This window comes from Sphingobium sp. RS1 (assembly GCF_056156825.1).
Window position 1 is genome coordinate 117,844 of the sequence record NZ_JBLZXE010000003.1, and the last position, 230,686, is coordinate 348,529.

Consider the following 230,686-nt stretch of genomic DNA (forward strand, 5'->3'; position numbering starts at 1 on the left):
GTCCGGCAGGGTGGGGAAATGCCGCTGCAAATAGGCGGAGAGTTCGATGGTCAATCGGTCGATTCCATCGGCGACCGTACCCGCGCCGACACGTTGCTGGCCGGACGGGCGGATGGCCCGTTCCTGCGTTTCCAGCATGTCGCGGCTGGCGCAACTGACGGCATGGGCCCAGCGGACATGATCGGGGCTTGCGGACTGCAACTGTGCGACAAGGCGTTCAAGCTGGCCTTCATCCGCCAGGATTGCCTGCATCTGCCCACTGGCCGCCAAGGCTGAATCGAGCGCGCTCAGATCGGCATGCCCGGCCGATTCATGCGCTTTCCATGGGAAAAGCTGGCGGGTCGTTTGCGCCAGTTCGGTCCACTCCGCCGCGATATCGTCGACGGGCTGGGCCCTCTGAGCCCTCAGCCGGCGGAGAACCAGAATGATGGCATCGACCACCTTGGCGGAATAATCATTCGTCAGGTTGCTGCGGATCGGGCCGTTCAGCTCATTGATGCAGCAGTCGAGATAGGGGACAAGTTCCTCTTCCCTGATCATGCGCGGTCTAACCTCTCCGACTGGCGCCGGCTTTGCCGGTCGCGATTCCAACGGGGATGGCGAATCCATCCACTCTGTCGGCGGATAAACCAACATATATATGAACATTTGTAAACATGTCGGTTGACTTCCGACCTGGCATCGCCTCTCTGTTATCAGATGGCTTTATCGGATCGTCGGCTTGCGCTAGCAGGAAGGTCGATGTCGGATCTTGAGGATGTGAGGAAAGTTGGGAGCAGCGATGGAAGCGGGGCGTAACGCCAAGACGCGCACGCGCAAGGTGCGCGTCCGGCAGTCCGGCGCCGAAACGGAAGCGCAGATATTGGATGCGGCGATCCGGATCTTTGCCGATCGCGGCTATGAACTGACTTCCATGCGCGACATCGCTCAGGCGTCAAAGATCACCCCGGCGGCCATCTATCTCTATTTTCAGGATAAGGACCGGTTGTACGAAGCGGCCTGCATCACATGTTTCGAGCGATCGACCAAGGTGATCCTGGATCGGGTCAGGCCCGACGGCAATCCGGTCGACCAGCTTTATGATGTCGTGCACGGCATGGCCCTGGCCCTGATTTCCGATCCCGATGCGGCCCGACTGTTCGAGCGGGAGGTGATTTCCGCAACGAACAACCATCTGCGCCAGATCGGCGGCGTCTTTCACCAGTCCTTCGGGCAGACGCTGGAAATCGTGCGTCGGGCCGTAGGGGAGGATAATGCGGCGGCCAATGCGGCGTCGCTCTTCGCATTGACGCTGGGGCTGATCCAATTCTCCCAATTGCTGTCGATCCTGGATGGGCCGGCCCTGCATTTCCATCAGCAGGCCGACGCTCTCGCCACTCATGTCATGAACCTCATTCTGCCCGACTGGAAGGCGCGCGTCTCCCGATAAACGCTGATCTGTCGGCTTGTCAGGCAGGAGTTCCTCGCCCGACGAGTAAATAAATGAATGTTTATTTGTTGCCGCGTCCCGACCCGCCGTCTAAGCTTCATCCCAACAGCGGCAGCCATTGTCCGGCGATAGCCGCGCGAGAAGGAGAGAGAGGATATGCAGGTTTTCGGCCGCGACCATGTCGTCATGTATGACGCATCGCATGAAGGGCGCCAGAAGCCCGGCGAGGGCGCCAAATGGCAGGACAGCACCTGGCTGCACTGGTGGGATTGCGACAGCGGCGTCGGCGGCGTCCACCGGATCGGCCATGAATATAATTATGATGGCGAACCGCCCCGGATTGCGCTTTGGAGCAATCTGGTCACGCCGGCCGGCATCTATCGGCATATTTGCAGCAACCTGCTGCGCGAGGAAGATAAGTTGCCCAATGGCTGGGGCGGGGGCGACGACACGACCAGCCAGATCATCGTCGATGATGTCCACCGCTGGATCGTGAACGACCCGGCGGCCGGCGTGTCGGCGCAGATCGACTTTCGCGATTTCCATCCCGCCTTTTGCGGCTTTCCGCGCGCGGGCGAGACATCGGACAATATCGCGCCCGACCATATTGATGTGGGCGGAAGCGTGACGGGTGAAATCGTCATGGATGGCCAGCGTTTCGCCTTCAACGGCATGGGCGTACGCGACCATGGCTGGGGGCATCGCGACATCAAGACCATGTTGTCGCATCGCTATTGTGCCGGCACATTCGGCCCGGACTTCACCTTTTGCGCCTGGTCCATTCACAGCGCCACCAACGACAAGGTAGAAAGCTTCGGCTGGGTGGTGAAGGACCAGAACAGGATCGTTTTCGCCGAGGATATCGAGATCATCAGTTATGTGGAGGTCGATTCCGCGTCGACCCGTGGTGGCCGGATCATCATGCGACTGGCTGACGGCGATATACTGGATTGCGAACTGACCGCTCAGGCGCCCGGCCTCGTCAACTGGTTCGACACGCACAAATTCGCCAACAACAATACTTTATGTCGCGCAGAGGCGAATGGCCGGGTCGGTGCGGGCATGTTCGAAAGCATGATGAATTTCCATCATGGTGTTCGGACGCCGGGCCTGATGCAGCGTGCGATTGCGGTGAACGAGGGTTTTTGGCGCGGCAGTTTCGACGATATGAAAGCCGCGGCGGACGGCCCCTTCATGGCATCGCGCACGATCTGAAAAGGGGGTGGCGAACCGGCCTTTGCGGGCCGGCTCGCCAAATGGAAGGGCCGGCCGGGACAAGTCCCGGCCGGCCTTTTCTGTGTCTCTGTCAGCAATATTATTCGTCAGAACTGATAACCCAGTTCAATACCGTAGGTGCGAGGCGGGGCGGCGGTATAATAGTCGCCATAGGCCTGCTCGATATAATAGTTGGAATATTTCTCGTTGATCAGGTTCTTGCCGAACAATCCGATCTTGAGGCCGTTACTGCCTTTCCAGAAAATAGAGCCGTTCAGCATGTCCACCGGCTTCTGCACGAGCCGTCCCTGAAGGTCGAACCGCGTCTTGGAACTGGTCTGGTAGGCCAGATTGAAATCGGTTGCTCCACTGCCCATCGGCACGCTGTAGTTGATGGCCGCATTGATAGCGTGACGGGGCGTACGGATGATCGGCGTGCCGCTCGCGTCGCAGGGCGTGGGCAGGTTCACGGTACTGCCCAGTACAGTCGGGTCAAAGCTGGGGTTGGGCGTGTAGCAGGACGCGTTGGCGAAATTCTTGTATTTGCCATCGACAAAGGCGTAGCCCAGCGTCACCGTCAGGTTGCGCACCGGCCGGATCGTTGCGTCCAGTTCGAAACCCTTGATTTCCGCTGATGTCGCATTCTGGGTTATCGTGCTGGTACCGGTATTCACCTCGAACTGGAGGTTCGAATAATCATAGTAGAAGGCGGCTGCATTGAGCGAGAATGTGCCGTCCACTGTGCTGCCCTTGAACCCGATTTCATAGGCATCGAGCTTTTCGGGATCGAAGGGTGGATTGGATGGATCGATTGGATTGAAATTGCCGCTCTTGAAGCCATGGCTGTAGGAGGCATAGACCATTGCCTTGCGGCTGAACTCATGCTTCAGGATGGCGCGGTAGGTCGGCTCCTTGAAGCTGGTCTTGATGTCGGTCGTTGCCAATGTGGCAATCGGATTATAGCCGCCGAACGTGCCGTCCAACTGCGTCGTGCCGACCAGATTGCGCTTGTCCCAGGTGTAGCGCCCACCCAGCGTCAGCGTCGTGCTGTCGGTCAGGTCATAGTTTAGTTCGGCAAAGACGGCATAGGATCTGGTCTTGATCCGGTTGCGGATGTCCAGCGCGGTGCCGGGCGGCAATCCCAGACCGGTGCCGCCCAATTGAATGCCTTTCTGCCCGCCAAAGCCGCCTTCCATGTCGAGATAATAGAAGCCGCCGATCCAGCTGAACGGTCCATCGCCAGTGGACGCAATCTGCAATTCTTCCTGGAACGTCTTGTTGATGCCGGACACTGTGTTGGCCGAGACGAGGTCTTCGGTGATATTGTCATTATCGAATATCTGGTTGACCTTCACATCCTGATAGGAAGTCTGGCTGGTGATCCTGAAACTGTCGAAGTCATAGGCAACCTTGCCGCTGACACTCCAGACCTCGCTCTTCATGCCGAAGGCGCGGCCGGGTGTGACGACGCTGTTATAATAGCCCGGCACAGGCGGCAGGCCGTCCTGCCCCAGGCCGCCGTCGACGATGCGATAATTATAGCCATAGCTGCTGTCGGCATTGCGATAATCGCCGGTAATGGTGACCGTCAACCGGTCGGACAATTTGGCCAGCAATTTGCTGCGCAGGGCAATTTCCTCGGCCGGGCCGATCTTCTTGCCGGGCGAGCCGAAGCGCCCTTGCGGCGAGTCATAATTGCGGCCCCAGCCATCACCCTGATTATTATAATAGACGGCCATGTCCATGGCGACCCCGTCGGCCAGGCCGCCCTCGACATAGGCCTTGGCGGTCACCGTCTCATAATTGCCGTAGGACAGGCTGACATTGCCGCCGAACGTCTCACTGGGATCGCGCGTGATGACATGGATCAGGCCGCCCGTGGCGTTGCGGCCGAAGAGGGTGCCTTGTGGTCCCTTCAGCACCTCGACACGTTCGATATTGTTGAACGGCGTGCCGTTGACCCACAGCATCGGCTGGTAGACGCCATCGACATACATGGCGATCGGGCTTTCGCCGCCCGGCGTCGTGGTCGGTTGCCCCACGCCGCGCAGGAAGGGGGTAACGCCAACGCCAGCGCTGGCGGCCTTCAGGCCGGGCGTGCCGATGCTCAGGTCCGCGATGGACTCGATGCGCGACTTGGCCAATGTTTCGGCACCAAAGGCGCTGATGGCGATCGGCACATCCTGCAAGGCCTGTTCGCGCCGTGTAGCGACGACGACGATGTCAGCGTCGGACACGACCGACCGCTTCGCACTGTCTGCCTCCGGTGCCTGATCCGCCTCGGCGGCATGAACCTGCGCCGCCATCATGCCCAATGCCAGCGCCGCAGTGCCGACATGAACTGTCCAGAATGATTTCATACCCTCTCTCCCTTTATGTTTGTCGTTTAATCCCAGCAAAATTTATGATCGTTTATTGAGATATCGATTGGCGGCGCGGACAGCCGACATGGTCTTGTCAGTTGCCGAACTTCAGGAAGCGGACATGGCGTTCAGGAGCGGCGCCGGATCGAAATAGTCGCGCCAGCCGCTGATCTTGCCGCCTTCGATCACGAAAATACCCAATGCCGGCAGCGTACCGATCAGGCTTCTGTCGGCGCGGCGCAGATAGTCGGTCCGCTCGACGGCGACTGTGCTGCCGTCTGCGACAACCGCTACGATGGTCGTTTCGATCGATTCCAGCCCCGCCCCCTGGCGCGCCTGATCGAGCAGCGCGACGCAGGCATCGATGCCCTGCACCGCCGGCAGGCCGCTATTATGCCAGACGCAATCTGCGGCCAGCGTCGCGCGCATGGCGACAACGGTCGCATCGAAGCCGTCTTCCCAGCTCGCAACAAAATCCAGCACCAGTTTCCGGTTGTCGATGGTCTGCACGATCGGATTCTCCTTCCCAGTCATGGCTGATCCTGTTCGATCAGGGCCAATGTGCCCCAATCCTCGGCCGCCATGGCAAAGCGGACGGCAATGGCGGCATTGGCGGCTTCGGTGAAATATTGGACGCCATCGCCATTGGTGATGAAGAGCACATAGCCGTAGAGAATTTCCCGGCGATAGCAGTCGAGCGCCGCATCGAAGGCAGGCGGCGTGATGCTCAACTCGCTCAGCCGATCTAGATAATGCTGGATCAACGCCCCTTCCCATCGCCGACGATCCACGACATCGAGCGACGAGACGAGGAAATAGGTCACATCATGATACCAGGGACAGCGGCGCATTTCCCAGTCGAGCAGGCCACCGCCCTGATCGTTGAAATAGACGTTGGCGATATGCGCGTCGCCATGCCCCAGGGTCAGCGGGCCATGTGCATGGAAGCGCCATTGTCGATGCAGCGCCGCCCGCAATCGCGCCGCGTCCGATGCCAGCCCGCGCGGTACCGCTGCGCCGCGCGGCAGGCTGAGATAGAAAGCCCAGTTTTCCGGCTTCAGGACCATTTCCATATAATCGAGATGCCAGCCGGTCACGCTACGAAGTACCCAGCCAAGCCTGCCGTCATCCGCCAGTTCCGGGTCCATCCAGTAGCGCGCGTGCAATCGCGCCAGTACATCCAGTATCGCCCGGGCCTGATCGAAGGATAGCGGCCTTTGCGCATGGCCGAAGGTCGTTTGCGACAGCGCCAGGTCTTCCAGGATCGTGACAGGCACGATGCCCTGCTTTTCGGCGAAATAGCAGCGCGGCGTATTCACGCCGATGTCGTTGACCAGTTCCGAATAGGCGCGCATCTCATCCGTGAACGTATGTTCCATCGGTTCGGTATTCTTGCCGAATGGCCCCTTCACGATCAGGCGGGGGGGCAGGCTGTCTGGATTCTGGCCGCCATATTCCAGTGCGACTCGAACCTTGGTCGCGGTTCCGCCCATGACGTCTACCACCGAAACACCCGTCACATGCGTGTCGGGATGACGCTGGCGCAGGGCATGGGTCATCCATTCGGGCGTCAAGGCGTCCAGGGTTTCCGGTAGCTTCACGGCATGCTCTCCCTGATTGGCGTGGCGGAGGCGCTGCTGCGTCGCTCTCCCGTCCGTCAAATTATTTACATGCTTACTATTGCCTGGACTTACTAAAATCAAGTAAGTAACTGAACGTCCGTAAACATGTTTCGCACAAGCATGTCAGCGCAAGAGAAAATGGGCCGCCGGGATCGTCGGATGGTCAGGAAAAAACAGATTTTTTGAGGGATGTGATGGTGGCAGCAACAGCTGAAATGGATGTCGATTTTTCCCAGGCCCGTTCGCTGGGCAACGACATTATCGGCAAGCTCAACGCGATGCGGGAGGCCGATCCCATCTTCTTTAGCCCGGCGAATGGCGGCATCTGGATCGTCAACGGGCATAAGGAGGTGACGGAGGCATTCGCCGGGAAGCTGCCGCTCTCATCGGTGCGCCTGCCGGACATGGTCATGCAGCAGGTGCCTTCAACTGACCGCGAAGCCCGCTATCCCCAGATATGCGAAGTGACCCGCAACTGGGTCATCAACATGGATCGTCCGGCCAGTTGGCGCCTGCGCACGCTGGGGCAGAAGGCGTTCAGCTCTCAGGTGGCCGAAGGTCTGCGGCCCCATGTCCGTCGCTTTATCGATGACGCCTTTGCCGACATCGACGATGCGGACAGTTTCGAATTTGTCGACAAGGTTGCCCGCCTCATTCCCGCGCGCACCATACTGAAACTCTTCGGCTTGGGCGACGACATCTATCCCCGCCTGCATCACTGGTCTGTCACGCTCAATGCCGCCCTTTCCGGGGTCAATATTCCGGAGGAGATACTGGCCGCAGCGGAACAGACGATGGAGGAAATGCGCGTCCTGTTCCTGCCGGAGATAGAAGCGCGCCGGCGGAATCCGACCGACGACTTCATCTCCGCGCTCGTCACCGCACGGGATGGCGACGACAAGCTGTCCGAGCAGGAATTGATCGCGATGCTCATCATCGTGCTGATCGCCGGTCATGATACGACGGCTAACACGATCGCGCTGGGCACGGCGGCACTGGCCCATCTACCCGACGCCCGGGCCTTCATCCGGGACAATCCCGATCAGATCGGCAACGCCGTCATGGAAATCATGCGCTATATCGCCATGTCCACAGCGATGGCGCGGATCGTCACCGAAGATTTCGAATGGCAGGGGCATCAGATCAAGGCGGGTTCGTTCGTCTTCCTGATGATTGCAGGGGCCAATCGTGATCCGGCGGCTTTCCCCGATCCGGAACGGTTCGATCCGACCCGCCCCCAGTCCAGAAACATGACCTTTGCGCCGGGGCTGCATTTCTGCATCGGCCATTTCCTCGCCAAGGTGCAGTTGCAGGAATATTTCGCCGCGCTGTGCGACCGATATGATCCGGTCCTGCTCGACGATAGGCTGGATTTCGGCACCAGCATCGGATTTCGCGGGGTCGAAACCCTCACCATGCGGCTCGAACCGCGCACGGTCTGAAGCAACGAAAAGAGGAGAGGTGATGACCCAGACGGTCATGCAGGCGGCGATCTTTCGCCCCGATGCAAAGCAAGCCCGGATCGAAGCCGTCACCATGGCGGATCTGCGCGACGATGAAATACTGGTTCGCCTGGTGGCGACCGGCATCTGCCATACGGATCTTACCTGTCGCGACGGCATGATGCCGCTACCCCGCCCCGTCATATTGGGGCATGAGGGGGCCGGCATCGTCGAACGCGTCGGCAGCGCAGTGGACACGCTCCAGCCCGGTGACAAGGTCGTTCTGACCTTCCTGCCATGCGGCCGGTGCGACAATTGCCATGCGGGCGTCCCGGCCTATTGCCATCAGTTCATGCCGGGCAATTTCACCGGGCGCCGTCTCGATGGATCGACGGCCCTGCAATGCGGGCATGAGGATGTATCGGCCCATTTCTTCGGCCAATCTTCCTTTGCGACCTACAGCGTGGCCAATATGCGCAACGCCATCAAGGTGCGGGATGATGCGCCGCTGGAACTGCTCGGGCCATTGGGCTGCGGGGTGCAGACTGGCGCTGGCGCCGTGATGAATGTGTTGCAGCCCCAGCCCGGGCAATCGCTCATCATCTACGGGGCCGGGGGTGTTGGGCTGAGCGCACTGATGGCGGGGCGGGTCGAAGGATACGACACGATCATCGTCGTCGAACCCAATGCAGATCGTCGGACGCTGGCGCTGGACCTGGGGGCGAGTGCCGCGCTGGACCCGGCTGACGGTGACGTGCCCGACCAAGTCCGTGCCTTGGTACCGCAAGGCATCGATCATGCCTTCGACACCAGCGGCATCCCGGCCGTCATCGCCCAGGCGATCGAGATGCTGGGGCCGCGTGGCAAGATCGCCCTTGTGACGGCCAACCGTCTGGACGCGATGCTGCAAGTGCCGCTGCTTGCATTGCCGGGCCGGGGCATCACCATTCGCGGCGTGAATATGGGCGACAGCGTGCCGCATCAGTTCATTCCGCGCCTGGTGGACCTGATCGTGGAGGGGCGCTTCCCGATCGAAAAGCTGGTGCGCTTCTATGATTTCGATGCGATCAATCAGGCATTGGAGGATCAGGAGGCAGGTCTGGCGGTAAAGCCGATCCTGCGGATGCCGCAATGAGCCTCGCCATGCTGAAGGACGACGCCCGTCTCCTGATCGACGGGCGGGCCGTAGAAGGCGCGCGGCGCATCCCGGTCATCAATCCGGCAACGGAAATGGTGATCGCGCATTGCGCCCGCGCTGATGAAGCGCAACTCGACATGGCCATCGCCGCCGCGAAGAGGGCGCAGCCGGCATGGGCCATGCTCGACATGGCGGACCGCCGCGCCCGGCTGATGGCGATCGCCGACGATCTGGAACGGCAGGCGGACAGTCTGGCCGGCCTGCTGACCGCTGAACAGGGCAAGCCGCAGCAGCAGGCGCTGATGGAAGTTCTGGGCTCGGCTGCCATCACCCGCGCATTGGCCGTGCTGGATCTGGAACCGCGAACATTGGGCGAGACGCCGGACGGGCGGGTGATCGAACATCGCACGCCGCTTGGCGTCGTGGCGGCGATCACGCCGTGGAATTTCCCGATTTCGCTGCTGGTGGTAAAGATCGTGCCGGCCCTGCTCGCGGGCAATAGCGTGGTGGCGAAGCCGGCGGCGACCACTCCGCTGTCGACCCTCCTTCTGGGGCAGATATTCGATGCGCATCTGCCGCCTGCTATTCTCAACATCATCGTGGACGCCAATGATCTTGGCGCACAACTGACGCGCCATCCCGACATTGCGAAGATCGCCTTCACCGGTTCGACCGGGACGGGACGGAAAGTGATGGAGGCAGCCGCCGGGTCAATCAAGCGGCTGACGCTGGAACTGGGCGGCAATGATGCGGCGATCGTGCTGGACGATGCCGACCCGGCAAGTGTCGCGCGCAGCCTGTTCGATGGCGCGATGCTGAATGCCGGGCAGGTCTGCCTCGCGATTAAACGCGCTTATGTCCATGTTTCCATCCATGATGCCGTCTGCGACGAACTGGCTCGCCTTGCGGATGCTGCGATCGTCGGGGACGGCGCAGACCCGGCCAGCGAAATCGGCCCGGTCCAGAATGGCGAGCAATATCGCAAGCTATGCGCGCTGCTGGAGGAAACGGCGCAGGAGGCTAGCATAATCAGCGGCGGCGTCATGGCCGATCGGCCGGGCTATTTCATCCGGCCCACCATCGTTCGCAACATCCATGATGGTGCCCGGCTGGTGCGGGAGGAGCAGTTCGGCCCGATCCTGCCGGTCCTGTCCTACAGCGACATCGACGATGCGGTCCGCCGTGCCAATGACAGCATCTTTGGCCTGGGCGCGACCGTCTGGTCCTCCAGCCCCGCCCGGGGATGGGACGTGGCAAGACAGATCGATGCCGGCGTCGTCTGGGTCAACGCGCATATGGCGGTGCACCCGATGATCGCCGTCGGCGGTGCCAAACAGTCGGGTATAGGCGCCGAACTGGGCGCCGAAGGCCTCCATGAATTTACCCAGCGCCACGTCGTCTTCCTGCCGAACGACTGACGATCGCCGGCTTCACGATCCTCCCTAGGCCGGGACTTTCATCCAGTCCCGGCCCTTTTTTTGGGTCATCCGCATCCAACGAGTCCAATATTATAAATGAATGTTTATTGACTCTTTTTTGCGAATGTTGGACACAAGATTATCATAATGGTGCGAACCTATTATCTCGCACAAGATCAGGCCGCAAAGGCCAGCAGGGAGAGGGAAGATGGGCATGCCTGTGCAGGGAGCGATAAGTCGTACGGCGTTGATGTGGATGGGACTGTCATGCCTGTTCGGCCCGGTCCATGCGCAGGAGGCGAAGGATAGCCCATCCGCCAACATGACCGCCGACATCGTCGTCGTCGCCCAGCGCCGCGAGGAGCGGCTTCAGGACGTGCCGATCGCCGTGACCTCGCTCGGTGGCGGCACGCTGGAACAGGCCAATATCGTCAGTGCCCTGGATGTCGGAAAGGTCGCGTCGGGACTGGTTTTCCAGCAGAGCACGGGCACCGTCACGACCTTCATTCGCGGCCTTGGCAACAACCAGCTCGCCGTCGGTAATGAGGCGTCCAACTCGCTGTATATCGACAGCGTCTATTATGCCCGCATCTCGCCGGTTCTGATGCGCCTCAACAATGTCGAGCGGGTCGAGATATTGAAGGGGCCGCAGGGCACATTGTTCGGCCGCAATGCAACCGGCGGGCTCATCAACATTCTGACCAGCCGGCCCGAACCCGGCAAGCCGCTGAGCGGCAAGTTCACGCTGGGCTACGGCAATTACGACATGGTGGAGGCCGATGCCTATGTATCCGCCGGGCTGACCGATACGCTGGCCGGCAGTGTCGCCATTCTCAACAGCTATCAGGGCAAGGGCTGGGGCACCAATGTCCTGACGGGCGAGGATACGAACCGGCAGGAAGATTTCGCCATGCGCGGCAAATTGCTGTTCGAACCGTCCGATCGTACCACCATCACCATCGCGGGCGACTATAGCCGGTCCAACAGCACGATCGGCCTGCTCAACTATTATGACGGCAAGGACAATCCCGCGCCGGCGGGCTATGGTGACGGATCGGGATATTTGCCGCCGCTCCGGTCCCGCTACGACAAGAACAGCAATTTGAAGGATCTGGCCAACACGCGCGGCTGGGGCGCCTATGCGCGGTGGGAACAGGGCATGTCCTTCGCCGATCTCGTCGCGACCGTGGCCTTCCACGACGAACGGATCGACTATCATAACGACATCGACAAATCCCCGCAGACCTTCTTCCATTTCGAGGAGGATGATGTCTATGACGATCAGGTCAGCGCCGAACTCCAGCTCGTTTCCAACAAGAGTGGCTGGCTGAAATGGACCGCGGGTCTTTTCTATCTGCAACAGAAATTCGGCTTTCCAACACCCGCCCGGCTGAGCGGTACCGCCTTCGGTTCCGGGGTCACGGTGCTCCCCAAGGATTCGGGGGAAACCAATTCCTATGCGGCCTATGGTCAGGCGAGCGCAAAGCTGACCGACCAGTTGCAACTGACGCTGGGTGGACGGATCAACCGCGATGAACTGCAAGGGCACGGCCTGACGGATGTGTTTATCGACGGGGTCGGCCTCATTGCCGGAACGCCGCTGTCGGCACGCAAGAATTTCCAGAAATTCACCTACCGCGTCGCGCTGGACTATAAACCGGCGACCGACATGCTGCTTTATGCATCGCTCAGCCGGGGAACCAAGGCGGGCCTGTTCAACCTCATCACCTTCAACCCCGTCGCCATCCGTCCCGAAGTCCTCGATGCCTATGAAGTCGGTTTCAAGTCGCAGTTTCTGGATCGGCGCCTTCGCCTCAACCTTGGCGCCTTCTTCTACGATTACCAAAACCCGCAGGTGCAGACCCAGCAGCCCAACGGTGTCACCAATCTGAGCAATGCTAAGGCGGCGGAGATCAAGGGGCTGGAGGCGGAAGTCGAATTTTTCGTGACGCCCCGCCTGTCGTTCCGCGCCAGTGGCACCTGGCTGGATGCGAAATATACCGATTACAAGGACGCGCCTTTCTACACCGCCAATCCCCTGCCGCCCTATGGGCTGTTGCCGGCGGTCGTGGGCGACGCCACCGGCAATCGCCTCAGCCGCGCGCCTCGCTTCAGCGGTAATGCGGGCGTCAGCTACAGTGTCGATCTGCCCAGCGGCAATCTGGCGGCCAGCGTCAACTATGCCTATACGGGCGGCTTCTACTGGACGCCGGACAATTTCTTTCGGCAGAAGGATTATGGCCTGCTTGATGCGAGCCTCAGCTACAGTCCGGGCGATAGCGGAGCAACGCTGCAAATCTGGGGCAGCAATCTTACCAATGCACGCTACAATCTGACCACCAATGAATTTGGCAATGCGGTCGGCCTGAGCAGTGCCCCCGGCGCTCCGCGAACATATGGCGTCCGGCTGAAATATGCCTATTGAGCCGCCACCAGCCGCATCGCCGGGCGTTAGCCATGACTTTGCCATGCTCCAGTCGGTTGCGCGTCTGCTCGAAACGGTGGCAGCGACGGAGCGGGATGCGTTGCAACGCTTCGCCTGCCTGCGCGCCGCCCATGTCGTGACACGACTGGCGCTGGCGGTCGACGGTCTGGATGCGCTGAACGCCGATGCTGTCGATCGCCTCCGGGCGCTTAACCGATCCCTAGGCATGGATAGCGATGTAGGTCATAGTGAGAGCGGTTATCGGCATGCGATGGCGATGCTGGACGACAGGTTGCGTCGGGACAGCGGCGATCCTCGTTGGGACGCCGCTTTGCAGGAACTGGCTTGCATCGATTTCGACCGGACGAAGAACATTGCCTTCGCTGCCGACCAACGCCGGGACGTATGGCGAGCCAGCCGACCGGATAGCGCGGGATTGGTCACTGCCGAGATGCTCAGCGGCTATTTTCGCCAGCGTTTTCCCGATCATCCCGACCTGATCGCCAGGGATGTGACCCGTCTGGGTGGTATCAACGCGAACGAAGCCTATTTCTGCACCATCGCCGGTCATCCGGACTGGCCAGCCGACATCGTGCTGCGCCGCATGTTGCCGGCCCAAATCCAGCCCCGTTCAATTACCGAGGAATTTGACGTGCTGGAGGCGATGGGCGCCACCGGCATGCCTGTCCCCCGCCCCCTGTTTCGCGACGATCATCCGCCTCTGCTGGGCCAGCCGATCATCGCGGTCGAACGCCTGCCCGGCATCACCTGCACCTTGACGGATATGGGCGATGAGGGGCGGGCTATCTTCCGCCAGCTCGCCGCGCTGATGGGGCAATTGCACCGGCTCGATCCGGCGTTGCTGCCTGCCGGTCGTCGCGCTGCCGATGGTGATGCGCTTCAGTGGTTGCTCGATCGCATCACGCGCTGGGAACAGGACTGGCTCAAAGCCACATATGAGCCCGTCGCGACCGTCACCCACGCCTTTCACTGGCTGCGCCGTCATGCCAGCCGCTTTTGCGCCCGGCAGAGCGTGGTGCATGGCGATCTCGACCAGCGTAATCTGCTTTGCGATGCCGGCCGCATCGTGGCACTGATTGACTGGGAAGTCGCGCATCAGGGCCATCCCGCTGAAGACCTGGCCTATGTCCGCCCGCAGGTGGAAGCGCTCATGCCCTGGTCCGATTTCCTTGCCATTTACCAGCAGCATGGCGGGATCGCGCCGGACGCTTTTGAGATGCGCTACGGCGCGGTACTCTGCAACATGTTGCGCGTGACGACCAGCATGGCGGCGCAGACCGCCTATGATGCGGGCGAGATCGACAATTTCCTGATGGGCAGTGTGCGCACCATCGAAACCGAGCAGGCCTGTCAGGCCCTGCACCAAGCCATCATGCATGAAGGATCAGCGCCATGAATCAGAGCCGAATGATCGTCGAACAGTTTTTCGCTGCCTGGAATGACGGCCATGATGCCATGATCGATGCGTTTCGCCGCTATTTTCAGCCCGACGCGATCTGGCGCAACAGTGGTTTCCCCGACACACAGGGCGTCGATGCGGCGCTGACATTGATGGATCAATTTTGCGGCACGCTCAACGTCGACAGGATCGGTGTGACATTGAAGGCAGTGGTGGCGGACGGCGCATTCGTGGTGACGGAGCGGCAGGATGACCTGATCGATGCGGAAGGCAATATCGTGTCATCCATGGATGTGCTGGGTATATTCGAGATTGCGGATGGCAAGATCCGCGAATGGCGCGAATATGCCGACCCGCGCGAAGTGCTGGAAATAGCCCGCCAGCGCAGCACCGGCCCGGCCCAGGGGTGAAGGATATGCAACAGCCTGCGATGATCCTGCCGCATCCCATCAGCTTTGAAGATGAATTGCCCATCGCAACGCTGCCGGCCATCGACCGATGGAGCGAGAATTACGCGTTCGTGGGCTATGACTATGCCAGTCGCATCGGCTATGCCGCCTATGCCGGGCGTTGGGTCAAGCAGCCGGCGCTCTGGCGCGAACAGCTCTATCTCTATCTGCCCGATGGCACGATGTTGCAGCATCAGGCGATCGGCCCCGCGCCCGATCCCGCCGTGCCCACGGCTGGCGCGCTGCGCTTCCACTGCGATGAGCCGGGCGGCCAATGGCGCATCCTGTTCGATGGGGGCATGCGGCATGATCGGGTATCGGATCTGCTGCGCGAACCGATCCGGCAATCGGTACCGCATCCCGTCAGCTTTTCGGTCACGCTGGACCATGGCTGGCCCGTCTGGATGTTCGGCGCATCGGAAAATAGCAGCCATGGCAAGTTCCATTATGAGCAGTTGGGGCAATGCAGCGGCCACTTCCATTTCGCCGGGCAGGACCATGTCTTCACCGGCCCCGCCTATCGCGACCATTCGCGTGGTCCGCGCCATCTGGGCGGCTATCAGGGGCATGCCTGGTTGCAGCTCTTCTTTGAGGACCGGCCCGCTTTCGCCAGCTATCAAGGCTGGGCAAAGGAAGGTGGGGAACTGGTGCAGATACTGGATCAGACGGTGTCGATCCATGCTGACGGGTTTCGTGCGGCTTCGCTGGAATCCTCGATCCGACTGACCGACATCGATACCCTGCCGGTGCCGCTGACCGTCGATATTGCGATCGCGGGGGAAAAGCTTCGCCTCGTCGGTCAGCCGCAGGCCACTCTGGTCACCTCGCTGACGGAGGAGTTCGACTTTTTCTACGGCTTCCCGGCGTCTCTGGTGGATATCGTCGCGACCGAACAACCCTATATGTTCGACTATGATGGCGGCCGGGTGCGCGGCTATCTGCAACGATCGCTGCGCGTCGAGCGATCGACGCGATGACACCGGACATAGGCAATCGACTGGCAGACTGGTTTCGGACCCAAATGCCGGCTGCGCAATCGATCGATCTGACAGGGTGGCGCCCCGCCAGTTCGGGCAGTTCCAGCGAAACCTGGCTGTTCACCTTGCTGATTGAGCAGAATGGAGGGCGCACGGAGCATCCTCTGGTCTTGCGCACGAACCGTGACGGTCGCGGCCTGTTCCCCGATTATGATTTCGGATTGCAGGCACAGGTCATGCGGGCGCTGGGGACCGCCGGCCTGCCGGTACCGGCTATCCGTTGGTATGAAGCGGATGGCAAGGCGATCGGCGCCGCCTTCATCATCATGGATCAGGTGGAGGGGGACACGCCTTCGGACACGTCACCGGGCTTTCATGGTCATGGCCTGTTTCATGATGCGGATGCGGCCGGCCGACGATCGATGTGGATCGCTCTTGTGCAGAAACTGGTGGACCTGCATCGTCTGGACTGGCGTGCAATGGCGTTGCCACCTCTTGTTGGCGCGGCCGAAAGCGTTGCGGCATGCATGGCGCAGCATCTGGCTTTGCTCGACCGATGGATTGCCTGGTCCCAGGTTCCGCCCGCACCCGCACTCTTGCGAGCGCTGGACTGGTTGCGAAGGACGCCGCCGCCGTCCGGGCAAGGACTGGCCCTGCTCTGGGGCGATGGTCGACCCGGCAACGCCCTCTATCGCGACCAGCGGATCACTGCAATGCTGGACTGGGAACTGGCGTCTATCGGCCTCCCTGCCTTTGACCTGGGCTATCTGATCTGGAGCGCCGAAGTCCTGCGTCAGGTCAATGACGTGCCATGGCTGGAGGGGGTACCGCGACGGGATGCGTGCAAGGCGCTGTACTGCGCGCTGTCGGGCGCAGAGCTGGATTGCGATTATGGTGAGGTTTTTGCCCTCGCCAGACTGGCGGTGATGACGGCGCTGGGTGGCCGGCAGGCAGGCCATGATCCCTATTTCCAGCGCTTTCTGCGCGAAAGCGTCGTTGTGCAGGAACTGGACCGTCGATTTCCTGCGTGATCGTATCAGCCGATGATGCCGATGTTGCTGTAGTCTGCCGGCGGGTGTCGTCCCGCACCCGCCGTTTCGGCTTCGTTTCAGACCCTTTCGATTGCCAGCGCAAGGCCCATGCCGACGCCGATGCACAGGGTCGCGATACCCCGCTTTCCACCGGTCTTTTCCAGTTGATGCACCAGCGTCATCGCGATCCGTGCGCCCGACATGCCCAGGGGATGACCCAGCGCGATCGCGCCGCCATTGGGATTTACATGCGCCGCATCGTCGGGCAGGCCAAGGCCGCGCATCACGGCGATGCCCTGACTGGCAAAGGCTTCGTTGAGTTCGATCGCGTCGAAATCGCCGATGCCAAGGCCGAGGCGCGCCAGCAGCTTCTGGGTCGCGGGCAGGGGGCCGATGCCCATCACGCGCGGTTCGACCCCGATCGATGCCATCCCCAGGATACGGGCGCGAGGGGTGAGGCCATGGGCCTTGGCTGCCGTCTCGCTGGCGACGATCATCGCCGCCGCGCCGTCATTGATGCCCGATGCATTGCCCGCCGTGACGCTGCCCTCAGGCCCGAACAGCGGTTTGAGTTTCTGCAACGCTTCGATCGTCGTGTCGGCGCGGGGATGCTCGTCGACGCTGACATCCACCGTCTCGCCGCGCTTCCTGCCGGGCACGGTGACGGGGATGATCTCCTCGGCAAAGAAGCCCTTGGCCTGCGCGGCGGCGGCCCGCTGCTGGCTGCGCAGGGCGAATGCATCCTGATCGGCACGGCTGATGCCATGTTCCTGCGCGACATTCTCGCCGGTGCGCGGCATGGTTTCCGTGCCATAAAGCGCGTCGAGCGCCGGGTTGACGAAGCGCCAGCCCATCGTCGTGTCCTCGATTTTCTGGTTGCGGCCGAAGGCGCTGTCCGCCTTGCCCATGACGAACGGCGCGCGGGTCATGCTCTCGACCCCGCCGGCGATCGCCAGCGCCATCTCGTCGGACCGTATCGCGCGCGCCGCTGCGCCGACCGCTTCCAGCCCCGATGCGCATAAACGGTTGAGCGTCACCCCCGGCACCGTATGCGGCAGGCCTGCGAGCAGCAGGCTCATGCGCGCAACGTTGCGATTATCCTCGCCCGACTGGTTGGCGCAGCCATAAAAAACCTCTTCGATCGCCCCCGGATCAAGCCCCGGATTGCGCGCCAGCAAGGCCTTCATCGGCAGCGCGCCAAGATCGTCTGCCCGGATATTGGCGAGGCCGCCGGCGTAGCGGCCGATGGGCGTGCGAACGGCGTCGCAGATGAAGGCGTCAGTCATGGATCATCGTCTCCTGGTGGCTCAGGCCGCTTCGGTTTCGCTGGCGAAGGCTAGCTGTACCCCGGTCAGGTCGCGCAATTCTTCGATCGACAGGCCTTCGACCATCTCGACCACGCGCGCGCCGCCCGGCCCGACGTCGAACACGGCAAGGTCGGTATAGACGCGCGATACGCAGCCAAGGCCGGTCAGCGGATAGGTGCATGCTTCGACCAGCTTGCTTTCACCCTGCTTGGTCAGCAGGTCCATCATCACGAAGGTCTGCTTGGCGCCGATGGCCAGATCCATCGCGCCGCCGACGGCCGGGATCGCACCCGGTTCGCCCGTGTGCCAGTTGGCAAGGTCGCCATGCGTCGATACCTGGAAGGCGCCGAGCACGCAGATGTCCAGATGGCCGCCGCGCATCATCGCGAAACTGTCCGCATGGTGGAAGAAACATCCGCCGGTGAGCAGGGTCACGGCCTGCTTGCCGGCGTTGATGAGTTCCCAATCCTCTTCCCCCGGCGCGGGTGCCGGCCCCATGCCGAGCAGGCCATTTTCACTTTGCAGGAAAATCTCGCGTTCCTGCGGCAGATAATTGGCCACCTTGGTGGGCAGCCCGATGCCGAGGTTCACATAGGCGCCTTCAGGGATGTCGCGGGCGACACGGGCTGCCATCTGGTCGCGGGTCAGTCGGTTCATGCGCATGCTCCCGATCAGGCGGCAATGGAGAGGGTGGGGGCGACTTCCACGACCCGCTGGACGAAAATGCCCGGTGTCACGACCGCTTCCGGATCGATACCGCCCAGGGGGACTATCCGGGTTATCTGCGCGATCGTCGTCCTGGCAGCCATCGCCATGATGGGGCCGAAATTGCGCGCGGTCTTGCGATAGACGAGGTTGCCCCAGCGGTCCCCTTCATGCGCCTTGATCAGGGCAAAATCGGCCTGGATCGGATATTCCAGCACATGATGCTTGCCGTCGATCTCGCGGCTTTCCTTGCCTTCCGCCAGCAATGTCCCATAGCCTGTAGGCGTGAAGATCGCACCCAGGCCGGCGCCTGCCGCCTGGATACGGGCTGCCAGATTACCCTGTGGCACCAGTTCCAGCTCGATCTGCCCGGCCCGATAGGCGGCGTCGAAATGATGGGAATCCGACTGGCGCGGGAAGGAGCAGATGATCTTCTTCACCCGGCCTTCGCGGATCAGCGCGGCGACGCCCTGTTCGCCATTGCCGGCATTATTGTTGATGATCGTCAGGCCGCCGACGCCGCGGGCGATGAGCGCGTCGATCAACTGGTCCGGCATGCCGGCCGTACCGAAGCCGCCGATCATTACCGACGCCCCATCCTGAATGTCGGCGACCGCCTGTGCGGCCGATGCCACCGATTTGTCGATCACCATTCTCTCCTGCCGAATTTTCAATCGTCCCGTTTCTTCATCCCGAAAAAGCTTGCGTCAACCGATAAACGATATATTGTCCGATTATCGTTCGTTTCATTGGGTGAGATATGCTGGAACAGTCCGAAATAGCGGCGCAGGGCGATCCGGATTTCATGACATCGCTCGCGCGTGGCCTGTCTGTGTTGCGCTGCTTCGCCGACGAACAGCAGCCGATGACGATCGCGCAGGCGAGCCGCCTGACCAGTCTCAGCCGTCCGGCGGTGAAGCGCTGCCTCCATACGCTCGCACGCCTTGGCTATGTCGTTCAGGACGGGGTTCACTACCAGCTCAGGCCCAAGGTGCTGTCGCTCGGCTATGCCTATCTCTCGTCCAGCACCTTGGCTGTGCGTGCCCAGCCGTTGCTCGATCAGATACGCGACGAACTGCATGAATCCTGCTCGATCGGTGTGATCGAGGAGGATGAGGTGACCTATGTGGCGCGTGCCGAAGTATCGCGCATCATGTCGATCGCACTGAGGGTGGGCAGCCGTTTGCCGCTTTATTGCACCTCGATGGGGCGGATCTTGCTGGCCGGGCAGGACCGCCGCGAACAGGATGCCTATCTGGCGCGCACCCCATTGGTGCCGTTGACCGATGCCACCCAAACCAATCCGGCGACTTTGCGTTCGCTGTTGCAGAAGGTCGCGGACGATGGCTATGCGATCGTCGATCAGGAACTGGAAGCCGGATTGCGATCTGTCGCGGTACCGGTGCGCAGTCGCGCCAATATCGTGGCGGCGCTCAACATCGGCACGCAGGCGGCGCGTGTCCCGATGTCGGATCTGCATTCCCGCTACCTGCCGGTCCTGCGCCGCGCTGCACGCGATCTGGAGGCGTTGCTATGATGGAACAAAGTCGGTGATGGTCTTAGTGGCGCGGACAAGTTCATCCATGAGGTCTGCCCCGCAATAGCTGTGCGGGAACGTGTTTGCCTGTCCTACAGGGTGGATCTCCATTATGCTGCGGCCGGCTCTTTCGATTGTCGACAAAAAGACCCGCTGCAAACGGCTTCACCCATGCACGGCAAAAGTGACATAAGGTGACAAATCCGCGCGCATTTTGCGATGCTTTTGTCACCTTATCGGCAGTTCTGCGCGATCAGAACCTGTCGAAGCCGCCATGTGCCATCCGCGCTTTTTAGGCATGTGCGGGCGCACATCGCCAGCGGGGGCATCTGGTCACCCGATCTCGCCGCGGATCTTGCGCAGATCGATGCCCAGCCTTCGCACCCTGTAATAGAATGTCTTGCGCGGCAGGCCGAGGGTCGTGATGGCCTTGCCCATATCCCCCCCGGCCGCCCGGATCGTATCGATAATCGCCGAGCGTTCAAATGCATCGATGCGCGCGTCGAGCGGTAGCGTGACGCCATCCGCAACCGGTTCCTGCTCCAAGCCCAGCGCCAGCCGTTCGGCCAGCCGTCCCAGTTCATGAACATTGCCGGGCCAGTCATGGTCTAGCAGATGGGCCAGCACTGCGCGGCTGACCGGCGGCACCGCGCGGCGGAAGCGGCGGGCGGCGGCATCGAGCAGATGGGCGAAGATCAGCGGAATATCCTCGCGTCGTTCGCGCAGTGGCGGGATGTGCAGGCGCACCGCCGCCAGTCGATAGAGCAGGGCCGGCTGGATCGCCGCCGTCTGGTTCTGCTGCGTCATGCAGCCGACCACGCGCAGGTCTGCGGGTTGCGGCTCGCGCGCGCCGACCGGGCGGACCAGCCGATCTTCCAGAAATTGGATCAGATGCGCCTGCAATGCCGGGCCGGACTGGTCGACATCGTCCAGGAACAAGGTGCCCTGATGCGCGCGCGCCAGCCGGCCTTCCAGCGGCGCGCGCCCGGCCAGGCTTTCGCCATGCAGGCTGGTCTCGGCGATCGCATCGGGCACGGCGGCGCAGGCGATGCTGACGAACTGGGCGCTGGCGCGACGGCTGCGCTGATGGATCATGCGCGCGACCAGCTCTTTGCCGGTTCCTGTCTCGCCTTCGACCAATATGTCGATATTGGTGTCGGCCAGGGTCGCCACCATGTCGCGCAGCCGCTCGATCGCCGGCGAATGGCCGATCAGCGGAGAGGCGACGGCGGTATCGACCAGCGCGCGCAGGCGGCGATTTTCGATCACCAGCAGTCGTTTCTCGCTCGCCCGCGCGACCGATGCCAGCAGTGCGTCGGGATCGAAGGGCTTGGTGAGGAAATCCCAGGCGCCGGCCTTCAGCGCATCCACCGCCATCGGCACATCGCCATGGCCGGTGACCAGAATGACTGGCAGTTCCGCGTCGCGGGCGTGGAGTGCCCGGAACAGGTCGATGCCCGACATGTGCGGCATCCGCACGTCGCTGACCACAACGCCGGGAAAGTCCGCATCGATCGCCGCCAGCGCATCAGCGGCGCGGGCAAAGGCGTGCACATCATGGCCTGCTAGCGTCAGCGTCTGCGCCATGGCGGCGCGCAGGTCGTCATCATCGTCGACCAGGGCGATCTGGCGCGGGGGCATGTCGGTCATGCGCGTTGCAAACTCAGCTGGAAATGGGCGCCAGCCTCACTGGGCAGCAGGCGCAGCGACCCGCCCATGTCAGCCATGATATCGCTGGCGATGACGAGGCCAAGCCCGAGGCCGGACGGGCGGCTGGTGACGAAGGGCGTGAAGAGTTGGCCCTGCACCGACGGATCAATGCCCGGCCCATTGTCCGTCACCGAAAGCAATATCGTCTCCGCGTCGAGCATGATCGACAGGCGGATGGCCGGCGCCGCCACGCCTTCCAGCGCTTCGAGCGCATTTTGCAGCAGGTTGACCAGCACCTGTTCCAGCCGGATCGTGTCGGCCATGACGCGCAGATTGGCAGGCAGGTCGGGCAGATGCAGGTCGACCCGCGCCAGCCGCGATTTCAGGATCAGCACACTGCCTTCGATCGGTCCGGCGAGCGGAATGGCGTCGATCGCGCCGGTCGCCTTGCGCGAAAAGCCGCGCAGTTCAGCCGTGACCTTGCCGATCCGGTCGGTCAGCCGCTCGATCGCCGCCATATTCTCGGCGGCTGCCTCAACATCGCCGCGCTCGATCAACAGCCGGCCATTGGCGGCATAGCTGCGGATCGCGGCGACCGGCTGGGCGGTTTCATGGGCGATACCGGCGGTGATCTGGCCCAGTGATGCCAGACGATTGGCCTGGCGCAGCCCTTCGCGCAGCGTGTCGGCGCGCGTTTCACTGGCGGCGCGCTCCTCCATTTCGCGGCGCAGTTCCCGGGTGCGGGCTGTAACCATCGCCTCCAGTTCGCTGGTGCGAGCTGCGGCCATGGCAGCCCGTTCGGCACGGCGATGGGCCCGTTCGCGCAAAATCCAGATGCCGCCGGCAAGCAGCATCAGCAATAGCAGGGTCGCCAGCCGCACCGTCCGCACGAAGCTCTCCACGCCATGCAGCGGGGTCAGCATGTTGAGTTGCCAGCCCGGTTCGCCGGCCGCGACCGATTGCCACAGCAGGCGCCGGCGCGGTTCGTCGGCGGGGCTGACGATCTGCCGGCCATCAGCGTCGCCCATGCCCCTGAGCGGCACCGGCAGCAGCGATCCGCGGCCGGATTGCAATTCGGCGCGGAAGCGCTGCTTGGCCGCGGCGGACAGCGAATGGATGGTGGTGAAGCGCCAGTCGGGGCGGCTGGTGATAAGAATGATTCCTTCGCGACTGGTGATGAAAGTGATCTCGCCCAGCCGCGCCCATTGCTGTTCGATTCCGTCAAATTCCAGCTTCACCACGACATATCCGCCGCCACGCGATCGCCGCGACAGATACATGCCGGGCCGCTCGCTGATCGTGCCGAGCGCGAATTGCGCGCCCGATCCATGGGCGGCGGCCAGCTTGAAATAGTTGCGGAACGCATAATTCTGGCCGACGAAGCTGCGTTCGCTGCCCCAGTTGCTCGATGCCACGGTGCGACCCGATGCGTCGAGGACATAGATTTGCGCCGCGCCGGTGGTGCGGGCCAGCGCCTGCAACTTGCGGTCCAGCGCACGTAACGCGATTTGCGATCCGGTGAGGCCGGCGACGAGGTCACTGTCGTCGGACAGGGCGATGGGCAACAGCCGGAACCGCTCGATCTCGCTTTTGAGATAGGCTTGGCGCAGGATCGCGGCGCCACGTGTCTCCGCGCTCAGCCGCGCAATGGCATTGCGCTCGGCGACTTCGCCCGACAGCCAGATAAGGCCGCTGGCCACACCAAGAAACAGGGCGATCCAGAATAAGCGAGTCGGGAAACGGGCGCCGATCATGGCCCTACATATCTTCCCATCATTCGATGTGCAACTTTCTGCATATTGTCCATTGTTGATGAGCCGATATATGCACTTAAATCCTCTGCTGCTCGCACTGAATATCAACTAATATACTGAATAATAATGATTTAATATCATTTTGCCTGCAATTTGTCGCGCATGGCTGACGGCTCGATACTGGCCACCTCAATTCCCGACCCGCCCACTCAAGAAGGCGGGAAGGCTTTTGGCGAGGGCCAGAAAGACTCCTGTGATGCAGATTTCTCATTTCCCCGATCCGCCGGCCCCCCGGCGCCCCTGGTATCGCCATCTCTATGCGCAGGTGTTGCTGGCGATCATTGCCGGCGTGGCGCTTGGCCATTTCGCGCCGCATCTGGGCGAAACGATGAAACCGGTCGGCGATGCCTTCATCAAGGCGGTGAAGATGGTCATCGCCCCGGTCATCTTCCTGACGATCGTCACCGGTATCGCCGGCATGCGCGACATCGCCAGCGTCGGCCGCGTCGCGGGCAAGGCCTTCGCCTATTTTCTCTTCTTCTCCACCCTGGCGCTGGTCGTCGGCATGATCGTCGCCAATGTGATGCGGCCGGGCGCGGGCCTCAACATCGATCCCGCCACGCTCGACGCAAGCAAGGTCAACGAATATGCGGAAAAGGCCCACGATAGCACGCTGACCGGCTTCCTGACCGGCATCATCCCCGACAGCTTCCTGTCCGCATTCGTCAGCGGCAACATTCTTCAGGTGCTGTTCGTCGCGATCCTGTTCGGGGTTGCGCTGGCGCTGATCGGCGATCGCGGCGCGCGGGTGCTCGACCTGCTGGAGGATGTCTCGACCGCCGTGTTCAAGCTGGTTGCTATCGTCATGAAGGCGGCGCCCATCGGCGCGTTCGGCGCCATGGCCTTCACCATCGGTAAATATGGCGTCGGCACGCTCGCCAATCTCGCCTTCCTGGTCGGCACCTTCTACCTGACCTCGGCGCTGTTCGTGGTGGTGATCCTGGGCTTGGTCGCCCGCGCCTGCGGCTTCTCGATTTTCGGCCTGATCCGTTATCTCAAGACCGAATTGCTGCTGGTGCTGGGCACCTCCTCGTCGGAAAGCGCGCTGCCGGCCCTGATCGAGAAAATGGAGCGGGCCGGTTGCCCCAAGTCGATCGTTGGGCTGGTCGTGCCGACCGGCTACAGCTTCAACCTCGACGGCACCAATATCTACATGACGCTGGCCGCGCTGTTCATCGCACAGGCCACCGGCGTCGACCTTTCTCTGGGAGATCAGATCCTGCTCCTGGGCGTGGCCATGCTGTCGTCCAAGGGTGCAGCAGGCGTGACCGGGGCGGGCTTCATCACGTTGGCGGCGACCCTCTCCATCGTCCCCTCCGTGCCCGTCGCCGGCATGGCCCTCATTCTGGGCGTAGATCGCTTCATGAGCGAATGCCGCAGCCTGACCAACTTCATTGGCAATGCGGTGGCGACGATCGTCGTGTCGCGCTGGGAAGGGAGGCTGGATCAGAGCCAGTTGCAGGCCGCGATGCGGGGCGAGGGCAGGGCGCCATCCCCGGACGAGCCTTCACTCACCAGCGCCGTCCCGGCGGAATGAGGCGCAGCCACTATGGTTCGTTTCTCCTGCGCGGCCACGCGCCGCCCCGTCGCTGTCTCCGTTCTCACCCTCGCCACCTTGTTCGCCAGCCCCGCATGGGCGGACGACGTGCCCGCTGAGCCCGCCAGCCTCTATCCCGCCGATGCCGTCGGTGAAGGATCGGTATCGGGCGGCTATGCCCTGTCGCGCTGGGCCGAGGACTGGCGCAGCAAGGCCGATCCGCAGCAGCGCGATGACCTGCTCGATCGCCTTAAATATCTGCCGCTGGATGGGGATGGCGACATCTATCTGACGCTCAGCGGGGAGGCGCGGGTGCGGGTCAACTACACCACCAACCTCAATCTGCGGAACGCCGGTAGCCAGCGGCAGGACATCAACCGGCTGGTCGGCGGCGCCGACCTGCATGTCGGACAGCATCTTCGCTTCTATGGCGAAATCGCCCATGGTGGCATATCCGGTGACAATATCGGCACGCCGTCGGGATCGCTGCGCAATGATCTGGTGGTGCTCCAGTCCTTCGCCGAAGTGAAGGGACGGGTTGCGGGCCTAGATCTGGGCCTGCGATACGGGCGCCAGGAATTTACCGACGGCCCCAATCTGCTGACGTCTCAGCGCGACAATAATACGATCCGTTATGCGCTGAACGGCGTGCGCGCCTGGGCGCGGACGGGGACGCTGCGCATCGATGCCTTCGATTTCAAGCCGACCGCGCTGGGCAATGGCGGGGCCGGCGATGATAAGGTCGAACAGGGGCGGCGCTTTTCCGGCTTCACCGCTGGCATCCGGATTCCGGAAAAGGTGCTGGGCGGATCGGAACTCTATCTCGATCCCTTTTTCTGGCGCTTGCGCACAAGCGATGCGCTGTGGGGCGGCGTGACTGGCCGGGTCGAGCGCTTCTACGCCGGCGTGCGCTTGTGGGGGGAGGTTGGCCCGGTCAATCTCGACTGGACGGTCAATCACCAGTTCGGAGATTTCGACGGGCGCGACATCAGCGCCTGGCAGATCTTCTTCAACCAGAGCTACAAACTGCCTGGCGACCTGCCGATGGGGCCGCGCATCGGCTTCCACGCCGATTATGCGAGCGGCGGCGGCACGTTCGAGGGCGGGACGCTGAAAGCCGCTTATGCCCCCTTCGGCAACAATATCTATTATAGCTACCAGCTGTGCATGACGCCGACCAACCTCAAGACGCTGGCGCCCAGCCTGACCCTGTCACCGCTCAAAGGCGTGAAGGCGACGATGGAATATCAGTTCGCCTGGCGCACCGATGAAAATGATGCGGTCTATCGCGCCAACAAGTCGATCTTCGCCGGCACCCAGTCTGTCCCCGGCCACAAGATCGGCGAATCCATCCGCGCTCAGATCAACTGGGCGATCACGCCGCGCCTGTCCTTTGTCGGGCGCTACGAGCATCTGGATGCAGGACCGGTGCTCAGCCGTGCCGGCTATGGCAATAGCGACTATCTGGCCGGCTGGCTGAGCTTCCGATTCTGAAGATGATGGGATGGTGCGCATGACCTGACGGACAAGATTGGCGAACGCGCATCCGGCCGCCCGGCTCCTTTCCACGCAGATTTGGAATCCACGATCATGATATCCTCCTCCAGTCCGGCGGCGCCGCGCCGCCGGACCCTGTTCAAGAAGATCCTCTTCCCCCTTGCTATCATCATCCTGCTGCTGGCGATCGCCGCCACGGCCTTCCTGTTCCGCCCAATGGCGTCGCCCGAAGGGAAGGCAGCAGCCAATGACAAGCCGGTCGATGTGCTGGTGATCGGCGGCGGCATCATGGGGGTGACGCTGGCCACCTATCTCCAGGAAATGGAGCCGGACTGGCGGATCGACATCTATGAGCGGATGGACAAGGTGGCACAGGAAAGCTCAAACGGCTGGAATAATGCCGGCACCGGTCATTCTGGTTTCGCCGAACTGAACTACACGCCGGAAAAGGATGACGGATCGATCGCGACCGAAAAGGCCGTGGACATCGCCGAGCAGTTCGAGATTTCGCGCCAGTTCTGGTCGCATGAGGTCAAGCAGGGCCGCCTGCCCAAGCCGACCGATTTCATCAACGCGACCCCGCATATGAGCTTCGTCTGGGGCGACGACAATATCGCCTATCTGCACAAGCGCCGTGATGCGCTGGTGCAGAACCCGCTCTTTTACGGCATGCAATATTCGCAGGATCCGGCGCAAATTCGCCGCTGGGCGCCGCTGGTGATGGAGGGGCGCGACCCGAAGCAGAAGGTGGCGGCTACATTCATGCCGATCGGCACGGACGTCAACTTCGGTGTCATCACCACCCAGTTGACCAACGCGCTGACCCGCAATCCCAATTTCAACCTGCAGCTTGGCCATGAAGTGCGCGGCTTGCACCAGAATGCGGACAGGACGTGGAACGTCACCGTCCATGACCTAAAGAAGAACAGCGATGCCGTGGTCAAGGCCAGGTTCGTTTTCATCGGCGCGGGTGGAGCCTCGCTCAAGCTGTTGCAGATGTCGGGCATTCCGGAATCGAAAAACTATGCCGGCTTCCCGGTCGGTGGTCAGTTCCTGGCGTTTGAGGGGGCGGCCGCGACCAGCCGCCACAATGTGAAGGTCTATGGCAAGGCGGAGGCCGGTTCGCCGCCGATGTCGGTGCCGCATCTCGACGCGCGCAAGCTTGATGGCAAGGCGGTGACCCTGTTCGGCCCGTTCGCGCTACAGAGCACGAAATTCCTGAAAAATGGCTCGCCGCTCGATCTGTTCGCATCCGTCTACAAGAATAATGTCGGCGGCATGTTGAAGGTCGGTGCGGAAAATCTGGATCTGGTCCGCTATCTGGCGCAGCAGGCGACGCTGACCGATGCCCAACGGCAGGCTGAACTGGTCAAATATTATCCCAATGCCAAGCGCGGCGACTGGAAGCTGATAACCGCTGGCCAGCGCGTGCAGGTGATCAAATATGATCCCGAGAAGGGTACGGTGCTCCAGTTCGGAACCGAAATCGTAACCGACAAGGATGCCAGTATCGCTGCTCTGCTCGGCGCGTCTCCCGGCGCTTCGACCTCGCCCGCAATCATGCTGGAAGTGATGCGCCGCGTTTTTCCGCAGCAAATGGCGACCAGTTGGAAGCCGAAGGTAGCGGCAATAGTGCCTTCCTATGGCCAGAAGCTCAACGCCAGCCCGGACCTCACCAACCGCATCCGCCGCATGACCAGCCAGACGCTGGGCTTGCCCTATATCGAGGTGCCGGCGACGATCAACGGTGGTTCGCCCGACGTCAAGGCCACGGTACCGGTCAGGCGTAATCTCAATCAGGAACAGCAGGCGCTGTGATTGCAGGGCGGCGGGGTGCTCTGGCATTCCGCATCGCCTATGTCTTTGATTGTACTCGTTTGCCTACCTTGGGGATTGCAATTTCCTGTAAAGGTTATGCATCTTCAAGGAGCGCGGTCGGTACCTCATAGCCCCAACTGGCATATTGGCGGGCGATGACGGCGGTCATCAGGGCAAGCTCCGGCGAGCGATCACCCGGTCGATGGCTCATGATGATCGGCGATGTCGCCTGTTCGGCAAGATCGCGAAAAGCGACGTCGTGACTGCGTGCGCGATGCACCGATTCCGGCACGATCGCCATGCCTTCCTGCGCTGCGACTAGGCCGATCGCAATCTGGAGTTCGCGCGCCTCATGGACGATGCGGGGTTCTATCGCATGATCGCGGAACAGGGATATGACCTGATCGGCGTAGCTGGGACGGGGCGCGCGCGGATAGATGATCTGGGGTTCATCGGCCAGATCGCGTAGCGAAACAGGCCCGTCGCCGTGCGACAGCGGATGATCCATCGGGAAAGCGGCCACCAGTTTCTCGTTGCGCAAAATGATGCGACGTACCGCAGGGTCCTCAAATCGGATACGGCCGAATCCCATGTCGATGCGTCCATCCTTGAGCGCTTCGATCTGTTCGAGGGTCGTACTTTCGACCATGACCAGTTCCACATTTTTCGCCACCTTGCGAAATTCGCGGATCAGTTCGGGCAGGCGCGCATAGATGGTCGATGCAACGAAGCCGATGACCAGTCGGCGTCGCCGGCTGGTCGCGGCTGTCCTTACCATCGCTTCGACATCTTCCATGCGCGCAAGCAACTGCAACGCCTGCGCATGGAGCAGGCGGCCAACGTCGGTCAGCCGGAGTGGCCGGCTCGCGCGATCCAGCAGCGGTGCGCCGACCTGCGCCTCCAGTTGCTGAATAGCACGGGACAATGGCGGTTGGGCGATATGCAGCCGTTCAGCGGCGCGATTGAAATGGCCTTCGTCAGCAACCGCCACGAAATAGCGTAGAAGGCGCAGGTCCAGCATAATTATACCCTCAGAGTATCAGCCCTTAACCGCATTGATCTTTGATCGATCCGTTGTTCGGGCATATTCACCCCTTGAAAGCTAAGCATTTGGGAGAGTCGCCGCAATGGCTGTGTTGAGCCGAGCCGATACCTTCATCGTCGATGTGCCGACGATCCGCCCGCATGTTCTGGCGATGGCGACCATGCATGCTCAGTCGATGGTGATCGTCCGCCTGATCGACGCCGACGGCGTCGAGGGCATTGGTGAAGGGACCACGATCGGCGGTCTGAGCTATGGCGAGGAAAGCCCCGAAAGTATCAAATCCGCGATCGACACCTATATCATACCGGTACTGGAAAGCTGCGATCTGGCGCAGGTCGGTGCGACGATGGCGAAGGTGGCACGCGGCGTACGCGGCAATCATTTCGCCAAATGCGCGGTCGAGACGGCACTGCTTGACATGGCGGGCAAGCGACTGGGTATCTCCGTGTCCGAACTGATCGGCGGCGGCCGGGTGCGCGACAGCCTGCCGGTGGCTTGGACCCTGGCCAGCGGCGACACCGCCCGTGACATTGCGGAGGGCGAGGAAATGCTCGATCGCCGCCGTCATCGCATCTTCAAGCTCAAGATCGGCAAGCGTGCGGTGCGTGACGACGTCGCCCATGTCGGTGCCATCTGCAGGGCGCTGGGCGACCGCGCCAGCGTGCGCGTCGATGTCAACCAGAACTGGTCGGAAACGCAGGCCAAGATCGGCATGGCGATGCTCCATGATGTTGGTTGCGATCTGGTCGAACAGCCCATCGTCGGCGACGCGATTGCCGCCATGGCGCGCCTTTCGCAGTCTCAGCCCATAGCGCTGATGGCCGACGAGGCACTTAATGGCCCGCGCAGCGCGATGCGCATTGCGTCGGCGCACGCGGCGGGGGTTTTTGCGCTCAAGATCGCGCAGTCAGGCGGCCTGTTCGCTACCGCCCAGGTAGCCGCCATCGGCGCGGCGGCCGGTATCGGCCTTTATGGCGGCACGATGCTGGAGGGTGGGGTCGGCACTGTCGCATCGGCCCATGTCTTTGCGACCTTGCCGGAACTGGCCTGGGGGACCGAATTATTCGGTCCGCTGCTCCAGACCGAGGACATTCTGAGTGAACCGCTCGGCTATGGTGATTTCTCGCTTGCCGTGCCGACGGGGCCGGGGCTGGGCATCGCCTTTGACGAGGACAAGCTCGCCTTCTTCCGGCGCGATCGCCCCAAATCGGGTGTCGGCGGGCCGATCCTTCACACCGTTGGCGTAGGAGCCTGAATCCCATGCTGTTCATGGTCGAAATGGACGTCGATATTCCGCTGGGTTTCGATCCGGACGAAGCGGCGCGGATAAAGGCCGATGAAAAAGCCTATTTCCAGAAGCTTCAGGAAGCCGGCACGTGGCGGCACATCTGGCGCAAGGTCGGGCTATATTCGAACGTCTCGATCTTCGACGTCGAAAGCAACGCCGCCTTGCACGACACGCTCATGGCGCTGCCGCTCTATCCCTTCATGACCATGAAGGTGACGCCGCTCTGCCGCCATCCTTCATCCATTCACGAGGACGATCGCTGATCGACCAACCGCAAGCTTAGGAGAGAAAATATGGGTACCAGCTTCGTAGAAAGACCTGAAATCCAGCAGTTGCTCGATCGTGCGGCCGGCATGGGCGAAAGTGGCGGAAATCCGCGTCTGAAAGCGATCGTGCGCGATCTGACCGAAAGCGTGATGGACCTGATCGTCAAGCATGACATTTCCGAAAGCGAATTCTGGCTGGCGATGAAATATCTGGCGGACAGTTCCGCCGAGATCGGCCTGATCGTGCCCGGTACCGGTCTGGAGCATTTTATGGACCTCTACATGGATGCCAAGGATGCGGAAGCCGGCCTGACCGGAGGCACGCCACGCACCATCGAAGGACCGCTCTATGTCGCCGGCGCGCCGCTCGTAGAAGGCGATGTCAATCTGAGCGTCGATCCCGACGAGGGCACCCAGACGTTGTATATGAGCGGTGCCGTTACCGGCCCCGATGGCGAGCCTGTGGAGGATGCGATCGTCCATGTCTGGCATGCCAACAGCAAAGGCTGGTATTCGCATTTCGATCCGACCGGCGAGCAGACCCCATTCAACAACCGCCGCCGCATCAAGCTGGGCAGCGATGGCCGCTATGCTTTCCATTCCAAACAGCCGAGCGGTTATTCGGTGCCGCCGGGCGGTGCGACCGACCGGCTGATGCAGGCGCTGGGTCGCCATGGCAATCGTCCGGCGCATGTGCATTTCTTCATCGAGGCGCCCGGCTATCGCACGCTGACGACGCAGATCAATTTCGGTGACGATCCCTTCGCCGCCGACGATTTTGCCTTTGGTACGCGCGAGGGGCTGCTGCCGGTGCCCAGCCGTCAGGGCGAAACCGCCTATATTGCCTTCGATTTTCAGCTCCAGCGCGCCGTGAGCGAGGGCGATGAGGGTTTCTCGACCCGCGCCCGCGCCGAGGTCGCGGCGGAAAAGGAAACAGAGGCAGCCTGACGATCGGGCACGGGAGACAGGATCATGCATGAGCATCTGATGCAACGTGTCGCGACCGCAGTCGTCGACGACCCCCAGACCGGGATGTTTCGCTGTCGTCGTGACGTGTTCACGGACCAGCAACTGTTCGATCTGGAGATGAAATATATTTTCGAGGGCAATTGGGTCTATCTGGCTCATGAAAGCCAGGTCGAAAAGAAGAATGACTATTTCACGACCTGGATCGGCCATACGCCGGTGATCCTGACCCGCGCCAAGGATGGCGGTCTCAACTGCGTGGTCAATGCCTGCGCCCATCGCGGTGCCAAGCTGTGCCGACGCAAGCGGGGCAATCAACCGCTCTTCGTTTGCCCCTTTCATGGTTGGAGTTTCAAGACGGACGGCAGGCTGTTGCGCGCCAAGGATGCGAGCAGCGGCGCCTATCCCGACAGCTTCGACCATGATGGCTCCCATGACCTGACCCGTGTTCGGGTGGAAAGCTATCGCGGCTTCATCTTCGGCTCGCTCAATCATGACGTGCTGCCGCTGGAAGAGCATCTGGGCGAGGCAAAGGTCATCATCGACCAGATGGTCGATCAGGCGCCTGAGGGGCTGGAAGTGCTGACCGGCAATTCCACCTACACCTTCCATGGCAACTGGAAGATGCAGATGGAAAATGGCTGCGACGGTTATCATGTCAGCTCCGTCCATGAAAATTACCAGTCGACCATGGGGCGCCGTGCCGAGGGCGGGACCAAGGCGGTTGATGCTAATGGCTGGTCGAAGGCGCCGGCGAGCGGGGTCTATGGTTTCGAATATGGTCATATACTGCTGTGGACGCAGGTATTGAACCCCGAAGTCCGACCGATCTGGAACCTCAAGGACCAGTTGGTCGATCGGCTGGGGGTCGACAAGGCGAAGTTCATCCTCGAACAGACCCGCAATCTGGCGCTCTATCCGAACGTGTTCCTGATGGACCAGTTCTCGACCCAGATTCGCGTGGTGCGGCCGATCGACGTGCATACGACCGAAGTCACCATCTATTGCTACGCGCCCAAGGGCGAGAGTGTTGAGGATCGCGCCCACCGTATCCGCCAGTATGAGGATTTCTTCAACGTCACCGGCATGGGCACGCCCGACGATCTGGAGGAGTTTCGCAGTTGCCAGTCGGCCTATGAGGGCGCTGGCGAATTGTGGAACGACCTCAGCCGTGGTGCGACGCGCTGGATCGCGGGGCCGGACAGCAATGCGAAGGCCATGGGCATGAACCCCTTGTTGTCGAGCGAGCGCAGCGAGGATGAAGGGCTGTTCGTGCGCCAGCATGAATATTGGGCACGCATCATGCTGGACGGCTTGGCGAGGGATATGGACGCCCGGCCGATGATGGAGGCGGCCGAATGACATTGCTTCTGGAAAAGGACCATGCAGCCATGTCCTATCAGCATATCTGCGCCTTTCTTTACCGGGAGGCGCGGCTGCTGGACGATCGCGCTTTCGACGAATGGCTGGAATGCTATGCGGAGCAATGCGAATATTGGATGCCGGCCTGGACCGACGACGATGCGCTGACCACCGATCCGCATAGCGAAATCTCGCTGATCTATTACGGCAACCGCAAGGGGCTGGAGGACCGCGTCTATCGGCTGAACACAGAACGTTCGTCCGCCAGCACACCCGAAGCGCGCACGTCGCACTTCATCGCCAATGTCGAGATCATCGAAACGCGGCCCGACGCGATAGACCTGCGCTACAACTGGCATACAATGAGCCATCGCTACCAGAAGACGCAGCAATTCTTCGGGACCACCTTCGTGACGTTGGACATGCGTGGCGATACGCCGAAAATACTGAAGAAGAAGATCGTTCTGAAGGACGACTATATTCATCAGGTCATCGACGTCTATCATGTCTGAGCGCGCCGCGATGGTCTTCCCGGGGCGATTTGCCGGCAAGGTGATGGTCGTAACCGGTGCGGCGCAGGGCATCGGTGCCGGTGTAGCCATGCGTGCCGCGGCGGAGGGCGCCAGCCTCGTCCTTGTCGACCGGGCCGATTTCGTCAGCGAGGTGGAACAGGCGATCGTCAAGGCGGGCGGCAAGGCGATCTCCGTTAATTGCGACCTCGAAACCTATGAGGACGCGGCGCGGGCCATGACGGCGGCGGTCGAGGCATTCGGGCGCATCGACATCCTCATCAACAATGTCGGTGGCGCGATCCGCATGCGACCTTATGCACAGTTCGAGCCGGCGCAGATCGATGCGGAAATCCGCCGCTCGCTGATGCCGACCCTCTATTGCTGCCATGCCGTCCTGCCGATGATGCTGGATCAGGGGATGGGCACGATCGTCAACGTCTCCTCCAACGCCACGCGCGGTGTCCGCCGTGTCCCCTATTCGGCGGCGAAGGGCGGGGTCAATGGTCTGACTCAGGCACTGGCGATGGAATATGCCGAAAGCGGCATTCGTGTCGTTGCGACAGCGCCTGGCGGCACGAGTGCGCCGCCGCGTCGTGTGCCCCGCAATGCGCAAGGTGACAACCAGCAGGAACAGGCCTGGATGGCAGAGGCCGTGGCGCAGGTGACGGCATCCGCCTTCATGAAGCGCTATGGCACGCTGGATGAGCAGATCGCACCCATTCTCTTCCTCGCCTCCGATGAGGCAAGTTATGTGACGGGATCGGTCTTGCCGGTCGCCGGCGGCGATATCGGCTGAGGTCAGGCGGCGGCGCTGCCGCTGATCGCCTCAATATATGAAATAATATGGGAAAAAGCGTTGGCAAAGCTGATTGTATGCAATCGTTTAGGTGATGAAATATCCATGGACGCCCGCGATGGCATGTCCGTCATGGAAATCATTCGTGACAATGGTGGAGACGAACTGCTCGCCCTGTGCGGTGGCTGCTGCTCCTGCGCCACTTGCCATATTTTCATCGATGAACCATGGGTCGAAGCCGTCGGTGCGGCCAGCGGAGACGAGGACGACCTTCTCGATTTCTCCGATCATCGCAGTGCGCGCTCGCGCCTGTCTTGTCAGATCATGATGACTACAGCGCTGGATGGCCTGCGTGTCACTATTGCACCGGAGGATTGAGCATGGCTTTTACGCAGCGTCCCGGCGCCCAAATCTACTGGAAGCGCGATGGCCGGGACAGTGCGCCTGCGCTCGTGCTATTGAATAGCATCGGTACGGACATGGATTTGTGGGACGGCGTGCTACCCTATCTGCGCGATCGCTTCGCACTGCTGCGGATCGATGCCCGGGGTCATGGCGCCTCTTCCGCCGAACCGGGTGATTATTCGCTGGCGATGCTGGCCGACGACGTGCTTGCCGTCGCCGATGCGGCAGGGTTCGGCCGCTTCGCGCTGGCCGGTGTGTCACTGGGCGGCATGATCGGCATGGAACTGGCGCTCCGTGCGCCAGACCGGATCGAAAAATTGCTACCCATCTGCACATCGGCAACCATGGACGGCAAGGCCTGGGCCGATCGTGTCATGAAAGTGCGTGGCGAAGGCATGGCGGCCATTGCCGACCTTGCCATGGGGCGTTTCTTGTCCGAGGCGGCGGAGTTGGCCGTGTTCGAAACCGTCCGTCGTCAGCTTCTGGCGATGGATGCGGACGGCTATGCCGGCTGCGGTGCGGCCATTCGCGACATGGACCTGGCCGACCGGATTGCGAGCATCGCCTGTCCGACGCTGATCGTCACCGGAAACCGCGATACATCTACCCCGTTCGCGGGGCATGGCGATCATCTCCTCGCCCATGTTCCCGGCGCGACCCATATATCGCTCGATGCCGCCCATCTTGCGCCGCTAGAGGCGCCGGATGCGCTGGCGGCAGCGATCATCGCCTTTCTCGAAGGCTGACATAGACTTTCAGGTCAGTCTTCGGGCAACCGAATTGCGCAAAAAAAAGGGCGCGGCGTCGTAACGCCACGCCCTTTCTTTTCAAAAGATCAGAAGACCTTCTTCAGGCTGGTATACCAATAGCGCGCCTGTGGCTGGTACAGGCTCGACAAATAGCCGGCAGATGAAAGCGGCGGGTCCTTGTCGAAGATATTGCGTGCACCAATCTGAACTGTGGTCCCATTGAGCGGTCCATCATTTTTGAACGTGTACTGGCCGTAGAGATTGACCGTCGTTTGCCCCTTGACGGTCCATGGATTGGCATTCGCGTCGCGCACGCCATTTTCATAGACGCTGTCGATGAACTGGGTGAAGGCGCCGATCTTCCATGGCCCCAACGACCAGTCGAACGTCGCCGAGATGCGCCAGCGCGGCTGCCCGTCACGGCCAATCACGTCGCCGCCGCCCTGGATCGGTACGCCGGCGTTGATCTCACCGGCTGCCTGCCCCTGTATCACCTGCTGTACGCCTGCGGGCGCATCGACATAATAGCTGATAAGGCGCGATGCGTTGACGTTGAGCGAGAAGTTGCCGAGGCTTGAGGTCGGCAGGAAATAATCCAGATTGAAGTCGATGCCCTGAATGGTGACCGGCAGCAAATTCTGGAAATTGGCAACGACGTAGAGCAGTTCACCCACGGGCGCGAGGCCCGTACCTGCCACCCGCGCAATATCGTCTGCCGTCGGATCGCGGCGGATGACGTTGGGATTGCTGCTACCCTGGGTGCGCAGCAGATAGTCCAGGTTGAGGGCATTCTGATAGTCCAGCAAGCCCACCACATTCTTCTGCTGGATTTTCCAGCGATCGACGGTGAAGGTGACCTTGCCCAGACCCTCGCCCAGTTTCGGCGACAGAACGGCGCCAAAGCTCCAGCTTGTCGATTCCTCAGGCTTCAGATTGGGATTGCCACCGCTGCGCCGCAGAACGGACACGTTGCAGACCGCGCTGGAGAAATTGGTTGCGCGACCCGATCGGGCGTCGGCTTCACACAGCACATAGTCGAACCCACCATTGACGCGATCGAGTGTCGAGGTGTTGATGACTTCGAGGTTGGGCGCGCGGAAGCCTTGCGACCAGGAGCCGCGCAGCATCATGCCTTCCAGCAATTCCCAAGATCCCGCGACCTTGGGCTTTGCGACCGAACCGACGTCGCTATAATCTTCGTAACGACCCGCGACCTGGAAGCTCAGCCTGCGGAACATGGGTATTTCCATTTCCGGGCTGAAGATGGGGATGGCGAGTTCGGCATAGGCGGATTTCACGTTGCGCTTGCCCCGCACGTCGGGGCTCGGGCTGGCGCCGCCAAGGTCCGATCCATAGAAAACGCCGGTGACCGCGTCCGTATAGGTGGTATCCACCCCTGCGATGCCGCCCTGATAGGTGGAACGATTGTCATGATAGGTTTCACGCCGCCATTCGATGCCGGCGGCGATGCCGATGCTGTTGTCCGCCCACAGGCCAAGCAGGTTTGCGTTCGATAGCTTGAAGTCCCACAGGGCCAGCGATGTGCGGGTCTTGCGGGTCGCCTCGATCATGAAGCTGTCGATCGTCGACTGGCTGTTGGGTGTGCAATCGCCGATCGAGGGCGTGTCGACGCAACCACCGTTGAACGGGTTATAGGCGTCAGACGTCGTCTTGTTGATCGCCTGTTGCAGCAGAGTGTTCGAGAAGTTCTCCTGCGTATCTTTCGCCGTTGCCCAGGTGTAGAGGCCGGCCGATTCCCATTCGAAGTCGCCGATATTGCCGCGCAGTCCGCCCAGGAAGCGATATTGATAATTGGTCACGTCGACCTTGCGGGAACCCACATCGACATAGCTGAGCGATGTGATCTGGACCGGCAGACCTTCAGCCGGCACCACCGACAGGTCAAGGCCGGGCAGGCGGTTGGGTGAGCCGATCGGCCCCAGGGGATTCCAATAGGCATCGGCCGCCACCGTTATCGGAATATTGGCGAGCGACCCCGGCGCACCGATCGTCGAGCTGGTTTTGCCGCGGTAGAAGCCGATTTCGCCAAAGAAGGCGAGGGAGTCGGACAGCTCATAATTGAGATAGGAGAAGAGATTGATGCGTTTGACTGATGGCTGGGCAGTCAGATCGTCAAATGTTGCGGGTGAGTTGAAGCGAAGATTGGAATCGGCGCCGGACATTTCCGTGGCACCATTGCCATCATCATAACAGGTGTCCGGCGTACCGGATGCGATGCGACAACCGGCATTGGTGCTGGGCTGGATATGAAACTGACCCGAACTGTTGGTGAAGGGGGTGCCGTTGCTCGTCAATGTCTGATTCAGGAATGTGGCGCCGCTGCCGGGGCGCACCACGCGGAACGTGCCCCAGGGGGTGCTGGTGCTGGTGCCGTTCCAGGCTGCGACATTGGCGAAGGATGTGCCGGTGACATAGCCGCGTCGGTCGACACTGGCGGTATAATCCTGATCGCTCAGATACAGCTTCGATTTTTGTGCATAGCCACCGAAGATCGATATGTTGCCGCGGCCTTCATTGAAGTCGAACCCGACAAGGCCATTGGCCGCGAATTCACGCAAGTTGGTGCCTTCCGCACCGCCATATTGGATATCGAACTTGGCGCCCTTGTAATTGGACTGAAGGACATTGTTGACGACACCTGCCACCGCATCGGACCCATACAGCGCGGCCGCACCGTCGCGCAGTACTTCGACGCGTTCGATATTGCCGACGGGGATGGTGTTGGCATTGTAACCGAAGGTGGGGACACCGGAATCAACTACGCCGGTGATGGCCTGCGATGTCGGATGCAGAACGGTGCGACGACCGTTGATCAGCAGCAGCGTATTACCCTGGCCCAGCCCGCGCAGCGAAACGGTGGACACGTCACCGCGTGCGGCGTTGGCGTTACCGCCACCAAGTACCTGTTCGTTGAACGTCACGCCGCCCAGTTGAGGAATGGACCGATAGAGGTCGGCGCCTGAAACCGCCGCCACGGCTTCGATCTGTTCTTCGCCGACAAGGCTGACAGGCAGAGCGCCTGCTGTTTTCGCCCCCTTGATCTGCGAACCGATGACGACGATTTCCGCAGCCGGCGGTTCATCGGCCTGCGGCGCTGCGTCAGGTGCGGATTGGGCCTGCGCCATGCCGGCGGTCAACGCCCAGAGACTTGCACCGGTTAAGGCAAAGAAAGTTCTTCTTCTCTCTCTCGTCATTATTGTTCCCCTGTGATGAAGCGGTTGCTTCAAGCCGTATCGGCAACATGCCTTTCCGGTTTTTGAGATCGGGGTGACCAGCAAATGTCGGCGTCAAGAGTCTTGAGCGCTTTCTTTTATTGATAACTATTAAAATAATGCATCTGCAGGCCCTCCCGAGACTGGAGTTCCGGCATCATCTCCTGCGTGGGAGCTTGGCCTTGCTGTCGCCCTCACGACAATCAAAGCTATTCGGGCACAACACCCACAATTGTGCGCGTTCTTGCCTTAAAACTGATCACGATGAAATTTCCGCCATAAATTTCGAAATATTTTAAAATATTTTTGTCGGGCACGGCGGTGTGGCGGAAATTGGTTTGTGCGTCGTTATGAAAGCTATCGGCCGGCCAATGCCTTCCCTCGGGCCGCGCGCAACATGCCGATCACAGGGGATCCAATCAATGAGCGATACCGAAAATCTCGGAATAAGCCGTCGTGAATTTGCGGCAGCGGCAATGGCAGGCGTGGCCGCCACCGCTGGTGCCGGCTCTGCAAAGGCGCAGTCTGTGTCCACTCCGGCCAAGGCAGCGATCGAACCAACCAGACTGGTCAGTGCCGGGGAAACGCTACGCCCGGAAATTGTGGGCCAATTCGGTATCGTGGCGGCGGGACGCCATTATGCGGTGGCGGCCGGTACGCGCATGCTGATGGCTGGCGGCAACGCCACCGATGCCGGGGTTGCGGCGGTATTCGCAGCGGCCGTCACGGAAATCTCGCATTTCGGCTTTGGCGGGGAAGCGCCGACCATCATATATGACGGCAAGACAGGCAAGGTGTCGCTGATCAGCGGACAGGGCGTCGCGCCCGCGCTGGCGACCCCTGAGAAGTTCGCGCAGGCCGGTGTCATACCCGGCAACGGTCCCAATGGTGGCACAGTGCCGGCGATGGTCGATGCCATGGCACTCGCGTTGCAATTGAACGGTACCATGACTTTGCATCAAGTGATGCAGCCAGCGATCGAACTGGCCGATGGCTTTGTCATGTACAACTTTCTCGCAGAAGTGTTCGTCAGCCAGCAAAAGGCGACATCGAAATATAAGGATGCCTACGACGCCTATTATCCGGGCGGCAAGCTACCCAAGACAGGCGAAATCTTCCGTCAGTCCAATCTGGCGCGAACGATGCGTATCATAGCGGATGCTGATGCGGCTGCCTTCAAGGAATCGAAGGATCGCAAGGCCGCGATCCAGGCGGGGCGCGACGCTTTCTACAAGGGCGACATCGCTCGCCGCATCGGCGCCGCTATGGAGCGAGACGGTGGCCTGATGCGCTACGAGGATCTCGCCAAATATAAGGGCAAGGTCGAAACTCCTGCCATGACCAGCGTCTTCGGCTATCAGGTCTATAAGGCCGGTTTCTGGAGTCAGGGCCCGGCCATGCTGATGGCGCTCAATATCGCCGAAGCGGCGGGCATTGCCACCATGGAACCGGGGTCAGCCCCCTATCTCCACACCGTCGCAGAATCCATCAAGCTCGCCTTCGATGATCGTAACATGTATTTCGGCGATCCCGATTTCGCGACCGTCCCGATGAAGGGCCTGTTGTCCAAGGAGTACGCCGCTGCTCGCGCAAAGCAGATCGGACCGAAGGCCTCGCTCGAACACCGCTTCGGCGATCCATGGGCGTTTGAGGACAAGACCCGCACCACGCCCGTCTTCACGCCCCATATGTTGAAAGCCCCGCCCAAGCCGACCGCCGATACCACGGCGATCGAGGTGGTGGACAAGGACGGCAATCTCTTCTCCTGCACGCCCAGTTCCGGCTGGATGCTCGGCGGCGCCTATGTCGCGGGCGGCACCGGCGTACCGATGAGCAATCGCCTGACCGCCTTCGATCTCGATCCCGTCAGCCCCAATTATCTGGTCCCTGGCAAGCGCCCCCGCACGACCCTGTCGCCCTCCATGGTGCTCAAGGACGGCGCGCCCTATCTCGCCATCGGTACGCCAGGCGGCGACAATCAGGATCAGCAGATCATGAACGTGCTGCTGCGGGTCCTTGCCTTTGGCCAGCCGCTTCAGGCCGCGATCGAGGCGCCCCGCATCAACTCCAACCATTTCCACGGCTCCTTCGGCATCAAGAAGGACGAACCGGGCGTGCTGGAAATCGAGGATCGCGTGCCGCAGGCGGTGCGCGATGACCTCACCGCGCGCGGTCATAAACTCGATGTGCTGGGGCCGTTCGCCGTGTCCACCGGCATCGTCGCGACCGGCGTGGTGCCGGGCAGCGGCACCCTGCGCGGCGGGGCGGATGTCCGCCGCGAACGCTATGTCTTTGGCTGGTAAGGAAAAGAAAAACCCATGAAATCCGCCATCAAACGCCTGTCGCCCTCTCTTCTGACATTGGCCCTGCTGTGCGCCAGCGCGACGTCTGCCTATGCCCAACCCGCCAACCTGCCCCCGCCAGGCGGCGAAAAGCCGATCGCTTTCGATGTGCATGAAGGCACCTCCATGGCCGTGTCCATCTCGCCCGACGGCAAATGGCTGGCGATGGATTTGCAGGGCAGCCTCTGGATCGTGCCGGTCAAGGGCGGCCAGGCGACCCGCATCACCGACTATTTCAACGATGCGCGCCAACCGGTCTGGTCGCCCGACGGGTCGCGCCTCGCCTACTTCTCCTATCGCGACGGCGGCTATGATCTCTGGACGATCAAGCCCGACGGCAGCGACATGAAGAAGCTGACCGACGGCGCCTATGACGACCGCGAACCTTCATGGTCGCCCGATGGAAAGACCATGGCCTTCTCGTCCGACCGCAGCGGCAATTACGACATCTGGACGATGGACATCGCCAGCGGCGCGATGAAGCAGATCAGCAATAACGGCCGCGAAGATCGCCTGCCCAGTTGGTCGCCGGACGGCGCGCGCATCGCCTATGCCGGTGTAGAAGGCGCCAAGACCGCCCTCTACGTCACCACCCTTGCCGACGGAAAGGAAAGCCTGCTCAAACAGGTGGAAGGCAAGATCGACGCTCCCTCTTTCGGCCCCGATGGCCAACTGGCCTATGTGGTGCAGGATGCCAAGGGCAGCCATCTCGACATCGATGGCAAGACGGTCAGCGGCACCGAGAATGTATTCCCCTTCCGCGTCAGCTGGGGGAAGAATGGCAGCTATTATTATGTCTCCGACGGCAAGATCCGCAGCCGCAAGGCCGCGGCCCTCACCACCATCGATTTCGCTGCCACGCTGGAAGTCGTGAAGCCGAACTATGCTCGCGCCAAGCGCGACTGGGACAGCACGGCCCCGCGCAAGGCGCTGGGAATCGTCCACCCGACCATCTCGCCGGACGGCAGTCGCATTGCTTTCGCGGCGCTGGGCGACCTCTATGTCATGTCGGCAAAGGGCGGCACGCCTGAAAATCTGACGAAGGACGGCGCGCTCGACACTGACCCGGCATGGTCGCCCGATGGCAAGAGCCTTGTCTACACCTCCGACAAGGGCGGCGGCCTTCCGCAGCTGTGGATACGTAATCTGGCTACGGGCAAGGACCGCCGCCTGACCGACATCGATACCCAGCCACTGGGCGCGGCCTGGTCGCATGACGGCACGCGTATCGCCTATATCGACGTGGACGGTCGCTGGGGCGTGGCGGGCGTTTGCGTCGTGGACGTCGCCACGGGCAAGATCACCCGGCTTCAGGGATCACTGGGCCAGCCCGGCAGCCCCAGCTGGTCGCCCGACGGCAAATATGTGGCCATCTCGCTATCCCACAAATTTTCCAACAGCTTCCGCGAAGGTACCAACCAGATTTACATGATCCCGTCCGACGGGGTCGGCAAACCCTTCTGGCAGATACCGGAAGCGAATATGTCGATGGACACGCGGGCAGGCGGTGGCCCCGTCTGGTCGCCCGACGGCACGAAGATGGCCGCCATCTACGAAGGTCTGCTGAAAATCTGGCCGGTCGCCGCCGACGGCAAGCCATTGGGGCCGCCGCGCGCCTACACCTCGGACATCAGCTATTTCCCGACCTGGGCCGCCGACAACAGGACGATCCTGTTCCAGTCGGCGGACAAGCTCAAATCGCTCGACATTGAAACCGGCGCGATCGCCGATATCCCACTCGACCTCACCTATCACATCGCCAATCCCACCGGCCGCACGGTCATCCATGTCAGCAACCTGGTGGATTCGGTCCGCGACGTGACGCAGCATGACAAGGACATCATTGTCGACGGCCACCGCATCGCCGAAATCCGCGATCATGACCCGGCCCTGCATAAAGCGGATCATTTCGTGGACGGCACCGGCCTCACTGCCATCCCCGGCCTGATCGAACATCACAGCCACGCGCAAAAGGATTTCGGGTCCAACCTCGAACGCGCATGGCTGGCCTATGGCATCACCACGGTGCGCGATCCGGGCACGCAAATCTATGATGCGGTGGAGGATCGCGAAGCGGCGGAATCGGGCGTCCGCCTATCGCCCCGCCTCTATGTCGCGGGGCCTTTGCTCGAATGGCAGCGCGTCTATTACAAGATGGGCGTCGCCGTCTCCGGTCCTGCCCATCTGGAACGCGAATTCAGCCGGATGCGCGCGCTCAAATATGACATGATCAAAAGCTATGTCCGTATGCCCGACCTTTATCAGCGTCAGATCGTGAAGGCGGCGCATGAGATGGGCATTCCGGTCAGCGGCCATGAAATCTTCCCGGCCGCCTTTTCCGGCGTGGACGCGACGGAACATATGGGCGCGACCAGCCGACGCGGCTATTCCCCCAAACAGGGGCCGCAGGGCATGGCCTATGAAGATGTGATCCAGCTGTTCGGGCGCAGCGGGCGGACGCTAACCCCCACCCATTTCGGCGCGATGAACCCCTATCTGGCGAAGAACCCGACCTATCGCAATGATCCGCGTATGAACCTTTACCCCACTTGGGCCCGGGAAACGATCAGCGGCAACGATCCCATGGCCGCCATGCTGAAACCCTTGCTGGAGGGGCAATATAAGGCGCTCAAGAAAATGTACGACGCGGGCACGCTGGTTACGGCGGGCACCGACACGATGATCGCCAACAACCTGCATGCTGAAATCTCCTCCTATGTCGATGCGGGCCTGACGCCCTTCCAGGCGCTCCAGACTGCAACCGTCAATTCGGCGAAGGATCTGAACCTGGACGCCGGCACGCTGGAAGCGGGTAAGCTCGCCGACATCGTGCTGGTGGAAGGCGATCCGCGCGACAATATCGCCAACACTTTCAACGTCAGGAAGGTGATGGTCAACGGCACGATCCATGATGTCGATGACATCGTGAAAAGCGGCATGCGTAAATAGCTGCGCCTCTGTCTTCAGGAACCAAAACGGGGGGCATCGCAACAGGATCGCCTCCCGTTTGCCGACATTTGCATAGGCACAGCAACCGGGCTGGTCTATTGGTGCAGCCAAAGGGATCGGGCGGCTTCTTCATGGACGGGCCATCTTGAACTATGGATGCGCCATGCAGGAGCCTTGATGAGGACGGACGCGAAACTATCTGTTGCGGCGCCTGATGGGGGCGATGCAATCCCTATCCCCCCGCTTGATGGTGAAGGGCCGATCTGGCTACAGATAAGGCGCTCCATGGCGCAGGCCATTTTGACCGGGATATGGCCGGCCGGCACGCGCTTGCCATCCGAACTCATCCTGACGAAACATTATGCGACGGCGCGCATGACGGTGCACAAGGCGATTCAGAGCCTTGCGTCCGAAGGTCTTGTGGCGCGCCGGCCAAAGACCGGCACGATCGTGACCGGCCGTGCGCGCGAGCGTCCGGTGATGGAAATATGGGACGCGGCGGATGCCGTTCACCGCGAAGGCGGCCGTTATGGCTATCGATTGATCGAAAGCGGCCCGGTCGACGCCGATGCGCCCGTCCGCGCGGAACTCGGCATCGGGCCGTCATGCCCCGCGATAGGCATGCTGTGCCTTCATCTTTCCAACGACAAGCCGTTCCAGCTCGAAGAGCGCTTGATCAATGTCGAGGCTGCACCGCGTATCACCCGACAGCCGCTTGAAAATACCAGCCCCGGACAATGGCTGTTGGCAAACGTACCATGGACCGAGGCGAAGCACGCGATTTCCGCGCGTGGCGCGACGTCGCTGGTGGCGCATCATCTGGCTCTGGATGTCGGCGCGGCCTGTCTGGTTGTCGAGCGCAAGACATGGAATGCCACAATGCCCGTCACCTGGGCACGTTTCTGGTATCCTGGGGACGATCATAGCGTCGAAGGCCGGTTCCGTCCTTCCTGGTGACCGCGTATCGCTGCTCGTCGTTCATGCCCGCGCGATCAGTCTCCGTGCGGTGGCTGCGTAACGTCGTTCGACCCGCTCGCGCAGAAGATGGCGACCATCCGCCACGACATGACGGCCGGCCCGCCAGACCGAATGGACGCGGCCGTTGCCGAAAATCCAGCGATCAATGGCGCAGTCTTCTCCATCCAGCGGATCGTCGCGCAGCGCAACGATGTCCGCACTGTCGCCGACGCGCAAAGCCGACACGGTGCCCAGCGCCTGATGTCCTCCTTCCACGGCGCGATCGAACAGATGGCGGCCATTTGACCCGCCCGGCGGTGCCAGGATCGACCGCTGCCGCCGCGACAGGCGCTGTCCATATTCCAGCAGCCTCAACTCTTCTGCGGCGTCAATCCGAACATTGGAATCGCTACCGACGCCGAAGCGTCCGCCGGCGCTGACAAAATCCGCTGCCGGGAATATCCCGTCCCCCAGATTGGCCTCGGTTATCGGGCACAGGCCGACGACGGCCTGACTCGCGGCCATATGCGTCATTTCCCGCGCATCGACATGGGTGGCGTGGACAAGGCACCAGCCCGGCCCCACGTCATGATGATCGAACAGCCACTGGACCGGTCGCTGTCCGGACCATGCGATGCAGTCTTCGACTTCCTTCACCTGTTCCGCAATGTGGATATGGATCGGTGCGCCCAGCCCCAGCGCCGTGATCGCCCGCAATTCGGCCGGCGTGACGGCGCGCAGGGAATGGGGCGCTGTGCCGACGATCGCGTCCGGGAGGCGAGCCAGAGCATCGATGCTATGCTGGCGAAGAGCGGCAAAGCCTTCCAGATCGCAGATGAAGCGCCTTTGGCTGTCATGGGGCGTCTGCCCGCCAAAGCCGGCATGGGCGTAGAAAACCGGCAGCAGCGTCAGCCCGATCCCTGTATCCTGCGCGGCCTGCCCGATCGCTGCCGCCATTTCCGCCGGATTGTCATAGGCGCGGCCGTCCGGCTGATGGTGCAGATAGTGAAATTCCCCCACACGGGTGAAGCCGCTTTCCAGCATTTCGATATAGGCCATGGACGCGATCGCCGACACATCATCGGGGGACAATGCGCGGACGAGCCGATACATGAGATCGCGCCAACTCCAGAAATCGTCTCCGTCCGGTCCCCCGCGCGTTTCGGCGAGCCCCGCCATCAACCGCTGAAAGGCGTGACTGTGCAGGTTGGGAAGGCCGGGTAATCCGGTCGCGAAACATGCGTCTCCACTGGCAGGTGCCGTACCGGTTTCCACGCTGTCGATCTTCCCGGCCGCGATCCGTATCCGAACCTGCGCTGCCCAGCCGCCGGGCAAAAGGGCCTGCCTGAACCATAGACTCGTCATGCGTCCTCCCAACGGGGCTGGACAGTAAGCGCGACTCATGCTTTTGTATAGACAAATAGAAGGATGGTGCTGATGGCAAAGAGAATGTGGCGCAATGCCCGTCTCGCGACGATGGCCGATGCGGGGCTGGGCCGGGTCGAGCAAGGCGTCGTGGCGTGCGAGGACGGCGTTATCATCTATGCCGGCCCGGCTGCGGACGCGCCCCGTTTCGATGATGCCGAGCTGCTGGATTGCGAAGGGCGATGGATCACGCCCGGCCTGATCGACTGTCACACCCATCTCGTTCACGGCGGCAACAGGGCGAATGAGTTCGCCATGCGCCTGGATGGCGCCAGCTATGAGGATATTGCGTGGGCTGGCGGCGGGATCGTGTCCACCATGCGCGCGACCCGCGCCGCGAGCGAGACGGAACTGGTCGATCAGGCATTGCCACGGCTGGATGCGCTGCTGGCAGAGGGGGTCACGACGGTCGAGATCAAGTCCGGCTACGGACTGACCCTGGCCGATGAATGCAAGATGCTGCGCGCGGCCGGACAATTGGGCGTGGCGCGCGATGTGGGTATCGTGCGGACCTTCCTGGGCGCCCATGCCGTTCCGCCCGAGTTCGCCGGCGATGCCGACGGCTATATCGCGATGATCTGCCAGGACATGCTGCCGGCGGTTGCGGCAGAGGGGCTGGCTGACGCGGTCGACGCCTTTTGCGAAGGCATCGGATTTACCCCGGCGCAGACCCAATCCGTTTTCCAGACAGCGCAGGCGCTGGGCCTGCCGCTCAGGCTGCATGCCGAACAATTGTCGGCTCTGGGCGGCGCAAGTCTGGCGGCACGGCATGGCGCGCTGTCGGCCGACCATCTGGAACATGCCACGCCCGCCGATGTCGCCGAAATGGCGTCAGCCGGCACCGTCGCGGTCTTGTTGCCCGGCGCCTATTATTTCATGCGCGAAACCCAGCTGCCACCGATCGCCGCCTTGCGCGCGGCTGGCGTTCCGATCGCTCTGGCGACGGACTGCAATCCCGGCACATCGCCGCTGACGTCGCCGCTGCTGGTCCTCAACATGGCGGCCACCTTGTTCCGCCTGACCGTGGAGGAGGCTTTGCGCGGCATGACCATCAACGCTGCCCGCGCGCTGGGCCGGAGCAAAAGCATTGGCTCGCTGGAAGCCGGAAAGGCGTGCGATCTTGCCATCTGGTCGATCGATGACCCTGCCGAACTGGTCTACCGGATCGGCTTCAATCCCCTTCATGCTCGTATCAGGAACGGCCGATGATCCTTAACCCCGGCGCCATTCGCTATGCCGACTGGCGCGCCATCTATCATGGCGCATCCCCCATGCTCGATCCCGGCTGCGCGGACGCGATCGCGGCCAGTGCCGCGGCGGTAGAACGCATCGTCGCGCGTGGTGAGCCGGTCTACGGCATCAACACGGGTTTCGGGAAACTGGCGAGCCTTCGTATCGAGGCCGAGGATCTGGCCAGTTTGCAGCGCAACATCGTCCTCAGTCATGCCGCGGGCGTTGGCGATCCGATGCCGGTCCCGATCGCGCGGCTGATGATGGCGCTCAAGCTGGCCAGCCTTGCGCAGGGCGCTTCGGGCGTGCGGCCCGCAACGGTTGCCCTGCTCGAAACCATGCTGGTGCGCCATATCACGCCCGTCGTGCCGGCACAGGGGTCGGTCGGCGCCAGCGGCGATCTCGCACCGCTCGCACATATGACGGCCGCGATGCTGAGTGTGGGGGAGATGATCGTCGATGGCGTCACCATGCCGGCGTCGCGCGCGCTCGCCGATGCCGGTCTTGCCCCGCTCGACCTTGGCCCCAAGGAAGGGCTGGCCCTGCTCAACGGCACGCAGTTCAGCACCGCCTATGCGCTGGCCGGCCTGTTCGAGGCGGAGCGTCTGTACCAGTCTGCCCTGGTCACCGGCATCGTCTCGACCGAGGCGGCCAAGGGATCGGACGCACCGTTCGATGCCCGTATCCATGCGTTGCGCGGCCATCGGGGGCAGATCGAGACGGCCGATGCGCTGCGGCGGATGATGGTCGGATCGGCCATTCGCGCCAGCCATCGGGAAAACGACATTCGGGTGCAGGACCCCTATTGCCTGCGCTGCCAGCCGCAGGTGATGGGCGCGGTGCTTGACCTGTTGCGTCAGGCGGGAACGACGCTCGTCACCGAAGCCAATGGCGTGAGCGACAATCCGCTCATCTTCGCCGATACGGACGAAGCGCTGTCGGGCGGCAATTTTCATGCCGAACCCGTCGCCTTTGCCGCGGACATGATTGCCATGGCATTGTGCGAGATTGGCAGTCTGGCGGAGCGGCGCATCGCCATGCTGGTCGACCCGGCCCTTTCCGGACTGCCGGCTTTCCTGACCCCCAGGCCAGGCCTGAACTCAGGCTTCATGATCCCGCAGGTAACGGCCGCCGCGCTGGTGAGCGAGAACAAGCAGCGCGCCTATCCGGCCTCGGTGGATTCCATTCCCACTTCCGCCAATCAGGAAGATCATGTGTCCATGGCCGCCCATGGTGCGCGGCGGCTGATGGCGATGGCCGCCAATGTGGATGCGGTTCTGGGCATCGAACTGCTGGCGGCCGCGCAGGGATGTGATTTCCATGCGGGCCTGACATCCAGTGACATGGTGGAGGCCGTTCGCGCCGCATTGCGCGGGCGGGTGCCGACACTGGCGGACGATCGCCATATGGCGCCGGACATGGTTGCGGCGACGGAACTGGTGCGTCAGGGTGACATAGCAGCGCTGGGGGGAGTTTTGCCGGGGGTCGTCCATCATGGCTGACTGGCTTACGATCAAGCGATCGGACAGTCCGCTGATCCTGGCCATGCCTCATGGCGGCACCGAGATTCCCGATGCGATACTGGGTGATTTCATATCTCCCTGGCTGGCACAACGCGACACGGATTGGCACATAGGACCGCTCTATGACGGTCTGGCCGATGCGACGATTGTGGCGACGGGCATCTCGCGCAGCGTCATCGACGTCAACCGCGATCCATCGGGCGCATCCCTCTATCCGGGACAGGCAACCACGGAATTATGCCCCACGACCAGTTTCGACGGCGAACCGCTCTATCGTGGGCAAACGCCGGATGATGACGAAATCGCCCGTCGTCGCGCGACCTATTTCGATCCTTATCATGCAGCGCTGGAAAACGAAATTGCGCGCCTGCGCCGCCTCAACACCCATGTCATTGTCTATGACTGTCATTCGATCCGCAGTCGCATTCCACGCCTGTTCGAAGGGGATCTGCCCGAACTGAATATCGGAACCAATGGCGGCGCGACCTGCGACCCGGCACTGCGGCAGCGGGTGGCGATGGCGGCGGCCGCGTCGGGGCGCAGCCTGGTGCTCGACGGTCGCTTTCGTGGCGGGTGGACGAGCCGCCATTATGGCCGTCCGCAGCAGGGTGTCCATGCCGTCCAGATGGAACTCGCCATGCGCGCCTATCTTGCCGAACCGGATGGCCCTGTCACCATTGACAACTGGCCGCCCGATTATTGCCCGGACCGCGTCGCACCGCTGCGATCCGTCCTTTCCGCCATTCTTTCATCCTGTCTGGAGTTTGCCCGGTGAACCGTCTTGATCCGACCCGAACCATTCGCCCCGCTACCGGCTCCGTCCGTACGGCAAAGAGCTGGCAGACGGAGGCGGCCATGCGCATGCTGATGAACAATCTGCATCCTGATGTCGCCGAAAATCCGCAGGAACTGGTAGTTTATGGCGGCATTGGCCGGGCGGCGCGCGACTGGGACAGCTATGACCGGATCGTCGAGACGCTGGAGCGGCTCGAGGATGATCAAACGCTTCTGATCCAGTCCGGCAAACCCGTCGGCGTGTTTCGCACGCATGGCGATGCGCCCCGTGTCCTCATCGCCAATTCCAATCTGGTCCCGCGCTGGGCCAATTGGGAGCATTTCGATGACCTCGATCGCAAGGGGCTGGCCATGTATGGCCAGATGACGGCCGGCTCTTGGATCTATATCGGCACGCAGGGCATCGTTCAGGGCACTTACGAAACTTTCGTGGAGATGGGGCGCCAGCATCATGGTGGCGACCTGTCCGGCAAATGGCTGCTCACGGCCGGTCTTGGCGGGATGGGCGGGGCTCAGCCGTTGGCGGCGGTGATGGCGGGGGCCTCCTGTCTGGCGATCGAATGCCAGCAGAGTCGGATCGATATGCGGCTGCGCACCGGCTATCTGGATCGGGCAACCGACAGTCTGGATGAGGCGATCCGGATCGTCACGACAGCCACCTCACCCATTTCCGTCGGCCTGCTGGGCAATGCGGCCGAACTGCTACCGGAAATCTACGCACGGGGTGTGCGTCCTGATCTGCTGACGGACCAGACCAGCGCCCATGATCCGGTCAACGGCTATCTGCCTGCCGGGTGGACGGTCGAGCGCTGGATGCAGACCCGCGTTCAGGACCCCGCAACGGTTGCCGCAGCGGCCAAGGCGTCGATGGCACGCCATGTGGAAGCCATGCTGGCGTTCCAGAAGGACGGCGTGCCGACCGTCGACTATGGCAACAACATCCGTCAGGTTGCGAAGGATGAAGGCGTTGTGGACGCCTTCGCCTTTCCTGGCTTCGTGCCCGCCTATATCCGGCCGCTTTTCTGTCGCGGGGTGGGGCCGTTCCGCTGGGTGGCGCTGTCGGGCGATCCGGAGGATATTTACAAAACCGATGCCAAGGTGAAGGAACTGCTGCCTAACGACGCCCATCTGCACCGTTGGCTCGACATGGCGCGGGAGCGGATTCATTTTCAGGGGTTGCCGGCGCGGATCTGCTGGGTCGGGCTGGGCGATCGGCATCGTCTGGGCCTTGCCTTCAACGACATGGTGGCCAGCGGTGAACTGAAGGCCCCGGTGGTGATTGGCCGCGATCACCTCGATTCCGGTTCCGTCGCGTCGCCCAATCGGGAGACGGAGGCGATGCGGGACGGATCGGATGCGGTCAGCGACTGGCCGCTGCTCAATGCTCTGCTCAATACGGCCAGCGGCGCGACATGGGTGTCGCTCCATCATGGTGGCGGCGTGGGCATGGGCTATTCCCAGCATGCCGGCATGGTGATCGTGGCCGACGGGACAGCCGAGGCCGCCCGGCGACTGGAGCGCGTGCTGTGGAATGATCCGGCGACCGGCGTGATGCGGCATGCCGATGCCGGCTATGATATCGCGCGTGATTGCGCGCGCGACAGGGGGCTCGATCTCCCGGCCATTCTCTAGCCGTCAATCATGCAGATCATCCGCCTGGCCGATGTCTCGCCGTCCCGCTGGCGCAACGGGGGCGGCGAGACGCGGGTGCTATGGTCGGATGGCGGGGCGGACGGCGGCTTCAACAGGCGCATCAGCGTCGCCACCTTGGAGCGGCCGTCGCCTTTCTCCGTCCTGCCCGGCGTATCGCGCAGCTTCCTGCTGCTGGACGAAGCGACGGTCCATATGGAGATTGACGGCCGGTCCGTTTGCCCTGAAGTCGGCCAGCCTCTGCACTTCAGCGGCAGCATGTCCGTGGCGATACGGGCTATCGGCGGTCCGTGCCGGGCGCTCAATGTCATGACCGCCGGCGCGTGGACGCATCGCCTGTCGGCGCTTCCCACGAGCCTTGCCCATGATGCCATCATCCTGCTGAACGATGGCATCATGGGCAAGATGTCCCTCAGCAGAGGTGATCTCCTCCTTCGCCCCGATGCATTGACGCAGCCCGCATCCGCTCTCGCTATCGGCTTCGAACGGCGTGCGCCCGTCCGTGACGACGAGAATCAGTTCCCGGTGAGTTGATGGAAATAGGCCAGCGTCTCGCCCATGACATGCGGTGGTTCGGGCAGCGGATAATGGCTGAGCTTGACGATGACCGTACGGCTTTTGGGATGGACATAGATGAACTGCCCCGCCAGACCGAGCGCAGTATAGGCGCCGGGCTGGTCGTCCAGTTGCCAGAACTGGAAGCCATAGCCGCGCCCGCCAAAGGGCGTGGGCTGGGCAAAGGGGATCATGCTGGTTGCCTGTTTGATCCAGCCGCGCGGCAGGACCGGCTTGCCGTCTCGCAAACCATCATCCAGCATCAATTGGCCCAGCCGCGCATAATCCCGCAGCGTCGCGTTGAAGCCCATGCCCGACAATTCGCGCCCCTTGCCGTCCGGGCCATCGGCAATCCAGAAGGCATCGCCTTCCATGCCTGCGGGTTGCCATAGATTTGCGGTGGTGAAGCTCGCGAGCGACTGGCCGGTGGCGCGCTCCAGCACCCATCCCAGCACCGCGGTATCTAATGTGGCATAGTTGAAGCGACTACCGGGCTTCGCGGCGCGGGCAATGGTCACAGCACGGTCGGCAAACCGCTCTTCGTTCAGCACGATCGCATGGCGGTGGATCAGCGCGGCAACGCTGGGTTTTTCGCCGAAATCATAGCGTTCGTCATAATCGACCCCCGACCGCATCTGGAGCAACTGGCGGATCGTCACATCGCCATAGGCGCCCTTGCGCAGTTCGGGGACATATTTCCCGGCCGGATCGTCCAGCGAGGCGATCTTGCCCTGATCGAGCGCGATCCCGATCAGCAATGATGTGATCGATTTGGCCATGGAGAAGGATATGAAGCGATCGGACGGCCCCGACCGGTTGCGATAGTCTTCGAAAATCACCTTGCCGTCGCGCAGCACGATGATCGCATTGGTATAGGTGCGGCGCGCCCATTCATCATAGCTGCGCGTGACGCCGTTTTGCTGGAATGCAGGCGGGGTGATCGTCAGGCCATCAGGCAGGGCGCGGACGGTGTCGCCATGGGCCACGATGCGGGTTTCGAACATGTCGGCCGAATGGCGGAAGTTGAAGGCATTGATGTCGGCATCCAGCCAATGTTCGCGCATCTGGATGACAGGATCGGCAGGCATATCGGACGGATTGGCGGCCGGCGCCGACATGGCGGTGGCGGCCAAAAGCAACGGCGCCAGCAGGTGCAGGGAAGAGCGTGTCATGGGAACCTCGTGAAAAGGGCGGCGCGGCGAATGGCCGCGCCGCCGATCAATCAGAACTGCTTCTTGATCGTCACTGCCCAGGTGCGCGGCAGCCCCGGCGCACCGGACAGGACACCCACCGAACTGAAATTGGTATTCATCGAGGTGAAATAATATTTGTCGGTCAGGTTGCGGACTTCCAGCGATGCGCTCCAGCCATCGTCCGCGCTACGCCAGGTGGCACGGGCATTGGCCAGGAAATAGCCATCGATCCGGCTGGTCGCGACCAGCGTGGCCAGCGATCCGCCGCCCGCACCCGCGGCTGTGGTCGATACAGTGGTGGCATCCGTATTGATCGCATCGACATAGATGTGCGACTGGTAGCTGCCGTCAAGGCGGAGGCTGAGATCGCCGCCCAGGACAGCGGGAATGTCATATTGTGCGCCGACATTCCATTTCCACTTGGGCGTGAAGGGCGGGACCATGTCCATGGTCACACCGGTATTGGCGCTGCCCAGTGACGTATATTTGAAGTCGAGATAGCTGAGCGATCCATCGAAACTGAGATTGTCCGTCGGTCGGATCATCGTCTCGAACTCGATGCCCTTGACGTCCGCCGATCCGACATTGGTGGGCTGAAGGCAGGGCGTGCCTTCCGTCCCGGCGTCGGTCGGGCAGTTGAACACGGTCAGGATGATATTCTTATAGTCGTTGAAGAAGGCCGAAACGTTGAAGCGCAGCATGCGATCGAACAGATCGGATTTGAAGCCGGCTTCATAGGCGGTGATGGTTTCGGGCGAGAAGGGGCGCACCTGGCTGGGGTAGAAGGGGCGGGGATTGACGCCGCCCGCACGATAGCCGGTCGACACTTGCGCATAGATCATGAAGGCCGGCGAGAAGCGATAATCGGCTGCAACGCGCCAGTCGGTCCGCTGCGACTTGAAATGCGCGCCCAGGCCATTGAGGCCGAAGAGCAGGCAGTTGGGTGAATTGCCTACGCCGGTCGGGCCGGCCGTCGGCGCGCCCAGGAAGAATTCGCATGGGCCCTGGATCGCCGTGCCGTCCGGATTGCGGCGGACATAGCCATAATCCTTCTCGTCCCAGGATGACCGGATGCCACCCGTCAGGGTCAGCGCATCGACCGGCTTGAAGCTGACATTGGCGAACAGCGCCTTGTTCTTCGCCGGTGTCGGATCGGGGCCATGGAGGAAGTCGATGCCGGCATAGTTGAGGTCGATACGGCCGGTGAACTTGCCCTTGGTATCGAAATAGAAGCCGCCCACCGTATAGTCGAGCCGGCGGTCGAGCGCCGTGCCGCTCAGCCGCAATTCCTGGCTCCACTGGGTATTGGTCTGCTGCTGCTCGAACATGGAGGACTGGACCGGCGCGCCTTCGGCAAAGGACCAGTCGGCCTCATAATGGCGGTAGGAAGTGATCGACTTGAGCGCCAGCCCGTCGCTGATGGTCCAGTCGATCGTGCCGGCAAAACCGTAATTGTCGAGGTCCGAATGCGGGTCGAGCGACAGCGGCTTATAGGCCATCTGTCCGTCGCGCGTCGCATTGTCGGTGAAGGTAGCGTAACTGATGAACTTCTTGTTGTAGCCCGACGGCGGCGTGTCGCAACTATTGACGCCAAAGGCGACGAAGGCGCAGTTGAGCGCTACCGGCGCGCCGTTGACGCCGGCCAGCCAGGGACGCGGCCCGCCGGTCGCGCTGGGGCCGGGGAAGACGCCGGCCTTGTTGGCGAAGATCAGCACGCTGGCGCCAGCCTCGTCGCGCTGGCGGGTATAGTCGGCCGAGACGTTGATTTCGACAGTGTCGGTCGGCAACCAGCGCAACGCGGCCTTGGTCGCGATGAAGCTCTGCCCGCCCAGCGTGCCCAGTTCAGGGTTCGCGTCGGTCGCCTGGGTCGGCACGTTCGACCCCGGATGGGTCAGCGCATAATCCAGTCGTTTGACATAGCCGTCGCGATTCTTGCTGGCGCCCGATACGCGCAGGAACAGGTTTTCCGCCAGTTTCAGGTCGATATAACCACGCATGTCGATGCGGTTATAGCTGCCATAGGTCGCTTCCAGCATGCCGCTACCGTCGCCCTTGGGCTTGACCGAATAGAGTTTGATCGATCCGCCCAGCGAGTTGCGGCCAGCCAGCGTACCCTGCGGGCCGCGCAATATCTCGACCCGGTCGAGGTCCATCAGGTCTAGCAGCGATCCGGTTAGTGTCGGCAGATAGACGTCGTCAATATACATGCCCACGCCCGGTTCGAGCGCGAAATTGGGATCGGACTGGCCGACGCCGCGGATGAAAGCGATGATGCCGGGGCCAAGATAGCCGTTTTGCGGCGCCAGCGTGACGTTGGGCGTTTGCGCCGCGACCTCGGAAATATTGGTCTGACCGCGCGCTTCCAGTGTCTCGCCGGTCATCGCGGTGATGGCGAGCGGCGTATCCTGCAATTTCTGCGACTTGAACTGGGCGGTGACGATGATGTCCGCCGCCGCCGGAGCCGTATCGGCCCGTGTCTGGTCTGGCGTTCCGGCATCCTGCGCCCATGTGGTCGGCGCTGCCGCAAGGCAGGCCAGCACGGTCAGGCTGGAACCCAATAATGTCTGTCTGTTGGTCACTATATCCTCCCCATTTGTATGCTTATGATACAATATAGTCAAAATTCTGCCGTTCGTTTCTTGATGTATTGCAACGGTCAGAAGAACCAGATCTGCACTAAAGATTATATATTCAATTGTTAAGGTGGAGCATTGACCGATATGTCAATGGTATATGAATGCTGATCGCTGCACGGCGATTGTTTGCATCAATGTCATGCACAGGTAAATATTTCGCATTTCGCGACAATATCATCCTCTCCTCCCGTCAGTTCTTCATGCTGCGTCTCACTGCGCATTTGATGATCGCTGACAACTATTCATATATACGGAATATTCTGAAATGTGAAATGATATTTGTCGTCCGTGCAATGATGTGCAAGATTTTGAAATATATGTAATTATTTGCGATCCGGAATGCTCCTGAGGTACGACCGCATAGACGGCTCACACTTTAGCGGGGGAGGGCGCGCTGGTGGACACATGCAATTGATGCCTGTCGTCATAGCGTATCCAGCAGGCGAAACCATGCCCGCATTGCGAATGGAGCCGCACTATCTCGCTATGGTCGAAGCGGTATAGCTGGCCGGCATCGTTGATTTCGATCGTGTCGACGCTCTGGAAATCGACCGGGGCGAATGGCACAGCCTCTCGTCCGCGCTTGATCGTCACGCCATAGCGCGATCCGCCCTTGAGGTAAGTCAGCGCGATATCGTGCGAACTGTCATTCTTCCATCGCGGATGGATCGGGCCGCACCCCTGAAGCAGGGTCATGGTTGCGATCATGCTTGCCAACATGGCCATGCGTTTCAAATGCGATCTCCAGGCGTTACGGAATGGTTCGCCTCTCCTTGGAATCGCGCTTTGCGGTAAGCTTTCTATCGATTGGCCCCTGCATGGTCGATTTCGCATTAGCCGACGCTGAACGCAATGATGGTGTAATAAGACTTTCCAACTCGCATTTCTGCGCCTAGAGGCGCTGCATCCCCGGGGGGCCGCTGACGCGCGGCTGAGAGGTGGTTGGCAGACCACGACCCGCTGAACCTGATCCGGCTGATTACCGGCGTAGGGAGGGCAAGGCGGCGCGTTCGTCAGTCCCTCCATGTGGAGTGGACGTGAGACGATGACGATATATGCGACTTTGGTTGGACGGGCTGCGCTGGCGACCGCGATGCTGTTTGTGGCGCCCGCCGCGTTGGCGGCAGAGGGTGATGAACAGGATCGCGCGACCATAGAGGTTACGGGCTATCCCGATCCGCAGGGCCTGCTGCCCGACCAGACCGCGCCCAAGGCGGTCAGTTCCATCGCCGAAGCCTTCATCAGCAAGCAGGCGCCGACGCTCAACGCCTTTCAGCTGGTCAATCTTCTGCCCGGCGCGAATGTGTCGTCCAGCGATCCCTATGGCCTGTCCGCAACGTCCAGCCTGACGCTGCGTGGGTTAGGGCAGGACCAGATCGGCATATTGCTGGAAGGCGCGCCGCAGAACGACATCGGCTATTATTATGCCTATCCCTCGCAATTCGCCGATGCTGAGAATGTGCGGCGGATCGCGCTGGCGCAGGGCGCGGCCGACATCGACGCGCCGGTCGTCGCGGCGGCGGGCGGGACGCTGTCGCTGACGCTGAACGATCCCAAGGCGGCAATGGGCGGCATCGTCAACCTGGCGGTCGGTTCCTACGACCAGCGGCGCGCCTTCCTGCGGTTCGACACCGGGGAGATCGGCAATAGCGGGCTCAAGGCGTTCATTTCCTATTCCAACAACCGCGCCGACAACTGGCGCGGCGCGGGCTATGACAAGCGCCAGCATATCGACGCGAAGCTGCTGCACGAATGGGGCGCGGGCAATCGTGCCAGCCTTGCCGTCTCCTACAATGACGCGATCACGTCGACCTATCCCAGTCCCACCATGGCGGACTGGCAGGCGGGCGGACGCGGCTTCAACTTCACGAAACGCTATACCGATGGCGACACCGGCTATTGGCGCCTCTATCGCGCGCCGTTCCGCAACCTCTATTTCGCCGCGCCGGTGCATATCCGGCTGAGCGACAGCCTGACCTTCGACAGCAGCGCCTATTTGCAAATGGGGCATGGCAATTCGCCCTATGGCACGCAGCTTGCCACCACCGGCAATTTCCTTGGCACAGAGGAACTGACGCAGCCGATCGCGCTGCCCGGCGCGGCGGATGGCGTGGCGACGGTGCTTGGCAACTGGACCGGCAAGCAGAAGCGCGTCGGCGATGTGAGCAAGCTGACCTTGCAGGCGGGTGTCCATAGTATCACCGCGGGCCTCTGGTTCGACTATGGCACCGACCGCGTGACGCAAAGCTATACATCGATCGACGCGAACGGGCGGCCGGTCGACGCATGGGGCTATCAGGACAAGGCGATCCGCACCGCCGACGGGCGGCTGCTTGCCTATGAAAACCAACGCACTGTCACCGTGACCAAGGGCTTTTTTCTGGCGGACAGCATCGCGGTCACCCCGCGTCTGACCGTGGATGTGGGTTTCAAGGGCGTCAGCCTGCTGCGCAATGGTCGCAATTATCTGCCGGGGCCGCAGTCGACGGTGCATGTCGACAGCTTCGCCGCCCTGCCGCGCGCGGCAGTCCATTACCGGCTGGACGAGCGGCAGCAGCTGTTCGCCAACATCACCACGAACTTCCGCACCCCCAACGAGTTCGCGCTCTACAACAGCTATTATGGCGGCGAACTGGTCAGTCAGGGCACACAAGCGCTCAAGAATGAATATAGCGTCGCGCAGGAACTGGGCTATCGCTATATCGGGCCGAACCTGTCCTTCTCACTGACCGGTTTCCACTATCATTTCCGCAATCGTCAGGTGGCGACGGTGGTCAATAGCGGCGGCGCGCTGGTCAATTCGACGATCAACGGCGGCAGCCAGACCAGCTACGGCGTCGATGGCGAAATCGACTATCGCCCGTTCCAGGGGTTCAGCCTCTATGCCTCGGGCGAATATCTGCACACGCGGCTGGACGACGATCTGCTGGTAGGCGGCGACCTGTTGCCGACCAAGGGCAAGCAGGCTGTATCTGCCCCGCGCTTCCAGTTCGCCCTTGGCAGCACCTATGATGACGGCCGCCTGTTCGGCAGCAGCGCGCTCAAATATGTCGGCCGCCAATATGCGACTTTCATGAATGACGAGAGTATCAAGGGCTATGCCACGCTGGACCTGGCGATCGGCCTGCATCTGGCCGGGCTGATCGACGCAAACGCCATGGATCTGCGCCTGAATGCGATCAACGTCACCAATCCGCGCGTCCTGTCTGGCGTCTATGCGATCAGCAGCAATGCGCGCGATACGATCGGTCGCAACGGCACGCTGATCGCGGGTTCGACGCCCAGCTACTATATCGGCAGCGGGCGGGCCTTCGTGGCGACGCTGTCGCGGGCCTTCTGACCCATGAGCGGCGGGCATCTCGTGCATGGCATGGGAATGGCGCTGGAGGCGCCGACATGGCCTGCCATCACATCGGCGGAGGCGGAAACCGTGCTGGCCCGCTTCCCGACCGCGGGTCGGCTGACCGGCCTGAGCTGGCATTCGCCGCGCCCCTTTTCGGCGGCTGCCCTGATCGAAACCGATCGGGGCGTCCATTTTCTCAAGCGCCATCATCAACGCCTCCGCACGCCTGCCGGGCTGGCGGAAGAACATGGGTTCATGGCTCATCTCGCCAGCGCCGGCCTGTCGGTGCCGGAGGTCGTGGCGACGACGGATGGCGCGAGTGCCCTTGCATTGGGCGAATGGACCTATGAATTGCACCGTGCTGCGCCGGGCCTCGACCTGTATCGCGATCGCCAGTCCTGGACGCCCTTCATGACGCCGGTCCATGCTCATGAAGCCGGCGTGGCATTGGGGCGGCTGCATCGCGCAGCACAGGGTTTCGCGGCGCCCGCGCGGGGTACCCATCCGCTGATCGCCAGCTTTACCATCCTGCCTGCTGGTGATCCGATGGCGGCGGCGGAGGCCTATGTCGCTGTGCGTCCGGCGCTGGCTGACTGGCTGGCGGACAAGAGCTGGCAGCAGGAACTGGTGCGCCTGTTCGCGGCGTTGAGTGCTGATGTCCCTGACCAGCCGCCGCTTTGGACCCATAATGACTGGCATCCCTCCAACCTCCTCTGGTCGGACGACGGCAGGGTCGCCGGCATCATCGATTTCGGACTGGCAACCCGGACTTGCGCGCTCCATGACCTTGCCACCGCGATCGAGCGTACGGCCTTTCGCTGGCTGGAACTGGGGCGGGAAGACGCGCAGGGAAATGTCGATGCAGCCCTCGCGATCCTGACAGGCTATCAGACGATCGCCCCGCTCAGCCGGGCCGATATCGATACGCTCATCCGCCTGTTGCCGCTGGTCCATGTCGAATTCGCCTTGTCGGAAATCGACTATTTCGCCGGTATCGTGGGTGATCCCGATCAGGCGTGTGTCGCCTGGCAGGATTACCTGATCGGCCATGCCGACTGGTTCCTGTCCGCATCTGGGCAGGATTTCCTGCATCGGTTCGCACAAGAGGCGCTGGCCTGATGTCCATGCTGGAAATCGTCGCCGTCGCGGTCAGCTTTCTCGGCATATGGCTCACGGCGAAGCGCCGTATGCTATGCTGGCCGGTCAACCTGCTCGCCTGCGTGCTCTATTTCAAAATCTTTCTCGACGTGCGCCTTTATGCCGACATGTTGTTGCAGGCGCTGTTCGGCATCGCGATCCTTTATGGCTGGCTCCAATGGGCGCGGGGCAGGGAAGAAACGGGCGAGGTTGCGGTCGCGCCCCTGTCGTTGCCCATGGCGATCGCGGGGCTTGCGACCGGCACGGTGGGCGCCCTTGCGATCGGCTGGATCATGCATCGCTTCACCGATGCGTCGCTGCCTTGGATAGATGCGGCACTTAGCAGTTTCAGCCTCGTCGCCCAATATTGGACCGCGCGCCGTCATGCAGCCAGTTGGTTGCTCTGGATCATCGTCGACATCGTCTATGTCGGCATGTTCGCGTTCAAGCATCTGTGGCTGACCGCTGGCCTCTATGCGGCGATGATCGGTCTGGCCGTGCTGGGGTACAAAAGATGGCGACAGGCCCTGCCATCCTCGCCACCGGCTACGTGACGAGGATGGGCGGAAGGCCCATTACACGGTCATAGACCACTGGTCCCGTGCCAGCCATGCGCCCGCCGTGCTGGACGCGATCGCGCCTGCGATGAAGCGCATGCCTTCCAACCCGTCCTCGATACCGGGCAGATTCACGCCGCCTGTCTCGGCGCCACTTTCTTTCGCCAGGATCAGGTCGGCGGCATCGGCATAAAGCTGGGCAAAGGCTTCCAGATAGCCCTCCGGATGATGGCCGGGCAGGCGCGTGGTATAGCCCCCTATACCCATGGTGTCGTTGCCACGCTCGATGATCCGGGTCGGTTCGCCCATGCGCGTGAAGCGTAGCTGGTTGGGATTTTCCTGATCCCATTCCACGCCGGCCTCGCTGCCGAACAACCCGAGCTTCAGCTGATTTCCCTTGCCGGGGGCAACCTGCGTCGCCCAGAGCATGCCCTTGACCCCGCCTGGATAGCGCAGCAGCAGATGGACATTATCGTCCAGCCTGCGCCCTGCGCCGAAGGCATCGAGATCGGCGCACAGGGCGTCGGCGCGCAAGCCCGTAACGTAGCTCGCCAGGTGATAGGCGTGGGTGCCGATATCGCCCAACGCCCCGCCCCCCCCGGACCGCGCTGGATCGGTGCGCCAGGCGGCCTGCTTGTTATCCTGCTGTTCCAGCGGAGTCGTTAGCCAGTCCTGCGCATATTGGGCCTGCACGATCCGCAACGTGCCCAGCAGGCCGGACTCCACCATCGCCCGCATGTGACGAACCATCGGATAGCCGGTATAAGTATGGGTCAGCACGAATGCCCGGCCCGAAGCCGCGACGGCTCGGGCAATAGCTAGTCCTTCCTGGATCGTTGCGGCCAGCGGCTTGTCGCAAATGACATGAAACCCGGCCTCCAGCGCAGCGATCGCTGGCGCGGCGTGCAGATGATTGGGTGTGACGATGGCGACCGCATCGATCCGGTCATCGCCGCGCGCCGCTTCCGCCGCGATCAGGCCGCGCCAGTCGGCATAGCTGCGGTCGGGCGCGATCCGGCATTCTGCCGCGCCCTGCCCCGCGCGGTCGGGGTCGGACGAAAGGGCTCCCGCGACCAGTTCCCACCGATCGTCCAGCCGGGCGGCGATGCGGTGGATCGGTCCGATCATGGCGCCGGGTCCGCCTCCGATCATGGCATAGCGCAGTCGTCTTGGCGTCGTCATGGAATAGTCCTTGTAGAGCGCGGGGCGTTCAAAGACCCAGAAGGCGGCGATTGGCCTCCGGGTCGAGATCGCTCGCGGCGAAATCGTCGAAGGCGCGCTCGGTCACGCGGATGATATGATCGCGAATGAAGGGCGCGCCTTCGCGGGCGCCATCCTCCGCATGTTTGATCGCGCATTCCCATTCCAGCACGGCCCAGCCGGGGAAGTCATATTGCGCCATCTTGGAGAAAATGGCGCTGAAATCGACTTGTCCATCGCCCAGCGAACGGAACCGGCCGGCACGGTCCGCCCAATTCTCATAGCCGCCATAGACGCCGCTTCGCCCGGTCGGGTTGAACTCTGCGTCCTTGACGTGGAAGCAGGCGATCCGGTCATGATAACGGTCGATGAAGTCGAGATAGTCAAGCTGTTGCAGGACATAATGTGACGGATCGAACAATATCTTTGCACGGGGATGATGGTCGACGGCGGCCAGGAAGCGTTCCCAGGTCGCACCATCATGAATGTCCTCGCCCGGATGGATTTCATAGGCGCAATCGACACCGGCGGCATCGAATGCGTCCAATATCGGGCGCCAGCGCCGTGCCAGCTCGGCAAAGGCTTCCTCGATCAGGCCCGCCGGGCGCTGCGGCCAGGGGTAGACATAGGGCCAGGCGAGCGCGCCGGAAAAGGTCGCGTGGGCGGCAAGGCCCAGATTGGCGCTTGCCTTTGCGGCCAGCTTCAACTGGTCGACGGCCCATGCCTGGCGTTCCTGCGGCTTGCCGCGCAAGGCAGATGGAGCGAACCCGTCGAACAGCGTGTCATAGGCGGGGTGAACCGCGACCAGTTGTCCCTGCAAATGGGTCGACAATTCAGTAGGCTCGACGCCATACCGTGCGAGCATGCCGCGCAGATCATCGCAATATCCCTTGCTTTCCGCCGCGATATTCAGATCGATGAGCCGCGGATCGCACGGGATCTGGATGCCCTTATAGCCCAGTTCCCCGGCCCAGCGCGCCAGATTATCCAGCGTGTCGAACGGGGCGGTATCGCCCATGAACTGCGCCAGGAAAATGGCCGGTCCCTTGATTGTCTTCATGGCTGCGTCTCCACGCGGCTGTCGTCGCGGAATGCGATCTGGAAAAGGACGGCGATGACGGCCGCGGCAATGGCCGGGTACCACCACATATGATGCCAGTCGGCGATGTCCGGCGTGGCGGGCATCTGGGCATAGAGCCATGCGCCGATCTGCGAGCCGAGCAGCATGCCGACGCCGTAGGTGAAGAGGGTGAGCATGCCCTGCGCCTGCGCATTGACGCCCTTGGGCGTGGCGATCGTGCCGGTGTAGATGGCGCCGGCCACGAAGAAGAAGTCGTAGCACAGGCCATGGAGCGCGACGCCCAGATAGATGGCCCAGATCGAACCTTCCCCATCCCCGATCGCGAACAGCGCATAGCGCACGGCCCAGGCGATCATGCCGATCAGCAGCAATGGCTTCACGCCGAAACGGCGATAGAGCCAGGGCATCGAGAACATGAAGACCAGTTCCGACATCTGGCCGATGGCCAGCGTGCCGCCGACATTGCTGATGCCGGCCGCGCCGACATAGGGCGACGCATAGGCATAATACATGGCGAGCGGGACGGAGATCAGGGTCGCGCACAGGATGAAGATGAGGAAGGAGCGCTGCCTGAGCAGGTTGAACGCCTCGACGCACAATACCTGGCGCACCAGGCTTTCATCCCGTGGTGCATCGGCCTCCACATGGGGCAATGTCAGACTGTAAAGCCCCAGCGCGATCGACACGATGGCGGCGACCTGGAAGATTTTCGGGCTGGCGGACAGGCCCGCCCAGCCGATAATCAGGCCGGCCACAATCCAGCCCAGCGTGCCGAAGGCCCGCACGAAGGGAAAGCGATCGACCCGTGCGCCAAAGCTTTTGAGCGCAATCGTGTTCGAAAGGCCGACCGTGGGCATGTACAGGATCATATAGGCCAGCAGCAGCCATACGAACGTGCCGCCGGTTTCCGGCGTAATCAGCGTTGGAAGCAGGAAGAGCAGGACACCGCCGACAAGATGCAGCACCACCATCAGCATCCGGGGCGCAAGATAGCGCGTCGCGGCCATGCCGATCAGGAAGGACCCGGCGATCGACGCGATGGGCCCCACCGAAAAAGCGTTGCCGATGAGCGCGCCTAGTCCCACCGTCTGCATGACGAGGCCCAGGGTCACGTTCCATGCTCCCCAGACGAAGAACTGCATGAACATCATCGCGCTCAGGCGCGACGTCAAAATCATCGATGGCGACGCGGCATCGCCGCCGCTGGAAACAGGTGTGGCACCGGTCATGGCATATCCTCAACCAAGTCGGATTGGTCCGCTCTTTGGGGTGAATAGGTAGGAAAATTGCCGATGTAAAGGTTTACAAAGAAACCCGTCGACATTGTTGAGGGTAACCCGCATGTACGGATGATGCCGACGATCATCGATGTGGCGAAAGCCGCAGGAGTCTCCATTGCGACCGTATCGCGGGTGCTCAGCCAGCCGGGCAGGGTGAGCGAGCAGACGCGGCAGCGCGTCATGGATGTGATCGACCGATTGGGCTACAAGCCCAATGTGGTTGCGCGGGCGCTACGGACGCACAAGGCGGCCAAGATCCTCGTCACCGTACCCGATATCTCCAATCCCTTTTTCGCCAGCGTGATCCGCGGCGCGGAAGAGGTCGCGCGCGATGCCGACTATGCCGTGGTCCTGGGGGATACGCGGCACGATCCGGTGCTGGAAAATCAATATGCGCAGATGGTCGGGCGGCGGGAGGTTGATGGCATGATCTTTCTCGGGCATCGCCTGCCAGATAGCGTGCATGCGCTCGTCACGGACCGGGCGGGCGCCGTTCCGGTCGTCAATGGCTGCGAATATAGCCAGGATCTGATCGTCCCGAGCGTGCATATCGACAATGCCGCGGCCGGGCGGGATGCCATGCTGCATCTGATCGGTCTGGGGCATCGAGCCATCGGCATCATTACCGGGCCGCTGGTCGGCCCCATCAGCCGGGATCGGCTGGCCGGCGCGCAGGCGGTGGCGGCGGACCATGGCCTGTCGGATCAGCTCGGGGTGCTGGAAGGCGATTTTTCGGCAGGGTCCGGCTTCGACAATGCCGCCGCCCTGCTTGAACAGGGCGTGACGGCCCTGTTCTGTTTCAGCGACGAAATGGCGATGGGTGCGATCGGCGCAATCCGGGCATCCGGCCGATCATGCCCGGATGATGTGTCGGTCATCGGCTTTGACGATATCGCGATTTCCTCCTTCTTCGAACCGCCATTGACGACGGTGGTTCAGCCCAAGGCGGCGATTGGGCGAGAGGCGATGACGATGTTGCTCGACATATTGGGCGGCAGGGACATCGCAGTCGCGCACCTGACATTGCCGCACGAACTGGTCGTCCGGGGCAGCACGTCGCGATGCCGCCCGGTCTGACCCGTCTAACCGGTCAGTTCGACGCGCCCCATCATCGACGGGCTTCGAATATCGATATGCGGCGCGATTGCTTCAGGTCGATCGTGGATTGCAGCTCGCGCTGGAGCATGGTCAGCATCCATGCCCGATGCCGGACCAGATAGTCGGCAAAACCGTCGGCACTGGCAGGGTTGAAGACAGGCACGGCCCAGTCGAGCGGCTGCTCCGCATAAGCTGTAGGCGGCTGGATCAGGCCGTCGTCCGGCAGGTCGATATGGCGCCCCAGATAGGCATTGTCCTTGAACCGTATATATTCGACCGGCGCAAAGCCGGCCTTGATGATGTAGTCGGGGCCATTGCGGCCGATTTCGCTGCCATATCGGGCCGTGCCGGCCACCTTGAAGACATTGTCCTGGAACCGCACGTCGCGCGCCCAGCCATCCCAGTTGGTCGCCACGATCATCTGCACATCCATCGCCTTGCCGACATGAATGACATTCTTTTCTACCAGCGCGTCGGACACATTGCCTGACAGCTGGAATATACGGGTGCCGTCGTTGCGACTGACATTATAGCGGGCGACCGTGCCGCGATTGCCCAGATTGTCCTTGTCGTTCCGCTTGGGCGAACAGATCAGCAGGAAGCCGCCGGCATTGTCGTGGCTGTAATTGTAGAGCAGTGTGGTCCGCCGTGAATTAAAGTCGGAATCGAACCCCTGACCGTCGTAGCGGGTGCGGGTATAGGCGGCTTCGTTCAACTGGATCAGGCTGTTGTCCGTACTCCATTGCCAGATGCCCGCGCTGTAGCCCGGCGCGCGGCTGCCGGCATAGCGCACGATATTATGCTCGATCAGTGCGCCGTCGGTGCCGCGTGGCACGATGCCATCGCCGCCAATATCCTCGACATAATTGTCGCGAATGACGACATCCTCGCTCGGGAACCAGTTGCTGAAGGTCACCCGGTCGCTGATCCCGGCAATGCCGGACCGATCGACGCGCCAAACGATGTTGCGTTCGATGATGAGGTCGCGGAAGCGGGTGGCAAGCTTCTGCCCGGTAGCGCTGAAGACGATGCCGCCATTATCCTTGCGCGCGTTGGTCCCGCTGATGTCATGCACATACATGTCGGCGATGCGGATGCCGCGCGTGACGCCGCGATCCTGCGCCGATACCAGCACGCCATAGCGCTGAGCCGGGGCAGGGGCGCTGTTGGTGACTTCCAGCCCGCTGATCGTCACATATTCCGCGTTCAGCACCGCGACGGCATGCGGGGATACGCCTCCGGCATCGATACGGGGGCGCGGGCCGATGCCAGTCGCCGTGACCAATATGGAGGCATTCGCCTTGCCTGATCGGGTGATGGTCAACGGCTCCTTCCATGCCGATCCAGCCGCCAGCAGGATTTGATCGCCAGGTTGCAGCGGAAAATCCCTCACCCGCGCGAGTGATTGCCAGGCCAGCGCGTCGGACGTGCCGCTCAACCGATCGTCGCCCTTGATCGAATTGACATAATAGGTGGTGGCCTGCGCGCTGGATTGCGCGCCCACGGCTGACAGGCAGGACAGCAGGGCATAGGCCCCCCAATATCTAAGCAAGTAGCACACCTCAAAATTGCCAAGCGATCACTCTCACTTTAATCGCAAGCGCCTGAACGGGAAGTGAAATAGGCCGGCGAACCGTCCTTCGCCATGCTCGCTTTTCCTGGGGCGGAGAGAGATTTTCGCCCTCCTTCGCCGCATTGGCCGGGTCTGAATCCACCGGAGAATGGCTTGGCGCGGTTAAGTGATTAAAAACCAATATCTTATAGATAGTAGTAAGTCAGAGGCTCCTGCGCACCTGGCTGAAACGCCATTCTTCCGTCACGCGGCCTTTTCTGTGCCGGGCGACGGCCGACCGAGTGAAGATCTACGTGCAGCCTTTTCCTTTCACGCGCCTGACCGAATGGCTCCTCGATTCGAGGACCAGGGTGCCGGCCGTGATCGCGGATCAGTTGAAAAACGGCCTGTTTTCCTCGCTGCCGATTTTCCTTGGCGGGGTGCTCAATGCCACGGCCGTGGCTACGATCGCCGCCTTGCGACATCCCACTGCGCCGTTCCTAGGCTGGCTGTTCTTCGAAATCGGCCTGGGCCTCGTGCGGATGGCCGTGCTCATCCATGGCAAGAAGCGGATGGAAGCGGGCGTCACGCCGCCGCGCGGTCTGTCGGCCCTGCTGTCCTGTTGCTGGGCCCTGTCGGTCGGTATAGGCACATCGCTCTGCATCCTGTCGGGCGACTGGATATTGGCAACGATCGCCTGCCTGTCGGCCGCCGCGATGGTGTGCGGCATATGCCTGCGCAATTTCGGCACCCCCCGGCTGGCGGCCACCATGGTCTTTCTGGCGCTGGCGCCCTGCGCCGTGGCCGGCAGCCTGACCGCCGACCCGGTTCTTCCCGTCATCAGCGTCCAGTTGCCGATCTTCATGCTCACCATTTTCTCGGCATCCTTCGCGCTGCATCGGATGCTGGTATCCTGGATGACGGCCATCGCCGATCTTGAGCGGAGCGAGTCGCTCAACGAAACCATCCTGCGCTCCAGTCCCGATCATATGCTGATCCTGGAGGAAGATTATCGGATCATCTTCTACAACCAGCCGGAGGGCGGACTGAGTGCCGACAATCTGATCGGCCGCAACTGGCTGTCCGAAGTCGGGGAGGACGATCGGGCAGCGGCGCAGCGCGCGCTGGATCAGGCCAAGGCCGATCAGCCCGCCAACCTGATCCTCAGCCTGATGCCCGACACGGAACTGGCCCCCGAACTTACGAAACGGCGCTGGTTTGACATCGCGATCAACAGGACGTCCGATGCCTCGGGCCGGCTGATCGTGGTCGCCCGCGATATCACCCATCAGAAAAAGTCGGAGGAAAAGGCCGTCTGGATGGCGCAGCATGACGCGCTCACCGGCCTGCCCAATCGCGCGCTGCTTCAGGACCATCTCGACCAGGCATTAGCCCATGTCGGACGAGAGATGGAGGCAGCGATGCTCATCGTCGATGTCGACAATTTCAAGGCCGTCAATGACAGCGTCGGCCATGATGGCGGCGATGCCTTGCTCTGCGCCTTTGCCGATCGGCTGCGTACCGCAGTGGGGCAGGGCGATCTGGTCGCCCGCACCGGTGGCGACGAATTTGCTTTGGTGATCGCGGCCCGCTCTGTCGAGGCCGTCGAACAGGTCGCCCAGACCATCTACGATCAGTTGCGCACCCCGATCAACCATGCAGGCCGGCTGCTCGAATGCAGCGCCAGCATCGGGGCCAGCTTCATCCCGCGCGACGGCCGGACCTGGTCGGAAATCATGAAGGCGGCCGATATCGCCCTCTACGCTGCCAAGACGGGCGGCCGGGCCCGGCTGCGCATCTTCGAACCGGGTATGATGGTGGAGGTCGAGCGGCACCAGACGATGATCGCGTTGGCCCGTCAGGCGCTGACCCATGACACGATCGTCCCGCATTACCAGCCCAAGGTCTGGCTGCGAACCTCGCAGGTCAGCGGATTCGAGGCTTTGCTGCGCTGGCGCGATCAGGATGGCCAGCTTCGCACGCCGGATATGGTCCGTGCCGCCTTTGACGATCCGGCACTGGGTTCGCTGCTCAGCGAGCGCATGTTGCAAAAGGTGCTGGACGATATCCAGCGCTGGACCGGCATGGGCCTGCCTTTTGGCCATGTGGCGATCAACGTAGCAGGCGCCGATTTCCGTCAGGGCGGTTTCGCCGACAAGGTCATACGCAGCCTGACGGCGCGCCAGTTGCCGCCCTCCTGTATCCAGATCGAGGTAACGGAAAATGTATTTCTGGGTCATAGCGCCGGTGAGGTCGAACGCGAATTGCGGGCTTTGAGCGACCACGGCATCCGTATTGCGCTTGACGATTTCGGCACCGGCTACGCATCGCTCTCGCATCTGACGCAATTCCCGGTCGACCTGCTCAAGATCGACCGTTCCTTCATTCAGCGCATCGGCAACAGCACGGATGCGGAGGCAATCACGTCGACGGTCGTCAATCTGGGGCATTGCCTGGGGTTGGAAATCGTGGCCGAAGGCATCGAGACGGCGGCGCAGGAAGCCTATCTGCGCGACATCAACTGTGATGTCGGACAGGGCTTCCTCTATGCTCGTGCCATGCCGGCCGATGCGGTGCCTGCTTGCCTCGCGGACGCCGAAACTGCCTTCCGCATCGCGAAGGCCAGCTAGGCGGCGTGGACGTATCCGCCAACATCTCTCTGTCCCTTGATATATGCGAGGCAGCCTGTTGTCTGTCCTGCAGGATCGAACTCCATTATTCTGCGATCGGTTCTTTCGATTGTCGGCAGAAGATGGGTTGCAGGCCTGCCCGCGCAGGCACCGCAAAAGCGACATAAGGTGACAATTCTGCATGCATTTTGCGGTGCTTTTGTCACTTTATCGCCCGATCCAGAGCGGCGGCCCTGCGTTCACGCCGCTTAGGTTTCGGGATATTATCAGGCCTTCGGGGTTGCCCCCTTCGCCTCTCGGCCTCTAGGGTCCATCCGCATCCAGAGACGGAGGATTGGTTTGGAGACAGTTTCGATCGTGCTTTTCCTGCTGCTGGCCGTGGTCGTCAGCGGGGCGATATCTCGAATGCTGCCCATTTCCATACCCACGCCGCTGGTGCAGATTCTGCTCGGTGCGATCATCGGCCTGTCGACGTCGCACCGGGTCGATCTCGACCCGGAACTCTTCCTGTTCCTTTTCCTCCCGCCGCTTCTCTTTCTCGATGGTTGGCGCATTCCCAAGGATGAACTGCTCAAGGACGTCTCGACCGTGGTCGAACTGGCGCTGGGCCTTGTCCTCCTCACCGTGGTCGGCATGGGCTTCTTCATCCACTGGATGATCCCCGCCATGCCGCTTGCGGTCGCCTTCGCGCTGGCCGCCGTCGTGTCGCCGACCGATCCGATCGCCGTGTCCGCCATCGCGGCGCGGGTGCCCATTCCCAAGCGGATGATGCATATATTGGAAGGGGAATCCCTCCTCAACGACGCGTCCGGCCTCGTCTGCCTGCGCTTTGCCGTTGCCGCGGCGCTGACGGGCACCTTCTCGGCCGGCGCTGCGACGCTCAATTTCCTTTGGGTGGCAGGGGCCGGGCTGGTGATCGGTGTCGCGGTCACACTGGCCGTCACCCGCGCCAAGGCGTTCGTGACGAAACGCTGGGGCGAAGATACCGGATCGCAGATTCTCGTCAGCCTGCTCATCCCGTTCGGCTCCTACATGCTGGCCGAACATATTCATGCGTCAGGTATATTGGCGGCGGTTGCTGCGGGCGTCACCATGACCTTCGCGGAAATCTCCCGGCAAACCATGGCCAGCACGCGCATGCGGCGCAATTCCGTTTGGGACATGATCCAGTTCACGCTCAACGGCATCATTTTCGTGCTGCTGGGCGAACAACTGCCCGGCATTCTCCAGGGCGCGCGCCAAACGGTCGCGCTGACCGGCCATGCCTCGCCCTGGTGGCTCGCCATCTATATCATCGCCATCGTGGCCGGCCTTGCGTTGTTGCGCTTCGCCTGGGTCTGGGCGTCGCTGCACCTCACCATATTGCGCAAGACGAATCGGACGGGCGATCTGCAGAGCCCTGACTGGCGACTGGTCGCCGCCACCTCTTTCGCCGGCGTACGCGGCGCCATCACACTCGCCGGTGTGCTGACTCTGCCGCTCGCCCTGAACGATGGCACCGCCTTCCCGGCCCGCGATCTGGCGATCTTCCTGGCGGCAGGCGTCATCGTCGTTTCGCTAATTCTGGCCAGCATCGCGCTGCCTTTCCTGCTCAAGGGGCTGACCATGCCGCCCGAACCCTCGAAGCAGGCAGAGGAAGACAGCGCCCGCATCGTCGCCGCCCATGCGGCGATCCAGGCGATCGAGCGCCACCAGCATGCCTTGGCGGAGGATCGCGGTGAAGCAGATCTCTATGCCACCGCCGGCACTCGCGTGATGGACCTTTATCGCGAACGGATCGAGGGATTGAGCGGACATCAGGCGGACGAGGCGCGAGCCGGCAGCCGCCTCGCGGCCGAATTTGCGCTGGTCGGCGTCAAGGCCGAACGCGCCACGCTGGCGCGCATGATCCGCGATCGGCTGGTGAGCGGCGGTACGGCCCGGAAGCTGACGCGCGAACTCGATCTGGCTGAAGCCCGTTATCGCGGCTGAACGACAAGGGGGCTGTGGCGGGATTGCCACAGCCCTCCGCTTTGCGATCAGTCGCGCCGATCAAGCAACATTATGTCACAATAAGGACATGATCGAACCCTAGCGGCCGCGCCCATGGAGGCCGCGAGCCTTTGCAAGACAAGATTATGGGGTACGACTTTGTCCAAGACACTCTTCACCCGGTCGGCACTGATGCTGACCGCCGCGCTCGGCGCGCTGACCACGGCCCATGCCGCGCAGGCGCAGGAGGCCACCGGCGCCGATCAACTGGACGAAATCGTCGTCACCGCCGAGCGTCGCTCGGAAAATCTCCAGAAGGTGCCCGTCTCGGTCGGCGTCGTGCAAGGTGATGCGCTGCGCAACCTGACCGCCGGCGGCGGCGACATTCTCGAACTCGCCGCCCGCGTGCCCGGCCTTTACGCCGAAACCACCACCGGCCGCATCTTCCCGCGCTTCTACATCCGCGGCCTTGGCAATATCGACTTCTATCTCGGCGCGTCGCAGCCGGTGTCGATCATCCAGGACGATGTCGTGCTGGAACATGTCGTGCTGAAGTCGAACCCGGTGTTCGACGTCAATCAGGTGGAAGTGCTGCGCGGCCCGCAGGGATCGCTGTTCGGCCGCAACACCACGGCGGGTATCATCAAGTTCGACACCATCCGTCCCTCGATGGACTGGCAGGGACGCGCCCAGGCCAGCTATGGCAGCTATAACACCGTCACCTTCGACGGCGGCATCGGCGGCCCGATCGTCGCGGACAAGCTCGCCTTCCGCGTCTCGGCCCTCTACCAGCATCGCGACGACTGGGTCGACAACACCTACACCGGCCCCAGCGCCGACGGCACCGTGTCCCCCAGGAAGGACGCGATGGGCGGCTATAATGAGAAGGATATGCGCCTTCAGTTGCTGATGACGCCGACCGAAAATGTGTCGATGCTGACCAGCGTTCACGCGCGCGACTATGACGGCACCTCGACCATCTTCCACCGCGCCGGCCTGACCAAGGGCAGCAACAGCGTGTCGGGCGAACCCCGGTCGAAGATCGCGCTCGACGAAGCGATGGACAACCCGCAGGCCTACAAGACCTATGGCGCGTCGGAAAATATCGCGATCGACATGGGGTCTGTCACCCTGACATCGATCACCGCCTATGAAACCACCAGCGGCTACAGCCGTGGCGACACCGATGGTGGTGCGGGCGCGGACTATCCGGTGGGTGGCGTGGCCAACGGCTTCGGCCAGAGCCAGGGCAATGTCCGCGATCTCGACCAGTTGACGCAGGAAGTCCGCCTCGCCAGCAACGATAGTGGCGCCTTCAAGTGGCAGGTCGGCGGCATGTATTTCGACAGCCGCGACACCACCGACTTCTATCAGCGCGCCTATTTCCTGACGACGGCCGCGCATAATCCCAACAACTGGGTCCGCCTGCGCAACAAGAATGAAAGCTGGGGCCTGTTCGGCCAGGCCAGCTATGAAGTCGTCCCCGGTTTCACCATCACCGCCGGCGGCCGCTACACCAAGGACACGAAGGAAACCCGTCTGGTCAAGGCCACCGCCAATGCGGCGGGCGTGTCGACCTATGCCGGCCGTCGCTACGTGAAGCTGACCGGCAAGGAACCGAGCTGGGACGTCAGCGCCCTCTATGAACTGACCCCCGAAGTCAGCCTCTATGCCCGCGTCGCGCGTGGTTTCCGTGGCCCGACCATCCAGGGCCGCTCGGCGGTCTTCAACAGTGACTTCACCACGGCAGATTCGGAAACGATCATGTCGTACGAAGGTGGCATCAAGACCAGCCTGCTAGGCAATCGCCTGCGCTTCAACCTGTCGGGCTTCGCCTGGAAGGTGAAGGACATTCAGCTGAACGGCAACGATGTGAACGGCAATGGCGTCCTGTTCAACGCCGACGCGGCCAAGGCCTATGGTCTGGAAGCCGACCTCGAAGCGCGTCCGTTCGAGAATTTCACTGTGTCGGCCGGCCTCAGCCTGCTGCACAGCGAGATTAACGACAAGAATGTCTACGCGCAGGTCTGCACGCTGAACGGCGTGGTGGTCTGCACGGTGGAAGATCCGACCGTGACCGTCGCCGGCCGCGGCGTCTTCGCCCAGATCGACGGCAACCCGCTGCCCAACGCGCCGAAATATACCGCCAACATCGCGGCCCGCTATGACGTGCCGCTGGGCAATGGCGGCAAGATCTTCGCGGCGACCGACTGGAACATTCAAGGCTACACCAATTTCGTCCTCTACAAGACGAAGGAGTTCTACTCGAAGGGCGACTTCGAGGGCGGCCTGAAGATCGGCTACACCGCGCCGGACGGCAAATATGAGATCGCCGCCTTCGCCCGCAACATCACCGGCGAGAAGAATATGAAGGGCGTGATCGAAAACTATATGGCGCCGGTGTTCAACGAACCGCGCATCATCGGCGTGTCCTTGAGCGGCAAGCTGTAACGATCAGAAAAGGGGCGCGGTCGATCGGGGTCGCGCCCTTTTTTCTGTCTTTGCCGGCGATCTCCGGTCTGCCTCGTCGGTGCCTTTCAAAACCCTTCCAAAATAGGGTTTCTTCTGATCTGTCCTGACGGATGGAACCGCTGCTGCTCGCCATTCATCCGCTTCTCTCGGCCGGTACGTCCCGTTTAGGCCCCTGTCGCATTCCTGCCGCATCGCTGTGGCCCAGTCGTGACCCATGTTGCGCGTGGGAGGCGCGTCGGGGACGCTTCGCGAACGCCTGGCAGGCGCTTCAGGCCGAAAAAGGCCGACGACATTGTGAACTTCGCCTGTCGCGTCCCGTCGCGCTGGCTCTGTCGATCGGAAGCTTTGCCAGGCAGCCGTCAGCTGCGATGGATGGGCACTCAGCATCCTGCATAATTGAGTGGCAGATCGGCGCCTGCGGCGGCCAGCGACTCCTTGACCCGGGCCGTTGCCATCCCGAGAGGATCGGCCTCCCCCAGCAGGGCGAAGCTGCCGTTGAGCGCGAAGGTACAATGGCCATGCACGGTAGCGACCAGCGACCGGGCGAGGCGAGGGGCCTGATCCCTATTGGCCGCCGGGAGGATGGCAGCGACCTCCCGGACGATCACGTCTGTCAACGCACCGCGCCGCCGCGCAAGCGCTTCCGGCATCGCTATGTCCGCCGGCAACCGATGGTCGTAGATCGCTGTCCACAGATGCATATGCTCCGCCGCGAAGCTGAAATAGCCTTCGACCAGAGTCGCAATGCGATCGGTGGACGGGCCTGCAAGTCTTTCCTCCAGATGGTGCGCCCATTGCTCGAAGGTCCGTGTGTTGATCGCGGCGACCAGCAGGTCATAACTGCCGAATACATTATAGAGCGTACCCACGGCATAGCCGATCCGCTTGGCTACCTCGCGCGCAGAGAATCGGGCAAAGCCCATTTCCGCCATATGCCGATGCCCTTCCTCCAGGATCAGCGCTTCCAGTTCGACGCGGCTATGATCGGATCGCCTGCCCATGGGAACCATGTAGAAATTTAATTATCCACTGTCTAATTTTTTAATTGCTCACTGTTCAATTAATCGATATCCCGATTGCCGACGCGACGGGCAGGCGATCGTGTCGGCGCGCTGTGCATGTTCCGCCGGCGATTAACGGCCCGTCTATACTTGTCACTTACAGGCACTCCATCAGGGGTATTGTTTATGTCTGCACCGGATCTGTCGCTGCTGGGGAAACGACGTTTTGCGCCGTTATTCGTCGTCCAATTCTTGGGGGCGTTCAACGACAACCTCCTGAAATTCGCGCTGTTGTTCCTCGCCAATTTCGTCTTGTTCCGCGCCGAGCCGGACAAGGCGGGTTTGCTGGCGACGATCGCGACCGGCCTGTTCATCCTGCCTTATTTCCTCTTTTCCGCGCTGGCGGGGCAGATCGCCGACGCCTGGGACAAGGCGAAGCTGGTGCGTGCGGTGAAGGCGGCCGAAATCGTCATCATGACAATCGCGCTACTCGGCTTCTGGCTGGAGTCGGTACCGCTGTTGCTCGCCTGCCTCTTCTTCATGGGGCTGCATTCGACCATCTTCGGGCCGGTCAAATTCTCTATCTTGCCGCAACATCTCCACCCGCAGGAATTGATGGGCGGCACCGGACTGGTGGAGGCGGGCACCTTTCTCGCCATCCTGGGTGGCCAGTTGCTTGGCGGAACGCTGACGGGCGCCAGGGTGCCGCTCTGGCTGGCCGATATCGTTGGTACGAGTGCTGCGGGCACTTTGCCGGCATGGATAGCGGGGCTGGCCGCCGTCGCTGTCGCATTGCTGGGCTTCATCGTCAGTCTGGCCGTACCGCCTGCCCCGCCAATCACGCCGGGTCTGCGGATCGATGCCAACGTGTTTCGCAGCACATGGCAGATATTGAAGGCGGCGCGACATGGCCGTGGCGTATGGCTCTCCATTCTGGGGATCAGCTGGTTCTTCGCGGTGGGCGCGGTGCTTCTGTCCCAGTTCGCCACGCTGGTCAGCGGCGTACTGCAAGCCAGTCAGGATGTCGCACAACTCTTCCTGCTGGTCTTCTCGATCAGTGTCGCGCTGGGGTCACTGCTCGTCAATCGGCTGCTTGCGGGTGAAGTCTCCGCCCGCTTCGTGCCGATTTCGGCTTTGGCGCTGGCGGGCTTCATGATCGACCTCTGGCTCGCCACCAGCGCCTATGTGCCGGTGACGCGCGATGCCGGCATTGCCGCCTTCGTTGAAACGGCGGGTAGCTGGCGCATCCTCATTGACCTGTCGGGTATCGCCTTTGCCGGCGGCATGTTCATCGTGCCGCTCTATGCCATCCTTCAGACCCATGCCCCGCGCGAGGAGCGATCGCGTACCATCGCAGCGAACAATATTCTCAACGCCGCCGTCAGCGTTGCGGTTGCGCTGGTCGTCACGCTGATGCTGGCCCGTGGCGAAAGTGTCCCCGGGGTGATCGGCGCGATGGGCTTTGCCACGCTGACGATTGCGCTCATTTCCTGCTGGCTACTGCCCGAAACCGTCATCAAGGCGATCGTGCGCGGCACGTTGCGCCTGCTCTACAGGATTGATCTGTCAGGTGAAGAGAATATGCCCCGCGTCGGTACGCCCGCCGTGGTCGTGGTCAATCATGTGTCCTTCCTCGACGGGCTGCTGCTCGCCGCCTTCCTGCCCGGCAAGCCGACCTTCGCGGTTAACACGCACATTGCCAAAGCCTGGTGGGTGAAGCCCTTCCTCCCGCTGTTCGATGCCTTCCCGGTCGACCCGACCAATCCCATGGCCGCCAAGGCGATGGTGAAGGCGGTGCGCGAAGGACGAACCCTGGTCATCTTCCCCGAAGGCCGTATCACCGTCACCGGCGCGCTGATGAAGATCTTTGACGGCCCCGGCATGGTCGCCGACAAGGCCGATGCGCCGATCATCCCCGTCCGCATCGACGGTGCGCAATATACGCCTTTCTCCCGCCTGCGCGGCAAGGTGCGGCTGCGCAGCTTCCCCAAGATCAGGCTGACCGTGCTGCGGCCGCGCCGTTTCACCATAGAGGGCGAGATGACCGCCCGCGCGCGCCGCGCCATCGCCGGTCGCCGCCTCTATGACGAAATGAGCGAAATGATCTTCGCAACGTCGAACAGTGATGAAACGTTGTTTGCTGCGCTACTGGAGGCGCGTCATATCAACGGCGGCAAGGCGGCCATCGTAGAGGATGTAAAGCGCGAACCAATGAGTTACAACCGGCTGGTCACCGGTAGCCTGGCGCTCGGCCGTCCCTTTGCGGCGGTGAGCCGGCCGGGCGAGGCGGTCGGAGTGCTGCTGCCCAATGTGTCGGCTGTGGTCGCGACCTTCTTCGCGCTCCAGGCGCATGGCCGGGTGCCGGCGATGCTCAACTACACAGCGGGCCTCACCAATTTGAAGGCGGCCTGCACCGCTGCGCAGATCCGCACCATCGTCACCGCTCGCGCTTTCGTCGATCAGGCGAAGTTGGGTGAGATCGTCGCCGCGCTCCAGGCCGAAGGGCTTACGATCCTCTGGCTAGAGGATATCGGCGCTTCCATAGGCACCGGCGCAAAGCTGCGCGCGCTGATCGCCAGCCGCGTGGCCGGCCGCAGCCATCGCCGCCTGCGCATCAGCCCTGACGCGCCCGCCGTCATCCTCTTCACCAGCGGATCGGAAGGCTTGCCCAAGGGCGTGGTGCTGACCCACCGCAACCTGCTTTCCAACTGCCGCCAGCTTGCTGCGCGGATCGATTTCAACAGTTCGGACGTCGTGCTCAATGCCCTGCCGGTGTTCCACAGCTTCGGCCTGACCGGCGGCACGCTGCTGCCGATCCTGCATGGCGTGAAGACGCTGCTCTATCCCAGTCCGCTGCATTACCGGATCGTCCCGGCGCTCGCCTATGACAGCAATGCGACTATCCTGTTCGGCACCGACACCTTCCTGTCGGGCTATGCCCGCATGGCGCACACTTACGACTTCTATTCGCTGCGCTACATCTTCGCGGGAGCGGAGCGGGTGCGCGACGAAACGCGCAAAGCCTATGCCGACAAGTTCGGCCTGCGCATCCTGGAGGGCTACGGCGCGACCGAAGCCGGGCCGGTCATCGCGGTCAACACGCCGATGCATTTCCGCGCCGGTACCGTTGGCCGTCTGCTGCCGGGGATCGAGGCGAAGCTGGACGATGTACCCGGCATTGCCGAGGGTGGCCGCCTGTCGATCCGTGGCCCCAACATCATGGCCGGCTATATGAAGGCGGATGCACCCGGCGTGCTGCAACCGCCGGAGCAGGGCTGGCACGACAGCGGTGACATTGTCACCGTCGACGCCGAAGGCTTCGTCACGATTCGCGGCCGGGCCAAGCGCTTCGCCAAGATCGGCGGCGAGATGGTGTCGCTGCCTGCGGTGGAGGGCTATGCCGCCGCACTCTGGCCTGATGCGGATCATGCCGTCGTCACCCGACCCGACCCGCGCAAGGGCGAGCAACTGGTGCTGTTCACCACGCGCAAGGGGGCGAAGGCGGGCGACCTTCAGGCCTGGGGCCGCGCCAACGGCGTGACCGAACTCGCCATCCCGCGCGACATTCGCGAACTGGACGCACTGCCGGTGCTGGGCACGGGCAAGCTCGACTATGTCGCGATGGGGAATTTGGCGACGACGTGACGGATCAGGTGGCGCTGCCGGTCCGCAACTGACGAAATCTGTGGAAAACTCGCATGGGCGATGGACGATCCTGCATGACTGACGCTACCGGCCCAGCCCATGAGCATCATAGCTACCATCATGAACTCCGCCACGGGCCAGCCTATTCAGAAGATGACGTTTGGCCGCATGCCTAAACCCTGGGTGACTTTTCATCTGGAAAATGGCGAACGGGTCACCGCCGACCGCGTACATGTGGGCAAGCCGGCGCCAGGCAAGTTCGTGGCGCCAGTCGAAGTGTGGGTGACACCCAAGGGCTGACGTTACGGATTTCTGGTTTCAACACCCGATCGCTTGCAGGAACTCAGCCGGTAAGCGATCGGGAATTGATTCCATAACATTGAAATATTTGAATTTTCATCGACCTGTCATCCATTAGCCTCCAGCAGGTCACATCTGTTGGGCAGCGGCGTCCCCATCCAGTCCAATCGGGGGTTCGCACCATGACACGCCGTTTCCAAGTCCTATCGATGCTGCTCGCCAGCAGCGCCGCCGTTCCCGCCATCGCGCAGACCGCAGCGCCCGAAGGCGACACCGCTGGTGCCGGCGAACAGATCATCGTCACGGCCCAGAAGATCGAGCAGCGCGCGATGGACGTGCCGATCACCATCTCCGCCGTCAGTGGCAAGCGGATGGAGGAAATCGGCGTGTCCGACCTGGACGAACTGTCCAACTATATCCCCGGCCTCAACATCCAGGAACAGAGCGCCAACAATCCCGGCATCGTCATTCGCGGCATCACATCGGACAGCGGATCGGCCCAGCAGGCGCCGCGCGTCACCCTCTACTATAACGGCGTCGATATTTCCCGTTCGCGAGGCTCCTATCAGGATATCTACGACATGGAGCGGATCGAGGTGATCAAGGGGCCGCAGGCGACGTTGTTCGGTACCGCTTCGGCGGTCGGCGCCATCAGCATGATCTCCGCTCGGCCCAAGCCCGGCTTTTCCGCCGAACTGAATGCCGGTTACGGCAATTATGACTCCAAGCTGCTCAGCGGCTTCGTCAATGGCGGATCGGACAAGGTTGCCGGCCGTATCGCCTTCGCCTGGAAGAAGCGCGACGGCTATGTGAAGAATCTGTCCGCGACGCAGGATGATCTCTATGCCCGCGACCAGTTGGGTGCGCGCGGATCGCTGCGTCTGAAGCCGACCGAAAGCTTCACCGCCGACCTGATCCTAACCTACGACCGTCAGCGCAACTCGGGCACGCCCTTCGTCTCCCTCGCGCTGCCGACTTCCGAAGGGCCAGGCAATCCCTTCGGTTCGGCCAACCTCAGTGGCTCGCCGCTCTCATCCTCTGTATTGGGCGCCTCGAAACTGGGCCTGCATCGCGACGTCTATGACGCCAACCTGACCTTTAGCTGGGACATTGCCGACGACTGGACGCTGACGATGGTCAATGGCTATCGCAAGTTCGACAGCAATGAAGTGTTCGACGCGGATGGTTCTGCTGCCTGGTATCTGGAGTTTGCAGAGGAAGCGAAGGGATGGCAGGCCAGCCATGAAACCCGCTTCTCCTACGCTGGCGATCATTTCCGCGGGTCGTTCGGCTGGAACGCCTTCCGCGAGAAGAACCATCAGCGCGTGCCATTCTCGACCGAGGAAGGCACCTATATCCAGTGCGCCACCGGCCTGATCCCCGGCCTTGGCTGTATTGCGGCGGACGGCACCGTCACCGCGTCGGACGCTACCGCAATTCTCACCAACGGCGCCGCCACGGTCATTCCCTACAGTTCGGTCTATGAAAATCAGGGCAAGAATGACAGCTATTCGATGTTCGCCGACGGCACCTGGCTTGCCAGCCCGTCGCTGGAACTGACCGCCGGCATCCGCGCTCTTATCGAAAAGCGTCGTTCGGGCTATGTCACCACCGTGCCCAATTCCGTACTGAGCGGTGCGCCGCTGATCCCCGGTCAGGTCAATACCAATGGTCAGGTGCTGCGGACCCAGGGCAGCTTCGCCGCCTTCCTGCCGCGCTTCAACATTCTCTACCGATTCTCGCCGCAGTTGAACGGCTTCGCCACCGTGTCGAAGGGGCGCCGCTCGCCGACCGTCAATCTGGATGCCGCCGCTGGTGGCGTTGCCCGGATCAACCAGATCGCGGAGGAAAATGTCTGGAACTATGAAGTCGGCCTGAAGGGCAATAGCGGTATCTTCTCCGGATCGCTGGGCGTCTATTACCAGACATATGATAATTTCCAGGTCAGCGTCGTCGGCAGCGACGGCGTCGCCCGCACGATGAGCGCCGGCACCGCCAGCAATCTGGGTGTCGAGGCGGAAGTGGCGATCCAGCCGACCAGTTGGCTCAACATCTTCGCCAATGGTGGTTACATTGACGGCGGCATCGACGACAAGGAAGCCAATGGCCGCTTCGCCGGCGACCAGTTCCGCCTCCAGCCCAAATTCCAGGCAGCAGCCGGCTTCACCATCGACGCGCCGATGGGCAACGGAATGCGCTTCTTCGCCACGCCCAGCCTGACCTATCGCAGCAAGATCTATTTCGAAGTGCCCAACACTGAAGCAATCAGCCAGGATGGCGTGACGTTGGTCAACCTGCGCGCAGGCGTCAGCTTTGCCGAAGGCCGTTATGAAATCTCCGGCTTCATGCGCAATGCGACGAACAAGAATTATCTGCTCGACGCGGGCAATACCGGCGGGGCCTTTGGCATCCCCACCTACATCCCGGCAGAACCGCGCTTCTATGGCGTGCAACTGACCGGCCGTTTCTAATTCGGACAAGGAAGGAGAAAGTCATGCGCTTCACCATCGACCGCCGCCTGCTCATCAAGGCCAGCATGCTGGGCCTGGGCGCCCTGTCCATCCCGGGGGCTGCCGCCATCCTGTCGGGCCGTGGTTTCACCCACGGGGTCGCCAGCGGCGAGCCGGGCGCGACATCCGTGCTGCTGTGGACCCGCTATGTCGGGGCGGGCGACAGCAAGTTGCGCGCCGAAGTTGCGACTGATGCGGCCTTTACCAAGGTCGTATCGGGCGGCGAAGTAAGCGCCCGCGCCGATGCCGACCACACCGCCAAGATCACCGTGACCGGCCTCCAGCCCGACGCATGGTATTTCTACCGTTTCATCGCACCCGATGGCCGGATCAGTCGCCTTGGCCGCACTCGTACTCTGCCGCAGGGTGACGTGTCGCGCTTCGGCATCGGTCTCTTCTCCTGCTCCAACATGCCCTTCGGCTTCTTCAACGCCTATGGCCATGCCGCCGCGCGCGACGATATCGACCTGGTCATCCATTGCGGCGACTACCTCTACGAATATGATCGCGGCCATTATCCGAGCGTTGAGGAAACGGTCCCCGGCCGCATCATCGAACCGGCCAGTGAAATGGTGACGCTGGCCGACTATCGCCTGCGCTACGCTTCCTACCGGCTCGATCCCGATCTGCAGGCACTGCATGCCGCCTTCCCGATGATCGCGCAGTGGGACGATCATGAACTGGCCAATGACGCCTATAAGGATGGCGCGGAAAATCATCAGCCCGACAAGGAAGGGGCATGGTCGGCGCGCAAGGCGGTGGCAGAAAAAGTCTATCGCGAATGGATGCCGGTTTCCGAAGCCAACTATGACAGTTTCCAGATCGGTACGCTGGCGACCATCTTCCGCCCCGAAACCCGTATCACGGCGCGCAACAAGCAGTTGAGCGTTGGTGAAGCGGTCGCGGGTCGCGGCGACCTGGCCAAGGCGCTGGCCGAGTTCCGCGATGGCGCCTGGAGCGCGCAGGACCGTACCCTGATGGGCGCGGAGCAGGAAAAATGGCTCTATGATGGTTTCGCTTCGTCGAAGAAGGCCGGCACCGCCTGGCAGATACTCGCACAGCAGGTCATCATGGGCTATGGCCGCTTTCCGACCAATGCCGCCGATTGGGTGCCGTCCAACTCTCCGGAGATCGTCCGCAAGACTCTGGCCGGTGCGGTCGCAGCGTCGCAGGCCGGCCTGCCCTATAATATGGACAGCTGGGACGGCTATCCGGCCGCGCGCAACCGCCTTTATGATGCTGCGTTGGCGGCCGACGCGGACCTCGTCGTCCTGTCGGGCGACAGCCATAATGCCTGGGGCTATAATCTGGGCGAACGCGGACCGGGGCAGGGCGGCGGCAAGGAGCGGGTCGGCGTGGAATTTGCCGGCCACAGCGTCACCTCGCCGGGCTTCGAAACCTATGCCAAGGGCGTGCCGCCGGCCGACATCGCGCGCGCCCTGCGCACAGTCAATCCCGACATGGCCTTTTGCGATGCCAGTCAGCGCGGCTATGTCTCGCTGGAGGTGACGCCGCAGCAGGTCGCGGGCTCCTGGCACTTCATGCAGGATATCCGCACCCGCACCACCAAATTGGCGAGCACCCATCGCATGACGGTGCAGCGCGGCGCGAAGCTGTTGCGGGATAGCTGAACCACAACATCATTTTGCAATCGTTGATCCCGGTCGTCCCGGCGACGGTATCAACGATTGCGGATCAGCCCGACAGGCTCAGGCAAATCGCAATCGCGCGGGCGATAAAGTGGCAAAAGTAGCGCAAAATGCGCGCGGAATTGTCACCTTATGCCACTTTTGCGGTGTCTGTGCAGATCTGTTTGAAGCATTTCTTCTCGACAATCCAAAGAGCCATCGCAGGATAGTAGATATTGCCCCTGTAGGACAGACAAACGCGCTCTCTCACAAGGATTACAACGCAGCGCGATATTCGCGAACTTGCCCAGGCTGCCCTAAACCGGATCATAGCTGAACAGCCACAGGGATGACGCCTGTCCGCTTGCCTTGTCCCCTGTACTCTGAAGTCGTCCGACCATCGTATATTTCGGGTCGGGCTTGATCGCGCCAGACGGCATCAAGGGCGCCAGACGCGGAGACACGTATAATATGACCTCATGGCCATCGTCGGTGGTCATGCTGGCAGCGGTATAGCCTAAGATCAGGACTCATTGATTGATCCAGAAGATGACGGTTGCAGCGATACAGATGGCGGACATGAATGTGTGAGCGCATCGATCGTAGCGGGTATGGATGCGCCGCCAGTCTTTGAGCCTGCCGAACATATTTTCGATCTTGTGGCGCTGGCGATAGAGCATGGCATTGTGCGGGATCGGGATCTTCCGGTTCCTCTTTGACGGGATGCAGGCCGCGATGTTGCGTTCGGCGAGCGCGTTGCGGAACCAGTCGGCGTCATAACCTCGATCGCCGAGCAGGACTTTGGCGCGGGGCAAAGCGTCGAGCATCAGGGCTGCTCCCTTGTAGTCGCTCATCTGGCCCTCGCTCAGCAGCATGACCAGCGGTCTGCCCTTGTCGTCGCATACGGCATGGAGCTTCGAGTTCAGGCCGCCTTTGGTGCGTCCGATACGTCTGGGAACAGCCCCTTTTTAAGCAGGCTGGCCGCTGTCCGGTGCGCCTTCAGGTGGGTCGCATCGATCATCAACTGGTCGGGCTTGCCGCCTTGCGCGGAAAGGGCGGAGAAGATCTTGTTGAACACCCCGAGCCGGCTCCACCGGATGAAGCGATTATAGATCGTCTTCGGCGGACCATAATCGGCGGGCGCATCGCGCCATCGCAAGCCGTTCCTGATGACGAAGATGATGCCGCTGATGATCCGACGATCATCCACCCGTGGCACGCCGTGCGACAGTGGGAAATACGGCTCGATCCGGCGCATCTGCGCCTCCGACAACCAGATCAGATCACTCATGGCAGCGCCTCCTCGCCACGCCATTGAATCAACCGATCCTCATCATCGCAAGCAATTTAATAGGTCCTGAGCCTAGCTTCCCGCCCAATAGCCGTTCATTCGCCTGTCCTATGCCGGTGGGGGCCTTCAGGCTTGTGATACGGCCCGTGATGCGGACCAGATTGCCATTAGGCTGATCCGTCTCCGGGTTGAAGGCGCGCTTTGTCCGCAGCCGCTCATCATTCACCTGCTTATAATGGGCGAGCAGATCGCTCAATGTCTGATATCGGATCGTCCATATATTGTGCTCTGCCCAGAATAAGGTGCCGTTGAACGGGGCGAATAGCGTGTCGGTCCAGCCGGCACAGCCATCGGCATCCTCGCAATTGGGCCATGCCGTGTCGATCCATTGCAGCAATTGCGCTTTGGGATCGGAAAATTCCGCTTCCTTGGCGAGGCCGGGACCAAAGGCGACCGCTGCCTGCCTTTGTCGGGGTGCGACGACGACGACTGCGCCGTTGCCGACGTCCAGCTTGCCTATGCGCAACTGGCGCATCATGGCCCAGGCATAATCCTCGGCGCTCATGCCATGCAGGTCGTTCACCACCAGAAAGCTGATTTCCACGCCGACATCCTTTGCCAGCCCGTATAGCCGCTGTTCCATCGTCCTGACCCGGGCCGGATCGAGACGCCCGGTTTCGTCGACAATGAAGCGGCCATATTTGAACGGGATGGAGCCGGGGTCCGGCAACGCTCGGCTGGGCGCGGAGCTATTGGCGACGGAAGGAGGCTTGTCCGCCGCTGGCAGAGCATCAGGCGCTGCCGACGAAGCAGCCGTGCCGCTATCGCAAGCCGCACCGTTTGCCTGATGGCAGGCCTGAACCCAGCCTTGCCTGATCGCTTCGGCGCGCGCGCTCTTCGCCGGATGGGTCAGTGTGCCATGGCTGGTGCCGACTGCCATGATCATCTGCTGTGCGGCGGCGAGGGGCGCGCCCATATTCTGCAGGACATAGCCGCTGAATTTGTCGGCCTCCAGTTCGATCTCCGGGCGACTGCCGCCCGGTACGATCGTATGGCCCGACAGATGATGCGCAATCTCATGCGCCATGATGCTGATCGGGCCCCACATGTTGCCGCCGACCTGCGCCTGCGCCGCCTTGATGAATTGCGGATTGAAGGCGATCACACGGCGCGGGACGCGCTGGTTGTCCAGCAGGATGACGGCGGCCGCATTGGGAACGGGGCCGGACACGACAACGAAATTGGCGGGCAGGCCCGTATAGCTCATGATCCGGGTAACGGCGCTGGCGCAATCGTCGGGTGCGGTGCCATTGAGCGCAGAGGCATCCGCCTTGATCGATTTACCATCATAGGAACAAGCTTGCAGGGTGGAAGCGATGGCTTCGACTTTGCTGGTGCCGGAAATCGCATCGCGGGTCGCCGCGTCCTTGTCGCATCCGACCAGCATCAGGACGCCGATCATCGCGGTCGAAACCAGAACCCGTTGGCGCATCAGACCCCTCCTGTTCAGCGGCTTACCAGCAAGAGGATCATGAACGCATATAGTCTGAGCAGCAGCCAATTCACGCCGGCGAAAATAAGACAGGCCGAAAGGAGTTTCAGCCAGTCCGATTTCAAATCCAGCAAGAAGAACTGGCGATAGGCGATGCCGACGATCAGAAATTTGACGGCGGGAACATAATATTGCGATGCCATCTTGTGCCACAGGATGAAACCCGGACTTCGCCAAATCAACGTCGGCATCAGGTTAATCATGATCAGTGCCAGCATGATCGCTTGACAGTAGATGGAAAGAATGGTCAGTTCGATCACGTTATAGCCCATCCGCTTGCGAAAGACGGTCCAGGCACCGACGAAGATGGCAAAGATGCCGAGCGAGAAGCTCCAATTGGCGTAGGCCATGACCCTCTGGGCCATGCGATCTACCACCACATCCCGTGTGTCTTGCGCATAATGACCGAAATATTGGTTGGTTACGAGCAGCAGCGCCAGCAAGGCGACCAGCGCCACCAGCATTTGAGCGGATGCATATGGGCGGCGCGGCGGCCCAGGACATAGGTTCGGGCCACGGTGCCCGGCGCCCGGAGCAAGTGCCACAATGTCCGCACCGACTGAAATTCGAACAGGCGCAGCCGTTCCCAGCCCTCATTGCGCATGTCCCGCCAGACGAAGCGCCGGGCTGCCTTCTCCCCGCATTGGCCGCAATAGGGGGTGGAGAGGTTGGCCCCACAATTGCGGCAGATGGGTTGGCGGAACCAGTCGTCGCTGACCGGTATATCGGGCATTGGATCAGTAGAGTTCGGATCGACCCGAAAGGCATTGGCGATATGGTGGCGAAAGCGCTGCATCCCATCCCCTCTTCGCGCCCATCGGTGGGGCCAGAGGGAAACGCGGCAGGATGGTCGCGGGTTGCAACCCGCGCTTCGGTTCAATCAGCGCAGTTCCTCCCACCCATTCACTGTCGTGCGATCGAGGGGAGCAAGGCCGGCGGCCGATCCGATCCGATCGATATAGTCGGCGATCCCGGCCCGCCGATCCGCATCGGCGACAACGGGGCGCCCGGGCGGCTCGAACCAGACCGGCAGGAAAGCGGTCTCCATCCGGCCGTCGTAATGGATACGGCAGCGACCGATCAGGCCGTTGACCGCTTCGGGATGGAAGGGTGCGAGCGAATAGGCCGGATCGGGTTCGAAACCGAACATTCTTTTCCGCCGCTCCGCCCATTCCGCGCGGGCCGGGTGATCCTGGGCTGGGGTCAGGGCATGGGTGACGACGCACCCATTGCCAAGGCCGTGGAAGATGGGCCGGTCGCGATGAAATTCGATGCCGCGCGCAATATGGGCGTGGTGGCCGACGACGATGTCGGCACCGGCGTCGACAGCCGCGTGCGCCAGGGCGCGCTCATAGGGGGCCAATGCCGCCGGGCGATGGGTGATCCCCTTGTGCAGGGCGACGATCAGGATGTCGGCCTGCCCGCGCGCGCTGGCGATGTCGGCCTGCATTTGAGCGAAGGAGGCGGGATCGACCTCGATCAGTTCGGCCTGTGGACGGCAGGGGCCGCCATCGCCGGCATGAATATTGACATAGGCGCTGCCGGCACGGTCTGCCGTTGCCCAACTGATTTCCGGGCCGACGCAATTATAGCTCAGCAGCGCGATACGCTTGCCTTCCCGCATCACGATGGCAGGCCGTCGGGCGAGAGGGAGTGTCGCGTCCGCGCCGTTATGGGCGATGCCGAGGCGGTCCAGTTCCGCATTGGTGTCTGCAATACCGATCGCGCCGCAATCGGCGATATGGTTGCCGGCCATGGACAGCATCATGATATTGGCGTGGGCAATGGCGGCAAGATGCGCCGGCTCCGCACCCGGGGCGGGGACATCGCCCTCCAGTTCTTCGCCGCGCAGCGTGTGCGGCACTTCCAGATGGCCGATGGCAAGATCGGCAGCGCGTGTGACGTCGGCGATGCCGGAGAGCCAATGGTCGGGTTCGGGCACGTCGAGGATGATGTCGCCCAGGAAAAGAATGTCGATCGGGCGGCTCATGCCACGGCTCCTTGCGCGCGCAACGTGGTGATATGATCCCCGGCATGGCCGAGCTCGGTGAGAATGGCGTCGGTATCGCCGCCGAGCGTCGGCACGACTGGCATTGCGACGGGATCGGTCGAAAAGCCTGCGCCCATGACCGTCAACGGCCGATCATGACCGGGCAGCGTGACGTCGTCCAGCGATCCGCGCTGCGAGAGATGGGGGTGTGCCACGATCTGACCGACGTTGCGGATCATGGCTGCTGGTACGCGCGCCTGCGTCAACCGAGCTTCCAGTTCTTCCGCCTGCCATTGGGCCAGTTGATCGGTCAGCCATGCCTTGACGAAGTCATAATGGAGCACGCGGGCGGCATGGTCGATAAAGGCCGGATCGGCAATCATATGCTCCTGTCCCAGCACGCGCAGCAGCGCTTCCACCTGCGTCTGGTGATTGGCGCCGAGCGCGATCCACCCGTCAGCGGTGGGGTAGAATTCGGACGTGGCGACCAAGCGGAAGCCCTTGTTGCCTGTACCATCCGGTGTGTGCCCGGTGTAGCTGTGCATCGCGACCGTCTGGTTGGCGAGTTTCAGCGCTGCATCCAGCATGGCGACATCGACATGCTCGCCCACCCCGCTTACATTCCGACGGCGCAGTGCGGCCATCACGCCGATCACCGCGACATAGCCGGTGAAGCTGTCGATGATAGGCAGGCCCAGCTTTCGCGGTTCGCCATCGACGGCGTTCAGCATGGCGATGCCCGACATGGCCTGCGCAATATGGTCATAAGCGCCCCAATCAGAGAGCGGACCGGTCTGGCCGAAGCCGGTGATCGAAACGATGATGAGGCGCGGGTTGCGATGATGCAGGGCGTCGACCGGGAAACCCAGCCTTGCAAGCACGCCGGGGCGATAATTTTCGACCAATATGTCGGCCTGCTCGATCAATTGCCACAACACGGCCCTTGCTTCATCCTGCTTCAGGTCGAGCGCGATCGAGCGCTTGCCGGCGTTGATCGAGGCGAAGGGCACGCTCATCAGCGGCTCGCCGGCATGTTCGGTATAGTGGCGGAAGCCGTCGCCCGTCCGTGGCGGCTCGACCTTCACGATATCCGCACCCATCTGCATCAGTGCATTGGTGCAAGTCGGGCCGGAAATGGCGTGGGTCAGGTCCACCACCCTGATGCCGTCCAGCGCGTTCATGCGGCCGCGCCCTGCGCGCTGGAGAAGAGGCCGGCGGCGGCGAAAGATTCCATGGTAGCTGCATCGAAACCGAGTTCGGCGAGGATGGCCTCATTGTCCGCGCCGGGCAGGGGGGCGGGACGATGATCGACTGATGGGCTGGCGGAGAGGTGGAAAGGCGTCCCGATCTGCTCGACGTTTTTATCGCCGACCGGCAGCGTGACATGCATGGCGCGTGCTTGTGCATGGGGATGGCGCAATGCTTGGGCGGCAGTCAGCACGGGCATCGCCTGTGTGTCGGCGGCGTCGAACAGGGCGAGCCAATGGGCGCGATCCTGCGTCGCGAACAGGGCGACCAGATCGTCATGTATGGCAGGGTGCGATGCCGTGTCGAATTGCCGGACGGCGTAGTGCGGCCGACCGACAGCAGCGCAGAAGCGTGCCCAATAGCGCGGCTCCATATCCGTGGTGCAGAGCCATTGTCCGTCCGCGCATTGCCAGACGCCCCCTTTTGGATGCCAACAGCCATCGGGCCAGCCGATTGCGTCCGGTTCCGACCGGCCAAGCTCGACCATCAGCAATGGCATCGCGGCATCGGTCATGGCGACATCGACATGCTGGCCTGTTCCGCTGGCGGCGCGGGCCTGAAGCGCCATGAGAATAGCGATCGTCGCATGGGCGCCAGCCAGGACATCGGCGACCTGCGCACCTGGCAGGGACGGGGTCGCCGTTCCGTTGAGGCGCGAGAGCGCTCCCGCCAGTGCCAGCGCGGCGGGATCATGGCCAGCGCGGCCGGCCAGCGGGCCGGTTTGCCCGGCAAAGGACACGGAGGCGTAAATAAGGCGCGGATTGATCGCAGTTGCTGCTTCATAACCAAGCCCCATCGCGTCCATGACGCCGGGGCGATAATCCTCAACCAATATATCCGCCCGCTCGATCAGCGCGCGCAGGACCGGCGCAGCATCGGTATGGCCGGGGTTGAGGAGCAGCGAGCGCTTATTGCGGGTGTAAGTCGGGCGCGCCCGGCGCAGCCTTTCGGCATCCTCGTCCCTGTCTGCGCCGAACATCGTGGCGGCCTTGGCCAGTTCGCGCGGATGTTCGATGCGGATCACGTCGGCGCCCATGTCGCCGGCTAGCCAGCCGAAATAGGCGCCTGGCAGGAAGCGGGAGAAATCGAGGACGGTCAACCCCTTGAGCGCGCTCATGCCGGGGTTTTCCGGTGCGCTGCCATCTGCATGCAAGGGCCGGCGATAAAGTCGGCGATCCGACGTTCCAGATCATCTGCGTCGGCGCGGTCCAGCGCGTAATTGTCAACGCCCAGTTCGAGCACGGGGATGCCGGCCGCGACCAGTGCCCGAAGCACGAAGGGGTCCGCGTCAGTCAGCGCGACTGCCCCGTCGATGCCATGAGTCTGCGCCTCATGCACATGCCAGGGCGCTGCCCAGCTTGGCATGCGCAGTTCATCGCCCATGGTCAGGAAGCGGGCCGCCAGTGCCCGCAGCGGATCACGTCCCCGATCGAAATTGCGGATATAGCCGTCCGCCGCGAGCGCCAGATACATAGACCAGACGAAGATCGCACCATGGCTCTCCTCCCATTTCTGGTAGAAACCGGTGTTGCTCCACAAGCCCCGCCCGACCCACATCAGGCGAACCCGTTCGTTCGGCACGGCGGCCTGATTTTGGGCAACGCGCGCCGCCACTTCTTCGTAAAAAGCCTTGGCCGCGTCCCGGCCCCAGACAGTGCCGCGATGCCATTGCGGTACCATGGTGGCGGGCATGCTGTCCACGATGCCGATCGGCGCCGGGATGGTCCGGGCGATCAGGTCGCGGGTCTTGCGATAATATTCTTCCTGTTCGTTGACGAGGTGCATGACTTCGATGAAGCGGGCTTCGTCGAAGCGACGACCGGTCCTAACCTCGATCGTGGCAATGACCTGGCGCAGTTCGGCGACGAGCAGGTCGAGCCGTTCCGGTTCCAGTACCTCATCCCATCGATCAGGCAAGATCTCCCACCAATCGGTGTCGATCTGCCAGCGGGGATCGACCGTGCGTTCGTAGAGCATGGGGGTCGCGCCGCTTTCCAGCGCCCATGCCTCGAAGATGCCCGGCGTTGCATCGCTGGAGGCGATCGCATGAACGAAATTCGGGCGCGGAAGGCCGCCCCATGGGGCCTGCTCGCCATCTTCGTCCAATGCGGCGGCCAGGCCTTGCGCACTATAGGCTTCGACATTGGTGGGATAATGGCGCGTCTTCAGCAGGTCGCGATAGCGGGCGCTCTGCTGCTTGGCGGCGACGATCGAGGCCCACCATTGGTTGACGACGAAGGGGACATCGAGCGCGCGCAATATTTCCTGCGGCGCGTTGGCATTGACCATCGCAAAGGGCGCGCCGGCGGCGACCTGCGCGCGCACCGATGCGAACCAGTCGCGCTGATAGTCGCCGGAGGAGGTGGAAGCGGTCAGAAGCTTGCGGCTGCGGGTCCTGGGCTGCGGAGCGGCTGCTTGCGTGCGGATGGAGCGGGCAGTGTGTTCGCCCCGTAACGCCTGGCGCAGCGTGCCGGCTGAATCGAGCGGGCATCGAACCGTCTGTACCGGGATCGGTTGCCCATGGAGCGCGGCGGCGTTCCAGGGGGCGGCTTCGTCCATGTCGATCGACAGGTGCAAGATGCCAGTAGCACCCCGGTCACGCGCGGCTTTGCCGGTCAGGTCGGCAGAAGAATCAGCGCTGCTAGGGGCTATGGGCACTGCCAGCGTCGGATCGGCCCAGTTCGCGATGCTACGTGGTGTTGGGCGTACGAACCGCACCATGCCCCATTCGTGGCTTTCGCCGACGATACGTAGCCCTTCGGCCTCGATCGCGTTGGCGTGCAGGTCGGTTTCCTGTGCGCTGCCGGCGACGACGACAGGCGTTCCGGTCAGAATCGGGAGTGAGGCGGCATCCTCGATCAGCGCATTGAGCAACGGCACCATTTCCCCAGGAGGCAAAATCGCGGTGCATCCGATCAGGTGGAGCATGTCCGTGCCGGATAGACGAGGCGCCGGACCGAACCGCAGGGCATCGGCCGCCCGCAACAGCGCCTGCACTTCGTCCGCTGCATCGGCGGCAATGCCAAGGTCCGCATCGGTGAAGTCACGACCGCCGGCCTGTGCCAGCCAGACGCGCAATTGGGCGAGGCGCTGGCCATTATAGGCGCGGCTCGACGGGCGATCGATATGCAGCAGGTCGAGCAGGGTGACGACGCGCGGCCCTGCCACGCCGAGGCGCGCATTTTCGCGCAGAGCCGAGAAGATTTGCGCCTGTTCCGCGTCCGCGCGGGTGAACAGCACGGGATCGGTCATCGCCGGGTCGAGCAACTGCTCCACCAGATGATGCGCGCGGCGACGGCCGGTCGATGGTCCCAGCAGCGCATCGGCGCGTGGGGTCGGATGGCCGGGCAAAGGCGCCATCCGTACGGGAGCGAAGCCTGCGGCTCTGAGCAGCGGCAAGGGCGCGTCGCTACCGATGATGCGCAGGACGCGATAGCCCTCGCTGCGTAGGCGGTCAGTGACGCCCGCCGGATCGCGATAGGCGGTGGCGGCGATGTCCAGAGCGCGCGCGGCGGTCATGTCAGATTACGCCGTCTGCGCGGAGCGCCGCGATACGGTCGGCGGAATAGCCGAGCTGGCGGGACAATATGTCGTCGCTATGCTGGCCGACCAGCACTGGCATCACATCGTCGAAACCGGTTTTCGCGCCCGAGAAAACGATCGGGATGCCGGCGGTGCGAAGGTCGATATGCGTGTCGTAGGCGGGATGCGCCACCTCCATCGTTTCGTGTCGGGCGACGACGCGCGGATCGACCAGCGCATCTTCGGGATGGCGCACGGGGGCGACGGGCACGCCCTCGGCCTCCAGCTTCGCGACCACTTCGCTGGTCGGCAGCGTGCGCGACCAGTCGTTGATGAGCGCTTCCAGCACGGTCGCATTGGCGACACGGGAGTCGCGGTTGGCAAAGCGCGGCTCCTGTCCCAGATCCGGACGACCCATGGCGCGGAACAGGCCTTGGGCCAGTTTTTCATGGACAGCGACCACGGCGACATAGCCGTCGGCGCATTCGAACACGCCGAAGGGCGAGAGGCGCTGAACCGTGAGGCCGGTGCGCGCCTGCATACCCGCGGCCGCCATGGCCGACCAATTCTCGATTGCGACGAAGCTGGTGAGCGCGCCCAGCATCGACACATCGATATGCTGGCCTTCGCCGGTGCGGTGGCGCTGTTCGAGCGCGGACAGGATGCCGATCACGGCAAAGACGGGTGCGAGCATGTCGGCGATCGGAATGCCGATACGGACGGGCGGTTCGTCGTGGCCGCCGCTGGCATACATGGCGCCCGACAGCGCCTGGATGATGATATCCATCGCCTTGCCGTCCGCCGCCGTCGCGCCGAAGCCGGAGAGGGAGCAGTAGATGACGCCGGGATTCTCCTGCTTCGCGACATCATAGCCGATGCCGAGGCGATCGGCGGTGCCGGCGGTGAAATTTTCAACCACAATGTCTGCGGTACGGACGAGGTCGCGGAAAACCTCCTGCGAACCCGGTTTCTTGAAATCCAGCGCCACGCCATATTTGCCGCGCGCGCGGGTCAGGTGCGACACGGAGATGTCGTCTTCGTGCCGCCGTTCGACCACGATGCCGTCGCGGCCGACATAGGGGCTGTTTTCGCGGGCGAGGTCGCCGCCACGTGGATCTTCGATCTTGATGACTTCAGCGCCGAGGCCGGCGAGCAGCAAGGTGGCATAGGGGCCGGCAAGGGCGCGGGTCAGGTCGATGACGCGCAGCCCTTCGAGCGGGCGCTGAGTGGGGTTGGGGGTGGGCGTGGTAGTCATGGCTGTTCCCCTGACGGCGCGGATCGCGCGCCTGTGTCGCATTGGGCGGCGGCGCCGCTGGTGATGAGATGCTGGGCGGCGCGGAAGACGGGCAGGCCGTCTATGCCGACGGATTGCAGGCGTTCCGCCTGTCCCAGCGCGTCCTTGTTGTAGAGGGCGTCGAAGCGTGTCTGCTCTTGAGCGGGCAGGGGCGCAAAATCGACACCGTCGGTCTTGCCGAAGGCGATACCGTCGGCTTCGGCCTTCAGCAATTCGCGGTTAAGTGCGGATTCCCAGTCCTTGCGCGAACCTGCGAGCAGCTTTTGTAGGTCGACCGGTAATTTCGCCCATGCCTTGTCTGAAATGGCGCGGGCGGGATAAGCGCCGCGGCTGAAACGGATAGCCGTGAAATGCTTGGCCACTTCGGAGAAGTGCAGGCTCTTGATCGTGTCGGCGGGCGCCAGAACGCCGTCGATCACGCCCTTGGCGAGCGCGCTATAGACTTCGCTCATCGGCATGTTCACCGGATCGGCGCCCAGTTCCTTGAGCACATCGACGGCGTCGCTTTGAGCACGCAAACGAAGCCCGCGAAAATCCTCCAGATGGCGGATCGGACGGTTGATGGTCAGCACGCCGGGGAAGTTGCCGCCCTGTACCGCCAGCACGTGCAGGCCGTGCAGTTCCTTGCCGAAACCGGGAAAGCGGCCGGCGAGGCAGTCATAGATGGCGATCTGTTCGCCGATATCGCGCACGCCGCCATAGAAGCCCGACTGGACTCGCAGCAGATGCGCGCCGCCCTTGGCATAAATGGGGGTGATGAGGCCGATATCGGCGATGCCGTGGCGGATTTCCTCCATGCTCATGTCGTTGGAGAGCAGGGCGCCGGACCAATAGGGGCGAAAGGCGATGCGGCCTTTGCTGGCTTTTTCGACCTGCGCCATCCATTCCTTGTCCGCCCGGCTGAACGGGTGGCTGGGCGGATAGGGGCTGGCATAGGTCAGCACATGCTCTGCCTGCTTCGGCACGGGCGCACAGGCCGTAAGTGCAAGGGCGGCGGCGAAGGGGATGAGGAAACGCATGGGATCAGCCCCCCGTCACGCTGGGCAGCCACAGGGTCAGCGCCGGAAAGGCGATGATGAGGCCAAGGTGGAAGAAGTCGGCGACGAGGAAAGGGATGATGCCGCGGAAGATCGCGCCGAGTGGTATGTCCTTGGCGATGCCCTGGATCACATAGACGTTGAGGCCGAGCGGCGGATGAACGAAGCCGATCTCCATCGTCCGGGTCAGGAAGATGCCGAACCAGATGGCGCTGTAGCCCAGTTCCTGCGCGATTGGCAGGAAGATAGGGGTGGTGAGCAGCATCAGGGCAAGGCCGTCGAGGAAGGAGCCGAGCAGCAGCAGGAGCAGCGCCATGACGATGATCGCCAGCACCGGGCTGGTGTGCATGTCGCGCACCGTTTGCGACATGAGGTCGGCGATGCCGGTGACGCTAATGAAGGTTGCGAACAGCACTGCGCCGATGATGACGACATAGATCATGCCCGCCGTGCGCAGGGTGGAGGCGACCGCTCCGCCAATCGCCTGCCGGTTGAAGGCGCCGCGCAGCGCGCAGATGCCGAGCGCCGCGACCACGCCGACGGAGGCGGCTTCGGTGGGGGTGAACCAGCCGATCATCAGGCCGCCGATGACAAAGATGACCAGTGCAATCACGTCGATGATGCGGCCGAGGCCGAGAATGCGATCGCGCCAGCCGATCCGTGCGGCCTTGGGCCCCAGCGCGGGGTAGAGGTGGCACAGGATGCTGATCGTCACCATGTAGAACAGCGCCTGGCTGAGGCCGGGGATGATCGACGCGGCAAACATCTTGCCGATCGACTGTTCTGCGATGATGCCGAACACGATGAGCGCGCCCGAAGGGGGGACGAGCGAACCCAGCGTGCCCCCGGCCGCCAGCGCACCGGCGGCGAACCCCGGCTGGTAATTGGCGCGGCGCATTTCCGGAAGGGCGGCAGCGCCGACCGTGGCGACGGTGGCAAGACTGGAGCCACTGATCGCGCCAAAACCGGCGCAACCTGCGATGGAGGCGAGGGCGAGGCCGCCTCGGCGATGGCCGACGAAGCGGGCGGCGACGTCAAAGAAGTCGCGGCTTGCCCCCGCAGCGAAACAGAGATGCGCCATCAGGAGGAAGAGGGGGAGGACGCCCAACTCATATTTCATCACCGTTTCGAAGCCGACGACGCCGCCCTTGATGATGGCGGCCTCGGGCGAGATCAGGATGGCGAGGCCAGCCAGGCCGACGCCGGCGAGGCCGACGCCGATCGGCACGCCGATCGCAAGCAGGCCAAGCAGGGCGACTATGCCCAAAAGGCCGATCAGTTCAGGCGTCATCGGGCGCTCCGGCGGAAAAGGGCGCGGGCGAAGAGCGCCGCGACGAAGAGCAGGGCCGCGATCTGGAGCAGGCGCAGCGGCGTGATGGGGATGTGGAGCAACTCGGTCCGCTCATGGCCGTGCCACAGGTCCGCGACCAGCCAGAGGCAGCCGGCGGCAAGCAGAATGAACAACGACATGGACAGTAGTGCAGCAATCTTCGCGAGCAGGGCGACGGCCGGTGCGCTGAGCCGTTCGGTCAGGATATGCACGGCGGCATGGGTGCCCTTGAGCGTCGCGAAGATCATGGCGGAAGAGGCGATGAGGACGATGCAGCATTGTACCACCTCGATCGAACCGAGCAGGGTGAAGCCGGCATGACGACCGAGCACGGCGATCGCGTCGGTCGCCATGGCGACGAACAGGCCGGTGCCGCCGACCAGAAAGGCCGCGCGGGTGGCGCCGCTTTCCGTCTGGGGCGTGGGCGGCGGTGCCTCCCCCGGATCGAGATCGTTCTGCATCTTCCTCTCCCTTAAGGCGGCCTTATTGACAGCCCGGCGGTTCGCCCGTCTAATGACTTGACGGGAAATATGGTAGAGAAATTCAACCTTCTGTCAACTACACTAATTTCAACGGCGGGAATTTTCGTGAAGCGCGTGGCAGGCAAGAAACCGGATCAGGATAATGGGGACTCGGGCGTCAGGCTGGGTCGTCTGGACGAGTTTATCGGCTTTCGCCTTCGGCGCATCCAGAACCAGCTGTCGCGCGATTTTGCGGCAGCGACGGCAGAGCGTAATTTGCGGTCAGGCCTGTTTTCCTCACTGGCGATCGTGGCCGCCAATCCCGGCATTTCCCAGAATGAATTGTCCCGTGCCGTAGGCCTGGACAAGTCGATTACGGTCCAGATTGTCGACGATCTGGAGGCGCGTGACCTGGCGCGGCGGGAACGGTCGCCTACCGATCGGCGGCGCCACGCTCTCTTTGCCACCGAGTCGGGCCAGGCCTATCTGGACGAACTGTTCGATACGCTGGCGAAGACCGAGGATGCCGTACTGCACCAGTTGACCAAGGCGGAACTGGCGCTGCTGCGCGAACTGCTCGACCGTATGTATGAAGCCTATGACGAGCAAGGGATCACGCTCTGAGGGCGAGTACAATATGGTTTGAAAAAATGATGGTTGACAAAATCAACGATTGAGTCGAAACATCATCGCGTCCTTGGTGAGCGCGATGAGAGCGCTTGCGGATGGCGAAGACGCTGCCGTGACGATGGAGAGAGATGTGCCGGGTGCCGATCATGGCGCCGGTTGGGCTGTTCCTTCCATCCTGCGCGGTGTCCGCCCAACGATAATCGCCCGGCTGCGGCCGGGTCGGGAGGTATATTCATGCCACGCACCGCGCTGCGCCATTCCGTTTCTCGCTCCGTCCTGATGCTGCTCGCCCTGTCCGCCGCGCCCGCTCTGGCGCAGGAAGGCGCTGCGCCGCAGGACGATCAGGGTGCGGCCGACATCATCGTCACCGGCACCAGCATTCGCGGCGTTGCCCCCGTCGGTTCGCCACTGGTCGCCGTGGGCCGTGCGGAAATCGAGCAGTCGGCGGCGACCACGACCATTCGCATTCTTCAGGAAACGCCGCAAATCCTGAACTATGGCGTATCGGACACGACCCGCAGCGGCGCTGGCGGCGCCAGCAATGTCGCCTATGGCAATTCGATCAATCTGCGCGGCGTCGGCCCCTATGCCACGCTGACCCTAATCAACGGCCATCGTGCCGTGCCGCAGGGCACGGCCGGCAACAGCGTCGATCCGTCGACCATTCCGACGCTGGCGCTGGAACGGGTCGAAGTGATCGCAGATGGCGCATCGGCCATTTACGGATCGGACGCGGTCGCGGGCGTCGCCAACCTCATCCTCCGCCGCAAATATGAGGGGTTGGAAGTCGAGGTGCAAAATGGCTTTGCCGACCATTATCGCGAAAGCCAGATCGGCGTCATCGGCGGGCACAAATGGGATACTGGCCAGATCACCGCCTCCTTCCAGCATACTTACCGCACCAATTTGAGCGGACTGCATCGGGATTTCTATGGCGCGGACCTGAGCGATCGCGGTGGTGCCGATTATCGCGTCACCCAGTGTGCGCCGGGCAATATCGTGACCGGCGGGACCAGCTATGCGATCTCGGCGGGCGGCGCGACGCCCGACAATCTGGTCGCCGGCACCAGCAACAAATGCGATAATCTCAAAGCCATCGACCTGGTGCCGCAGCAGGAGATCAACAGCGCGGCGCTGACCTTCGATCAAGACATCACCGACGGCATCCGCTTCTATGCCGACGTCTATGCCGCGCGGCGCGATGCACAGCGGCGTGGGCAGACGGCAGCGCAGAACCTGACCGTGCCAAGCAGCAACGCTTATTTCGTCGCGCCTGCCGGCACCAATCCGGCGAGCGAGACGGTGCAATATAGCTTCGCCAATGATTTCGGCCCTTATTCCAATACCGACATCACGTCGAAGACGATTCAGGGGACGGCCGGCATCAATGCCGATCTGTTCGGCGACTGGCAGATCGACATATATGGCACGATCGGCGACAGTCGCGATCATGTCCGCTCCCACGGCAATCTAACCGATAGCGCCGCATTGACCGCGGCCTTGGCGAGCAGCGATCCGGCGACCGCCTTCAACCCGTTCGGGACATCGCCCAATAACCAGAATGTGATCGATGCGATCATGAACAATGTCACCGACACGCGCGGCCACAGCAAGATGCGCGCGGCGGAAGTGACCATGAACGGCACGCTCTTCAGTCTTCCGGGCGGCGATGTGAAGGTCGCGGTGGGCGCTGAATATTACAAGCTGAACCTGCGCACGGGGCAGGTGCGCGGTCGGGTCGGTGCGCAGACCGGTACGGACCTCAGCCTTGGCCGCAACGTCAAGTCGGCCTATCTGGAACTGATGGTGCCGATCTTCGGTCCCGACAATGCCATCCCCGGTTTCCAGCGGCTCGATCTGGATATTGCCGGACGCATCGATGATTATAGCGATGTCGGCGTGACCAAGAATCCCAAGATCGGCATCAACTGGGAACCGGTGCGCAACCTGAAGCTGCATGGCAGCTACGGCGAAAGCTTCCGCGCGCCGCTGCTGACCCAGCTCATCAGCGCGGGTGGCACGCAAATGTATATCCAGAATTATTTCGACCCGACGGTCGGCACCACGGTGCAGGGCGTGGCGCTGTCCGGCGGCAACCTGAATCTGAAACCGGAAACGGCGCGGACATGGTCGTTCGGCGGCGAATATTCGCCCGACTTCCTGCCCGGCGCGCAACTGAGCCTCAACTATTTCGATCTGGTCTATAAGGGGCAGATCAACGGCTATCTGTCGAACCTGAACGTGCTGCGGCAGGAAAATCTCTACAGCTCCATCATCCTGCGCGACGCGGCGGCGCAGGCGCGGATCGCCGAACTGATCGCGCAGGGTCTGACCATCAACGGCGGCACCACGGCCAATGCGCAGGCGGCAAACGTCTTTATCGAAGGGCGGCCGAGCAACCTTGGCACCACCATTACGCGCGGCATCGACTTCGGCCTGTCCGTACCGGTGCGGACCTACAATGCCGGCGATTTCCGCTTTTCGGTGCGGGGCACGCATTTCCTGACCTACAAGGTCGGGATTACACCCGACGCGCCGGTGATCGATCAGGTCAACAATATCGACTATCCGCTGAAATGGCGCGCGCGCGGCGTGGCCGGCTGGTCGAAGGGCGGATTCGATGGCAGCATCGTTGTCGCCTGGCAAAATGGGTATAACAATACCTATGTGACGCCGGTCGAGAAGATCAAAAGCTATACCACGGTCGACCTGCGCCTGGCCTATGACCTGAGCGAAACCGACATTCCGGGGACGGAAGGCGTGAAGATCGGGCTGGACGTGCAGAATCTGTTCGATCGCAATCCGCCCTTCGTGGACCTTGCTCCGACCAGCAATGGCGGCGGCGGCGGTTTCGATCCGCAGACGACCAATGCGATTGGTCGGATGGTGTCGCTCTCGATCAGCAAGAGCTTCTGATGCGGGCCGGTCTGGCGGTCGCGGTGATCGCGCTCATGGTGTCGGTTCCTGCCTGGGCAGGGATCGACCGGATCGACGGGCCGGTGCCGGTGACGGCGACCAGCCAGATCTACAACAGCGCCAATGTGCCGGGCGCCCTGCCGGCCATCGATCTGGCGGCGCATGGCTATGTCGAGGAGGAATATTTCCTCCACGGCACGGCAGACGCCTTCCGGCATGAGGCAGATGGCACATTGTCTATCCTGACCAGGGATGTGCCCTATGGCACGCGGATCATCGTGCGGCGCCCGAAGGATAATGCCCGGTTCAGCGGCATCGTCCATTTCGAGCCTATCCACCCGTCGCAGGGTGGGACGAGTCACTGGCTGGCGACCGCCGATTATCTGATGAAGCGGGGCGATATCTATGTCGCTGCCGGCCTTGGCGACGATGCGCCGAGCCGCGCCATTTCCGCCAAGGGGCCGGTCCCAACGGCGCAGAGCCAGGTGCTGCAATGGTTTGAGCCGGATCGCTACAAGGCGATCCAGTGGCCGAAGGAAGACGGCATCCGCTATCAGGTGATGGCCGATCTTGGTGCCCTGCTGCGCAGCGATCGGGCGGATAATCCGCTCAAAGGGCTGAAGGTGCGGCGCCTGCTGGTCGGTGGCTGGTCGTTCACCGGCAGCGTGCAGCGCAGCTTCATCAATGAAGGCTTTCATGATCGCGCCCGCCTGCCCGATGGCAAGCCGGTGTTCGACGGCTATCTGCTCGGCATATCGTCGCGCTGGAACGGGGGCGGCTATGTGCCGCTCAACAGCGAGGAGCCGCCGGTCGCCAATGACGATCCGCGCCGTACCCTGCGCCCGATCGACGTGCCGGTGATCGAATTCATGAGCGAGTTCGAGGTCGGTACCGGTCGGCCCGAGCAGCAGCCCGACAGCGATGCGAAGGTCGGGGCGCACCGGGTTTATGAACTGGGCGGCGTCATCCATGGCTCCAGCATGATTGACGGCAATCCGCCGCGCGACCGGCGCGCCAATATGGTGCAATTGGCAGCGAAAGGCTATCCGGTCGCAGGCGTGAAGGGCGAGGAGGCCGGCAATAGCTGTTCCCTGCCGATCAGCGACGTGCCGCATGGTGCCTTCATCCGCGCGGCGCTCGACAATCTGCGACTGTGGACGGACGAAGGCGTATCCGCGCCCCGCGCGCCGCAGCTTGGCTGGACCGCCGACCGCAAGATAGCGCGCGACAGGAACGGTAATCCGGAGGGTGGCCTGCCCGTGGCTGAGTTTCAGGTGCCGCTGGCCGCCTATGGCCTTTACACTGGCAGCGATCAGCCGGCTTGCGTCGCGAAGAGCGGCCGGCCAATCTTCCTGCGGCAGGATATGGATGCGACTACGCTCAAGGCGCGTTATGGCAGCGCGGCCGGTTTTGCGAAGCGCTACGATAGGGCGGTCGATGCGCTGGTGCGGCAGCATTGGTTGCTGCCCTCTGACGCCGCGGCGCTCAAGGTCAAGGCCCGCGCGGATGCAGCGCGCCAATTCGGGAAGCGATAAGGGAATGAGGATGAAAGCTCTGGCGGCTGCGCTTCTGGCGTTGACGGCGATGGCGAGCGGCACGGCCATCGCCGCGCCCACAGATAGCAGTTTCGGCCATTATCAGCCGAAGCAGGACTATGACGGCATCCATAGCGCGTCTCTCTATGTGCCGATGCGCGACGGGGTGCAACTCGCGGTGCGGATCGACCGGCCGATGCAAAACGGCAAGATCGTTCAGGGCCGTTTCCCGGTGATCTGGCATCATACCCTGTCCATTTCGCAACTGACGGCCGATGGCGCGGGCGGACGGGTGAGCGGCTTTCGCCAGATGCAGGAACTGGTGCGCTATGGCTATGTCGTGGTGCAGGTGGCGCGGCGCGGCAATGGCCAGTCGACCGGCGTGCGGCGCGGCTATCATGACCGGAACGAAGCGCAGGACGCCTTCGACATGACCGGATGGCTGGCGAAGCAGGACTGGTCGAACGGCAAGGTCGGCGTCTATGGTTGCTCCAACACCGGCGACGCCGCCATGCATGTCATGACCATGCGTCCGCCGGCTTTGAAAGCCGTGTTTGCCGGCTGCTTTTCCTGGAACAAATATGATGCGTTCCGCCGGGGCGGCATCTTCGCCCAATGGGGCACCGGCCCGACCCGGACGGTCGAGGACGATATGAAAGTCTCGCCGGTCGACGGCGATGAGAAAAAGGTGATCCTGCGCGAGGCGGCCGAGGAGCATCAACTCTCGACGCCGCTGTTCGACATGTGGAAGCAGCTCCCATACCGCGACAGCTGGTCGTCGCTGGTCGCCAGCCGTTTCTGGGCGGAAGGCAGCGCATCCAGCTATGCCGACCAGATCAGGTTGGGCGCGGTACCGCTCTATATCCAGGGCGGCTGGCGTGACGAATTGCGCGACCAGGCCTTCATCGCGCATCGCAATGTACCGGGATCGCGCGTGCTGATCGGCCCCTGGGCGCATTGCAACAGTGATGATTTCGCGCTGCTGGAGGAAATGCATCGCTTCTACGATCGCCATCTCAAGGGGATCGATACCGGTATCGACGCGCAGGCGCCGATCCATTATTTTACCGTCAACGCGCCCAAGGACAGCGAATGGCGGGCGACGACCGACTGGCCGCTCAAGGCGACGAAGATGACGCCGCTCTATTTTGCCACCGGCAAACTGGCCACCGCTCCGGTCCGGAGCAAGCCGGTCAGCTTCAAGGCGCGCTACGACATCGCCTGTCCGGATGCCGGCAGCGGGTCGCAGGTCCAGCCCTGCCATGTCGCCGGATCGGGGGTCAGTATGGCTGGCGCACCCGTGGCGGCGGATACCGAAGTTACCGGCAACGCGCTGGCTGATCTCTGGATCTCGTCTGACCAGAATGACGCCAACATCTTTGCCTATCTGGAGGATGTCGCGCCCGACGGCACGGTTCGGGTCGTCACGGAAGGGCGGCTGAAGGCATCGCTGCGCAAGGAAGCTCAGGCGCCCTGGTCGATGCCGCCGGGCGTGCCATGGCACCGGGCCTACAGGGAAGATGCCCAGCCGCTCAAGGCCGGCGAGCCGACACATTTGCGGTTCGACATGATGCCGACCAGCTGGGTGTTCCAGAAGGGGCATCGGATGCAGATCACCCTGACCGGTTCCGACCATCGCGAGCGGGCGCGAAACATGGCAACGCCGCCCACCATCACCCTCTATGCCGATGCGGCCCATCCCTCGCAGGTGGCGGTGCCGGTCATTCCGGCCGGCCAGCCCTGATCGGACTGGTGCCGATCACGGCGATTGGCGCCAGTCCGGACGTGGCGGGGCTTCGCGGTCGGAGGGAGATATGCTAGCGCGACGAGGATGAAGACGCGCAGCACAGCCAGTGGATCGCATGACGAAGGGTCGGGCCGCCGCCGTCAGATATTGGAGATTGCGGCCCAGCTCTTCGCCAGAAAAGGCTATCGCGGCACCTCCATGCGCGACATCGGCGAACAGGCGGGTGTGTTGGGCGGTTCGCTCTACCATCATATAAAGTCCAAGGATGCCTTGTTCGTGGAACTGCACGACGGCGCGCTCGACGCGGCGGAAGAGCGGATTGCCGAGGCGGCAGACGCCCGGCATGATCCCTGGGACCGGTTGCTGGCCGCCTGTGCCACGCTGCTGGACATCCAGTTGGCGCCGGATTCCCTGACCATGCCGATGATGAACGATTTCCGGGAGGTGCCCGACCCGGTGCGGGCGCAACTGATTGCGCGTCGCGACCGGTTCGAGGGCCTGTTCCGGTCCCTGGTCGACGCGTTGCCGTTGCCACCGCATGTCGATCGGTCCATCTATCGCAACCTGCTGCTGTCGCAGTTGAATTCAGCAGCGGACTGGTATCGCCCGGGTCGGCTCAAACCGTCCGATATTGCCGCGCAGATCATCACCATTTTCCGACATGATGGTCATTGAGCAGGCAAAGCCTGCCCAATAACCAAGAGTGGCAAGATCACCCCGCAAGATACTGTGTGTGTTTTAGGTAAACAGTTGGATCAGGCGACCTGGAGACTCGCTGCCCCGATGATCCGTTCCGCCATCTCGTCGGCGATCCATGCCGGGGACCGTCCTTCGCGCTGCGCGAGGTCCAGTATCTCGCCGACCCGCGGGGCGATCTGATCGACGCGGGCCGCGACACTTGCCCGGTCCTCACCCAGATATTCGGCGGAGACGCTGATGATGCCGCCGGCATTGGCCACATAGTCGGGGACGTAGGCGATGCCGCGTTCCTGCATCAGCGCAGCGACTTCGGGCGTGGCCAACTGATTATTGGCCGCACCACAGACCAGCCGGGCCTTCATGCCGGCGACGCTTGGCGCCGTCAGCGCGCCGCCCAGAGCGCAGGGCGCGAAGATGTCCGCCTCCGCCGCTGCAATCTCCTCAACATCCACGACGGTGGCATTCAGCACGGCGCCCAGCGCGTTGCGGCGGCGCGGATCGATATCGGCGATCACCAGTCGCGCCCCGGCATCGGCCAGTTGCCGGCACAGGCTCGCCCCGACATTGCCGGTGCCCTGTACGGCGATGGTCAGGTCGGATAGCTCCGCCCCCAGGGTCAGCCGGGCGGCGGTCCGCATCGCTTCGAACACGCCCAGCGCGGTCCTGGGCGACGGGTCGCCCCCCGCCTGATCGCCCGATGGATCGAGCCCGGCAACGTGGCGCGTCACCGTGGAGACCGCACGCATATCCGCCACGGTTGTGCCGACATCTTCCGCCGTGACATAGAGTCCCTCCAATGCCTCGACCGCGCGCCCGAAGGCGCGAAAGAGCGCGGTACGATCGAAGCGACCTTCCGGCTGGCGCAGCACGGCCTTCGCGCCGCCGAACGGCAGTCCGGCAAGGGCATTCTTGTAACTCATGCCCTCGGCCAGACGGCAAGCATCGTCGAATGCGGCTTCAAGATCGGGATAATGCCAGAAACGGCACCCGCCAGCGCCCGGCCCGAGCGCGGTGGAATGGATTGCGATCACACCGTCCAGGCCGCTTTCGGGATCGAGCAGGCGCACCGATTGCATCGGCGGGTTCTGACGAGCGGGACGGACGACCATGATTTTCTCCTCGGGAATGTCGCGCTGCTTATCGGCCGATCGCTGAGGAGAAACTTGCCCGATTTTCGATCCATTTCTCAAAATAGTGGATGATCTATCCTGATTTGAACGGTAATCAGGAAAATATGATCGATCTCGATAATTTTGAGCGCAAAATTCTCCGTGAGTTGCAGCGTGATGCCAGCCAGACCACGGCTGAGATTGCGGAAAAGGTCGGCCTGACCGCCTCGCCCTGCTGGCGCCGTATCGATCGACTGGAGAAGGAAGGGTTGATCCGCAAACGGGTGGCGGTGATCGACCGGCGCAAGGTCGGCCTCAATGCGCAGGTCTTCGCTCAGGTAAAGCTCAACGCCCATGGTCGCGCCAATCTGGACGAGTTCAGTGCCGCTATTCGTGGTTTTCCGGAAGTGCTTGAAGCCTATGTCCTGATGGGGACAATGGATTTCATGCTTCGCATCGTTGCGAAGGATATCGAAGCCTATGAGCGCTTCTTCTTCGAACGGTTGAGCAAATTGCCCGGCGTGCAGGAAATCAACTCCACCGTTGCGCTGTCGGAGATCAAGGCGACCAACGAACTGCCGATCTGACGCAAAGGTCGGACATCCGCGCGGCATCGCCCGTTTGAGGCAGCGCACCCGCCTGACATCCGTTTGTGGACGCAGAGACGCATCGCCTCTTTGGCATACGGTTCTACGTCGTTCGTGCAATCTGCCTAGCTTTGTGCATAAGGTATTTCGTATACAGTATTTGACATTGCGCTGTTATTGCCGCAGCATCCCGCCTGCAAAAAAGGTCAGGGAGACACAAAATGCGGAATTACCGTGTGAAACTATGCTGCGCGGTGGCTGTCGCCGCGCTGGTGCCGGGGGCGGCGCTGGCGCAAACGGCCCAGGAAGGCGATTCGTCCGGCGCGTCTGAAATCGTGGTGACGGGCACGCGCATCAAGCGACCCGATCTGGAAAGCAACAGCCCCCAGACTGTCGTGACCTCGGAGGAATTCCGCTATCAGGGCGCCACGACCGTCGAAGGCGTGCTGAACCGCCTGCCGCAATTCACTGCCGACGCGAACGAGAATGTGTCCAACGGATCGGACGGCACGTCCAACATCAACCTGCGCAATCTTGGCTCCAACCGCGTGCTGGTGCTGGTCAACGGCCAGCGCATGTTGCCGCAGCAGGCGATCGATCTCAATTTCGTGCCCAGCAGCCTGGTCGAGCGCGTTGACGTCCTGACCGGCGGCGCGTCGGCGGTCTATGGTTCGGACGCGCTGTCGGGCGTCGTCAACTTCGTGCTGAAGGACAATCTGGACGGCATACGCATCGATGCCCAGACCGGCTTCTACCAGCATGACAATAACAACAGCGCCGTGCGTAGCCTGCTGGATGAGAAGGGCTATCGCAAGGCGAATGGTTCGGTCATGGACGGCGGCAAGCAGGACATCACCATATCGGCAGGCAAGAATTTTGCCGATGGTCGCGGCAACATCACCGCCTATGCAGGCTATCGCCATTACAATCCGGTGCGCCAGTCCACGCGCGATGTATCATCCTGCGCCCTGCAACAGGCCGACGATGCCGGTACCGCGCTCTTCTGCGGCGGGTCGAGCAATACCCCTTATGGCACGTTCGTCCCGCTGGAGGGCGCCTATCAGGGACAGACGCTGACCAATAGCAAGGATGGCACCCAGACCTTCGTCCCCTATGACAATAGCTACGCCTATAATTATGCGCCGGACAATTATTTCCAGCGTTCTGACGAGCGTATCACGGCGGGCGCCTTCGCCAAGTTCGAGCTGAGCAAGGCGGCAGAAGTCTATGGCAGCTTCATGTTCATGCGCGACCATACTTTCTCGCAGGTCGCGCCCTCGGCCATCTTCCTCGGCTCGCCCTTTGCCATTTCGTGCAACAATCCGCTGGCGAGCGCGAGCCAGCTCGAAACCCTGTGCGGCAGCAAGGCGGGCACCGATCAGACGGCAGACGCGCTGGTCGGCTATCGCATGTCGATCGCCCCGCGTCGCGATGACCTGAAGCATACCGACTATCGTTACACGGCCGGCGTACGCGGCGATCTGGGCAGCGGCTTCAGCTATGATGTGAACTATCTCTATTCGCTGGTCCGCTTCAAGGAACGCTATCTCAACAATGTCGACGCGGTGAAGGCGCAGCGCGCGCTGGACGTCGTGACTGTCAACGGCGTGCCCACCTGCCGGTCGGTGGTCGACGGCACCGATCCCAACTGTATCCCGGTCAATGTCTTCTCGGCTGGTGGCGTGACCGCTGAACAGGGCGCCTATCTGTTCACCCCCAGCAACACCTCCTCGCGCAATTCGCAGCAGGTCTTCTCCGGCACGCTGAGCGGCGACCTGGGCCAGATGGGCATCACAAGCCCCTGGGCCAGCCGTGGCGTCGGCATCGCGCTGGGCGCTGAACATCGCCGCGAAACGCTGAACTTCTTCGCTGACGACATCGCCCAGCAGGGCGGCGCCACCAATGCGGATGGCATCATCAGCGTGACCGAGGGCTATGGCGAAATCGAAATCCCGCTGATTTCCGACATGCCGTTCGTCCGCTCGCTGACGATCAATGGCGGCCTGCGCTATTCGTCCTACAGCAATGAACAGAAGTCGACTGGCTTCAAGTCGAACTTCAACGTCTGGACCTACAAGGGTGAACTCAGCTGGCAGCCGGTCGATGATCTGCGCTTGCGCGCCAGCTACAACCATGCCATCCGCGCGCCCAATATCGGCGAACTCTTCGCGTCGCAGTCGGTGGGCAACGTTGCGGGACAAGATCCCTGCTCCGGCTCAAATCCGGTGGCATCGCAGGAAACCTGCGCGCTCACCGGCGTCACGGCTGCTCAATATGGCAATATTGTCGAATGTCCGGCGGATACCTGCTCGGCACTGGGTGGCGGCAATCGCAATCTGCGGCCCGAAACCGCCGACACAATCACGGCGGGCTTCGTGCTGACGCCGCGTGCGCTTCGCAACTTCTCGCTGTCGGTCGACTATTACAAGATCAAGGTGAAGGACTATATCGGTGCGCTCGACGCATCGCTTATCATCAGCCAGTGCGCCGAAACCGGCGACGCTTATTATTGCGGCCTCTTCAACCGCGATCCGCGTTCGGGCGCGATCTTTGGCCAGAACGGCTATATCGTCTCGACCACGCTCAATACCGGTTATCTGAAGACGTCGGGTATCGATATCACCGCCGATTACACCTTTGGCATCGGCAAGATGGGCCGGTTCAACGTCAACATGGTCGGCACCTGGCTGGCCGAGCAGGTGGCGCAGCCGCTGCCGGGCCTGGGCAGCTATGACTGCAAGGGGTTGTTTGGTTACACCTGCGGCCAGCCTTCGCCAGAATGGCGCCATGTGGCTCGCTTCACCTGGATGGCACCGAGCGACACCGTGCTTTCGCTGTCCTGGCGTCATATCGGCGGGACCAAGCTGTCGAGCCTGTCGGACAATCCGTCGCTCAGCGGTACGCCCAGCGTCATCAATCGCAAGATCGACGACTATAATTACTTCGACCTGTCGCTGACCCAGTCGATCGGCAAGCAGCTCACGCTGCGGGCCGGCGTTAACAACATGTTCGACAAGGACCCGCCGGCGATCGCCGCAGGCATCCTGTCGTCCTTCGGCAACGGCAACACCTATCCGGGGGTCTATGACTCGCTGGGTCGCAACATCTTCATCGGTGCGACGGTGAATTTCTGAAAGATCGGCCGGCCGGGCAAGTTCCCGACCGGCAGACATGAAAAAGGCCCGCCTGCATGACGATGCAGGCGGGCCTTTTTACTTGGAGCGGGATAGGGTCAGCGCGCCGCGTCGATGGTGAAGCTGTAGGTCAGCGATCGCAGCGGGATGCGGAAATTCATGTGGGCGCGACCGTCCAGATTCCATCCGGTATCGCCCCCTACGCCCGCCTGCGCCGCATCGATCAGCAGCGTGCCATGGTCATGCGGGCGAATGTCCGAACTGTGCGCCTGCCCTGTCGGTTTCATCGCCAGATCCGTGTAGGGGAATGCCAGTGCGTTGACCGACAGCGGCTGGGCGCCGGTGATCCGCAACCCCGTGCTGGCGCCGGTACCGGTCAGCGCGATCCAGCGCACGTCGCTCTTGTTCCCCGATTCCTGCGGCCGAGCATAGTCATGATATTGCTCGGCGATGCTGCCGCTCCATTGCGCGATCAGCCCCCCACTCTTGCGATCTGCATAAGTCTCCTGCGGTCCGCGACCGTACCAGGCGACCCGGTCCAGTGCGGCCGGCGTGTCGAACGCCAGTCCGACGCGCAACGGATCGGGCAGCGTGTCGCGGATCGGATCGAAGCGCATCGTCACGCCCACCCGGCCATCGGCAGCCATGGTCCAGCGGGTTTCGACCTTCACCGATCCCACGCCCATGTCATAACGAACGATGATGGCGTTGCCTGATCGCTCGACCGCCTCGACCCGGCGATGGTCGGAGAAATATTGCCACATGGCATGGCTTTTTGGGATGCCGGCGCCGACGTCATTGTCGGTCGGCGCCCGCCAGAAATTTGGTGTTCCGCCGCTGAGCAGCAGGGTGCCGCCGCGTGCGTAGCGCCGTAGCAGACCGGTTGCACGGTCGACCTCCAGCACGGTGTCGCCAGCGGACAGGTTGAGCGTTTCCGCTGTCTCGACCGGTTCTATAGCGCCGGCCGGTGGCGCGGGCGGGGCAGGAGCGTTGAGGGCGAACTGATCCCACCCCATGACATGTCCCGCCGGTAGCATTGGCACGGCACCCGCCTTGGCCCGCGCGCGGAGTACCAATATCCGCTCGGCCGCTGCATTTTTCGGCGCTGGCAGGGTAAGGGGTAGCGGCGCGCTGCCGCCCGGCGCCACGACGGGCATGGGCAGGCTGCCGCTGGCGGCAGCGATGCCATCCTCCATCACCGTCCAGTCCAGCGTGAAGCGCGACAGGTCGATATGGTCGTGCCGGTTGAGGATGCGATAGCCATTACCATCCGTCCCGAAGGCGATGGGTGCCTGCACCTTGGCCAACTCATAATATTCGGGGTCGGGGGTCCGGTCGGACTGGACCACCCCGTCGCCGACCGGGCTGTCGTCGCCATGGACGCCGGGCGCCTTGGGATCGGGATCATAATCCAGCCCCTGCCCCCAATAGGGGCGCCCATCCTTGTCATGCAGCAGCATGGTCTGGTCGACCCAGTCCCACACGAAGCCGCCCTGCAATTTGGGATGCGCCCGGATCGCCTGCCAATAGCCCTCCAGATCGCCCAGGCTGTTGCCCATCGCATGCGCATATTCGCACAGGATCAGCGGTTGTTTGAAGGCCGGATCGCGCGCATAATCGATCATCTTTGGGACATCGTCATACATGGGCGCGAAGATGTCGACATAGCTGTTCACCGGGTGGCGCCAGCCGCTCATGCTCCAGCCGAGGAAGCTGACGAGGCGCGTCGGATCTTCCTGCTTCACCCATTTGGCGGCGACTTCGAAACTGTCGCCGATCCCGGTTTCATTGCCCAGCGACCAGAAGATGACGGACGGATGATTGCGGTCCCGTTGCACCATACGCTGCACCCGATCCAGATGCGCGGCGCGCCATGCGGGATCGTTGCCCAGCAGTACGGACGGATCGTTGTTCCGCTCCTGCGAGTGGCTGAGATAGCCGTGGCTCTCGATATTGGCCTCATCCATGATGTAGAGGCCATATTCGTCGGCCAGATCATACCAGCGCGGATCGTTGGGATAATGGGACGTGCGCACCGCATTGATATTCGCAGCCTTCATCAAGGCGATATCCTTGCGCATCGTCGCTTCGGAAACGATGCGGAAGGTCTTGGGATCATGCTCGTGCCGGTTGACGCCACGGATCATGACCCGCTTGCCATTCACCCGCACTTCGCCGCCGGCGATCTCCACCGTGCGGAATCCGATCCGCCGGCTGGTCGCCTCGACCAGTCTGCCCTTGTCGTCCAATAGTTCGACCAGCAGCGTGTAGAGGTTGGGCGTTTCGGCGGTCCATGGCTTCACGCCCGGCAGGCCGGCGTCCATCCTGACCGCGCCACTGCCCGTCGCCTCGCGCACCAGCAGGCTCTTCCCGTTCTCCAGCACGGTGGCCCGCACCCGCATCGCCGCCGGTGTGCCGCCGATCGCGACCGTCAGCCCCAGCGTCCCGTCGCGATAGTCATGCTCCAGCCCGGCATTGACGGTCAGGTCGCTGATATGGGTCGGCGGCGCGGCATAGAGGCTGATGCTGCGCTCTATGCCATTGACCCGCCAGCAATCCTGATCCTCCAGATAGCTACCGTCGGCAAAGCGATAGAGTTCGATCGCTACGACATTGTGGCCCGGCCTGGCATAGCGGCTGATATCGAATTCGGCCGGCAGCTTGCTGTCCTCTGAATAGCCGACCCGCTGCCCATTGACCCAGATATAATAGGCCGCGCCGGCCGCGCCCACGGTGAGTAGCAGCCGGCGTCCGGCAAAATGGGCCGGGATCGTCACGTTGCGCCTGTACGAGCCGACCTCGTTCAGGTCATGCGCGATCTTGGGCTGGTCACGGGGAAAGGGGTAGCCGCTGCCAACGAACACCGGTCGGCCATGCCCTTCCGCCTGCCAGATGCCCGGCACCTTGATCGTACCCCACTGGCTCGCGTCGAAATCAGGACGGTAGAAATCGACTGGCCGGCTTTCCGGGTTGGGCGACAGATGGAACTGCCAGTCCCCGTCCAGCGAGAGATGATAGCGGGAGCGCGCGACGTCGCGGGACAGCGCAGCCTCGCGCGTCTCGAACCCCTCGAAGGTCGCATGCATCGGCTCGGCGCCCTGCCGGATCACCTCGGGCTGCTCCCATTCGGGCAAGCTGGTCTGTGCCGCAGCGGGGGAGAGAAGAAGGCCGGCGATCAGCGCGCCGGTCGCGCTGGAGTGCATCCACATGCGCATCATTCTCTCCCCTCGCTCTTACTGCCCCTTGACCACGACCATCACCGCGCCGCGCGCCGGCACGGCATAGCTGGCGGGCAGAGCGTTGGCGGTCGCGCCGGACCATTGATCCTCGACCTGGGTGATCGAGGACAGGCCGGCATCCGCCGCCGTCACGGCCATGGTGACGGATTCGTTCCCGCGATTGAACAGCGCGAGCGCTACGCGCCCGTCCGCCAGCGGCTTGGCCCACACTTCCAGTGCGCCTTGCTTGCGCACGGCCTTGCCCTGCACACCGCGCGCATCCTGGTCGATCGCGATGACCCGGCGGTTGGTCAGCATCGCCAGCGTCGCCGCATCCGTCTCGCGCAGGTCATGACCCATCATCAGCGGCGCGGCCGACATCGCCCACAACGTCATATGGGTGCGATATTCGTCCGCGCTCATCCCGCCATTGCCGATTTCCAGCATGTCGGGATCGTTCCAGCCATGCGGGCCGGCATAGGCAGCGTTGCCATTCTTGTCGAAACCGATCTTGGCCATCGTCTCATAATCGTCGGTGATGTCGCCGGTGGTGCGCCACAATTGTCCGCCGACATCGCGGCCCCAACTGCCGACGTCGAAGCGACCATATTCGCACAGCGAATAAATCATCTCCCGCCCGGTGGCCTGCAAAGCCGTGCCCATTTCATGATAGCTGCGCTTGACCGTATCGGCATCGGCATAGAACCATTCGCCCGAACAAAGATCATATTTCAGATAGTCGAAACCCCAGTCGGCAAAGCTCTTCGCATCCTGCGCGACATGGCCGTAGCTGCCCTCATAGCCGGCGCAGGTGCGCGGCCCCTGCGAACTATAGATGCCGATCTTCAGTCCCTTGGCATGGACATAGTCGGTCAGCGCCTTCATGTCCGGGAACTTCTCGTTCGGCTGCAACACGCCGCTGGCATCGCGCTGGCCCTGCCAGCCATCGTCGATGTTGATGTAGGTATAGCCCGCGTCGCGCAGGCCGCTCGACACCATCGCGTCGGCCATGGCGCGCACCGTCTTGTCGTCAATATGCTCGGCGAACTTGTTCCAGCTGCTCCAGCCCATCGGCGGCGTCGCGGCCAGCTTGCTGGGGATGGGTTGGCCCAGCGGTGGCAGCGCGGTAAAGCGGAAGGCGCGCGCCTTGGCATCCTTGGCCGTGCCGCGATAGCCGTCGATCGCGATCGCGCTTTCCCAGATCTGCCCTTCCAGATGCGGTTTCCCGTCCTTCAGGCTGACGCTCCAGTTGCGGGTCGGATGGTCGCGGTCATTGATGTTGCGCGCCTCGAACAGCAGCTTCCCATCCTCGATGCGCGGGTTCATCATCTCGACCGGACCATACCATAGCGTCGTGACGCGGCCCTCTATCTTCGCGCCCTTGCTCGTCACCTCCATCATGGTGACGCCGGGCGTGGGTGGCGCCTTGTCGAACAGCCAGACGCCGTCGAAGGCGGTCTTGGCGGCGGCGGGCATGGTCAGGCTGGCGGTAGCGAAAAGGGCAGCAAAAAGGGCGCGCGTCATCGCGATCTCCTCAGTGGATCAATGAAAAACGACAATGGAAAGGGAGGGAGTCGCCGTTCAGGCGGCCGCTTCCTCCTGCCGGGCGCCGCTCCGGCTGCGGCTATAGAGGCAATAGAAAAGCAGGCCGATCACATTCCAGGCACCGAAACGGACCAGCGTGGTGTCGGGCAGGCTGAACAGCAGATAGGCGCAGCCCAGGATTGTCAACGTCCCCACCACATAGGGCTGGGGGCAGCGGAACAGGCGGGGCAATTCAGGCGAACGGCGGCGCAGGATCATCAGGCAGGCGCCCACCGCCATGAAGGCGATCAGCGTACCGGCATTGGCCAGCTCGGCAATTTCGTCCAAGCGGAAGATGCCGGCGACCAGCGCGATCGACAGGCCGGTCATCAGCGTGATGCGGGTGGGGGCACCGGTGCGCGGGCTGATCTTGGCCAGGCTGCGCGGCAGCAGCCCGTCGCGCGCCATGACGAAGAAGACGCGGCTCTGGCCGTACATCATCACCAGGATGACGGAGGGCAGGGCGATGACGGCGGCCAGCGCGATCAGGTGCGCGGCGACCGGCTGACCCAGCTGGCGCAGCACCAGCGCCAGCGGTTCGGGCGAATTGGCAAGTTGCAGGAACGGCATGGCGCCCACGGCCGCGATAGCCACGCCCATATAGATGACGGTGCAGACCAGCATCGACCCGATGATGCCGATGGTCAGGTCACGGCCGGGATTTTTCGCTTCCTCTGCCGATGTGGCGACCGCGTCGAAACCATAGAAGGCGAAGAAGACGATCGCCGCCGCCGCCATCACGCCGCGCTTCTGCCCTTCGATTTCCGTGCTGGCAAAGCCATAGGGCATGAAGGGTTCGAGGTTGGTGGACTGGAAGGCCGGCAATGCCATGGCGACGAAAATCGACAGCGCGACCAGCTTGATGATGACCAGAATGATGTTGAGCGTCGCACTTTCGCGGGTGCCCGCGATCAACATTCCCATCACGGCCAGCGCCACCATGACTGCGGGCAGGTTGATGATGCCGCCGCCATGCGGCCCGACCAGCAACATCGCGGGCAGATGGACGCCCGCCGATTGCAGCCATCCGACCAGATAGCCCGACCAGCCGACCGCCACGGTTGAACAGGCCAGCGAATATTCCAGGATCAGGCTCCAGCCCACGATCCAGGCGATCGTTTCGCCCATGGCGGCATAGCTGAATGTATAGGCGCTGCCCGCTGCGGGGATCAGGGTCGCCATTTCGGCATAGGCGAGCGCGGCGCAGGCGCAAACCGCGCCGGCAATGGCGAAGGCCAGGATGACCGCCGGCCCGGCGCGTTCGGCGCCAACGCCGGTCAGCGTATAGATGCCCGTGCCGACGATCGCGCCGACGCCCAGAGCGATCAGATGCGGCCAGCTTAACGTCTTGGCCAGACTATGCCCGGACTCGCGCTTTGCGAGTGACTCGATGGATTTGCGTGGTCCGAGCATGAAGTCCCCTTTTATCGGATCATTGTGTGTGGCTGGCGGCAAATTGCGCGCGCAGGTCGTCCAGTGTGCTGGCGATATGGCTGGTCAGCAGCGCCTGTACTTCGTCGCCATTGCCGGCGAGCCAGGCATCGAGCAGCGCCTGATGTTCCAGATGCGCACGATCGCCGCGACCGGCGGGCTCCAGATGCGCCAGCACATAACGTTCGGCCAGCACCTCCAGCCGTTCGACCAGTTGCGTGGTCAGCAGCCGTCCGCCCGGCCGCACCAGCGCAACATGGAACTCCCGGTTGCGCACGGCGACGGCGTTCAGATCGTCATTGGCCGCCGCGTCCAGCAGCTTGAAGGCGTCGATCGCGGCCTGCTTGTCTTCTTCGGTCGAGCGCGTGCAGGAAAAGGCCGCGGCGGCCGGCTCGGTCGCCAGGCGCAACAGGTAGATTTCCTCCGCCTGATCGGCCGACATGGGGCGCACGAACCAGCCGCGATTGGCCTGGCTGGTTAGCAGCCCTTCATGTTCCAGCCGCGCAAGCGCCTCGCGCAGCGGAATCTTGCTGACGCCGAGTTCGGCCGCCAGTGCATCCTGCCGCACCGGCTCGCGGTCGGGCAGCTTTCCTTCGATAATCCGCTCGCGGATTACCTCGAAAATACGTTCGGAAAGCGTGCGGACGACGATGGTCACCTGTCTGTCTCCATATAGGGCGCTGCGACGCAGGAAAAACGCGTCACAACTTGACCGTATACGGTAGATAATCGTCTATTGCACTGCAAAAGCGCGGCTGTTGCATGTCTGTCCAATAATGTCACAACTCCCATGCGCGGCGCGGCTCTGGCCGGCTGCATGCTGGAGGAGGGACGAAATCGGGTCATGATCGGCTTTGGCCTTGTGCGCTATCTGCTCAGTCGATATACCGTATACGATATTGAAGAGGCGATGCAATGGAGTTTTTGTGGGGCGTGTAGCGATAGTGGGCGGTGGCGTGGTGGGACTGGCCACGGGGCTGGCTTTGCTGGACGCTGGTCAGTCCGTGACCCTGATCGATGACGATGCGGATGGGCAGGCGGCGTCGTGGGGCAATGCCGGGCATATCGCGGTCGAACAGGTGGAGCCGCTGGCGTCGCTGGCCCTGCTGCGTAGCGTGCCGCGCCGCCTCTTCCTGCGTGGTGGCGCATTGGACTTTCCCTTGTCTGCGGTCGGCGCATGGCTGCCCTTTGGCCTGCGGCTGATGGCGGCGGCGCAACCGGCGCGGTTCCGGCAGGGCAACGAAGCCCTGCGCGGGCTGCTGGCGCAGGCGATGCCGACATGGGAAGCGCTGGTCAATCGTATCGGCGAGCCGGACCTGTTGCGGCAGGATGGCCATTATGTGCTGTGGCACAGTGCGCAATCGGCGCAAGCTGGCCGCGCCGGCTGGGCAGCAGCCGATACCGGCACGGCGCAGGTGCATGACGCATCCTTGCCGGAACTGGCGCAATTGTCGCGCCTCAACAGTCATCCGCCAGCGGGCGCGATCCGCTTTTCGGGCAGTGGCCAGATCGCGGACCTTTCTGCCTTGCGCCTCGCTCTTCGCGCGGCTTTCGTGACTGACGGCGGCGAGATTGTCGGGCGTAGCGCTACTTTGCGCAGCATTGGCAGTCGGGTCGAGGTGCCTGGTATCGACGCCGATGATGTCATCCTCTGTGCCGGCGTTCGTTCCCGGCCGCTGATGGAAGCGTTGGGTCACAAGGTGCCGATGATCGCAGAGCGCGGCTATCATATCCGCGCCAATGCTGCCGATTGGCCGGGAGACCTGCCGCCGGTCGTGTTCGAGGACCGCTCGATGATCGTCACCCGCTATCGCGATGTGATCCAGGCGGCCAGCTTTGTCGAATTGGGCCGGGTCGATGCGCCGGCAGACCCGCGCAAATGGGAGCGGCTGGAACGGCATGTCGCGGAACTGGGCCTGCCGATCCGCGGTCCCTACACCCGCTGGATGGGGTGCCGTCCGACCCTGCCCGACTATCTGCCGGCCATTGGCCGGTCGGACCGGGTGGACAATCTCTTTTATGCCTTTGGGCATCAGCATCTGGGGCTTACACTGGCGCCCATCACGGCGCAGATGATAACGGCGCTGGTCACGGAAAAGGCGCCGCAGCTGTCCAACTCGCTGTTCGACATTCGGCGTTTCGCATAAGGGTATCATATGATTGGTGGATCAACCGCAGAGATCGAACTGGATCGCCTGCACCCCTGGACCGACCGCGCCGCTCCCATTGCGGCGGACGAGCGGCTGGCCCGCATCGCCAGGGCACAAGCGCTGGCCGACGGCATTGGCGCGCAGGCGCTGCTAGTCAATGCCGGGGCGTCGCTGCGCTATTTTTCGGCCGTGCCCTGGGGGCAGAGCGAGCGGCTGGTCGCGATGCTGCTGCTGCCGGGACGCACGCCGATCATCATCTGCCCGCATTTCGAGATCGGCACGCTGGAAGCCGACCTCGCGATCAGCGCCGATATCAGGTCCTGGCAGGAGGATGAAGATCCGGTAGCGCTCGTGGTTGATGCGCTGTCGCAAGCCGGCGTGCGGACGGTAGCCGTCGATCCCGAACTGCCCTTCCATTTTGCCGAGCGCCTCCGCACCGCGACGCCAGCGGCTCTGGTCGACGCCACCCCGGTCATCAGCGGTTGCCGCATGGTAAAGTCGGTGGCCGAACTGGCGCTGATGCAGCAGGCCAAGTCCATGACGTTGCAGGTGCATGCCGCCGCAGCGCGCATCTTACGCCCCGGCATAAGGGCAAGCGAAGTGACCCGCTTCATCGATGAGGCACATCGGCGGCTGGGCGCCAAGGGCTCCAGCTTCTGCATCGTCCAGTTTGGCGAGGCGACCGCCTATCCCCATGGCCTGCCGGGCGATCGGGCGCTGGAGGAAGGACAGTTGGTGCTGATCGACACCGGCTGCACGATCGAGGGCTATCATTCGGACATTACCCGCACCTATGCCTTCGGTGCGGTGGACGATCAGGCGCGCGATATCTGGGCGCTGGAGAAGGAAGCGCAGCAGGCGGCGTTCGATGCCGTCATGCCCGGTGCGCCGTGCGAGAGCGTGGACGCGGCGGCGCGGGCGGTGCTGGAGAAGGCGGGGCTTGGTCCGGACTATCGCCTGCCCGGCCTGCCGCATCGCACTGGCCATGGCATCGGCCTGTCGATCCATGAACCGGCCTATCTGGTGCGCGGGGACAAGACGCCGCTGCAACCGGGTATGTGCTTTTCCAACGAGCCGATGATCGTGGTGCCGCAGCGTTTCGGCATCCGGCTGGAGGATCATTTTTACGTGACCGAAAGCGGCGCGCAGTGGTTCACCCAGCCGCAGGTGGCGATCGACCGGCCTTTTGCCGGATGATTACCGGATATCGGGGCGCAGCATCCGCTGCGCCCCGATATTGATGACCAGCACCACTGCGCCGATCGCGGCGGCGACCAGGCCGATGCGTAGATAGGCGTCGAGGATGATCGTCCGGTCGCCGCCATTGGCGCCGCCGCCCATCGCCTCGATCACCGAGGCGATCACGCCAGCGCTGAAATTGCCGGCCGCCGTCGCGAGGAACCATGTGCCCATCAGGAAGCTGAGCATATGGCGCGGGGCGAAGCGGGACATGGCGGAGAGGCCTACCGGCGACAGGCACATTTCCCCGATCGCGTGGCACAGGAAGAGCAGGAAGATGAAGGCGAGCGGTACCTTCTGATCCGCCGGCACCCACTGGGCCAAAGCCATCAGCACGAAGCCGCCGCCGACCATGATGATGCCGAAAGCGAAGCTGCTGATCGGCGTGGGCATCCGGTCCGCCTTCGCGAGGCGCAGCCAGAGCGCGGCGAAGGGCAGGGCGATCAGGCAGACGAAGAAGGGGGGGAGTGCCTGAAAAACCGAAGCCGGCACTTCATGGCCGAAAACCATGCGGTTGACATGATGGTCGATGAAGAGGCTGAGCGAGGAGCCGCTCTGTTCGTAGAGGCCCCAGAAGACCGGCTGGATGACGATCAGCGCCAGTGCGTAGAGCAGCTTACGGCGCTCCTCGCCCGCGAGCCGGGCCAGAGCGATCCAAACCAGCAACAGGCCGACCAGAACGCCGCCGAGCGCGAGTAGGGTGCCTGTCAGTTTGGGGGAGATCAGCAAGAGCCAGCTGAGCAGGGTCAGCGGGATTGCGCTGGCATAGATCAACCATTCGCGCTTCAGGCCGAAGACGGGCTGCGCCAGCGCGGCTGGATTAGGGGCTTCACCGCCGCCCAGAAGATGACGCTTGCCGCGCGCGAAGACGATGACGCCGGCGATCATGCCGATTGCCGCCGCGCCGAAGCCATAGCCCCAGCCCAAAGTCTCGCCCAGAACGCCGCAGATCACCGGGCCGATCGCGCCACCCAGATTGATGCCCATGTAGAAGAGCGTATAGGCGCTGTCCCGGCGTGGATCGTGGGTGGCATAGAGCTTGCCCACCAACGCCGAGATATTGGCCTTGAGGAAGCCCGTACCCACGACGATCAGCGACAGGCTGATCCAGAAGACCGCCTGCGCCGATGTGCCCAGAATATCCTCTATCCCCAGCGTGATATGGCCGCTGGCGATCACCAGTCCGCCGAACAGCACCGCCTTGCGCTGGCCCAGCCAGCGGTCGGCGAGGTAGCCGCCGATCATGGGGGACAGGAAGACCAGCGCCAGATAGGCGCCATAGAGCAGGCCGGATTGCTCGCCCGAATAGAGGAAGTGCCGCGTCAGATAGAAGATCAGCAGCGCGCGCATGCCGTAGAAGGAGAAGCGCTCCCATAATTCGGTGAAGAAGAGGACGTAGAGGCCCTTGGGATGGCCCCAGAGCATTTCGGCTTCCGGCGGGGTGGTCGTCGTCATTGCGTCAGGGAATCCAGCGATAGTCGGGTTTGGCGGTGACTTCGGGGACGGGTGTGGTCAGGTCCGCGCCGCGCTTGGGGTCTTTGGCCGCGTCCTGATCCACGAAGCCGTAGGAGACGCCCTTGTCGAACTGGCCGCCGCGATGTTCGACGTCGCCGATCGTCTGTGCCGTGCCGGACAGGATAATCCCCTTCTCATACTCGCCGATGCCCAGCATGGACGTGGCCGCGCGGGCGTGACCGCGCAGGATCGTGTCGCCGCGCAGGACGGTGAGGCCGGAGATGACGGCATCGTCCTGCAACCGTGCCTGTCCTGAGACGACGGCATGATCTTTGACCCGTGCCCGATCGGCGACGGTGCCGGACAGGACGCGGGCGTAGGGGCCGACATAGGCCGTTGCCGCGACCTTCGCATCGGGGGCGACCCAGCCGCCGCCATTGGCGTGGCGATGACCGCCGGGAATGGGTGCGGGCGCGTCGGGCCGGGCGCCATTAAGTTCCACCATCCACGGGTAGCGGTAGATAGAATAATAGGGCTGGTCCCAGCGGATTTTCTGCATCTGCGACGGGGTGGCCATCACGACAAGATAGAGGCCCGTGTCGTCGGGCCGGATGGCGAGCGTGGTAGAGGCGCGGGCGCCGCGCTGTAGCGGGCTGTAGCGGCTCTTGCCGTCCGCGCCGACCGCGACCATGCCCCAGCGCCAGTCGGAAGCGGGCGGCGGGATGGTGTCGGGTTCGTCGGCGAGGCCGGGGAGTTTCGCGGTGGCGGAAGCCTGTTGCACGATGCCGCGGAAGGTGATGCTGACGCGCGACTGGCCGGGGTCAGGGTTCAGCTTGACGATATTATCGCCCCAGCGCTGCGGCGCCCACATTTCGGGCACGGCATAGCGGCGCTTGTCGGCATCGATCGGGTCGAGCACGGTCGCGGCCAATATGTCGGGGCCGCTACTCTGGTCGTAGCTGCCATAGTTTTTGCGATAGACGGCGCCATTGGCATAGTCCCAATTGGCATTGTGCAGCGCCCAGTCGCCGAAGGCATCGTTCAGCTGATCCTGCGTCCAGCCCATGCTGGTCTTCAGCACGGTAAAGGGATCGGCAGTCAGCCGGGCAGGATCGTCCTTGCCGGGCGCAGTGCGCCACAGGGCGTTGACGGCGTCATAGCCATGGCGGTCCTTGAGATATTCGAACCATTGCCAGTTGCAATAGCGCGAGCGGGTCGAGCCATAATAGAGGTGCGGATATTGTTTCAGCAGCACCGAACAATGGGTGTTGTCGCGAAATTCCGGCAACTGGGTGGTCATCCAGTTGGCATGGCTTTCAAACATCCAGCCGGTGTAAGGCGAGTCCATCAGTCGGCCAGTCGCGGCCTGCAAGGCGTGGGTCAGTTCATGGGCGAGGCCGAACCGATCCTTCAATGCGCCGGGGCCGATCCACATGCCCATATGGCCAAGCGAATCCGTGCCGCCAGTCAGGCCATAATCGGCGCCGATATAGGCGTTGACCTTGTACTTGGTGGCATCGCCGCAATGGGGCATCGGAAAGCCCAAAGTGTCGATGAAGTAGGACCAGACATATTCCAGATGCGCGGCGGCGGCCCTGGCATCGGCGGGATCGACGGTGCCGGGCTTCCAGTGGAAGGCGACATGGGCGCTTTCCATCTGGAGCGGCAGCGCGCCATTCACCTTGTCGCCCGGATCGGTCGCTGCCACGGTCCAGGGGGCGTTGGCGCAAATAGGATTTCCGGGGCTTAACTTCGCATATTTCCCGCGGGTTTCGACATTTTGTTGCGCCGGGCTAATCCTATCGGAAAGTGCCGATATGCAGTTGCGGGCCAGCATAGCAGCGGGGCCGCCAATAGGACAGCGATCCACCGCCGGCCGGGAGGCGGAATGGGGGAGGGCGGACAGCGCCGCGCCCCCCATCGTCAGGCCAAGAGCCGAAGCGAGGAGGGCGTGGCGCATCGTCATCAGCGCGGCGTCAGCGTGATGCGGGTGGCGGTGGTGGCGAGCGGGATGGCATAGCCGCCCCGGTCGGCCGTGCCGCCGCTGAACGCGTAGGGCTTGCCGTCCTTGGTCGTGGTTTCGAACAGCAGGCGCGCCTTGGCTGTGGCCGCATCGACGGGATCGAGCGTCAGCACGACATTGCCGGATGTGGCGTCATAGTCGGCGCTGGCGATGCGGCCGGCCTCCAGCGTGATCCACAGGCCAGCCGGCGCAATGAACAGGCGGCGGCGGGCGCCATCCTGCGGGACGATATGGATTTTGCCCGCATCCTCCGTCACCTTGCCGCCGAAGCCGAGCCAGCCCAGATCCTTGTCCTTCACCGCATAGGTGGCCGAGGCGATCGCATGGCCGTAAAAGCCCATGCCATAGTCGCCGGTCAGCACGTCCCATTGCATCATGTCGGGCCAGCTATGGAAGGCGGCGGAGCCGAAACCCTGCTGGTCGATATTGGTGATGCCGCCCATCATGCCGCCATAGGCGACGCGCAGCAGGTGGAGATCGTCCGGGTTCTGGCGATAGGCGTCGAACAAAGGCACCGCGTTGAGCGCCGAGCCATAATGGTGAATCTGTCGCTCGATCCGCGACACCTTACCCCCATAGAGGAAGTCCCAATAGCGGCGGGCATTGCCATTATAGCCCCAGCTGGGGATGGTCGGATCATAGCCAAGGATCACTTCCTTGGTGACGTCGGCCTGCGGCTGATAGCCGAAATAGCGCATCCAGGCGTAGACTTCGGGCTGGCCGGTGGAGTCCCAGGCCATTTCGCTGCCGAACGGATATTTGAGCGTGCGCCAATGGTCGGCGCGGCCCTTCATCAGCTTCTCCATCTCGGTCGCTTGCGCCGTCAGGCCCTCGCGCTTGAGGTCTTTCAATATGTCGAGGAAGACGTCGCCTTCCATCTGGCCGAACTGCGCATAATAGGGCGCATCGCGCATCATCGCGACCGAAGTGCGATAGGCCCAGTCGAGATAGAAGCGCCAGTCATGCTGCTTCACCAGCCCCTGATTGTCGCGGGCAAGGCGGTACAGCACCCAATGGCCGATCGCGACATGGGGGTAGTTGTAGGAGCGGCCGAGATCGTCCGAATCTTTCTTCGACCAGGCGGTCCAGTTCTTCCAGTTGATCGCCGGATCGTAATAGTCCGGGAATTCCTTGGGGTCGTAATAGAAGAGGCTCTTCTTGACCGCGCCAGCCTGTGGGCCTTCGACGACCTGAAGATGGCCGAGCACGGTTTCGTTGACCATGCGTTCGAGCTTGGCGACTTCTTGCCCATCGGGATTGTCGAGCTGCTTGATCGCGGCGGCAACCCAGCTGCCCGCGCCGCCCTCGTCGCTCATCCCCGCGACCCAAACGCGGCCATCCTGCGTGAGGATCTTATTCTCTTCCCGGTCATAGGAAAGGATGGCGGGCGAGCGGTGGAAGGGGTCATCCTTGCCCTCAAACCACTGGTTCGTCGTGGTGAAGTGGCCGATATCGGCCATCACCTGCTCCAGCGGTTTGGTGATGTAATAGCTGACGGTCTGGGCCTGTCCATCGGCATAGGTGATGGTGAGGCGCGCCTGGCCCCAGCCCGACGCCTTCACATCATAGCGTGCGGAGCCGGCGCTGCTTTCGACCGGCGTAGCGGTAAGGGCGCCGGCGGGGAAGCTCTCGATCTTTGCGATCGGGCTGGCGGACTTGAGATAGAGGCTGGCCGACTGGTCGGTGGGCAAGACATAGCCGGGGATGCCGACCGCGACGGGGCGCTTGTTGGCGACCAGCGTATCCTCGATCGCGCGGATGGAGGGCGATGTGACGAAGCGCAGGCCGATGGTGCGGCTCTGGCCCGGTGCGAGCGTGATGCTGGTCGCCTCATTCCATTGCGGGCCGGCCTTGGCCCATTCCTTGTCGACAAAGCCCTTGCTGGCGACAGTCCAGTCGTAAAAGCCTTCCGATACCTGGCTGCGCGGGCTGCGGTCGGTGAAGATATCACCCTTGGGCGCGGCGCGGGCTTCAAGCACCGGGCGATAGGCTTCGAGCGGCGTGTTCTTTTCCGGCAGGACGAGCAGGGCCGGACCCTGACCGTTGAGGCGCGTTACTTGTAAATAGCCGGCGTCGCGGCCGATATAGGGATCGACGAAGCTGGCCTGCGCATGGGCCTGATCCAGATCACGGTCGAGGATGATGTTGTCGAACACCATCGGCATGCCGAGTGCGCCGATCTCGACGGGCGCGTTGCTGCCGTTGACCAGGGTGAAGCGCAGGGCGAGGACGCCATTGTCATTGACCCATTGCCGCTCGACGCGCAGTGGGATGCCAGCGCCCATGGAGGCGCTGATGTCGGCGGCGGCCAGTATTTCACCGCGCGCGACCAGCTTGACGATGGGCTTGCGGGCATGGGCTGAGGAATAATCCTGCCATGCACCGGTGCCGCTTTTCAGGCGAATATGGATGTCGCCGATATGGACATAGCCGTCGGCGGCGCGTTCCGCTTCGCGGGCGGCGGGGACATAGTCGAACGCGGCGTCGCCGCTGGGCGAAAGATGGGCCAGCGTCTGCGTGTCGGTGCGGAGCGCCAGGTCGAAAGTCGGCGTCTTGAACGCGGTCTTCGCGATCGGCGGGAAGACCTTCTTCGCGGGTTGGGCCTCGGCAAAGGCGGCGGTGGCCGGCATCAGCGCGGGCACGGACGCCAGCAGCAGCGCGATCAGGGGGAGCTTCTTGATCATGGTCGTCCTCGTCATTTCGCGGCGGGGGTGCGTGCCGTCAGGGCGGGGGGTGTTTCGCCCAACAGGTTGAGCGTGAAATAGTCGCGCAGCTTCTTCCAGAAGAAGGGCTGATAGACCCGGTGGGTGGTGTTGGGCAGGACGACCAGATCGACGTCGCGACCGGCATCCATCAGCGCCTTGGCGAGGCGGAAGCTCTCCGTCACCGGCACATTGTCGTCAATGTCGCCATGGATCAGCAGCAGCTTGCCCATCAGGTTGCCGGCGACCGACATGTTGCTGTTCCGCTCCCAGGTCGCTTCGTCCGGGTTGCCCATGGACACTTCGGGCCACCATGTCTTGTCGAGGCGCAGGTCGTGATTGCCCGAGGAGGAGACGCCGACCTTGAAGAAATTCGGGCGGCGCAGCAGGAAGCGGGCGGTGTCGTAACCGCCGGCCGATCCGCCGAACACGCCGACGCGGTTCACGTCCATATAGGGATATTTGGCGGCCATCTGGCGGATGAGGGCGATATGATCGTCCAGCCCGACTTCGCCCAGATTCTGATAGGCGGGCAGGCGGAAGGCCTGACCCCGGCGCGAGGTGCCGGTGCCGTCGATCATCACCACGATCGCGCCGATCTGTGCCACGGCATTGCCGGACACGCGATGGGCGTCGTTCCAGGTGGCGGGCACGTCGGTCGTGGTCGGGCCGGTATAGACATTGTCGATGATCGGATAGCGGCGCTTCGCGTCGAAATGCGCCGGGCGGAAGATCATGCCGTAGATGGGCGTGTGGCCATCCGCCGCGACCCCCTGAAAGGGTTCGGGCGATGTATAGCCGGCGGCGCGCAGGCGGCTGTCATCGGCGGTGGCGAGGTCCAGCACGATCTTGCCCGTCTGCCCGTCGCGCAGCACGGCGCGGGTCGGACTGGTCGGGCTGGACATCTGGTCGACGATCCATTTGCCGTCGTCGGACAGGGTCGCGTCATGATCGAGCGGTTCGGGGGTCAGTTCGGTCGGGGCGCCGCCGTTCAGCGACACGCGGTAGAGGGCGCGCCAATAGGGGTTGCGCGCCTTTTCGCGGCCGACGCCGGTGACGATCAAAGAGGATTTGTCCCCGGCGACATGGTCGACCGACAGCACTTCCCATTCCCCCCGAGTAAGCGGTTTTCCGCCATCGGGCGCATCAGGGGTGACGAGATAGAGCTGCGCCCAGCCGGACCGTTCGGAGATGGAGAGTTCTCCGCCCAGGTCTGGCGCGGGCAGGATCATGCTGGACGTCACGGTGACGAGCGGCTTGACCGCTTCATGCGCGACGATGCGCGCGGCGCCCGTGTCCGGATCGGCCTGATAGACGGCCTGTTGCTTGTAGCCGCGTTCGGTCCAGAGGATGCGGGGCTTGCCGTTTATCCAACCCATGTCGGGCGGCGAAGGATAGAGGATGGATTCTGACGGGATCGCCAGCGGCACGATCTTCGCCTTGCCCGCCTTCATCGCCTGGTCGATGTCGATGGTGAAGCGGGTCGCCTGCGGCAGCTTTTCCGCGCCGGCGAGCGGATAGACATAGGAGAAGCTGCGCGGATAAAATTTGCCCGGCGGGTTCTGCTGGGTGATGGACAGCTTCCTGACGTCGCGCGTGTCGAGCCGCCAGCTCAGCAGATAACGGCTATCGGGCGACCATGCGCCGGAGACGGGCATGTCCGGTTCTTCGGTGCCGGCGCGCAAGATATCGGCCAGTTGCGGGATGGAGCGGCCATAGGGTTGTTCACGGGTGCCGTCTGTGGTGAGGACGACTTCCTTGCCGCTCTTCACGTCAACCGCGATCAGATTGAAGTTGCGGGCGACGATGCGGAAACGGCCGTCGGGCGAGGGGAGGGAGAGGTCTTTCTGCTTCTGCTCGACGATCTTCTCGGCCTTGCCATTGGCGGCGAGGGTCCAGCGGCCATCCAGCGCGGCGAAGCGCAGGGCCTTCGTCGCCGGATCATAATCGGCCTCGGCGATATGGGCGACGTCGGCATCGACGCTCTTGCCGGTTGCGGTGGTCAATGCCGTGAGCAACTGCGCGGTCGTTGCCACCTGCGTCTTTGCCAGCGTGGCCAGATCGACGTAGATATAGTTTTGCGCGAGGCGATTGCCGGTGCGGTAGAGCAGGCCCTTGCCGTCAGCGACGAAGCGCGGGGCTACGTCTGCATTGTCGATCAGGTCGGACAGGCTCTGACCGTTGAACTTGTCCGACAGGGCGTAGCGCGCGCCGATGTCCGGCAGGGCGGCGGTCGAAGCCACCGGACGCGCGAGTGCCGGCGCCATCATGGCGAGCGGGCTTGCCATGATGGCGCAGGTCAGGGCCAGCAGGCTGATGCTTTTCGATACAGGGTAACGGACCATGTCCACGACTGCGCGCTGCCTATCATTATCAGGAGAGAGGCCGCAGTCATGACCGGTACGGGCCAATGCGTCAACAACATTATACGATATAAGATCGGTCTTTTCCTAGGCGCCTTATCGGTGTAGCGTGCGATCATCAGCAAGGATGGGATGACAGGCATGGACGACGGGCGGCAGGTTCAGGACGGCGCGATCGGCGCGTCGCCCGTCACGTCCACCGCTACCGGCATTGTTACCGGGCGGTTGCATCATATGGTGGCGCATCGGCTGGCGACGCAGATTATCGGCGGTGCGCTGCCGGTCGGCCATGTCTTTCCGGCCGAGGTCGATCATGCCGAAGCGCTGGGCATATCGCGATCGGTGCTGCGCGAGGCGTTCCGGATACTGACCGCCAAGGGGCTGGTCAGCAGTCGCCCCAAGGCCGGCACCAAGGTCAATGAACGGCGGCAATGGAGCATGCTCGACCCGGATGTGCTTGCCTGGCAGATCCAGTCGGAGCCGAGCGAGCAATTTCTGCGCGACCTGTTCGAGCTGCGCATGATGGTGGAGCCGCAGGCGGCCGAGATGGCGGCCAGCCGGCGCAGCGAAGGGCAGTTGATCGATATGGCCAATGCGCTGGACGCGATGGAGCGTTACACGCTGGCGACCGAGAAGGGGCGGGCCGCCGATCAGCGGTTTCACGGATTGCTGATGGAGGCGGCGCAGAATGAGCTGCTTTTCTCCTTGTCCAGTTCGATCATGTCGGCAATCGCCTGGACCACGGCAGCGAAGCAGCGGGTCCAGGACGCGCCGCGCGATCCCATGCCGGAGCATCGTGCGCTTTATAGGGAGATAGCCGCGCAAAACCCACGGCAGGCGCAAAAGGCGATGCGGACCCTCATCGAACTGGCGCTGGCGGACATGCATGTCGCCCTGCGCCGCTGAACCACGATCGAACAAGTCGGACAATAGGGATTGACAGCATAACCCTGCGCTCTATCATATAGTATACGATATTCGGTAGGAGTGTTTAGCAATGAAAGCCAATCGTCGCGAGTGGCTGGCAGGGGTCGCTGCCCTTGCCGTCTGCGCCGTCCCGTTCAAGGGGCTGGCCGCGATCGCGCCCAAGATTCCGCTGCGCGCAAGGCCGCTGCCGCTGACCGATGTGCGCCTGCGCCCGTCCGATTATGCGACCGCGGTCGAGGTGAACATCGCCTACCTCCTGTCGCTCAGCCCCGATCGTTTCCTGCATAATTTCCGCAAATATGCAGGCCTTGAACCCAAGGCGCCGATCTATGGCGGCTGGGAATCCGACACGATCGCCGGCCATACGCTCGGCCATTATATCACCGCTTTGGTGCTGGGCTGGCAGCAGACCGGTAATGAAGAGTGCCGCCGCCGCGCTGACTATATTGTCGATGAACTGGCTCTGTGTCAGGCGCAGCGCAAGGATGGTTATATCGGCGCGCTGGGTCGAAAGACCAAAGACGGCCAGATCGTCGATGGCGAACAGATTTTCCCCGAAGTGATGCAGGGGCAGATCAAGTCGGGCGGCTTCGATCTCAATGGCAGCTGGTCGCCGCTCTACACCGTCCACAAATATTTTGCTGGCCTGCTCGATGTCCATGGCGCCTGGGGCAACGCGAAGGCGCTGACGGTCGTGATCGGTCTGGCGGGCTATTTCGAGACGGTGTTTGCGGCGCTGAACGATGCGCAGATGCAGGAATTGCTGGGCTGCGAATATGGCGGCCTGAATGACAGCTATGCCGAACTCTACGCCCGCACCGGCGATCCGCGCTGGCTGGCGGTGGCGGAGCGCATCTATGACCGCAAGGTTCTCGATCCGCTGGTGGCGCAGGAAGATAAGCTGTCCAACTTCCACGCCAATACGCAGGTGCCCAAGCTGATCGGGCTGGCGCGCATCCATGAACTGACGGGCAAGGAGGAACCGGGCCGCGCCGCGCGCTTCTTCTTCGACCGGGTGACGCAGCATCACAGCTATGTCATCGGCGGCAATGCCGATCGCGAATATTTCTTCGAGCCCGATACGGTCGCGCTGCACCTGACCGAGTCCACCTGCGAACATTGCAACAGCTATAATATGCTCAAGCTGACGCGGCATCTTTATGGCTGGCAGCCGGACGGGGCGCTGTTCGACTATTATGAGCGGGCGCACCTCAACCATGTCATGTCGGCGCAGAACCCGGCCAATGCCGGCTTCACCTATATGACGCCGATGATGAGCGGTGCGCCGCGCGGCTATTCGCAGCCCGACGAGGACGCCTTCTGGTGCTGCGTCGGCTCCGGCATGGAAAGCCACGCCAAGCATGGCGACTCTATCTATTGGGAGGGAGACGACACTTTGTTCGTCAATCTCTACATCCCGTCGGCAGCGCAGTGGAAGGCGAAGGGCGTCGGCCTGACGCTGGACACCGAATATCCGTTCAAGCCGGATATCAAGCTGACTGTCGATACGGTGAAGCAGGGCGCCTTTTCGCTGGCGCTGCGTATCCCGGGCTGGGCCAATGGCCGCTTTGGCCTCAGCGTCAATGGCGCGCCGGTTTCGGTGACGCCCGCCAATGGCTATGCGGTCGTCACGCGCCGCTGGAAGAAGGGCGATGTGGTGGCGCTCAGCCTGCCGCTCGACCTGCGGCTGGAGGCTGCGCCGGGGGCGCCCGATGTGGTGGCCGTCGTGCGTGGCCCGATGGTGATGGCGGCGGACCTTGGTCCGGCGGAAATGGACTGGACCGGCGTGGAACCGGCGATGGTCGGTGAAGACCCGCTCGCCGCCTTCGCACCCATCGTGTCGGATCGTCCGCGTTACCGCACGCAAAATATCATCCGTCCGGCGAACCTCGCCTTCGTGCCTTTCTACAGCCAGTATGAGCGGCGCAGCGCGGTCTATTTCAAGCGCTTTTCGGAATCTGCATGGAAAACCGAAGAGGCCGCTTTCCTGGCCGAACAGGCGCGGCAGAAGGATCTGGCCGCCCGATCGATCGACATCATGCATCTGGGCGAAATGCAGCCCGAGCGCGACCATGGGCTGACGTCGGAGATCAGCTATCCCGTCTCCTATCGCGGGCGTAATGGCCGCGATGCGCGGTCGGGCGGCTATTTCGAATTCGCCATGAAGGTGAAGCCGGGGCCGTTGCTGTTGCAGGCGACCTATTGGGGGGGCGAGCGCAAGCGCAGCTTCGACATATTGGTCGACAATGTGAAGCTGGCGACGCAGAGTCTGGACAATGACAGGCCGGGCAAGTTCCTGGACGTCGATTATCCGATCCCGGAGGCGCTGACCAAGGGCAAGAGCAGCGTCAAGGTCCGCTTCGTGCCGCATGACCGCAGTTCGGCCGGTCCGGTCTTCGGCGTGCGCCTGTTCACCGCCAAGCCGGCGACGTCAGCATGAGCGACATGGTCGCGATGACCCTTGGGCAAGCGGATGCGCTGGCCCGCAAGGTGCTGGAAAGTCGGGGGCTGGCGCCCGACCATGCCGCCGCCGTCGCGCGGACGATGGTGGCGGGCGAGCGGGACGGTTGTGCGTCGCATGGCCTCTATCGCCTGCTGGTCGCCGCCAATTCGATCGAGCGCGGCGTGGTCGTGCCCGATGCGGTACCGGTGGTGAGCGAACCCGCTGCCGCGCTGGTGCGGGTCGATGGCAAGGGCGGCTTTGCGCAATTGCCGTTCGAGCGGGGGCTGCCGCTGCTGGTCGAGAAGGCGCGCAAGTGTGGCATCGCGGCCATGGCGCTCAACAATGTCGTGCATTTCGCGGCGCTCTGGCCGGAGGTCGAGGCGTTGACCGATGCCGGATTGGTGGGCCTTGCCTTCACGCCCAGCCATGCCTGGGTCGCGCCGGAGGGCGGGACCAAGCCGGTGTTCGGAACCAACCCGATTGCCTTCGGCTGGCCGCGTCCCGGCGGGCATCCCTTCGTTTTCGATTTTGCCACCAGCGCGGTGGCGCGGGGCGAGATCGAGCTGCATCGGCGGGCGGGCAAGACCATCCCGCCTGAATGGGGCTATGACGCCGAGGGCCATCCCTCGATCGACCCCAAGGCCGTGCTCGATGGTGCGATGCGCACCTTTGGCGGGCATAAGGGATCGGCGCTGGCGGCGATGGTCGAACTGATCGCCGGGCCGCTGATCGGCGACATGACCAGTGCGGAATCCATGGCGGCCGATCAGGGCCGCATGGGATCGCCGATCGGTGGCGAACTGGTGATCGCGATCGACCCGGCCGGTTTTCTGGGCGCGAGCGTCGAGGATCATCTGGGCCGGGCCGAGGCGATGTTTGAAGCCATCACCGGGCAGGGCGCCCGCCTACCGGGCGCGCGGCGCTATGTTGCGCGTGCGCAATCGGATGCGGAAGGCGTGCGCATCCCGGCGGCGTTGCACCGCGATATCTTGGCTTTGTTGGAAGGGGAAATGGCGTGACGATCTTTGGCGGCCGGACCTGGCTGCTCGCCGGCGCGGCGTTCATCAGTCTGGTGGCGCCCATGGCGCAGGCCCAGCCCGCAGCCCAGTCGGCGGACAAGGCGTTCGAGGCGATCTATACGGCCGAATATGACTGGCGGCAGAAACAGTCCGGGCCAAGCGAGGATGGTCCCAAGGATCAGGCGCTGGCTCTGCCCGACGTCGGTCCCAGGGTGCAGGCCGCGCGGCTAGCCCGCTGGGAGCAGGTGGAGAAGCAGCTTGCCGGGATCAACGTCGAGCAATTGTCGCCCGAGCAGAAGATCAACTTTGCCGTCTACAAGGGGCAGATCGATGCGATGCTCGCCGAGCAGCGCTATCGCGATTATGAGAAGCCGCTGAACGCCGACACCAGCTTCTGGGGCGATCTGGCCGGCTGGGCGCGCGATCCCGTGCGCGATGAGGCGGGGGCGCGGCGCTATATTGCCATGTTGCGCGACATTCCGCGCTTCTACGACCAGCAGATCGCGAATATGCGGGCCGGCCTGAAGCGGGGTTTCACGCCTGCGCAGATCACGTTGCAAGGGCGCGACATCGGCGTCGAGCAGGTGGCGAAGGCGAAGAGCGTGGAGGATAATCCCTTCTACGCGCCGTTCAAGGCATTGCCTGCGACCATTCCCGCCGATGTGCAGACGGCGTTGAAGAACGAGGCCCAAGCCGCGATCGCGCAGGCGGTGGTGCCGGCGCACCACAACCTGCTGACCTTCCTGCGGGAGGATTATATTCCGGGCGCGCGCAAGGATCTGGCGGCGTATAAACTGCCCGACGGCAAGGCCTATTATCAGTCCAAGATCCGCGAGTTCGTGACGCTGGACAAAAGCCCGGCCCAGATTCACCAGATCGGTCTTGATGAAATGGCGCGCATCCGCGGGCAGATGGGCGAGGTCATGAAACAGGTCGATTTCAAGGGCGACCTGCCGGCCTTCCTCACCTTCCTGCGCACCGATCCGCAATTTTATGCCAAGACGCCGCAGGAATTGCTGAACCGCGCGGCGTGGATCGCCAAGACGTTCGACGGCAAGGCGTCCGAATATTTCGGGCGGATGCCGCGCATGCGCTTCGCGATCAAGCCGGTGCCGGACGATATCGCGCCCTTCTATACCGGCGGGCGCGGCGGGCCGGGCATCTATCTGGTCAACACCTATAATCTGCCATCGCGCCCCTTCTATTCGCAGGTCGCGCTGACCCTGCATGAGAGCGCGCCGGGTCATGCGATGCAGATGCCATTGGCGGCAGAGAATAAGGAACTTCCCGCCTTCCGCCGCGACACCTATCTGTCGGCCTATGGCGAGGGCTGGGCGCTCTATTGCGAGGCGCTGGGCGAGGATATGGGCATGTATGAAACCCCCTATGATCGCTTCGGCATGCTGAGCTATCAGGCGTGGCGCGCGTCGCGGCTGGTGGTCGATACCGGCATTCACGCGATGGGTTGGACCCGCAAACAGGCGCAGGAGTATCTGCACGACAATACGGCGCTGTCCGATCATGAGATCGAGACGGAGGTGGACCGTTATATCGCCTGGCCGGGGCAGGCACTGTCCTATTATATGGGCGAGCTCGCCTTTGTGGATGCGCGCAAGAAGGCGGAAAAGGCGTTGGGGCCGAAGTTCAATATTCGTGCCTTCCATGATGCGGTGCTGGCGCTGGGCGCGGTGCCGCTGCCGGTGATCGACCAGCGCGTCGACCAGCTGATCGCCGATGGTGGCAAGGGACCGTATCCCGATGAGGAATAAGCTGCTCGCCGGCATTGCGCTGGTCATGGTTGTCGGGCCAGCTGGTGCGCAGGAAGCGCGCCAGATCAGCGTGCCGGGCAATCCCATATTGGCCGATGGCGACTATTATTCGGCCGACCCCGCGCCCTTCGTGGCGGATGGTGCGCTGTGGATCGTCGCGGGGCGCGATCAGGCGGAACCGGACGTCAACGACTTCATCATGGGCCAGTGGCAGTTGCTGAAGACGACCGATCCCAGGTCGGGCCAATGGACCCATTATCCCGACATCATCCGCCCGGAAAATGTCTTCGCCTGGGCGGAGGAAGCGCGCGCCTATGCCGGGCAGATCATCCAGGGGCCGGACAAGCGCTATTATTTCTACGCCCCGGTGCTGGAGAAGAATAGCGACGCCAAGGATCGTTTCGCCATCGGCGTCGCAGTGGCGGACAGCCCGACCGGGCCGTGGCGTGATGCGCATCCGTCGGGGCCGATCCTGTCGCAGCATGTGCCGGTGGCGAAGGATATCCAGAACATCGATCCCACCGTGCTGATCGACGATGACGGCCGGGTCTATCTCTATTGGGGCACGTTCGGCCAGTTGCGCGGCATCGAGCTGGAACGCGACATGGTGACGCTGAAAGGCGAGGGGCAGGCGATCGAGGGGCTGACCGGCTTTTTCGAGGCGCCCTGGATCATGAAGCGCAAGGGCATTTATTATATGCTCTATGCGGGGAACAAGGCGGGGCCGACGTCGGACTGTACCCCGGCCGTCTATCATGCCTGCATCGCCTATGGCACCGCGCCTTCGCCGATGGGGCCATGGACCTATCGCGGCGTGGCGTTGAAGCCCGTATCCTCCACCACGTCGCATCCGGGCGCGGTGGAGTATAACGGGCAATGGTATCTGGTCTATCATACCGCCGATGCGAAGGATGGCGGCCATTTCCGGCGCAGCGTCGCGATCGACAGGATGGAATGGGATGACAGCGTGACGCCCGCGCGGATCAGGACGGTGGTGCCGACGCGGCGACCGCAGCCGCCTTTGCCTGCGACGCGGAACATCGCGCGTGAGGCTTCAGCCGCCGCGTCCAACGATCCGGTGCCGGTGCAATATTGGATCAAGGCGCTGAACGACGGCATTACCAAGGCGGCGCCGCTGCCGCCCGACCTGTGGGGCAGCTGGTCGCCGGATAATCCTGCGAGCCAGTGGATCGAATATCGCTGGGACAAGCCGGTGACGATCGACGGATCGCGCATCTGGTTCTGGAACGACCAGCCGGCAGGGTCCGGTATGGGCGTCGCGCCGCCGGCCGCCTGGCATCTGGAATATTGGCAGGGCGAGGGCGGCTGGACGCCAGTGCCGGCCGCTGGCAGCTATGGCACGCTGCCGGGTGGTTTTCAGGCGGTCAGCTTCCCGTCGATCCGCACCCGTTGCCTGCGCGCGGTGCTGGATGCGTCGGGTGATAGCAAGAGCCATGCCGGGCTGGCCGTGCAGGAATGGGAAGTGCTGACGCCCAAGGCCGTGCCGCCTGTGGTACGGGATGGGGACTCGAAACCGGCACCGGGTTGTGGCTGACGCGACAACGAGTTGGACAGCTGATCGGGATAAGGGGCGCGGGGCAACCGGCGCCCCTTTTTCTTATCTTTCAAAGATTTGATCGCGATCCGCATCTCGCCTGCAACTTTGTTGCCGAAAAATTGCAACGGCCTTGACTCCGACAAAATAATGTAGTTGGTATACGATATAAAGTCAGGCGATCCGCCGGGGAATAAGGGGAAAGTGGATGAAGTCTCGTATGGTTTTCAACATGTCGGCGGCTTTGTCCGCGCTGGCTTTTGCGTCGCTTTCGGTCGCCGCAGCGGCGCAGGATGCGCCGCAATCCCCGGACGAAACGGCTGCCGCCAAGTCTGACATCATCGTCACCGGCGTACGCGGCAGTGTCGAGGCGGCAGCGACCAAGAAGAAGAACAGCAAGCAGATCGTCGATTCCATCGTCGCCGAAGACGCCGGCAAATTGCCGGACAATAACGTCCCCGAAGCGCTGTCGCGCGTGACCGGCGTGCAGATCAACCGCGAGCGTGGCCAGGGGCAGGGCGTCACCATTCGCGGCCTCAGCCAGGTGCAGACCACCGTCAACGGCAACAACGTCAATCTGGGCACCGACCGGTCGATCAGCCTGGCGGATATTCCAGCCGAATTGCTGAAATCGGTCGACGTCTACAAGACCCGCACCGCCGATCAGGTCGAAGGCGGCATCGCCGGCACGGTGAATGTCGAACTGCGCCGTCCGCTGGACCTGAAGAAGGGCCTGACCGTCGCGGGCAGCGTGCGCGGCGCCTATGACGAATTTGCCGAGAAGACCAGCCCCTATGCCAGCCTGTTGCTGGGCGAGCGGTTCGAAACCGGCATCGGCGAAATGGGCTTCCTGCTCAACGGTAGCTGGACCAAGACCTATTATCAGGAAAATTATGTCGAGAGCGAGTCGCCCGACACGGTCTGTTGCGAAGGCGATGCCAACAGCCCGCTCTACAATCTGCCGGCAGAATATCGCGATGCCGTCATCCCCTATCGCACCCAATATGGCACGGAGAGCGGCTATGTGACGCGGCCGTCGCTGAGCGGCGTGTTCCAGTGGAAGCCGTCCGACAAGCTGGAGTTCATTCTGGAGGGCAGCTATATCGGGTCGAAGGAGCGCCGCTCGATCGACAAGATGTGGACGCTCAACCGCGAATGGAACACGCAGTTCAGCGGTATCGAACTGATGCCGGACGGCCAGACGATCAAGAAGCTGACCATTTCCAACCCGAACGGCGTGCCGGCCTATATCGAGGGGACGTACAACACGCTGAAGCGCGACCTGTACACCACCAATTTCGAAACCAACTGGCGCCCGACCGATCGCGCGCTGCTGCATTTCAGCACACAATATAGCTGGTCGAAGGACAGCTATTATTATGTGCAGCAGATTTTGCGGCCCTATAACCTGCAATCGGCGACGATCGATTTCGTGTCGGATGCCTATTCGCGGCCGATCCCGTCGATCACCTTCAATGGCACCGATCTGAACGACGTCACCCAATATGGCGTCAACCGGTTCCAGGACAATGCCGGCATATCGAAGAACAAGGAATTTGCGAGCCAGCTCGACCTGACTCTGGAACTGAGCGACAAGAACCTGCTCCGCTCCTTGCAGACCGGCATTCGTTACAATCGTCGCGACGTCGATCGCTATTATGGCTATCGCGACGGCTTCCCCCGCGTCGATGGCAAGGATGCGCCGCTCACCGCCTTCCCCGGTGGCGATCAGGCATCGCTGATCGGACCGGATCTGGCCGGTTCGCCGCAATGGTATCGCATCCCCGGCAAGGCGCTGCTGAACAATATCGACGCGGTGCGCGCCTATATTCAGGCGACCGATCCGGGCAATGCCGTTCGCTTCTCCAGCGAATTGCCGCCGAGCGACCAGGGTCAGACCTTCACCTCGGTCGAAAATACCTTCGCTGCCTATGCACAGCTTAACTACGGCTTTGATGTCGGATTCCCGATCGACGGCGTGGTCGGCCTGCGCGCGGTCAATACCTGGGGCAGCTCGAACAGCTTCCAATATCGTATCGGTGCAGCGGCGGATGGGTATCCGCTGATCATCGAGGAAAGCTCGGGTCGCGGCAACTTCATGGATTATCTGCCCAGCGTCACCGCCACGCTGCATTTCGATCCCAAGACGCAGTTGCGCCTGTCCTACACCACCAACGTGTCGCGGCCGAACTTCTACGACCTGCGTCCCTTCTTCTTCGTCGATCCCAATGCGGCGACGCCCAATGTCGACGCCGGCAACCCGGACCTGAAGGCGCAACGCGAATGGTCGATCAATGCCAGCCTCGAACATTATTTCGGTCGGGCCGGGTCGGCGTCGATCGCAGGCTATTACAAGAAGGCGACCAACTGGACCTATTTCAGCCGGGAAGTGGCGGCCGATCTGGGTGAATATGGCCTGCCGGGCCGCAGCGGTACCATATCGCAGTTGCGCAATGCGGGCGACGGCACCTTCTACGGCATCGAAGCCCAGGTGCAGAGCTTCTTCGACTTCCTGCCGGGCGCGCTCAAGAATTTCGGTGCCAGCCTGAACGTGTCGCGCATTTTGGAGGCGCGCGTCGAATATCCTTATCCCGAGGATTTCCCCGGTGCCTTCGACTCGGTCGATACGTCGAAATGGACTGCCAACGCGGCGCTCTATTATGACACGCCCAAGTTCAGCACCCGCGTCGCCTTCAACTATCGTTCGCCCTATCGCCTGTGGGTGTGGACCGACAATCCGGCCTATAGCTGGTACAACGACGCCACCTATCGTCTGGACGCGGCCGTCAACTACACGCCGGTCAAGTTCATGACCCTGTCGATCGAAGGTACCAACCTGACCGGCAACGATCCCTATCGCTACTTCGGCAAGGATAATCTGCTGCCGCTGGGGGTCCGCACCATGGCGCGGACGGTGCAGGGCAGCATCCGCTTCCGCTTCTGATCGCGATGCGAAACTAGGCAGACATAAGCGGTCGTGGCGAATAGTCGTCACGGCCGCTTTTTCTTGGAAGGGCGAAGGCGTGCGTGCAGTTCCGATAGTTTTGGCGCTGACCGTCATGATGGCAGGTCAGGTGCAGGCGAAGGAGGTCGCGGTCACGGTGCCGGCGACCGCGATGCCGTGGAACCCCGGCGTCAATGGCAAGAAGAGCTTTGGTCGGCGCGATGGCAGCCGCCCGGTGATGATCGCGGGCCAGCATCTGTTCGAGGGCGCGAAGGTCCGCTTTTCCGCCACCGGCGAAACGACCACGATCCCGGGCGGCATCACCATCGGCCCGGACGGACAGGCGGATTTCGTGGCCGATGACAATATCGGCAATTCGGGCGTCGTCTTTCCCGGTCATTATGTCGATCGGGCGGCCCGGCCGATCAAGCTGAACGCGCTGCTCGGCGCCTTTATCGACGCGGATGGCCGGATCGTCGGCATGCCCTTCCTGATCGGGCGGGCGGCGGCGGTGAGCGTGCCGGCCGGGGCGATGGGCATTTCGCTGGGCATCAATGACGATATTTATGCCGACAATGCTGGTAGCCTGTCGGTGACCGTCGACATTCCCGAAGCCCGCGTGATCGTGGAGGATAAGGAGGCGCAATGATGAAAGGCCTGTTGCTGGCGACCGCCCTGCTGATACCCGCCGTCCCGGTGGCGGCGAAGGAGGTCAGCCTGAGCGTCGATGCGCGATCCGGTCCCTGGCTGAACAAGGCCAACAAGAAGATGCGTTACGGCAAGGGCGACGAACGGCCGCCGGCCATGGTCAGCGGTTTCGTCAACGACACCGCCGAAAAGATCGCGATCATGGTGGCCGATGGCGCGACGACGCAGGTCGGCGGTCGGGAAGTCGGGCCGGAAGGGCTGGAGGATCAGGCGGTCGACGACCAGCCGGGCGAGGGCGGAAAATATTATCCCAGCCTCTATGCGCCCAAGATCCTCTATCCCAATCATCGCCATGCGCTGATGGCGGCCTTTGTCGATGCGCAGGGCGTGCTGATGGGGCGCCCCTTTGCGGTGGGGAAGGGCGCACGGGTCACGATCCCGGATCAGGCCGCAGGACTGGTGATGGGGTTCAACGATGTCGGCTTTGCCGGCAACAGCGGGGCGCTGGCCGTGACCGTGACATTGCCCGATGATTGATCGCGGCAAGGCAGGAAAGGACAAGGGCATCATGACTCGATCCGGAATTACCGCCCTGTTGCTGGCAGGTATCGGCCTGGCCACCGCATCGGCCGCGATCGCCGGCGAAGCGGCGCCGGACCGGCGTTGCGTAATGCAAAGCAGGGTCGCCGCCCCGGTGGTGCGCGAGGATGGCCGGCTCTATTTCCGGGGCCAGCCGGACCGGAAGCGATCCTATGTCGCGGTCTTCAAGGGCGGTTCCTGCCCCGGCCTCACCCCCTTTGCCACCGCCGTCGTGGAGACGACGGGCGCAGGCTATTGCGAGGGGGACAAGGTCCGCGCGGTCATCATGCCCAGCCGGATTCCGGGGCCGATCTGCGTGATCGACCATCTTGCGCCATTCAGCGGCGATGTCGATGATCCGGTGCCGGATGCTAGCGATAACAAATGATTGCCGCAGTGCAAAAAGTCCGTTGCAACCGCCAACGTAATATCGTATACGATATTTAGATTAACGCTAAGAAGCAGGAAGAACGAATATGGCAATTGGTTGGAAGGGCGTGTTCCCGGCGGTCACCACGCAGCTGCGTGCGGATCTGTCGATCGACCTCGCCGACACGCAGCGCGTGGTCGACGATCTGGTCAAGGACGGCGTCACCGGCGTGATTGCGCTGGGTACGGTGGGTGAAAACAACTCGCTGGAATATGACGAGAAGGTCAGCGTTCTTTCCGCCATTGTCGAAGTCGTGGACGGCCGCGTGCCGGTCATCACCGGCGTATCGGAATATGATACCCGCCGTGCCGTGCGCTATGCGCAGGCCGCAGAAAAGGCCGGCGCCGATGGCCTGATGCTGCTGCCGCCGATGGTCTATGTGCCCAAGGCGCATGAACTGGTCGCCCATTTCAAGGGCGTTGCCGACCAGACCGGCCTGCCGATCATGCTGTACAACAACCCGCCGGCCTATCGCACCGTGATCGACCAGGAGGTGCTGACTGCACTGGTGGATGTGAAGAATATCGTGGCGGTCAAGGAATCGGCGCCCGATACCCGTCGCTTCACCGATTTCCGCAATGCGTTCGGCGATCGCTACACGCTGTTCGCGGGTCTGGACGATGTCGCGCTGGAAGGCCTGTATCTGGGGGCGCAGGGTTGGGTGTCCGGCCTGACCAACGCCTTCCCCAAGGAATCGGTCGAGCTGGTTCGCGCCTTCGAGCGGGGCGACCATGCCAAGGCGATGGAAATCTATCGCTGGTTCATGCCGCTGCTGCACCTCGACGCCGAACATGATCTGGTCCAGTCGATCAAGCTGGCGGAAGAAGTGATGGGCCGTGGGTCCGAGCGTGTTCTGCCGCCGCGCTATGTGTTGCAGGGCGAACGCCGCGCCGAAGTGATCGCGATGGTCGAAAAGGCCGCTGCGACCCGTCCGGACCTGTCTGTCGCCGCTGCGGCCTGATAGGGAGCGGCGATGCGTCACACCTTCTTCTGCATCGACGGCCATACGGCCGGGAACCCCGTCCGCCTCGTCGCGGGCGGGGCCCCGCTGCTCAAAGGCGCGTCCATGTCGGAACGGCGGCAGGATTTCCTGACCCGGTTCGACTGGATTCGCACCGGCCTGTGCTTCGAGCCGCGCGGGCATGACATGATGTCGGGCGGCTTCCTTTATCCGCCGACCTTGCCCGATGCCGATATCGGCATATTGTTCATCGAGACCAGCGGCTGCCTGCCCATGTGTGGCCATGGCACGATCGGCATCATCACCTTTGGCCTGGAACATGGACTGATCGTGCCGACGACGCCGGGCCGGCTGAAGGTCGAGGTGCCAGCCGGGGTGATCGACATCGCCTATGAGACGGAGGGGCAGAAGGTGACGGCAGTGCGCATCACCAATGTCCCCGCCTATGTCGCGGCGACGGGGATCGAAGTCGATGTGGATGGCATCGGGCCGCTGACGGTCGATGTGTCCTATGGTGGCAATTATTATGCGATCATCGAGCCGCAGGGCGCTTACACCGGGCTGGACGACATGGGTGCCGCCCGCCTGATCGAGTTGAGCGGTCGCATCCGCGCGGCGATTCGCGAGAAGTACGAGCCGGTGCATCCGATCGATCCGACCATCCGGGGGGTCAGCCATATCCTCTGGGCGGACAAGGCCCGTGGCGACGGCGCCGATGGCCGCAATGCCGTCTTCTACGGCGACAAGGCGATCGACCGCAGCCCGTGCGGCACCGGCACGTCGGCGCGGCTGGCGCATCTGGCGTCGTCGGGGCGGCTGAGCGTGGGCGACCGTTTCGTCCATGAAAGCTATATCGGTAGCCGCTTCATCGGCCGGGTCGAGCAAGCGGTCGAACTGGGCGGGGAAGCCGCGATCATCCCGTCGATCGAGGGATCGGCGATCGCGACCGGCTTCAACACCATCTGGATCGACCAGGCCGACAGCTTCTGGGCCGGTTTTCAGGTGAAGTGATTGGACGGGGGCTTGCGCCTCCCGCATTTCCGTCATTGCGAGCGTAGCGAAGCAATCCAAGGGCGCTCCTATGGATTGCTTCGCTACGCTCGCAATGACGAGGGTATATGCTTTACGCCTTGCCGCGCCGGGGGCGCAGGCCGTCGCGCATCGCGATATTGCTGTTGATGCGAGTCACGCCGGGGAGGCGGGACAAGATCTCGCCATGGATGCGTTCATAGGCATCGACGCTGTCCACCTCCACCCGCAGCCAGTAATCGACCGCGCCGGTCATCAGGAAACATTCCCGCACCTCCGGACATTGGCGGACGGCATGTTCGAAGCGGGAGAGATAATCCTCCGTCTGCCGGTCGAGCGTCACCTGCACCAGCACATTGACCATCGCGCCATCATCCCGCCCGCCAGTGACAAGCGTATAGCCGCGAATATAGCCTTCGGCTTCCAGCTGGCGAATACGCCTGTGGCAGGCAGACGGGGACAGGCCAACCTCGGCGGCGACCTCCGCATTGGAGCGGCGCGCATTGAGTTTCAGCAGGCGCAGGATGGCGCGGTCGGCATTGTCTAGGCTGTTGGCCATATATGCGAATCTCTTGAAATATCCTGTCCCATATGGCGGCATATTCGAATAAAGTCGCGCACTTCGGTAGCCTATTCGCAGAAACGTCGGATAGCCTGGCGGTTATCGGAAGGGGATGGCGATGGAATATGGAACTGCGGCCGACCTGCGCATCGATCTGGGCGCGTTGCTGGCCAATTACCGGCTGATCGCGGATCGCGTCGCCCCGGCGCAGGTTGCCGGCGTGGTGAAGGCCGATGCCTATGGCCTGGGCGCGGTGCCGGTGGCGCGGGCCTTGCTGGATGCCGGGTGCCGTCATTTCTTCGTCGCCCATCTGTGCGAGGCGGCGGCGCTGAAACCGCATCTGCCCCATGACGCCACCCTCTATGTGCTGAATGGCCTGCGTCCCGGCGCCGAGGCGGAATGCGCCGGGCTGGGCGCCGTGCCGGTGCTCAATGCGCTGGTGCAGATCGAGCGCTGGTCGGCGCTGGCGCGCGAACTGGGACACAGGCTGCCGGGGGTGGTGCAAGTGGATAGCGGGATGTCGCGCCTTGGCCTGACGCCGGAGGAACTGGCGACCCTGCATGCACAGCCGGCGCTGCTGGACGGCATCGATGTCCGACTGGTCATGACCCATCTGGCCTGCGCCGACGATCCGTCGGACCAGACCAATGCGGACCAGCGATCGCTGTTCGACAGCATCGCGGCGCAATTTCCCGGCGTGCCGCGCTCGATCGACAATTCGGGTGGCGCGATGGCGCATGGCGTGCGGCATGGCGACATCGTCCGCGCCGGCATCGCCCTTTATGGTGGGGCGCCGCATGGCGATCCCAACCCGATGGCGGCCGTGGTCGCGCTCGACGCCTATATCATGCAGTTGCGGCAGGTGCCGGCGGGCGCGGGCGTGGGCTATGGCCTGACCCATCGCTGCACGCGACCCTCGCGCATCGCCACCCTCTCGGTCGGCTATGCCGATGGCTGGCCGCGTCATCTGAGCGGCCGGGGCAGCGCCTATATCGGCGGCATCCGCGTGCCGGTGATTGGCCGGGTGTCGATGGACAGCATGGCGATCGACGTCACCGACGTGCCCGACCATCTTCTCTATCCCGGTGCGCCGGTCGAACTGATCGGTCCCAACCAGACGATCGACGCCGTCGCCACGCAGGCCGGTACCATCAGCTATGAAATATTGACCCGCCTCGGCAGCCGCTATGCGCGCACCTATCTGCCCGAGCCGGTGACGACCGACATGGGGAGCATCAAGGCATGAAGATCGTCATATTGGGCGGTGGCGTGATCGGCGTCACATCGGCATGGTATCTGGCCGAAGCCGGGCATGAGGTGGTCGTGGTCGACCGCCAGACCGGTGTGGCGCAGGAAACCAGCTTCGCCAATGCAGGCGAGATTTCGCCGGGCTATGCATCCCCCTGGGCGGCGCCGGGCATCCCGGCCAAGGCGCTGCGCTGGCTGTTCATGCAGCATGCGCCGCTGATCCTGCGGCCCAAGGTCGATATGGCGATGCTGCGCTGGCTGGTGGCGATGCTGGGCAATTGCAACGCTGCCGATTATCGCATCAACAAGGGGCGGATGGTGCGGCTGGCCGAACATAGCCGCGACCGGCTGATCGCGCTGCGCGCAGCGACGGGCATCAGCTATGACGAGCGCAGCCAGGGCACGTTGCAACTGTTCCGCGAGCAGAAGCAGATGGACGGCATCGCCAAGGATATCGAGGTGCTGCGCGCCGACAATGTGCCGTTCGAGGTGCTGGACCGCGCCGGATGCCTGGCCGCCGAGCCGGGCCTTGCCGCCAGCGCTGCGTCGATCGTCGGCGGGCTGCGTCTGCCCAATGACGAGACGGGCGACTGTTTCAAATTCACCAACGCGCTGGCCGAGATGGCGAAAGCGCGGGGCGTACAGTTTCTGATGGGCCGCACGATCCGGGGGCTGGCGACGCAAGGCGGTCGCATCGCCCATGTCGATACGGCGGAAGGGCCGGTGATCGGCGACGCCTATCTGGTCGCCATGGGCAGCTATTCGCCGCTGATGGTCGCACCGCTTGGCCTGCGCCTGCCGGTCTATCCGGTGAAAGGCTATTCGATCACCGTGCCGATCGTGCAGGAAGCGGGCGCACCGGTTTCGACCCTGCTCGATGAAAGCTACAAGGTGGCGATCACCCGGCTGGGCGATCGCATCCGGGTGGGCGGCATGGCCGAACTGTCGGGCTATACCAATGATCTGCCACAGGCACGCCGCGATACGCTGGACCATAGTGTCGGCACGCTCTTCCCCGGTGCGGGCGACCTGTCACGCGCGACCTTCTGGAGCGGTCTGCGGCCGATGACGCCGGATTCGACGCCGGTGATCGGCGCGACGAAGATCGACAATCTGTTCCTGAACACCGGCCATGGCACGTTGGGCTGGACCATGGCCTGCGGATCGGGCCATGTCATCGCCGACATCATCAGCGGCCGGAAGCCGGCGATCGAGAGCGGCGATCTGGCTTTGTCGCGTTATCGCAACTGATATTCAAGGAGATCCCATGACCATCACCCGCATCGAAACCGGCCCGCGCATGAGCGAGGCGGTCATTCACGGCGACACCGTCTATCTGGCGGGGCAAGTCGGCGAGGGCGCAAGCGTCACCGAACAGACGAAGAGCGCGCTGGCGGAAATCGAGCGCCTGCTGGGCTTGGCCGGCAGCAGCAAGGCGCATATCCTGCGCGCGACCATCTGGATGGCCGACATGGCCGATTTCGAGGAAATGAACGCGGTCTGGGACGGCTGGATCGCCGATGTCGCCGCGCCGACCCGCGCGACGGGCGAGGCGAAGCTGGCCACGCCCGATTATAAGGTCGAAATCATCATCACCGCCGCGCGCGCCTGATGAGGCATGGAAGGCGGCGCATCGTGGCGCCGCCTTATCCGGCCAGCGCCTGACCAGACGGCTGCGGCAACAGGCGCAGTGTCGCCGCGAAAATTGCCAGCCCTGCCACGCCCAGAACGATCACCGCCACGGTCAGCAGCCCGATCTGGTTGGCATCGAACAGCATGCCGGCCGGAAACGGCCCGGTGGCTCCGACCAGCATGCCAGCCCGCTGCAGGAAACTCGCGCCGCGCCCGCTTTCGTCGATCTGCGCCGCTATGCCGAATACGGCGGGATAGAAGGCGAATAGCAGGAACATCACGATGCAGCCGAAGATGGCGAAGGGCAGGATCGCGGTCACATAGAGCATGGCGAGCAGGCTGCCACTGATGCCGCAAATTGCCAGATAGACAAAGCCGTTGCGGCCGAGCAGCCTGCTCATTCTGCTGGTCAGCAAGCTGCCCCCGATCGAACGGCGTGTGGTCAGGGCCATGATGACACCGATCTGCGACGTCCCCAGCCCGACCTTGGCGGCCAGAGTGTAGAAGAGGGCCCATATGCCCTGGAAGGAAATCGCCAGTACCGCAAAGCCGGCCGACAGGATCATGGTCTTTCGCCACCTGGATTGCTGCATGTCCGCGCTGTCGGCAGCGGTCGACTGGACGTCACACCCGCGTCGGCGGGCAGCATCAGGACGAAGGGCGTCATGAGGATGGCAAAGCCGAGATAGGCGATAAAGGGAAAGGAATGTTGCACCTGCGCATGGATGACGGGCAGAGCGGCCAGAACGAGGAAGCTGAGGATGGCGCCGCCGGTGAACAGATAGCCATGGGCCTTTTGCGCGTCGGGCAACCGTGCAGCGGCGGCATAAGGCACCACGGTCAGGATGCCGAACCCGATCGCTGCGCCGATCCGGCCCAGTAGCAACGGGGCGAAGGATTCGAACAGGATGGAAACCGCGCTCGCGCCGATCGACAGCAGGAAAACCGCCAGCGCTAGGGTCGGGCCTCGTTGATCAGAGCCAGAAGATGACGGTTTCGGCGAGAGCGATGGCGGAGAAGAAGGCGGTTGGGCACCGATCGTAGCGTGTAGCGACCCGCCGCCAGTCCTTGAGGCGTCCGAACATGATCTCGATGCGGTTGCGGCGTTTGTAGTATTTGACGGCTTTGTTCCGGGATTTCCGGCCCGGGATGCAGGGGGTGATAGCCTTTTCCTGCAAGGCATAGCGGAACCAGTCGGCGTCGTAACCACGATCCGCCAGCAGCCATTGGGCTTTGGGAAGTTCGTCCAGCAAGGCCGCCGCGCCAATATGATCGCTGACCTGACCTGCGGTCATGAAGAAGCTGATCGGCCGACCATTGGTATCCGTCAAGGCATGAAGCCCTTCGACAAGCTCAGGAGAGCCTTGGTGTTCATGCCGCCTTTCGTGCGGCCAATCAGGCGGCCCGCATCCCCCCTTTTTACCGCAAGGCTCGATGCTGCGCGGTGGGCCTTGAGATAGAACCGGCCCCGGCGAAGGCCGGGGTCGCGTCGATCATCACCGTCTTGCATTCGGATGCCTGGGGCGCAGCCAGACCTTCCATTATCCGCAGGAATACGCCTTTATCGCCCTGCCGCTTCCAGCGGTTGTAAAGCGTCTTGTGCGGCCCATAGTCTTTGGGTGCATCGCGCCAGCGCAGCCCATTGCGGTTCACAAAGATGATCCCGCTCAATACCCGGCGGTCGTCAACACGGGGCTTGCCGTGACTCTTCGGAAAATACGGCTCAAGCCGCGCCATCTGCTCGTCCGTCAGCCAATATAGGTCGCTTAAATCCAGTCTCCTCACGGAGCCTGGATCATACAAACCCAATCATATCAATGGGTCATGACACTAGCAACCATATCAATACCCAACTGCGCGAGTACGGGAGCAGGGCGTCCGCGTGATCACACTGGCATCATCGCCTATCCGATCGCAGCTATCGGAAATCATAGCGTGTCCTCTCATCCCTATTCTGAAACATTGTCGCAAGAATGGCGCGGTTCAAGTCTGGGGCATTGATGGGCTGACGCCCCGATGCGCAGCGCCCGCGACCATAAGATGCAGGAGCGGGACGGCATGTGGGACTATATCGTCATCGGCGCAGGATCGGCCGGATCAGTCCTGGCCGAACGCCTGTCCCGCGACCCGGTCAATCGGGTGCTGCTGGTAGAAGGCGGTGGCGAAAATCGCAGCCCCTTCATCGCCATGCCCAAGGGCATCGCCAAGGTCGTGACCAGGCCCGAGCATGTGCTGGCCTATCAGGTCGAACAGCCCCGCCTGCCGGGCAGCAATGTTCCCGAAGTCTGGATCCGGGGCCGGGGTCTGGGCGGTTCCTCCGCCGTCAACGGCATGATCTGGAGTCGGGGCGAGCCGGCCGATTATGACGCCTGGGGCGCACTGGGCTGCACCGGCTGGGACGGGGCGAGCATGACCGCCGCCTTCCGGGCACTGGAGGATCATGGCCTGGGCGCCAGCGGCCGACGCGGTGCGGGTGGTCCGGTGCATATCACCCCCGGTGGGAATTTCCGCTATCCGCTGACCGCCGATATCATCGCCGCCGGACAGCAGATGGGCATGGCGAAGACCGACGATCTCAACGAGATCGACGGCGACCGCATCGGCTATTACAGCCATAATATCCGCAAGGGTCGGCGCGAGAGCGGCGCCGTGGTCTTCATCGACAAGGCGCGCAAGCGGCCCAATTTCAGCGTGTTGACGCAGACGCTGTGCCGCCGCGTGCTGATGGAGGCCGGGCGGGTGACGGGTGTCGAACTTTCGCACCCTGAACGCGGTATTTGGGTCGAGCAGGCCGCGGGTGAGGTCATCGTTTGCGCCGGGACGCTCGAAAGCCCGCTGGTGCTGGAGCGTTCGGGCATCGGCAACGGTGCTGTTCTGCAAAGGGCGGGCATCGAAACCCTGGTTGATAGCCCCGATGTCGGCCGCCGCATGCGCGAGCATCTGGCCTTCGCCATGCCGTTCCGCCTCACCAAGCCTGTCGGCATCAATCATCACTTCTATGGGCTGGGGCTGATCCTTTCGGTGCTGCGCTATTATCTGACGCGCAGCGGGCCGATGTCGATGGGGCCGTTCGAGGTCGGAGCCTTCGTCAACGTTGCCCACCCGGACAAGCGCACCGACCTGCAACTCTATATGAGCGCCTACACTTTCGCGCTCAGCGACGACAATCATCCCGTGCCGCTCAGCGAAATCGACAGGCAGCCAGGCATGTCCATCTACGGCCAGTTGCTGCGCCTCACCAGTGAGGGCGAGGTGCATGTGAAATCGCCCGATCCCGCCGCAAATCCGCAGATTATCCCCAATTGGCTGACCACCGATTACGACCGCGAAGCCGCCATCGCCACCGTCCGCTATATGCGCCGCTTCATGGCCCAGCCTGCGCTCGCCTCGGTCATGGGCGCGGAGCAGATACCCGGCGTGGCGGTCGAGAGCGACGCGGACATATTGGACAGTTTCCGCCGCCTCGCCACGAGTGGCCTGCACGGCACCGGCACCTGCCGCATGGGCGGCGATGAGCGATCGGTGCTCGATCCGCAACTGCGCGTGCGCGGCGTCGCCGGCCTGCGCGTTGCCGACTGCTCGGTAATGCCCGACCTCGTCACCGGCAATACCAATGCGCCGGCCATGGCGGTCGGCTGGCGCGCCGCCGACATCATCCTGAGCGCGGCGCAGTGAACTTCACCAAGGGCCAAGTCGCTGCGATCACCATCATGGCGGTCGTGGCAGGCTGCGTGCCTGCGCTTCAGCCGATCCTGCTCGGCGCCCTGCTCGACGCGGGCCGCATCGCTGCGCCTCAGGTAGGACAGGCGGCCACGGCTGAAGCATTGGGGATGGTCGCCGCCACGCTGGCGGCGGGTGCGTTTCTACCGCCGCGCCATCTGCGCGCACTTGGGGCACTGTGCGGGCTCGTCATGCTGGCAGCGAACGGCAGCACGCTCCTGTTGGCGGCGCAGGGAATCATTGTCGCCCGCTTCGTCAACGGGTTCGCGTCGGGCATCATCCTGTGGATGCTGGTCGGCCTGCTGTCGCGGGCGGCGGCGCCGGGGCGGCTGTTCGCCGTTTACGTCACGGCGCAGTCAATTCTCGCGTTTCTGCTCTCCTCGCTCATGACGGCCATATTGCTCCCGAAACTGGGCATGGCCGGCGGCTATGGCGCGTTGCTGGTGCTGAGCGCCGTGCCACTGCTGCTCGCCTTCGCCCTGCCGCAGCAATTCGCGTCGATAAATGGCGATGGTGGTACGAAACGACCTACCGTCGCCGGTTTTGTGAGCCTGTTGGCGGTTACCCTGTTCATGTCCGGTGTCTTCTCGGCCTGGGTCTATGTCCTGCCGCTCGCCCGCCAGATCGGCCATTCCGATGCCAGCATCGGCACAGCGATCAGCATGGGCATTGGCATCCAGATCGTCGGCGGCCTTGCTGCGATGCGCCTCGCCGACCGATGGAACGGCGCGCTGACGACCGCCGCCGCCGCGCTGGTCGGGGCAGGGGCGGCCATGCTCCTGCTGCTGCCGGCCGACTGGGCGCTTTACGCCGCGACCGCGCTCATCGCCTTCATCTGGATGTTCACGCCCTCCTTCCACATCCCGATGATCATGGGATTCGACCCCAGCGGCCGTTCGGCGATCTTCATCGGCACGGCGCAGATCGGTGGCGTCGCGCTGGGACCGGCGCTGGCGTCGATGGCCATCGGTAGAAACGATTATCGCGGCGTCGTGGCGGTCAGCGCGGGCGCCTTCCTCTGCGCCATCCTGCTGCTCGCCGCCCTCACACTCACCCGAAAGGAGCAATGAATGCGTATCATAGTGGCCGGATGGCTGACCTTCGACGGCAGCGACTGTAGCGAGATCATCCGCGGCGGGCGCGACCATATCCTCGCCAGCCGGCAGGAAGCGGGCTGCGTCGCCTATGACTGGGCCGTCGATCCGCTCGAACCCGCCCGCATCAACGTGTTCGAGGAATGGGAAACGCCCCAGGCGCTGGGCCAGCATTTCCGTGACCCTTCCTATGCGGCGATGCGCGACCATCTGGGCAGTTTCCCGATGAACGGCTTCGACGTGAAGCTGTACAGCGTAGATGGCGTCGAGCCGGTCTACAACGAGATCGGCGTGCCCCGCGAAGAGATTTTCGGCGTGCGCATCGCGGAACCGGCGCAATGAGCATCTTCGAGGACCGGGTCGCCATAAACGATGTGCTCGCCCGCTACGCCGATGCCGTGAACCAGCGTGACGCCGATCTGTGGGGCGCGACCTGGGATGTGGACGCGCAATGGCAATTGTTCGATCCCGAGCCCGTCCAGGGGCGCGACGCGATCGTCGCCGCCTGGCGAGAGGCGATGGCCGGCTTTCCCTTCGTCGTCATGATGGTGTCGCAGGGTATGGTCGAAATCGACGGTGATCGTGCCACCGGCCGCTCCTATTCCAGCGAGGTCGCTACCACCGCGGACGGCAAGCGGGTGCGCGTGCAGGGCTGCTATCGTGACGAATATCGCAAGCGGGACGGGCGGTGGGGCTTTTCCTCGCGCAGCTTTACCGTCTTGAACAGCGAAGAATATTGAAATTTCGGGAGAACATCATGGGACGTCTGGACAATAAGGTCGCGGTCATATTGGGCGCGTCCGATCCCCGCAGCATGGGCGCGGCGACCGCGCGCCGCTTCGCACAGGAAGGCGCGAAGCTGGTGCTCGCGGCCCGGCGCGAAGCGGCGGTCAAGGCGATCGCCGATGAACTGGGCGCCACGGCCATTGCCTGCGACATCACCGATGAAGCGCAGTTGGCGGCGCTGGCGAAAGCGGCGGTCGACACCTATGGCAAGCTGGACATCGCGGTGAACTATGCCGGGGTGGAAGGTAGCGCCATGCTGCTGGAAACCACCGCCGAAACCTTCCGCCAGCAGGCCGAGGTGCATTTCGTGGGCACTGGCCTGTTCCTGAAGCAGATGGCTCTGGCCATGACCGGCGGTGGATCGATCATCACCGCGTCGTCGCTGACGGCGCTGGTGCAGGCGCCCGGACAGGCCGCCTATGCCGGGTCGAAGGGCGGGGCGGACGTTCTGGTGCGCGTCGCCGCCAACGAGCTGGGCGAGCGCGGCATCCGCGTCAATTCACTGTGCCCCGGCTTCACCAAGAGCGCCATGACCGCGGACTATTTCGCGATCGAGGCCGTGACGAAGGCCTTCGTCAGGGAAATGCCGCTCGGCCGCTTCCCCACGGTGGAGGATGTCGCCAACACCGCCCTCTGGCTGGCGAGCGACGAGGCGTTCATCACCGGCCAGAATATCGACGTCACCGCTGGCCAGTCGCTGCGTCGCACGCCGCGTGCCGACGAATTCGTCTGACCCGCGCCATGGGCCGCCATCATCCCCTCGCCATGGCTTCGGGCATCATGCCGGAGGCCAAGCTGGTTCAGCTGGTGGAGACGGCCGCCGCCGCCGGCTTCGACTATGGCGGCATGTGGATCGACCCCGCCGACTGGACCGACACAACCACGCGCGACGTGAAAGCGGCATTGGCCGCCAGCGGTCTGCCGCTGCTGGATGTGGAGGTCGTCTGGATCAAGCCGGGGCCGCTCGATCCCGACCATCTGCGCATCGTCGATATCGGTCGCGAGCTGGGTGCGCACAATGTTCTGTGTGTAAGCAGCGATTCCGACCGGGGTGCGACCCGCGACAAGCTGGCGGCGCTGATCGAGCATGCTGGGGGCGATATCCGCGTCAATCTGGAGTTCGGTCTGTTTACCGAAGTGAAGACGATCGGCGCGGCCAGTGCGATCCTGCGGGAGATCGGCGCACCGCATATGGGCCTGCTGGTGGATGCGCTGCACTGGACCCGATCGGGTGGGACAGTGGCTGAAGTGGCGGCGTTGCCGCGCGAATGGATCGGCTATTGCCAATTCTGCGATGCGCCGGCGATCGGCGCCGACCCAGGCGATCCGCAGGCGATCATCGTGGAAGCCATCGACGGCCGGATGCCGCTGGGGCACGGCGGGCTTGATCTGGCCGGACTGATGGAAGCGCTGCCCGATGGTCTCCCGATCGGGATAGAGGAACGCTCGAAAGCGCTACGCGATGGTTTTCCCGACCTGTTCGACCGGGCGCGGGAGTTGATGCGGACCAGCAGGGGCTGGTTTGACAAAATGATGTAATCTCCGTTCGCCCTGAGCTTGTCGAAGCCTGTCCTGAGCGCCTGCCTTGGCAGGCCGTCTAAGGGGGCCGCACTTCTTCTGCAGCGTTGCGAAGAAAGTGCAGGACTTCGACAAGCTCAGCCCGAACGGAAATTTTGTCCTTACGCCAGTTCCAGGTCCGCCAAAGTCGAGATATCATCGCGCAGCCGCACGATCGTCTTCCCCTTGGTCTGCCCGGACATCAGCCGGATGAATGCGTCCGGCGTATTTTCGATACCGGTGGCGACATTTTCCGTTGCCTTGAGCTGGCCCGACTTCACCCAACTGGACAGGGTCGCTTCTGCTTCTTCGAGCATGTCGAGATGCTCATAGGCCAGGAAACCGCGCATGGTGACGCGGTTGACGAGGATCTGCCACAGATTGCCGAACTTGTAGACATCCTTACCGGCGTTGTAGTCGGCGACCATGCCGCACACCACGATCCGGCCGAAGGCGTTCATCAGCGGCATCATCGTGTCGAGTATCTCGCCGCCGACATTGTCGAAATAGACGTCCGCACCTCCACCGCACGCTTCGCGGATCGCGGCGGCCAGGTCCGCCTGCGACTTACCCTTGTAATCGACGGCCGCATGATAGCCGAGCAGGCCGGTCAGGTCGGCGATCTTGTCGGTACTGGCGATGCCCACTGCGCGGCAACCGCGCAGCCGGGCGATCTGGCCTGCGACGCTGCCCACCGCGCCGGCGGCGGCGCTGATGACTACGGTGTTGCCCTCTGCCATCTCACCGATCCGTTCGAGCCCGACATAGGCTGTGATCCCCGACCAGCCGAGCGCGCCCATATAGGCGGTCAGTGGCACCGAAGGATCAACATGGACATTTTCCACCGCGAAATTGTCGGCCGGGATGATGCTGTTCTCCTCCCAGCCGATGAAGCCGCGCGCATAGTCGCCCACCTTGAAATTGGGATTGCGCGATTCCAGCACACGGCCAAGCACCATGGTCGGCACCAGCCCGCCCAGCGGTACAGCGGGCAGATAGCTGTCCTCCGCCTCGTCCAGCATGTTGCGCACGGCCGGGTCGATGGCGAAGACCATGTTTTCAGTCAGGACCTCGCCATCTTTGAGCGGCGCGATCTCCTGCTCGACCAAGCGGAAATTGTCGGGGACAGGCACGCCGGAGGGACGCGATTCCAGCAGGATGCGGCGGGTCTTCATGCGGTACAAACCTCTCTTGTGATTTTTTAAAGAACCGGTGACGGTTACAGAACTGGGGGCTGGGCGTCAGCGTCGTCGGACAGAAGATAGTCGACATAGCGGTGGAAATACTGGTTCCCCCGCTCGTTGCGGCCAAAGAGGACGGTGGGAACGGCCCCCGAAGCCAGGCCCTTCTGGACCTGAAGGCCTACACCATAATCTTCCGTGTCTACCACGTCGCGCAGCCAGTCCATCATGCCTTCGATCGCGGCGGTATCAGCCTCGTCTTTGGGTGGTTCGCGGCGGATGAACAACAAGTTGGTGGTATTCTGGCCGGGCGTCGGGCCGGGGATCAGCTGCGCTACCTGGGTGATTTCCGGCGCGAAGAAGATGGAAATATTGGGGAAGATAGTACGGACAAAGTCATAGCCCGTATTCTCGATCTTGCCCCAGGTTTCGCGCGGCGCGCCCTCCAGCTTCTCCTTGATCGTCACCTGAGGATATCCCACGCGCATGTGCGGGCCGAAGGCGGTAAAGTGCATGATGTTGCTGAAGCTGCGTGGGTGGATCGTCTCCGGATGCGCGGCGGCGAAATGATAGCCCTCCAGATAGCCATCATAGGCGATCTTCCAGTTGGGGCCATAGATGCGGCGCGACCCGCAGAAATGCCACTTCTCCAGTTCCTGGATCTCCAGATCCTTGAGCATGCCGCCGAGATGCTGTTCGATGTCGATGCTTTCGCCGGGCGTCAGGCAGACCCAGACGATGCCGGCCGCCTCGACGCAGGGCAGGGCAGTGAGGTTGCGCTCTTCCTTGCAGACGGGGCCGAACTTGCCCGGCTCCGCCACGCCCAGCAACTTGCCATCGTTCAGGAATGTCCAGGCATGATAGGGGCAGGAAAAGCGCTTCTTGTTGCCATGCCCTTCGGGTTGCAGGATCATACCGCGATGGGTGCACACGTTCAGCATCGCCGCGACGCCGCCGTCGCTCTTGCGGGTGATAAGGATGGGCTTGCCCATCAGGTCCATCGCCTTGAAATCGCCCGGATTGGGGAGCTCAGCCGACAGCGCCGCAAGCAGTGGCAGCTTCAGGAAGATATTCTGCATCTCCCGGTCGAAATAGGCCGGGTCGGTATAGGCCGATGCTGGCACTTCCATGCTGGTTTCCGCGCTGTCGGTGGTGCCGGTCTCGACGAATTCCAGCATCTTGGCCGCTTCGTCGCCGATCGTCTCATGATAGCCCATAGACCTGCCTCTCTCCTCGTTGGACAGCAGGCTAGGCCGAACCCGTGCTTCAAGAAACTCTGGATCGTCATAGGTGCGGCGATTTTCTGTGAGTATAACTAGTTGCCCCTTGACGGCAGGCTCGTCAGCCTGCGGTCGTGAACCCGTCGCTTACGTCCGCGCTCTGCGCTAGACAGGCAAGCGACAAGATAATGACCGGGAGCAAGGGAATGGCTGAACGTGATCCACTGATTAAGGGCGAGCCGCTGGCGCGCTGTCCCGGACCATCGGTGAGGGATCTGATGGCGGCGGATACCCATCATGTCCCCGAATTTCTCTATCAGGACGAATATGAAAATCTGGGGTCGGAGCCGATCCCTGCTTCGCGCTACACCGACCCAGCCTTCTTCGAGCAGGAGAAGAAGATGTGGTCGCGCACCTGGCAGTTTGCCGCGCGCGAAGAGGAATTGCCTGAACCCGGCGACCATGTCGTCTATGAGAATGTCGGCAAATCCTATCTGCTCGTGCGACAGGAAGACGGGTCGATCAAGGGCTTCTACAATGTCTGCCTGCATCGCGGCCGCCAGCTCAAGACCGAACCCGGCTGGTCCTCCTCTCTGCAATGCCCGTTCCACGGCTTCACCTGGAACAATGACGGCAGCATGAAGACCATCCCCTGCCGTTGGGATTTCCCACACCTCAAGGACGAGAACATGTCCCTGCCCGAAGTGGCGATCGGGCGCTGGGGCGGTTATATCTTCCTGCGCGAGGCGGAGGATGGGCCGACCCTGGAGGAATTCCTGGCACCCATGCCGGAGCATTTCAAGCGCTGGAAGCATGAGGAATGCGCGACCGCCATCTGGGTGGGCAAGGTGTGCAAGGCCAACTGGAAGGTGGTGATGGAGGCTTTCATGGAAAGCTGGCACACCGTTGTCACTCACCCGCAACTGCTGCCGTTCACCGGCGATGCCAATTCGATGTACAATGTCTATGGCGATTATGTGAACCTGACGGTCACGCCCTTCGGCACGATGTCGCCGCACATCGATCCGGAAGGCAAGTCGCAGCAGTGGATCGTCGACGAGTTCGTCAAATATAATGGCCGCTCGTCCGATAATTATGAGGGCGAGGAAGCGCCCGAGGGCGGCTATAATGTCAAGGTGCCCGACGGCCGCACTGCGCGCGAAGCGCTGGGGGCAAGCCTGCGCGATACCACGACCAAGATGTTCGGCCATGATGTCGGCTTCGCGTCGGACGCAGAGATGATGGACGCCATCCTCTATAACGTCTTCCCCAACTGGTCGCCCTGGGGCGGGTTCCAGCCGAACATCGTCTATCGCTGGCGGCCCTGGCACGATGTCGATCACTGCCTGATGGAAGTACGCATCATCACCCGCGTACCGCCGGGGCAGGACGCGCCCAAGGCGCCGCCGATGAAGCTGCTGTCCGTGGACCAGAAATGGACGGAGGCGCCGGAACTCGGCATATTGGGTGATGTGTTCGAGCAGGATATGGCGAACCTGCCCTTCGTGCAGATCGGCCTGAAATCCAGCCACAATGGCAAGGTGGAACTGGCCAACTATCAGGAAATCCAGATCCGCCAGTTTCAGAACACGCTGATGAAATATGTAAACGGCGAGCTCTGAGAGGCTTAAAGAATTTCCGTCACCCCGGCCAAGCCCGGGGTGACGACGTGATATTCACCGCCCCGACGTGCCCGCCGTCCAATCGCGCGTCTGGCTGAAATCGGCGCCGTTCCGGCCGCTCAGGTGGATCGTCACCTGTTCGCGCAAAATATCGTCGCAGGACGGTTCCTGCCGTGCCCAGTCGACCAGCTCCCGGCGTTTCTGGATCGCCCAATTGCCGTTCTTGCAGCTATATTCGTCGACATAGCGGCCCGCGATGATCAAGTCCTCGCCCTCCGCCGTCTTGTGCCAGGCGAAATAATAGACCTCGCCCTTGGCAGTTCCCGCATCGATGTCAACGTCCAGATCGACCTGTCCGATCAGATGCTGCGACCCATGCATCTGCGCCAGGAACCCTTGCGCGAAATCGGTATAATCCTGTCGATTGCCGCGCAGCAGCCCGCAATCGACGTCGGCATCCTCGTGGAAGGAGGATAGCTGCAAGGCCGGGTCAAGCCGATCCTGTCCGCGCATATAGGCCTGCACCGCCTTCAAGATATCGCGCCGAGCGGCGAGGTCGCGCACTTCCCGCTCAAAATCCATCATCACTCTCCATTGATATTGGTCCGTGGCAGCCGTTCTGACGTGGCCGGAGCATCATGGCCCCCTGTAATAAATGATAGGGGTGGCGGGCGCGCCGAAGAACCTGCGGCTTTTGACAGGCGACGATCGGGGCGGCGCGGGCGCATGACATCACGGCATGACTGAAAGCGGGCATGAATAAACAAAATCAGGGCCGGGAAGGCTCATAATCGGGTGAGGATAGATGCGTAACATTATTTTGAAGCGTGAACTCCTGCGCGGTGTCGCCATCATCGGCAGCATCGCCGTCATCGCGCCTGCGATGGCGCAGGATGCGGTCGCTCCGGCGCCGCAGTCGCAACCGCAGGCCGGCGGCCTGGAGGACATCGTCGTCACCGCGCGCAAGCGGCAGGAAAGCGCGCAGACCGTGCCGGTCGCCGTCACGGCCCTGTCCGCCGACCTCATCATCAAGCAGGACCTGACCTCGATCGAAAAGATCGCGGCGCGTACGCCCAATCTCAATGTCGGCCGCGCATCTAACGGATCGGGCGCGCAACTCACCCTGCGCGGCATCGGCTCATCCTCCACCTCGATCGGTATTGAACAGTCGGTCGCCGTGGTCGTGGACGGCGTTTATTACGGCCAGGGCCGTATCATCAACGAAGGCTTTTTCGACCTGGGCGGCGTCGAAATCCTGAAGGGTCCGCAGGCGCTGTTCTTCGGCAAGAACGCCACCGCCGGCGTGATCTCGCTGACCAGCGCCGATCCGGGGTCGGAACAGGAAATCAAGCTGCGCGCCGGTTACGAGTTCAACGCACAGCAGGTGCAGCTGGAGGGCGTCTATTCTACCCCACTGACGGATAATCTGGGTCTGCGCGTCGCCGTGCGCGGATCGAAAATGTATGAAGGCTATTATAAGAACGTCTCCGAGGCGTTCGATTATCCGACCTTCGATGTGGCGACCGGCACGGCCGGCACGGCTCCGTCCAATCCCGCTCCGCACGACCAGCCCGGCGAAAAGGAACTTCTGGGCCGTGTGACGCTGAAATGGGAACCGACCGACCGGCTGACCGCGACGTTCAAAGCGTCGGGCACCTACAACAAGACCAACAACAACAGCTGGAACTATGTTGCCTTCAACTGTCCCTCGGGCACCAGCCAGCTGAACGGCTATGCCTGCGCCCGCGATTTCGTGAACCACCAGAACAAGATCCCGGTCGAGTTTGCGAAGCAGACGCCCTATGCCAAGGATGATGGCAGCCTGTACAATCGCTACAAGAGCTGGGCGGTTACCGCCAATTTCAACTATGAGCTGGACGACGTCACGCTGACGTCGGTGACCAATTACAACTGGAACAACAACCGCTGGGCGTGCGCTTGCGACTTCCAGTCAAGTCCGGCCTCGAACTGGGCCACGGAAAATTCGACTTATCACGCCTTTTCGTCGGAGTTCCGGGCGCTTACGACCTTTGAATCGCCGGTCAACCTGATGGTCGGCGCGCTCTATCAGAAGACGAAGCGCGACTTCGATCAGTATATCATTCTTGCGGGCCTCACCAACAGCGCGGCATCGCCGGAGGACGAATATCTCGCCACCCGCAAGACCAGCTTCACCAATGGCGAGACGATCGCCGCCTTCGGTCAGGTGACGTGGAAGGTAGTGCCCACCGTCGAGATCGCGGGCGGTGTGCGCTACACGCATGAAACCAAGGACAGCTATTTCGCGCAGCCCTATAATAATCCCGGCCTCACCAGCATCTTCCGTCCGGCGGACGATCCGGATGGCCTGGGCATCGTCAATGCGCAACAGAGCTTCAATGACTGGTCGCCCGAGGCCACCATCACCTGGAAGCCGTCGAACCAGTTGCTGATCTATGCCGCCTACAAGACTGCCTACAAGTCGGGCGGCTTCTCCAACGGCGGCATCAACTCGAAGCTGTCGGCCAATCCCTATGACGACCTGACCTTCGACCCGGAAAAGGCGCGCGGGTTCGAAGCGGGAATCAAGTCGACGCTGCTGGACAATCAGCTGCGCCTGAACCTGGGCCTCTACAGCTATGGCTATTACAATCTTCAGGTCGACTTCTTCAACTCGCCGATCTTTGCTTTCCAGACACTGACCGCCGACGCCCGGACCAAGGGCGTGGAACTGGAATTCGAATATGCACCGCGTTCGGTCGCCGGTCTCAACCTGCACGGCTCGATCAACTACAACAAGGCGACCTACACCGATTTTGGCGATGCGCCCTGCTATGCGGGCCAGAGCCAGGCGGAGGGGTGCAATGTGCTGGTCGGTGCCGCCTATCGTCAGGATCTGAAGGGCCAGCCGCTTTCGGTCGCGCCGAAATGGACCGGCACGCTGGGTGCATCCTATGACATGACGCTGGGCAACGGCATGCTGTTCGGCATCAATGCCGATGCGCGCTACTCCGCTTCCTATCTGGCTTCGGGCTTTGGTGCGCTCGACTCGCGGCAGAGCAGCTATGTGACGCTGGACGCGGGCATCCGCATCGGCAGTGAGGACGAACGCTGGCAGCTGGCGCTGATCGGCAAGAACCTCACCAACCGCTTCTACGTCACCGGCGCGGTGGATGGTCCGTCGACCGGCGGCGCGTCGGGCGGGCTGACATCGGCCCATGCCGACCAGTTGGGCTTCGGCACGCTGCCGCGCACGGTCATGCTGCAGGCGACAACGAAATTCTGAGTTGAAAAATTCCGGTCTGGACGGTCGGATGAAGCCAAAGGGAGAAGCTTCGGGTCGCGCGGCTTCCCCCTTTGTTGCGTGTGAAGGAGATCGTTATGCGGCAATGGACCCTGGCTGAACGCCCCATCGGCAGGCCGCTGAACGGCGGGGATTTTGCGCTGGTCGAGGTTGCCGATCCGGTCCCGGCTGAAGGCGAGATGCGGTTTGCGTTGCGCTGGCTGGGATTCGAGCCGGCGCAAAAAGGCTGGATGGAGAATTTCGGCGGCTATGTTGCGCCGATGGAAATTGGCGAGGTCATGCGCGGCATGGGCGTCGCCGAAGTGGTCGAGAGCCGCAATGGCCGCTGGCCGGTCGGCACGATGGTGTGCGGCATGACCGGCTGGCGCGAGCAGTTCGTCAGCGACGGGACGGAACTGGATCTCTGTACAGACGGTCTGCCGCCGCAGGCGATGCTCGGCGCGCTCGGCATTCCGGGCCTGACGGCATGGCATGGGATGCAGCAGATCGGGAGGCCCGTTGCGGGCGATGTGGTCGTCGTCTCCGGCGCGGCTGGTGCGACGGGATCGATTGCGGGACAATTGGCGAAGATCGCCGGGGCCTATGTGATCGGCATCGCGGGAGGACCGGAAAAATGCGCCTGGTTGACGGACGTCGCCGGCTTCGACGCGGCGATTGATTACAAGTCTGGCGATGTCGGCAAGGCGATCAAGGCGGCCGCGCCCAAGGGTATCGACGTGGTCTATGACAATGTCGGCGGCACGGTGCTGGACGCGATGCTCGGGCGGATCGCGCTCCATGCACGCGTGGTACTATGCGGCGGGATCAGCCGCTACGAACAGGGCGGGCAGATGGCGGGACCGGGCAATTATTTCAACCTAATCCTGAAACGCGCCCGGATGGAGGGCTACATCATCCTCGATCAGCAGCCGCAATGGCCTGCCATGCGCGCACGGCTCGCCGCGCTGCTGCAGACGAGGCGGCTGGTCGCGCAGGAGGATGTGGTAGAGGGTTTCGAGCAGGCGCCGGCGGCGCTGGCGCGACTGTTCACCGGCGCGAACCGGGGGAAGCAATTGCTGCGCCTGTAGCAGCGCGAGAGGAGGAGCAGGCCATGCCGATCGTCCATCATCATGCTGATCTGAATATATTGGTATCGGTGCGGGGGCATCCGTTCGACCGCACCGCCTTCGACGCGATCTTTCAGGATATGGAGGGCGTGTCCGCGACGATGGTGGACCAACCCGCCGCCGCGCGCCTGATGAACCCGGATGGGATGCGCGGTTTCGATGCGCTGCTGCTGTACGATATGCCCGGGCTGGATTTCGAACATACGACCGATCGTCCCGGCATCGTGTCCCCAACCTCGGAGGTGAAGGCTGGCTTACGTGCCCTGCTGGAGCAGGGGACGGGCGTAGTGGCGCTGCACCATGCGCTCGCCGGCTGGCCCGACTGGGATGAGTATGCACAATGGCTCGGCGGGCGTTTCCTTTACAAGCCGGCCGATCTGTGCGGGCGGCTCTGCCTCGACAGCGGCTATGCGCATGACATTGCCTATGAGGCGCTGAACGTCGCGTCCGACCATCCCGTCATGGCCGGCATCCCGCCGCGCTTCGCGATAACGGACGAACTCTATCTGTCCGAGATATTCGAGGGGGAGGTAACGCCGCTGCTACGATCGACCGCAACCTTCACCGCCGATCATTTCTACAGCCCGCAGGAGGCGCTGGCCGGACGCATGAACAGCCGGGCGGGGTGGGATCATGCCCCCGGCAGCAACCTGATCGGCTGGGCGAAACAGGCCATCAACAGTCGCCTCGTCACCCTCCAGCCGGGCGACGGACAGAGCGCCTATGACCAGCCCGACTATCGCCGCCTGATCCGCAACGCGCTCTTCTGGGTGGCGGGCCGGGACTGATGGTAGAAAACCGTTCGTCCTGAGTAGTCGCTGAGCTTGTGGAAGCGGGGTATCGAAGGATCGTGGCAGATGCTTCGATACGGGCCTTCGACGAGCTCAGTCCCTATTCAGCACGAACGGTCATATTCGTTTAATCGTGGATGCCGCAGACGTCGTTCAACTTCTCGTGGAAGAATTGAACGCGCTTTTCCTGGTTGGGCAGGATGCCGCCACGGAATCCCTTGCTGTGCAGCCCCAACTGCTGGCCGATCGCGACCGACATGTCCTGGTCCGCGACCTCGCCCAGCGTCTTGGTACCGAACAGGATATGGTCGCGATCGACCTGCTCGAAGGGGGTAGGGCCGTTGGGACCGATCACGATATCCTCGTCGCCGATCTGGTGGGCCATGAACCAGTGGTCAAAGATGCACTTTTCGGGGTCGGTCGGATGCGGTTCGGACCGCAGCAACTGGCACCCATCCGGCCACATGGTGAAGGTGATGTTGGGCCACAAGGTGAAGTGGAGATAGTCGACCGTCTCGTCATTGCCCATGGTTTCATAGTGGGCATAGCCCTTTTGTGTGCCGATCGCGCGCTTTTGCGCGATGATGGCGTCGCGGGCGGCCATGGCGTTGTCGCCATATTCCTTGGGGTCCAGCTCCCAATATTCGAGCGCCTGGGCCAGCGACACGTCCAGCTGGTTATGGGTGGGATAGCGGGCGGAGGGTTGCAGCCCCTTCATCCGCATCATGTTGTGGCCGGTGGTGGCGTAGATGTTGAACTCGCAGTCGGTATAATCGTCGTTGATGACGGTCGAGATCTGCGGATGTAGTGTCGGCAGGTGATAGCTTTCGTTGAAATTGTCGCGGATGATCTTCCAGTTGCAGGGGATCTGCGAGGTGACGGCGTAGACGCGCGTCATCTTGTCCATCTGCCATTCTTCCAGGTGGGCGGCCATCTTCTCGCCCAGCCACTGCCGCAGCGGCACGGCTTCCTTGTCCATGTTGAACCAGACGAAGCCGCCCCATTCCTCGCACGCGACTTCGGTCAGTCGATGCTTGCCGCAAGGCGAGCCGCCGGGAAAATCGTCCGGATCCTGCACATGGGCGAGCATGCCGTCGGGATTGTAGCGCCAGCCATGATAGCCGCAGGCGAGCTGCGGAGCGCCGCCGATCTCGGTCCAGGCAAGGCGATAGCCGCGATGCAGGCAGGCATTGTAGAATGCGCGGACGGAGCCGTCCTCCTGCTTGAGCATCACGATGGATTCGCGGCCGAAATTATGGGTCAGGAAATCGCCGGTATCGAGGAGGTCGGCCGACATGCCGCCGATATGCCAGACCTTCGTCCACACATTGTCCCACTCGGCGTCGGCCCAGCGCTTAGCATGATAGCGTTCGCCGGTGATGGGGTCGCCGCGCACCGGGGCGTCATAATCCGCCATCTGGCGATTTATCAAACTCTCTACTGGCATATGCCGTCTCCCGACATTTGTTGAACGATCGAATAAATATTATCTGAGGTTTGTGGCGCTTGCAGCTTCTGGACTTCGCTCCAAGCGAGCGGGGATAGAAACTACCCCACCAGCAGCTTGGGATCCTCGATCAGCCCTTTCAACGTTCGCATGAAATCCGCCCCGACAGCGCCGTCGATCGCCCGATGATCGCAGGACAGGGACATTTCCACGATCGTCGCGAAGGCGAGCGCATTGCCAATCTCAATCGGCTGGCGGCTACCCGCGCCCACGGCCAGGATTGCCCCCTGCGGTGGGTTGATGATCGCGTCGAACTGGTCGATCCCGAACATGCCGAGATTGCTGATCGAGAAGCTGCCGCCCTGGAATTCGTCGGGTTGCAGCTTGCCGGTGCGGGCCTTTTCCGCCAGCGCCTTCACCTCGCGGGAGATGGCGGCGACGGACAATGTGTCGGCGCCCTTCACGATTGGCGTGATGAGACCCTTGTCGGTGGCGACCGCCACGGCGATGTCGGCGCTGCCGAAACGGTGGATCTCGTCGCCATGCACCTGGATATTGACGTCGGGATGCTTCGCCAGCGCCAGTGCGCAGGCGCGCACGATATAGTCGTTGATGCTGGGCGCTTCGCCCGTCGCCGCCTTCGCCTGCGCGCGCACGCCCAATATGCCGTCGATCCGCACCTTCGCCCGCAGGTAGAAATGCGGAATGTTAGACTTGCTGTAGGTCAGCGCCTTAGCGATTGCCTTGCGCATGGGCGACATCTTGATGACCTCCGCCGTGCCCGCCGCGGGGCGGGCGAACTCGACTGGGGCGACCGGTGCCGCAGCCGTGGGAACCGGGACAGGGGCGGGCGCGACCTTGGCCAGCACGTCCGCCTTGCAGATGCGGCCCTTGGGGCCGGTGCCGGTAAGGCCGGACAGGCTGACTCCATGCTGCACGGCCAGACGCTTGGCCAGCGGGCTGGCATAGACGTCACCCAAGCTGTTGCCGACCGGCGTCAGGTCCACGACAGCGCCACCACCCACATCGACGGCGGGCAGGCTGGCCTGCTGCACATCCTGGAAGGTGATGCGGCCGTTCGGGCCCGATCCGGCGATGCCGGATATGTCGACGCCATTTTCCTCGGCGAAGACGCGGGCGACCGGGCTGATATTGGCGTCAGCCGCGATCGTGACGGTCTTCTTCGCCGGTGCAGCGGCAGGCTGTCCATAACCGGCCGATGGAGCGGGCGCGGGCGTCGGTTCGGGCGCAGGGGCAGCCCCAGCCTTGGACGCGACCTTCGTATCGGCAGGTTTGAACCCGGCGACAAAGGCATCGACATCATCAGCGCTTGGGCTTTCGTCGGCGCCCGTCAGTACGGCGATCAATTCGCCCACCTGATAGGTGCCGCCAGTTTCCGCGACCAGGCGCGGGAACATGCCATCGGCTTCCGCCTCGATCTCGTTGGTGATCTTGGCGGTTTCGATTAGCGCAAGCAGATCGCCCTTCTTGAACGGCACGCCCTCGGCGACCTTCCATTCGGCGACCACGCCCTCGGTCATTTCTATGCCCCATTTGGGCATCGCGAATGCACGCAGATTGGCCATGACTGCTTATCCCCGCCGATAGGACATGAGCTGCACTGCCGACGCCACGATCTTTTCGGGCGACGGCAGATAGGCGGATTCGAGTTCGCGGGCGAAAGGCACCGGGCTGTGCGGCGCTGTCACCATGTCGATCGGTGCCTTGAGGCTCGCAAAGGCCTTCCGCGCCACCAACGCCGACAGGTCGGTCGCGAAGGAACAGCGCGGCGGCGCTTCGTCCACGATCATAAGGCGACCGGTGCGCTCCACACTGTCGAGGATCGCTTCGACGTCCAGCGGGCTGGTCGTGCGCAGATCCAGCAGGTCGCAGCCGATGCCGTCCTGCGCCAGGTCGGCGGCCGCCTTTTCGGCGAAACCGACCATCATGCCGGTGGCAAGGATCGTGATGTCGTCGCCTTGCGTCACCTGCCGCGCATGACCAAAGGGGATCACATAATCCTCGTCCGGCACTTCGCCCTGCACGCCATAGAGCGCCTTGTGTTCCAGGAAGATGACCGGATCATCGTCGCGGATCGCAGCGGCGAGCAGGCCTTTCGTATCGGCGGGCGTTGTCGGCATCACCACCTTCAGGCCCGGCATGGCGGTCACGAACTGGTGGATCACCTGGCTATGCTGAGGCGCCGCGTTGTAGCCCGCACCATAAGGCATGCGGATGGTGATCGGGCATTTGGACTTGCCGCCGAACATGTAGCGGAATTTCGCGACCTGATTCCAGATCTGGTCCATGCAAACGCCGATGAAGTCGGCAAACATGATCTCTGCAATGGCGCGCTTGCCGGTCAGCGATGCGCCCGCCGCCGCGCCGATGATGGCGCTTTCCGAAATCGGCGTGTCGATGACGCGGTCGGCGCCATATTTGGCCCACAGGCCGCCCGACGTGCCCCAGATGCCGCCGATGGCCTCCGGGCCGCCGGGCGCGCCGTTGCCGCCGACGATATCCTCGCCCAGCATGATGACGCTGTCGTCCCGCGCCATTTCCGCGTCGATCGTGTCGCGAATGACGTCGCGGATCATCTTCTTTGCCATGATGGTCTAACCCCGCGTCAGTAGCTGATATAGACGTCTTCAAGGACGTCGGCGGCGGTGGGCCGCGTGGAAGTCTTGGCGTCGGCGACGGCCCTGGCGATCAGGTCGGTCACTTCCTGGTCGACCTTGTCGAGGTCGGCGCCGTCGAGCAGCTTCGCTTCCGTCACCTTGGTACGGAAGGTCTTGAGGCAGTCCCGCTCCTCGCGGATGCGGTCAAGTTCGCCCTTGCCGCGATAGCGCTGCGGATCGCCCTCGAAATGGCCGTAGAAGCGCTCGCAGTCGAGTTCGATCGAGGCGGGGCCGTTGCCGGCTTTGCAATATTCGATCAGTTCCTGCATCGTCTGGTACACGTCGAAGAAATCGATGCCGTTGGCCTTCACCGCCTTCATGCCGAAGGCCGCCGAACGGGCCGTCATGCTTTCCGCGCCGACGGCATAGGCTTCGCCGGTATGTTCGGAATAATGGTTGTTCTCGAAAACGAAGATCACCGGCAGTTTCAACACCACCGCCATGTTCATCGCTTCGAAGGTCGTGCCCTGGTTGCAAGCGCCGTCGCCCGAAAAGGCGATGGAGACGGTACCGTTGCTCTTGGCCGTGATGCCCGCACCGACCGCGATCGGCGCGCCGGCCCCCACGATGCCGTTCGCGCCCAGCATGCCAACGCTGACGTCGGCGATGTGCATGGAGCCGCCCTTGCCCTTGCACAGGCCATCGCGCGATCCGTAGATTTCCTTCATCATGTCGATCACGTCGCAGCCCTTGGCGATGCAATGGCCATGGCCGCGATGGGTGGAGATGATATAGTCGGTTGGTCCCAGATTTTCGCACACGCCCACCGCGCAGGCTTCCTGCCCCGCATAGAGGTGGGTGAAACCGGCGATCTCGCCCAGCGCGATGTCGTCATGCAGACGCTCCTCGAACAGGCGGATCGTCTTCATCTGGCGATAGGCCCGGATCAGGGCTTCGCGGCTGAGTTGCATAGGTCTCTCCGTGCTTGTCCAGCGGGTGTCACAGGGTTGGAATCACAGGCCCAGGACGGTCTTGGCGATGATGGTGCGCTGGACTTCGTTCGTACCACCGAAAATGGTCCAGGCCAGACTGTTGAGATAGCGCGGTGCGGCCAGTTGCGCGGCCTTGCCATGAATGGCGGCTGGCGCACCTTCGCCATAGAGCGGGCGCTGCCGCTCCAGCTCCAGCCCGGCATAGGCATAAAGGCGAACAGCGAGGCCATCGACCTGCTGGCGCAGGGTGGAGGCGATCATCTTGGCCAGCGAGGTTTGCGGGCCGGGCGGCAGGCCCTTCGCCAGTTCGGCGAGCACCCGAAGTTCCGTCATTTCCAGTGCCTGTGCGGTCAGTTCGATCCGGGCGAGGTCGCCCATGAACGCGGCGTCCTGGGCCATGGTGCCGCCCTCACCATCGGGTTCGCTCGCGGCCGCCTTGCGCAGCTTGCCAAGGTCCGACAGCAGCTTTGGTGCATGGCAGGATCCACCACGCTCATTTTCCAGCAGAAATTTGGCGATGGTCCAGCCCATGCCTTCCTCACCGATCAGATTGTCGGCGGAGGTGACGACATCGTCTAGGTAGACTTCGTTCACCTCATGATCGCCGGCAAGGCCGATGATCGGCCGCACCTCGACACCCGGCTGATCCATGTCGACCAGAAGGAAGCTGATGCCGGCCTGCGCCTTGGCGCTGGCATCGGTGCGGACCAGGCAGAAAATCTTGTTCGCGTGGTGCGCGTGGGTGGTCCACAGCTTGCGGCCATTGATGACATAGTCGTCGCCGCGTCGCTCCGCCCGGGTCTTGAGGCTCGCGAGGTCGGACCCGGAGCCGGGCTCGGAAAAGCCCTGGCACCAATAATCGCTGCCGTCGAGGATGCGGGGCAGGATGCGCGCCTTTTGCTCCGCCGTACCGAAGCGGCAGATGACCGGCGCGAGCAGCTTAAGGCTCAAAGCCGGCAGGCTGGGCGCCTCGGCCAGGGCACATTCCTTTTCGAAGATATAGCGCTGCACCGGCGTCCAGCCCGTGCCGCCGCAGTCGGTCGGCCAGTTATAGGCGAGCCAGCCTTTTTCATGCAGGATGCGCTGCCATTGCTGGCTGATGTCGGGTTCGGCGAAGACACCGGGCGTCGCCGCCGTGCCTTCGCGCAGATGGCTAGGCAAACTGGCATCGAGAAACGCGCGGACTTCCTTGCGAAAAGCTTCGTCTTCCGGGGTGAAATTAAGGTCCATGATCTTATCGTTCCAGGATGGTCACGCCGGAGATGCCGGGCGCGCCATAAACGTGGGTATAGGCGGTCTTCGGGGCGCCGGGCACTTGCCGTCCGGCGCCCAGCCCCCGCAATTGCACGGCATTTTCATAAACCTGCCGCAGGCCCGATGCGCCGATCGGTTCGCCGCAGGCCAGACATCCGCCATCGGTGTTGATCGGCAGCTTGCCGTCGATACGGCTCCAGCCTTCGGCAAGCCACTCCTCCTGCTCGCCATCCTTGCAGAAGCCGTTTTCGGACATATGCATGATTTCCGCGCCGGACTCGGTGTCCTGCAATTGCGCGACATCGATATCCTCCGGGCCGATGCCGGCCATCTCGAAGGCAGCGGCCGACGCCAGCAGGGTCGGCGCGCCGCCCCGTTCGATCGACAGGCTGGGGGAAAAGACCTCGAACGAGCCGGGTGGGCGCGTGCGCGTCACCGCTGCCTTCATCCGGACATTGGTTCGGCCCAGTTCGCGTGCCTTTTTTTCGCTCGCCAGGATCAGCGCCACGCCGCCCTCGGCCGGTGAGCAGAACATATATTTGGTGAGCGGATCGGAAATCATCTGGCTGGTCAGGATCGTCTCCAGATCGACCGACGATCGCCGCCAGGCGTGATCGGCATGGATCCCATTATCGAACGCCTTCTGGGCAACCCGACCCAGCGCCTCATGGCTGATGCCATGGTGCGCCATATAACGTTGCAGCTTCATCGCGAAGAATTGCGTCGTCACCATCATGCCGCATTCGCCATACCAGTCGGGCAGCGAATATTCGGACGGCATGGCATTGAATGCGCCGCGCGGATGCTTGTCGAAACCGAAGGCGAGGCCGAGGTCGTACTGGCCCGACGCGATCCCCTGCCACGCGCCGATCAGGGAGGAACCGCCGGTTGCGCAGCCGTTGCGGACGTTGATGATCGGGATGCCGGTCAGGCCCATTTCATTGACGATGGTGTCGGCATTGCCCGAACTGTCGGAGCCACCAAAGCCGAACTGCATGTCGCTCCATTCCAGCCCTGCGTCGCCCAGTGCCTGCCGGATCGCATGGGCGCCCTGCTGTAGCCCGGACAGCCCGTCGGTGCGGCCGAAGGGGTGGATGCCGATGCCGACGATGAAGACGTCCGCCATCGCTCAGCCCTTCTTCACGGGTGCAAAGGCGAAGGTGCGGATGGTCCGCCCCTGCGCATCCTGATTGAGGGGCACAAGCACGGTTTCCATCTCCATGCCGATCTTGAGCTCATCGAATGCAATATCGGTGAAGGGCGCTTCCACGATGACCGCGCCGGGCAATTCGACATAGCCAAGCGCGAAGGGGATAAACGCCTCCGGCCCGGCATAGGGCGGCGTTTTCGGGCGATAGCGTTGCACCGTCCACGACCAGAGCGTGCCGCGATGGGGCAGGACGACGCGATCATGATTCGCGCTGCCGGTAGGAAAGGGAAAGACCGTCTGCCCCGATGCGCGATGCCGCCCGCCGATCAGTGCCGGCCGCGGGTCCGCGACGAATAATCCCTCTGCAATATCGACATCAGCCATTGAGGCAGCCCTCTCTTTTCTGACATCACTATGGAAAGGCGGTGGCTCGCTGGCTTCTGTAAGAAACCATAGGTTGCGCTTTTTTAGCGATTTTTCGGGGCTTGCCGCATGTAAAAAGCCTCCGCCCGGTGGGGCGGAGGCTTTTTCGGGAGCAAGGGGAATATGCTCAGGCGTGCTGATGGGGCGACGATGCAGTCACGGCCGCAACGCTGCCCAGATAGCCCAACTGCGTGGCCTTGAAGACGGTCTGGCTGCGGTTAACCGCTTCCAGCTTGATTGCGGCATTGTGAATATGAAACCGCACCGTGGCGCAACTGCGCGCCAGGATCATCGCGATCTCGACATCGGTCTTGCCCAACGCAGCCCAGCGCAGGCATTCGACCTCACGCTTGGACAGGCGACAATTGCGGGGGATCCATGGCCGCTGGCTGGTGACACGGGAATAGCCGTTGATGAACCGGCGGCCCTGATATTCCAATATATCGGCATAAGCGTCGAATTCGCGTGACAGGTCGTCACGGCCCGCGTCGAGCGGGGAAAAGCTGATAGCGCCGATCTGGCCGAAGGGCAGGTGCACGGGGACGACGATAACGGCCTTTGCATTCACTTCGTTGTGGAAATGCGAAATGTCGATCTGGTCGAGCAAGGGGTTCGGCGCACGGGTATAAATACCGCGTTCATTTGCCCAGAAGGCCTCGCTTTCATAACGGCATGCGAAGGTTAGGGGGGAACTGAGCGCGAGTAGCGGCTTTTTCCACCACTGGTCCTTGGACGTAGGCCATCCGAATATCTCGGACGCCAGCGCGTTGCCGTCGGCGTCGACCATCGGCATCTTCGACGCGATATTGGCGCAGGCGGCGACGCGGAAATTGCCCAGCTCTTTCGCCAGATCCCGTATCGCCTCCGCGGCCGGTCGCACATCGTCGATCGACGTGATGAAGGTTGTGCCCAGCTTACACGACTTGATCTCGACCGGGACTGTGCTCTCTTGGTCGGGGCGGTCCATGCAAGCGACGAATGAGTCGTCTATTCTCTCCATGGCCGAATGCTACGCCCGCACAGATGCTCGAACAAGCGTTTAAAACCTATGACTAGTCATAGGGAAATTACCGCGGGAGAAAGCGCGCGGGCAACGATCCTATCAGAAAACGCAGTCGGCGGAGACCGTGTCATAATGCTTTAACACGGGCGAGGCCCCGGCATCATCGGAGCCTCCACATAAACGCATTTAGGACTGGGGACCGCAGCGATGAATTTCGATCTCAACGAAGAGCAGGCCATGCTGCGCGATCTGGTCGAGCGGTTCGTCGCCGACCGTTATGATTCCGTGCGCCGCGCAGCCTATGCTGCGGAGCCCAACGGCTTCGCGCCGCAAGGCTGGGCCATCCTGGCGGAGGCCGGCCTGCTCGTCCTGCCGTTCGCCGAGGAAAATGGCGGATTGGGCGGACAGGCGGTCGAATTGATCACCGTCGCCGAAGCGCTGGGCAAGGGCGTTGCTACGGAGCCTTTCCTGCCGGTTATCCTGATGGCGGCCGCGTTGATCGAGCGCGGTGGATCGGACGAGATGAAGGCGCAGTTTTTGCCTGGAATCGCGGCTGGCGAATGTCTGCCCGCGCTGGCTCATCTGGAGCGCGAGAGCCGTTTTCTGGCGACCCGGCCGCACACCGTGGCAAAGCTGGCGGATGGCATTTATCGTATCGATGGCACCAAATCCTGCGTATTGGGCGGCCCCTATGCCGATCCGCTGCTGGTGACGGCTACGGACGAAGCGGGGGAGGCTGGCGTCTATCTGGTTAAGGCCGGCGCGGATGGCGTCGATCGCACCGATTATCGTCTGGTAGACGGATCGGTAGCAAGCGACATCCGGTTCAACGACACACCCGCGCTGCTGCTTCCCAACGGGCAGGATGCGCTGGAAGGCGTACTGGATCTCGCGCGGCTCGCCATCATCGCCGAACTGATCGGCCTGATGGCGTATATGTTCGACGCCACGGTAGACTATGTGAAGACGCGGCAGCAATTCGGCCAGCCGATCGGCCGCTTCCAGGCGGTGCAGCATCGACTTGCCGACGGCTATGCGACGCTGGAACTCTCCCGCTCGCAACTGTTTCGTGCCGCCGCGCAGGAACCCGGTACGCCGCAGGCTCATGCCGCGATCATCGGGGCCAAGGCCTATATCGGCCGCAGCGCCAAGGCGATCGCCGAAGAGGCGGTGCAGCTGCATGGCGGCATCGGCATCACCGAGGAACTGATGGTGGGGCAGGCGTTCAAGCGCACCATGTTGCTGATCTCGCTGCTGGGCGACGCGGACTGGGATCTTCGCCATTATGTCCAGCTGAGCGCGGCCGCCTGACGCCGATGTTCCGACGGATCACCCTGTTGAAGCGGCGTCCGGACATGAGCGTGCGGGCCTTTCGCGACTATTATGAGGCCCATCATCGTCGTATCGGCGAAGAGGTTCTGGCGGGCCATGCGTTGCGCTATGTCCGCCGCTATGTCGAGCCGATCGGTGATGGTCCCTTGCCCGATTTCGACGTGGTGATGGAGATCGACTTCGCCGACCAGGCGGCGCATGACCGTTGCATCGCCACCCTGTCGCAACCGGCAGTGGCGCAGCGGATCGCGGAGGATGAAGCGCAACTGTTCGACCGCGATGCCATCTTGTGCTTCACGGTCGAGGAATGCGAAAGCAGCATGACGGCCCCGCGCTAGAAGCGGACGCAATAGGGATAAAAATCAGGAATGTCGCAGACTTATCATCGTGTGGTTCAGGCGCAGGAGATCGCCGACAAATCGCTTCAGGCTTTCCTCGTCAATCGCTGGCCGGTGCTGATCGTCAAAGATGAAGGCAAGCTGCACGCCATCATCAACCGCTGCACGCATCAGGCCGCCAGCTTCGCGCCGGATGGCCGGGTACGGCGCGGCGCCATTATGTGCCCGCTGCACGGCGCCCGCTTCAAGCTCGACAACGGCGAATGCATGGGGTCGGCCGGATATAAACCTCTGATGCGCTTCGACTTGCGTCAGGATGAGGACGGCTGGATCGAGGTGGCGGTGCCTGACGAAGCGCCAGGCCATGAGCATTTGCCGGTGACGCCACTCGCCTGAGCGTTACCAGGCTATTTACAGCGCGGGCGAGGTTCAGACCCCGCCGCGCCTGTTCTGTTTCGCCCATGCTATGCCGCGACGGAGCAGTTCATGGAACACCGGCAGATCCCAGGCGCAGCGATCGACCTGTGGCCACCAATCGAGGAAGGGCTGCATGTCATAATGGCCCCGGCAATGGCCGAGCGTATTGTACAGCACGGCGCCGTCGCCCTGCGCCTTGATATAAAGCACGGGATGGCGGGCATGGCGCCATTCATGCTCGTCGAATCCGGTGGCTTCGCCACCAAATTCGGTATCAAGCAGCACATGCAGGTCGCCATGCCGCTCCACCAGATAGAGTTCGTCGGTGGTTTCGAAGGGCTCTACACCTTGGGTTAAAGGGTGGTCTGGATCGGCCACGTCGACCCGATACGGCGCGATAGGAGGATGGGCGATGAACTGCGTCCCCAGCGTCTCCATCATCAATGGCGCCCAGCGCGGGCTTCCGTATAAACCGTTGTCGAACAGCCGCAGCACCGAGTTGGTGCCGTGCAGCGCGTACCAGCGCCCGCCGCCCTTCACCCAGTCGCGCAGAGCTTCCTGTACATCGAGCGGCGGCACGACGTCGCAGGTATAGGTAATCAGGAAGTCGGCCGCCCTGATCGCATCGATATTGCTGTAATCCTCGAAGACGCGCGTACGCACGCGAGGGTCCTCGCCCAGCAATTTCAATATCTCCAGCCGGGCAAAGTCGAAATCGTGATATAGCCCGCCGGCGATGAAGACGCAGTTGATCCGCGCCGGTTGCTCTTCGCTCATGGCTTGTCCCCTCGTTCCGTTCAGAACTGCACGCGCTTGGTCAGCGCGCCGTCGATCACCAAGCTGGCGCCGGTCATGAATCGGCAGGCGGGGGAGGCGACGAAGGCGATGGCCTTGCCGATTTCCTCGCCGGAACACATGCGGCCCATCGGGATCTGGTTCAATATGCCGTCGTAAAATTCGGTCATATTTTCCTTGATATAGGCCCAAGGGCCGTCATCGGTGTAGATCGGGCCGGGGATCAGACAGTTGACCCGGATACCTTCTGGCGCATGCTTTTGTGCCAGCGCGGCGGAGTAATTGATGACAGCCGCCTTCAGCGCATTATAGGGCTGCGGTCCCATGAATTCCTCGACCGCGCCAGTCGACGACAGGGTGACGATGGAGCCAGCATCGGACTTCTGCAGATAGGGCAGGGCGGTACGGATGCCGCGCGACAGCGGAAGGATGTCGCCGTTCATGACCGCCAGCCAGCCTTCGTCGCTGTCGACGCCAGGATTGGTCGAAACGAAAGAGATGAAGATGTCGCAGCCGCCCAGTGCGGCGGCGGCCTCATCGATGAAGGCGGGCAGCGCTTGCGCGTCGCTGGCGTCCACGGCCTTGCCGAAGCCCTGCACGCCAAAGCCCTTCACGGTTTCGACCACGGCGTCGACCTTCTCCTGCGTGCGGCCGCAAAGGGCGACGGCGCAGCCTTCGGCCGCCAGCACTTCGGCCGTGTGGCGGCCGACGCTCGCATTGGCCGCGACCAGAATCGCTTTTTTGCCCTTCAGCTCCAGATCCATGATTCTCTCCGACAACAGGATATTGAATAGCAAGGATAGGCTTGCCCGGGGCGAAAGGGGACTGATGTTTCCCGCAGGTCCGCTCCCATAGGAAGTGACAGGAGGCAAACGCTTTTTCCTGCCGTAAAGGATGAGGGTGAAATGAGGAGGATGGCCTGGCATGACGGGTAGGAATGTGACGATTGCCCACTATCTTCGCGGCCATGGCGCCGCGCGACCCGATGCGGTGGCACTTGTGTTCGAAGGGCGGGAAACAAGCTTTGCCGAACTGAACCGCCGGGCCGACCGGGTGGCGAACGGGCTGCGCGCCATGGGGCTGCATGCCGGCACGCGGGTCGCCTATCTCGGCAAGAATCGCGACGTCTATTTTGAATATTGGCTGGGCGCGATCCGCGCCGGCATGGTGCTGGTGCCGATCAACTGGCGCCTCGCTCCACCGGAGGTCGCCTACATATTGAACGATAGCCAGCCGGCGCTGCTGCTGGTCGATCCCGATTGCCTGGCACGGCTCGACCCCGCGCCGGCCTGTGCCATCTTGCTGACCGAAGTAGGGGGTGAGGGCCAGTTGTTCGCCGACTGGCGCGACGCGCAGGCGAATGGCGATCCGCAAGCCGAGGGCGGCTATGACGATGTCGTACTGCAACTCTACACGTCAGGCACGACGGGCAATCCCAAGGGGGCGATGCTGACCAACCGCAGTCTCCTTGGCCTGCGCTCCTCGGTGGCGACCGACGACCTGCCGCCCTGGTATCGCTGGAGCGCGGAGGATGTTGCGCTGGTGGCGATGCCCATCTTCCACATCAGCGGTTCGGGCTGGGGCCTGTGGTCGCTGCAACATGGCGCCAAGGCGGTGATAGTGCGGGAATTCGATCCGCATCAGGTGCTGGACCTCATCGCGCGCCATCGCATCACCAAAATCATGATCGTGCCGACCGCGCTGCGCATCGTGTGCGACAATCCGAAGGCGGCGGACACGGACTTCAGCTTCCTCAAGACCATCTATTATGGCGGCTCCGCCATCCCGCTCGACCTGCTGCGACAGGCGATTGGTGTGTTCGGCTGCGGTTTCGCGCAGATGTACGGCATGACCGAAACGGCGGGCACGATCCTGGGCCTGCCGCCCGAAGATCATGACGTGGGGGGTAATGCGCGCATGGGTGGTGTTGGGCTGCCCTTGCCTGGCGTCGAGATACGCATCCTTGACACCGAGAGTGGCGAGGAACTGCCGCGTGGCGAAGTGGGCGAGATCGCGGTGCGCTCCGTCGCCAACATGGTGGGCTATTACAACCGCCCCGAAGCGACGGCGGAGACGATCGACGCCGATGGCTGGCTGCGCACGGGCGACGCCGGCCGGATGGATGCCGACGGCTATGTCTATCTCGCCGACCGCATAAAGGACATGATCATCACCGGCGGCGAGAATGTCTATCCCGCCGAGGTCGAGAATGTGCTGTTCAGCCATCCCGACATCCATGATGTCGCTGTGATCGGCGTACCGGACCCCAAATGGGGCGAAGCGGTGAAGGCCGTGGTCGTGCCGGTCGAAGGCGCGCAGCCGGACCCGGCCAAGATCATCGCTTGGGCGCGCGAGCGCATTGCTGCCTATAAAACGCCCAAGAGCATCGATTTCCGCGCCGACCTGCCGCGCAACCCGTCGGGCAAGGTGCTGCGTCGCCTGCTGCGCGACGAATATCGCTAACCTGCCATTTCCATGAGTAGGGCTTGGGCCGGAAGCGGCCTAGGCTCCGGTCAAACAGCCAAGGAGAGTGAGGCGTGAGCCGTAATTTTACTGGACCGCTCGAAGACCGGATCGCAATCCGCGAACTGATGGAAAGCTATGCTGACGCGGTCAATCGCAGTGACCGCGAACTGATGACCAGCCTGTGGGCGGAGGACGGCCATTGGGACCTATCGCACTATCCGCAGCTGGGCATCGTGTCGGGTCGGGAAGCGGTCATGGACCTGTGGGCCAGCGCCATGCCGGCCTATCCCGAACTGTCCTTCATCGCCATGCCGGGGATGATCCAGGTGGACGGCGATACTGCGGTGGCGCGGACTTATTTCTCCGAAGTCTATACCGATCCGGAGAGCGGCAAGGATAAGCGCGCCCGCGCCTGCTATAATGACAAGCTCGTGAAGTGCGACGGCCAGTGGCAGTTCAAGGAGCGCGTGTTTGGGATCCTATCCCAGACCTGACCTGTCCCCGGATCGAGAAGGAACCCAGCATGATCGTCCTGACCGGACATATACATACCCATCCCGACACGCTGCCGTCGCTGTTCGCCCGGCTCACCGAATTGTGCGAGCCCTCGCGGGCTGAGGATGGCTGTATCTTCTACCATATGGGCGTCGAGGACGCGGACAAAGGCGTCATCATGGCGATGGAGGGCTGGCGCGACCGGGAGGCGCTGACGGCGCATCTTTCACTGCCGGCGATCGGCAGATTGCTGACGGACTTTGAGGGCAAGGTCGAAATGAACGTGACCATTCACGATGTCAGCGAAAGCAAGCCTTTCGGTCTCTGAACGTCCCATCCCCTAGCCGTCGGTCACATCTCTCCAAACTCGTGCCGATGGTCGGAAAGCCCGGATCGTTGCAGCGATCCGGGCTTTCTCATTCTCGGCGCTAGGATTTAATGCGCGGTCATGCCGCCGTCGATCACCAGTTCGCTGCCGGTCATGAAGCTTGCGGCGGGGCTCGCCAGATAGGCGATGCCTTCGGCGATCTCGCCGGGTTCGCCCATGCGGCCGATCGCATGGCTGGCCGATACGGTTGCGCGCGCCGTCGCTTCGTCGGGGAAGACGCCTTCGGCGACATAGCGGGCATAGATGGCGTCCATCATGCCGGTGTCGATGCCGCCGGGGTGGACGGAGTTGCAGCGGATCGGTTGCTTGAGTAGCGCGAACTCCATCGCCGCCGATTTGCTGTACAGCTTTACCGCGCCCTTGCTGGCGCAATAGGTCGACATCCAGGCCGCGCCACGCAGACCCCCGACGGACGACAGGTTGACGATGGAGGAACCGCCGGGCCGGTCCGCGCCGCTGCGCGCCAGCAGATCCTGCGCCGCCTTGATCCCTAGGAAAATGCCCTCGACATTAATCGCCATGCATTTGCGGAATTCGGCCAGGGTCGTCGCTTGGATGCTGTTGGTGACCGAAATACCGGCATTGTTGACCAATATGTCGAGCCGGCCGAACTCCCGTTCGATCCGGTCGATGATCGCCGGCCAGGCCTCCTCGCTCGTCACGTCCAGCGGCGCATAGAGGGTGGCGCCCGGCACCTCCGCCTGCGCCGCGATGTCGGTGGCGATCACCTTGGCGCCGGCCTCCGCCAGCGCGGCCACGGTCGCGCGGCCGATGCCGCCGGTGGCGCCCGTCACCAGCGCCACCGCACCGGTCAGGTCTGTCTTGCTCGTCATTATCTGTTTCTCCTGTATTATCGCGCGGTCCAGCCGCCGTCGACGACGACCTCGCTGCCAGTCATGTAGCTGGCGTCGTCGCTGGCGAGGAACGCCACGACCCGGCCGATCTCGATGGGCTGGGCGAGCCGCTTCACCGGCGTCGTGCCGGCCATCTGCTCGATCAGCGATTCGACAGTGACGGACGGATCGCGATCGGCCCAGCGCTGGAAGCCCTGGCGCAGCAGCGGCGTCTCGACGAAGCCGGGATGAACCGAATTGACGCGGATCGGCACGCCGGCGTCGGCAAATTCCAGCGCATTGGATTTGGAGAATAGTCGCACCGCGCCCTTCGACGCATTATAGGCCGACACGTCGCCCATGCCGACGATGCCCATGATCGAACTGATATTGACGATGCTGGAGCCGTAGGGCGTCGAGGCGCCGCCCCGGGCAAGCAGCGGCTGAAACGTCTTGGTGCCCAGGAACACGGTGTCGAGGTTGAGCGTGATCAGGCGGCGCCACGCTTCCAGTTCCAGATCCTGCACCTTGCCGGTCAGGTCAGCCCCGACATTGTTCACCAGTATGTCGAGATGGCCGAAATCCTGCTCTACCTGCGCGCGGGCTTCCTGCCATGCCGCCTCGTTGGTCGCGTCGAGCCGGATGTAGCGAATGTTCGCCAATTCCGCCTGGATCTGCCCGACCTTATCGGAGTCCGGGGAGTCGAGATCGGTCACATAGACCGTGGCGCCATCGGTGCTCAGGCTCTCGCTGATGCCGCGGCCGATGCCGCGGAGTCCGCCGCTGACAAGGGCTATTCTTCCGTCCAGTCTGCCCGCCATGATCCTCATCCTTGTTGCTGCTCGTGCATTATCCCACCATGCTCTTTTCGGCGCGCCAAGCGGAACAGGCTACCTGCGGTTTTTTGCAGGGTGACGCGGCGGCTCGCAGGCCCCATTCCTGCATCTAGTCAAAGAGAGGATGAGCGTCATGGACATGCAGCGTTATGACGAGATCAAGGCCATGGTGCAGCGCATCTACCAGCTGACCGGGACCGGCCAGTGGGACGCGGTCGAAGCGATGCTGACCGACGATTTCGAAATATTGGAAGCCGACAGCCTGCCCTTCGGCGGCGTCTATAGCGGCAAGGGCGCGCTGCAGGAACTGTACAGCAAGGTGTTCGCCTTCTGGAGCGATCCGGCGTTGGAAACCGGCGATATCTGTATCGGTGAAGACAACGCCATCGTCTTCGTGACGGTGACGGCCACTTCGCAACATAATGGCGAGCGGCTGAAGATGCCGCTGACCGAAGTGTTCCATCTGCGCGGGGATAAGTTCAGCGGTATAACGCCCTATTATTTCGACACGGCGGCCATCGCGCGCGCCACGGGCATGATCCCGGCTTGAGGAATTGAAAACATGGCGGATTTGAGCGGCAAGGTTGCACTGGTCACAGGCGGCACGGCAGGTATCGGCCGGGCGGCGGTGAAGCGGTTCGTAGCGGACGGGGCCAGGGTGGTGTTCACCGGATCCAATGCGGAGAAGGCGACCAGCCTGACGGAGGAGACCGGCGCAACCTTCGTGAAGGCGGCGGTGCAGAGCCCCGAGGACTGGGCGACCGTCGAGGCGCTGATCGCCAGGGATTTCGGCCGGCTCGACATCGCCTTCGCAAATGCGGGCACGGAAAGCGGCGATGGTAATATCGAAACGGTGCCGCTCGACGCGTGGAACAGCATCATCGGTATCAACCAGACCGGCGTGCTGCTGACGGTGAAGACCGCCATCGCGCTGATGAAGGCCAATCCGGACGGGCCGGGCGGGTCGATCATCGTCAACAGCTCGATGAACGCCAATCGGGCGCTCAGCAATTATATCAGCTATTCGGTGACCAAGGCAGCGGTGGTCGCGCTGGTCAAGTCGACCGCGATCCATTGCGGCCTCAACAAGCTCAACATCCGCTGCAACGCGATCCTGCCGGGTGTGGTCGAAACGGAACTGATCACCGACATCATCGCCAAATGCCCCGATCCCGACGCGGCGCGTGGCATGTATAACAGCATGTCGCCGATGGGCCGGATGGGCCGGGTGGACGAGATTGCCGGCCTGCTCTCCTATCTCGCTTCGGACGAGGCGGCATTCGTGAACGGCGGTGAATATGCCATCGACGGCGCGTCCACGGCCGGCATGACAGGCGTCTAGCGATGATCGATTACAGCAAGGCCTTTCATACGGGCGTGCTGACGCCCGACCTGGACGAGGCGATCGCCTTTTATAGCCGCACGCTGGGCCTGACGTTCGCCGAGCCGCAGCAATTGAGCGATTTCCCGGTGTGGACGCCTGCCACGGGCCTCATCCATGTGGAGGATCGCTTTACCTATTCGATCGACGGTCCGATGCATCTGGAACTGCAATGCGGGACGCCCGGTAGCATCTTCGATCCAGCCCTGTCGCGCGGCGACCATATCGGCTTCTGGGTGTCGGACCTGCCGCAATCCGTGGCCGATCTGACCGCTGGCGGCTGGAGGCTGACGGCGGCGGGCGGGCGGCCGGAGGATGGCTATGGCCCCTTCGCCTATCTGGGGCCGGTCGCGGGCGGCATGGCGATCGAGCTGGTGTCGGAGGAGTTGAAGCCGGTCTTCACCCGCTGGTGGAATGGCGAAGGCCTTTCGGTCTGATCGCGGAACAGGAGTAGCAATATGTCCAGACTGGCCGGAAAGGTCGCCCTCGTCATCGGTGCGGCGGGGCACGACAATATGGGGCAGGTGATCGCCCGCCGCTTTGCCGACGAAGGCGCGAAGGTCGTCGTCGCCGGACGCAAGATGGAAGAGCTGGAGCGGTTCGCCGCCGAGATTGGCGGCAAGGCGGCCAGGGTCGACGTCACCAGCAAGGCCGATCTGGACGCGGCGGCGCGGGTCGCGATGGAGGCCTTCGGCGGTCTCGACATCGCGGTCAACGCGACGGGCTGGGGCCTGCTGACCGGCTTCCTCGAAACCACCGAGGAGGAGTTCGACCAGATGAGCGCGCTCCAGTTCAAGGGGCCGTTCCTCTTCCTTCAGGCGATGATTGCAGTCATGGACAATCGCACCGGCGGGCGTGGCGGGTCGATCATGCAGATTTCGTCGGCGACGGCGACGATCATGCTCAATGACCATGCCGCCTATATGGGCGCGAAAGCGGGCGCCGATCACCTGATCCGGGTCGCGGCGCATGAATTTGGCGCTGGCGGCATCCGCGCCAACTCGATCTCGCCCGGCCTCACCGAGACGCCGATGACGGCGGGGCATATGGAAGTGCCGGGCCTGACCGAGATATTCCGCAAGGCCTATCCGCTGGAACGTATCGGCACATCGGCGGACATCGCGGCGGCGGCGACCTTCCTGGCGTCGGACGAATGTTTCATGACCGGCGAGAATCTGCAGGTGAACGGTGGCCTGACGCTGCGCCGCAATCCGACGCGGGAAGAGATTATCGCGGCGACGACCGAGGCGGCTGTCGCCGGCTGAGGTCAAGGAGCGCGCGAGCCCGGTCGATGGCCTCGCGTGCATGCGGCAAGGCGGGGCGGCCAGCGGCGATCCGGCTGGCGGAGGGCACTTCCACGTCGATGGCAATGTCGACGGGCAGGGCCGCCATTATGTCAGCCAGCGGAAAGTCGCCGTCGTCCGGCATCAGGCGGTCCAGCGCTTCGGGGAGATAGTTATCGGAGCGATGGAGGCCGCGTCCGTCGCAGATTTGCGCATAGGTGAAGGCACTAGCCGGGACGGCGCGGACATCGTCAGCCGTGCCGCCGGTGCGGATCAGGTGCAACGGGTCCATGCCGATGCCGATATTGGGACGGCCCACCTGTTCGACATAGCGCGCCGCGCGGCCGATCAATGCGCAGGCCGGCGTCAGGCCCATGAATTCGAGCCCGATGCGCAGGCCGTTCTTGGCGGCCAGATCGCTCAATCGGCCCAGCGTGTCGACGGCACGCGCTTCATCCGGGTCATGGATATGGACGACCGCGCCGCGCGCGCCAAGTTCGCCGCCCAGCGCCAGTGCATCGGCATAGTCGTCGATCGGCGCGTCGGGGCTGACCGGGAAAAATTCGATATTGGCGACGCGGACCGCGTGATGCCGCAGCGCGGCCTTCAGGTCCGGCAGAATCGTGCGGTCGACGAGCGGAAACAGCGTCTGTGGCAGGTGGCGCGGGATATGGGTGAACAGGCAAACCTCCGCGCAGCCGAGCATGGCCGCCATGTCCACCAATTCCAGCGGCGTGACGTCGTTCACCGTCACATGGTGCAGGCCCAGCCGCATCAGGCCCGCCACGGCACGAATAGGGTTTTGCCGTTCCAGTCCCGCGTTTCTTCTACCGTTTGCGCATACATGGATCGGATGATCGCATCTTCGGGATAGAGTTCGATGAAATGGCCAAGGTCGGCGCGCGTATCGATATAGCAGATGGGTGTACCGAAATCGGTCCTGAATTCGCTCGCGACCGGATAGCCTCGTGCAACCCAGTCGTCGCGCGTTGCGTCATAATCGTCGCAGAAAATGGCGCTGTGATGTAGGCCACCTGTGCCGGCTGCGAACATGTCGGTAAAGGCGCAGGGGCCGGTCGAAAGGATTTGAACGATTTCGATATTGAGTTCGCCCGACTGGGCGAAGACGCCGCGCAGTCGGATCGGATCGGCAGGTTGGCCGCGATAGACGTGATCGGTCAGCACCGCTTCCACACCGCCGACGAAGGGACCGATGCCCAGCAGTGCGTTCATCCGCGCGCAAGCGGCCTCCAGGTCGGGTACGACATAGCAATTCTGGACGATGTGCAGCGGTGACATAGCTCTCTCCTGCGGAAGACCCGTTCTTGCGCGGTTGTGGACCAGCTTAAACCGATCGTTGCCGGTCGCGGCCTGACAGCTTTGATAGGCTGCGCTGCGGTGCTGCGGGCGCTAGGCTGTGGCAAAGCCGGATTGGAGAACAGAATATGCAGGGAGAGGCGAGCGCCAGGGATCGACGGGCAGGGATGGCATGGGCGCTGGCGCCAATGCTGTTGTTGAGTTGCACGTCCGGACAACGCGGTGATGACGACGCCTTGCTAGATCCCAAAAACTGGGCCGGTTTCGGTCGCACCGCCGGTGAACAGCATTTTTCGCCGCTCGCCGACATCAATGACACCAATGTAGCAAAGCTGGGGCTGGTCTGGTCGATGGACTTGCCGCCGCAAAATTCAGTATCGACGCCGCTCGCGGTGGACGGCGTGCTCTATACGGCGACAGGCTACAGCATCGTGCGCGCCATCGACGCCGCGACGGGCAAACTCATTTGGGAATATGATAGCAAGGCCACCGAACTGGCCGGGCGCAAGTTGCGACAGGGCTGGGGCATCAGGGGGCTCGCCTATGGGCGCGGGCGGATATTCGTCGGCACGCATGACGGGCGGCTGGTCGCGCTGGACGCTAAGGATGGACAAGTCGCCTGGCAGGCGCGGACGCTGCCGCTGGACAATGCCAGCTTCATCAGCGGGCCGCCCCGCTATTTCGATGGGAAGGTCATCATCGGCTTTGGCGGCGGCGATGTCAGCGCGGTGCGCGGCTATGTGACGACCTATGACGCGCAGACTGGCAAGCAGTTGTGGCGTTTCCACACCGTGCCCGGCAATCCGGCCGACGGGTTCGAGAGCGACGCCATGAAGATGGCGGCGAAGACATGGGCCGGCGAATGGTGGAAATATGGCGGCGGCGGGACGGTATGGAATGCCATGACCTATGATCGCTCAACTAACAGCATGATCATCGGCGTAGGCAACGGGTCGCCATGGAACCACAAGATCAGGAGCGCGGGAAAGGGCGACAATTTGTTCCTGGCTTCGGTCGTGGCGCTGGATGCGACGACTGGCGCTTACAAGTGGCATTATCAGGTCAACCCGGGCGAAAGCTGGGACTATAATGCATCGATGGACATGGAACTGGCCGACCTGACGATCGACAGGAAGCTGCGCCATGTGCTCATGACGGCGCCCAAGAACGGCTTCTTCTACGTCATCGACCGGACGAACGGAAAGCTGATCTCCGCCGAGCCGTTCGTGAAGGTGACCTGGGCCAAGAGCATCGACAGAAAGACTGGCCGGCCGATCGAAGTGCCCGGCGCGCGCTACCCCGATGGCAAGACCTTCACCATGTGGCCTTCGCCGGTCGGCGCGCATACCTGGCTGCCGATGGCTTTTAGCCCGCAACGTGGGCTGGTCTATATTCCCGCGATCGAGATGGCGACCAGCTATAACGATGTCGGCATCACGCGCGAGAACTGGGTGCGCACGCCGGGCAATGCGGTGGACGGCGCGGCCATCCCCAATTTCGTCGTGAAGGACGCAGGCCCGACCAACGCGACCAGTTCGCTACTAGCCTGGGACCCGGTCCGGCAGCGGGCAGCGTGGAAGGTGCGGACGCCGGGACCGTGGAATGGCGGCGTGATGGCGACGGGCGGCAACCTGGTCTTTCAGGGGCGGATCGACGGGCAGTTCAACGCCTATGCCGCCGACAGCGGCAAGCGGTTGTGGAGCTTCGCGGCGCAGGCCCCGGTGACGGCGGCGCCGATCAGCTATTCGGTGAACGGCCGGCAATATGTGACGGTGCTGACCGGCATGGGCACCAGCGGGGCAGCGTTCGGCGCGCTGCTGCCCGTCAGCATCGACTATCGCACCCAGGCGCGGCGCATCCTGACCTTTGCGATCGGCGGCAAGGCGACCTTGCCCGTGTCGAGGCCAGAGAAGTTGCGCGCGGCCGACGATCCGTCCTTCGCGGCATCAGCGGTGCAGGAAGGGCAGGGGGCAGTCGCCTATGCGCAGCATTGCGCGGTATGTCACGGCGTGGATGTGATTGCGGCGGGCCATGCACCGGACCTGCGCGGATCGACCGTGCCGACCGACGCGGCGACATTCGCCGCCGTGGTGCGCGACGGCGGATTGGTCGCGAACGGCATGCCGCGCTTCGAGGAATTCGACGACGCAAAACTGGCGGGCATCCGGCAATATGTGCGCAGCCGGGCCGCTGCGTTACGGGCAACACGGAAGCCGTAAACCTGTCGATCCAAACAAAAAAGGGCGGCGTACTTGTCGTACGCCGCCCAGCTCTTGCACAGAGGGATTTCTTAGAATTCGAAGCCGAATTGCAAACCGTAGGTGCGTGGCTCGCGGGCCGAGGAGAAGGAGAAGAGCCCAGCCACGGTCAACGCCGCGTTCGGACCGCGATCGTCGGCCAAGTTGCGGCCATAGGCCGTCACCCGCGCCTTGTGGCCGTTGAGGTCGAACTGCACCGTTGCGCTGGCGTCGAGCAGGCCCTGACGGTCTGAGCGGACACGCGGGTCGTTGCCATGGACGGTGATGACCCCGTCGCTGCCCACCGTCGTAGGACCGAGCGAAATCTGCTGATCATAGGGCGCGATATTGCGGTAGCTGACGTTGAACTTCAGTTCGCCGAAGCTGACCGGCAGTACATAGTCCGCTGTTGCGGAAAAGGTTTCGCGCGGATTGTAGATCAGATTGTTGGCCGAATAGTCGAAGGTGGTCAGAACGCCGCCCACCGGGGCCTGCGTAATAAAGTCCTTGAACTTGGACCGCAGCAGCCCGACCGCTGCGTTCAGCGTCAGGCCCTGGACCGGTTTGGCCGTCAGTTCCGCCTCGATGCCCTTGACCGTTGCCGATCCGACATTGGTCACGACCGTCTCGTTGCCGATGCCGCCGGAGATGGGGATGGTCGTGTTCTGCTGAAGGTCGTTATATTTCGAATAGAAGCCGGCGACGTTGAACAGCAGCCGCTTGTCGAGGAACGCGCTCTTGAAGCCCAGTTCGTAGGAGTCGACCGTTTCGGGACCATAGGGCGTGGTCGAGGAGATGAGCGTCTGGCCGCGTCCCGACAGACCGCCTGAACGGTAACCGCGCGACCAGGAGGCATAAACCATCAGGTCGTCGGTCGGACGGTAGTCCAGCCCGATCTTCGGCGTGAACTTGCTGCCTGAATAGTCGGCCTTGGGGAATTGATTGGGCGCGACGAAATTATAATTTGTCTTTTTGTCGTGGGTCCAGCGGCCGCCGAAGGACAAGCGGACCTTCTCCATCAGTTGCAGGTTGAAGTCGCCGAAGAAGGCGTAGGACTTGGATGTGCCCGTCACCACCTGCGTCGGCGCGGGGAACGTCGCGAAGGTTGTTTCCTGCGTCAGATGATATTTCGAATCATAGAAATAGGCGCCGACGACATAGTCGAACCCGTCCGTAAACTTGCCCGCAGCGCGCAATTCCTGGCTAAATTGACGGAAGTCCTGGCGACGGCGGACGTGATAGAGGACCGCGCTGGTCGAATCGAAATCCTGCGTCTGATCCTCTTTCGACTTGCGATATCCGGTGATGGAGGTCAGCTTCACCCCGCCAAGGTCCAGATTCATTTCCAGCGTCGCGGCTGGCGCACTGTAATGGCTGGCGGTTGGGCTGCCGTAGACGGTGTAGAGATCGGTCGTGGTGTTGCGGTTGCATTCGCTGGCCGGGGCGGCCGCGACCAGGCCCGGCACGCCGATCACCGCGTCCAGGATTGCCTGGTTGCAGAAGGCTTCGCCGCTGTTGGACAGGCTGCTATTGACCGGTTCGAAATCCTGCACCTGCTTTTCCAGCGTCAGCAGCGCGTCGAAGCTGCTGGACGGCGTGAAAAGGAAGCTGGCGCCGAAATTCTCGTTATTGCTCTTGCCCACGCGCTTGTTGCGGATGGCGTTGTGATAATAGCCGTCCGACTGATTGTGGAAATAGAAGGCCTTGGCCGCCAGCACGCCGTCGACGATCGGCGCATTGACCACCGCGCGCGTCGACCAGCTGTCATAATTGCCGTAGCTCGCCTCAAACTTGCCGCCAAACTCGCCCGTGGGCCGGGTGCGGCGGATGTTGATGACACCGCCGATCGTGTTGCGACCGAACAGCGTGCCCTGCGGCCCGCGCAGCACTTCTATCTGGTTGATGTCGAAAAAGTCGAAGAACTGGCCGGTATTGGTGCCGATGAACACGCCATCGACGACGACGCCAACGGTCGGTTCGAAGCTTTTTTCCACGTCAGCGAAGGTCAGGCCGCGGATCGATACGTTGGCGGCTGCCGCGCCGCTATTCTGATTGGTGATGAGGACGTTGGGCGCCGCCCCCTGCAAGTCGCCGATGTTGATCGCCGCCTTCGATTCCAGCTGTGCCGGCGAAAAGGCGGTAATAGCGATCGGGGTTTCCTGCAGCGTCTCGTCGCGCCGGCGGGCGGTGACGACGATATCCTCGATCGTGCTGCTGAGTTCCGCGCCGGAGCCCTGCTGCGGTTCGGCCGTCTGGGCGAACGCCAAGCCGGAATAAACAAGTGCAGCCCCGCTCACGACCGTGCGCAGGACGAATTTGGAAGTCCCCCTCATGTTCAAGCTCCTCACCACCTTTGTTATGCAGTCATTTTAGTCGCACTGTCCCAAGGCGCGAAACTAACGGTTCCAATAGAATGGCAGATGAGGAGATTTTTTACCGTCAGCGGGCGGTCAGGCCGCCGTCCACGGTGAATTCGCCGCCGGTGATATATTTGGAGGCATCCGACGCCAGGAACGTCACCATCGCGGCAATGTCATCCGGCTCGCCCATACGGCCCATGGGGATGCTGGCGTTGATGGCGTCATACTGATCGGGATTATCCCGGATCGCGACCTGCTGCATGTCGGTCCAGATGACGCCGGGCTGGATCGAGTTGACCCGGATATTCTCCGTCGCGCACTCCATCGCGATCGCCTTGGTCATGATGCGCACGCCGCCCTTTGACGCGGCATAGGCGGCGGCGCCTGGAATGCCGACGAGACCCGCCACGGACGAGAAGTTGACGAGCGAGCCGCCATGGCCCTGTTCCCGCATCTGTTTCATCGCGGCGCGGCAGCCCAGATAGACGCTGGTCATGTTGACGTCGATCTGGCGCTGCCAGTCCGCTGGTTCCAGCGCGTCTATCCATTTGAGCACGGCGATGCCGGCATTGTTGACCAGTATGTCTAGCTTGCCGAACCGTTCCACCGTGGCGGCGACGACGGCGTCCCAACCTTCCACCGACGTCACGTCCTGCGCCATGGCGGCGATGGACAGGCCTTCGTCGGCCAGTTCTTGCGCGCGAGCCTGCACCGCTTCGAAGGCGATGTCGGTCAGCATGACGCTGGCGCCGGCACGGGCCATCATCCGCGCGCTGGCAAAGCCCAGACCCGCTGCGGATGCTGCGCCAGTGACAATCGCGGTCTTGCCGTTGAGGTTCATAAGATATCCTTTTGAGAGGGTCAGGCAGTGCGCAGCCAGTCGCGCTGCGAAGACAGGTCCGTATCGGCGCGCCCGCCCAGCAGCGCACCGTTCAGGGAGGCGAGAAAGCCGTCGGAGGCGGGGTCCATGCGGGCCCAGTCGATCAATTCGCTGCGATGGGCGATCTTCCACACGCCTGTCCGCCGCTCGTAGCGGTCAACATAGCGGCCGGCGATGAACATGTCCTTGGGCTCGTCCTCCTCGATGATGCGGTGAAAGGCGGTGTAATAGACCTCGCCGAAGGCGACATCGCCCTCCACCTCGATCAGCGCCTGGCCGATCAGATGATGATTGGAGAGGTGGGATTGCAGCAGATCCTGCGCGAAGGTGACGAAGTCATCGCCCGACCCTTTGAAAATACCATAGTCGGTAGTGGAATCCGGCCAGAAGACGCTGCGATGCAGGTCGGGCAGTAGTCGGTCCTGCGCGCGCATATAGACGGCGTGCAGGTCGCGGATGGCGTCTTTCGCCAGCAGAATGTCGATCGGGTCCATGGTCGTCCCTTAAAAAAGATGGGCGTCGGGACGGATGGTCCTGACGCCCGAGGTGAGGAGCCGTTAGAAGCGTGCCGTGAACTGCAACTGCACGGTACGCGGCAGGGAGACGAAGCCGATCTGGTCGGCCGGGGTGGCCGTGCCAGTACCCGTGCCGGTGCCGGTATTGGGCGCATCCACCACGCCGCCGACGATGAAGCGGTTGGTAAGGTTCTTGCCAATCAGCGCAATCTCGTAGCGCTTGTCGGCGAAGCCCATGCGAACCGTGCCGTCGATGCTCAGATATTTGGGCTGGCCCGACAGCGGATGGGCGAAGCTGGAGGCAAGGTAGGAACTGGAATAGCGGCTGTCGAGCGAGAGGCCGAGATTGGTACCGGCCGACAGTTCTGTGTCGTAGCTGACGCCCAGCGACCCCGTCCAGGTCGGTGCCACGGCGGTACGCTTGCCCGACAGATCCTGACCCAGTGCGCCCTGGAAGCTGGTGTCGCATCCCGCCGCGATCGACTGCCCACCGTAGCAGGGCGCGATATAGCTGCCATAGCGCGCCTTGTTATAGTTGAGCGAGCCATGGACATCGAGGCCCGGCACGGCGCGCGGGGCGTACTGGAATTCCAGTTCGAAGCCCTTGGTGGTCGCGGACCCGGCATTGGTTGTGATGAAGGCGAAGGTGGCCGAGTTGAAATAGTCGACCTGCAGGTCGAGATATTTGTAGCTGTAGGCGCCAATATTCAGGCGAAGCTGCCGGTCGAACAGGGTCGTCTTGATGCCGCCTTCGAAGCCGCGGGCCTTTTCCGGATTGAAGGCGACGTCGCTGGCGATCGTCCCTGCGCTGACGAAGCCCGAGTTGGAGAAGCCGCCCGACTTGTAGGCGGTCTTGTAGGCGCCATAGACGGTAATGTCCTTGGTCGGCTGCCAGGTGAGGGTGGCTTCAGGCGACCAGTTGTTGAAGCTCTGGTCGCCATAGATCGTCTTGCCCTGCGGGAAGATGAACTGCAGCAGCGAATTCACATAGGGCTGGACCAGATAGCTGTCCTTGGTTTCGTGGGTGTAGCGCACGCCGGCCGTGGCTTCGAGCGTCGGCGCGATCTTCCAGGTCGCCTGGCCATAGCCGGAGATGGTTTCGCCCTCGGTCTCCGACCGCTTGAAATAGCCCAGATATCGCCATTCGTCCGGCTGCGAGCTATCCTCGACATTGCCGAAGGCACCGCTCTGCGTGTGGTCGCGCTTGGTCGACTGATAATAGACGCCCGCAAGCAGGTTGACCGGCCCGTCATAATGGGTCTGGGCGCGGAATTCCGACGAGAAAGCGTGATATTTGGAGCGTTCCGACGACGGGGCGGCGGCCAGGTCCGACGACACGAAGGTGCAGTCGCACGACCAGCGGTTCACATTGGCGTTGTAATTGTTGATCCAGGTCAGGTTTACATCGTCCAGCGCATACTCGGCCGTGCCGGTGATGCCCCAGCTGCGATAGCGGTTATACAGCGCGCCGTCCTTCCGTGAAAAGGGCTGGCTGCCGGCGATGTCAGCGGGGACGTTGTTCTGGTAGATGTTGAACTTGCGTTCGCACTTGATGTTAGAATTGAGCGCATAGGTGCCGCTGGCGCAGGAAAAGGGCACATAGTTCCAGCTGTTATTGTCGGTGTCGTTGGCCGACGCATTGCCCTTCAAAGTCAGGGTAAACTGGTCGGTCGGCTGCCACTTCAGTGTCACGCGGCCCAGAAATTCCTTCTCGCCCGGATTGTCGCGAGTGGAGGCGGGGGCGAAGTGCGGCGTGGTGACGCCGGTGGCGACATCATAGGTCGGATAGGTCTTGTCGATGCCGCGATTGTTGAAATAGCCACCGAACATGTTTGAGCCACGCACCGCGATGCGGATGCCCAGCGTATCGCTCAAGGGGCCAGAAGCCATGGCTTCGCCGACCAGGTTCTTGCCCTTGAACTCATAGCCCAGGCGACCCATGAATTCGGGCTTTGCGGTAGGGTCGGCCGAACGGATCGACACGACGCCTGCGGTTGCATTCTTGCCAAAGAACAAGGCTTGCGGACCCTTCAGCATTTCCACGCCGGCAAGATCCAGGAAGCCTTCGTTGATGACACGTCCTTGGCCATAATAAACGCCGTCCAGCACGACCGCGACCGACTGTTCGATGCCGATGGAGGTGGAGGAGGAACCGATGCCGCGCAGGGTCAACTGCGCGCCCGAGCCGTTGGAAGCACGGCCGATCGTGAATTGCGGCGTCTGGGTGGAAATCTTTTCCAGACTGGTCATGTCATATTTCTGGATTTGCTCGGCCGTCAGTGCCGTGACGGAGACTGGCACGTCCTGCAGGCTTTCCTCGCGCCGGCGGGCGGTGACGACGATATCGGTCAGGCCGCCCTGCTGCGCGGATCCAGCGCTATCCTGCGCATGACCCTCGACGCTGAGCATCGGCATCGTCAATGCGCTGGCGAGCAGCGCGGCGCGATAGAACAGCCGGTTCGTGATATGCTGATTCAAGATACCCTCCCTCTTATCGTGACGATGCAGAAGGGAGGCGTGCGGGGCGATGGCGTGAGGCCATGCATCAAGCACAGTCAGGCAGCGGCAGCAGCGGCGCTCATGCGCCTGCCAGACCCCGGACATCCTCTCTCCAAACATCGCGCCGCTCTCGTATGTTGCGGCGTGCCATCTGCTACGCCCTGGCCGGATGTGTCGTCAAACATAATTACAGCACGCTGTAACTATTGATAGGGTTTAGAGGATGCGGGCGATTTCGCCGGACCGCCGCAACGCCTGTTTGGCGAAGGCCGGGCGAGCGATGGGGAGGAGGTTGCGATAGACCTCCAGTTCCAGATGCGTGCCCAGGGCTGCGTCGGCAATCTCTCCTTTCGCCCAGAGTACGACGATCGACACGATACTGAGGCGATAGAGGCGCGCGAAACCACTGCGAGAGGTGTGCTCATCGACGGCGCCATCGCGGATCATCTGGTCATAGGCCGTGCCGACATAATGATCATAAAGGTCGTTGAGGCCGACGAGATCGGAATGATCGAGCAGCACCTGGGAGAGGACGCGTGCCATGGCCGGATCGTCCAGCGTGACGTCCGCCACGGCACGTCCGAATGCGAGGAGAAAAGCAACGCCGCCTTGCGGGGCTTCGCGCGCCGCAGCCTCGAACGTGTCGGCGCTGCGCTGTTGCGCGGCCATCGCGATCAGCCGGTCCTTGCTGCCGAAGATATTGTAGAGCGTCTTTTCCGCGACATGGCTGGCCTTGGCGATGGCACGCATGGAGGCGCCATCATAGCCATGCTCGCTGGTGAGTTGCTGCGTCACCTTCAGGATGCGCTCGCGCCGCTGCGCTTGGCGGGGTGTCAGTCTGGTCGTCAGGGCATCGGGCTCGGCCATGGGTTCCGCCATGCAGCTTGGCCAGGCAAATGCCAAGGGGGACTTTCCATGCGCGTGAGCCGCGCGTAGGCGTTTGATGGCAGGACAGGAGCAGAATTTTGGACGAGATGATCGCGCGCTTGCTGGAGCAGATGCGACCCACGCATCTGGTCGATCCGCAAGCGCCCTGGCAACAGCGCAAGAGCCAGGAGATGCGCATTCGCATCCTGGAATGCACGATGACCTGCCTGGTGGCGAAGGGCTATGCCGCGCTGTCGACCAACGATATCGTGCAGATGGCGCAAGTCTCGCGCGGAGCGATGCACCATCATTTCCCGAGCCGCGAAAAACTCATTTCGGCCCTGATCGAGCATGTCTTCTACAAGCGGATGGAAGGCTTCCTGCGTAACTATGTCGCGATGCTGATCGAAAAGGGAGAGGCGGCCGACGTCGAGTCTGCGTCCGACACCTATTGGGCGAGCGTGCAGACGCCGGAATATGCCGCCTATCTGGAACTGGCGATCGCGGCACGGACGGACGAGGAACTGAACCGGTCGTTCCTGCCCGCCGCTCGCCAATATGATCGGGTCTGGGCGACCGAGATGCTGCGCTATTTTCCGCAGTGGAAGGATCACGCCTCCGCGCTGGAACTGGCCAACGACCTTGCCATGGTCGCTTATATGGGATTGCTGGTCCATCAACCGATCTTCGAAAATGCGGGTCGCGTTGCCCGTATTCAGGGGTTGCTGATCGATATAGTCCGCAAGCTGCAGACAGGAATCATCAGCGCCAAAGTATAAAACCGGCAACGGCGCCGGATTTCTATCAGTAGCAATAGGTTCGCCTGAACCCTCGCCATGGCATTCTACGTTCACACGGAAAATTCCGGAGAGGGTAGATGACAGTCACACCAACGCATCCGCTGACGATCGACGGGCGCGACGTCGGCAATCTGCGCGGCGATCCGATCACCGGCGACCGCTACACCTCGCGCGAATTCATGCAGCGCGAATGGGACCATATGTGGACGCGCATCTGGCACGTCGCGGGCCGGACCGCCGAGCTGGAAGAGCCGGGCGACTATATGCTCCACGACTTCATGAACGAGAGCGTCTTTTGCGTGAAGCAGGACGACGGGTCCATCAAGGCTTTCTACAATGCCTGCCGCCATCGCGGCATGCGACTGGTCAACGACAGCAGTGCCGCCGATCGGTTCCAGTGCCCCTATCATGGCTGGATCTGGGGCAAGGACGGCGTGCTGGACTATGCCCAGGACGCGCATGATTTTCCGCAGGGCAATCCGTGCGGGAAGCTGAAGCTGAAAGAACTGCGCTGTGCCACTTGGGGCGGCTTCGTCTGGTACACGATGGACGACGATGCGCCCGAACTGCTCGACTATCTGTCGCCCATGCCGGAAATCTACAAAAATTATCCGATGGATACGGCCGTCCGCGTCAAGTGGATGAAGATCAACCTCAACACCAACTGGAAGTTCGCCACCGACAATTTCTCGGAGAGCTACCACACCCGCACCGCGCATCCTCAGGTGCCGCCATGGATCGACCAGGATGTCGATACCGCGCGGCACGAGATGTATCCGAACGGCCATGGCCGCACCGTGCAGCCGATGCGCCCGTCGTTGAGCGATCGCCTGCCCGACGGCGTGCCGCACCCGTTCGACTATATCCTGCGCCAGTGGGACATCGATCCTGACGCCTATCCCGATTACGAGACCAAGGCGATGCAGGGCTGGCTGGACCTCAAGGCCGCCAAACGCCGGCTGTGGCAGGAGCGGGGCTATGTCCATTACGAACATATGGACGACGAGGAGATCACCGACAGCCCGCACACAGTGATGTTCCCCAACGTCACCATCAGCTTCCTGCCGGACAATCTCATCTTCTTTCGCACCGAGCCGCACCCGACCGACCCGAACAAATGCACGTTCGACCTGTGGTGCATGGCTTTTCCGGTGGAGGGGCAGGAGGTCGTCGAGTCGATCATGGCCGGTCCGCAGCCGTTGCGCGAAGCGGAAATGGAAGTGCGCGACTTCGATAATGGCCGGGGCGTGCCGGAGATCGAAGGGCAGATCGTCTATCAGGACATGATGCTGGCCGAAGGGCAGCAGCGGGGCATGTATTCGCGCGGTTATGACGACGCTTATCTGACCGGCCAGGAGACCCGCGTCCGCTTCTTCCATGAAGTGCTGAACGACTATCTGGAAGGACGGCGCTGATAGAATTGAGCCGCCGCCGCCCGGCCGGGGCGTGACGGCGGCTCCGTACCAGTTGCAGCCCCGGCATACAAAAAAACAGAAACCTAGAGGAGACCAAAATGCGAAATCGCATGATGATGGCGAGCGCCCTGGCCACAAGCACAGCGTTGCTTTTCCCGGCATTCGCGATAGCCCAGAGTGAAGCCGAGCCACAGGTCGGCATCCAGGACATCGTCGTCACCGCACAGAAGAAGTCCGAAAATCTTCAGAACGTCCCCATTTCCGTAACCGCTATCGGCGGCGACGCGCTGGCCGCTACCCAAGGGACCAGCCTGCAGGCGTTGCAGGGCTCCATACCCAACGTCCAGATCGACAATTTCGCCAACACGCCGCAGAGTGCGGTGTTCACTATTCGTGGCATCGGCGTGATTGAGCCAGACCCCTATGCCGGTAACACTGTGTCGATCGTGGTCGACGGCGTGCCGCAATTCTTCTCCATGGGTGCGCTACTCGACCTCTATGACGTCGACCGGATCGAGGTGCTCCGCGGGCCGCAGGGGACACTGTTCGGCGCCAATACTACCGGCGGCGTCATCAACGTCGTAACGAAGCAGCCGACCGGTGAGTTTGGCGGCAACGTCAAGGCCGTCTACGGCAATTATAACCGCTTCGACGTGACCGGATCGATCGAGGTGCCGATCATCAAGGATGTCCTGTCGGCCAAGGTCGCCGCCATCCACACCCAGCGCGAAGGCTTCGTCACCAACGTCGTCGATGGGTCGGATATGGGGTCCAAGAATCTGGAGGCCTATCGCGCCTATCTGCGCTTCACGCCCAGTGCGGACTTCGACGCGACCTTGCAGGGTGAATATGTGAACGCCCGCAACGGCGCACCGATCATCATCAGCGGCGCTTATGCCGGTGAAGCGATCTACGAGGCGCCGGGCAATAATGGCATGTATATCAGCCCCTGCCGGGGCGGCGGACAATGTTTTGCGCCCGACAAATATTACAGCGCCAACAACAGCGTGCCTGACATGTCCGACATGGACACCTATTCGGGCAATCTGACGATGAACTGGAAGAACACGCCGCTGGGCGACCTAACCTCCATCACCGCCTACAAGAAATTCAAACTGACGGAATTTACTGACCAGGATGGCACGCCCGATTTCAAGAACGATACCTATCGCCGCACCGAAGGCTGGCAGTTCAGCCAGGAACTGCGTACCGCGATCGACCTCAGCGACAGCGTCAACCTGCTGATCGGCGGCTTCTACCTCAAGAATCATTACGACCATATCCAAGCCTATCGCCTTCAATTCGCGGCGCCCGGCCTGCTCCAGATCAACCTGCAGGATCAGGACAATTACTCCCTCTCCGGCTTCGCCCAGGGCTATTGGCAGGTCACCGATCGGCTGAAGCTCCAGGCAGGCATCCGCTATTCGCACGAGCGCACGATTTCGACGCCGTCCCTCATCACCAGCATCGGCGATCCGGCCGGATCCAACTATACAGGCGAGGGCAATACCATCATCGGCAGCTTCGTCACCGGCGGGCGCGAAAGCTGGAACAATGTCGGCTGGAAGGTCGGCGCGGATTACGAGCTGGGCGACCGGCAGCTGGTGTACGGCAGCTGGACGCGCGGCTTCAAGTCGGGCGGCTTCACCGCGCGTGTAGGCGTGCCGGCGGACGGGGCCAATCCCTATGATCCCGAAACGGTCGACACGTTCGAAGTCGGGCTGAAGGCCGATTTCCTGGACCGGCGGCTGCGTACAAACCTGGCGCTGTTCTACACCAATTATCGCGACATGCAGGTGGCGCAGATCTATTTTGACAGCGCGACGAGCACGCAAGGCAATCGTATCCTCAACGCCGGCAAATCGCAGATCAAGGGCTTCGAATTCGAGACCACAGCAGTTCCAGTGGAAGGCATGACGCTGCGTGCGTCGCTCGCCTATCTCGATGCCACCTACAAGAGCTTCCTCTATACAGACGCGGTGACAGGCAGCACGCTCGACCTGAAGGGCTATCGCTTGCAGAACGCGCCAAAGTGGAGTGGAACCCTGGGCGCCAATTTCGTGATCCCGCTGGGCGGCAGCGGCGCGGAACTGGTAAGCGATTTCTCCTACTCCTACACCAGCAGCAAATATTACACCGCCATTCTGGACACGCCGCGCTCGCGCATTCAGCCGACGCATCTGGTCGACGCATCGCTGACCTTCAATCCGCCCGGCAAACAATGGTCGATGGGCCTGTGGGCGAAGAACCTGCTCGACAGTCGCTATCTGTCCACCGTCTATGACTCGCCGGGTTATGGCGGCATCGCGGGCTATGCCCCTCCACGGCAATTTGGCGCTTCTGCTAGCTATAGTTTCTGATCGGCGCGCCTAAAACCATGTCTGTCGACGTTCCGCTGGACCATCGCTCTTGTGGGACGTCGGCCCATAATCAGGAGAAAGTCTGATGGGTCGAGTGGAAGGAAAGGTCGCGCTGATCACTGGTGGCGCGTCGGGGCTGGGCGCGGCGGACGCGCGCAAGCTGGCGAGCGAGGGCGCGAAGGTGGCGATCACCGACGTGCAGGAGGAATTGGGGCGCGAGACGGCAGCGTCGATTCCCGGCGCCATTTTCATCAAGCATGACGTGCGCGACGAACAGCAATGGCAGGACGCGGTGGCGCAGGTCGTCGCGCAGTTCGGCCGCCTCGATATCCTCGTCAATAATGCGGGGCTGGTGAAATTCGCCAGTGTCGAGGATTGTTCGCTGGAGGAGTTTCGCCTCCAGACTCAGGTCATGATCGAAGGAACCTTCCTCGGCTGCAAGTCGGCGATCCCGGCGATGAAGGCCAGCGGCGGCGGCTCCATCATCAACATTTCCTCGGTCGCGGCGATCAAGGGCATCGGCGTGATCCCGGCCTATAGCGCAGCCAAGGCGGCGATCATCGCCATGACCCGCAGCGTCGCGGTCCATTGTCAGGAGCAGGGCTATGGCATCCGCGTCAACGCTATCGCTCCCGGTGCCCATGATACGCCGATGACGCGACAGGCGATGGGCGAACTGCCCGAAGGCGAGGCGGGCATGGAACAAATCCATGCTCTGGGACAAGGCTTGCCGGAAGATGTGGCGAACCTTGTCCTGTTCCTCGCTTCCTCTGAATCACGGCAGATCACCGGCACGCATATCGTCATCGACAATGGCGAGACGATGAAATGACCCGCCGCTACAGCGTGGCGGAGATCGGCGATGTCCAGATGATCCGCAACCGGCTGGCGCAGCACAGCCGGGGCGTCGACCGGACCGACGAGGGCCTGCTGACCGATTGCTATCATGCAGAAGGCACGGTGGACTATCGCTTCTACGAGGGGGCAGCCGCCACCTTTGCGGGCATATTGACCGGCGCGCAGCGGGGTCAGCCGGTCACACTGCACCGAACGGCGCAGATGGATGTGCGACTGGATGGCGATGCGGCGACGTCGGAAAGCTATGTCATGGCGATGGCGCGAAGCCCTGACCCAGACGGCGGGATGATGCAGCGACTGATCTGCGGGCGCTATCTCGACCGGCATGCACGGCGCGACGGGGAATGGCGGCTGACCCACAGGACCTATGTCCTCGACGCCAATCTCAACTGGCCGGCCGATGTCGCGCCGGCCGCTCTGGGATCGATCGGTAATCACGTCCCGGCGGGCGGACAGGGGACGGCCGATGCCGGCATCGCCCTGATGGCAACCGCAGTGGCAAAAAACAAAGCATATGACAGCGAGAGGCAGACCATGACGCAAACAGCGCCCACCCATGACGCCGAGGTGATCGACGCAATCGTCTCGCGCCAGCAGATCATAGACCTGACCATGGCCTATTGCCGCGGGGTCGATCGCGCGGATCAGGCCCTGTTGGCCGAGATATTCCACGAGGACAGCGTTGTTGTCAGCGGCGTCTTCAACGGCAGCGGTCCCGATTTCGCGCGGGAAATCTGCCAGATCGTGACCGTCATTTTCGACAAGACATTCCATTCCATCGCCAACCAGTGGATCGAAGTAGATGGTGACCGTGCCGTCGGCGAAAGCTATGTGATCGCCGTCGCCAGCGGATCGGACGGGGAAGGTGGCCAGCGGGAATATCTCTCGGGCGGCCGCTATATCGACCGGTTCGAGCGGCGCGACGGCGTGTGGAAGATTGCCGAACGCACCTTCGTCAGCGACTGGAGCCGCGCCGACGTCAGCAGCGAGCAGAGATCGGGCATGTATGGCGCGCTGGACCTGCACGGCGCGCGCGGCAGCGACGATCCGGTCTACAGCTTCTGGAACGCTGGCAAGCCGCACTGATCGGCCCTAGAACATTTAAGAGTGGTCGCGCCTCTCCCCTCAAAACTAGAAGCTTCCTGACGGAACGATGGAGGGGGACGTCGATCGCCTTCTGTACATGACCAGGGAGAAGGATGATGGCTGAAGATATTGCTTGGGATCTGGAGGCCGACGTCGTCGTTCTGGGGTCTGGCGGCGCGGCCATGACGGCGGCGATCGCCGCGCATGATTTCGGCGCCCGCGAAGTCGTCATCCTGGAAAAGACCGGCATGGTCGGCGGGACCACCGCCATGTCGGGCGGGATGCTGTGGATCCCCAATAACCCCTATCAGATCGAGGCCGGCATCGAAGATAGCGACGAAGATGTCGTCATCTATCTCGACGCGCTGGCGCCCGAGCAGCTCGATCCGGAAACGCTCGGCGCCTTCATGGAAACCGGGCCGGAAATGATCCGCTATTTCCGGGAAAAGACACCTGTCCGCTTCCACGCCTTTGCCGACTTCCCCGACTATCAGCCCTATATGCCAGGCGCCAAGCCCGATGGCGGACGGTCGCTGGACAATGAAGCCTTCTCTTTCGAACGGCTGGGCAAATGGGCAGGGCGAGTCAATCCCAGCAAGATGGCCTATCCGCTGCGTGGCAGCCTGATGGAAGCGATCAGCGGGTCGCTGGATGAAGCCACGCTCGCCGAACGAGAGGCCGGAGACTATCGCGGTCTGGGCCAGGCGCTGGCCGGATCGCTGTTCAAGGCGGTGCTGGATCGCGACATCCCGGTCGAGTTCGAGAAGCGCGCGCGCAAGCTGGTGAAGGACGGCGACCGGGTCATCGGCGTCGTCGCCGAGGATGCTGACGGCCGCGATTTCCGCGTCCGGGCGCGGCGCGGCGTCGTGATCGCCACCGGCGGTTTCGAATGGAACGAAACCCTTGTGCGGACTTTCCTGCGCGGGCCGCTGACGGGGCCAGTCAGCGTCCCGGAAAATGAGGGCGACGGCCTCCTCATGGCGATCGAGGCGGGGGCGCAACTGGGCAATATGCAGCATGCCTTCTGGATGCAGAGCGCGCTGGAGTTCAAGCCGCAGCACCGCGACGCCAAGCCCAATTACATGCTGGGTTCGGACGAGCGCGCGCGCCCCGGCGCCATTCTGGTCAACCGCACCGGCAAGCGTTTCGTGAACGAGGCGGCCAATTACAACGCGCTGGGCAAATCGCTGCACGCGTTCGAGGCTGGGAACCACAGCTATGCGAATCTGCCCTACTGGCTGATCATCGATTCGCGCTATCGAAACAAGTATCAGACGTTCAACACGCCGCCGGGCGGGCCTGTCCCCACCTACATGATGCAGGCCGACACGCTGGAGGAACTGGCCGCCATTGCGGGCATCAACCCTGAGGGGCTGGCGGCAACTGTTGCCCGTTTCAACCAGATGGTCCACGATGGCCATGACGACGACTTCGGTCGCGGCGATACGACCTACGACAATTTCTACATGTGGGGCGACATGGACTTCGACCCACCCTATCGCACGCTGGGCGCGATCGATCAGGGGCCGTATTTCGCCGTAAAGATGGAGGCTGGCGCGCTGGGAACGGCCGGTGGTCCAAAAACCAATGGCGACGCGCAGGTGCTCGACTGGAATGGCAATCCGATTCCGGGCCTGTATGCTGCGGGCAACGCTATGGCGGCGGTGCTTGGCGAAGCCTATGGCGGCGCTGGGGGCACGCTGGGACCGGGCATGACCTTCGGCTACCTCGCCGGTCGCCATCTGGGGAAGCATATTGCCAACCATTGATGCCGATCGGTGACTGGCGGGGTACGGCATCATCTGCTAGGCTCAGATGGGGTGATTGGGGCCGACCCTGAATCGCTTGGGTGGCTGCTCCTCGCAAAATGGTAAGACGTGGTCCGTGTTGAGCGGCCACAACCATAAGGAGGAGCAACCATGCGCTACTATGCCGGACTGGATGTTTCGTTGGAAGAGACAGCGATCTGTATCGTCGATGAGGTAGGCAAGATCGAACGCGAACTTCGCGCGTCGAGCGACCCCGCTGCCTTAATCGATGCCTTCGCCGCACTCGACTTACCGATCGAGCGTATTGGTCTTGAGGCCTGTTCACTGGCATCCTGGCTGCATCAGGGGATGGCCCGAGCCGGGCTTCCGGTGCTGTGTATCGAAACTCGCGCGGCTAAGGCCGCAATGGGCGCAATGCCCAATAAGAGTGATCGTAATGATGCTCGCGGCCTGGCTCAAATCATCCGCACAGGATGGTATCGGGCAGTACATGTGAAGAGCCCGCCGTGCCGCTCTGCCCGCGCGCTGCTTGGTGCTCGGCGGATGGTGCTGAACAAGCAGCGCGACATTGAGAACGAGGTCCGTGCGGTCTTACGCGAGGCAGGGCTAAAGCTCGGCACGCCTGGTCGGAAAATGTTCGCACCGCGCGCCAGAGAGCTCGCCTCGGCGGATGCTGGCATCACAGACATTGTCGAACCATTACTGGCTATCCTAGCGACGATGGCCATTGAACTTGCACGTCTGACAAAGCGGGTTCTGGATGCCGTTCGTGTCGAACCTGTCTGTCGCCGGCTGATGACGGTACCTGGAGTTGGACCGCTTACTGCGCTGACTTTTCGCGCGACGGTTGATCAGCCTGAACGCTTCCGGCGGTCACGCGACGTCGGGGCGCATTTCGGTCTTACGCCGCGCCGCTACCAATCAGGCGAAACGGACATTCAGGGCCGCATAAGTCGATGTGGGGACGAACTCGCTCGCACCGCTCTCTACGAAGCCGCGCATACATTGCTGACGCGCTGCACGAAATGGTCGACACTGAAAGCGTGGGGCATGCGCATCGCGCAACGCCGCGGATTGGCAAAGGCACGCGTCGCCGTCGCACGAAAGCTCGCCGTCATTTTACATCGCATGTGGACCGATCAAACCGACTTCCGCTGGGGTAAAGCGTCGGCGGTCGCGGCTGTGTGAGGAGATAAATCAGTTTCCGCCCAAGCCGGGTGGGAAGCGATCGTTCCCATGGGGACGATGGGCGAGCCGACTTCGCAGTGAGTCCAGAACCTCAGCATGTCTGAAGGTCGAGGCTCAGATTGAAGCGCCTCGTTCTTCTAACCCCATTATGCGGCGACCAAGCGTCGATCGCGGAGAGAAGCAAGTGATCCATGGGAGCGGTCACGATACTGAGGATGCAGCTTGACCCAAAGGCCCCAATCAGAGAAGGACTCACTGATCAAAGCCAGAAGATGACGGTGGCAGCGAGGGCGATGGCCGAGAAGAAGGCGTTGGGGCACCGGTCGTAGCGCGTCGCGACCCGTCGCCAGTCCTTGAGGCGGCCGAACATAATCTCGATGCGGTTGCGGCGCTTGTAGCGACGTTTGTCGTATTTTACGGCCTTGTTCCGGGATTTCCGACCCGGGATGCAGGGGGTGATGCCTTTTTCCTGCAAGGCGTCGCGGTACCAGTCGGCATCATAGCCACGATCGGCGAGCAGCCATTGGGCTTTGGGAAGTTCGTCCAGCAAGGCCGCCGCGCCAATATGATCGCTGACCTGACCTGCGGTCATGAAGAAGCTGATCGGCCGACCATTGGTATCCGTCACGGCATGAAGCCCTTCGACAAGCTCAGGAGAGCCTTGGTGTTCATGCCACCTTTCGTGCGGCCAATCAGGCGGCCCGCATCCCCTTTTTTACCGCAAGGCTCGATGCCGTGCGGTGGGCCTTGAGATAGGTCGCGTCGATCATAACCGTCCTGCGTTCGGAAGCCTGAGGCGCTGCCAGACCTTCCATCATCCGAAGGAAAACGCCCTTGTCACCCCACCGCTTCCAGCGGTTGTAAAGCGTCTTGTGCTGCCCATAGTCCTTTGGCGCATCCCGCCAGCGCAACCCATTCCGGTTGACGAAAATGATCCCGCTCAACACCCGGCGATCGTCGACACGCGGTTTGCCATGGCTCTTGGGAAAGTAGGGCTCAAGCCGAGCCATCTGCTCGTTCGTCAGCCAATACAGATCGCTCATCTTCAATCTCCTCGCGGAGCCTGAATCAGATCAAGCCGGTTATATCAATGGGTCCTGACCCTACGTCCATACTCTGAATAACATGAAGTATTCAAAAATGTGTCTCCACCCTGAGCGATAAGGTTCGAGGCTGAAACGGCGTGCGTTGATCAATTGAGCGAATGGTAAATGGATTTCCGAACCCAAAGCTGTTTTCGCGCTGATCGAGAAGATTTGCGACGGTAATGCCCGCCTTCCAATTCCCTTTCGAAATGTCCGCACCGACATCGCCTACCCAAAAGTCGCCCATTGGACGCCCCAGAGAAGGATCGAAACTCAATCGTGCAGGTCCTGTGTAACGGACTGACATAAAGGCATGAAACGGAAGGTCGGCAAGCATCCGGGCGTAAGACAGTTTCAGACCACCGGCATAGTCGGGCAGAACCGGCAGACGATTGTCGTCGCCCAGCGCATTGGCGGCAGACGCAGGGCGATAAAGCCGGCCATGCTGAAGTGTCAGGTTGGTTTCGAGGGTAAACGGCTGGATGCGGAACATAGCCGAAAGCTCAGCGCCGATGTTCCGCGCTGTACCTGCATTGATCGTCCTGATGAGGCTGTCCGTGCCGAGAATGTCGCTCTGCACATTCTCCCAGCGCAGACCAAAAAGACTGCCGTTCAAGCGTATTTTATTATTGGCCGACGCTATTCGCCAGCCGAACTCCATGCTTTTGAGATCGTCCGATCGGAAAGATCGCGACTGTGGGTCTCCGTTCGGATTGATCCCGCCTGGCCGTACCGCACTGGCATAGCGAACCCATAACATCACATGTTCATCGGGGTGCCATGATAGATTGAAACTGGGCGTCAGGCCGCTCTTGCTGGCATGTTGCCGGGCTTGACCGCTCTGTTCATTGTCGACACGCGCCAGATAGGCCCGCACGCCAATCGTGGCAGACCATTTGGCGCCGAATTTTTGTGTCGCCTCACCGAACAACGCTACTTCGAGGCTGTCATTATGCTGCGATGTCACCTCAACCGCCGAAGACCCATCAGGCAGAAAGCTGTCCCGCAGTGTGTTTTCCGCCTGCAACAAATTCGCCCCAACGACCCAGGGCCGGGTCGCGACAGGATCGCTTAACCGAACTTCCTGCGTAACCAGTCGCAGCTGGCGCAAATCCTTGAAAGCAATCGGCGCTGTATGACCCAGCAGGCCTGCCTGAGAGGTCGCATCGAAAATACTACTGAACTCATGGGTCACATAAGCCGTTACCGACGTGACATCGAGCGCACCGACCTTACCCTGCAACGTAGCCGTGGCGGCCAGAAAATCATTGTCATGGGGTTCGGCCAGGGTAGTGCTGCGTTCAAGCCGGCGAAAGGCATATTGACTGTCACGAACATTGAGCCATTGGGCCGTCAGTCCGAAATCAGCGCGCCAGGCATCCGCGAACCGCCATCCAAGCGCAGCACGCGTGCCGAACCGGCGACTCCGATTCACATTCTGCCGGTCACGCTCGGCGTCATCGATCCAGCCGCCGCCCTGATCCGCGTAAGCCGCGATGCGCACAGCTAGTTGGTCGGACAGGATCGGCGCGTTGATGACAGCTTCTCCTACCCCGCCGAACCCGCCATGGGCGACCTTCGTTGCTTCCATGGCGGCCATGCCGGTCCAATCCCGGAGGTCCGGCTTGTTCGGTACGATACGGACTATCCCGCCCAGAGCGCCGGAACCATAGAGCGTCCCCTGCGGCCCGCGCAGCACTTCGATCCGATCGATGTCCACCATGCGCAGGTCGGGGTCGGGAGTCGCGTAGCTGACCCGGGCTTCATCGAGAAACAGATTGACCGTCGACTGTGTCGAACCGTTGAAAGCGCTATCCGCGACCCCGCGAAGAAATATCCGGTCGCGTCCGGGCCCCAGATTCGTCGTGACGACCCCTTCGGAAAAAGCGAGCACATCATGCACGCCACGATGCGCCGCCATGGCTTGAGCAAAGTCGGGGCGAAGCACAGCGATGGATATCGGCACCTCGCGAAGCGGTTCATCCCGTTTGCGTGCGGTGACAATGATGTCGTCCAGCTTCGCTATGATGAGGGGACGAGGCAACGCAGGCCTTTTGGCTGGTGCAGGCTCCAGCCGCCAGATATTCGGACCGGCAGGTACAGCCTGCAACCCTGAACCTTTGAGCAAACGCCGCAGGGCAGACTCGAGCGCCATCCTTCCATGGATGGATGGCGTGGGATGGGCGGGAATGATTCCCGCCAGTCCGACCGAAACTCCCGTTTGCCTTGAAAGTTCAGCTAATGCGGCTGGCAAGGTTCCAGCGCGAATATCGATCTGTTGGGGCTGCGCCTTGGCTTCACTTAGGCATCCGCTGGCGATCATCGCGGCTGACAAGGCGAAGCGCACCATGCGCTTCCAATGCCTTGATCGGCAGCAGGGCTTCGATCTGCCGGATGAGGCTGGTTCCATCACCGATCGCAAAAACCCCCGAAACTCGAATATTGCCAATTTCCGGATCAACCTCGACCGGCCCACCGACATAGCGCGAAATATCCATGGCCACCAGCGCAAGCGGGGTGTCCTGATAGACGAGCTGGCCGCCCCGCCATGCACCGACATCGGCGGTGTTCACCGGCTTGACGCGAGCCTCTCCCGTAGTGGCGGAGACATCTATCCTTTGCCCCGCGACGATAGTCGTGCCTCTGCCGCCGCTTGAGCCGACCGTCAACTGGCCCTCGCTTACCGCAACGCTCAGCCTTTGCGGAGTCATAGCCATGTCGAAGGTCGTGCCGATGTCACGCACCTCATAATTGCCTGCCGAAATGACGATTGACCGTGACGGATCATGGCGAATGTCGAAATAAGCCGCGCCAGCCTGCATCTCGACCCTGGGCGATCCGTCATCGGCCAAAGCCAGGCGAGAATTACGATCCAGCAGGATGTAACTTCCGTCCTTGAGAGCAATCGTCCGCGTTTCCGTGGGGCCGGTACGATAGGCGATCATCGCGTCGGGTTCGACCGTGGCCCATCGCGGCATGAGCATCAGCGCGATCGCCACCGCGACTGACGTGCCGCCGATGATCCACCAGCGGCGACGGGGTGTGTCGGGCTGCAAGTCAGGCTCGATATCATTGGCAGGCAAAGCCGCGATGATGCCGTCGCGACAGTCATCGATATCGGCATCCAGAAGCGCAACCGCTTCATAGGCTTCGCGATGCGCAGGGTCGGCATCGAACCATCCAGCAAACGCATCCCAATCCATATCGGGCGCATCGAGGCGGGCATGCCAATGGGCCGCCTCCATCGCGATATCGCTTCCACCGTCAGCGGACGTGGTCATGTCGACCTCCTGCCCATAATCGTCACCCCTTTACGATCAAACGCCGCCGACCGGTCTTCACCCCAGTTTTTGCTCGTCATCGCTGCATCGCCTCGCGAAGATGGCGCATCGCGACGGCCATATGCTTCTCTACGGCACTGCGGGTAATGCCGAGTTCGGCCGCCACTTCCGCATGGCCAAGACCTTCCAGCTTGTGCAGGCGGAAAACACGGCCCGCTCCTTGCGGTAACGCTTCGATCGCCGCCGCCAGCCGTTTTGCCTGTTGTCGGCTGTCGACCACTTGGTCAGGAAGCGGCCCCTCATCGGTCGATTCGCCGCCTCTTTGCTCGATCGCGACGTCAGACCAGCCTCGCTCGCGTCTGGCGCGACGCTGCCCTTCGCGAACCCGGTCGAGGACGATGTTCATGCCAACGCGATGCAGATAGGCGAGCGGGTTGGCGACAGGCCCGATATTTGACCGCGCCACATGCAGCCAAATCTCCTGCACGACATCTTCCGCCTCAGCCGGGCTACCGGTGCGGCTGGTGAAGAAACGCAGGAGTTGCGGGCGGTGCGTCGTCAGTACGGCCGTAAGACCCCCGACGTCCTTATATAATTCTTCGACGACCGACCTCCTGCCTGCGGCCCCGGGGGAAATGTATCGGATCGGCCTGCCTGTAGAATGGCAGAGCGTTGATCGATGCCAAACATATGGCACAGGATTGGCAAATAAGTCGCCAAAGAAAATGCATGGCCCTATTCAACGAATTTCTGCGCAGGCTATACGTTCTCCTGCACCACCAATAGGCTGTGTCATATAATCGTCAGCCTTGGCGTGTATGACAATCGCCGATCCATCCCTGTCGAGCAGAGCGGCGCGCCCAGTGCTGGCCCGAAGCACCACGAGGGGCGAAAAGATTTCGGTTGCGCCACTCCCATTGGCCGCGACAAAGAGGTTGGGAAGGTCGCCCAAATCGTTGGCATCGGGGTTCAGCAACCCATGGACGGTTGGGGTCATCATGTGGACATGACTCCCCGCCGATTTGAACATAGCGTCCGAACAATCGGCCTTTTCATGGAAGTGAACCGCGTGCCAGCCCGGCGTGAGTCCGCTCACTTCGATATGGATCAACACCCCTTTGGATGCGTCAGTGAGCGTGACCTTACCGACCTCTGCTCCGCCAACGCCCTTAAGCTGATAGTTTGTGACCGTTGATGCAGGGGCAGCGGCGGCAAGTGACAGCGAAGCGAGCAGAAGCAGAGCCGGACGGTGCATTGGAATTCTCCACATTTTGGGATCAAGCCGTTGTGACCCAGTGAGACGCCGCCGTCCGCAAGCCACCTCAGCCACTAAAAGCCAGCGGAAAATTGGGACTGTGGTGCCAGTAATCTCGCGGCGTCACCGCTTTGCCAATGCGCGCAGGGCGTGTGGACCAGGGAGAAGCAGATGAGACTACACCGCTCAAAAATATTGCTGTCCGTTTTAGGATTGTCCGTAGCCGCGCCGCTCCTAGCCACGCCAACATCTGGTGCGGGCGATCTCGACGTGACTGCAGAGCAGATCGTTCCGGGTTCAGGAACGATCCGGTTCATACTCTATCACGGCGCGGATGGCTTTCGACATGAGGATCATGCCTTTCGGGTGTTGAGCACAGCGGCTGGCTCGACGAGCGCTTCCGTTCATTTCAAGGATTTGCCCGCTGGAGACTATGCGGTGATGGCTTATCACGACGCCAACGGCGACCAGAAACTCAACCTGCGGTTCGGGATGTTCCCGAAGGAAGGTTGGGGGTTATCGAACAACCCGAATGTGATGGGACCGCCCAGCTACAAGGCGTCGAGCTTCACTGTCGACAAGCGCAACCGTTCGATCATTATCGACATGCATTATTAAAGAGGCTGCATTCAGCCGGCGTAGGCCAGCGCGAACAGCCCCTCCGCTCCAGGGCCGACCGATTTACAACGGATGCTGATGCTCCGAGGATCAAAACCACCCTTGATAAGTGCTTTGCACAGCTCGTCTTCGTCAAAGAGGCGATGATAGCCTTCACGGGTGAACGACCATTTCTCCATCGTCTTCCTGTGCGTCACATAGGCGACCAGACGGCCTTTTGGTCGCAATGCCTTGCGGATGGCGGCGATCATGCCGCTGTCTTCAGCGCAGAAATACAGGATGTTGAGTGCAAGTGCCGAGTCTATGCTGCGGGGCGCGCAGGGCAGATTTTCCAGTGTCGACTGGTGCAATCGAACGGACGCTCCGCCGCTGATCCTTGCCATGCGCGTCCGTGCGCGATGGATCATCGTCGCTGATCGATCAACCCCGATGATCGAGCATGCCGCACGCCGCAATATTTCCACGCTGGCCGCGCCGGTGCCGCAGCCAGCGTCCAGTACCGTCTCTCCGAAATCCGGTTGCAACAGATCGACGGCCATTTTCAACGGCGCGCGATTGGCCAGGTCCATCGCGGCCCCGCACAGCGATCCGGCAAGTCCTTGCGGTTCCGCAAGTTGGCGCGCGAGGCTCTTGGCCAAACCCATCAGGCGACCTTCTTCAGGAGCGCTTGGACCTCGCTCCGACGGCCTGAGTCCCAGACAGTTCGGTTGGGATCGTGCGGCGCACGCAACGCCTTGAGCAGTGCCGCTTTGGCGCCGGCCTTGTCGCCCTGATCATACAGGAAATCGCCCCAGAAGTAATTGGCATCGAGGCCATTTGGGTCGAGCGCCAGCGCCTGTTGGAGCAACTGTCGTGCCTTCGCGTCGTCGCCAAATCCGATCGGCGATCCGGGCACCTTGTAATAGAGTACGCCCAGACTCATCGCGGCGCCGCCATTGCCGGCTTTGGGATTGATCTGATAGGCCCGCGCAAGAATATCGCGGGCGCGCGTGGCGAGGCCTAGCTTATGGAAGAAATTGGCACGGTTCGCCTGTTCGCTCACCACAATGCCTTGCCAGAGCAGCGGTTCGGCCTGCCCCGGATAACGGGCGACGATGACATCGGCCTGATGCGACAACTGGTCGAGCGCCGTCGTCTGGTGGCTCGATCCATTCATCTGGTAGGATATGCGCGCCCAGCCATCGTTAATGGCTTTCACATCCTCGGGCATGCCGGCGATCGCAACGGTCGGCAGTGTCAGGGCGATGATCGCCGCAATCATGGCTTTTGATTTCATGGCTTTCTCTCCTATTTTTCGGGTTCAGCAGAATTCCGCCCGCGCACGACGAATTTGCGGGGCGATGCCGTTGTCGATAAGTCGCGGGGCGACGGCGTTGATGATCGCATAGATCCGCTCCATCCAGCCGATGGTGACGGTCTGACGGCGACGGACGATTGCCTCGACGATCTGCCTTGCAACCATATCCGGCTCGTCAGCCTTCATCTTGGCGATGTCGAGGAAGCGATTGACCTCGCTGTTGTTGAGCGGAGTCTTGGCCGCTCGAGGGCTGACATGGGTCACGCCCACACCGCTGCCCGCCAGTTCGCGCCGCAGGCTTTGGCTCAGCGCCGCCAGCCCAGCCTTGCTGCTGGAATAGGCGGCAAACCAGGGATAGGGAATGGCCCCCAGCACCGAACCGATATTGACGATCTGCCCGCCTCTCCGTGCACGCATCGGGGCAGCGACAGCTTGCGCCAGTACCGCTGGCACATAGAGGTTGACGCGATAGCAGAGCGCCAGCGCTTCGCTTGGTTGATGCTCGTGCAGGCCGAAACGCATTACACCCGCCAGATTGACGAGAATGTCAGGCGTTTCTTGGGCCAGTCGCCGGACAAGAAGGGCGAGAGCCCCGTCATCAGAGAGATCGGAGACGAGGCTTTCGTCACACGCCGAACATTCCACGCGGTCGACGCCTATCACATATGCGCCTTCTGCTCGTAGCAACCGTACAAGTGGGACACCCAGCCCGCCAGCGGCACCGGTTACGACGATCCGCTTTTCCTCAAGCCGCGACATCGACATCCTCCATCGGTATTGAGGCAAACATCCCGCCGAAAAGACTGAAAATGTCGTTGGCCATCGCCACGATCGCCGCTTCGTCTTCCTGGTCGTCGAGGCGGTTCACCAGATCTTCGAAGAAGCGCATATGATCCTGGTCGAGCGCACCATGCGACGTCAGATAGGTGAAGGCGGATGCCGGCAGTCCAAGGCTGGAACGCACCGCCTCCGCGCCATGGCTTGCCAGCGCGATGCTAGTGCCCTCCAGCACGAAGACCATGCCGAAAAAGGCGGCCGGATTGCCCGACCGTAGCGTGGCATAAGCGTGATCGACCATGCGCGCGGTTGCTGGCGATGCCCCCTTGGCAACCACTGCCTCGGCATTGCCGCCAGCTGCGCGAATGTCATTGAGGATCCACTGCTCGTGCCCTTCTTCCTCCTCGATATAGTCGTCGAGCGCCGTAGTGAGCATCGCCTTGTGCGCAAGACCCGACCGGGCAAGCCGCATCAGCGGCACCGTATGGCTCACATGATGATAGGCCTCGGCCAGATAGGCGAGATATGTGGCCCGGCTGATCTGACCCGCAAGGCCTGCCTGAAGCTGCGGCACAGACAGCATTCGCGCCCGCGCAGGCGCCGTCTCGGCGCACAGTCTATCGAAAAATGGCCGTGCCGCCATTCGATCCAATATGGCGGCGCGGCGTAAGCGGCCGTTGGGCGTCAATGTGCCGTCCGTCGGCATGAAGGGGCGGCATGGCTGCCATTGGCCGACGCGGGCATAGACGGGCAGTTCCGCGTTCGCTGCCGCTACGCCTGCAGCAATGTCCGCATCCATGGCGGATGGGACGATGAATGCGCGCAACGCGGCTTCGCCATCGCCATAGACCATGGCCTGAGCAATCTGGGGCTGTGCAACCAACTGCTCTTCCACCCATTCCGGCGCGACATTGCGGCCGAAGCTGGTGATGATCAGATTGGACTTGCGGCCCACGATCGACAGCCGGCCATGCTCGTCGATCGATCCGATATCGCCGCTATGGACAGGTCCGTCTTCGCGAGGCTGGCCGACCGTACCCAGATGGAAATGCCCCTGAACGATGATCTCTCCATCCGGCGCAAGCGATATGCCTGCATGGCTCAGGGGCTGGCCGACCGTACCGCGATCACTCTCATCCAGCGCTTCAAGGCTTATGACCGAACCACATTCGGTAAGGCCGTAGCCCTGTACAACCGGCAATCCGACTTTTTCGGCCTTTTCCATCAACGACAAGGGAACCCTGGACCCGCCAACCGCCACCAGCTTCAGTGCGTCGAGACGACCTGCTGACTGTTCGAGCCGGTTGACGATGCGAGCGAGATATTCGGGCACGAGGATAAGGCTGGTAGCGCCGCCGTCTGCAATCGCCTCAACTAGCCGTGCATCGTCGATCATGAAGGGATTGGCGAGGCCGATCGCTGCCAACGGGCGGACAAGATAGCGGCCCCCAGCAAGCAAGGTCGCGTAAAGCCCCGCCACATTTTCCAGTAGCACGCCCAGCGGCAGAATTGGGAAATGTACGCCCGCCATGCTCTTGCCCAGCCGGTCGACGATCGCTTCCGCCGTTTCCAGCATCAATTGATCGCCAAGACAAATTCCCTTGGGATCGCCGGTCGACCCGGACGTGTAGCTGATCTTGGCGGTCCCCTGTGGGAGATTACGAGCAGCAGGCTGATGCAGAACGATCCCGTCCTTGCCGATCGTCGCCACAGCGCCAGCATCCGCGAGCGCGGCAATGCGCTGATCGGTGGTGAAGAAAGGTGGCAAGGGAATGCAAGGTCGGCCAAGTTTCAGCAGCGCCAGGTCAGCAAGCGCCCAATCGACGCCGTTTTCGAGATCTATAGCGATCGGGCCACAATGTTCGATCTGCGCGTCGATCCGGTCCGCCATTTCGGACACGGCTTGCCGCAACGCTGCGTAGGTAACCGTTCGCAATCCGTCGTCCAGTGCAACATGGTTGCGCTGTTGATGGGCGGAGGCCAGAATGGCATCAAGTAGGAGGCTCATGCGCGTCCTCCCGCCGAAAATGCCCGTAATGCGTTCAATCCAGCCGCGATATCGCCTGCACAGACAATCGGCTGCATCTCGTAATAGCTCCCCCAACGCTCTCGCATCTCGCTCTGAAGCAGCCTGGGATCTGCGGGCAACAATTCGATTAACGGTAATCCGATACGCGCGAACATCCTGCGCAAGGGCAATGTTAGCGTTGCAACGGCGACTTCATGTTGATCCACAAGCCTAACGGCGGCGTCTCCCCAAAGTCGCAACATTGCGGCCGTGGGCGCCGCCGCCAGACAGCCGATCTCGGCAATCGCATTGCGACAAATTGAGCGGCCTATTGCCCTGGAAACGGCCTGTTCAATCGGTTCCGCAAAATAGGTTTCCAGGAACAGCTGTTCATCAGCAGCGCTTCGAATAGCTAACGCGGCTAGCGGCCTTTCAGACTGCGCGTGAATTACGTGCCAATCTTTATAATCCACGCAAGGCATCGCGCCATGCTGTTCTGCAAATCGATCGGCAACAAAGGCCCGTACGGCTTCGCTCATCACGACACTCACGCTGTTGTGTCGGATCGACGCCGCTGCGTGGATGGCACCTCAGTGCGATTGTGTGAATTATTTTGCTGCGCCGTCACACGGCCGAACCGGGCACCGGTTGAGCTTCGTCAGCTTCAAGCCCGCCTTACCTACCTTTTCCTCCAACTTTTGTAGGCCAGCTTACCAGCGCCTAATTGCCGTCATCAACCATGATGGGTCAATCCAGCGTATATCCGAAAGCTATCAACATGCTTGGAACAGTGTCCTGCAAATTATTTGTATCGCGGTTTAACCGATCTCAACTTTTCCAACGTATGGCGGGAAATCGGACGCGCCATCGGTTTCCTTGCCGCGCTGACTGCTGTCGAATCTGGCCCGTCGCATGCTGACTTCGGGGAACTACCCATTGCGTGCCGATCTATTCCAAGCTTGAGGCGCAACCGATTCAGTCGTGTAAATTTATTCGCGGCCATCGATCATTGCTCCTGGGGATGCAGCGATCCTAACAGTATAGTGCTTGTATAGGTGCGATTGCCTCACAAACGCAGAAACTTTGACTGGCGGCGGATATTTTGACTGGCGACGCAACGCTATTTCCCAGTGGCGAGCCATCTTTGGATATTGGTGGGGTGATATCCCCTAGGGTCAGGACCTGTTAAATCTCTTTCTGAGCAGAGGATTGGTTGATTGAATGGCTGCGCGAGGAGGCATTGCCATGTATGATCTGATCTGGTTGTCAGAGGCGCAGATGCGCCGGATCGAGCCATATTCCCCACTGTCTCACGGTGTCCCGCGGGTCGACGATCGCCGGATCATCAGCGGTATCATCTTCGTCATCAGGAACGGCTTGCGATGGCGCGATGCGCCCGCCGATTATGGTCCGCCCAAGGCGATCTATGATCGTTTCATTCGGTGGAACCGGCTCGGAATGTTCAACAAGATTGTCTCCGCCCTTTCGGCGCAAGGCGGCAAGCCGGACCAGTTGATGATCGATGCGACGCATCTGAAGGCGCACCGGACAGCCGCCAGTCTGTTAAAAAAGGGGCTGTTCCCAGACGTAATGGACGCACCAAAGGCGGCCTGAACGCGGAGTTCCACGCCGTGTGCGAGGGCAAGGGCAGGCCGCTGGTCATGCTGCTGGGCGAGGGTCAGATGAGCGACTACAGGGGAACTGCCCTGATGCTCGACGCTTGGCCTCGTGCCAAAGCCCTGCTCGGCGATCGAGGCTATGACGCCGACTGGTTCCGCAAGGCTCTTGTCGAGCGCAATATCGCGGCCTGCATCCCGTCAAAGCGGTCCCGATCTCGCACGACGCTATGCCATATCGCCAGCGTCACAAGATTGAGAATAGGTTCGGCAGGCTCAAGGACTGGCGGCGCATCCATACCCGCTACGACCGATGCGCGCACACATTCATGTCCGCTATCTGCATCGCCGCAACCGTCATCTTCTGGATCAATCAATGAGTCCTTCTCTGATTGGGGCCTTTGGGTCAAGCTGCATCCTCAGTATCGTGACCGCTCCCATGGATCACTTGCTTCTCTCCGCGATCGACGCTTGGTCGCCGCATAATGGGGTTAGAAGAACGAGGCGCTTCAATCTGAGCCTCGACCTTCAGACATGCTGAGGTTCTGGACTCACTGCGAAGTCGGCTCGCCCATCGTCCCCATGGGAACGATCGCTTCCCACCCGGCTTGGGCGGAAACTGATTTATCTCCTCACACAGCCGCGACCGCCGACGCTTTACCCCAGCGGAAGTCGGTTTGATCGGTCCACATGCGATGTAAAATGACGGCGAGCTTTCGTGCGACGGCGACGCGTGCCTTTGCCAATCCGCGGCGTTGCGCGATGCGCATGCCCCACGCTTTCAGTGTCGACCATTTCGTGCAGCGCGTCAGCAATGTATGCGCGGCTTCGTAGAGAGCGGTGCGAGCGAGTTCGTCCCCACATCGACTTATGCGGCCCTGAATGTCCGTTTCGCCTGATTGGTAGCGGCGCGGCGTAAGACCGAAATGCGCCCCGACGTCGCGTGACCGCCGGAAGCGTTCAGGCTGATCAACCGTCGCGCGAAAAGTCAGCGCAGTAAGCGGTCCAACTCCAGGTACCGTCATCAGCCGGCGACAGACAGGTTCGACACGAACGGCATCCAGAACCCGCTTTGTCAGACGTGCAAGTTCAATGGCCATCGTCGCTAGGATAGCCAGTAATGGTTCGACAATGTCTGTGATGCCAGCATCCGCCGAGGCGAGCTCTCTGGCGCGCGGTGCGAACATTTTCCGACCAGGCGTGCCGAGCTTTAGCCCTGCCTCGCGTAAGACCGCACGGACCTCGTTCTCAATGTCGCGCTGCTTGTTCAGCACCATCCGCCGAGCACCAAGCAGCGCGCGGGCAGAGCGGCACGGCGGGCTCTTCACATGTACTGCCCGATACCATCCTGTGCGGATGATTTGAGCCAGGCCGCGAGCATCATTACGATCACTCTTATTGGGCATTGCGCCCATTGCGGCCTTAGCCGCGCGAGTTTCGATACACAGCACCGGAAGCCCGGCTCGGGCCATCCCCTGATGCAGCCAGGATGCCAGTGAACAGGCCTCAAGACCAATACGCTCGATCGGTAAGTCGAGTGCGGCGAAGGCATCGATTAAGGCAGCGGGGTCGCTCGACGCGCGAAGTTCGCGTTCGATCTTGCCTACCTCATCGACGATACAGATCGCTGTCTCTTCCAACGAAACATCCAGTCCGGCATAGTAGCGCATGGTTGCTCCTCCTTATGGTTGTGGCCGCTCAACACGGACCACGTCTTACCATTTTGCGAGGAGCAGCCACCCAAGCGATTCAGGGTCGGCCCCAATCACCCCATCTGATCCTAGATGGCGGGGGCCTTCCTTGCCTCTGCCATTTGCTTCTCAAACGATTGAGCCCCGGGCCTAGCGGCTCTGTAAGTGCTCGTCTTGGTGTAGTGCTCATTCCGAACCCACCGGAGGGGAGGATTTTCCGCACCGAGCGGGCTATTCGGCGCGGGCTGGCACCGGGACGATGATGAAATGCTCATGGACTTGCCGTTGATCGGGTGTATCGAGTGGCGCGTCCAAGCCTGCCTGCAATTCATATATGGTACGTGCCGGTAGTTCCAGCGGATGTTCGTCCATATGCGTTGGCGCTTCGTGCGGATAGTCGCGGCCGGGTACGACTGTCATCTCGATATGCGCGCCCAATATCGCACGGATGGGATGCTTCGCCGCAAAATGTGCCAGGCGATCGATGCTTGCGCGATTGTCCGGAAGGAAATTGACCGGCACATAAAGACGACCGGGATAGAGCGTATCGCCGGACAGCAGAATCTTGAGCCTGGGATCATAGATCATGATTGCCGCAGCCTGGTGCCCGGGCGTGGGAATTATGCTGAGCGCACGACCGCCGAGGTCGAACTTCGCGATCGCATCCGGCCATGGAGCGATGCCGAAGAAGGCGGCAACCTCCCCTGGCCTGATGCCGACGACCATGGTGTCGGGCCGGTCGCGAAAAGCCGCGTCGCCGGCAACATGGTCCCCATGACTATGGCTGTGCGCGACGATCAGCGGGATCGTGTTGCGCCCGTGCGCGGCGAGCCAATCCGCAATCAGTCGGTCGACGATCGGCCTGATCCGTCCGCCTTCGGCTCCGGTATCGATCAGCAAAGCCTTGTCGCGACCGAAAAGCAGATAGAGAAAGGGGGCCTCGAAGTTGGTCTTGATGGACTGGCGGATGACGAAGCTGTCGCCGTCAAGCCGTTGAACCTGCGTGGTGGGTTCCTGCGGCAGCGTGCCGTCGATCCATTTTTCCACAAACAGCTTTGGAGGTGGTGCGCTTGCCGGCGGCACATTCGCAACGGCCCCGAGGCCGACCATCATCAGGAGGGCAGCGCCAACGAACCGTCTGGGCTGGAATGCGCGGGCACAGGATCGCACAGCCATAAGCCTCCTTCACCAGGGCCAATGAGACAAGCCTGCCCGTTTTCCAGGTGGGCGGTCGCTTCCCAACGGGCGCCCTTCTTTCGCAGGGCGCCCGTTGGTCGTTAGCTCAATATTTTATCCGCGCTTCGATACCAAAAGTGCGGGGATTGATCACGGTCTGCTTGTAGTAGCGCAGCAATACACCGTCATTGAGGCCGATGCGTGACCGATCATTTGACACGGATGCCACGGCATATTTGTCAAAGATGTTGTTCGCGAACAGGACGAGGCTGTACCGATCAGTCTCGTAGGCCAGTGACGCCCGATGCAGGACATAGCCGGGCAGCTTGTCGCCATAGGCACGATCCCAACCGAGCCGCGTCACGACGCTTCCGCGATAGGTTGCGGTCCAGTCGGCAACGAGATTCCCATTCATAAATGGATAGGTATAGGTCGCACCCAGGCTTCCGCTGTTCTTGGCCGACCCCGGCAGGCGGTCGCCGGACAAGGCGTCCAGCTGGATGGGTGAACTGGGGTAGGTACCAGCCGGATCATTGACTGCAATGATGGCGGGAACGTCCTGGGTCAGCTTGGCATCGGTATAGGAATAGGTGCCCTGGATCGACAATCCTTCGATGGGTCGCGCCTGGAACGATGCCTCGAAGCCCTCGGACTTGGCCTTGCCGCCGTTGACGATGATGCCGACAATCCCGTTCACCGTGGCGGAATCCACCTGAATCCCGCTCCATTTGATCTGGAAGACGTTGAAATTGAACGTCAACTTGCGATCGAACAGCTGGGTACGGATACCAAGTTCGGCATTCTTGGTCGTATCCGGACCAAATTGCATTTCATTCGGCAGTGCGCATACATTCTGCTGGGTGGTATCGAGCGGCAGCACGCAGGGCGCAACCGTGTTCGGGCCGCCGATGCGATAGCCCTTGCTGTAGGTAGCGTAGAGCATCAGGTCGGGTGTGAAGTTGTAGGAACTGTTGAACTTCCATACCCAGCCGCTCTTTTTGGATTCGCCGCCGGCAGATTCCAGATCATAGGGGCTGATCGGGTCGCCGAGTAGTGGAAGCACGGCACGGCCGCTGACATCCGACGTATATCCGAAATAGCGCGCGCCAGCGGTTACCTGCCATTCGGGCGTTACCCTGAACGTGCCTTCGCCGAAGATGGCCTTTTCCGTTACCTTGGATTTGTTGAAACTATTATATTCGACTTCGTCCGGATTGGGTTGGGTGCCGAATTCGACCCACGGATGATTGGGTACATGCTCGGTATATTCGCGCAGGCGTTTTTGTTGGTTGTAGAAGCCGCCGAGCACCCAGCTGAACGGGCCGCCATGGCGTGAGACGAAGCGGATTTCCTGGTTGAACTGCTTGCGACGATCATGGCTTTCATTCCAGCTCGAAAAGGCTGGGAAGCTTTCATAGCCATAGTCGAGATCGAGGAGAAGGTCGGTATTGTCCGACTGGTTGTCGTTCTTGACATCGGTATATGCAGTTGTCGCAACCAGGTCAGCGATGTTCGCGATGTTCGCATTGATTTCCATGCTGCCGAGGTGCGCCCGACGCTTGACAGGCTCAATATAGCGGCTGGCGCTTTCATATTTGCCGGTGCCTAGCACGCCGTTGCTGTTATACTGACCACCATCGGTCTTGGTCTGTTGGAAAGCGTAGGTGAAATTTACCTTCAAATCTTCGCTGAACTGGAAAAGCAGCTGGTTACGTGTAGTAAATGTCTTTTCGAAATTGAGATCCTTGCGCTTTGTCAGGTTCGCCGCATAGCCCGCATCGGATATGCTGTCCGGGCCATCCGGCTGGGGGAGAGACACACCTGGTGTCTGCAGCAGCAGGGAATAGTCGATGAAGCCTGGATCGTAGAAATAGCCTGTGGCCGAACGGAAAGCTATATGGTCCTTGACGATCGGGATGTTGATGACCCCGTCCATCTGATAGCCTAGTTTGCCGCTATGGCTTTTGCCATAGAGGCGGCTATGGACTTCGCCTTCGAAAGCCTCCGTATTGGGGCGATTGGGGATGTTGCGAATGGCGCCAGCCAATGTGCCCAGGCCATATAATGTGCCTTGCGGTCCGAGCAGCGTTTCGACCCGCGCTATGTCGAGCAGCTTGAAGTCGTAATAGAGCGGAACTTCGCCGAGATAGACACCGAGGGCACTGTCATAGGAAGCGCCGGTAGCGCTTGAATCCGAAGCATTGAGGCCGCGAAGGACGATCGTCCCGGTCGATCCCGGCCCCGTGTCCGAAATGGTGATGCCGGGTGTGAAGTCCGCGATGTCGCGCACGTCGTCGATCCGCTGGCGGGAAAGCTGTTCCTGTCCGACCGCGCTGATGTTGATCGGCACGTCCTGGATGGACACCGCGCGGCGGGTGGCCGTCACCACGATCTCGTTGCCGTCACCGCCCTTGCTGCCGGCATCTGCCGCAGCGTCCTGAGCAAAAGCCGAAGTGGCTCCGACGCCCATAAGAATGGTCGCGCCAAGCAATGTATTGCGAAACAATTTCCTAGTCACTTCGACCCCCTTCCCATCTGAGCCCTAAGTGACATCCCTCCTTCTGGTGCTCTGGCTAGGCCGGCACCTTGTCAGCCGTCGCGCGGCTGGTCGCAATCTCAAGTCCCCGGGCTACGCCAAACTCTCCAATGAGAGCCGCGCAGACCATCGTCGATCATTGCGTGGGCGGCGTGACAGGCGACTGGTGGCCTGGCATCCGAAAGAACAGCATTCTGAGCCGATCCTTGATCCACGAACCCTCACTTCACGTCGAACATTGTCCAACGGTTCTACCCTTTGGTTCCGCCGCTTCGTTAAGGCGGTGTGCTATACGGTATGGATATTACATAACGGGTCAAGCGTAATAATTCTGCACTTGCTCAGTATGACGGGCAATCTATGTGCAATGCACAATTTGACGGTTTTCTCATGCGAATAGCAGTCTGGCCAGATGTTTGATCATATGGCTGATGTGCATGATCGCCAGTCGGGACAGATCGAAGGACGCCCGACTCGCAAGTTCGATTTGCGTGATTCGCGCCATCGTCACTACCTGCAAGAAAGCGTCGATAAACCGCCAGATCAGATCCGAAACAGGCCCGCGACACCATCCTGATTTTCATCGCGATGGCGGCACTGAAGGCGCATGTCCCCATTTTCTTGGCCAAATTTCCGGTATTACATAATTTTTGATAGGTAATAATTCTCAATGGACAGCGGGGTGCCGCTTTGTAATACTGCACTGCGAAAGGGGACGAGCAATGATCCGAAAGTTCCGCACCGCAGGCCGGGCCGCTTTGATGGCCGGAGCGCTTTTGCTTGTATCCTGCTCGCCATCGCCGGACGCCCCCTCCAAGCCGAAGACCGAGTTCAATATAGGATGGTCTATCTATGCCGGCTGGATGCCATGGCCCTATGCGCAGCAGGCGGGGATCGTGAAGAAATGGGCCGACAAATATGGCATCAAGATCAATGTCGTCCAGGTCAACGACTATGTCGAATCGGTCAATCAATATACCGCTGGGAAGTTTGACGGTGTCACAGTCACCAATATGGATGCATTGACCATACCTGCTGCTGGCGGCAAGGATACAAGTGCCATCATCGTCGGTGACTATTCAAATGGTAATGACGGGATATTGCTCAAGGGAGCTGACAATTTCACCGCGATCAAGGGTCGGCAGGTCTATCTCGTAGAACTTTCGGTTTCGCACTATCTGCTCGCCCGCGCCCTCGAAAAGTCGGGAATGAAGCCCACGGACATCAAGACGGTGAATACATCCGACGCCGATATCGTCGGGGCATTTGGTAGCCCCGACGTGACCGCAGCGGTAGCATGGAATCCACAATTGTCCGTCATGAAAGGACAGGCGGGCGCCAAGGAAGTCTTCAGTTCGGCGCAAATCCCCGGCGAGATCCTGGATCTGCTGGTGGTCGATACGGCAACGCTCAAGGCCAATCCAAATCTGGGGAAGGCGCTCACTGGCATCTGGTACGAGACGATGGCCCTGATGAACCGTCAGGACGCACAGGGCGCGGCTGCTCGGGCAGCGATGGCGAAGCTGGCTGGCACCACGCCCGAGGCGTTTGACAGCCAACTGGCCACCACCCACCTCTATGCCGATCCCAAGGCGGCGGTTGCCGCAGCATCGGCGCCTGCACTTGTGCAGACGATGACGCAAGTGCGCAATTTCAGCTTTGCCCATGGCCTGTTCAAGGGCGCATCGTCCGCTGATGCGGTCGGCATGGGCTTCGCTGGCGGAAAGACGCTCGGTGATGCTCAGCATGTAACGCTCCGTTTCGATGAGAGCTTCATGAAGCTGGCTGCCGACGGAAAGCTCTGAACCCATCCGCCCCCCCCTATTGTAGGACGATGATTGCATGCGTTGGGTGAACCGACATCCTGGCCGAGGTGCCCGGCTGCTGCTGGGGGCGCTGCCAATCCTGCTGCTGATCCTGGTCTATCTGTTCCTGGCGGCCGAGCGTCACGCTGCCAATTCGATGGACAAGATCCTGCCGCTACCCGACGGCATGGCAAATGCCATGGCGGGCCTGCTGTTCCAGCCGGACCAGTTGAGCGGCCAACTGCTCTTCTGGGCGGATACGTGGGCCAGTCTGCAACGGCTTGGCATCGGTCTTGGCATCGCTACGCTGGCGACACTTGTGGTCGGGCTGGTGCTGGGTGTGCTGCCGCCGATGCGCGCGACCTTCGGTCCGCTGGTTACGAGCATTGCGGTCATCCCGCCTATCGCTCTGCTGCCCATCCTGTTCATTGCGCTGGGACTCGGAGAAACTGCAAAGGTGGCGCTGATCGTCATCGGGATCGTGCCCGTGATGGTCAGGGACATCGTCGCGCATGTCGCGTCCTTGCCCCGCGAGCAAATCGTCAAGGCGCAGACCTTGGGAGCTAGCAGCTGGCAGATCATGATAAGGGTCGCGCTACCCCAGGCTTTGCCGCGTCTGTTTCATGCCGTGCGTCTGGCACTGGGGCCGGCGTGGGTCTTCCTGATCTCTGCCGAAGCCATCGCCTCAGACGTTGGTCTGGGTTACCGCATTTTCCTCGTTCGTCGCTATCTCTCGATGGACGTCATCATTCCCTATGTCGCCTGGATCGCGGTGCTGGCCGTGGCGATGGACCTGTTCCTGACCTTTCTTAGCCAGCGTCTCTTTCCCTGGGCGCATGGAGCCAGCCATTGAGCGCGATCCTCTCCCTCCGCGACATCTGGGTCGAATATGGCGACAAGGTCGTACTCGAACGAGTGTCATTCGACATTGAGGAAGGGGCCTTCGTGTCCATCGTAGGGCCTTCCGGCGCGGGCAAGAGCAGCCTGCTGCGCCTGATCCTCGGTCAGGAAGCGGCGACACGGGGAACAATCCTGCTCGATGGCACGACCCTGACGCCCGAATGCGGGCCAGATCGGGGCGTCGTATTCCAGCGCTATTCCGTATTTCCCCATCTGTCGGTACTTCGGAACACGGTGTTCGGGTTGGAATGTGAACAGGCACCGCTAACCGCGCGATTGTTCGGCACGGCACGTCGCGCGGCCGTCGAAGAGGCCACCGAAATGCTGATCGCCGTGGGGCTGGGCGACAGTCTCCACCTCTATCCCGCACAGTTGTCGGGCGGCATGCAGCAGCGGCTGGCGATAGCGCAGGCCCTTATCAAACGTCCCCGCATCCTGCTGCTCGATGAGCCCTTTGGAGCGCTCGATCCGGGTATTCGGGCCGACATGCATCGGCTGATTACCCGGCTGTGGCGCGATTATGCGCTGACGATCGTCATGGTGACCCACGATATAAGGGAAGCCTTCAGCCTGGGGACGCGGGTGTTGGCGTTCGACAAGCGTCGCCATGATCCGCACGCCCCGCACCGCTTCGGCGCGACAGCGGTCTATGATCTGGCGCTCCGCAAGAAGGCAAAGGACGCTGACGCAGGCGAGGCGCCGGCCCCGGTCGAAAGCGGACAGGATAATGAGGAGAAGGTTGGACATGGCTAGCGAACCTGCGGGCCTCGCGAGGCTGAGCATGAGCCTGCCGGCGGATCTGTTCCGGCAACTCGACATGATGGTGGAGGAGCGCGGCCTGCCGTCCCGGTCCCAGCTCATCGCTGAACTGATCCGCCATGCCCTTGCCGAGCATGAGGCGTTCACCCGCCCCGACGAGATGCTCGCCGGTACGATCACCATCGTCTATCGCGGCGACCGGGGACGCGTGCGGCATCAGCTCGCCCAGACGCAGGCGGATTATCTCAAGGAAGTCATCTCCTCCCAGCACGTCTTTCTGGAGGATGACCAGTCGCTCGAAGTCCTGCTCGTGCAGGGGCCGGCGTTGCTGCTCAAGGAGTTGTGTGACGCGCTGCGACGGGTCCGCGGCGTGCATCAGCTTCAACTGGTCACGACAACGGCCCTGCTGCCGCCGCTGTACGAACAGGAAGATGGTAACAAGATCAAAGGAGTGATGGCGTGACCACCCTCGCAAATCCCATGGCGGCGCGCGACCATGCCCGCGCCATGGCTGGAACGCAGGTCGAAGCCATGCCGGTTCTGCCGCCGATTGCTGACGATCTGCCGCAGTATGTAGTGGCGGACGACCTTCTGTGGGAAGAAACAATCGCGCCCGGTGGCTATGCCACGCGGCGGCTGTCGCGGGGCACACGGTTGCGGCTGATCGACCTCAAAGGCGATGCCTGCGCGTCTTTGCTCATCTTCAACGCCGATATGCCGACGGAACGGCTCAATGTCGCGGATACGGTGAAGGTGCAGTGGAACGCCTATCTGGGCAAAGGCAAGCTGTTGCTGTCGGACATGGGGCGCGTCCTCATGAGTTTCGTAGAGGATGGCGCGGGCACGCACGATACATTCTGCGGCACCTCCAACGCGGCAACCAATGCCGCGAAATATGGCAATGGCGCCAATAGCGGCCCGGCGCCCAACGGGCGCGATCGGTTCCTGTTGGGAGCAGCCAAGCACGGGCTACAGCGGCGCGACGTTCATCCCTGCGTCAATCTGTTCAAGGGCGTCTCGATCGAAGCCGATGGTACGATCGCGCCGCAGATCGGGCCGTTCGCGCCGTTGCGGAGCCTGACGCTGCGCGCGGAGATGGACGTGATCTTGGTGATTGCCAACTGCCCGCATGTCCTCGACCCGCGCGAGGATTTCACGGTGACGCCGCTGCGCGCGACTGCCTGGCGCGGCCCTGTCACGCCGGCAGACGACCCGATCCGCACCGCCACGCCGGAAGGCCTGCGCGCCTTCCAGAATGTCGAAGACTATTTCCGCCGTTAAAAGGAACGCCTTTCAATGAGCGCCGATATGCATTTGGCCGGTCTTCCCGGCAAGGTCGTCCATGATGTGATTGTGCCCGCGCGAGCGCCGTGGCTGCATCATGTCGCGGCGGGCCAGACCCTTCGGATCGTCGATCTGGAGGGCAACCAGGCTGTCGATTTCCTCCTCTACGCCGCGCAGGATGATGCGGAGCGCTACAGCGCGCAGGACACCGTCTCGGCGCAGGGCAACCTGTTTCTTCGCGAAGGCACCGTCTTGCGCTCCAACGAGGGGCGGCCGATGATGACCATCGCGGCAACTTCGGTCGAATATCACGATACGATCGGCGGCGCTTGCTCGTGCGAATCCAACACGCTGCGCTACGGCCATCATACCAAGGCCGAACATGCCTGCGTCGAAAATTTCCTGGAGGCGAACCTGACCGAAGGCCGTGGCAAGCGCGACATTGTGTCCAACATCAACTTCTTCATGAACGTGCCGGTGGAACCGGATGGATCGCTGGGTATCGTCGATGGCATCTCCGCACCCGGACTGACCGTGGACCTGCGCGCGGAGATGGATGTCATCGTCGTCGTCTCCAACTGTCCGCAGATCAACAATCCCTGCAACGGCTTCAATCCCACTCCTGTTCGCATGATCGTCGCCGCATGAGCTTCGACACCGTTCTGATCGCGAACCGGGGGGCGATCGCGACCCGCATCATGCGCACGCTCCGGCACATGGGCTTGCGCTCCGTTGCCGTCTATTCGGAAGCGGACGAGGATTCGCTGCATGTCGCCCAAGCCGATGAAGCCGTCTGCATTGGCGGCGCGCGCGCCTCGGAAAGCTATCTCAACATAGCGGCGATCCTGGATGCTGCGCGCAGGACCGGCGCTGGCGCCATTCATCCGGGCTATGGCTTCCTGGCTGAAAATGTAGAATTTGCAGAGGCTTGTGCGGATGCGGGTATCGTCTTCATCGGCCCTACGCCGGACAATATCCGGACCTTCGGCCTGAAGCACAGCGCGCGCGCGCTTGCCGCCGCGCACGGGGTTCCTCTCGCGCCCGGCACCGATCTGCTCACGGATGAGGCACAGGCCGTCCTCGCCGCGCGCGACATCGGTTTCCCGGTGATCCTCAAGGCAACTGCTGGCGGTGGCGGCATCGGCATGCGCGTTTGCGAGGATGAGGCTGCAGTCCGTGAGGGCTTTGCCGCCGTCGCGCGTCAGGGCGAAAGCAATTTCGGCGATGCCGGCATCTTCCTCGAACGCTATATTCGGCGGGCGCGGCACATTGAGGTGCAGATTTTCGGTGACGGTGCTGGGCGCATCATGCCGGTGGGAGAGCGCGACTGTTCGCTACAGCGTCGTAACCAGAAAGTCGTGGAGGAAGCGCCCGCGCCCTTGCTGCCGGAAACTGTGCGCGGCGACCTGATCGCCGCAGCCACCCGACTGGGCGAAGCGGCATGCTATCGCTCGGCCGGTACGGTCGAATTTCTCTACGATGCGGAACGGGAAAAATTCTTCTTCCTTGAGATGAATACCCGCCTTCAGGTCGAGCATGGCGTCACCGAAGAGGTGATGGGCATCGACCTTGTCGAATGGATGATCCGTGGCGCGGCCGGAGACTTCGCTTTCCTCAATGGAGAGCCGCCCCGCCCGACCGGCCATTCCGTGCAGGTACGTCTCTATGCCGAAGACCCGGCACTCGACTATCGCCCGACTTCTGGCATGCTGACGGCGGTGGAGTTCCCGCCGGACATTCGGGCCGAAACCTGGTGCATGGCGGGCAGTACGGTCAGCGCATGGTATGATCCCATGCTGGCGAAGCTGATCGTCCACGCGCCGACCCGCGCCGAAGCCGTTGCCGCGATGCAGGCGGCGCTGGAGCGAAGCCGGGTGGACGGGATCGAAACCAACCTGCGCTGGCTGCGCGAGGTGGTGCGTTCGACGGCCTTTGTCAGCGGCGACGTCTCGACCCGCGTTCTCGATAGCATTACCTTCCATCCCCGCAGCATTCAGGTGATCAGCGGCGGCACGGCAACCACCGTCCAGGATTGGCCCGGCCGGCAAAAGCTCTGGGCGGTCGGTGTCCCGCCATCAGGCCCGATGGACGACCAGTCCTTCCGACTCGGCAACCGGCTGCTGGGCAATGCGGAAGGGACGGCGGGCCTGGAAGTCACGCATACCGGCCCGACGCTGACCTTCAACGCGCCCATGCGCATCTGCCTGACCGGCGCGAATTTCAACGCCACGCTCGATGGCACGCCGATACCGCGCAGTGTCGCCATCGATGTCGGGCCGGGGCGAACGCTCACCCTCGGCCGGGCTACGGGTGGCGGGATGCGCGGCTACATCCTTTTCGCGGGTGGCTTGGACATCCCACCCTATCTCGGCAGCCGCAGCACGTTCGAACTCGGTCAGTTCGGTGGGCATGCCGCGCGTAGGCTGCTCGCCGGCGACACGCTGCATCTTGCGGCGGATGCAGGGGAATCGGCGTTGGCCGAAGCGACCTTGCCCACCTTGTCGAACGAGTGGACCTTGCGCGTGCTTTATGGACCGCATGGCGCACCAGATTTCTTCACGGACGAGGACATAGACGAGATCGTGGCGGCCGAGTGGCAGGTCCACTATAACAGCAACCGCACCGGCGTCCGCCTCGTCGGTCCCAAGCCAAGATGGGCGCGTGCCGATGGCGGCGAGGCAGGACTGCACCCGTCCAATATTCACGACAATCCCTATGCCATTGGCGCTGTAGATTTCACCGGCGACATGCCGATCATTCTTGGCCCTGACGGCCCATCGCTCGGCGGTTTCGTCTGCCCCTTCGTCGTGATCGCCGCCGACCGCTGGATGATCGGCCAGCTGGCGCCCGGTGACAAGCTGCGCTTCGCCCCGGTTAATGTGAAAGATGCGCGCGCCGCCGATCTACATCAGCGGAATCTGCTCGCGTCGGGCACTGCGCATGCGGCCGGGCCTGCACGACCGATCGAGACGCTGTCCCCCATTCTCGCGCTGGTCGAGGCAGGCCCTGACCGCCCACGCACCGTCTATCGGCAACAGGGCGACCGCAATATCCTGGTCGAATACGGACCTATCGTCCTCGACATTGAGTTGCGGATACGCGCCCACGCACTGATGGCCGAACTGGAGCGGCTCGCGCCCGCCGGTATCATCGACATCGTACCGGGAATCCGCTCCCTTCAGTTGCATTTCGATGGCGAGATCATGGACCAGCGCGCGGCACTGGCTCTGCTGATGGCGGCAGAGGACCGGCTGGGCGATCTGGAGGATTTCGTCGTCCCGTCGCGCATCGTTCATCTGCCGCTGAGCTGGCGCGATCCGGCCACGATCGAGACGATCGAGAAATATATGGGCGCCGTCCGCGACGATGCCCCATGGTGTCCCGATAACATCGAATTCATCCGGCGCATCAACGGCCTTCCTGATGCGGCCGCGGTGGAAAATCTGATCTTCGAGGCGAACTATCTCGTACTGGGTCTTGGCGACGTTTATCTGGGCGCGCCTGTCGCCACGCCGGTCGATCCCCGGCATCGGCTCGTCACCACCAAATATAATCCCGCGCGCACCTGGACGCCGCCCAATGTCGTCGGGATTGGCGGCGCCTATATGTGTATCTATGGCATGGAGGGGCCGGGCGGTTATCAACTGTTCGGCCGCACCATCCAGATGTGGAACACCCATCGGCAGACCGATGCCTTCACCGACGGCAAGCCTTGGCTGCTGCGCTTTTTCGATCAGATCCGCTTCTATCCCGTCAGTGCGGATGAACTCGTCGAATGGCGTCGGGATTTTCCGAGCGGGCGGCGCTCGATCAGGGTCGAGCCATCGGAATTCCGCCTAGCCGACTATCGCGCCTTCCTGGCCGACAATGCGCAGCAGATCGCCGAATTTGAAGCGCGGCGGCAGACGGCTTTCGATGAAGAGCGCGCCGAATGGCAGCGCAGCGGCGAATTCGATCGGGTAGCCAATCTCGCCCAGACGGAACAGCCGCAGGTGCAGGTAATAGACATTCCCGATGGGACCGATCTGGTTGAAGCGCCCTTTGGCGGCAGTGTCTGGAAGCTGCTGGTCAAGGCCGGGGATGCGGTCGAGGCCGGCGATACGATCGCAATCATAGAGGCGATGAAGATGGAATGCATGGTTCACAGCCCGGGATCGGGCACCGTCGAGGCACTCTATGTGGAAGAACGGCAATCCTTGCAGCCCGGGGCGCCGATGATGGCGCTGAGGGCGCAGGCATGACCGGGGCGCTGGATCGTCGCAGCGCTTCGGCCATCGCAGAGGCCGTCAATGCAGGGCGCACGAGTGCCGTCGGGGTGATGGAAGACACGATTGCCCGTCTGGCCGCCTATGACAGCGTTCAGCCGCAGATCTGGATCAGCCGGGTCGCACCGGAGGCTTTGATCGTCGCCGCCCGCGCAGTCGATGCGCGGGTCGCTGCGGGCGAGCGGTTGCCGTTGGCCGGGGTTCCCTTCGCTGCCAAGGACAATATTGATGTGGAGGGACTTGCCACCACCGCAGCTTGCCCTGCCTTCGGCTATCACCCGCAGGCATCGGCCACCGTCATCGAGCGGTTGACTGCCGCGGGTGCGATCTGCGTCGGCAAGACCAATCTCGACCAGTTCGCGACGGGCTTGAACGGCACGCGCAGCCCCTATGGTAGCCCCCGAAACGCCTATAATCTGGCCTATGTCAGCGGCGGTTCCAGTTCCGGCTCCTCTGTCGCGGTGGCGGCGGGACTGGTTCCTCTCGCATTGGGAACCGACACCGCAGGATCGGGCCGCGTTCCGGCCGCCTTCCAGCATCTGATCGGGTTCAAGCCCAGCAAGGGGCGATGGAGCAATCGGGGCCTTGTGCCGGCTTGCCGCACGCTCGATTGCATCACCGCCTTCACCGACGACATTGCCGATGCCCGACTGGTCGATTCCGTCGTGGCGGGCTTCGACCCGACGGACGCCTATTCGAAACCGCTGGCGGATCGGCCGCTGGCACGCAAAAGGATCGGCGTGCCGCGCCGCGATCAGCGCGCCTTCTTCGGCGATGCTGAGTCCGAATATTATTACAACCGGGCGCTCGACACGCTCGCTGGCCTCGCCGAAGTGGTGGAAATCGACTATGCGCCTCTGCAAGAAGCAGCGCAGCTCCTCTATGGCGGGCCGTGGGTTGCGGAGCGCGCAGCCGCCATGGCGGACCTTCTTGCCGAGCATCCCGACGCCATCGACCCCACCGTGCGCGAGGTGGTCGAGCCGGGCCTCGACATAAGCGCCGTCGAACTGTTCAACGGCATTTATCGCCTTGCCGAAATCAAGCGCCACGCCGACACGCTTTGGCACAGCATCGACCTGCTTGCCTTTCCGACGACCGGCACGACCTATCGCGTTGCGGAACTCAAGACCGCGCCCGTCGCGCTCAACAGCGCGCTGGGCTTCTACACCAATTTCGTGAACCTGCTGGACATGGCCGCCGTCGCCGTGCCCGCCGGGATACGCGCCAACGGGACCGGGTTCGGCATCACCCTGATCGGTCCCGCCGACAGCGATATCGCGCTGCTCGATGCAGCCGATGCCTATATTTCGGCCGCGGATATTCCGTTGCCGCCACCGCTTGATCTGGAGGGCAAAATGCAGACCGTGAAACTGGCCGTTGTCGGCGCTCATCTGAAAGACATGCCGCTGCACTGGCAGCTGACGTCGCGGGAAGCGAAATTCGTCGGTGCGTTCGAAACCGCTCCCAATTATCGGCTTTACGCCATGGCCGACAGCGTGCCGCCCAAACCTGCGCTGGTGCATAGCGAGGAGGGGGGATCGATCGCGCTTGAGGTTTACGAACTGGGCGTCGCCGAGTTCGGCAGCTTCGTCGTGGAGGTGCCCGCGCCGCTGGCCATCGGTACGGTGACGCTCGCCGATGGCAGCAGCGTCAAGGGTTTCGTCGCCGAACCGCGCGCCCTGACCGGTGCCGAGGACATTACGCAGCTTGGTGGATGGCGCGCCTACATCGCGCAAAAGGTCTGATCCACAGAGCGGAGGGTCACAGGATGCAACAGCTCAGGAGATTGGTCATGGCATTGGCGGCGGGCTTTGCGGCTTCGACGGCCCATGCGGAGCAGGTCATCACCGTACCGGGCTTCGCGGATTTTCTGGCGGTCGATGGCGACAGTGTCTGGGCCACGAACGACGGCAGGGTCGAACGCTGGTCGCAGCAGGGCAAGCTCGCCTCTGTCGCTATGTCGAAGCCCTGCGGTGCCATGGCCCTGTCGGACGGGGCGCTCTGGGTGGCGGATTGCAAGGAAAATGCGATCATCCGGATCGACACGCAGACCGCGGAAAAGACCGCCACGATCCCTACCGGCATCGCTAACCCCAAGGGCGAGCTTAATGTCGTGGCGGGCGCAGGGTCGATCTGGGTCGCCAGCGACCAGAAGGGCGTCGTGTCCCGCGTTGATCCGGCAACAAACAAGGTCACGGCGACCATAGCCGTCAATGTCGGCACCCATTATCTCGCCTTCGGCTTCGGATCGGTCTGGGCGGTCAGTAGCGAGAGCCACTCGATCCAGCGCATCGATTCCGCA

At 62.4% G+C, this 230,686-nt stretch carries 180 protein-coding genes, 3 pseudogenes and 1 riboswitch (2 of these 184 running past the window's edge); of the genes and pseudogenes, 103 read left to right on the forward strand and 80 right to left on the reverse strand.

Annotated elements, in window-relative coordinates:
- Positions 1-540, reverse strand: the 5' end (the start) of a protein-coding gene (locus ACNHGR_RS20675) for a phosphotransferase family protein (RefSeq protein ID WP_475288616.1). The gene continues 966 nt to the left of window position 1, outside the view; 540 of the gene's 1,506 nt are visible here — the first part of the coding sequence; its start codon is at positions 538-540; its stop codon lies off the left edge, out of view.
- A gap of 241 nt (positions 541-781) precedes the next feature.
- Here ACNHGR_RS20675 and ACNHGR_RS20680 point away from each other — a divergent pair, with 241 nt between their 5' ends.
- Positions 782-1,429: a TetR/AcrR family transcriptional regulator gene (locus ACNHGR_RS20680; protein WP_475288617.1), complete on the forward strand. Its 648-nt coding sequence runs from the start codon at positions 782-784 to the stop codon at positions 1,427-1,429.
- Positions 1,430-1,585: 156 nt separating this feature from the next.
- On the forward strand, positions 1,586-2,644 hold the full coding sequence (locus ACNHGR_RS20685) for a DUF7065 domain-containing protein (protein WP_475288619.1): 1,059 nt from the start codon (positions 1,586-1,588) through the stop codon (positions 2,642-2,644).
- Positions 2,645-2,751: 107 nt separating this feature from the next.
- Here ACNHGR_RS20685 and ACNHGR_RS20690 read toward each other — a convergent pair whose 3' ends face one another.
- The 3 genes from ACNHGR_RS20690 to ACNHGR_RS20700 all read right to left on the reverse strand — a co-directional run bounded on the left by ACNHGR_RS20690 (position 2,752) and on the right by ACNHGR_RS20700 (position 6,608).
- On the reverse strand, positions 2,752-5,004 hold the full coding sequence (locus ACNHGR_RS20690; protein WP_475288620.1) for a TonB-dependent receptor: 2,253 nt from the start codon (positions 5,002-5,004) through the stop codon (positions 2,752-2,754).
- A 111-nt stretch (positions 5,005-5,115) separates the two neighbouring features.
- Complete coding sequence (locus ACNHGR_RS20695; RefSeq protein WP_475288621.1) at positions 5,116-5,541, reverse strand: limonene-1,2-epoxide hydrolase family protein; 426 nt, start codon at positions 5,539-5,541, stop codon at positions 5,116-5,118.
- The gene (locus tag ACNHGR_RS20700) at positions 5,538-6,608 is read right to left on the reverse strand and encodes a phosphotransferase (RefSeq protein ID WP_475288622.1); all 1,071 of its coding nucleotides are present in this window, start codon (positions 6,606-6,608) and stop codon (positions 5,538-5,540) included. The genes ACNHGR_RS20695 and ACNHGR_RS20700 overlap by 4 nt, the downstream gene beginning before the upstream one ends.
- 218 nt (positions 6,609-6,826) lie before the next feature.
- On the opposite strand from ACNHGR_RS20700, the gene ACNHGR_RS20705 reads away from it, so the two are divergent.
- The 8 genes from ACNHGR_RS20705 to ACNHGR_RS20740 all read left to right on the forward strand — a co-directional run bounded on the left by ACNHGR_RS20705 (position 6,827) and on the right by ACNHGR_RS20740 (position 16,929).
- Positions 6,827-8,071, forward strand: coding sequence for a cytochrome P450 (locus ACNHGR_RS20705; RefSeq protein WP_475288624.1), 1,245 nt, complete (start codon positions 6,827-6,829; stop codon positions 8,069-8,071).
- A 22-nt stretch (positions 8,072-8,093) separates the two neighbouring features.
- Positions 8,094-9,206 (forward strand): NAD(P)-dependent alcohol dehydrogenase, encoded by a 1,113-nt coding sequence (locus ACNHGR_RS20710; RefSeq protein ID WP_475288625.1) that lies wholly within the window; start codon positions 8,094-8,096, stop codon positions 9,204-9,206.
- Between the two features lie 8 nt (positions 9,207-9,214).
- The gene (locus ACNHGR_RS20715) at positions 9,215-10,627 is read left to right on the forward strand and encodes an aldehyde dehydrogenase family protein (protein ID WP_475288627.1); all 1,413 of its coding nucleotides are present in this window, start codon (positions 9,215-9,217) and stop codon (positions 10,625-10,627) included.
- Positions 10,628-10,841: 214 nt separating this feature from the next.
- Positions 10,842-13,052, forward strand: coding sequence for a TonB-dependent receptor (locus tag ACNHGR_RS20720; RefSeq protein WP_475288629.1), 2,211 nt, complete (start codon positions 10,842-10,844; stop codon positions 13,050-13,052).
- Positions 13,042-14,469 carry a phosphotransferase family protein gene (locus ACNHGR_RS20725; protein ID WP_475288632.1) on the forward strand — a complete coding sequence of 476 codons (1,428 nt, stop codon included), beginning with the start codon at positions 13,042-13,044 and terminating at the stop codon, positions 14,467-14,469. Before ACNHGR_RS20720 ends, ACNHGR_RS20725 begins: the two co-directional genes overlap by 11 nt.
- Positions 14,466-14,882, forward strand: coding sequence for a limonene-1,2-epoxide hydrolase family protein (locus tag ACNHGR_RS20730; protein ID WP_184274627.1), 417 nt, complete (start codon positions 14,466-14,468; stop codon positions 14,880-14,882). The genes ACNHGR_RS20725 and ACNHGR_RS20730 overlap by 4 nt, the downstream gene beginning before the upstream one ends.
- A 5-nt stretch (positions 14,883-14,887) precedes the next feature.
- Entirely contained in the window at positions 14,888-15,898 is a 1,011-nt protein-coding gene (locus tag ACNHGR_RS20735; protein WP_475288634.1) for a hypothetical protein, read from the forward strand.
- Entirely contained in the window at positions 15,895-16,929 is a 1,035-nt protein-coding gene (locus ACNHGR_RS20740) for a phosphotransferase family protein (protein ID WP_475288636.1), read from the forward strand. Before ACNHGR_RS20735 ends, ACNHGR_RS20740 begins: the two co-directional genes overlap by 4 nt.
- 77 nt (positions 16,930-17,006) lie before the next feature.
- Here ACNHGR_RS20740 and pcaF read toward each other — a convergent pair whose 3' ends face one another.
- From pcaF to ACNHGR_RS20755, 3 genes are read right to left on the reverse strand one after another with little or no spacing between them, the layout of a single operon-like run.
- Positions 17,007-18,215, reverse strand: a complete 1,209-nt coding sequence (gene pcaF / locus ACNHGR_RS20745) for a 3-oxoadipyl-CoA thiolase (RefSeq protein ID WP_475288638.1) — start codon at positions 18,213-18,215, stop codon at positions 17,007-17,009.
- Positions 18,216-18,236: 21 nt separating this feature from the next.
- The gene (locus ACNHGR_RS20750; RefSeq protein WP_184274635.1) at positions 18,237-18,893 is read right to left on the reverse strand and encodes a 3-oxoacid CoA-transferase subunit B; all 657 of its coding nucleotides are present in this window, start codon (positions 18,891-18,893) and stop codon (positions 18,237-18,239) included.
- Between the two features lie 14 nt (positions 18,894-18,907).
- Positions 18,908-19,591 (reverse strand): 3-oxoacid CoA-transferase subunit A, encoded by a 684-nt coding sequence (locus ACNHGR_RS20755; RefSeq protein WP_184274976.1) that lies wholly within the window; start codon positions 19,589-19,591, stop codon positions 18,908-18,910.
- A gap of 110 nt (positions 19,592-19,701) precedes the next feature.
- Between ACNHGR_RS20755 and ACNHGR_RS20760 the strand changes: the two genes are divergently transcribed.
- Complete coding sequence (locus tag ACNHGR_RS20760; protein WP_475288640.1) at positions 19,702-20,478, forward strand: IclR family transcriptional regulator domain-containing protein; 777 nt, start codon at positions 19,702-19,704, stop codon at positions 20,476-20,478.
- Positions 20,479-20,811: 333 nt separating this feature from the next.
- Here ACNHGR_RS20760 and ACNHGR_RS20765 read toward each other — a convergent pair whose 3' ends face one another.
- Complete coding sequence (locus ACNHGR_RS20765) at positions 20,812-22,128, reverse strand: sigma-54-dependent transcriptional regulator (protein ID WP_475288642.1); 1,317 nt, start codon at positions 22,126-22,128, stop codon at positions 20,812-20,814.
- The gene (locus tag ACNHGR_RS20770) at positions 22,125-23,882 is read right to left on the reverse strand and encodes a sensor histidine kinase (protein WP_475288644.1); all 1,758 of its coding nucleotides are present in this window, start codon (positions 23,880-23,882) and stop codon (positions 22,125-22,127) included. The genes ACNHGR_RS20765 and ACNHGR_RS20770 overlap by 4 nt, the downstream gene beginning before the upstream one ends.
- Before the next feature lie 256 nt (positions 23,883-24,138).
- Between ACNHGR_RS20770 and ACNHGR_RS20775 the strand changes: the two genes are divergently transcribed.
- The 3 genes from ACNHGR_RS20775 (at position 24,139) to mqo (ending at position 28,794) form a co-directional block, all read left to right on the forward strand.
- A complete protein-coding gene (locus ACNHGR_RS20775; protein WP_475288646.1) occupies positions 24,139-25,479 on the forward strand; it encodes a dicarboxylate/amino acid:cation symporter in 1,341 nt (446 codons plus the stop codon).
- Between the two features lie 12 nt (positions 25,480-25,491).
- Positions 25,492-26,973: an alginate export family protein gene (locus tag ACNHGR_RS20780; protein WP_475288647.1), complete on the forward strand. Its 1,482-nt coding sequence runs from the start codon at positions 25,492-25,494 to the stop codon at positions 26,971-26,973.
- Between the two features lie 96 nt (positions 26,974-27,069).
- Positions 27,070-28,794, forward strand: coding sequence for a malate dehydrogenase (quinone) (gene mqo / locus ACNHGR_RS20785; RefSeq protein WP_475288648.1), 1,725 nt, complete (start codon positions 27,070-27,072; stop codon positions 28,792-28,794).
- Between the two features lie 94 nt (positions 28,795-28,888).
- On the opposite strand, the gene ACNHGR_RS20790 is transcribed toward mqo, so the two are convergent.
- Positions 28,889-29,812: a LysR substrate-binding domain-containing protein gene (locus tag ACNHGR_RS20790; protein ID WP_475289476.1), complete on the reverse strand. Its 924-nt coding sequence runs from the start codon at positions 29,810-29,812 to the stop codon at positions 28,889-28,891.
- A 109-nt stretch (positions 29,813-29,921) separates the two neighbouring features.
- Between ACNHGR_RS20790 and ACNHGR_RS20795 the strand changes: the two genes are divergently transcribed.
- Genes ACNHGR_RS20795 through pcaD form a run of 8 tightly spaced genes read left to right on the forward strand, consistent with a single transcriptional unit; the run spans position 29,922 to position 36,180 of the window.
- Positions 29,922-31,094: a muconate/chloromuconate family cycloisomerase gene (locus ACNHGR_RS20795; RefSeq protein WP_475288650.1), complete on the forward strand. Its 1,173-nt coding sequence runs from the start codon at positions 29,922-29,924 to the stop codon at positions 31,092-31,094.
- Between the two features lie 5 nt (positions 31,095-31,099).
- A complete protein-coding gene (gene catC / locus ACNHGR_RS20800) occupies positions 31,100-31,390 on the forward strand; it encodes a muconolactone Delta-isomerase (protein WP_475288652.1) in 291 nt (96 codons plus the stop codon).
- A gap of 30 nt (positions 31,391-31,420) precedes the next feature.
- Positions 31,421-32,341 carry a dioxygenase family protein gene (locus ACNHGR_RS20805; protein WP_475288653.1) on the forward strand — a complete coding sequence of 307 codons (921 nt, stop codon included), beginning with the start codon at positions 31,421-31,423 and terminating at the stop codon, positions 32,339-32,341.
- A 24-nt stretch (positions 32,342-32,365) separates the two neighbouring features.
- Entirely contained in the window at positions 32,366-33,721 is a 1,356-nt protein-coding gene (locus tag ACNHGR_RS20810; protein WP_475288654.1) for an SRPBCC family protein, read from the forward strand.
- Positions 33,718-34,233 (forward strand): benzoate 1,2-dioxygenase small subunit, encoded by a 516-nt coding sequence (gene benB / locus ACNHGR_RS20815; RefSeq protein ID WP_475288655.1) that lies wholly within the window; start codon positions 33,718-33,720, stop codon positions 34,231-34,233. The genes ACNHGR_RS20810 and benB overlap by 4 nt, the downstream gene beginning before the upstream one ends.
- A 10-nt stretch (positions 34,234-34,243) precedes the next feature.
- Positions 34,244-35,029, forward strand: a complete 786-nt coding sequence (gene benD, locus ACNHGR_RS20820; protein ID WP_475289478.1) for a benzoate diol dehydrogenase BenD — start codon at positions 34,244-34,246, stop codon at positions 35,027-35,029.
- A 60-nt stretch (positions 35,030-35,089) separates the two neighbouring features.
- Entirely contained in the window at positions 35,090-35,407 is a 318-nt protein-coding gene (locus ACNHGR_RS20825; protein WP_475288656.1) for a 2Fe-2S iron-sulfur cluster-binding protein, read from the forward strand.
- A 2-nt stretch (positions 35,408-35,409) separates the two neighbouring features.
- Positions 35,410-36,180, forward strand: a complete 771-nt coding sequence (gene pcaD, locus ACNHGR_RS20830) for a 3-oxoadipate enol-lactonase (protein ID WP_475288658.1) — start codon at positions 35,410-35,412, stop codon at positions 36,178-36,180.
- An 89-nt stretch (positions 36,181-36,269) separates the two neighbouring features.
- Here pcaD and ACNHGR_RS20835 read toward each other — a convergent pair whose 3' ends face one another.
- Positions 36,270-39,329 (reverse strand): TonB-dependent receptor domain-containing protein, encoded by a 3,060-nt coding sequence (locus ACNHGR_RS20835; RefSeq protein WP_475288660.1) that lies wholly within the window; start codon positions 39,327-39,329, stop codon positions 36,270-36,272.
- Between the two features lie 509 nt (positions 39,330-39,838).
- Here ACNHGR_RS20835 and ACNHGR_RS20840 point away from each other — a divergent pair.
- From ACNHGR_RS20840 to ACNHGR_RS20850, 3 genes are all read left to right on the forward strand, one after another.
- The gene (locus ACNHGR_RS20840; protein WP_475288661.1) at positions 39,839-41,719 is read left to right on the forward strand and encodes a gamma-glutamyltransferase family protein; all 1,881 of its coding nucleotides are present in this window, start codon (positions 39,839-39,841) and stop codon (positions 41,717-41,719) included.
- Positions 41,720-41,734: 15 nt separating this feature from the next.
- Complete coding sequence (locus ACNHGR_RS20845) at positions 41,735-44,707, forward strand: amidohydrolase family protein (RefSeq protein ID WP_475288662.1); 2,973 nt, start codon at positions 41,735-41,737, stop codon at positions 44,705-44,707.
- Positions 44,708-44,884: 177 nt separating this feature from the next.
- Positions 44,885-45,664 (forward strand): UTRA domain-containing protein, encoded by a 780-nt coding sequence (locus tag ACNHGR_RS20850; protein WP_475288664.1) that lies wholly within the window; start codon positions 44,885-44,887, stop codon positions 45,662-45,664.
- Between the two features lie 21 nt (positions 45,665-45,685).
- On the opposite strand, the gene ACNHGR_RS20855 is transcribed toward ACNHGR_RS20850, so the two are convergent.
- Positions 45,686-47,029: a formimidoylglutamate deiminase gene (locus ACNHGR_RS20855; protein ID WP_475288666.1), complete on the reverse strand. Its 1,344-nt coding sequence runs from the start codon at positions 47,027-47,029 to the stop codon at positions 45,686-45,688.
- Positions 47,030-47,101: 72 nt separating this feature from the next.
- On the opposite strand from ACNHGR_RS20855, the gene hutI reads away from it, so the two are divergent.
- Genes hutI through ACNHGR_RS20880 form a run of 5 tightly spaced genes read left to right on the forward strand, consistent with a single transcriptional unit; the run spans position 47,102 to position 52,821 of the window.
- A complete protein-coding gene (gene hutI / locus ACNHGR_RS20860; protein ID WP_475288667.1) occupies positions 47,102-48,298 on the forward strand; it encodes an imidazolonepropionase in 1,197 nt (398 codons plus the stop codon).
- Positions 48,295-49,821, forward strand: a complete 1,527-nt coding sequence (gene hutH / locus ACNHGR_RS20865; protein ID WP_475288668.1) for a histidine ammonia-lyase — start codon at positions 48,295-48,297, stop codon at positions 49,819-49,821. The genes hutI and hutH overlap by 4 nt, the downstream gene beginning before the upstream one ends.
- Positions 49,814-50,617 carry an N-formylglutamate deformylase gene (hutG, locus tag ACNHGR_RS20870; protein WP_475288670.1) on the forward strand — a complete coding sequence of 268 codons (804 nt, stop codon included), beginning with the start codon at positions 49,814-49,816 and terminating at the stop codon, positions 50,615-50,617. Before hutH ends, hutG begins: the two co-directional genes overlap by 8 nt.
- The gene (gene hutU / locus ACNHGR_RS20875) at positions 50,614-52,269 is read left to right on the forward strand and encodes a urocanate hydratase (RefSeq protein ID WP_475288671.1); all 1,656 of its coding nucleotides are present in this window, start codon (positions 50,614-50,616) and stop codon (positions 52,267-52,269) included. Before hutG ends, hutU begins: the two co-directional genes overlap by 4 nt.
- A 9-nt stretch (positions 52,270-52,278) precedes the next feature.
- Positions 52,279-52,821 (forward strand): HutD/Ves family protein, encoded by a 543-nt coding sequence (locus tag ACNHGR_RS20880; RefSeq protein ID WP_475288672.1) that lies wholly within the window; start codon positions 52,279-52,281, stop codon positions 52,819-52,821.
- Here the strand turns inward: ACNHGR_RS20880 and ACNHGR_RS20885 are convergent.
- The 3 genes from ACNHGR_RS20885 to ACNHGR_RS20895 all read right to left on the reverse strand — a co-directional run bounded on the left by ACNHGR_RS20885 (position 52,803) and on the right by ACNHGR_RS20895 (position 57,367).
- Entirely contained in the window at positions 52,803-54,014 is a 1,212-nt protein-coding gene (locus ACNHGR_RS20885) for a serine hydrolase domain-containing protein (protein WP_475288674.1), read from the reverse strand. The two genes, ACNHGR_RS20880 and ACNHGR_RS20885, sit on opposite strands and share 19 nt — an antisense overlap.
- Before the next feature lie 50 nt (positions 54,015-54,064).
- Positions 54,065-56,614 (reverse strand): TonB-dependent receptor, encoded by a 2,550-nt coding sequence (locus ACNHGR_RS20890; RefSeq protein ID WP_475288675.1) that lies wholly within the window; start codon positions 56,612-56,614, stop codon positions 54,065-54,067.
- A gap of 426 nt (positions 56,615-57,040) precedes the next feature.
- On the reverse strand, positions 57,041-57,367 hold the full coding sequence (locus ACNHGR_RS20895; RefSeq protein ID WP_475288676.1) for a hypothetical protein: 327 nt from the start codon (positions 57,365-57,367) through the stop codon (positions 57,041-57,043).
- A 204-nt stretch (positions 57,368-57,571) separates the two neighbouring features.
- A riboswitch (TPP riboswitch) is annotated at positions 57,572-57,682 on the forward strand.
- Between the two features lie 82 nt (positions 57,683-57,764).
- Here ACNHGR_RS20895 and ACNHGR_RS20900 point away from each other — a divergent pair.
- The 3 genes from ACNHGR_RS20900 to pnuC are packed head-to-tail and all read left to right on the forward strand — an operon-like array spanning position 57,765 to position 61,705.
- Positions 57,765-60,011: a TonB-dependent receptor gene (locus ACNHGR_RS20900; RefSeq protein WP_475289480.1), complete on the forward strand. Its 2,247-nt coding sequence runs from the start codon at positions 57,765-57,767 to the stop codon at positions 60,009-60,011.
- Between the two features lie 3 nt (positions 60,012-60,014).
- On the forward strand, positions 60,015-61,133 hold the full coding sequence (locus ACNHGR_RS20905; protein WP_475288678.1) for a phosphotransferase enzyme family protein: 1,119 nt from the start codon (positions 60,015-60,017) through the stop codon (positions 61,131-61,133).
- On the forward strand, positions 61,133-61,705 hold the full coding sequence (gene pnuC, locus ACNHGR_RS20910; RefSeq protein ID WP_475288680.1) for a nicotinamide riboside transporter PnuC: 573 nt from the start codon (positions 61,133-61,135) through the stop codon (positions 61,703-61,705). The genes ACNHGR_RS20905 and pnuC overlap by 1 nt, the downstream gene beginning before the upstream one ends.
- Before the next feature lie 21 nt (positions 61,706-61,726).
- Here the strand turns inward: pnuC and ACNHGR_RS20915 are convergent, their stop codons facing one another.
- Genes ACNHGR_RS20915 through ACNHGR_RS20925 form a run of 3 tightly spaced genes read right to left on the reverse strand, consistent with a single transcriptional unit; the run spans position 61,727 to position 65,218 of the window.
- On the reverse strand, positions 61,727-62,890 hold the full coding sequence (locus tag ACNHGR_RS20915; RefSeq protein WP_475288682.1) for a Gfo/Idh/MocA family protein: 1,164 nt from the start codon (positions 62,888-62,890) through the stop codon (positions 61,727-61,729).
- A gap of 28 nt (positions 62,891-62,918) precedes the next feature.
- On the reverse strand, positions 62,919-63,968 hold the full coding sequence (locus tag ACNHGR_RS20920; protein WP_184274687.1) for a sugar phosphate isomerase/epimerase family protein: 1,050 nt from the start codon (positions 63,966-63,968) through the stop codon (positions 62,919-62,921).
- Positions 63,965-65,218 carry an MFS transporter gene (locus ACNHGR_RS20925; protein ID WP_475288684.1) on the reverse strand — a complete coding sequence of 418 codons (1,254 nt, stop codon included), beginning with the start codon at positions 65,216-65,218 and terminating at the stop codon, positions 63,965-63,967. The genes ACNHGR_RS20920 and ACNHGR_RS20925 overlap by 4 nt, the downstream gene beginning before the upstream one ends.
- Positions 65,219-65,341: 123 nt before the next feature.
- On the opposite strand from ACNHGR_RS20925, the gene ACNHGR_RS20930 reads away from it, so the two are divergent.
- Positions 65,342-66,346, forward strand: a complete 1,005-nt coding sequence (locus tag ACNHGR_RS20930) for a LacI family DNA-binding transcriptional regulator (RefSeq protein WP_184274994.1) — start codon at positions 65,342-65,344, stop codon at positions 66,344-66,346.
- Positions 66,347-66,377: 31 nt separating this feature from the next.
- On the opposite strand, the gene ACNHGR_RS20935 is transcribed toward ACNHGR_RS20930, so the two are convergent.
- On the reverse strand, positions 66,378-67,919 hold the full coding sequence (locus ACNHGR_RS20935) for a right-handed parallel beta-helix repeat-containing protein (RefSeq protein WP_475288686.1): 1,542 nt from the start codon (positions 67,917-67,919) through the stop codon (positions 66,378-66,380).
- A 380-nt stretch (positions 67,920-68,299) separates the two neighbouring features.
- Here ACNHGR_RS20935 and ACNHGR_RS20940 point away from each other — a divergent pair, with 380 nt between their 5' ends.
- The 3 genes from ACNHGR_RS20940 (at position 68,300) to ACNHGR_RS20950 (ending at position 74,971) form a co-directional block, all read left to right on the forward strand.
- Positions 68,300-70,549, forward strand: coding sequence for a putative bifunctional diguanylate cyclase/phosphodiesterase (locus ACNHGR_RS20940; protein ID WP_475288688.1), 2,250 nt, complete (start codon positions 68,300-68,302; stop codon positions 70,547-70,549).
- Between the two features lie 339 nt (positions 70,550-70,888).
- On the forward strand, positions 70,889-72,520 hold the full coding sequence (locus ACNHGR_RS20945; RefSeq protein ID WP_184274693.1) for a Na+/H+ antiporter: 1,632 nt from the start codon (positions 70,889-70,891) through the stop codon (positions 72,518-72,520).
- A gap of 159 nt (positions 72,521-72,679) precedes the next feature.
- Complete coding sequence (locus ACNHGR_RS20950; protein ID WP_475288691.1) at positions 72,680-74,971, forward strand: TonB-dependent receptor; 2,292 nt, start codon at positions 72,680-72,682, stop codon at positions 74,969-74,971.
- A gap of 401 nt (positions 74,972-75,372) precedes the next feature.
- On the opposite strand, the gene ACNHGR_RS20955 is transcribed toward ACNHGR_RS20950, so the two are convergent.
- The gene (locus ACNHGR_RS20955) at positions 75,373-75,993 is read right to left on the reverse strand and encodes a TetR/AcrR family transcriptional regulator (protein WP_475288693.1); all 621 of its coding nucleotides are present in this window, start codon (positions 75,991-75,993) and stop codon (positions 75,373-75,375) included.
- Between the two features lie 186 nt (positions 75,994-76,179).
- Here ACNHGR_RS20955 and ACNHGR_RS20960 point away from each other — a divergent pair, with 186 nt between their 5' ends.
- The 4 genes from ACNHGR_RS20960 to ACNHGR_RS20975 all read left to right on the forward strand — a co-directional run bounded on the left by ACNHGR_RS20960 (position 76,180) and on the right by ACNHGR_RS20975 (position 84,079).
- The gene (locus tag ACNHGR_RS20960) at positions 76,180-79,638 is read left to right on the forward strand and encodes an acyl-[ACP]--phospholipid O-acyltransferase (protein WP_475288694.1); all 3,459 of its coding nucleotides are present in this window, start codon (positions 76,180-76,182) and stop codon (positions 79,636-79,638) included.
- Positions 79,639-79,737: 99 nt separating this feature from the next.
- Positions 79,738-79,938 carry a hypothetical protein gene (locus ACNHGR_RS20965; RefSeq protein ID WP_184274699.1) on the forward strand — a complete coding sequence of 67 codons (201 nt, stop codon included), beginning with the start codon at positions 79,738-79,740 and terminating at the stop codon, positions 79,936-79,938.
- Between the two features lie 182 nt (positions 79,939-80,120).
- Complete coding sequence (locus tag ACNHGR_RS20970; protein ID WP_475288695.1) at positions 80,121-82,409, forward strand: TonB-dependent receptor; 2,289 nt, start codon at positions 80,121-80,123, stop codon at positions 82,407-82,409.
- A 23-nt stretch (positions 82,410-82,432) separates the two neighbouring features.
- Positions 82,433-84,079 (forward strand): alkaline phosphatase D family protein, encoded by a 1,647-nt coding sequence (locus tag ACNHGR_RS20975; RefSeq protein WP_475288697.1) that lies wholly within the window; start codon positions 82,433-82,435, stop codon positions 84,077-84,079.
- A gap of 527 nt (positions 84,080-84,606) precedes the next feature.
- Here ACNHGR_RS20975 and ACNHGR_RS20980 read toward each other — a convergent pair.
- From ACNHGR_RS20980 to ACNHGR_RS21035, 12 genes are all read right to left on the reverse strand, one after another.
- A protein-coding gene (locus ACNHGR_RS20980; RefSeq protein WP_475285579.1) for an IS5 family transposase occupies positions 84,607-85,367 on the reverse strand; the annotation gives its coding sequence in 2 pieces (ribosomal slippage) (positions 84,607-85,034 and positions 85,034-85,367; 762 coding nt in all).
- Positions 85,368-85,395: 28 nt separating this feature from the next.
- On the reverse strand, positions 85,396-86,859 hold the full coding sequence (locus ACNHGR_RS20985; RefSeq protein ID WP_475288698.1) for a TPM domain-containing protein: 1,464 nt from the start codon (positions 86,857-86,859) through the stop codon (positions 85,396-85,398).
- 14 nt (positions 86,860-86,873) lie between these two features.
- Positions 86,874-87,383, reverse strand: a complete 510-nt coding sequence (locus ACNHGR_RS20990) for a hypothetical protein (protein ID WP_475288699.1) — start codon at positions 87,381-87,383, stop codon at positions 86,874-86,876.
- Positions 87,341-87,715 (reverse strand): DUF3667 domain-containing protein, encoded by a 375-nt coding sequence (locus tag ACNHGR_RS20995; RefSeq protein WP_475288701.1) that lies wholly within the window; start codon positions 87,713-87,715, stop codon positions 87,341-87,343. The genes ACNHGR_RS20990 and ACNHGR_RS20995 overlap by 43 nt, the downstream gene beginning before the upstream one ends.
- 84 nt (positions 87,716-87,799) lie before the next feature.
- Entirely contained in the window at positions 87,800-88,909 is a 1,110-nt protein-coding gene (locus tag ACNHGR_RS21000; protein WP_475288702.1) for a CapA family protein, read from the reverse strand.
- The gene (locus ACNHGR_RS21005) at positions 88,906-90,090 is read right to left on the reverse strand and encodes a CaiB/BaiF CoA transferase family protein (RefSeq protein ID WP_475288703.1); all 1,185 of its coding nucleotides are present in this window, start codon (positions 90,088-90,090) and stop codon (positions 88,906-88,908) included. Before ACNHGR_RS21005 ends, ACNHGR_RS21000 begins: the two co-directional genes overlap by 4 nt.
- On the reverse strand, positions 90,087-91,274 hold the full coding sequence (locus ACNHGR_RS21010) for a CaiB/BaiF CoA transferase family protein (protein ID WP_475288705.1): 1,188 nt from the start codon (positions 91,272-91,274) through the stop codon (positions 90,087-90,089). Before ACNHGR_RS21010 ends, ACNHGR_RS21005 begins: the two co-directional genes overlap by 4 nt.
- The gene (locus tag ACNHGR_RS21015) at positions 91,271-93,676 is read right to left on the reverse strand and encodes a 2-hydroxyacyl-CoA dehydratase (protein ID WP_475288706.1); all 2,406 of its coding nucleotides are present in this window, start codon (positions 93,674-93,676) and stop codon (positions 91,271-91,273) included. The genes ACNHGR_RS21010 and ACNHGR_RS21015 overlap by 4 nt, the downstream gene beginning before the upstream one ends.
- 1 nt (position 93,677) lies before the next feature.
- Complete coding sequence (locus ACNHGR_RS21020) at positions 93,678-94,934, reverse strand: CaiB/BaiF CoA transferase family protein (RefSeq protein WP_475288707.1); 1,257 nt, start codon at positions 94,932-94,934, stop codon at positions 93,678-93,680.
- Positions 94,931-95,992, reverse strand: coding sequence for a TRAP transporter substrate-binding protein DctP (gene dctP / locus ACNHGR_RS21025; protein WP_475288708.1), 1,062 nt, complete (start codon positions 95,990-95,992; stop codon positions 94,931-94,933). Before dctP ends, ACNHGR_RS21020 begins: the two co-directional genes overlap by 4 nt.
- Before the next feature lie 4 nt (positions 95,993-95,996).
- Positions 95,997-97,301 carry a TRAP transporter large permease gene (locus ACNHGR_RS21030; protein WP_475288709.1) on the reverse strand — a complete coding sequence of 435 codons (1,305 nt, stop codon included), beginning with the start codon at positions 97,299-97,301 and terminating at the stop codon, positions 95,997-95,999.
- Complete coding sequence (locus tag ACNHGR_RS21035; protein WP_475288711.1) at positions 97,298-97,801, reverse strand: TRAP transporter small permease subunit; 504 nt, start codon at positions 97,799-97,801, stop codon at positions 97,298-97,300. The genes ACNHGR_RS21030 and ACNHGR_RS21035 overlap by 4 nt, the downstream gene beginning before the upstream one ends.
- Positions 97,802-97,927: 126 nt before the next feature.
- On the opposite strand from ACNHGR_RS21035, the gene ACNHGR_RS21040 reads away from it, so the two are divergent.
- The 5 genes from ACNHGR_RS21040 (at position 97,928) to ACNHGR_RS21060 (ending at position 105,304) form a co-directional block, all read left to right on the forward strand.
- Complete coding sequence (locus tag ACNHGR_RS21040) at positions 97,928-98,425, forward strand: MarR family winged helix-turn-helix transcriptional regulator (RefSeq protein ID WP_475288712.1); 498 nt, start codon at positions 97,928-97,930, stop codon at positions 98,423-98,425.
- Between the two features lie 240 nt (positions 98,426-98,665).
- A complete protein-coding gene (locus tag ACNHGR_RS21045) occupies positions 98,666-101,347 on the forward strand; it encodes a TonB-dependent receptor domain-containing protein (RefSeq protein WP_475288714.1) in 2,682 nt (893 codons plus the stop codon).
- On the forward strand, positions 101,347-102,882 hold the full coding sequence (locus ACNHGR_RS21050) for an alpha/beta hydrolase domain-containing protein (protein WP_475288716.1): 1,536 nt from the start codon (positions 101,347-101,349) through the stop codon (positions 102,880-102,882). The genes ACNHGR_RS21045 and ACNHGR_RS21050 overlap by 1 nt, the downstream gene beginning before the upstream one ends.
- 10 nt (positions 102,883-102,892) lie before the next feature.
- A complete protein-coding gene (locus ACNHGR_RS21055; RefSeq protein WP_475288718.1) occupies positions 102,893-104,626 on the forward strand; it encodes a CocE/NonD family hydrolase in 1,734 nt (577 codons plus the stop codon).
- A gap of 87 nt (positions 104,627-104,713) precedes the next feature.
- Positions 104,714-105,304, forward strand: coding sequence for a TetR family transcriptional regulator (locus tag ACNHGR_RS21060; RefSeq protein WP_184274730.1), 591 nt, complete (start codon positions 104,714-104,716; stop codon positions 105,302-105,304).
- Positions 105,305-105,384: 80 nt separating this feature from the next.
- Here ACNHGR_RS21060 and ACNHGR_RS21065 read toward each other — a convergent pair whose 3' ends face one another.
- The gene (locus tag ACNHGR_RS21065) at positions 105,385-106,437 is read right to left on the reverse strand and encodes a Leu/Phe/Val dehydrogenase (RefSeq protein WP_475288720.1); all 1,053 of its coding nucleotides are present in this window, start codon (positions 106,435-106,437) and stop codon (positions 105,385-105,387) included.
- Positions 106,438-106,562: 125 nt separating this feature from the next.
- Here ACNHGR_RS21065 and ACNHGR_RS21070 point away from each other — a divergent pair, with 125 nt between their 5' ends.
- The gene (locus ACNHGR_RS21070) at positions 106,563-107,024 is read left to right on the forward strand and encodes an Lrp/AsnC family transcriptional regulator (protein ID WP_184274734.1); all 462 of its coding nucleotides are present in this window, start codon (positions 106,563-106,565) and stop codon (positions 107,022-107,024) included.
- Between the two features lie 221 nt (positions 107,025-107,245).
- A complete protein-coding gene (locus tag ACNHGR_RS21075) occupies positions 107,246-110,158 on the forward strand; it encodes a TonB-dependent receptor domain-containing protein (protein ID WP_475288721.1) in 2,913 nt (970 codons plus the stop codon).
- A 98-nt stretch (positions 110,159-110,256) separates the two neighbouring features.
- Here the strand turns inward: ACNHGR_RS21075 and ACNHGR_RS21080 are convergent, their stop codons facing one another.
- From ACNHGR_RS21080 to ACNHGR_RS21095, 4 genes are read right to left on the reverse strand one after another with little or no spacing between them, the layout of a single operon-like run.
- A complete protein-coding gene (locus ACNHGR_RS21080; RefSeq protein ID WP_475288722.1) occupies positions 110,257-113,376 on the reverse strand; it encodes a glycoside hydrolase family 2 TIM barrel-domain containing protein in 3,120 nt (1,039 codons plus the stop codon).
- A gap of 15 nt (positions 113,377-113,391) precedes the next feature.
- Positions 113,392-114,900 carry a glycoside hydrolase family 27 protein gene (locus ACNHGR_RS21085; protein WP_475288724.1) on the reverse strand — a complete coding sequence of 503 codons (1,509 nt, stop codon included), beginning with the start codon at positions 114,898-114,900 and terminating at the stop codon, positions 113,392-113,394.
- A 57-nt stretch (positions 114,901-114,957) separates the two neighbouring features.
- Positions 114,958-116,373 carry an amino acid permease gene (locus tag ACNHGR_RS21090; protein WP_184274741.1) on the reverse strand — a complete coding sequence of 472 codons (1,416 nt, stop codon included), beginning with the start codon at positions 116,371-116,373 and terminating at the stop codon, positions 114,958-114,960.
- A 19-nt stretch (positions 116,374-116,392) separates the two neighbouring features.
- Positions 116,393-117,049 carry a GntR family transcriptional regulator gene (locus ACNHGR_RS21095; protein WP_184274743.1) on the reverse strand — a complete coding sequence of 219 codons (657 nt, stop codon included), beginning with the start codon at positions 117,047-117,049 and terminating at the stop codon, positions 116,393-116,395.
- A 268-nt stretch (positions 117,050-117,317) separates the two neighbouring features.
- Between ACNHGR_RS21095 and ACNHGR_RS21100 the strand changes: the two genes are divergently transcribed.
- Positions 117,318-118,538 carry an NAD(P)/FAD-dependent oxidoreductase gene (locus ACNHGR_RS21100; RefSeq protein WP_475288726.1) on the forward strand — a complete coding sequence of 407 codons (1,221 nt, stop codon included), beginning with the start codon at positions 117,318-117,320 and terminating at the stop codon, positions 118,536-118,538.
- A 9-nt stretch (positions 118,539-118,547) separates the two neighbouring features.
- On the forward strand, positions 118,548-119,738 hold the full coding sequence (locus ACNHGR_RS21105) for a M24 family metallopeptidase (protein ID WP_475288728.1): 1,191 nt from the start codon (positions 118,548-118,550) through the stop codon (positions 119,736-119,738).
- On the opposite strand, the gene ACNHGR_RS21110 is transcribed toward ACNHGR_RS21105, so the two are convergent.
- From ACNHGR_RS21110 to ACNHGR_RS21125, 4 genes are all read right to left on the reverse strand, one after another.
- Entirely contained in the window at positions 119,739-121,235 is a 1,497-nt protein-coding gene (locus ACNHGR_RS21110; protein WP_475288730.1) for a peptide MFS transporter, read from the reverse strand.
- Between the two features lie 4 nt (positions 121,236-121,239).
- A complete protein-coding gene (locus tag ACNHGR_RS21115) occupies positions 121,240-122,943 on the reverse strand; it encodes an Svx/AvrXca family virulence/avirulence protein (RefSeq protein ID WP_475288731.1) in 1,704 nt (567 codons plus the stop codon).
- A 257-nt stretch (positions 122,944-123,200) separates the two neighbouring features.
- Positions 123,201-125,942 carry a DUF5695 domain-containing protein gene (locus tag ACNHGR_RS21120; protein ID WP_475288733.1) on the reverse strand — a complete coding sequence of 914 codons (2,742 nt, stop codon included), beginning with the start codon at positions 125,940-125,942 and terminating at the stop codon, positions 123,201-123,203.
- Positions 125,943-125,953: 11 nt separating this feature from the next.
- Positions 125,954-128,305 (reverse strand): S9 family peptidase, encoded by a 2,352-nt coding sequence (locus ACNHGR_RS21125; protein ID WP_475288734.1) that lies wholly within the window; start codon positions 128,303-128,305, stop codon positions 125,954-125,956.
- 150 nt (positions 128,306-128,455) lie between these two features.
- On the opposite strand from ACNHGR_RS21125, the gene ACNHGR_RS21130 reads away from it, so the two are divergent.
- The 11 genes from ACNHGR_RS21130 to ACNHGR_RS21180 all read left to right on the forward strand — a co-directional run bounded on the left by ACNHGR_RS21130 (position 128,456) and on the right by ACNHGR_RS21180 (position 142,609).
- Entirely contained in the window at positions 128,456-129,229 is a 774-nt protein-coding gene (locus tag ACNHGR_RS21130; RefSeq protein ID WP_475288736.1) for a FadR/GntR family transcriptional regulator, read from the forward strand.
- A gap of 91 nt (positions 129,230-129,320) precedes the next feature.
- The gene (locus tag ACNHGR_RS21135) at positions 129,321-131,690 is read left to right on the forward strand and encodes a beta-L-arabinofuranosidase domain-containing protein (RefSeq protein WP_475288737.1); all 2,370 of its coding nucleotides are present in this window, start codon (positions 129,321-129,323) and stop codon (positions 131,688-131,690) included.
- Positions 131,687-132,712, forward strand: coding sequence for an Ldh family oxidoreductase (locus ACNHGR_RS21140; RefSeq protein WP_475288738.1), 1,026 nt, complete (start codon positions 131,687-131,689; stop codon positions 132,710-132,712). Before ACNHGR_RS21135 ends, ACNHGR_RS21140 begins: the two co-directional genes overlap by 4 nt.
- A 62-nt stretch (positions 132,713-132,774) precedes the next feature.
- Positions 132,775-134,481 carry a DUF885 domain-containing protein gene (locus ACNHGR_RS21145; protein WP_475289482.1) on the forward strand — a complete coding sequence of 569 codons (1,707 nt, stop codon included), beginning with the start codon at positions 132,775-132,777 and terminating at the stop codon, positions 134,479-134,481.
- Positions 134,471-136,036: a family 43 glycosylhydrolase gene (locus tag ACNHGR_RS21150; RefSeq protein ID WP_475288740.1), complete on the forward strand. Its 1,566-nt coding sequence runs from the start codon at positions 134,471-134,473 to the stop codon at positions 136,034-136,036. Before ACNHGR_RS21145 ends, ACNHGR_RS21150 begins: the two co-directional genes overlap by 11 nt.
- A gap of 208 nt (positions 136,037-136,244) precedes the next feature.
- Positions 136,245-138,980 carry a TonB-dependent receptor gene (locus ACNHGR_RS21155; RefSeq protein WP_475288742.1) on the forward strand — a complete coding sequence of 912 codons (2,736 nt, stop codon included), beginning with the start codon at positions 136,245-136,247 and terminating at the stop codon, positions 138,978-138,980.
- A gap of 79 nt (positions 138,981-139,059) precedes the next feature.
- Entirely contained in the window at positions 139,060-139,629 is a 570-nt protein-coding gene (locus tag ACNHGR_RS21160; RefSeq protein WP_475288744.1) for a hypothetical protein, read from the forward strand.
- On the forward strand, positions 139,626-140,165 hold the full coding sequence (locus ACNHGR_RS21165; protein ID WP_475288745.1) for a hypothetical protein: 540 nt from the start codon (positions 139,626-139,628) through the stop codon (positions 140,163-140,165). The genes ACNHGR_RS21160 and ACNHGR_RS21165 overlap by 4 nt, the downstream gene beginning before the upstream one ends.
- Before the next feature lie 31 nt (positions 140,166-140,196).
- Positions 140,197-140,595, forward strand: a complete 399-nt coding sequence (locus ACNHGR_RS21170; protein WP_184272627.1) for a hypothetical protein — start codon at positions 140,197-140,199, stop codon at positions 140,593-140,595.
- 88 nt (positions 140,596-140,683) lie between these two features.
- Positions 140,684-141,598, forward strand: a complete 915-nt coding sequence (locus ACNHGR_RS21175) for a dihydrodipicolinate synthase family protein (protein WP_184272630.1) — start codon at positions 140,684-140,686, stop codon at positions 141,596-141,598.
- Positions 141,599-141,610: 12 nt separating this feature from the next.
- Entirely contained in the window at positions 141,611-142,609 is a 999-nt protein-coding gene (locus tag ACNHGR_RS21180) for a 4-hydroxyproline epimerase (RefSeq protein WP_475288748.1), read from the forward strand.
- A 112-nt stretch (positions 142,610-142,721) separates the two neighbouring features.
- Here the strand turns inward: ACNHGR_RS21180 and ACNHGR_RS21185 are convergent, their stop codons facing one another.
- On the reverse strand, positions 142,722-143,186 hold the full coding sequence (locus tag ACNHGR_RS21185; RefSeq protein WP_184272636.1) for an Lrp/AsnC family transcriptional regulator: 465 nt from the start codon (positions 143,184-143,186) through the stop codon (positions 142,722-142,724).
- 121 nt (positions 143,187-143,307) lie between these two features.
- On the opposite strand from ACNHGR_RS21185, the gene alr reads away from it, so the two are divergent.
- From alr to ACNHGR_RS21200, 3 genes are read left to right on the forward strand one after another with little or no spacing between them, the layout of a single operon-like run.
- Positions 143,308-144,435, forward strand: coding sequence for an alanine racemase (alr, locus tag ACNHGR_RS21190; protein WP_475288750.1), 1,128 nt, complete (start codon positions 143,308-143,310; stop codon positions 144,433-144,435).
- A complete protein-coding gene (locus ACNHGR_RS21195; RefSeq protein WP_475288751.1) occupies positions 144,432-145,688 on the forward strand; it encodes a D-amino acid dehydrogenase in 1,257 nt (418 codons plus the stop codon). The genes alr and ACNHGR_RS21195 overlap by 4 nt, the downstream gene beginning before the upstream one ends.
- A gap of 16 nt (positions 145,689-145,704) precedes the next feature.
- Positions 145,705-146,049, forward strand: a complete 345-nt coding sequence (locus tag ACNHGR_RS21200; protein ID WP_184272645.1) for a RidA family protein — start codon at positions 145,705-145,707, stop codon at positions 146,047-146,049.
- Between the two features lie 34 nt (positions 146,050-146,083).
- Here the strand turns inward: ACNHGR_RS21200 and ACNHGR_RS21205 are convergent, their stop codons facing one another.
- The 3 genes and pseudogenes from ACNHGR_RS21205 to ACNHGR_RS21215 all read right to left on the reverse strand — a co-directional run bounded on the left by ACNHGR_RS21205 (position 146,084) and on the right by ACNHGR_RS21215 (position 147,806).
- On the reverse strand, positions 146,084-146,635 hold the full coding sequence (locus tag ACNHGR_RS21205) for a hypothetical protein (RefSeq protein WP_475288753.1): 552 nt from the start codon (positions 146,633-146,635) through the stop codon (positions 146,084-146,086).
- Positions 146,632-146,955, reverse strand: coding sequence for a hypothetical protein (locus ACNHGR_RS21210; protein ID WP_475288754.1), 324 nt, complete (start codon positions 146,953-146,955; stop codon positions 146,632-146,634). The genes ACNHGR_RS21205 and ACNHGR_RS21210 overlap by 4 nt, the downstream gene beginning before the upstream one ends.
- 88 nt (positions 146,956-147,043) lie before the next feature.
- Positions 147,044-147,806, reverse strand: a pseudogene (locus ACNHGR_RS21215) (IS5 family transposase).
- Positions 147,807-148,085: 279 nt separating this feature from the next.
- Between ACNHGR_RS21215 and ACNHGR_RS21220 the strand changes: the two are divergent.
- The 6 genes from ACNHGR_RS21220 to ACNHGR_RS21245 are packed head-to-tail and all read left to right on the forward strand — an operon-like array spanning position 148,086 to position 153,208.
- The gene (locus tag ACNHGR_RS21220; RefSeq protein ID WP_475288756.1) at positions 148,086-149,744 is read left to right on the forward strand and encodes a GMC family oxidoreductase; all 1,659 of its coding nucleotides are present in this window, start codon (positions 148,086-148,088) and stop codon (positions 149,742-149,744) included.
- Entirely contained in the window at positions 149,741-150,859 is a 1,119-nt protein-coding gene (locus ACNHGR_RS21225; protein WP_475288758.1) for an MFS transporter, read from the forward strand. Before ACNHGR_RS21220 ends, ACNHGR_RS21225 begins: the two co-directional genes overlap by 4 nt.
- Positions 150,860-151,225: a putative quinol monooxygenase gene (locus ACNHGR_RS21230; protein ID WP_475288760.1), complete on the forward strand. Its 366-nt coding sequence runs from the start codon at positions 150,860-150,862 to the stop codon at positions 151,223-151,225. It abuts the gene before it with no gap.
- Positions 151,222-151,623 (forward strand): nuclear transport factor 2 family protein, encoded by a 402-nt coding sequence (locus ACNHGR_RS21235; RefSeq protein ID WP_475288762.1) that lies wholly within the window; start codon positions 151,222-151,224, stop codon positions 151,621-151,623. Before ACNHGR_RS21230 ends, ACNHGR_RS21235 begins: the two co-directional genes overlap by 4 nt.
- 17 nt (positions 151,624-151,640) lie before the next feature.
- On the forward strand, positions 151,641-152,402 hold the full coding sequence (locus tag ACNHGR_RS21240) for an SDR family NAD(P)-dependent oxidoreductase (RefSeq protein ID WP_475288763.1): 762 nt from the start codon (positions 151,641-151,643) through the stop codon (positions 152,400-152,402).
- An 8-nt stretch (positions 152,403-152,410) separates the two neighbouring features.
- Positions 152,411-153,208, forward strand: a complete 798-nt coding sequence (locus ACNHGR_RS21245) for a sugar phosphate isomerase/epimerase family protein (protein WP_475288764.1) — start codon at positions 152,411-152,413, stop codon at positions 153,206-153,208.
- Positions 153,209-153,348: 140 nt separating this feature from the next.
- Here ACNHGR_RS21245 and ACNHGR_RS21250 read toward each other — a convergent pair whose 3' ends face one another.
- Positions 153,349-154,401 carry an MDR family NADP-dependent oxidoreductase gene (locus ACNHGR_RS21250; protein ID WP_184272669.1) on the reverse strand — a complete coding sequence of 351 codons (1,053 nt, stop codon included), beginning with the start codon at positions 154,399-154,401 and terminating at the stop codon, positions 153,349-153,351.
- A gap of 44 nt (positions 154,402-154,445) precedes the next feature.
- A complete protein-coding gene (locus ACNHGR_RS21255; RefSeq protein ID WP_475288766.1) occupies positions 154,446-155,624 on the reverse strand; it encodes an aromatic ring-hydroxylating oxygenase subunit alpha in 1,179 nt (392 codons plus the stop codon).
- A 209-nt stretch (positions 155,625-155,833) separates the two neighbouring features.
- On the opposite strand from ACNHGR_RS21255, the gene ACNHGR_RS21260 reads away from it, so the two are divergent.
- Positions 155,834-157,249, forward strand: coding sequence for an aromatic ring-hydroxylating dioxygenase subunit alpha (locus ACNHGR_RS21260; protein WP_184272675.1), 1,416 nt, complete (start codon positions 155,834-155,836; stop codon positions 157,247-157,249).
- Positions 157,250-157,303: 54 nt separating this feature from the next.
- Here the strand turns inward: ACNHGR_RS21260 and ACNHGR_RS21265 are convergent, their stop codons facing one another.
- Complete coding sequence (locus tag ACNHGR_RS21265; protein WP_475288767.1) at positions 157,304-157,834, reverse strand: nuclear transport factor 2 family protein; 531 nt, start codon at positions 157,832-157,834, stop codon at positions 157,304-157,306.
- Between the two features lie 220 nt (positions 157,835-158,054).
- On the opposite strand from ACNHGR_RS21265, the gene ACNHGR_RS21270 reads away from it, so the two are divergent.
- The 3 genes from ACNHGR_RS21270 (at position 158,055) to ACNHGR_RS21280 (ending at position 162,426) form a co-directional block, all read left to right on the forward strand.
- The gene (locus ACNHGR_RS21270; RefSeq protein ID WP_475288768.1) at positions 158,055-160,514 is read left to right on the forward strand and encodes a TonB-dependent receptor; all 2,460 of its coding nucleotides are present in this window, start codon (positions 158,055-158,057) and stop codon (positions 160,512-160,514) included.
- A gap of 95 nt (positions 160,515-160,609) precedes the next feature.
- Positions 160,610-161,599, forward strand: a complete 990-nt coding sequence (locus ACNHGR_RS21275; RefSeq protein WP_475288770.1) for an NADP-dependent oxidoreductase — start codon at positions 160,610-160,612, stop codon at positions 161,597-161,599.
- A 23-nt stretch (positions 161,600-161,622) separates the two neighbouring features.
- On the forward strand, positions 161,623-162,426 hold the full coding sequence (locus ACNHGR_RS21280) for a ThuA domain-containing protein (protein ID WP_475288771.1): 804 nt from the start codon (positions 161,623-161,625) through the stop codon (positions 162,424-162,426).
- A 130-nt stretch (positions 162,427-162,556) separates the two neighbouring features.
- Here ACNHGR_RS21280 and ACNHGR_RS21285 read toward each other — a convergent pair whose 3' ends face one another.
- The 8 genes from ACNHGR_RS21285 to ACNHGR_RS21320 form a co-directional block, all read right to left on the reverse strand.
- Entirely contained in the window at positions 162,557-163,876 is a 1,320-nt protein-coding gene (locus tag ACNHGR_RS21285) for an aromatic ring-hydroxylating oxygenase subunit alpha (protein WP_475288772.1), read from the reverse strand.
- A 101-nt stretch (positions 163,877-163,977) separates the two neighbouring features.
- Positions 163,978-165,462: a 2-oxo acid dehydrogenase subunit E2 gene (locus ACNHGR_RS21290; RefSeq protein ID WP_475288774.1), complete on the reverse strand. Its 1,485-nt coding sequence runs from the start codon at positions 165,460-165,462 to the stop codon at positions 163,978-163,980.
- A gap of 6 nt (positions 165,463-165,468) precedes the next feature.
- Complete coding sequence (locus ACNHGR_RS21295; protein ID WP_475288775.1) at positions 165,469-166,485, reverse strand: alpha-ketoacid dehydrogenase subunit beta; 1,017 nt, start codon at positions 166,483-166,485, stop codon at positions 165,469-165,471.
- A 17-nt stretch (positions 166,486-166,502) separates the two neighbouring features.
- Positions 166,503-167,465: a thiamine pyrophosphate-dependent dehydrogenase E1 component subunit alpha gene (locus ACNHGR_RS21300; protein ID WP_184272697.1), complete on the reverse strand. Its 963-nt coding sequence runs from the start codon at positions 167,463-167,465 to the stop codon at positions 166,503-166,505.
- A gap of 42 nt (positions 167,466-167,507) precedes the next feature.
- On the reverse strand, positions 167,508-168,716 hold the full coding sequence (locus ACNHGR_RS21305) for an acyl-CoA dehydrogenase family protein (protein ID WP_184272699.1): 1,209 nt from the start codon (positions 168,714-168,716) through the stop codon (positions 167,508-167,510).
- A gap of 4 nt (positions 168,717-168,720) precedes the next feature.
- Positions 168,721-169,866 carry a thiolase family protein gene (locus tag ACNHGR_RS21310; protein ID WP_475288777.1) on the reverse strand — a complete coding sequence of 382 codons (1,146 nt, stop codon included), beginning with the start codon at positions 169,864-169,866 and terminating at the stop codon, positions 168,721-168,723.
- A gap of 3 nt (positions 169,867-169,869) precedes the next feature.
- Positions 169,870-170,274: an OB-fold domain-containing protein gene (locus tag ACNHGR_RS21315; protein ID WP_184272704.1), complete on the reverse strand. Its 405-nt coding sequence runs from the start codon at positions 170,272-170,274 to the stop codon at positions 169,870-169,872.
- 166 nt (positions 170,275-170,440) lie between these two features.
- The gene (locus ACNHGR_RS21320) at positions 170,441-171,280 is read right to left on the reverse strand and encodes a LuxR C-terminal-related transcriptional regulator (RefSeq protein WP_184272706.1); all 840 of its coding nucleotides are present in this window, start codon (positions 171,278-171,280) and stop codon (positions 170,441-170,443) included.
- 243 nt (positions 171,281-171,523) lie between these two features.
- Between ACNHGR_RS21320 and ACNHGR_RS21325 the strand changes: the two genes are divergently transcribed.
- Genes ACNHGR_RS21325 through ACNHGR_RS21335 form a run of 3 tightly spaced genes read left to right on the forward strand, consistent with a single transcriptional unit; the run spans position 171,524 to position 173,382 of the window.
- Entirely contained in the window at positions 171,524-172,627 is a 1,104-nt protein-coding gene (locus ACNHGR_RS21325) for an acyl-CoA dehydrogenase family protein (protein WP_475288779.1), read from the forward strand.
- Positions 172,628-172,653: 26 nt separating this feature from the next.
- On the forward strand, positions 172,654-172,986 hold the full coding sequence (locus tag ACNHGR_RS21330) for an EthD domain-containing protein (RefSeq protein ID WP_475288781.1): 333 nt from the start codon (positions 172,654-172,656) through the stop codon (positions 172,984-172,986).
- Between the two features lie 30 nt (positions 172,987-173,016).
- A complete protein-coding gene (locus ACNHGR_RS21335; RefSeq protein ID WP_184272714.1) occupies positions 173,017-173,382 on the forward strand; it encodes a Rieske (2Fe-2S) protein in 366 nt (121 codons plus the stop codon).
- A gap of 33 nt (positions 173,383-173,415) precedes the next feature.
- Here the strand turns inward: ACNHGR_RS21335 and ACNHGR_RS21340 are convergent, their stop codons facing one another.
- Positions 173,416-174,180 carry a ThuA domain-containing protein gene (locus tag ACNHGR_RS21340; RefSeq protein ID WP_184272717.1) on the reverse strand — a complete coding sequence of 255 codons (765 nt, stop codon included), beginning with the start codon at positions 174,178-174,180 and terminating at the stop codon, positions 173,416-173,418.
- A gap of 20 nt (positions 174,181-174,200) precedes the next feature.
- The gene (locus ACNHGR_RS21345; RefSeq protein ID WP_475288782.1) at positions 174,201-174,962 is read right to left on the reverse strand and encodes an SDR family NAD(P)-dependent oxidoreductase; all 762 of its coding nucleotides are present in this window, start codon (positions 174,960-174,962) and stop codon (positions 174,201-174,203) included.
- A gap of 160 nt (positions 174,963-175,122) precedes the next feature.
- Between ACNHGR_RS21345 and ACNHGR_RS21350 the strand changes: the two genes are divergently transcribed.
- The 3 genes from ACNHGR_RS21350 to ACNHGR_RS21360 all read left to right on the forward strand — a co-directional run bounded on the left by ACNHGR_RS21350 (position 175,123) and on the right by ACNHGR_RS21360 (position 177,487).
- Positions 175,123-176,661, forward strand: a complete 1,539-nt coding sequence (locus tag ACNHGR_RS21350) for a fatty acid--CoA ligase (RefSeq protein WP_475288784.1) — start codon at positions 175,123-175,125, stop codon at positions 176,659-176,661.
- 74 nt (positions 176,662-176,735) lie between these two features.
- Entirely contained in the window at positions 176,736-177,158 is a 423-nt protein-coding gene (locus ACNHGR_RS21355) for a nuclear transport factor 2 family protein (protein WP_184272727.1), read from the forward strand.
- Positions 177,159-177,187: 29 nt separating this feature from the next.
- A complete protein-coding gene (locus ACNHGR_RS21360) occupies positions 177,188-177,487 on the forward strand; it encodes an antibiotic biosynthesis monooxygenase (RefSeq protein ID WP_184272730.1) in 300 nt (99 codons plus the stop codon).
- Positions 177,488-177,594: 107 nt separating this feature from the next.
- Here ACNHGR_RS21360 and ACNHGR_RS21365 read toward each other — a convergent pair whose 3' ends face one another.
- Both ACNHGR_RS21365 and ACNHGR_RS21370 read right to left on the reverse strand, forming a co-directional pair.
- Positions 177,595-178,380 (reverse strand): SDR family NAD(P)-dependent oxidoreductase, encoded by a 786-nt coding sequence (locus ACNHGR_RS21365; RefSeq protein WP_475288785.1) that lies wholly within the window; start codon positions 178,378-178,380, stop codon positions 177,595-177,597.
- A gap of 17 nt (positions 178,381-178,397) precedes the next feature.
- Positions 178,398-179,201 carry an SDR family NAD(P)-dependent oxidoreductase gene (locus ACNHGR_RS21370; protein WP_475288787.1) on the reverse strand — a complete coding sequence of 268 codons (804 nt, stop codon included), beginning with the start codon at positions 179,199-179,201 and terminating at the stop codon, positions 178,398-178,400.
- Positions 179,202-179,340: 139 nt separating this feature from the next.
- Between ACNHGR_RS21370 and ACNHGR_RS21375 the strand changes: the two genes are divergently transcribed.
- The 4 genes from ACNHGR_RS21375 to ACNHGR_RS21390 are packed head-to-tail and all read left to right on the forward strand — an operon-like array spanning position 179,341 to position 181,862.
- On the forward strand, positions 179,341-179,766 hold the full coding sequence (locus ACNHGR_RS21375) for a nuclear transport factor 2 family protein (RefSeq protein WP_475288788.1): 426 nt from the start codon (positions 179,341-179,343) through the stop codon (positions 179,764-179,766).
- A gap of 12 nt (positions 179,767-179,778) precedes the next feature.
- Positions 179,779-180,558, forward strand: a complete 780-nt coding sequence (locus ACNHGR_RS21380) for an SDR family NAD(P)-dependent oxidoreductase (protein ID WP_475288789.1) — start codon at positions 179,779-179,781, stop codon at positions 180,556-180,558.
- A gap of 2 nt (positions 180,559-180,560) precedes the next feature.
- Positions 180,561-181,034 carry a VOC family protein gene (locus tag ACNHGR_RS21385; RefSeq protein WP_184272741.1) on the forward strand — a complete coding sequence of 158 codons (474 nt, stop codon included), beginning with the start codon at positions 180,561-180,563 and terminating at the stop codon, positions 181,032-181,034.
- 21 nt (positions 181,035-181,055) lie between these two features.
- Entirely contained in the window at positions 181,056-181,862 is an 807-nt protein-coding gene (locus tag ACNHGR_RS21390) for an SDR family NAD(P)-dependent oxidoreductase (protein ID WP_475288790.1), read from the forward strand.
- Here the strand turns inward: ACNHGR_RS21390 and ACNHGR_RS21395 are convergent.
- Both ACNHGR_RS21395 and ACNHGR_RS21400 read right to left on the reverse strand, forming a co-directional pair.
- Positions 181,825-182,655 (reverse strand): sugar phosphate isomerase/epimerase family protein, encoded by an 831-nt coding sequence (locus ACNHGR_RS21395; protein ID WP_475288792.1) that lies wholly within the window; start codon positions 182,653-182,655, stop codon positions 181,825-181,827. The genes ACNHGR_RS21390 and ACNHGR_RS21395 overlap by 38 nt on opposite strands.
- Positions 182,655-183,179, reverse strand: a complete 525-nt coding sequence (locus ACNHGR_RS21400; RefSeq protein WP_475288793.1) for a VOC family protein — start codon at positions 183,177-183,179, stop codon at positions 182,655-182,657. Before ACNHGR_RS21400 ends, ACNHGR_RS21395 begins: the two co-directional genes overlap by 1 nt.
- Positions 183,180-183,364: 185 nt before the next feature.
- On the opposite strand from ACNHGR_RS21400, the gene ACNHGR_RS21405 reads away from it, so the two are divergent.
- Positions 183,365-185,416, forward strand: a complete 2,052-nt coding sequence (locus ACNHGR_RS21405; RefSeq protein ID WP_475288794.1) for a PQQ-dependent dehydrogenase, methanol/ethanol family — start codon at positions 183,365-183,367, stop codon at positions 185,414-185,416.
- Positions 185,417-185,487: 71 nt separating this feature from the next.
- On the opposite strand, the gene ACNHGR_RS21410 is transcribed toward ACNHGR_RS21405, so the two are convergent.
- The 5 genes from ACNHGR_RS21410 to ACNHGR_RS21430 form a co-directional block, all read right to left on the reverse strand.
- A complete protein-coding gene (locus ACNHGR_RS21410) occupies positions 185,488-187,767 on the reverse strand; it encodes a TonB-dependent receptor (RefSeq protein ID WP_475288796.1) in 2,280 nt (759 codons plus the stop codon).
- A 106-nt stretch (positions 187,768-187,873) separates the two neighbouring features.
- On the reverse strand, positions 187,874-188,635 hold the full coding sequence (locus tag ACNHGR_RS21415; RefSeq protein ID WP_475288797.1) for an SDR family NAD(P)-dependent oxidoreductase: 762 nt from the start codon (positions 188,633-188,635) through the stop codon (positions 187,874-187,876).
- Positions 188,636-188,655: 20 nt separating this feature from the next.
- Positions 188,656-189,168, reverse strand: coding sequence for a nuclear transport factor 2 family protein (locus ACNHGR_RS21420; protein ID WP_184272754.1), 513 nt, complete (start codon positions 189,166-189,168; stop codon positions 188,656-188,658).
- Positions 189,169-189,231: 63 nt separating this feature from the next.
- Positions 189,232-191,667: a TonB-dependent receptor gene (locus tag ACNHGR_RS21425; protein WP_475288798.1), complete on the reverse strand. Its 2,436-nt coding sequence runs from the start codon at positions 191,665-191,667 to the stop codon at positions 189,232-189,234.
- A gap of 237 nt (positions 191,668-191,904) precedes the next feature.
- Complete coding sequence (locus ACNHGR_RS21430) at positions 191,905-192,555, reverse strand: TetR/AcrR family transcriptional regulator (RefSeq protein WP_184272760.1); 651 nt, start codon at positions 192,553-192,555, stop codon at positions 191,905-191,907.
- Between the two features lie 107 nt (positions 192,556-192,662).
- Here ACNHGR_RS21430 and ACNHGR_RS21435 point away from each other — a divergent pair, with 107 nt between their 5' ends.
- From ACNHGR_RS21435 to ACNHGR_RS21465, 7 genes are all read left to right on the forward strand, one after another.
- Positions 192,663-193,334 carry a TetR/AcrR family transcriptional regulator gene (locus ACNHGR_RS21435; protein WP_475289484.1) on the forward strand — a complete coding sequence of 224 codons (672 nt, stop codon included), beginning with the start codon at positions 192,663-192,665 and terminating at the stop codon, positions 193,332-193,334.
- A 98-nt stretch (positions 193,335-193,432) separates the two neighbouring features.
- Positions 193,433-194,770, forward strand: coding sequence for an aromatic ring-hydroxylating oxygenase subunit alpha (locus ACNHGR_RS21440; RefSeq protein WP_475288800.1), 1,338 nt, complete (start codon positions 193,433-193,435; stop codon positions 194,768-194,770).
- Positions 194,771-194,868: 98 nt separating this feature from the next.
- Positions 194,869-197,130 carry a TonB-dependent receptor gene (locus tag ACNHGR_RS21445; RefSeq protein ID WP_475288801.1) on the forward strand — a complete coding sequence of 754 codons (2,262 nt, stop codon included), beginning with the start codon at positions 194,869-194,871 and terminating at the stop codon, positions 197,128-197,130.
- An 85-nt stretch (positions 197,131-197,215) separates the two neighbouring features.
- Positions 197,216-197,962 carry a glucose 1-dehydrogenase gene (locus ACNHGR_RS21450; RefSeq protein ID WP_475288802.1) on the forward strand — a complete coding sequence of 249 codons (747 nt, stop codon included), beginning with the start codon at positions 197,216-197,218 and terminating at the stop codon, positions 197,960-197,962.
- On the forward strand, positions 197,959-199,074 hold the full coding sequence (locus tag ACNHGR_RS21455; protein WP_475288804.1) for a nuclear transport factor 2 family protein: 1,116 nt from the start codon (positions 197,959-197,961) through the stop codon (positions 199,072-199,074). Before ACNHGR_RS21450 ends, ACNHGR_RS21455 begins: the two co-directional genes overlap by 4 nt.
- 116 nt (positions 199,075-199,190) lie before the next feature.
- The gene (locus ACNHGR_RS21460) at positions 199,191-200,843 is read left to right on the forward strand and encodes an FAD-binding protein (protein ID WP_475288805.1); all 1,653 of its coding nucleotides are present in this window, start codon (positions 199,191-199,193) and stop codon (positions 200,841-200,843) included.
- A 150-nt stretch (positions 200,844-200,993) separates the two neighbouring features.
- Positions 200,994-202,031, forward strand: coding sequence for an IS110 family RNA-guided transposase (locus ACNHGR_RS21465; RefSeq protein WP_449469137.1), 1,038 nt, complete (start codon positions 200,994-200,996; stop codon positions 202,029-202,031).
- Positions 202,032-202,290: 259 nt separating this feature from the next.
- On the opposite strand, the pseudogene ACNHGR_RS21470 reads toward ACNHGR_RS21465, so the two are convergent.
- From ACNHGR_RS21470 to ACNHGR_RS21490, 5 genes and pseudogenes are all read right to left on the reverse strand, one after another.
- Positions 202,291-203,074: pseudogene (locus ACNHGR_RS21470) on the reverse strand (IS5 family transposase).
- Positions 203,075-203,165: 91 nt separating this feature from the next.
- On the reverse strand, positions 203,166-205,466 hold the full coding sequence (locus ACNHGR_RS21475) for a TonB-dependent receptor (RefSeq protein ID WP_475288806.1): 2,301 nt from the start codon (positions 205,464-205,466) through the stop codon (positions 203,166-203,168).
- Positions 205,414-206,397, reverse strand: a complete 984-nt coding sequence (locus tag ACNHGR_RS21480) for a FecR family protein (protein ID WP_475288808.1) — start codon at positions 206,395-206,397, stop codon at positions 205,414-205,416. Before ACNHGR_RS21480 ends, ACNHGR_RS21475 begins: the two co-directional genes overlap by 53 nt.
- 76 nt (positions 206,398-206,473) lie before the next feature.
- Positions 206,474-207,094 carry an RNA polymerase sigma factor gene (locus ACNHGR_RS21485; RefSeq protein WP_475288810.1) on the reverse strand — a complete coding sequence of 207 codons (621 nt, stop codon included), beginning with the start codon at positions 207,092-207,094 and terminating at the stop codon, positions 206,474-206,476.
- 42 nt (positions 207,095-207,136) lie between these two features.
- The gene (locus tag ACNHGR_RS21490; protein WP_475288812.1) at positions 207,137-207,652 is read right to left on the reverse strand and encodes a superoxide dismutase family protein; all 516 of its coding nucleotides are present in this window, start codon (positions 207,650-207,652) and stop codon (positions 207,137-207,139) included.
- 171 nt (positions 207,653-207,823) lie between these two features.
- On the opposite strand from ACNHGR_RS21490, the gene ACNHGR_RS21495 reads away from it, so the two are divergent.
- On the forward strand, positions 207,824-208,270 hold the full coding sequence (locus ACNHGR_RS21495; protein WP_475288814.1) for a DUF2141 domain-containing protein: 447 nt from the start codon (positions 207,824-207,826) through the stop codon (positions 208,268-208,270).
- An 11-nt stretch (positions 208,271-208,281) separates the two neighbouring features.
- Here the strand turns inward: ACNHGR_RS21495 and ACNHGR_RS21500 are convergent, their stop codons facing one another.
- The 5 genes from ACNHGR_RS21500 to ACNHGR_RS21520 are packed head-to-tail and all read right to left on the reverse strand — an operon-like array spanning position 208,282 to position 212,891.
- Positions 208,282-208,914 carry a class I SAM-dependent methyltransferase gene (locus tag ACNHGR_RS21500; protein WP_475288816.1) on the reverse strand — a complete coding sequence of 211 codons (633 nt, stop codon included), beginning with the start codon at positions 208,912-208,914 and terminating at the stop codon, positions 208,282-208,284.
- Positions 208,914-209,546 carry a tetratricopeptide repeat protein gene (locus tag ACNHGR_RS21505; protein WP_475288817.1) on the reverse strand — a complete coding sequence of 211 codons (633 nt, stop codon included), beginning with the start codon at positions 209,544-209,546 and terminating at the stop codon, positions 208,914-208,916. The genes ACNHGR_RS21500 and ACNHGR_RS21505 overlap by 1 nt, the downstream gene beginning before the upstream one ends.
- A gap of 24 nt (positions 209,547-209,570) precedes the next feature.
- Positions 209,571-210,326 carry an SDR family NAD(P)-dependent oxidoreductase gene (locus tag ACNHGR_RS21510; protein WP_475288818.1) on the reverse strand — a complete coding sequence of 252 codons (756 nt, stop codon included), beginning with the start codon at positions 210,324-210,326 and terminating at the stop codon, positions 209,571-209,573.
- Positions 210,313-212,352: an AMP-binding protein gene (locus ACNHGR_RS21515; RefSeq protein WP_475288819.1), complete on the reverse strand. Its 2,040-nt coding sequence runs from the start codon at positions 212,350-212,352 to the stop codon at positions 210,313-210,315. The genes ACNHGR_RS21510 and ACNHGR_RS21515 overlap by 14 nt, the downstream gene beginning before the upstream one ends.
- The gene (locus ACNHGR_RS21520; protein ID WP_184272797.1) at positions 212,349-212,891 is read right to left on the reverse strand and encodes a thermostable hemolysin; all 543 of its coding nucleotides are present in this window, start codon (positions 212,889-212,891) and stop codon (positions 212,349-212,351) included. Before ACNHGR_RS21520 ends, ACNHGR_RS21515 begins: the two co-directional genes overlap by 4 nt.
- A 706-nt stretch (positions 212,892-213,597) precedes the next feature.
- Between ACNHGR_RS21520 and ACNHGR_RS21525 the strand changes: the two are divergent.
- Positions 213,598-214,348: pseudogene (locus ACNHGR_RS21525) on the forward strand (IS5 family transposase).
- A gap of 252 nt (positions 214,349-214,600) precedes the next feature.
- Here the strand turns inward: ACNHGR_RS21525 and ACNHGR_RS21530 are convergent.
- The 3 genes from ACNHGR_RS21530 to ACNHGR_RS21540 all read right to left on the reverse strand — a co-directional run bounded on the left by ACNHGR_RS21530 (position 214,601) and on the right by ACNHGR_RS21540 (position 219,305).
- Positions 214,601-215,638, reverse strand: coding sequence for an IS110 family RNA-guided transposase (locus ACNHGR_RS21530; protein WP_449469137.1), 1,038 nt, complete (start codon positions 215,636-215,638; stop codon positions 214,601-214,603).
- A gap of 252 nt (positions 215,639-215,890) precedes the next feature.
- On the reverse strand, positions 215,891-216,769 hold the full coding sequence (locus ACNHGR_RS21535) for an MBL fold metallo-hydrolase (protein ID WP_475289486.1): 879 nt from the start codon (positions 216,767-216,769) through the stop codon (positions 215,891-215,893).
- Between the two features lie 172 nt (positions 216,770-216,941).
- Positions 216,942-219,305 (reverse strand): TonB-dependent receptor, encoded by a 2,364-nt coding sequence (locus ACNHGR_RS21540; protein ID WP_184274770.1) that lies wholly within the window; start codon positions 219,303-219,305, stop codon positions 216,942-216,944.
- Positions 219,306-220,093: 788 nt separating this feature from the next.
- Between ACNHGR_RS21540 and ACNHGR_RS21545 the strand changes: the two genes are divergently transcribed.
- The 9 genes in view from ACNHGR_RS21545 to ACNHGR_RS21585 are tightly spaced (at most 37 nt apart) and all read left to right on the forward strand, a layout consistent with a single transcriptional unit that may run on beyond the window.
- Entirely contained in the window at positions 220,094-221,176 is a 1,083-nt protein-coding gene (locus ACNHGR_RS21545) for a putative urea ABC transporter substrate-binding protein (protein ID WP_475288821.1), read from the forward strand.
- Between the two features lie 37 nt (positions 221,177-221,213).
- Positions 221,214-222,029 carry an ABC transporter permease gene (locus tag ACNHGR_RS21550; RefSeq protein ID WP_475288822.1) on the forward strand — a complete coding sequence of 272 codons (816 nt, stop codon included), beginning with the start codon at positions 221,214-221,216 and terminating at the stop codon, positions 222,027-222,029.
- Entirely contained in the window at positions 222,026-222,829 is an 804-nt protein-coding gene (locus tag ACNHGR_RS21555) for an ABC transporter ATP-binding protein (RefSeq protein WP_475288824.1), read from the forward strand. The genes ACNHGR_RS21550 and ACNHGR_RS21555 overlap by 4 nt, the downstream gene beginning before the upstream one ends.
- Positions 222,822-223,298, forward strand: coding sequence for a CopG family ribbon-helix-helix protein (locus ACNHGR_RS21560; protein WP_184272815.1), 477 nt, complete (start codon positions 222,822-222,824; stop codon positions 223,296-223,298). The genes ACNHGR_RS21555 and ACNHGR_RS21560 overlap by 8 nt, the downstream gene beginning before the upstream one ends.
- A gap of 17 nt (positions 223,299-223,315) precedes the next feature.
- A complete protein-coding gene (locus ACNHGR_RS21565) occupies positions 223,316-224,116 on the forward strand; it encodes an urea amidolyase associated protein UAAP1 (RefSeq protein ID WP_475289487.1) in 801 nt (266 codons plus the stop codon).
- 15 nt (positions 224,117-224,131) lie between these two features.
- Complete coding sequence (locus ACNHGR_RS21570) at positions 224,132-224,767, forward strand: urea amidolyase associated protein UAAP2 (protein ID WP_184272818.1); 636 nt, start codon at positions 224,132-224,134, stop codon at positions 224,765-224,767.
- On the forward strand, positions 224,764-228,360 hold the full coding sequence (uca, locus tag ACNHGR_RS21575) for an urea carboxylase (protein ID WP_475288827.1): 3,597 nt from the start codon (positions 224,764-224,766) through the stop codon (positions 228,358-228,360). Before ACNHGR_RS21570 ends, uca begins: the two co-directional genes overlap by 4 nt.
- Positions 228,357-230,129, forward strand: a complete 1,773-nt coding sequence (gene atzF / locus ACNHGR_RS21580) for an allophanate hydrolase (RefSeq protein WP_475288829.1) — start codon at positions 228,357-228,359, stop codon at positions 230,127-230,129. Before uca ends, atzF begins: the two co-directional genes overlap by 4 nt.
- Before the next feature lie 23 nt (positions 230,130-230,152).
- On the forward strand, positions 230,153-230,686 hold the 5' portion of the coding sequence (locus tag ACNHGR_RS21585) for a Vgb family protein (protein ID WP_475288831.1). Its footprint extends 384 nt past the window's final position; only the first 534 of its 918 coding nucleotides appear in the window; its start codon is at positions 230,153-230,155; its stop codon lies beyond the right edge, outside the window.

Excerpts from the sequence above, each read along its gene's own strand:
- ACNHGR_RS20680 (WP_475288617.1), top strand. The coding sequence starts at position 782 with ATGGAAGCGGGGCGTAACGCCAAGACGCGCACGCGCAAGGTGCGCGTC.
- ACNHGR_RS20685 (WP_475288619.1), top strand. The coding sequence starts at position 1,586 with ATGCAGGTTTTCGGCCGCGACCATGTCGTCATGTATGACGCATCGCAT.
- ACNHGR_RS20690 (WP_475288620.1), bottom strand. The coding sequence starts at position 5,004 with ATGAAATCATTCTGGACAGTTCATGTCGGCACTGCGGCGCTGGCATTG.
- ACNHGR_RS20695 (WP_475288621.1), bottom strand. The coding sequence starts at position 5,541 with ATGACTGGGAAGGAGAATCCGATCGTGCAGACCATCGACAACCGGAAA.
- ACNHGR_RS20710 (WP_475288625.1), top strand. The coding sequence starts at position 8,094 with ATGACCCAGACGGTCATGCAGGCGGCGATCTTTCGCCCCGATGCAAAG.
- ACNHGR_RS20715 (WP_475288627.1), top strand. The coding sequence starts at position 9,215 with ATGCTGAAGGACGACGCCCGTCTCCTGATCGACGGGCGGGCCGTAGAA.
- ACNHGR_RS20720 (WP_475288629.1), top strand. The coding sequence starts at position 10,842 with ATGCCTGTGCAGGGAGCGATAAGTCGTACGGCGTTGATGTGGATGGGA.
- ACNHGR_RS20725 (WP_475288632.1), top strand. The coding sequence starts at position 13,042 with ATGCCTATTGAGCCGCCACCAGCCGCATCGCCGGGCGTTAGCCATGAC.
- ACNHGR_RS20730 (WP_184274627.1), top strand. The coding sequence starts at position 14,466 with ATGAATCAGAGCCGAATGATCGTCGAACAGTTTTTCGCTGCCTGGAAT.
- ACNHGR_RS20735 (WP_475288634.1), top strand. The coding sequence starts at position 14,888 with ATGCAACAGCCTGCGATGATCCTGCCGCATCCCATCAGCTTTGAAGAT.
- ACNHGR_RS20740 (WP_475288636.1), top strand. The coding sequence starts at position 15,895 with ATGACACCGGACATAGGCAATCGACTGGCAGACTGGTTTCGGACCCAA.
- pcaF (WP_475288638.1), bottom strand. The coding sequence starts at position 18,215 with ATGACTGACGCCTTCATCTGCGACGCCGTTCGCACGCCCATCGGCCGC.
- ACNHGR_RS20750 (WP_184274635.1), bottom strand. The coding sequence starts at position 18,893 with ATGAACCGACTGACCCGCGACCAGATGGCAGCCCGTGTCGCCCGCGAC.
- ACNHGR_RS20760 (WP_475288640.1), top strand. The coding sequence starts at position 19,702 with ATGCTGGAACAGTCCGAAATAGCGGCGCAGGGCGATCCGGATTTCATG.
- ACNHGR_RS20765 (WP_475288642.1), bottom strand. The coding sequence starts at position 22,128 with ATGACCGACATGCCCCCGCGCCAGATCGCCCTGGTCGACGATGATGAC.
- ACNHGR_RS20770 (WP_475288644.1), bottom strand. The coding sequence starts at position 23,882 with ATGATCGGCGCCCGTTTCCCGACTCGCTTATTCTGGATCGCCCTGTTT.
- ACNHGR_RS20775 (WP_475288646.1), top strand. The coding sequence starts at position 24,139 with ATGCAGATTTCTCATTTCCCCGATCCGCCGGCCCCCCGGCGCCCCTGG.
- ACNHGR_RS20780 (WP_475288647.1), top strand. The coding sequence starts at position 25,492 with ATGGTTCGTTTCTCCTGCGCGGCCACGCGCCGCCCCGTCGCTGTCTCC.
- mqo (WP_475288648.1), top strand. The coding sequence starts at position 27,070 with ATGATATCCTCCTCCAGTCCGGCGGCGCCGCGCCGCCGGACCCTGTTC.
- ACNHGR_RS20795 (WP_475288650.1), top strand. The coding sequence starts at position 29,922 with ATGGCTGTGTTGAGCCGAGCCGATACCTTCATCGTCGATGTGCCGACG.
- catC (WP_475288652.1), top strand. The coding sequence starts at position 31,100 with ATGCTGTTCATGGTCGAAATGGACGTCGATATTCCGCTGGGTTTCGAT.
- ACNHGR_RS20805 (WP_475288653.1), top strand. The coding sequence starts at position 31,421 with ATGGGTACCAGCTTCGTAGAAAGACCTGAAATCCAGCAGTTGCTCGAT.
- ACNHGR_RS20810 (WP_475288654.1), top strand. The coding sequence starts at position 32,366 with ATGCATGAGCATCTGATGCAACGTGTCGCGACCGCAGTCGTCGACGAC.
- benB (WP_475288655.1), top strand. The coding sequence starts at position 33,718 with ATGACATTGCTTCTGGAAAAGGACCATGCAGCCATGTCCTATCAGCAT.
- benD (WP_475289478.1), top strand. The coding sequence starts at position 34,244 with ATGGTCTTCCCGGGGCGATTTGCCGGCAAGGTGATGGTCGTAACCGGT.
- pcaD (WP_475288658.1), top strand. The coding sequence starts at position 35,410 with ATGGCTTTTACGCAGCGTCCCGGCGCCCAAATCTACTGGAAGCGCGAT.
- ACNHGR_RS20835 (WP_475288660.1), bottom strand. The coding sequence starts at position 39,329 with ATGGCGCAGGCCCAATCCGCACCTGACGCAGCGCCGCAGGCCGATGAA.
- ACNHGR_RS20840 (WP_475288661.1), top strand. The coding sequence starts at position 39,839 with ATGAGCGATACCGAAAATCTCGGAATAAGCCGTCGTGAATTTGCGGCA.
- ACNHGR_RS20845 (WP_475288662.1), top strand. The coding sequence starts at position 41,735 with ATGAAATCCGCCATCAAACGCCTGTCGCCCTCTCTTCTGACATTGGCC.
- ACNHGR_RS20850 (WP_475288664.1), top strand. The coding sequence starts at position 44,885 with ATGAGGACGGACGCGAAACTATCTGTTGCGGCGCCTGATGGGGGCGAT.
- ACNHGR_RS20855 (WP_475288666.1), bottom strand. The coding sequence starts at position 47,029 with ATGACGAGTCTATGGTTCAGGCAGGCCCTTTTGCCCGGCGGCTGGGCA.
- hutI (WP_475288667.1), top strand. The coding sequence starts at position 47,102 with ATGGCAAAGAGAATGTGGCGCAATGCCCGTCTCGCGACGATGGCCGAT.
- hutH (WP_475288668.1), top strand. The coding sequence starts at position 48,295 with ATGATCCTTAACCCCGGCGCCATTCGCTATGCCGACTGGCGCGCCATC.
- hutG (WP_475288670.1), top strand. The coding sequence starts at position 49,814 with ATGGCTGACTGGCTTACGATCAAGCGATCGGACAGTCCGCTGATCCTG.
- ACNHGR_RS20880 (WP_475288672.1), top strand. The coding sequence starts at position 52,279 with ATGCAGATCATCCGCCTGGCCGATGTCTCGCCGTCCCGCTGGCGCAAC.
- ACNHGR_RS20885 (WP_475288674.1), bottom strand. The coding sequence starts at position 54,014 with ATGACACGCTCTTCCCTGCACCTGCTGGCGCCGTTGCTTTTGGCCGCC.
- ACNHGR_RS20895 (WP_475288676.1), bottom strand. The coding sequence starts at position 57,367 with ATGACCCTGCTTCAGGGGTGCGGCCCGATCCATCCGCGATGGAAGAAT.
- ACNHGR_RS20900 (WP_475289480.1), top strand. The coding sequence starts at position 57,765 with ATGCTGTTTGTGGCGCCCGCCGCGTTGGCGGCAGAGGGTGATGAACAG.
- ACNHGR_RS20905 (WP_475288678.1), top strand. The coding sequence starts at position 60,015 with ATGAGCGGCGGGCATCTCGTGCATGGCATGGGAATGGCGCTGGAGGCG.
- pnuC (WP_475288680.1), top strand. The coding sequence starts at position 61,133 with ATGTCCATGCTGGAAATCGTCGCCGTCGCGGTCAGCTTTCTCGGCATA.
- ACNHGR_RS20915 (WP_475288682.1), bottom strand. The coding sequence starts at position 62,890 with ATGACGACGCCAAGACGACTGCGCTATGCCATGATCGGAGGCGGACCC.
- ACNHGR_RS20920 (WP_184274687.1), bottom strand. The coding sequence starts at position 63,968 with ATGAAGACAATCAAGGGACCGGCCATTTTCCTGGCGCAGTTCATGGGC.
- ACNHGR_RS20925 (WP_475288684.1), bottom strand. The coding sequence starts at position 65,218 with ATGACCGGTGCCACACCTGTTTCCAGCGGCGGCGATGCCGCGTCGCCA.
- ACNHGR_RS20930 (WP_184274994.1), top strand. The coding sequence starts at position 65,342 with ATGCCGACGATCATCGATGTGGCGAAAGCCGCAGGAGTCTCCATTGCG.
- ACNHGR_RS20955 (WP_475288693.1), bottom strand. The coding sequence starts at position 75,993 with ATGGGCAGGCGATCCGATCATAGCCGCGTCGAACTGGAAGCGCTGATC.
- ACNHGR_RS20960 (WP_475288694.1), top strand. The coding sequence starts at position 76,180 with ATGTCTGCACCGGATCTGTCGCTGCTGGGGAAACGACGTTTTGCGCCG.
- ACNHGR_RS20965 (WP_184274699.1), top strand. The coding sequence starts at position 79,738 with ATGAGCATCATAGCTACCATCATGAACTCCGCCACGGGCCAGCCTATT.
- ACNHGR_RS20970 (WP_475288695.1), top strand. The coding sequence starts at position 80,121 with ATGACACGCCGTTTCCAAGTCCTATCGATGCTGCTCGCCAGCAGCGCC.
- ACNHGR_RS20975 (WP_475288697.1), top strand. The coding sequence starts at position 82,433 with ATGCGCTTCACCATCGACCGCCGCCTGCTCATCAAGGCCAGCATGCTG.
- ACNHGR_RS20985 (WP_475288698.1), bottom strand. The coding sequence starts at position 86,859 with ATGCGCCAACGGGTTCTGGTTTCGACCGCGATGATCGGCGTCCTGATG.
- ACNHGR_RS20990 (WP_475288699.1), bottom strand. The coding sequence starts at position 87,383 with ATGCTGGTGGCGCTGGTCGCCTTGCTGGCGCTGCTGCTCGTAACCAAC.
- ACNHGR_RS20995 (WP_475288701.1), bottom strand. The coding sequence starts at position 87,715 with ATGCAGCGCTTTCGCCACCATATCGCCAATGCCTTTCGGGTCGATCCG.
- ACNHGR_RS21000 (WP_475288702.1), bottom strand. The coding sequence starts at position 88,909 with ATGAGCCGCCCGATCGACATTCTTTTCCTGGGCGACATCATCCTCGAC.
- ACNHGR_RS21005 (WP_475288703.1), bottom strand. The coding sequence starts at position 90,090 with ATGAACGCGCTGGACGGCATCAGGGTGGTGGACCTGACCCACGCCATT.
- ACNHGR_RS21010 (WP_475288705.1), bottom strand. The coding sequence starts at position 91,274 with ATGAGCGCGCTCAAGGGGTTGACCGTCCTCGATTTCTCCCGCTTCCTG.
- ACNHGR_RS21015 (WP_475288706.1), bottom strand. The coding sequence starts at position 93,676 with ATGACCGCCGCGCGCGCTCTGGACATCGCCGCCACCGCCTATCGCGAT.
- ACNHGR_RS21020 (WP_475288707.1), bottom strand. The coding sequence starts at position 94,934 with ATGACTACCACGCCCACCCCCAACCCCACTCAGCGCCCGCTCGAAGGG.
- dctP (WP_475288708.1), bottom strand. The coding sequence starts at position 95,992 with ATGCGTTTCCTCATCCCCTTCGCCGCCGCCCTTGCACTTACGGCCTGT.
- ACNHGR_RS21030 (WP_475288709.1), bottom strand. The coding sequence starts at position 97,301 with ATGACGCCTGAACTGATCGGCCTTTTGGGCATAGTCGCCCTGCTTGGC.
- ACNHGR_RS21035 (WP_475288711.1), bottom strand. The coding sequence starts at position 97,801 with ATGCAGAACGATCTCGATCCGGGGGAGGCACCGCCGCCCACGCCCCAG.
- ACNHGR_RS21045 (WP_475288714.1), top strand. The coding sequence starts at position 98,666 with ATGCCACGCACCGCGCTGCGCCATTCCGTTTCTCGCTCCGTCCTGATG.
- ACNHGR_RS21050 (WP_475288716.1), top strand. The coding sequence starts at position 101,347 with ATGCGGGCCGGTCTGGCGGTCGCGGTGATCGCGCTCATGGTGTCGGTT.
- ACNHGR_RS21055 (WP_475288718.1), top strand. The coding sequence starts at position 102,893 with ATGAAAGCTCTGGCGGCTGCGCTTCTGGCGTTGACGGCGATGGCGAGC.
- ACNHGR_RS21060 (WP_184274730.1), top strand. The coding sequence starts at position 104,714 with ATGAAGACGCGCAGCACAGCCAGTGGATCGCATGACGAAGGGTCGGGC.
- ACNHGR_RS21065 (WP_475288720.1), bottom strand. The coding sequence starts at position 106,437 with ATGGTCGTCCGTCCCGCTCGTCAGAACCCGCCGATGCAATCGGTGCGC.
- ACNHGR_RS21070 (WP_184274734.1), top strand. The coding sequence starts at position 106,563 with ATGATCGATCTCGATAATTTTGAGCGCAAAATTCTCCGTGAGTTGCAG.
- ACNHGR_RS21075 (WP_475288721.1), top strand. The coding sequence starts at position 107,246 with ATGCGGAATTACCGTGTGAAACTATGCTGCGCGGTGGCTGTCGCCGCG.
- ACNHGR_RS21080 (WP_475288722.1), bottom strand. The coding sequence starts at position 113,376 with ATGATGCGCATGTGGATGCACTCCAGCGCGACCGGCGCGCTGATCGCC.
- ACNHGR_RS21085 (WP_475288724.1), bottom strand. The coding sequence starts at position 114,900 with ATGACGCGCGCCCTTTTTGCTGCCCTTTTCGCTACCGCCAGCCTGACC.
- ACNHGR_RS21090 (WP_184274741.1), bottom strand. The coding sequence starts at position 116,373 with ATGCTCGGACCACGCAAATCCATCGAGTCACTCGCAAAGCGCGAGTCC.
- ACNHGR_RS21105 (WP_475288728.1), top strand. The coding sequence starts at position 118,548 with ATGATTGGTGGATCAACCGCAGAGATCGAACTGGATCGCCTGCACCCC.
- ACNHGR_RS21110 (WP_475288730.1), bottom strand. The coding sequence starts at position 121,235 with ATGACGACGACCACCCCGCCGGAAGCCGAAATGCTCTGGGGCCATCCC.
- ACNHGR_RS21120 (WP_475288733.1), bottom strand. The coding sequence starts at position 125,942 with ATGATCAAGAAGCTCCCCCTGATCGCGCTGCTGCTGGCGTCCGTGCCC.
- ACNHGR_RS21125 (WP_475288734.1), bottom strand. The coding sequence starts at position 128,305 with ATGGTCCGTTACCCTGTATCGAAAAGCATCAGCCTGCTGGCCCTGACC.
- ACNHGR_RS21130 (WP_475288736.1), top strand. The coding sequence starts at position 128,456 with ATGACAGGCATGGACGACGGGCGGCAGGTTCAGGACGGCGCGATCGGC.
- ACNHGR_RS21135 (WP_475288737.1), top strand. The coding sequence starts at position 129,321 with ATGAAAGCCAATCGTCGCGAGTGGCTGGCAGGGGTCGCTGCCCTTGCC.
- ACNHGR_RS21140 (WP_475288738.1), top strand. The coding sequence starts at position 131,687 with ATGAGCGACATGGTCGCGATGACCCTTGGGCAAGCGGATGCGCTGGCC.
- ACNHGR_RS21145 (WP_475289482.1), top strand. The coding sequence starts at position 132,775 with ATGGCGCAGGCCCAGCCCGCAGCCCAGTCGGCGGACAAGGCGTTCGAG.
- ACNHGR_RS21150 (WP_475288740.1), top strand. The coding sequence starts at position 134,471 with ATGAGGAATAAGCTGCTCGCCGGCATTGCGCTGGTCATGGTTGTCGGG.
- ACNHGR_RS21155 (WP_475288742.1), top strand. The coding sequence starts at position 136,245 with ATGAAGTCTCGTATGGTTTTCAACATGTCGGCGGCTTTGTCCGCGCTG.
- ACNHGR_RS21165 (WP_475288745.1), top strand. The coding sequence starts at position 139,626 with ATGATGAAAGGCCTGTTGCTGGCGACCGCCCTGCTGATACCCGCCGTC.
- ACNHGR_RS21170 (WP_184272627.1), top strand. The coding sequence starts at position 140,197 with ATGACTCGATCCGGAATTACCGCCCTGTTGCTGGCAGGTATCGGCCTG.
- ACNHGR_RS21175 (WP_184272630.1), top strand. The coding sequence starts at position 140,684 with ATGGCAATTGGTTGGAAGGGCGTGTTCCCGGCGGTCACCACGCAGCTG.
- ACNHGR_RS21180 (WP_475288748.1), top strand. The coding sequence starts at position 141,611 with ATGCGTCACACCTTCTTCTGCATCGACGGCCATACGGCCGGGAACCCC.
- ACNHGR_RS21185 (WP_184272636.1), bottom strand. The coding sequence starts at position 143,186 with ATGGCCAACAGCCTAGACAATGCCGACCGCGCCATCCTGCGCCTGCTG.
- alr (WP_475288750.1), top strand. The coding sequence starts at position 143,308 with ATGGAATATGGAACTGCGGCCGACCTGCGCATCGATCTGGGCGCGTTG.
- ACNHGR_RS21195 (WP_475288751.1), top strand. The coding sequence starts at position 144,432 with ATGAAGATCGTCATATTGGGCGGTGGCGTGATCGGCGTCACATCGGCA.
- ACNHGR_RS21200 (WP_184272645.1), top strand. The coding sequence starts at position 145,705 with ATGACCATCACCCGCATCGAAACCGGCCCGCGCATGAGCGAGGCGGTC.
- ACNHGR_RS21205 (WP_475288753.1), bottom strand. The coding sequence starts at position 146,635 with ATGATCCTGTCGGCCGGCTTTGCGGTACTGGCGATTTCCTTCCAGGGC.
- ACNHGR_RS21220 (WP_475288756.1), top strand. The coding sequence starts at position 148,086 with ATGCGCAGCGCCCGCGACCATAAGATGCAGGAGCGGGACGGCATGTGG.
- ACNHGR_RS21230 (WP_475288760.1), top strand. The coding sequence starts at position 150,860 with ATGCGTATCATAGTGGCCGGATGGCTGACCTTCGACGGCAGCGACTGT.
- ACNHGR_RS21235 (WP_475288762.1), top strand. The coding sequence starts at position 151,222 with ATGAGCATCTTCGAGGACCGGGTCGCCATAAACGATGTGCTCGCCCGC.
- ACNHGR_RS21240 (WP_475288763.1), top strand. The coding sequence starts at position 151,641 with ATGGGACGTCTGGACAATAAGGTCGCGGTCATATTGGGCGCGTCCGAT.
- ACNHGR_RS21245 (WP_475288764.1), top strand. The coding sequence starts at position 152,411 with ATGGGCCGCCATCATCCCCTCGCCATGGCTTCGGGCATCATGCCGGAG.
- ACNHGR_RS21250 (WP_184272669.1), bottom strand. The coding sequence starts at position 154,401 with ATGAAGACCCGCCGCATCCTGCTGGAATCGCGTCCCTCCGGCGTGCCT.
- ACNHGR_RS21255 (WP_475288766.1), bottom strand. The coding sequence starts at position 155,624 with ATGGGCTATCATGAGACGATCGGCGACGAAGCGGCCAAGATGCTGGAA.
- ACNHGR_RS21260 (WP_184272675.1), top strand. The coding sequence starts at position 155,834 with ATGGCTGAACGTGATCCACTGATTAAGGGCGAGCCGCTGGCGCGCTGT.
- ACNHGR_RS21265 (WP_475288767.1), bottom strand. The coding sequence starts at position 157,834 with ATGATGGATTTTGAGCGGGAAGTGCGCGACCTCGCCGCTCGGCGCGAT.
- ACNHGR_RS21270 (WP_475288768.1), top strand. The coding sequence starts at position 158,055 with ATGCGTAACATTATTTTGAAGCGTGAACTCCTGCGCGGTGTCGCCATC.
- ACNHGR_RS21275 (WP_475288770.1), top strand. The coding sequence starts at position 160,610 with ATGCGGCAATGGACCCTGGCTGAACGCCCCATCGGCAGGCCGCTGAAC.
- ACNHGR_RS21280 (WP_475288771.1), top strand. The coding sequence starts at position 161,623 with ATGCCGATCGTCCATCATCATGCTGATCTGAATATATTGGTATCGGTG.
- ACNHGR_RS21285 (WP_475288772.1), bottom strand. The coding sequence starts at position 163,876 with ATGCCAGTAGAGAGTTTGATAAATCGCCAGATGGCGGATTATGACGCC.
- ACNHGR_RS21290 (WP_475288774.1), bottom strand. The coding sequence starts at position 165,462 with ATGGCCAATCTGCGTGCATTCGCGATGCCCAAATGGGGCATAGAAATG.
- ACNHGR_RS21295 (WP_475288775.1), bottom strand. The coding sequence starts at position 166,485 with ATGGCAAAGAAGATGATCCGCGACGTCATTCGCGACACGATCGACGCG.
- ACNHGR_RS21300 (WP_184272697.1), bottom strand. The coding sequence starts at position 167,465 with ATGCAACTCAGCCGCGAAGCCCTGATCCGGGCCTATCGCCAGATGAAG.
- ACNHGR_RS21305 (WP_184272699.1), bottom strand. The coding sequence starts at position 168,716 with ATGGACCTTAATTTCACCCCGGAAGACGAAGCTTTTCGCAAGGAAGTC.
- ACNHGR_RS21310 (WP_475288777.1), bottom strand. The coding sequence starts at position 169,866 with ATGGCGGACGTCTTCATCGTCGGCATCGGCATCCACCCCTTCGGCCGC.
- ACNHGR_RS21315 (WP_184272704.1), bottom strand. The coding sequence starts at position 170,274 with ATGGCTGATGTCGATATTGCAGAGGGATTATTCGTCGCGGACCCGCGG.
- ACNHGR_RS21320 (WP_184272706.1), bottom strand. The coding sequence starts at position 171,280 with ATGGACCGCCCCGACCAAGAGAGCACAGTCCCGGTCGAGATCAAGTCG.
- ACNHGR_RS21325 (WP_475288779.1), top strand. The coding sequence starts at position 171,524 with ATGAATTTCGATCTCAACGAAGAGCAGGCCATGCTGCGCGATCTGGTC.
- ACNHGR_RS21335 (WP_184272714.1), top strand. The coding sequence starts at position 173,017 with ATGTCGCAGACTTATCATCGTGTGGTTCAGGCGCAGGAGATCGCCGAC.
- ACNHGR_RS21340 (WP_184272717.1), bottom strand. The coding sequence starts at position 174,180 with ATGAGCGAAGAGCAACCGGCGCGGATCAACTGCGTCTTCATCGCCGGC.
- ACNHGR_RS21345 (WP_475288782.1), bottom strand. The coding sequence starts at position 174,962 with ATGGATCTGGAGCTGAAGGGCAAAAAAGCGATTCTGGTCGCGGCCAAT.
- ACNHGR_RS21350 (WP_475288784.1), top strand. The coding sequence starts at position 175,123 with ATGACGGGTAGGAATGTGACGATTGCCCACTATCTTCGCGGCCATGGC.
- ACNHGR_RS21360 (WP_184272730.1), top strand. The coding sequence starts at position 177,188 with ATGATCGTCCTGACCGGACATATACATACCCATCCCGACACGCTGCCG.
- ACNHGR_RS21365 (WP_475288785.1), bottom strand. The coding sequence starts at position 178,380 with ATGACGAGCAAGACAGACCTGACCGGTGCGGTGGCGCTGGTGACGGGC.
- ACNHGR_RS21370 (WP_475288787.1), bottom strand. The coding sequence starts at position 179,201 with ATGGCGGGCAGACTGGACGGAAGAATAGCCCTTGTCAGCGGCGGACTC.
- ACNHGR_RS21375 (WP_475288788.1), top strand. The coding sequence starts at position 179,341 with ATGAGCGTCATGGACATGCAGCGTTATGACGAGATCAAGGCCATGGTG.
- ACNHGR_RS21380 (WP_475288789.1), top strand. The coding sequence starts at position 179,779 with ATGGCGGATTTGAGCGGCAAGGTTGCACTGGTCACAGGCGGCACGGCA.
- ACNHGR_RS21385 (WP_184272741.1), top strand. The coding sequence starts at position 180,561 with ATGATCGATTACAGCAAGGCCTTTCATACGGGCGTGCTGACGCCCGAC.
- ACNHGR_RS21390 (WP_475288790.1), top strand. The coding sequence starts at position 181,056 with ATGTCCAGACTGGCCGGAAAGGTCGCCCTCGTCATCGGTGCGGCGGGG.
- ACNHGR_RS21395 (WP_475288792.1), bottom strand. The coding sequence starts at position 182,655 with ATGCGGCTGGGCCTGCACCATGTGACGGTGAACGACGTCACGCCGCTG.
- ACNHGR_RS21400 (WP_475288793.1), bottom strand. The coding sequence starts at position 183,179 with ATGTCACCGCTGCACATCGTCCAGAATTGCTATGTCGTACCCGACCTG.
- ACNHGR_RS21405 (WP_475288794.1), top strand. The coding sequence starts at position 183,365 with ATGGCATGGGCGCTGGCGCCAATGCTGTTGTTGAGTTGCACGTCCGGA.
- ACNHGR_RS21410 (WP_475288796.1), bottom strand. The coding sequence starts at position 187,767 with ATGAGGGGGACTTCCAAATTCGTCCTGCGCACGGTCGTGAGCGGGGCT.
- ACNHGR_RS21415 (WP_475288797.1), bottom strand. The coding sequence starts at position 188,635 with ATGAACCTCAACGGCAAGACCGCGATTGTCACTGGCGCAGCATCCGCA.
- ACNHGR_RS21420 (WP_184272754.1), bottom strand. The coding sequence starts at position 189,168 with ATGGACCCGATCGACATTCTGCTGGCGAAAGACGCCATCCGCGACCTG.
- ACNHGR_RS21430 (WP_184272760.1), bottom strand. The coding sequence starts at position 192,555 with ATGGCCGAGCCCGATGCCCTGACGACCAGACTGACACCCCGCCAAGCG.
- ACNHGR_RS21435 (WP_475289484.1), top strand. The coding sequence starts at position 192,663 with ATGATCGCGCGCTTGCTGGAGCAGATGCGACCCACGCATCTGGTCGAT.
- ACNHGR_RS21440 (WP_475288800.1), top strand. The coding sequence starts at position 193,433 with ATGACAGTCACACCAACGCATCCGCTGACGATCGACGGGCGCGACGTC.
- ACNHGR_RS21445 (WP_475288801.1), top strand. The coding sequence starts at position 194,869 with ATGCGAAATCGCATGATGATGGCGAGCGCCCTGGCCACAAGCACAGCG.
- ACNHGR_RS21450 (WP_475288802.1), top strand. The coding sequence starts at position 197,216 with ATGGGTCGAGTGGAAGGAAAGGTCGCGCTGATCACTGGTGGCGCGTCG.
- ACNHGR_RS21455 (WP_475288804.1), top strand. The coding sequence starts at position 197,959 with ATGACCCGCCGCTACAGCGTGGCGGAGATCGGCGATGTCCAGATGATC.
- ACNHGR_RS21460 (WP_475288805.1), top strand. The coding sequence starts at position 199,191 with ATGGCTGAAGATATTGCTTGGGATCTGGAGGCCGACGTCGTCGTTCTG.
- ACNHGR_RS21465 (WP_449469137.1), top strand. The coding sequence starts at position 200,994 with ATGCGCTACTATGCCGGACTGGATGTTTCGTTGGAAGAGACAGCGATC.
- ACNHGR_RS21475 (WP_475288806.1), bottom strand. The coding sequence starts at position 205,466 with ATGGTGCGCTTCGCCTTGTCAGCCGCGATGATCGCCAGCGGATGCCTA.
- ACNHGR_RS21480 (WP_475288808.1), bottom strand. The coding sequence starts at position 206,397 with ATGACCACGTCCGCTGACGGTGGAAGCGATATCGCGATGGAGGCGGCC.
- ACNHGR_RS21490 (WP_475288812.1), bottom strand. The coding sequence starts at position 207,652 with ATGCACCGTCCGGCTCTGCTTCTGCTCGCTTCGCTGTCACTTGCCGCC.
- ACNHGR_RS21495 (WP_475288814.1), top strand. The coding sequence starts at position 207,824 with ATGAGACTACACCGCTCAAAAATATTGCTGTCCGTTTTAGGATTGTCC.
- ACNHGR_RS21500 (WP_475288816.1), bottom strand. The coding sequence starts at position 208,914 with ATGGGTTTGGCCAAGAGCCTCGCGCGCCAACTTGCGGAACCGCAAGGA.
- ACNHGR_RS21505 (WP_475288817.1), bottom strand. The coding sequence starts at position 209,546 with ATGAAATCAAAAGCCATGATTGCGGCGATCATCGCCCTGACACTGCCG.
- ACNHGR_RS21510 (WP_475288818.1), bottom strand. The coding sequence starts at position 210,326 with ATGTCGCGGCTTGAGGAAAAGCGGATCGTCGTAACCGGTGCCGCTGGC.
- ACNHGR_RS21515 (WP_475288819.1), bottom strand. The coding sequence starts at position 212,352 with ATGAGCCTCCTACTTGATGCCATTCTGGCCTCCGCCCATCAACAGCGC.
- ACNHGR_RS21520 (WP_184272797.1), bottom strand. The coding sequence starts at position 212,891 with ATGAGCGAAGCCGTACGGGCCTTTGTTGCCGATCGATTTGCAGAACAG.
- ACNHGR_RS21530 (WP_449469137.1), bottom strand. The coding sequence starts at position 215,638 with ATGCGCTACTATGCCGGACTGGATGTTTCGTTGGAAGAGACAGCGATC.
- ACNHGR_RS21535 (WP_475289486.1), bottom strand. The coding sequence starts at position 216,769 with ATGGTCGGCCTCGGGGCCGTTGCGAATGTGCCGCCGGCAAGCGCACCA.
- ACNHGR_RS21540 (WP_184274770.1), bottom strand. The coding sequence starts at position 219,305 with ATGGGCGTCGGAGCCACTTCGGCTTTTGCTCAGGACGCTGCGGCAGAT.
- ACNHGR_RS21545 (WP_475288821.1), top strand. The coding sequence starts at position 220,094 with ATGATCCGAAAGTTCCGCACCGCAGGCCGGGCCGCTTTGATGGCCGGA.
- ACNHGR_RS21550 (WP_475288822.1), top strand. The coding sequence starts at position 221,214 with ATGCGTTGGGTGAACCGACATCCTGGCCGAGGTGCCCGGCTGCTGCTG.
- ACNHGR_RS21560 (WP_184272815.1), top strand. The coding sequence starts at position 222,822 with ATGGCTAGCGAACCTGCGGGCCTCGCGAGGCTGAGCATGAGCCTGCCG.
- ACNHGR_RS21565 (WP_475289487.1), top strand. The coding sequence starts at position 223,316 with ATGGCGGCGCGCGACCATGCCCGCGCCATGGCTGGAACGCAGGTCGAA.
- ACNHGR_RS21570 (WP_184272818.1), top strand. The coding sequence starts at position 224,132 with ATGAGCGCCGATATGCATTTGGCCGGTCTTCCCGGCAAGGTCGTCCAT.
- uca (WP_475288827.1), top strand. The coding sequence starts at position 224,764 with ATGAGCTTCGACACCGTTCTGATCGCGAACCGGGGGGCGATCGCGACC.
- atzF (WP_475288829.1), top strand. The coding sequence starts at position 228,357 with ATGACCGGGGCGCTGGATCGTCGCAGCGCTTCGGCCATCGCAGAGGCC.